The sequence below is a fragment of the Microbacterium sp. R86528 genome (assembly GCF_044596335.1).
Classification (GTDB): domain Bacteria; phylum Actinomycetota; class Actinomycetes; order Actinomycetales; family Microbacteriaceae; genus Microbacterium; species Microbacterium marmarense.
In genome coordinates this window covers 2179477-2410162 of record NZ_CP138996.1, presented here as the reverse complement: position 1 = coordinate 2410162, position 230686 = coordinate 2179477, and the positions used below count along the sequence as shown (strand labels likewise).

Below are 230686 nucleotides of genomic sequence, written 5' to 3'. Positions count from 1 at the left end.
GGGCGCGACCTCGCGAAGTCGCTCTCCAGCCGCGCCAAGGACGAGCTCGGTCCCGACTTCGATGATGTCGACTGGCGCAGCCTCGATCCGCGGCAGTATGACCCTCGACGCATCATTCGCTCGGCGCTGCTCGATGACGCCACTCCTCACGCGCCGTGGACCCCTCCATCACCGACCGGCAGCGTCCGCCCTGCTCTGCCGACGGCCATGCGACCGAAGCCGCCCGCCGCCGCACCCGACGCACCCAAGGAGGCCCGGCCGTTGACACCCGCGGACGAGGCTGCCTAGCGCGCTCCGGTCGTGTAGAGAGGCGCCCCGAGGATTCTCCTGGGGCGCCCCACCTTTGCTCGAGAACTCAGCCGCCGATGCGGTACTCGAGCGTGTACCGTCCTGCGCCGATCTCGTACTCGTCGTGCGGTTCCGGACCGCATGCACCGTTGCCTACGCCGCGATGTACCGCGTCCAGACTCAGAATCAACCGTTCGTTCGCGCACAGGTCGGCGGAGTGCTCCGCGGCGTAGAGCGCAGTCGCTGTATGCCGGATCGCAGAGAAAGCGAACGGCTCACCGACCGTCTCGACCCGAATGCGCTCGTCGGTCGCAGTGTCGACCAGTTCCATCCATTCCACGTCGGTTCGAAGTCCATACTCCTGGGGCACCAGGTAGGGAAGCCGGTCGATATCGGCCTCCCAGATTCCGATCATGCTGCCGCGATTACGGTCGGCGTAGTTCTCGCCAGGGCCGCGGCCGTACCAGCGCATGCGTGTGAAGCGCGGGGCAAGCTCGTACCGCACGCCGATGCGAGGAAGCCCGGCAAGCTCAGCCGGCACGTCGACAACGTGCCGTTCGATGCCGTCGGCGGTGTTGCGCTCGTAGCCGACGTAGTTCGTGGGATCGCCGGAATCAAGCCCAAGCTCCAGCCATCGTTGCAATCGCGGTGACCCCTTGGCCTCACGTGCAGCGCGCTCCAACATCAGCTTGAACCCGTCGTTGTCGACCGCGGCGCGCCACAGTTGCAACTCCGGGCCGGCCAGCACACCGTGCTCAGGCAGACTCGATCCGCCGTTCGTGTTGAAGACCGGTCGGCCGATCACCATTTGATCACGTGCGACCTCATGGCCGACGCCGGCGTACCAGGTGGTGGACCGTGTTTCCCACGTCACCGTGAACACGCCACATGCAGTAGCGCGAACGAGGTCAGGCAGTGTCACACGCACAGACGACCCGGGCACGACGTCGGGAACTTCCAGTTCACCCGTCGTCACTTCGTCGCCCGTCGAGACGACCCAGCGGGCGCGTAGATCACCAAGGTCGGTGAATGCGCGGCGGCTCTCGATCACGAGGGTGTCACCATCCCGCCAAGTTGCGACGGGGCGATACACCCAAGCGACCTCCGTCATCGCCGGGTGAGGCTCGAGCTCCGCCGATACCAGGCCGTCGGCGATGAAGTTGCTGTCGTGCGGTGCGTCGCCGAACATGCCGCCGTAGTGGAGTCGGTCATCTGCCGCGTCCGCATGCCGCAGGCCGTGATCCTTCCACTCCCAGATGAAGCCGCCTTGCAAGCCCGGCCAGGCATGCATGGCGTCCCAGTAATCCGCAAGCGACCCGTTGGCATTACCCATCGCATGGCTGTACTCGCACATGATGAAAGGACGATCAGCCCGCCCCTCCGCCACGGCGCGGCCATACTCGGCGACCTCGGGCACGGTCGGGTACATCGGGCAGACGACGTCCGTCGCATGACGGCCGCCATCGATCCAACCCTGCGTGCGAATGGCATCCTCGTAGTGCAGGGGCCTGGTGGGATCAGCGCGGCGCACCCACCCGGCGGCGGCATCATGGTTCGACCCGTAGCCCGATTCATTCCCCAGGCTCCACATGATCACGCTCGGGTGGTTGCGGTCCCGCTGCACCATGCGCGCGACCCGCTCGATCCACGCTTGGCGGTACTCGGGACGATCACACACATGCCAGTTGTACGCGTGCGACTCGATGTCCGCTTCGTCGACGACGTAGAAGCCCAACTCGTCGCAGAGCTCGAGAAACTCGGGGCGGTTCGGATAGTGCGACGTGCGGATAGCAGTGATGTTGTGGCGGCGCATCTGGACCAGGTCGTCACGAATGTCGTCCACCGTCACGGCGCTGCCGCGGTCGGGGTGATGATCGTGCCGATTCACGCCGTGAATCCACACGCGCCGACCGTTCACCATCAGATCCGGCCCGACGATCTCGACGCGGCGGAAGCCGACTCGCTGCGTGGTGCTGTCGACGATCACCCCCGCCGGGTCGATCAGGTCGATTCGGCAACTGTAAAGGGCCGGATCTTCCGCGCTCCACGGCGCCACGTCCAGGCCGGCAAGGTCCATCTTCGACGCGAAGTCCGTGAACTGATACGTAATCTCATGGTCGACGTCAACCGCGGCGGATGCATCGGCGACGGGCGTCTGCGCGGCATCCGAGACCTGCACCCGCACCGCCCACCCATCGGCGATCGATGTGAATGACGCGAAGGCCTGCACTTGAAGCCGACCCCGACCGCTGTCAGCATCCCAGTCAGCGTCGAGCCATACGTCCGCTATGGACACGGAAGGGCGCACCATCAACGAAACCGGACGATGCAAGCCCGCCATCCACCAGCCGTCCTGGTCCTCGATATAGCTGTGCGCACCGAATCGAATCACGGCGATTGCCAGATCATTCTCGCCGTCACGCAACGTCGACGAGAGGTCGTAAACGCTCTCGAGCCGAGCATCGGTGCCGTACCCGACGAACTCGCCGTTCAGATAAACCACATGGATGCTGTCGGCTCCACCGATTGACAACAGCACCCTTGCGCCAGCATCGCGGACGGGCGCGAGGAATGTGCGGCGATAGACCCCGGCGGGGTTGCGGGCGGGTAGCGCGGGAGGGGGGCCCGCGAACGGCATCTGAATATTCGTGTAGTGCGGCAGATCACGGATCCCCTGTAGCGTCCAGTTGCCAGGAACAGCGATGGGACCCCAGCCCTCACCAATCGGCGCACCTATCGCGTCTGCGGTGATGTCTTGGGGATGCTCGAAGAGTCGGAAGTTCCACTCGCCGTCGAGACTGATGTCACCGGACTCGACGACGCGAGTGGTCATCGGTAGGCGACCGATCGCCACCTGAGCGGGATCGGTCCAGGGTCGGAACGCACCGACGATGGGAAGCATAGAAGAGTCTCCTTGAGTGAATTGTTGAGGGGAACGTCTTCTGCGTCCACGACACGGTGGGCCGTCACATCAGTGACGGCCCACCGTGCTGCGAGCGCGAAGGGGTGTGGGTTGTGCGCCCGTCAGGGTTTGTCGAGCGACCCGAGCCCGTCGAAGTCGAGTTCGACCCCGTGGCCAGGTCGATCGGGCGCCGTCGCGAAGCCGTCGACTATGCGCATCGGCTCGGCGATGAACGCGTCCAGACCGAAGCCGTGCGCTTCCATATAGGTGCGATGCGGTGCGGCTGCCAGCGAATGGATCGTGAGATCGTGCACGCCGTGCGACGTCAGGCGCAGGTTATGCGCCTCGGCGAGCGCAGCAACCTTGCGGAACCCGCTGTATCCGCCGATGTTGCTCACATCGGGTTCGGGAAGGGTCACCGCGCCGGCATTGATCGACTGAGCGAAGTCGTAGATCGTGTGCAGGTTCTCTCCCGCGGCGATCGCATGCTGCCCGTGTGCGACGATGCGGGCGTTCCCCGCGATGTCGTCGGGGATCGTCGGCTCCTCGATCCATGTGAGATCAAATGGCAAGAACGCACGGCTGGCCCGAAGCGCCTCGTCGACACTCCACTTCATGTTCGCATCGACCATGAGCGGGAATCCCTCGCCGAGGTGCTCTCGCATGGCGGCGACGCGCGCCACATCCTCGCGCAGGTCGGATCGACCGACCTTCATCTTGATCGCACGGAATCCCTGCTCGACGAAACTGTCGGCCTGAGCCAGGAGCTTCTCAGTCGGAAATTCGAGGTCGATGCCTCCGGCATACACCGGCACTTCGGGATTGAACCCACCGAAGATCTTCCACAGCGGCAGCGATGCTTTCGTCGCGAGAAGATCCCACAGGGCGATGTCGACCGCTGAGATCGCGGATGTCTGATGCCCGCCGCGGCCGGCATAGTGCAGGCACCACCACATGTCCTGCCAGCGCTGCTCGATACGGTCGGCATCGGCTCCGATCAGACAGCTCGACAGATCGCGCTCGATCATCATCGCAACGGCGGCTCCGCCGTGATTGACGGTATAGGTGTACCCGACACCAGTTGCACCGTCTGAGTCTTCAATGCGCACCGTGATGAGTTCGAAGTCCATCATCACGCCGTGCGTGCTATCGGTGAGATGGTGAGCGAGCGGAACGCGGTAGAGGTCTGTGCGGACCCGTTCGATGATCGCCATCAGACTCGCTCCGCCTCATGCGCAGCCAGCCTCGCACGGAACGCGTCATCTCCCTTTTCGGGACTCACCCCGAGCTCGTACTTCAGTTTCTGACTCTCGTCGACATGGAACATTTTCAGGTAGCCCCACTCACCCGTGACGTCGTGGCACAGCCCCCACCTCAGCCCGTCGAGCGGGACGGTGGTCGGCTCACCGGTGCGCAACGGTCCGGCCGCTACCGGCGGGTTGGGAATGTACGCCTGAATCTCGAAGTTCTCACCGTCAGCGGCGTATTGCAACGTGTTGCGTTCTGGGCCATCCGTGGTGAGCATCGCCGCCACCCCGTCGGCATGCAACCACAGGCAGGTCTCGTGGCCACTGTTGGTTATGGGGTTCAACGGCGAGCGCGTGTAGGGACCGTCTATGCGGTCTGCCGTCGCCACACCCCACTTGGTAGAGCGCCCTCCCGATGTGAACCGCTCTCCCATCTGCTCGCCCTTGTAGTAAAGGTAAAACCGACCATTTAGCGGAAGCAGAAGCGGATCGTGCACCTTGTGGCTATCGAAGTCGCCTTGCGAGCGCACGGCGAGCCGGTCATCTTCGTCCCCCGCCCACTCGCCGTTCGCGGCGGGAGTGAGCAGCGGCTCCGGAGTCTTCGTCCATGGACCGGAAGGATCGTCGGCCGACGCCATAGCGATCGACTCGAAGCTTCGCAGTCGATATGGGGACTGCAGCACCTGATACACCAAGTAGTAGCGCCCGCCGTGGGCGAGTACCTCGGGCGTGAAGACGCTGCGGTCGTCGTACGCTCCGGTGTCCCCCAGGCCGACAGCGCGGTCGGCCTCGGTCCAGTGCTGCCCATCAGAGCTGGTCGCGTGCCAGACCTCTGACCAGTCCCAGGGAAACACCTTGGCCATGGGATCGCCGGTGCCGAAGCCCACCGCATCGCCTACCGACTTTGTGTACCAGACGTGGTAAACGCCGTCGATCTTCAGGATGCTACTCGGGTCGCGTCGATGCACTCCTGGCTCAGGAACAAGCCCGGAGATCTCCTCCTCGCGGAAGTCGCAGAACCACTGCGGGTCGGGCGAGTATGCTGCGGCGCGGCGCGTCGCCGCACTGATCGGATGTTCGGCCATGTTCTCGGGCCCTTTCGTTCGCTACTTGATCGCCCCGCCGACTCCACCAATGGAGAAGTACCGGTTGAGGAGGGCGAAGATGATAACCGGGGGCAGGAGCATGATCACGGACATCGCCATGACCGGGCCCCAATCGGTCGAGTTCTGTTGGAAGAAGTACTGCAGCCCGATGGCGAGCGTGTAGTTCTCCTCGCTGCGCAGGAAGACGACGGCCACCAAGTAGTCGTTCCATGCAACGAGGAAGCTGAAGATCGCAGCAGAGAGAATGCCGGGGAGCGAGTTGCGCAAGACAATCCGGACGAACCCACCGAACACACTGGCTCCGTCTACCCACGCCGCTTCTTCCAGTTCGATGGGGATGCTGTCGTAGTAGGCGGCCATCATCCAGCAGGTCACTGCCATGCTGCCGGCGATGAAAATGATGGCGACACCCGAGAGCGTGTCCGCGAGCCCGATCGCCGCGAAGACGACGAACAGCGGGATCACGATCACGATGACCGGCAGCCCCTGCACGATGAAGAGTGTGAGCGAGTAGCCGCGAGCAAACCTGGTCTTCAAACGCGAGAGCGGATAGCCTGCCATCGCGCCGATCACGACCGCGAAGACCGTCGTCCCCAACGTGACCATGAGGCTGTTGGAAAGATAGGTCAAGACGGGGGTGTCGGCGAAGATCTCGATGAAGTTGTCAAAGGTCCACGTCACTCCGCCGTCGAACGACTGAGGACCCTGCAGCGAGAGGATGATGATGTTCAGGATCGGGGCGAGAATGACGAGCGTGACGATGCTCATCACTCCGGTGGTGATCCAGCCGCGAATTTGCCGACGCCGTTCGTGACGTGACTTGGCCACCGTCGTGCGACGCTTTCGCGTGTTGCCGACGCTCGTGAGTGCCTGTGTTGAAGTCATTGTTCACGCCTCGATTCAGTGCGCGACGGCGGCGCGGTTGATACGACGGAAGAAGTAGACCGATACCGCGACGATCACGAGCGTGATCAAGAAGGCCACCGCCACGCCGTATCCCGTCCGGAAGTCCTGGAATACGAGCCGGTAGGCGAACACGACAAGCGTGCTCGTCGCCCCGACCGGCCCTCCCCCGGTAAGCAGATAGATAGTGGGGAAGTCGTTGACGGTGAAAATGGCCGCGAGAACCCAGCTGATGTAGATCGGCTTGGCGATGATCGGCAGAATGACGTGGCGCAACTTCTGCCACGACGAGGCGCCGTCGATGAGTGCGGCCTCTTCGACACTGTGATCCACCGCCTGGAGCGCGGCGTTCATCATCAGCATCATGAACGGAAAGCTGCCCCAGATCTTGAACACGATCACGATGATCATCGCCCACGTGGGATCCGCGAGGAACTGGACATTATCCACACCGAACCATCGGAAGATCACGGGGAGCGGACTGCTGGGAGTAGCCACCAGGAAGTTCCAGCTCGTCGTTGAGACGACCACAGGGACCACCCATGGCAGAAGCAGCAGCACACGGAAGACCGAGCGCCCCGGGAACGGGTTGCGCAGCACGAGCGCGAACACCATCCCGATCACCCAGCTGATGGCGACCGACCCTACCGTGAACAGCAGGGTGAATCGCGCCGCGTTCCAGAACGCCGGATCGGTCAGGGCCGTCGCGTAGTTCTCAAGGCCGACGAAGTCACCCGCACCGGTGATGCCGCCATCGTGGAGCGACTGCCCGACGGCGAACACGAGGGGGTAGGCGTTGATGGCGACCAGAAGCAGAATGGACGGCGCCAACAGACCTGCCATCGTCATGGTCCTGCCGGGGGCGATCGTTCGCTTCCCTTTTTGTGTACGCGAGCTTCCACCTCGAAAGCTCGATGGCACGGTCACGCGCTCGGTCGTCGTCATCGTGTCTGCCTACTTCTGGTCTTCACCGTCGGGAGCGCCACGTCACATAACCTTTTCGATCTCGTTCTGCAGCGTCTGCATAACCTCTTCCGCCGACTTCTCGGCCTGGATCACCTCTTGTGCCCAGGTCGTGATCCCCTGGCCGCCATCGACGGCGTTGATCTCGGGGAATGCCTGGTCGGCGTTGGAGAAGAGTGGCCGGCCGACAGGCAACCACTCCTCGATTGCCTTCATCAGGTTCGCGTTTGCCTGCACCTCGGGAAGATCGACCGTGCTCTGCCGCACCGGGATCTTGTTGAGCACACCCAGCTTCCAGTACTCCTCCATTGCGTCGAGGTAGTACAGAGCGAACTCTTCGACCGCCGCGGTGTCCCAGTCGCCACCCGTGTACATCATCAGGTCACTCGTGTACGCCTGTGTGCCGTACGTGCCGTTCGGGCTCGCGAGCGGGCTGCCAATCAGGGTGTCCGCCGCGAGCTCGGGGTTTTCTAGGGACTGATCGAGGTCGGGCGGCAGGATCGACATCGCAGCCTTGCCCGCGATGAACTGCTCATTGACGTTCGCCGTCGAGTAACTGACGCTACCCGGATCGAAGATCCCGTCTTTGCTGAGCATCATCATGAACTCCACCGCTTCCAGGTTGCGGTCAGTCATGGTGTCAGGCTCGCCGGCGGCATTGAACAGGCCGCCTTCGTTGTTGAACAGGATCGACAAGAGCGTCTGGTAGGCGTTTCCGCCTCCGCCACCGGAGGCGATCATGCCGTAGACACCATTCTTCTTGAGGGCCAACCCAGCCTTGTGAAGCTCGTCCCAAGTGGTCGGCACCTCGACACCGGCGGCCTCGAGCAACGACTTGCGGTACCAGAACATGCGGGCGTCCACGTTCCACGGCAACGCGGTGTAGACGCCGTTGTAGTTGAACTGATCTATGGTTCCGGGCAAAAAGTCATCGATCTTGCCGCTCGCCTCGAGCTTCTTCAGAACACCGTCAGCGGGGTGGATCGCGTCCTGCACGTAATACTGCAGCGACTGAAAGGCACCACCGGTGCTGAGCGCTGGGCCGGTGCCCGCGGCGACTGCCGAGCTGAAAGTCTGGAGCCAGTTGTTCCAGGGAATCGATTGATACGTCGCGCCGGGAAGGTCACCCGAGGGCGAATACGCGCCCGTGACCTTCTTGCCAGCCGCGATGTAGTCGGGTCCCGGTGATCCCCATGGCATGTCCCAGAACGGAAGTGGCTCGGAGCCGCCGGAAGAGGATGAACCTCCCCCGGGCGAGCATGCGGCGAGGACGGCGATGCTCGCCGCTCCCAGACCTCCTACCAAGAAGCCGCGCCGAGAGAGTCCTCGGGGGTCGAAAGATGACTTCGTCATTGTAATCCCTTTCAATGCGTCATTGCGGTGCACGGGTGTGGAAGAGCCCGGTCAGAGAACCGGTTTTCCAGAGTGTAAGCAGGATTCGTTGCGCGCGCAAGTCCCACTTGCTGGCGAAGGAGGATTCGCGTCAGGCGCGCGGGACCGCGACGGACTGTCGCGAGACGACGTGGTAGCCGTCAGGCACCCGATAACCGTGCGGTTCCCGCGTGGAGAGTTGATCCACCAATGCATCGACGGCGGCCACGCCGAGCGCATCCAAGGGCATCGCGACCGTGGTGAGGGGCGGATCGAGGTAGTCCGCGACCGCGAGATCGTCGTATCCGATAATCGACAGATCGCGCGGAACGTCAAGTCCGCGGTCGCGCGCCGCTTTGAGCGCGCCGACAGCCTGACCGAAAGTCGATGCGTAGATCGCGGTCAGATCCGGGTGCTGCGTCAGCAGTGCGAGCGCGGCGCCGTATCCACCCCGTTCGGTGAATTCACCGTGTGCAACGGGAGTGGGATCCAGCCCTCGCGCATGCATCCCGTCGACGAAGCCTTCCAGACGCGCGCGCGCGGGCTGCAGATCGATCGGACCAGATGTAATCCCGATGCGCCTGTGACCGTAGGAGTGCAGGTGCTCGACGGCGAGGGCGCTCGCGCCGTGCATGTCAAGCCCGACGTTCCGCTGCGAACCTTCGACTTCGCGGTTCACGAACACGTGCGCGACCGAACCTGGATCGTCCATCAACCGGTCGACGAGCGCATTGCCAGGGCGCGCCGACGCAACCAGCAGGCCGTCGACTCGGCCCGACATGACAAGCTCGGCGTAGTCCTCGGGACCAGCAGGCGCGTCAGGCGTGTCTTCGGCAATGAGAAGCACGTAGCCGTGTTCTCGTGCGCGACGAAACGCCCCGCGAGTGATCGCGGCATAGACCGAGTTCGTCAGATCCGGTATCAGGAGGGCGAATGCGCCCGTTCGAGCAACCGACAGCGCCCGCGCACCGGCGTGGGGCCGATACCCGAGCTCGATCGCGACCGCCTTCACCCGCTCACGGGTTTCGGGACGGATCCTCAGGCTGTCGTCATCGTTCATGATGCGCGACACGATCGACTTCGTCACGCCGCTGCGCTCGGCGACGTCGACAAGCCGCGCACGCCCGCGCAGAGGCGTGGAAACGGTGACTTCCGGGGTCTGCCCGCCGTTGGAGGTCGTACTCATCGCATCCCTTGCTTCGTCGCTGCCGCTGCCCACCCCCGCAGTCGGGGTTGTCCTAGCATAGGGATGTTGTCTTTCTCATTGCGATCGACTACGGTGAAAAACCGGTTCCCTCATTCCCTAGGCAACACGACGTCGACGTCGACCTGGCTCGTCGTCGAGGAAGGTATTCGCATGGACGTCAACCGTTCAATTTTCACCGCTCAGGGCCTGCTCGGACCAGAGCCAGGGCACGTGATCGCTGGAATTCGCCGCACCGACCACGGCGGAGACCCTCTTCCCGTCATCGACCCTGCGACCGGCGCTCGAGTGGCCGAGGTTCCTTCCGCGAGCGATGCGCTCGTCGACGAAGCCGTCACCCTCGCGGTCACGGCGCAACGGGCATGGGCGCGACGCAGCCACACCGAACGAGCGAAGGTCCTCCGCAGCATCCATACCCTGCTCGGTGAACATGCAGAAGAGATCGCACGCATCGTGTCTGTTGAGCAGGGCAAGCCGTTCGGCGATGCGGTGGGCGAGATCGGCGGAGCCCAGAACTTCTTCGAGTACGCCATCAGCCAGCAGTATCGCGACATCGGAGAGGTCATCGCCACCGAGTCAGGTGAGCAGCTCACCGTGCGCGAGGTGCCGATCGGTGTCGTCGCGGCGATTCTGCCCTGGAACTTCCCCGCGGCCATCTTCGCGCGCAAGGTCGCGCCCGCACTGATGGCAGGCAACGCCATCATCGTCAAACCGAGCGAGTTCACTCCACTTTCCGCCATGGCATTGGCCGAGCTCTGTCGCCGTGCGGGCGTGCCCGACGGCCTGCTCAGCGTGCTGTGCGGTCCCGGGCGGTCCACGGGGTCGGCGCTTGTGCGACACCCCGACGTTGGCATGGTCACGATGACAGGCTCCACGCGCGGCGGCCGCGAGATCATGGCGCAGGCGGCACAGAAGCTCATTCCGGTTTCGCTCGAACTCGGCGGCAAGGCACCGTTCATCGTCTTTCCGGACGCCGACATCGATCGTGCGGCCAAAGACGCGGTCGCCGCACGGCTGTGGAATGCCGGTCAGGTGTGCACGTGCAACGAGATCACCTATGTGCATCAAGACATCCGTGAGGAATTCGTCGAGCGGGTGCAGTCTCACCTCGCCGCGGTCGAGCCGAGTGATCCGTTCGCCGCATCATCCACGCTCGGCCCGCTGGTCGCGGAGCGTGAATGGACCAAAGTGAAGTCCATGGTGGATGCCGCCGTCGAGCAGGGTGCGACTCTCGCCCTCGGCGGCGGGCGACCCGAGGGCGAGCAGTTCGCCGCCGGCAATTGGTTCGCGCCGACCCTGCTCACCGACGTCACCGAGCAAATGGACATCACCCGCAATGAAGTATTCGGACCCGTGCTCGCTGTGACGACGTTCTCGACGTACGACGAACTCATCACTCGGGCGAATGCCACACCTTACGGACTCTCGGCGTACGTGTACAGCAACAATCTGCACACGGTGATGCAAGCACTCGATGACCTCGACTTCGGCGAGATCTACGTCAACAAAGCAGGCCCGGAGCGCCCCCAGGGCTTCCACACCGGCTGGAAGGCGTCGGGCCTCGGCGGCGATGACGGAACTCACGGCTACGAGCGCTACCTGCGACGAAAGACCAGCTACGTCGGATACGGCCCGTCCTACGGCGGCTGACGCCTTCTTCGTTCTCTGAACTCTCTTCGAAAGGAATCACTGATGCTCGCAGCGGCCTATACCGGCAGCGGAACCATCTCTCGTCTGGATGTGCCTGAGGCTCCTCCGTCGCCGGGTGAGGTGCAGATTGAGGTCGCCTACGTTGGCTTGTGCGGCACCGATCTTCACATCCTTCACGGCAACATGGATGCTCGTGTGACCATGCCGGCGATCATCGGGCATGAGATGAGCGGACGTATTGCCGCTCTCGGCGATGGCGTCGAGGGATGGCAGGTGGGAGCATCCGTGACGGTGATGCCGTTGGCATGGGACAACACGTGCCCCGCGTGCACCGCGGGCAACCAGCACATCTGCCAGAACCTCAATTTCATCGGGATCGATTCACCCGGCGCGCTGCAGCGGCGGTGGAATGTGCCCGCCGATGTCTTGGTCGAGGTGCCTGACACCCTGGCCCTCACGCACGCTGCACTCGTCGAACCGGTCGCTGTCGCGGTGCACGATGTGCGTCGATCCGATCTGACGGCGGGCGACCGCGCGGTGGTCATCGGCGCTGGCCCCATCGGCACGCTCATCGCTGCCGTCGCGCGTGAGTTCGGCGCAGACGTGCTGGTGATCGAAGTGGATGCCGCGCGCCGCGAGGCGGTCGCCGAGCTCGGCTTCCGCACGCTCGACCCGCTCGCGGAAGATCAGGTGTCAGCCGTGGACACGTGGACCGACGGCGCCGGTGCCGACGTGGTCTTCGAGGTATCCGGAGCAGCGGCCGCCGTGCTCGGAGCCACCGCGCTGGCAAAGGTGCGGGGCACGATCGTCGTGGTCGCGATCCACCCCGAGCCTCGCCCGCTCGACCTGCAGCGGGTGTTCTGGCGTGAACTGCGCATCTTGGGAGCACGCGTGTACCAGCGGACCGACTTCGAGAAGGCGGTCGAGCTGCTCGCTGCGGGAACGATTCCGGCTGAGCAGTTGATCACGGCCGTGCGGCCGTTGGCCGACACCCAGGCGGCGTTCGACTCGTTGCGCAGCACCGGCGCCATGAAGGTGCTCGTCGACGTTCAGAGCGGTGGCGACCAGTGATTCCTTCCTTCGATCTGACGGGCAAGCGCGCCGTCGTCACCGGCGCCAAGCGGGGCATCGGACTAGCCATCGCCGAGGCATTGGCCTACGCTGGCGCCGACATCGTCGGGGTCTCGGCCACCCTCGACACCGGCGAGAGCGAAGTGCGTCGTCGCGTCGAAGCAGCGGGTCGCACGTTCACCGGCTTCGCGGTCGACTTCGCCGATCGTGCCGCGGTCAGCGCCTTCGCCGAAGAGGTCCAGCACGACCCGGTCGACATTCTGGTCAACAACGCCGGCACGATCCGGCGCGCTCCCGCCGCGGAGCACCCGCTCGCAGACTGGGATGAGGTGCTGGCCGTCAATCTGTCGAGTCAGTTCGTCCTCACCCAAGCGATCGGACAGGGAATGCTCGAACGCGGGTGCGGCAAGATCATCTTCACGGCCAGTCTGCTCAGCTTTCAAGGCGGCATCAATGTGCCCGGCTACACCGCATCCAAGTCAGCGATCGCCGGCCTGACCAAGGCTCTCGCAAACGAGTGGACGTCGCGTGGTGTCACCGTAAACGCGATCGCCCCGGGCTACATCGCCACCGACAACACACAGGCCTTGCAGGACGACCCCGCCCGGTCGCAGGCAATTCTCGAGAGAATTCCGGCCGGCCGCTGGGGCTCTGCGAGCGACCTCGGCGGCGCCGCCGTATTCCTCGCCTCCAGCGCGGCCGACTATGTATCGGGAATCACCCTGCCCGTCGACGGCGGATGGCTCGGTCGATGAACGGCGGCATCGACGCACTCTCTGCGGCGAAGATCGTACCGGTGGTCGTCCTCGACAGAGCCGAGGATGCGCATGCGCTGGCTGACGCACTCGTAGCGGGCGGCATTACATGCGCCGAGATCACACTGCGCACAGACGCAGGCCTTGAAGCGATACATGCGCTCCGCGACCGGCAAGACATCCTGGTCGGAGCCGGCACGGTACTGAACGCCCGCGACGTCGAGCTCTCAGTGAACGCTGGCGCTCGGTTTATCGTGAGCCCCGGGTTTTCGTCCGCCGTCATCGATGCCGCCGCTGATTTGGTCACCGCGATCCCGGGAATCGCTACAGCGAGTGAGCTCCAAGCCGCTGTCTCAGCGGGCATCTCCGCCGTAAAGCTCTTTCCAGCTGGACTGCTCGGGGGGCTTTCGGCTGTCTCTGCGATGGCAGCTCCTTTTCCCGGCGTGCGGTTCATGCCGAGCGGCGGCGTGAGCATGACGAACGTGGCGGAGTACGTCTCGCACCCTGCGGTTTTCGCCGTCGGTGGATCGTGGATGGTGCCGGCCGACGCGCTGGCCGATCACGACTGGTCTCGCGTCGAGGCCTTGTCGCGCGCGACGATGGAAGCGATCTCGGAGTGAATGCAACTGCTGCACGCATCGTCACGATCGGCGAGACACTCCTTCTGATGCACTCGCTTGAGACCGGTGCTCTCGAACGCGCGACGAGCATGGGCGTGACCATCGGTGGGGCTGAGAGTAACGTGGCGATCGGCTTGCGCCGGCTTGGGGTGCCTGTCACCTGGGTGAGCCGCATCGGCGACGACAGCGCGGGTCGTCGAGTCCTGCGCGAGCTGCGCAGTGAGTCGGTCGCCGTCGAAGTCGAGATCGACTCGCGGCGCCCCACAGGCCTGATGGTCAAGGAACAGCGATCGGCGAATAGCACGCGCGTGTGGTACTACCGCACGGGCAGCGCCGCCAGCATGTTGACGCCCGCGAGCGTTCCGCCGGATGTGATCGAGTCCGCGAGCATCCTGCATGTGACGGGGATCACCCCAGCACTGTCGACCTCGGCCGCAGAGACGGTACGCGAGGCGATCAGTCGCGCCCGCACCGCGGGCGTGCTGGTGTCGTTCGATGTGAACCATCGTGAGCGCCTGTGGAGCGCAGACGAGGCCGCACCCGTCTATCGCGACATCGCCGGCGACTCCGACATCGTCTTCGCGGGTGTCGATGAAGCGCAGTTGCTGGCTCCGGATGCCGGCAGCGACCCGGCCGCGCTCGCGGCGGCGATCGGTGCGCTTGGCCCGCGAGAAGTCATCATCAAACTGGGAGCCGACGGCGCGCTGGCCTGCGAGGATGACCGCGTCGTCGCGGTCCCCGCGCGCACCGTGGCCGTCGTCGACACGGTCGGGGCGGGCGATGCGTTCGTCGCGGGCTATCTGTCCGAGCGTCTCGCCGGCGCCCCCCTCGAGTCGCGGCTGCATACGGCCGCGGCGACCGGCGCTTTCGCCTGCACAACACACGGCGACTGGGAAGGCCTGCCCGACCGCGACGATCTGCGAACGATGGATGCCACTGAGGCCGTCACTCGCTGATGCATGAAGCCCCGGGGATCCTGCAGGATCCCCGGGGCTTGTCGGTTGTCACCAGTCGCCGTGCGAGCCGTCGTCATGAACGAAGACCGGTGTTCGCCAGTTGCCGTCATACGATCGTTCGACGAAAAGGTCCTCATCGGGCTGAATGCCCAGTCCCGGCCCCGAGGGCACGTCGATGAAGCCATCCGCGATCGTGAAGGGGCTCGTGAGCAGCCCGACGCCGAGATCGCTGCCGTCGTCCATCGATGGATGCTCCTGAATGGCGAAATTCGGCGTGCACGCGTCCAGTTGCACACACGCCGCCAGTGAAATCGGCCCCAGCGGGTTGTGCGGTGCGATGCTCATGTACTGGGCCTCGGCCATGGCCGCGATCTTCTTTGATTCGAGGATGCCACCGGCATGACACAGGTCTGGCTGCACGACCGAGACTGCGCGACGGTCGATGAGCTCGCGGAACTCCCACTTCGTGAATCGCCGCTCGCCCGATGCGATGGGCACCGTGGTGGACTCGGCGATGTCGCAGAGGGCGTCGATGTTCTCGGGAAGGCACGGCTCCTCCACCCACAACGGGTGATATGGCTCGAACTTCGCGATGATCTGCTTGGCCGCCGCAGGCGTGGTGCGCCCGTGCATATCGATCGCGATATCGAACTCCGGCCCCACCGCTTCACGGACGGCGGCCAATCGACGAGCCTGTCGATCGACATAGTCGAGAGACTCCAACGCCCGAGCCGGACCGTCGATGCCGATCTTGATCGCCGTCAGCCCCTGTTCCTTCGCGCGAAGGGCCGCGGCGACGAAGTCGGCATCTGTTTCGCCGCGACCGTGGCCGTACATCCGGATGCGATCGCGCACCCGACCACCGAGCATCTCGTAGACCGGCGCACCGTAAAACTTGCCCTTGATGTCCCAGAGAGCATGCTCGAGTCCGCTGATGGCGCTGACGCCCACCGCTCCCCCACGATAGAAGCCGCCACGGTACATGACCTGCCAATGGTGCTCGATACGACGCGGATCTTTGCCGACCAGATACTCCGCAAAGTGTCGAACCGCCGCCTCGACGACCAGGGACTGTCCCTCGACGACCGGCTCGCCGTAGCCGGTGATGCCCCGGTCGGTGTCGATGGCGACGAATGTCCAGCGAGGCTGGACATGAAATATTCGGACTGCGGTGATCTTCACTGCTCTACTCCTTCGATGAGACGGATCGCGTGGACAGTGCTCGCACGTGAGCGGCGGTGATCGTTCGTGTAGCCGCACTCAGCGACACCGCCGATACACCGGCGGCGAGAAAGTCTTCGGCGTTCTCTTCGTTGACCCCACCTGTCGCCACCAGCTTGAGGTCGGGGAACGGGCCGAGCAGCGCGCGAACCATCGCAGGCCCGAGCACGCTCGCCGGAAAGAGCTTGAGCCACCGGAAGCCCATCCGCTGCGCAGCGGTGATGTCCGACGGAGTCATCACGCCCGCAAGGTGCGGCATGCCGGCGCTCAGGCTCGCCGCGGCCACGTCTGGGTCCCATCCTGGCGCGACGGTGAACGCTGCTCCCGCCTCGCGCGCTCGTGCGACGGTGTCGACGCTCTTGACGCTTCCCGCTCCGACGACGCGGCCGCGGCTGCGCCCCTCGGCGGCGGTGCGGGCGAGTATCGCATCGGCTGTCGGATCGGACAGAGGCACCTCTACGAGCGCGAATCCGGTATCCCACGCGCGTCGAGACAGCGACAGCGTCGTCGCCTCGTCGTAGCCGCGCAGGATCGACATCACTCGGGAGTGGGCGAACCATTCATCGAATAGGAGATCCGATTCGTCGACGTTCAGCATGCTCATTTCACCGCTCCCGCCGTCATGCCGCTGACAATGCGCTTCTGCAGGCCACAGAGCCTCGCGGGTATGGCGTCGAGCCGCTTGCAATGCTTCATGATTCTCCTCTGGGAGCGCGTAGGCGCTCCCGTCGTTGCGAAACGGATTGGCAGTCCTTGCACTAGGTGCTCGATGCCGCGCTCCGGCGTCATCCCCGCGTCGCGCCGCCCCACCGGGATCCCACAACACCTCGAGCCGGTGCCAGTGCGACAAACAGCCCCCCGTCACCCGCCCCTGCCGGGTTGATTCCGTCGGCAGCTGTGGTGATGAGCATGGTGTCACACTGTTCGCCGATGAACGCGGCAGAAGTGACCTGTTCGGCGTCCACTGGCATGCGGCCTATGAGTTGTCCGGCCGGAGTGTAGCGACGCACCTCAGAGCCACCCCAGACCGCAACCCACAGGCATCCCTCGGCGTCAACCGTCAAGCCGTCTGGATACCCTCCATCGACGTCGAACGAGTGCAGCAGCGTGAGCGCGGGGTGCGAGTAGTCGTACGTGCTGACTGTATGGCGCAGCGTATCGACATGGTAGAGCCGCTTGCCGGCCGCATCGAAGCCCAATCCGTTCGACAATGTCAGTCCGCGCAGCAGGACCTCGACTTGGCCCGAAGCGTCCACCCGGATCAGGGTCTCTTCACCGCTCACCGCGCCGCCGTGCAGAGTCCCCACCAGCAGTCGCCCCTGCGGATCGCATATACCGTCGTTGAAGCGTCTTTCGGGGTCGTCGATGAGCCCTGGCCCCAAGCGCAGGTCGCCCTCGACGGAGCGAGTGACCAATCGGTCGCTTTCTACGATCAGCAGCCCGCCATCCTCAGCGGGAAGCACGCACGTCACGGGGCGGTCCGATGCATAGAGCACGTCGCGTTGCGACCAGTCGGGGCCTGCCAGGCGGTACACACTCCGGCCGAGGATGTCGACGTAATATGCGCAGTTCTCGCGCTCGTCCCAGACCGGGCCTTCGCCGAGCCTGTCCACGCTGGCGCCGATTCGGGATGCCCGAGGAAACGTCACCACCTCAGGCAAAGCGTGCTCCGAGGCCACCGTCGACCTCCCACGTCGCTGCGGTCACGAAGCTCGCCCGGTCGGACGCGATGAAAGAGACGACGGGCGCGATGTCTTCGGGTGTCGCGACTCGGCGAAGCGCGTGTGCGTCGACGATTGCGCCCACGGCTTCTGCGCCGATCACCGCGAAGTGCTCCTCGATACGCTCACTGCGGGTCCAGCCGGGGCACACCATGTTCACACGCACCCCGTGCGGACCGTAGTCCAATGCGAGGCTGCGTGTGAGACCACCAAGGCCCGCCTTTCCTGCAGCGTAGGGAAATGCGCCTTCTGCGGTCATGCGAGCGTGGAGTGACCCAATGTTCACGATGTTTCCGCCACCCGACTTCAGCATCGATGGCAGTACCGCGCGCGACATCAGCCACGCCGAGGTGAGGTTCAGACGCATGATGGCGTCCCATCTCAGCAGCGACATCGCGATCGCATCCTCGTCGGCGTCACCGCTGGCGTTGTTGACGAGAATGTCGACACGATCGGCGACACGCAGAACCTCAGCAACCCCTTCCGCGACCGATTGCTCGTCGGTGACGTCCACGTGCAGATAGTGGCACTCGTCGCCGAGCCGCGAGGCCGTGACGCTGCCCAGATCGTCGGCGACGTCGAAGATCCACACCTTCGCCCCGTCTGCCACTCCTTGTGCGGCAATCGCGGCACCGATCCCCTGCGCACCGCCAGTGATGATGGCAACTTTGCCTTCCCACAGGCGACCCGACGCCCCTGCACCAATCGGTTCTACACCGCTCACCATTGCTCTCCTCCGCTCACACCGACACTGCCGTATCTCATGATTGCCCCGCGAGTGCAGCTCGTCCCGCGAAGGGAAGCGTGCCATCGCTCTCCAGCTCGAGGAGCCTGTTCCACTTGGCGGTTCGCTCGCTGCGCATCGTGGATCCCACCTTGATCTGACGTGCACCCCACCCGACCGCGAGGTCCGCGAGCCAACTGTCTTCCGTATCGCCGGATCGCGCGCTGACGACCGTTTCGAAGCCGCCGCCTATGGCTTCGTGCACGACTCGTTCTGCACGCGTGACAGTGCCCGCTTGATTCACTTTCACAAGGACGGCGTTGGCTGATGATTCGCGCAGGCCGCGCTGAACGCGGACGAGGTTGGTTGCGAAGTGATCGTCTCCGAGCATCTGCACGCCTGGGAACCTGGCGGTCGCGGTGCGAGAGCCATCCCAATCGTCTTCGCCGACGACGTCTTCCACAGACACCACGGGGTAGCGGTCGATCCACAGCGCAACCAGATCGAGCCACTCGCCGACGCTCAACCGCTCGCCCTGACCCGCCAGCACGATGTCGTCACCATCCACGAGCTGCGTGGCAGCAATGTCGAGCGCAATCGCCATCTCACCTGTCGCGAACCCGGCGGCCTCAATACCCTCGGCGAGCAACGCCAGCACTGCTTCGTTGCTGTCGAGACGCGCCGCGAGCCCTCCTTCGTCTGCGACGAGAGCAGACCATCCGCCGCGCGCATCGAGCAACTTCGCGCACGAGGCGCGCACTCGTGCCACCTGTTCAATGGCTTCGGTGAACGAAGCTGCTCCGAGGGGAACAGCGAGAAAGTCCTGGATGTCGACCGCGCGCCCTGCATGCGCGCCGCCCGAAAGGATGTTCACCATGGGCATGGGGATGCTGGCCGGCCGCGGACCTCGCAGGGTGGACCACAACGGTTCGTTCTCCGCCTGCGCGTGCGCGACCGTGACAGCCAGCGAAACGGCGAGCGCCGCGTTCGCTCCCAGGCGACCCAAGTTGTCGGTGCCGTCGTGCGCTTCGATCTCGGTGTCGATCGCTACTCGGTTGCTGGCCTGGCGACCGCGAAGGATGGGAGCGTACTCTTCATTCACCGCACGGACCGCGCCTTGCACCCCCCAGCCCGCGTAGCGCTCGCCGCCGTCACGCTGCTCAAGAGCCTCATGTCGACCGGTCGACGCCCCCGAAGGCGCGATCGCGCGGCCTTCGGCGCCGCCAGCGAGAGTCACTCGGCACGCCACGGTCGGTCGTCCGCGAGAGTCGAGTGCTTCCCACGCATGAACGTGAGTGATGGTGTCGTGGGTCATGAGAGTGCCTCCTCGAGACGATTCCACACCTGGTCGATGGTGTCGACCGGGTGTGTGAGCAGAAGTGTTCCAAGCCTGTGAGTGCGTCGGCGCTGCGCAGCATCCAAATACTCAGCCGGCGACTTTCCGTCCACCCGGGCCAGCAGAAGGCAGCCGATCTGCTGGGAGAGGTGCGTGACGTCGATGCCGAACGAATCCGCGTCGTAGGCGTCGAAGAACGCTGCCGCGGCCAGCACATATCGGTCCTGCCACTGCGGCGCGTGAATGGCTTTCATTGTGAGGTGGCTCGCGAGGAAGGCGGGGTCGAATGTCGGATCGCCCAGATGGGCGACTTCGAAGTCGATCACCCAACTGCCCTCTGGCCCCACGAGAAAGTTCTTGGGCGAGAAGTCGCCGTGCACGAGGCACTCCCGAGTAGCACTCATGCGCTCGGCCACGGCCAGGATGTCCGACGCGAATTCTGGATTCCGCTGCGCCGCAGTGCGGTGGTACGGCTCCACCCGTAAGACGTCGAAGGTCTCGGTGTCACCGATGAGTTCGTCGCTGAGCCCCCGCCCGCCCGTGGTCTCGATCTGCATGTGTCGCAGTGAATGCCCCAAGCGCTCGGCAACATCGCGGTCGACGTCGCCGACAAGCAGCCGCTCTTTCCAGTCGGTCCAGTCGTGCGGGGCGCGCACGATCGTCAGAGTGAGAGCGTCGGGATCGACATCGATGACTTCGGGAGCAGCCGCGGCGTCGATGTTCGCGAGCACGCGCAGACCTTCAGCCTCACGCAGTACCCGCTCGCGGGGGGCGTACCAGTCCTCGGCCACCTGCAGCTTTCCCCGCGCCTGCTTCAGAACAAGCTGCTGAGAACCATCGTCGATGGCGAGCACGACGTTGCTCACGCCCCCGCCGAGCATGCGCGCTGATGCCGTGTCGGTTGAAATGACACCGCGACGCGCCAGGTAGGGCAGCACGGTGGTTTCATCCAGCAGCGGTTCTTGGTCACGCGGGCTGTCGACGTTCAATAGGTGGCCCGCCCGCCGCTCAAGTCGAAGGTGAAGCCGGTCGTGAAACTCGCCGCGGGGGATGCGATGAATGCGAGCATCTCGGCGACCTCGGTCAGTGTGCCCGTACGCCCCATCGGAATCTTCTGGAGCATGTAGTCGACAACTTCTTGCGGCTGACTGTCGAGGAACGGCGTACGGATGACCGCCGGGGCCACGGCATTGACGGTGATGCCGTCTTGGCTGTATTCCTTGCCCTGCGACTTCACGAGTCCGATGAGCCCTGCTTTGCTCGCTGAGTAGCCGATCATGTTCGGGTTGCCCTCTTTGCCCGCGATCGACGCGACGTGCACGATGCGTCCATAGCCACGCTCGAGAAAGTGGGGTATCGCCACGCGCGCAATGGTGAGGCCGGGGGTCAGGTTGATGGCCAAGGTGCGCTCGAACTCGTCGATCTCGACGTCGTGGCTTCGGCGGCCGAGGGGGCCCTGGATCCCCGCAGAGTTGATGACCGCGTGCACTGTTTGATTGCGCCCCACCGCTGCGGCGAATACCCCGCGCAGCGCTGGCTCATCGGTGACATCGGCGTGCGCCGAGTGCGCATCCCCGCCGGCGGTGCGAATCTCACCCGCGACGTCTTCGGCAGCAGCGACGTCACGATCGACGACCGTCACCTGTACGCCACGGGCGGCGAGCAATCGCGCGGTAGCTGCACCGATACCCGCGCCGCCGCCGATGACGATTGCCGCGTACCGGTCGGGGAACTGTGCGTGCGTCGCTGCGGTCATGCGCCGGCTCCCGCGCGAACGAAATCGACGAACTCGTGCCGCTGGGTACCGAGACCACTGATCGATACCTCGACGACGTCGCCAGCCGACAAGAATTTGCCGGGGCTGAAACCCGACCCCACACCCTGGGGCGTGCCGGTGTTGATGACATCTCCAGGAAGAAGAGTCATGAACTGGCTGATGTACCAGACGAGGTGGTCGACGTCGAAGATCATGTCTGCTGTCGACGACTCCTGGCGAACGTCGCCATTTACCGTCAACCGCAGATCGAGCGCTTGCGGGTTGCCGATCTCATCGGCCGTAGCAATCCACGGACCAAAAGGATTGAAGGTGTCGCAGTTCTTGCCTTTATCCCACTGACCACCCCGCTCAAGCTGAAAGTGGCGTTCAGAGACGTCATCAGAGATGGCGTAACCGAGAACGTGGTCGCGGGACTCTTTGGGTGATGCCAAATACTCGGCGCGCCGTCCGATCACAATGGCGAGTTCGACCTCGTAGTCGGTCTTCTCGCTTCCGGGAGGGACGATCACGACGTCATTCGGTCCTTGCACCGTGTACGGACCCTTCATGAACAGGATGGGCTCCGCGGGGATCTCCATCCCCGCTTCGGCCGCGTGCTGCCGGTAGTTGAGTCCGACGCACACCACCTTGCCCGGCCGCGCGAGCGGTGAGCCGATCCGCACGGTCGCGAGATCGATGTTCGCATCTGTGGCCGCCACCGCATCGCGGATGCGGTTCATGCCCTCGATCGTCGTCGGGTCAGCACCGGCCGCGATCGCGGGGCGCACATCGATGGCGCGAGCACCGTCGAAACTTACGACCTCGATTTCGTGGCCGGGGTCACCTACGCGAAGGAACTTCATCGTTGTCGTCTCCTAGATCGTTGCGGACGTCGCACCCGCTTACGGGAGAAGTTATCAGATAGGTACGAGGCCTAGCAACGCGCGCTGCGCATGAAACAAGACTATTTGACCAAAACCTATCTGATATGTTTTGGTCAAATGAGGAGGCTGAGATGAGAATCGCCCGGATTGAGACATTCATGGTCCCGCCGCGCTGGTTGTTCGTACGGATCGAGACCGATGATGGTCTCGTCGGATGGGGCGAGCCCGTGGTCGAAGGTCGCGCTCATACGGTGAGAGGAGCCGTCGAAGAGCTATCCGCGAACATCATCGGACGCGACCCCAGCCGGATTGAAGACATCTGGCAAGAGCTCACTCGCTCAGGCTTCTACCGGGGCGGTCCCGTCTTCTCGAGCGCGATCGCCGGCATCGATCAGGCGCTGTGGGACATCGCGGGCAAGCGCCTCGGCGTGCCCGTGCACGAGCTGCTCGGCGGCGCCGTGCGAGATCGTGCGCGCGTGTACGGCTGGATCGCCGGAGATCGCCCGGCAGACATTGCCGCAGAAGCGCAGCTGCGGCTGGAGCAAGGGTTTGACTGCGTGAAGATGAATGGCTCCGCCGAGCTCACCGCGATTCCCTCACCGCGCGAAATCCGCTCAGTGATCGAGCGGGCGGAGGCAGTGCGCGCCGCGATGGGTGATGCGGACTTCGCCCTCGACTTTCACGGGCGCTTCTCGCCCGCGATGGCTCGACGCGTACTGCCGTTCTTAGAGCCGCTGTACCCCTTTTTCGTCGAAGAGCCCGTGGTCCCCGAACTGGCCTCGGAGCACCTGCCGCGCATCACGGCGGGCACCACGGTGCCCATCGCCACAGGTGAACGCGCGTACTCACGTTGGGACTTCGTTCCGTTGCTCAGCGCGGGCATTGCGGTCGCGCAACCCGATGTGTCACATTGCGGGGGCATCTCTGAGATGCGACGCATCGCCGCTCAGGCCGAGATCCATGGCGTCGCGATTGCGCCCCACTGTCCTCTCGGGCCAATTGCGCTGGCCTCCTGCCTGCAGGTCGATTTCGCCGCCCCGAACTTTCTCATTCAAGAACAGAGTCGCGGCATCCATTACAACGCTGACTGGGATGTGCTCGACTACGTCCTCGATGCCTCAGTGTTCGACATCGTCGACGGCTCGATTGAGCGGCTCGTGCGTCCCGGACTTGGGCTCGACATCGACGATGCGGCCGTGCGCGCGGCTGACAAACGGGGGCATGACTGGCACGCCCCGGTGTGGCGGCACCGCGACGGCAGCCTCGCTGAATGGTGATACGTCGCCCGATACACGAATCCGCTCTCTGCTGAACGCAGCGCACCAAGTCAGATAGGCTCCGCGATATGTCGACGCCCACGTCCGCTGCAGCAGAACAGGTACGCCCCGCGCCGGGCGACGACTCGTCTCGCTCGGGTTCGGGCTCCAGGCCGGGTGAGACAGCGCTCGCGTACGTGTTGCGCGAGCTCGAAGAACTCATCATCGGCGAGACCGAAGCCGGCGATCAGCTTCCTGCAGAAGCAACGCTCGCGGAACAGTTGGGCGTGAGTAGGCTGACGATCCGCGAGGGCCTGAAAGTACTCGCAGGCCAGGGTCTCGTCGAGCTCAGCCGTGGTCGGCGACCGACCGTGCGCCATCCCGACAGCACAGTGATGTCGCGGTTCTTGAGCGTCGCGATCCGGCGGGATTCTCGCGCGGTGCTCGAGCTGCTCAGTATCCGCCGCTCGCTCGAGGTGCTGTCTGCCGGTGAAGCTGCGAAGCGCGCCAACCGCGCGGCTCTCAGCGGGATGAGCAATGCTCTCGATGAGATGCAGCGCGCCGCCGAGGCGCTCGATGGATCGGCTGAGAGCATCGCGCGTTACAACTCTGCCGACGTTTCATTTCACGAGTCGCTCGCACTTGCGAGCGGCAACCAGATGCTGGCGCTGTTGCTCGAGAGTCTCGCAGAGTCGCTCCACCACAGTTTCAGCCAGAGCTTTGCCGGCTTCATGGCCACCGGCGGTGACATCGACGATGCTGTCGATGAGCATCGCCAGATCTACGCCCTCGTTGCCGCCGGCGACGCCGCCGGCGCTGAGCGCGCGATGCGCCGTCATCTGGAACGCACGGCGCGCGATCTGCAATCAGTGTTGCGTGGCACCGAGAGCTGAAGAGAGCGCACGTGTGAAGATCGCATTCCCACCCCAACCGCGCGCTGCGCATCCGCATGGAATGCCGCATCACGCGGTGTTGTTCACCCGGAGGACGGCGCACTCGTGTCAGCATCCGGTACCGAAAAACGAATGAGGATTCCCATGACCATTGCCATCACGACCGCGAACGGCCAGCTCGGATCCGCCGTGGTCTCGGCCGTCGTAGCACGCGTCGGAACAAGCAACGTGGTCGCGCTGGCGCGCACGCCCGAGAAGGCCCAACACCTCGGAGTCGAGGTGCGCCCAGGCGACTATGACGATCGCGAGCAGCTGACGTCCTCACTGCAAGGCATCGACACCGTCCTGCTGATCTCAGGAATAAGCGCACCGTCCGAACGCATCGAGCAGCACCGAAACGTCATCGAGGCTGCGGTCGCAAGCGGAGTGCGCAAGATCGTGTTCACCGGCATCCAGGGAGCAGAAACCTCGACTGCGTTCTCACCGATCGTGCAGGTGAGCATTGACACCGAAGAGCTGATCAAGTCCAGCGGACTGCAGTGGGCGATCGGCCGAAACGGCATCTACATCGAGCCAGACGTCGAGTACGCCGCAACGTACGCCCAGCACGGCGAGATCGCCAACAGCGCCGCAGACGGGCGGTGCGCCTACACCACGCGCCCAGAACTCGCCGAGGCCTACGCCGCTCTCGTCACCACCGACACGCACAACGGACGCACCGTCAACCTGAGCGGCCCGACGCTCAGCCAGAGTGAACTCGCCAAGTACATCGGGGCACTCGTAGGGGTGACGCTGACATACCGCCCGATGAGCGACGCCGACTACCTCGTCGACAGAACCAGCGAGCTCGGCGACTTCTTCGGCCCCGTCATCGCGGGCATCTACCAGGGCATCCGCGAGGGCGCCAACGACACCACGAGCGATTTCGCCGCCGTGGTCGGTCGCCCCCACACATCATGGGACGAGTACTTCGCGAACGTTGAGATCGCCCCACCCGTCGACTGACCACACCTCTCGCGGTGCGCTTAGCCCGCAGTTCGCACCGCGCGCAGCACGAGCGATGTCAACCCCCTTCGCTGCGGCCATGCTGTTGTCTACTGTGCCGACATGGTGATCGAATTGAACAATCCCGCGCTGCGCCACGCCCGCGCTCTCGTCCGTGACGGCAAGGTGGTGCGCGACGAGCGTGACGACTGGTCGGAGGCAGCGCCCTCTGCAGACGACGAGAACTCCTTCATCGACGAGAACGGCTGGACCGAGTTTTCGCACTGGCATCTCGGGATCGACAAGAGCGAGAACGCCGAGACCAAGCAGGCGTACACCTTCCCGTTCGGCGATTTCGACCGGGTGCACAGATCCGGCGTCATCTCGGCCGAGAGCCGCCGGACAGTATGACCACACAGAGATCCGCGATGCGCTCCGATCACTGCTCGACCTCATCGACGACACCGACTGATCTGACGTAGCAGAGCAGCGCAGATCGCGCGCGTCTCTCCGAGCGCGGTCCGCTGCGCCCCGCGATGCCGCCATCATCGAGCTCACGAGCGGCGGTCATGACCACCCATAGCGATCGGAGTACCTTGCACCAGCATGGGACAGACTCGGGCACTTTCGCTGTCGAGCTCATCCTCGGCGCACCGTTCCTGCTCGCCATCGCGGTGTACGTCGTCGCCGTTCTCGGCGATCGCCGCCGCGGGCGGAGGTGGCCGTGGCACCGCATCGCTTTCTGGATCACGGGTGTGACGGTTGCCGCGACGGGATTCGTCGGCCCGCTCGCTTCAGCTGCGCATGACAGTTTCACCGCCCACATGGGGGCGCACCTGCTCGTGGGAATGGTTGCGCCGCTGCTTCTCGTAAGGGCTGCCCCGGTGACACTGGCGTTGCGCACGATGAACGTCGTGCCGGCGCGGCGGTTGAGCCGGCTGCTGCGCAGCCCTCCCGCCCGTGTTCTGACCGACCCGGCAGTTGCTGCGTTGCTGAACGTCGGGGCCCTGTGGGTGCTCTACCTCACTCCGATGTACGAACTCATGCAGCAAGTCATGCTGGTGCACTGGATGGTGATGCTGCACTTTCTGTTCGCCGGGTACCTCTACACGGGGTCGTTGGTGGGGATCGATCCCTCTCCACACCGCGCGGGATTCGCCCTGCGATCTGTCGTGCTCGTGCTGTCGCTAGCCGCCCATGGAGTACTGGCAAAACTGCTCTACGCCTATCCGCCGCCAGGCGTGCCCACCGCCGAAGCACACAGCGGCGCGCAGGTGATGTTCTACGGCGGTGATGTCGTTGATTTCGTGCTGATCGTGCTGCTGTGCGCGCAGTGGTACCGCGTCACCGGCCGAAGGCTTCACACAACACCGGCGACGGCAGCGACGTTGCCAGATTCAGCATCCACCCGATCGCGATCGGGAACAGCGAAGGGAAACTGATCAATGGCCAGCACCCCGACCCGTATGGCGCGTTCTCCGTTGCGCAACCAGTCTTACTGGGCGGCGTTCCTACTCGGGATCGCCGCGATGGCGGCGATTGACGAGATCGTCTTTCATCAGATCCTCGCCTGGCACCACTTCTACGACAACGCCACGGCAGACATCGCACTGCTCTCCGATGGCTTGCTGCATGCCGCCGAGCTGTTCATCTTCGTGTTCGGGTTCTTTCTCATGCTCGACGCCCGCCGACGTCTCACATTCTGGCCCGCGGCCGGATGGGCCGGGTTTCTGGTCGGCCTCGGACTGTTCCAACTGTGGGACGGCGTCATCGATCACAAGGTCTTGCGCCTTCACCAGATCCGGTATGAGGTCGACCTGCTGCCGTACGACGTTGCGTGGAACGTCGCGGGCAGCCTATTGCTGCTTGCCGGCATCGCCTGGACGATCGTGCTCGCTCGCCGAGAAGAGCCGAATGCGCGCGATGACCGGCTCGAGCAAGATTCTGCCCGTCACGACCAACCTCAGTAGCCTTACCCACGGCGAAGCCCTCGGGCACGCGAGAGGCGCAACCCGAGGGCTTCAACGTGCGACCTAGCCTTTTACCGAACCAGACATCAGGCCACCGACGAAGTACTTTCCGAGCAAGATGTAGACGATCAGCGGGGGCAGTGACGCGAGAAGTGCTCCCGCCATCGAGATGCCGTAGTCCTGCAACAGCGCACCGTTGGCAAGGTTGTTGAGCGCGAGCGTTACCGGGCCGTTCTGGCTCGAAGAGAAGAACACGGCGAACAGGAAGTCGTTCCACGCGTTTGTGAACTGCCAGATCAACACCACGACGAAACTGGGCAGCGAGATCGGCAAGATGATCGACCAGTAGGTGCGCAGCATCCCGGCGCCATCTACTCGTCCCGCCTCGATCAGCTCATGCGGCACAGTCATGTAGTAGTTGCGAAAGATCAGCGTCGTGATCGGAATGCCGTAGATCACGTGCAGCAGAATCAGGGAGGGCACTCCACTGGGAATGCCTGCCCCGAGCATGATCTCCAACAGCGGGATCATGACCGCCTGATACGGGATGAACATCCCGAACAGAATCAGGGTGAATACGACGTTTGCGCCGGGAAAGCGCCACAGCGACAGTACAAAGCCATTCAGCGATCCGAGGAACGCCGAAATGATCGCCGAGGGAATCACGATCATGAACGAGCGTCCAATCGAGGGCGCTAGCGCATTCCACGCGCCGATCCAATTGTCGAGAACCCAGATCTCTGGCAGGTTCCATGCCCGCACGGGGGATGCATCTCCGGCGCCTTTGAAGCTGGTTACGAAAAGCACGTAGACCGGTGTGAGCACCACCATGACAAAGAAGATCATCAGGGCGAATCGCAGGGTGCGCGAGACGCTGAAGCGGCTCTTCGTCTTTCTCCGCGGGGCATCGATGGCGGGTTCGTTCGCACTCGACGGCAACGCCGGAGCAGAAACCGAGGAAGTCATCGCTTCTCCTGACGGTTGGTCCAAAAGAGGTACGGCACCACGATCACCGCGACGATGACGAGCAGAATCGTGCCGACGGCGGCAGCATTCGCGTAGTCAAAGCTCGACTTGAAGACGTACATGTCGACGGCGGGCACCTTGGTCTGGTAGTTCGCGGGCTTCGAAATCGACATGATGAGGTCGAACGATTTCAGCGACATATGCCCGATGATGATGAGGGCCGACAGCGCAACAGGCGAAAGTTGCGGAAACAGCACCAGACGATAGAGCTGCCATTCAGACGCGCCGTCCATCCTGGCCGCCTCGCGCAGCTCCTCGGGGATTCCACGAAAGCCAGCGAGAAACAGCGCCATGACGTAGCCCGAGAGCTGCCAGATCGCTGGAAGGGCGATCGCTGTGATGCCGAAGGTGACGTCGTTCCACCACGGGTTCTGCAGAAAGTCGAGCCCGGCCATCTGGAACAGACGATTGAGACCGCTCGCGTTCTCGCCTTCGTTCGAGTTCAGCAGCCAACGCCATACGACACCGGATGCTACGAAAGAGACAGCCATCGGAAACAGGTAGATGGAGCGAAAAATGCCTTCCCCGCGGGATGGCTTGTCCATCATCCAGGCCCAGCAGAAGCCGATGACCATCGTTCCGATGAGAAAGACGACGGTGAACAGCAGGAGGTTCATCAGCGAGTGCTGAAAGCTGCTGCTTCCCAGAAGCGCGAAGTAGTTCTCGAACCAGACCACAACGGTCGGCTGCTGGCCGGTTGCCTGTGCAGCGGTGTGATTGTCAGTAATCGAGGTCTGAAAGTTGGCAGCCAGCAGACCGTAGACGAACACTGCCAACAAGATGAGTGAAGGTGCGAGCAACAGCAGGGGTGGACCCGCCGATTTGAGTCGCTTCAGCATAGAAGTACTTTCCGAGTTAGTCAGAGTGAGCTGCCCGGAACTGTGACAGTCCCGGGCAGCTCAGTGGGCTCAGCCGTTGACGGCGGCTGCGAGCTCGGACTGGAATGTTGCGAGGTCAGATGCCCCGGTCGTGAACTTGCTCGTGGCGTCGGAGACCTTGTTGAGCGTCGCGACGGGCGCTGCTGCACCGTGTGCGAGCGATGACACGATGACGTCAGTCTGGAATGCCTCGATGGCCGACTGCTGGTACGGGCTGAAGTCGCTCGTGTCTGCGTCGGTGCGTGCCGGAATCGATCCCTTGGCCTTGTTGAATGCTGCCTGTCCGTCAGCGGAGGACACGGTCTCAAGCCATGCCTTCGCACCGTCTTCGTTCGGCGCTCCGACCGGCAAGGTGAACGAATCCGCGAGGAAGTCGAACACTCCGTCAGTGCCAGGAACCGGGAAGTAGATGTAGTCAGTCGGCGACGCGAGCCCCGCCTCAGCGAACGCGGCTTCTGCCCAGTCGCCCATCACGTTGAACCCGGCCTGACCGTCGATGATCTGCTGGGTGGCGTCGGGCCAGTCCAAGCCGTCGCGGTCGCTGTTGGTGTAGGTCATGAGCGTTTCGAAGTCTTCGAGCGCTGCGGTGACCTCTGGGCCTTCCCAGTCGGTCGAGCCGTCCCACAGACCGTTGTATGCCTCGGCACCCAGCGATGACAGCAGAACCGTCTCGAGGAAGTTCACCTGAGTCCATGTGGTCGCCATCGAAAGGGGCGTCTTGCCCGACTCTTGTACAGCGTCGAGGGCCACGATCCATTCGTCGATGTCGGCGTACTCTGCTTCGGGGTCGAGGCCCGCATCAGCCAGTACGGTCGGGTTTGCCCACACCACGTTCGCGCGGTGAATGTTTGACGGCACCGAGTAGATGTTGCCATCTACGGTGAGGCGGTCAATGAGATCGGCGGGGAATGCGTCGGTAAGACCGAATTCGTCATACAGGTCGGAAACGTCCTGAATCTGGGCAGCATCGATGTAGTCCTGAAGCTCGGCACCGGCGTGAGCCTGGAACGTGTCAGGTGCATCCCCTGCCTGCAGCCGCGACTGAAGCAAGTCTTTGGCAGCTGAGCCCGCTCCACCTGCGACGGCGCCGTTGACGAACTCGAGGTCGGGGTTCTGCTCATTGAAAACGCCCACCAGAGCGTCGAGGCCTGCCTTCTCAGAACCGGCGGCCCACCAGGTGAAGACTTCTACCTCGGGTCCGCTGCTGCCGCCGCCATCGTTGCTCTCGTCGGTCGAAGTGCTCGAGCAGCCTGCAAGCACCAGTGCGGTTGCTGCCGCTCCTGCACCGAGCGCGATCCATTTCTTGCTACGCATTGTCATATCGTCTTCCTTGCCGATGTGGTGCACGGTTCCCCATGCCTGAGCGCTGCCTTGCGCTCGCTGTGTGATCATCTTCGAGGCCAACAAGGCTTGAAGTCAAGACTTGAACTCAATAACTCGATAACCGTGATGATTGCGTTACTTCTCGAAGTCAACGGGATCACGATGTATCGTACGGGTGTGCAGCACACGCAAGCGGCAACGGGGTCGCAGACATCGTTGCGCGAGGCGAACCGTGCTCGCGTCGTCGGTGCTGTGCAACAGCACGGGTCGCTGACGCAAGTAGAGCTAGCGGGAATCACCGGTCTCTCGCCAGCGAGCGTCTCGAATATCGTCACTGAACTTGCCGATGCCGGCATACTCGATACGAGTCCCTCGATTCGGTCGGGAAGAAGAGCACGGCTCGTTACTCTCGCCCGTTCTATCGGTGTTGTCGCAGGAATAGACGTGGGCGCGCGATCGATGAGCGTCGCACTAGCCGACACGTCAATGCGGATCTTGGCAACGGAAACATTGCCTCTGGCGCCTGACCACCGTGCAGACATGAGTTTGCAACGTGCCGCAATGCTCGTGCACGAACTCGTCGAGTCTGTCGACGCATCGGCCGATGAGCTGCTCGCTGTCGGTGTCGGTGTTCCAGTGCCGGTCGACGTTTCGTCGGGCGTGGTTTCGTCGTCTTCGTTGCTTCTCGGATGGGATGGAGCGGCAGTCGCCGACGTGCTCGCCACCGTCTTGCGAGCGCCGGCCGCTGTCGACAATCACGCCAATCTCGGCGCGCTCGCCGAGGCTCGATACGGTGCCGGCGTGGGCCGTGACCCCGTCGTCTACGTCAGCGTTTCACACACCATGAGTGCCGGCATCGTCGTAGACGGAAAGCTACTTCACGGGCGCCGAGGTGCCGCCGGCGAGCTCGGACACATGATCGTTGACGAGCGCGGAGCCGTATGCAGGTGCGGCAATAGAGGGTGCCTCGAAACTGTTGCGGGTTCGGCCGCGCTTCTCAGAATGTTGAGCGTAAGCCACGGTCACCTCACCCTCGACGATGTGATCGCGCGGGGCCTCGACGGTGATCCTGGATGCCAGCGCGCAATAGCCGACACCGGGCGAAGCCTCGGGGCGGCGATCGCGAACGTCTGCAACCTGATCGATCCCGACATTGTCGTGATTGGGGGCGATCTGGTCGCATCAGGCGAGCTGCTCCTTGCGCCGCTGCGAGAGGCCGTGCAGCACAACACTCTGGCGTCGTCTAGCGGCTATGCAGACGTGGTCGCTGCGGAATTCGGCCGTGAGGCAGAGCTGCGCGGAACGCTCGCCGCCGCGCTCGATCGTGCGCGGGCGCTCGGCGTGCTGGGGGTCATTTCATGAATCAGGTAACCCGTCGAATCTTCGCTGCGGTCTTCGGCGTCTTCATTCTCGGCACACTGGCCGGATGCGTGGGCAGTGCGGCAGAGTCGCCTGCCGGCACGATCGGGCTGCTCCTGCCCGAAGCGGGCGTGTCGAGATACGAGACGTCAGACCGACCCGTGTTCGAAGACGTCGTTGCCAAACGGTGCCCCGAGTGCGATCTGTTGTACGCGAACGCTGGATCCAGCGCGGCGCGCCAACAAGAACAGGCAGAAGCCATGCTTGCACGCGGTGTAGATGTGATCGTGATCGACGCAGTCGATACCGTCGCCGCAGAGAGCATCGTGGTCGAAGCGTCGCGCCACGGAGCAGATGTCATCGCCTACGACCGATTCATCGACCACCCAGATGTCGATATCTACGTGTCATTCGACTCCGAACTCATCGGGAGAATCCAGGCCGATGCCGTCGTCGCGGCTCTACCGTCGGACACCGACGAGGTGCCGGGCCTCTTGCTGGTGCATGGTTCACCGACCGACCCGAACGCCGCAGCCCTGCGGGCAGGCGTGCATCAAGCCCTCGAAGGTGCCAACGTCGAAATCCTCGGTGAGTTTGAGGCCCCTGCGTGGAGCTCTACCCAGGCACAAGAGTGGGTCTCGGGGCAGCTAACGCAGTTTCCGGGTCGAGTCGATGGCATCGTCGCCGCCAATGATGCGCTCGCTGGCGGCGCCATCGCAGCGCTGAAAGCGGCAGGCGTCGATCCCGTTCCCCCCGTGTCGGGACAAGATGGCGAACTTTCAGCGATTCAGCGCATCGTCGATGGCAACCAGCTGATGACTGTCGCGAAGGCAACCGATGATCAAGCACGCACGGCGGCAGAAATTGCCGTTCGTCTGCTCCGCGGCGAAGATCCCGCCGCTCCCAGCATGATCTTGGGAATACCGAGCTTCGTGCTCGCCCCCACGACCGTCGAACAGGGCGATATCGAACGGGTGATCGTGCAGGGTCGCGTGCACTCACTCGAAGCCATCTGCACTCCCGACTATGCCGATGCCTGCGTGCGCGTCGGACTCATTGACAAGGAGATCCAATGACGGCTGTCGTCTCAATCGAAGGCGTGTCAAAAGACTTCGGCGCCGCGCAGGCGCTCATCGACATCGACCTGCAGATCAATGCGGGCGAAGTGCTCGCGATCGTTGGTGACAACGGGGCGGGAAAATCGACCCTGATGGGAGTGGTCTCAGGGGCGATAGCCCCCTCTGCTGGATTGCTACGCGTGGATCAGCGACCGGTGAAGTTCGGGTCGCCGGCCGATGCGCGAGTCACCGGAATCGTGGCTTCTCCTCAGGGCCTTTCGCTTTGCGAGAATCTCGATGTGGTCGAGAACCTCTACCTGGGCCATGAGAACGTAGCGAAAGGCTTGCTCGACGAGGTGAGCATGGAGCGTGGCGCCCGGGTCGTGTTAGACAGCCTGGCAGCGCGTATTCCCGACGTCCGCGTCCCCGTCCACGCACTTTCTGGTGGCCAACGTCGCAGCGTGGCAATCGCACGCACGCTTCTCGGTGATCCGCGAGTCATTCTGCTCGACGAGCCGACCAATGCACTCGGAGTGCGCCAGACTGCGCAGATTCTCACGCTCATCGGCCGACTGCGTGCGCGTGGTCTCGCGGTGGTGCTCGCGAGTCATTCAATCACTGACGTTCTCGCGGTAGCTGATCGAGTCGCTGTGCTGCGCCTCGGCCGCCTAGTTGCAGAGTACGACGCGGCAGACATCACGGCGGAGCAGTTGCTCGGAGCGATCACGGGGGCAACTGCACCGACCAGCCCGGGTGCGACCAACAGGGGACGGACGCGAGCATGAACCTTGCCGAGTCCTGGCGAAGAATCCGAGATGGCGAACGGCCTCTAGTTCCCATCATTGCGGCGCTCTTCGTGATCTGGATCATTCTGGGAATCGCGTCGCCCACATTCTGGACACCTGAGAACCTCGTCAACCTCTCACTCCAATCGGTGTCGACCGGCATCATCGCCCTGGGCGTCGTGATCGTGCTTTTGATCGGACAGATTGATCTTTCCGTGGGGTCAGTGAGTGGTCTCGCCGCCGCCATTGCAGCGGTGGCAGCGACTTCGTTGGGCTGGAATCTCGCGCTTGCCGTGCTGGCCGCGCTGCTTGCAGGCTCAGTCATCGGATTCATCTACGGCATCCTCATCGCCCGGGTTGGCCTGCCCGGGTTCGTGCTGACGTTGGCGGGTCTATTGATCGCCGTCGGCATTCAGTGGCAGATTCTCGGCGACGCCGGTTCGATCAACATGCCGTTCGACTCTTGGCTGGTGCGATTCAGCCAAACGGCATTCGTGCCGAACTGGCTCGCATGGGTTTTGGTCATAGCCGTAACAACCGGCATCACGCTCACGCGATTCATCGAACGGCGACAGCGCCTTGTGGCTGAGCTCCCCGCCGAAACGCCTCTAGCAATCGCACTCAGAGGAATCTTGATCGCGGTGATGCTTGCGATTCCTGTGGCGTATCTTTCGCAAGAGCGCGGAATCGGGTGGAGCGTCGTACTGTTCATCGCTCTCGTGTGGGGCACCGACATTCTGCTGCGGCGAACTCGATGGGGCAGAGGAATTCGTGCAATCGGCGGCAACCCGCAGGCCGCGCGGTTGGCTGGTGTGCGAGTGCAAACAATCGTCGTCAGCGCATTTGTGGCCTGTTCGACACTCGCTGCGCTTGGGGGAATTCTCGGCGCGGGCCGCCTTGCCGCAGCCAATCAAAGCTCGGGCGGCGGTGAGGTCTTTCTCATCGCGATCGCCGCCGCAATCGTCGGCGGCACGAGCCTCTATGGCGGACGAGGAAGCGCATGGTCGGCGTTCATCGGGATCTTGGTGATTCAATCTATTGCCAACGGATTGACGCTGATCGATCTCGACGCTTCGGCTCGCAACATCGCGACGGGCCTCGTGCTGGTGCTCGCGGTGACCATCGACACCTTGCTCAGCAGACGACGAAGCCCCTTCGCGGGATCAACAAACGGCACTTGACCCTGGTCGCGCAGCCACCTTGGCGCACCGCGCAGCATATGCAAGAATCTGCGTATCAATGCAGGTTCGAAATATGCTCTGTCGGCTGAGAGCGAATACGTTGAGCTCGCTGTCGAGGTGTTCTCGATGCTCGCGGATGCCACCCGGATCCGCATCATCCTCGCGCTGCGTGAGCAGGAGCTCTCGGTCAACCACCTCGCAGACATCGTCGACAAGTCGGCCCCAGCGGTGTCGCAGCATCTGGCGAAGCTGCGTCTCGCGCGGATCGTGTCGACGCGGCACGAGGGCACCAGGGTGTTCTACCGGCTCACGAACGAACACGCCCGGCAGTTGGTCGCCGACGCGATCTTCCAGGCCGAGCACACGCTGAGTAACGACCCCGCCCACCACCGCGCCGATCACCCAGCAGCGCGCTGATGCTGCGTGTTCTGCGCAACACCACCTACGCCAAGCTCTTCTCCGCGCAGGCGATCGCCCTGGTCGGTGTAGGCAATCCGCTCGTCGGTCGGGACCAGATGAACGGAAGGTTTCGCCTTCCTGAGTAATACCTGCATGCTCCAAACCGCCATCCGATCCGCTGCGGATGACCGTCGTGCGAGAAAATACCGAACTAGTCGCCACCCGCCGAAGCCTCCCGGCGGCGGCTCCGTCTGCCTCGCCGCTTGCTGGCGCTGATACCGCCTCGAGGAACGTCCTTTTAAAGCACACCCGGCCGCTGCGTTCGCGCATCGTCAGCCAACTGGCGGGCTTCGGTTTTGTCGGAGCGTTGGCCTTCGTGGTCGACATCGCAACCTACAACCTCGTGCGCGCGACCGTGCTGCAAGATTCGCCGATCTGGTCAAAAGTGGTCAGCGTCGCGGTCGCCACAGCTGTCGCTTGGTTGGGCAACCGGTACCTCACCTTTCGACGTGAGCGCTCACCCCAGGCCTTTCGCGAGGGCGTGCTTTTCGCCGTGGTCAATGTCATCGGCTTGTTTATCGCTGCAGGCTGTCTCTTCATTTCGCACTACTTGCTTGGATTCACCTCTCAGCTCGCCGACAACATCTCAGGCAACGGGGTCGGGCTTGTTCTCGGTACGACCTTCCGCTTCGCTGCCTACCGGTGGCTGGTCTTCTCGCCGCGCTCGCGCACGCTGCGCCTGACGCACTCCACTCATCGACCGGTCCGCACGGACTCTGGAGCTAACTCGTGATCATCACCCGATACAACATTGCACCCGTCGCGGTCCAACCCGACTCCGACCCCGCCTCCGAACCGCTTCTGACCCCGATCGCTCCCGCGCCAGGACAACAGCCTTCGAACGGCACCGAGGTTCTGGTGCCCATCGATTCGGGCACGGCGTTCACCGGCGGACTTCTTCCTGACTGGTCGTTTGGAGAGTGGGCCGCCTACAGCGGAATCGTTCTGCTGGCGCTCCTACTCACCGCGATTGCTACGACAACTCTTTGGTGGATGCTGCACGCTTGGCGCTCAGCGGATGACTTGCGGGCGACCCAGTTCAGCGCATCGCCTCGCCCCGCCCGGCACCGATTTACACTCCTGGTGCCGGGGCGCCACGAAGAAGAAGTCATGGGTCAAACCCTGGATCGTCTTGCCGAGCAGGATCATCCCGACTTCGAGATCATCGCGATCGTCGGCCACGACGATCCAGGAACCGAGCTGGTCGTGCGAGAAGCCGCAGCCCGCAACCCTCATCTCATCAAGGTGGTCGTCGATGACAGCGTGCCCAAGAACAAGCCCAAAGCACTGAACCGCGCCCTCCAGATCGCTACGGGTGACGTCGTTGGTGTGTTCGACGCCGAAGACGAAGTGCACCCCGGACTGCTGACTGTCGTCGACTCGAAGTTTCAAGAGACTGGCGCCGATGTGGTGCAGGGCGGCGTTCAGCTGATGAACTTCGAAACAAGCTGGTGGTCGCTGCGCAACGTGCTGGAATACTACTTCTGGTTTCGCTCCCGTCTGCACTTTCATGCTCGTTCGAAGTTCATTCCTCTGGGAGGGAACACCGTCTTCGTCACTCGCGAACGCCTCGAATGGTCGAAGGGCTGGGACGACCAGTGTCTCGCGGAGGACTGCGAGCTGGGCGTGCGTCTTTCAAGCGACGGCGCGAAAGTGGTCGTGGCGTACAACCCCGAGTATGTGACCCGCGAAGAGACGCCACCGACCCTGAAGTCCCTGTACAAGCAGCGCACACGCTGGAATCAAGGCTTTTTGCAGGTGCTCGGCAAAGGTGAGTGGAAGAAGCTCCCGACGCTTCGTCAGCGCATGTACGCCCGTTACATGCTGAACATGCCGTTTCTGCAGGCCGCGACTGGCTTGCTGATTCCGATTTCGATCGCCTTCATTCTGCTCGTCAAGGTTCCCACTGCGGTCGCGCTCATCACGTTTCTTCCGCTGATTCCTACGGTGATCACCCTTGTCGTTGAAGCCGCCGGGCTCACCGAGTTCGGCCGGATCTATGACAAAAAGGTGCGGATGCGCGACTACACGAAGCTCATCCTCGGTCTGGTGCCGTACCAGATCTTTCTCGCGGCAGCTGCCGTCCGCTCTGTTGTCCGCCAGCTGCGCGGCGATGGCAGCTGGGAGAAAACCGAACACACGGGGGCGCATCGTGACGCTGCGGTTACGCCAGAATCCACCGCCGTGCCCGTATTGGCCACGACTGGCGCATCGGAGGCGAAGTGATGACGACGCTCGACAGAAACCAAACGACTTTAGCGACACCGATCTCGAGCGACGACGTCACCTCAGCCGCTGACGCGCGCCCGGCATCACGCTGGCGCACTCGCGTGACCGACCTCGTGTGGCTGCTCCCCCCTCTCGCGCTCGGGATGCTGATCAATGCGATCAACCTGGGCGGTTCGCCGCAGCGCATCGACGATGAAGGAACGTACACAGCGCAAGCCTGGGCTCTGGGCAATCTCGGCGAGCTCACTCACTACACCTATTGGTACGACCACCCTCCGCTCGGCTGGATCCAGATTGCCGGCTATGCAGGCCTCACTGGCGCTTGGGACCGGCACGATGTCGCAGTCGTTGCGGCCCGCGAAGCGATGCTGGTTGCCACCGCTATCGCTGGCATCTTGCTCTGGTTTCTCGTTCGGCGCATCGGCTTCGCGCGTCTGACCGCGTCGATGGCTACGGCTCTGTTCCTGCTTTCACCGCTCGCGGTGCAGTTTCACCGGCAGGTGTATCTCGACAACATCGCGACTGCGTGGCTACTGGGCGCGCTCTTGCTCGCGATGAGCCGACACAAGCAGCTCCTTGGATACATCGCAGCGGCCGCGGCTTTCGGCATTGCCGTGCTTACCAAAGAGACCTACCTGCTCGCACTACCTCTCGTGGCCTGGCTCATGTGGCGCGGCGCTGACCGAACGACGCGTCGCTACACGCTCTCTGTCGCATCGGCAGTGCTCGCGCTCGTCGGTCTGGTCTATATCGCGTTCGCTCTCGTAAAGGGCGAGGTGGTTCCTGGTGTGGGGCGAGTCAGCCTCTTTGAGGGTCTCGCATTTCAGCTCGCCTCTCGCGAGGGCAGCGGCTCGCTGTTCGACCCCGAGAGCCTCATGTCTCGCACTATCGGCCTGTGGTGGCAACTGGACTCCGTGTTGATTGTGGCTGCCCTCACCGCAGCTGTTGCGGCGCTGTTTGTGCGACGTCTGCGCCCGTGGGCGATTACGTTGTTGGCGCTCACAGCATTCATGTTTCGTGGCGGCTATCTGCCGGTCCCGTACGTCATCATCCTGCTTCCGTTCGCAGCAATCGTTGTCGCCGGCATGGCGCAGGTTGCCGCAGAACGACTCCGTGCGCGCACGGGCAAGCACCGGGTGTTGTCGCGCATTGGCGGCGGACTCGTGGCAGCAGGACTCGTGATGGCCCTTGTCATTGCCGCGCCGCTATGGACCGCACAGCTGCGCGGCTTCTTGCTGGCCGACCTTGACGAGCCGCTTCGCGACGCAGAGACGTGGATGGTAGAGAACGCCCCGGGTGACGCCCGCATACTCGTTGACGATGCGATGTGGGTGGATCTCGTGAGCGAGGGGTTCACTCGCGAGAATGTCGTCTGGTATTACAAGGCCGACACAGACCCCGACGTGCAGACCCTCGCTCCCAACGGGTGGCGCGACTACGACTATGTGGTCACGACTGATTCGATGCGAACGTTTCCGACGGAGTTTCCAACGGTACGGCAAGCCATCGACAACAGCGTCGTGGTGGCCTCATTCGGCGAGGGCCCCCAGCAAGTAGACGTGCGTTTCGTCGACGGCGAGCAGTCGGGACTTGAGCAAGCGAGCGACGATGGCCTGTACGCGGCGCGCTCGATTGCCGGTCAACAGCTCTTGCGCAACCCTGACGTGGGCGTACCCGCCGAGGAGCAAGACCTGCTGACAGCGGGCGTAATCGACGCTCGCATCCTGCTCTCGCTCGCACAGCTAGCGGCAATCGGGCAGATCGACATTGCGGACATCAGTCAGCTCGACGGAGATCCATCAGGGGTGTACCGGCAACTCACGATCAGTTCGTTCGCAGGCGAAGATGCGCGAGGCGACGCACTCGGCTCTGACGCCGCGCTGCGCTTCTTCGACTCTCTGACCGGCACACTCGCACCCCTCTCGGCAGACCGCAGCGACGCCGGAGTAATCGTCACCTTCTCGCCGGTCGAACCACTCAACCTGCTGCCGCGGCCCGCGGCATGACTCAGGTTCGGACGACTGCACAAACCGACCGAACCTCGAACAAAGGAAGATCATGACTCACCACATCTCGCCCCACAACTCCGTATCTCGTCGTTCGCGGCGCCGGCTTCGCGACCTCATTCTCGCGACCGCGGCCGTCGCGCCCTTCGCTCTCGGCCTTGCGATCGCTCCCGCAGCAGCCGCCGCCCCCGCCGATCCAGGCGGTTGGGCGCGGGTCGCGCATCTCTCCCCCGACACCAAGTCCGTCGATGTTCAGATGACGGCGCTCGCAGGCGGTGCGGTGGTCTACGAACTCGAAGACGTCGCCTACGGGGCAGTGAGTGAGTACATTCCGCTTGCCGAAGGCACATACGTCGTATCGATGGTTCCCTCGGATGCGGCCGACGATGCCGAACCGATCGTGCAACAGTCGGTCGATGTCTCGGCGGGTGGGCCGGTTACGGTCGCCGCCTACGGCAAGAACGCCGATCTTCAAACGGTCGTGTTCAACGACGATCTCTCTGCTCCGCAGCAAGGTGAGGCGCGAGTTCGGGTGGTACAGGCATCAACGGTTGAACCGACCGTCGATGTGGATACCGCGGAAGGTGCATCTATCGCACGATCCGTACCGACCGGTGTTGCCACCGGCTACGCCGCGGTGCCTGCCGGATCGTGGGATCTTGAACTCACGGGTTCCAGCGAGGTGTCCACTGTTACCGTCGACTTGCTGGCCGGATCGGTCTCTACGCTCTTCGTACTCGACACCGCTGATGGTTCTCTCACCGCGCGGGGGGTGACAGATTCGGCGACTCTCGCTGACATGCCGGTCGGCGGCATCAACACCGGCGGAGGCGGCGCGGCCAACCAAACGGATGCCGCAACAGCCTTCGCAGCACTCTCAGTTGCGCTGGGCATGGTTGCGCTCGGCCTCATCGTCGTCAACCGTCGAAGCGCCGGGGCAACAAGATAATGAGAGTCCGGCGCACGCTCACGGCCGTTGCTACGGCCATCACTGTTGTTCTGCTGGCCGCGGCATGCTCGGGGCAGGTCGCTGACTCCCCTCCAGATGAAGACACCTCGACGGCAGAATCGTTTCTTGATCTCTACGTCGACGACGGTCGCGTGGTGCGCTTCGACCAGGGTGGCGACACTGTGAGCGAAGGGCAGGCCTACGGACTGCTCCTCGCCGTCGTCGCTCGCGATGAGAACAGCTTCGACCAAATCTGGGACTGGACCACTGAGAACATCCAGCGCAACGACGGATTGCTCGCGTGGCGCTGGGAGAACGGTTCGGTGGTTGACGATGAGCCTGCTGCTGACGCCGACCTCGACGCGGCACGTGCGCTGGTGCTCGCTGGCAACGCATTTGATCGAGACGACCTGCGTGAGGACGGCATCGCGCTCGGCGACACCGTGCTCAATGAAATGTCAGCTTCGACCGAAATTGGCCGAATCTTGCTGCCGGGCCTCTGGGCAACGACCTCACCACATGCCTACAACCCGTCGTATGCGTCGCCGGTGGCCTTTGCAGTTCTAGCGGACGCATCCGGCGACACTCGCTGGACCGAGTTGTCCGAAGGAACTCGGGCAGCGACTGAAGCTCTGCTGGATTCCAACGCCCTGCCCACAAACTGGGCCACTGTCGCGACCGATGGGTCAGTCGCGATCGCCGGTTCGGCGAACGGGGATGGCGAGCCAGGCTACGGCTACGATGCCACACGCACTTCGATCCGATTCGCCGAGTCGTGTGACCCCGCCGACACCGCTCTCGCCGCCCGAATCGCTGCGGCTTTGCCTGACGATGACGAACTCGTTGCAGAATTTGACTCCGGCGGAGGACCGGTGACGAGTGACCAGCACCCGATCGCTTACGCTGCCCGCGCCGCCGCCTACGCAGCGGACCAACAGTCAGACGCTGCCCACGCCGACCTCGCCCGAATGGTTGAGACAGCCGTAGCAACACCTACCTACTACGGCGATGCATGGAGTGCGCTTACGACAACAATGCTGACCGACGACACTCTCGCAGGTTGCCAGCCGCTCAACGCATCGGCGGTCGAGACTTCAGCCTCGAGCTCGGGCACGGGCAGTTTTCAAAATCCTGTGCCAGAACAAGCGGCGTCTCGCGCGGTTCCTGAACACATTTCGATCCCCGCGATCGGCGTGGAGTCTGACCTGATCGGCCTCGGTCGCGACGCGGTCGGCTGGATCGAAGCACCAACTAACTTCGATGACGTCGGGTGGTACGAAGACGGAGTTGTCCCCGGCGCGATAGGTCCAGCAGTGATCGCCGGTCATGTCGATTCGCCGGCAGCACCAGCCGTCTTCTACGACCTTCCCACGCTTGTTCCCGGCGACAGCGTCTCGGTGTCTCGCAGCGACGGAACCACTGTGAAATTCGTCGTCACCAGCATCCAGACGGTTGAAAAAGAGACCTTTCCCACGGCATCGATCTACGCCCCTGTCCCCACCCCTGAGCTACGCATCGTCACCTGCGGTGGCGCCTGGGACCCCAACACCGGCCATTACGTCGACAACGTCGTTGTCAGCGCTGTCTCTATCTGAAACACACTTCAACCGCACGAAAGGTACTGATATGAACACCACGCTCACAATCATTCCCACCTACAACGAGCTCGAGAATATCGAGGGGGTTGTAGGCCGTGTGCTCGCGGCCGGACGGTCTGACGTGCTGGTCGTCGATGACTCTTCACCCGACGGTACTGGCGCCCTCGCGGACCGCCTCGCGCTGACGCATGCTGAGGTCTCGGTGCTTCACCGCACCACGAAGGAGGGCCTCGGACGCGCCTATCTGGCGGGGTTCGCGTGGGGGCGTGATCGGGGATACAAGGTGCTCGTGGAGATGGATGCTGACGGCTCACACGAGCCGGAATCGTTGCCCGCGATGCTCGACGCTCTGGAAACGGCCGACATCGTGCTCGGATCGCGCTGGGTTCCGGGAGGGAGCGTTGTGAACTGGCCGTTGCATCGGAAGATACTCAGCCGCGGTGGAAATCTCTACGCGCGCCTCGCTCTCGGCATCGACGTGCGCGACGCGACCGGCGGCTACCGGGCATACCGTGCGAGTGCCCTTGACGCGATCGGTCTGGATGGTGTTGCTTCGCAGGGCTACTGCTTTCAGCTCGACCTGCTCTGGCGTGGGCTTGAGCGAGGGCTGCGCGTCGTGGAGCTTCCCATCACGTTCATCGAACGAGAACATGGCGTCAGCAAGATGAGCGGAAACATCGTTCGTGAGTCGCTGTGGAACGTCACGGTATGGGGTGTGCGCCGTCGCGCGACGGCGGTACGCGAAATGGTCTTGCACCACCGCCGCCTACCGTCGGTTCGAGCGACCACGCGTCGCCTCGCGCCCTCGTGAGCAGCTTCTCAATACGCTGGGGTCCCTTCAGCTGTTGGGTGCTAACGTGACGACGGAAATCATCACCACGTTGGTGTCTTCTGGCAGATTCCACGTTGAGATCGGTGCGCGATAGCTGACTATCGAGGCAAGAGCTCGATCTTCGGCGTCAGACATGAAAGTAGTCGCAGAAGGGTCTGCGGAGGCTGTTTCAGAAACTAGAGAAAACGCACCATTCTCGAGGTCAGTCCTAGCGCTCGCGGTGATGCGGTCAGCTTCATCCGAAGAGGACGTGAGAAACACGGACGTTTCGGATCCAGGATCGCCTGCGAACACGCAATCAGCATCGCGGAGATCCAGTAAGCGCTGCGTTGCGGGAGCACTTTCGGCCGTATCCGTCACAGCGAGCGTGTCAGTATGTGTCACCCACTCAGACAATGCTTCCGTGCACGTCGGCTGCTCCACTGACTGGGAACATCCCGTTGCTACAGATGCAAATACGGTCATTGTTGTGGTGGCCAGAACTGCCTTCTTCACCAAGGTCAGCGGCCCAGATGCCTCATTGCCCTTCATTCGGTCGACGGTATCGCGCCTGCCCGCTAGATGCGAGCAATGAAGCCACTGATCTGGGATTCTAATAGGCTATTTGGGCCAGCGTCACCGTGAAGCGCCCTGGGTCTGATGGAGACTCGCGCTATTTGATTCGCACCGGCTGATCGCGGTCGGCTTGGACAGCATAGGCTTGCTCGAACTCGGCGGGTGGGAGATCGCCGAGGTAGCCGTGGAGACGCTGCGTGTTGTGCCCGTGCACCCATCCGAGGGTCGCGAGCTCGAGGTCCTCGATGCTCTTCCCACGGGCCAGGGCATGCGGGTCCGCGGACGAGTTCGGCCTTGTAGTAGCCGTTGACCGTCTCGGCCAGGGCGTTGAAGCTCCTATAGTTGTCGACTCCTGATTTCGCCGGTCCTGGGGTTCGCTTTGACGAGATGGTAGACCCCACGGAGGGACTGCTGCACGAGTAGGTGACATCTGATCTGGCTTGCCCTGGAGGGCCGGCCTTGAAGGATGTTGCTGCAAAAGACTCCGTCGCCCGCCCCATGACCCTGCAGAAGTGGTTGCAGCGTTCGAAGATCGAAAGTAGTTCCGCGCGCCGCCCATCGAATTCGAGACCATCATGAACACGACCGTCGCACCGGCGGCGGGACTGCAACCTGTCACCTATCCGGGCAGCAGTCTCCCGAAGCCTGCTGCGCTGTTGACTACAAGCAAACAGGCTTGCTGTGTGTGAGACCGGGGGATTCGCACTCTCGGTGCCGACCTTCATAGTGCCGAACTGTTCGTCACGCGGGTCGAGGATTCGCAGAATGTCAGCGACTAACTCGGGAACCCGAGCGATATGCTCAACGGCCTCGCGGTTGCGAACGTGGCAGAAATGGCAGATTTCGTGGCAGAAACGAAAAGAAGCCTAGTTTGATCAGGTCTTTCTGTGGCGGAGACGGAGGGATTTGAACCCTGGCTTCACGCCTACAGTTATCTAGGCTCGCGTGCGGTGACGCATGATTACGCGCATTCGAGCGGGTTTAAGCGTCTCTTCGACTACGTTCAACGACGTTGAGCGTTGTTCAAGTAGACGCAAATGAGACGCACGCGAAACCGACAAAGAACCACCTCCAGCGGTGGTAGATGGTCCCGATTTCAGCTGGCATCTCTGCCCTTACGTCCGGCTACATCACCGGTCATCATCGCTTGCTGCCAGCAAGAATAGCCCCTGCCCGCCGGTCGGTCGCCGACAAATGAGGCTTCCCGATCCGAAGCGATCGAGCACCAAGCACGAGGGTCAGCGAACGGAACTGCCAGTGATCGCCAGCGATCACTGTGTAGAGACACTCTCCGAAGGCCCCGTGGACCGTGCTCTCAACCTGAATGCTCTCCTCGGATTCGCTCACAGAGCACGTCTCCGTGCTGTCCGATTCGAGGCCATCCCAGCTCAGCAGTATCATGAATTCATAGTGTCGGGCGAGGTGACTGATGTCACGCTCTCCCGCCCGCAATCCGTCCGGGTTGCGGGCTTTTCGTTGCCGTCCGTTCGACACGCTCGGCGCGCGCCAGCCTGGCCGCGGCCTTCCCCGACTAGGGCGTGTCTCCTATTCGACTGACCGGGGGTCGTCGATCTCGCTGACCAGCTCATACGACGATGGTCGCGAGGATCTCTTCGACGACCTCAGCGGGCTGCTTGTGGGTTGTGTCGATGCGCAGCTCATCGGTGAAGCCGGCCTGGTCGAGAGCGCGCGCCAACTCGGGGTGACGCTGGGTGTGCCAGTGCAGCGCCGCCTCATCGTCGTCATGTCGTCTGGTCAATCGTGGGAGCACTGCGTCGGAAGTCGCTGTCAGGCGGACATGCAGCAGCCTTGTGGAGGCCAGCGCAGCAGTGTTGCGCTGCAGCTCGTCGAGAGTTTCGACGACAGTGGCGACCACGAGCACGCGTGCGCCGGCGCGTCGGAAGTTCGAGGCGATCGCTTGCATGTTCTCCAGAGCGAGTGTGGTTCGGAATGGGTCACTAGGTGGCGCAGGCCATGATCGGCGCAACCAGTCGACGTCGATGACCGCGCCGGGAATGCCGCAACGCTCCAACTCGCCACCGAGCCTGTCGGCAGCGGTTGTCTTCCCGGTGCCGACGCTGCCGTTGATCAAGACGGTGTCGAACGTCGCGATGGGCATTGTCCAACGGTATCGGTCGTCAGCGCGCGTCGCCCGCGAGTCGGGTCCAGGTGAGGATGGCGCACAATGTGACGCCTGCACGGTAGGTGATGGCGAGTTTGTCGTATCGCGTCGCGATGCCGCGCCATTGCTTCGCGAGCGCGAAGAACCGTTCGACGACGTTGCGCCCCCTGTACGCATCAACGTCGAGGCCCGGCGGCCGCCGACCCCTACTGCCTCGCCGTTTCCGCGCAGCGGCCTGGTCGCGCTTGTCGGGAATGACGGTCTTGATTCCCCGCCGCCGCAGCTCGGCACCGATCACACCAGTCGCGTAGGCGCGATCTGCGAGCACCGCGTCTGGCGGGTGCGTGGTCGTCCTGAACCGAGTCGTGGGACGTGGATCTCGGCGAGGACGTCGGCAAGCATCGCACCGTCGTTGCGCTACCCTCCGGTGACGATCATCGCCAGCGGCCGACCGTGCCCGTCGACCGCCTGATGGATCTTCGTCGTCAGCCCACCGCGGGAGCGGCCGATGCCGTGACCAGGCGGTTCAACCTGGTGCCAGGGCAGATTCTTGTGATTCGATCCCGCCCCCCTGTGTCCTGCTCGGGGCGCGTGGTGTTCGTCGCGTGCTGATGCGCCCGGGCAATGGTCGCATCCACCGACACGGCCCAGTCGATCTTCCCCGCCACGTCGGCCTCAGCGAGAATCCGCGTCAGCACTCGATCCCAGGTGCCGTCGCCAGCGTATCGACGATGCCGCTTCCAGAGCGTCTGCCACGGACCGAACTCATCGGGGCGACTGCGTCGTCGTACACATCGAGTGTCTCCCCTGACAGCATCTTTGCCGCGAGTTCGTCGACCTGGGCCGCCGGTACATCGTTTGAGAGAAGCGAGGCTCGCAACTCATCGTCCGCGGAGATGTCCGCGCGTGGATCCGCGGCGGTAGTTGCGCCCGCTGCACCCGCGCCACCCAACGTCAGCGACGCGACTCCAAGCACAGCACCTAGCGCTAGTTTTAGCCTTCTCGACATGTATTCACTCCAGTTTCGTATCTCGTTCGCCGCGAGAGATTGACCTGCGGCTTTGCAGAATGAAACACGCGTGGCGACCTGTTTGTCAAAGTCGCCGCGCAGGGACGACTTGACTCCAGGTACGGTACGGTCGGTACCCTCGGGAAGATGGATTTCTACCAGATACTTGTCGCCATCCTCGCGCCGCTGTTCCTGCTCCTGGTCGTCGGCCTTGTCGTCCTCACGCCCGTGTTGGCGCGACGGCGGAAGAACTCTCATCACCACACAACATCGGACCGCTAGCATCTCTCGGTCGGCCCGACCGGGAGTGTCACGCCATCGGCGGCGATCGCGCTTGATGCACACGGTGGGAGCCCCCGATCAATCCTTGTCTAGCGGCGAGGTCAGACCCTGTAGCGGTCGGCCGACAGAGGGGTGCCGTCGCGGAGCATGGTGCAGCGAGCGTCGGAGTGTCGTAGGGGCGAGGGCGCCCGCCGAGTCTCGCAGACTGTCCATTTCGCTGGGAGAACACCACCTGTGACGGGTGGCGCACCCCCTCGGCCCCGGACGACCGGGAACCCGCGGAAGTCCACGTCCAACGAGGGCACAGCCCTCACGAATCCGCCGTGCGAATCGGTCGCGAGGGTCCCCTGGGGGTCCCCACTTGGGGACCCTTGGGGGACCCCAGTCGCCAAATCGGGCTTCTCAAGCAATGCCAGTCAGAACGCAAAATCCCTGGCTAACCAGGGATTTTTTCGCGGAGACGGAGGGATTTGAACCCCGCCGCTGCATGGTCCTTCCGGGTGCGCTGACGTGCGATGGCGCATGTTTGCGCGGATTCACGGCGATTCACGCGTTCGTTCGAACACGTTCAACGATGCTCAAAGTGACTCGAGTGTTCGCAAATTCTTCGCACGAGTTCGGACCATGCAAGCCAGATTCTTTCGTCGAGTTCGCTCGGCCGCTGGCGAAGTTTAGCGAGCGCACGTGCGATAGAACTACATACCCGGTTGCTGCGGTAGTCGCCGTTTGGCGCGCTCCTCGTCGGCTTTAAGGATGCCGTTCTTGACAGCCGTGCGCATGATCAAATACCCAATCCAGATAGTGAGCGCGAGCGTTCCAAAGTACAACACAATGAAGAAGATGATCGCGCCGATCCCCAGACCGGCATACATCCCCGAGTAGTCGCTGTCCATGTTCTTTTCCGTTCCGACTTCAATTAGACGAAGACTATTGCCCGGGTCAGACAGTGGTTTCACGACTCTTCTTCAATGACTCAAGTGCCGTGCGTTCGTTTCCACGTAGGTATTCGTGCGGCATCGCGCGACTCGTAGGCATCGATGGCTTGACGCGGCGTGAGGTCGAAGGTCGTTTCCTCATGGTTCGCGAGGGCTGTGAGGCGCATGGTGAACCATGCCGTGATGCCGCCGGGCGGCGGTGCATCGAATCGGGGAAATGGCGGATCACCACCCGCTGACTGAAGCCACTTCGCGGGCATTTCCGGGTCCAGAGCCATCGTCCTGGCAAGACCGACAAGGTCTGCCGTTCCAGACGACACAGCTTGTGTTGCTTCGTCTCGGAACTTGAAACCGCCGGTCACCATGAGAGGCGTATTGGTCACTTCACGCGCCTGTCGGGCAAAGTCCAGAAAATACGGGCCCGAAGATCGCTTCTCAGAACTCGCCTCAGCACCTGGGAAGTACGTCCCACCGCTGAGGTCAAGAAGATCGATCGCTTCATCCCCCAACAGCGACACGACAACCAGAGCCTCATCCTCGGTCAGCCCGCCAGCAAGCTGGTCGCTCGTATTGAGCTTGACACCGATCCCGAAACTCGGCCCGACCTCGACACGAATCTGCTTCACGATATCGGTGAGGATCCGAGATCTGTGCTCGATGCTGCCGCCGTAGTGGTCCGTTCGATGATTGAACAGTGGCGAGAGAAACTGGCTAAGCAAGAACCCATGGCCCGCATGCACCTCGACGCCGGAGAATCCGACGGACTGCGCGTGGCGCGCAGCGCGCGCATACACCTGAGGTAGAGCCTCGACGGCAGCCAGAGGAAGCTCGCCGCAGTGCAGTCCATCTATGTGCAACTCCGACGGACCTGCAGCGGAAGAGATCGGAGACCACGCCAACGCACCGGCATGGCCGAGTTGCGCCCAAACATGGGCCCCACTCTCAGAGCCTGCAAGCGCAAGCTGACGCAGTCGTTCATCATCAGAACCGGGATGCAGCACAAGGTTGCCCGGGCGTTCAGGATAGGCCGGGTCGACCTGCACCTCTCCTACCAGCAGAAGTGCAGCCCCACCCTGGGCCCAGCGCCGATACAACTCGACCTGCGCAGCACTCGGATCCCCCGTGCCATCGCCCAAAGAATCCGACATCGCTGCCTTCACGATGCGGTTCTTCAAAACAAGGCCGCACGGTAGTCCCAGCGGTGCACCCAGAACTTCAACCGGTCCCAGCTCGCCACCGTCAACGCTCATCACCTCAGGCTACGGGGTGTCGCTGGATTGCTTGTGGCGGATGAGAGTGAGGAGAGTATCGAAATAGGCCCTGAAGCGACATGGGCGAGAATGTGGACAAATGGTTCGACTCGCACGACGAGACAACACTTGTCATCCTCGACGGCGACCTCATCGTCGACGTTCGCGGGAACGGCGAGTGGGCACTCGGAACGCGAGACGTCTTGTTTCTGCATGGCCAAGTCCAGACGCGTTGGACCACCAAACTCGGCTACTCACTCATCGTCGGTAGAGCTTTCGCAATCCCAAGCACGAGCGAACCCGCTCATGCGGAACGCGTGGCACTTGATTCTCGAGCCGCCGCAAGGCTCAGGCCACCATGGCCAGGTCGCTCCCACCACAGCCTGCCCAGCCTCACTTCGTTCGACCAGAGAGAACTCTTGTGCCCGCGCTGCGGCATGGCGACGATCAGCTCACAAAAAACAGGAGGGCAACGCCCCTCTGTTTTCTCAACACCCCTTGCTGTGCCGGGTCGCAAACAATCAAGGATTTAGGCGCTATCTGTTCATGCGGCGCAGTGGTGTCGGCCACGGTTGCGAACAGATTTCTTCGCAAACTGTTCGCAAAACAACGACTTTCCGAACCGGAAATCGCATCTGACCAGGGATTTTTTCGCGGAGACGGAGGGATTTGAACCCTCGGACCCCTTAAGGGGTCTCCACCTTAGCAGGGTGGTGCACTAGGCCGAACTATGCGACGTCTCCAGGCAATGAGCTTCGAAAAGCACAATGCGCTTGTCAATTGTAACTGCTCATCGGCATGCCGACGAACTCACACCCTCGGGCCGAGTGCAGGTCACCCTTCGGGCTGAGTACAGGTCACTTCGGCTGCAGTTGTGCCCGTAATCTCCGACGGAAGATCAACACGTTCTTCTGCGGTCGACGTCTCGGCGGGCGCTGGGGTCTCAGTCTCCCCTTCAGCGGCCGACTCAGTCGCCTCCGCGGTCGGGGTCGGCGTAGCCGTAGCCTTCTCGGCTTCACCGGTCACCTCAACGCCATACCCCGCGCTTGCCTCACCCGTCAGGTTGAGAGCCTGGTTTTCGGCGAGAGCGGTGAACAGCACATCCGCCGCTTCCGTCACCGGGTACACATGGCTTGCGTCCGCGCCGGTGCCGTAATAGGTCGGATACTGCACGAACACGATGTCTTCGTACTCGACGTCTTTCACCGCCATGGCGATCTGCACCATCAGCGTCGGATTCGTAAGCGACTGGCTCAGCACCAACTGCCCCTCCGTCACCTGACTGACCGCGGTGTTGGCCAAGTTCAACAGGGTTCCCGGGCTCGCGAGCACCGACTCAGACTGCAACTTGCGCACCATCGATGACATGAACTGCTGCTGGTTTGAGATGCGTCCAAGGTCTGAACCGTCGCCGATCCCGTGGCGAATTCGCAAGAACTGCAACGCTTCCGCACCGATCAACGTGTGATTGCCCTCCGCCAGCGTGAGGCCGGTGTGGCTGTCGCTGATGTCGCCAGAGACACACACATCCACGCCGCCGATGGCGTCTGACATGTTGATCACCCCGGTCCACCGAATGGCGGCGGCGAACTGGATGTCAACACCCGTGAGTTCTTCAACGGTCGACACTGTGCACGGCAACCCGCCATACATATACGAAACGTTGATCATCTGCGCGCTCATCGCAGAGTATTCGCCACCGTCACCGTCAGAACATGACGGAATCGGCACGACCATGTCGCGTGGGATCGACACGACCGTAACCCGGCGCGGTTCGTCGCTGATGTTCACCAGCATGGTGACGTCGTTGCGCTCACCACCATCATCCTCAGCGCATCGCGGGAAGAGCTCCAGGTCTTGCCCCTCGCACGAGTCGGTGCCGACGAGCAGCAGATTCACGCCGCCTTCGATGGCTCCCAAAGAAGGCGGAATGGTCTCGTCACCGTCAAGCGCGACAGCCGCTGAACCAATCGCGTTGGCGGTATCCCACACTGCGTATGCGGCGACACCGGTCGCGCTCACGCCGATCACCGCGATCGCGACCGCAAACATTGCGATGAATTGAAAGAAGGGATGCCGCTGCTTGACGTCGGCGTGGCGAGCGATGGTCTCGCGCCCGGCACTTCTGGACTGATCGGTCATATCTTGCTACCAGTTCACATTTCCGTTTGAGCAGGTCGCATCCGCCGCCGTGGAACCGGTGATCGACGACGGCAACTCCACCGCGGTCTCAGTGGGCGCAGGCGTCGCCGCGGGCGTCTCTGTGGTCGAGTCATCAGGCTCGGCAGCCTCGTCGACGACATCGTCCGATCCCTCATCTTCGAGCACGACACCGCCGTTCGTTGCCACGTCACCCGTGATCACGATGGGCTCGTTGGCATCAAGCGCGGCCCAGAGCACGGCTGCTGAAGCCTCGTCAGGCACGACGCGGTTCCGGTCATCGGGGTCTTCCAACACCGGGTACTGCACAAAAGAGATCTCGTCGAACGGAACATCCTTCACCGCGAGCGCAATCTGCACGAGAGTGACCGGGTTGGTGAGAGAGCTGCTGGGCGTGATGTTCTCCACCGTTGTGGTTGCCAGCTTGTAGAGCAGCGCGGGATTCGACAGCACATCTTCGCTCATGAGTTTGTTCGCGAGGCGCGACATGTACTGCTGCTGATTAGATATGCGACCCAGATCGCTGCCGTCGCCAACACCGTGACGCGTGCGCAAGAACTGAAGAGCGTCAATTCCGCTGATGGTGCGATTGCCGGCAGGCCAGTTGATGCCGGTGTATGGATCGCTGATGCCCGAGGCAAGACACACCTCGACGCCACCGATCGCGTCGGTGATCTCGATGACACCACCCCAGGTGATCTTCGCCGCGAACGGGATGTTCTGACCGCTGAGCTGCGACACTGTTTTCGCCACACATGACAGCCCGCCAAAGCTGTATGCCGCATTGATCGGCTGCTTCCACATCGCAGAAGTCGTCACGCCGTCTTCATCGGTGCACTCAGGAATCGACAGCATCAGGTCGCGAGGAAAAGAGATAACCGTCACGCGGCGAGGTTCATCTGAAATATGAACGAGCAGGTTGACGTCATTCAATTCGCCGCCAGCATCTTCGCCGGTGCAGCGCTCACCGAAGTAGTCCGCATACTCTGGTTCGCATGCATCGGTGCCAGCCAGAAACAGGTTGACGCCGCCTTCAATTGCGCCGAGGTCGGGCGGCACGGCCTCTTGTCCCTCGAGTTCAACTGAGTTCTGAGCGACCTCGACCGCGATGTCGGTCACGGCATACGCTGCGACTCCAGCGCCAGACACGAGTGCGACGGCGGTGACAATCCCCAGCACTTTCAACACGAGCGATGCCGGGTGAGGGGAACGAAGCTCTCCGTGCCGGGCAACTGTGCGACGGCCACGCGGTGCGCGCTGAGACGTCTTTGCCACTCGATGTCCTCTCGGGGAATGCTTCGTTCTCTGATTCTCCCCCGACACACCTTATTTCTTGCGGAGGGTGTGGGATTCGAACCCACGGGACATTTCTGCCCACTGGTTTTCAAGACCAGGTCCATCGGCCGCTCGGACAACCCTCCCGACGACATGCCACGAATGACATTTCATCGAACAATCGTCGAGTCTAGCCGACAGCCGCGGCGAACTTATTCTTCCAGCGGTGCCTGTGCACGCCCTGAGGGCACGTCGAGATTCCGCCGTACGCCCGCGACGCTTGAGAATTCGGGCGAGAACCCACTCCCGAGCAGGTTCAGAGACTTCGCAAAATTGCTGCGACGCCACCTTCTTCGACCGAAAGCGTCATCTCGCCGGCAGCATCCAACACCTCTTGCGGAGCCTGCCTCATCGCCACAGCGCGACCTCCGTTTTGCAGCGCCCAACGGAACATGCCGAGATCATTGCGGCCGTCACCGATGACCATCACGTGATCGGGAGCGATGCCCAGTTCAGTGCGAACCAGCTCCAGACCCGTGCCCTTGTCGATGTCTTTCGGCGCGATGTCGAGCCACGCAGTGAACCCCACGGCATATGACACATGATGCAGGCCGATGCTCTCGACGATCGCTGAAAAATCCTTCTCGTGTTGATCTGGTGCCACGACCACGACGCGGCAGACATGATCAGTTGCGAGCTCTTCGAACAGCACTTTTTCAGTGCGCTCCAGCTTCCAATCTGGCAGGAAGTCGGTGTAGCGCCGCGCCCCGTCAGCCAGCTCGACCAGGTAGTGAGCATCGGGCAACTGCGCACGCAGCAGCTGCAACACGTCGGTGGCATCGAAGGTTTCGACCTTGAAGCGTTCATACTCAAGCGGTTCAATCGAAACTCGCTTGAGCACCACGGCGCCGTTTGAGCAGACCACGAACTCTGGGGCGATCTGCAGCAACGCGAGCACATCGGCGGTGCCCTCCCAGCTGCGACCCGTGGCGACCATGACTTCGTGACCCGCCTCGCGAGCCTCGGCAACGGCGTCGAACACTCCGGAACTGAGCGTCTCATCTTCGAGAAGAACCGTGCCGTCAAGGTCCAAGGCAATGAGCAGCGGCATAGCCGCCACCCGCGGGTCTTCGGCGTCGTGCGCTGCCTGCTCCACCTTTTCGGCGGCTTCAGCCGGCGCAGCTACCTCGACTTCGCCGATCGGGGGCAGCTGAGCGTGGCTCACTCGACGGGCTCCATGACTTCGAGTCCGCCAAGGAAGGGCCGCAGCACTTCGGGCACCAACACCGATCCATCGGCGCGCTGATGGGTTTCGAGCAGTGCCACGATCCAGCGCGTCGTTGCCAGAGTTCCATTGAGCGTTGCAACGGGCTGCGTCTTTCCGCCATGCTCAGCCGACAGCCTGTGACGAATATCGAGGCGCCGAGCCTGGAACGTCGTGCAGTTCGACGTCGACGTCAGCTCGCGGTACGCGCCCTGCGTAGGCACCCAGGCTTCAATGTCGTACTTGCGCGCGGCGCTCGAGCCCAAATCGCCCGCGGCGACGTCAATCACGCGGTACGAAAGACCCAGGTCTTGCAGCATCCGCTCTTGCATACCCACCAGGCGCAGGTGCTCAGCCTCAGCGTCTTCGGGCGCCGTATAGACGAACATCTCGAGCTTGTTGAACTGGTGCACGCGGATGATGCCGCGCGTGTCTTTGCCGTACGACCCAGCCTCGCGGCGATAGCAGGTCGACCAACCGGCGTAACGCTTGGCCCCCTTGCCGAGATCAAGGATCTCGTCCATGTGATAGCCCGCCATCGGCACTTCACTCGTGCCAACGAGGTAAAGATCGTCGTCTTGCAGGTGGTAGACCTCTGCGGCGTGCTGACCGAGAAAGCCAGTGCCGCGCATCACTTCGGGCCGCACCAGCGTGGGCGGAACGAGCGGCACGAAATTCTCTTGCAGCGCGCGATCGAGCGCGAGATTCATCAGGGCGATCTCGAGGCGCGCGCCGATTCCCTTCAAGAAGTAGAAGCGGCTCCCCGAAACCTTGGTGCCACGCTCCATGTCAATCGCATCGAGCATCTCGCCGAGCTCGAGGTGATCACGCGGCTCAAAATCGAACGTGGGCTCGTCGCCGTGCGTGCGCAGCGTCACGAAGTCGGCTTCGCCACCGGCGGGAACGCCGTCGAGCACAATGTTCTCGATCTTCGCCAGCGCGACCTGTGAGGCCTCTTCGGCGGCAGCGACCGCGTGCTGCGCCGCCTTCACACGCTCGCTGAGATCCTTCGCCTGCGCAACCAGCGCGGCTTTCTCTTCTTTCGGCGCCTGCGCTACTTTCTTGCCCGCCAGATTCTGTTCAGCACGCAGCTCTTCAAAGGCGGTGATAGCTGCGCGGCGTTCGCTGTCTGCGGCGAGCGCCTCGTCGACAGAGTCCACCGACTCCCCGCGCGCGGCTTGCGAGCGCTTGACCAGCTCAGGATTTTCGCGGAGAAGTACGGGATCAATCACGGCACAAGTCTAGTCAGCGGCACGGAAGCAGCATCCAGCCCGATATTGTTGGCCCATGACACAGGCTTCCGGCGAATCAAAGCGGGCGGCGCTTATCTACAATCCGACCAAAGTGGACGAAAAGAAACTGCGTGCCACCGTGGTTGATGAAGCAGCCAAAGCTGGCTGGCAAGAGCCGCTCTTCTTTGAGACCCAGGTCGATGACCTCGGCGACGGTGTCACGCGCGAAGCGCTCGAGCAGCACGTCGACGTCGTTCTCGTCGCCGGCGGTGACGGCACGGTGCGCGCCGTGTCAGAAGCCATGAGTGGCAGCGGCGTGCCCCTGTCGATCATTCCCAGCGGCACCGGCAACCTGCTCGCACGCAATCTGAAGCTTCCGCTCTCTTCCCCCATGTTGATGGTGCGCGCGGCGTTCACCGGCGACGTCAGCGCGATCGATGTCGGCTGGGCGGAACTCGTGCGAGCCGACGGCCAGAAAGACAAGCACGCGTTCGTCGTGATGGGCGGCATGGGTCTCGACGCCGCGATGATCGCCAACACCAACGCGCAACTCAAAAAGAGCGTCGGCTGGGTGGCATATGTCGACGGAGCTGCCCGCTCTTTGCCCAGCGCGAAGCCATTCCGAGTCTCGTACCAACTGCCGGGGGCACGGTTGCACTCCTCAAAAGTGCAAAGCGTGCTCTTCGCCAACTGCGGGCAGCTTCCGGCCGGGCTTGATCTGATTCCCGAAGCATCCGTCACTGACGGTGCACTCGACGTTGTCGTATTCCAACCCAAAGGTGCACTCGGATGGTTGTTGGTGTGGCGCCGGGTGGCGTGGGACAACAGCGTGCTGCAGCGATTCCGCGCGGGACGACAGGTGCTTGCATTGCGCACCAAGAACAGCGCGGTGCGTTATTCGCGCGGTTCGGGTATCGACGTCGGCGCCGATCGAGCGCACCCCGTTCAACTCGACGGTGACGAATTCGGCGAAGCCTCACGCGTGTCGGTGAGCATCGACGCAGGCTCGCTGCTGCTGTCGGTGCCGCGAGGTCACAAGATCTGACACGCGACCACGCAAGCACGGCCCCGAGCCGCTCACGTCGAGGCACAATTGCTGCATGAGCGGGCAACAGAGCACTGCGGCATCCACCTCGATCGTCTGGTTTCGCGACGACCTGCGCCTAGCCGATAACCCTGCCCTTCACGCGGCGCTCGAACGCGGCGGGCCGGTTCTGTGCCTCTTCGTGCTCGACGAGCAATCACCCGGCGTGCGCCCCCTGGGCGGCGCCGCAAAGTGGTGGCTGCATCACTCGCTCGCTTCCCTCGGCGAGCGTTTGCGCGAACGCGGAGCACAGCTGGTGTTGCGGCGAGGGCCCGCAGAAAAAGTGGTGCAGCAAACAGTTCAGGATGCTGATGCTTCAGCGATCTTCTGGAACCGGCGCTACGAGGGCCCCGAACGCGAAATCGACACCGCGCTGAAACAGGAGCTGCGCGAGCGGGGGGTCGAGGTGGCGTCGTTTGCCGCTTCGCTGCTGTTCGAACCGTGGACGGTGAGAACCGGTGCGGGCACGCCCTATTCGGTGTTCACGCCGTTCTGGCGCGCCTGCCAGTCGCTGCCTGCACCCCGCGAGCCGCTCGCTGAGCCCACCGAAATCAGGGGTGCGAAGCACCGCGTCGCGTCTGACGCCCTCGACGATTGGCGTCTTCTGCCCCATACCCCCGACTGGGCGGGAGGGCTTCGCGAGACATGGCAACCGGGCGAGCCCGCAGCCCGTGAACGGCTGCAACAGTTCTTGACGAATGATCTCGCCGACTACGATCGCGCCCGCGATGAACCGGCAGCGGGCGCGACCTCACTGCTCTCGCCGCGCCTGCGATGGGGCGAACTGAGCCCCCACACCGTGTGGCACGAAACGCTTGCGGTTGCGGAGCCCGCAGCATCCACTCATCGGTTCTTGTCTGAACTCGGCTGGCGCGAGTTCGCCTGGCACACCCTTTTTCACTCCCCCGATCTCGCAAATCAGAACTGGCGCCGCGAGTTCGATGCGTTTCCGTGGCCGCCGCTCGATGAGCACGCGCTCAGCGCGTGGCAGCACGGAGGAACCGGAGTTGCACTCGTCGACGCCGGAATGCGCGAGCTCTGGCACACCGGCACCATGCACAACCGTGTGCGCATGGTGGTCGCGTCGCTGCTCACCAAGAATCTGCTCATCGACTGGCGACACGGCGAACAGTGGTTCTGGGACACCCTTGTCGACGCCGATGCCGCAAGCAACCCCTTCAACTGGCAGTGGGTTGCGGGCTCAGGCGCTGATGCGGCGCCCTACTTTCGCATCTTCAACCCCGAGTTGCAGGCAAAGAAGTTCGACCCGCACGGTGAGTACATCAGTCGGTGGACGGCCGGGCAGCTGGCGAGCGCGCCGATCGTTGACCTGCGTGCTTCACGCGGGGCGGCGCTCAATGCCTACAACGTGGTGAAGCGCTCGAAGTGACGCTGCGGCCGCGGTGGGTGGGGAATTTGCTGGGCGTGGAATACTTCGGATGCTTCACCGTGTTGTGACCGACGATGACTACCGCACCAGCCCCCGCCTTGTCCGTGCTTGATCTCGTGCCGGTGCGCACCGGTCAGACCAGCGCACAGGCAGTCGCCGCGTCGCTTGCTCTCGCCGCGCGCGCCGACCATCTCGGCTTTCGCCGTTACTGGTTCGCCGAGCACCACAATATGCCCGCGGTGGCCTCGACGACCCCGCCCGTTCTCGTCGCTGCTACGGCTGCGCGCACGGTGCGCATTCGCGTTGGGTCGGGCGGAGTCATGTTGCCCAATCACTCTCCGCTGGTGGTCGCCGAACAGTTCGCCGCTCTTGAAGCACTTGCCCCGGGCCGCATCGATCTTGGTCTCGGCCGGGCACCTGGCAGCGACCCGGTGATCACTCAATTGCTGCGTCAAAGCGGCACCACGAGCGATGTCGATCGCTTTCCCGATCACATCACCGACATTCGCTCGCTCGTATCGCCCGATGGCGCCAGTGTTCGCTACGCGTCGGGCGGCACCTACGAAGTCACCGCCACCCCTCGTGCCACGACGATGCCCCAGGTATGGCTGCTTGGCTCGAGCGACTATTCGGCCCAGCTGGCGGCAGCGCACGGGCTTCCCTACGTCTTCGCCAACCACTTCTCGGGCCAGGGCCTTGAGCGCGCGCTCGACCTGTACCGAACTAAGTATCAGCCGAGCGAGGAAAACCCCGAACCGCGCACCTTTTTGACTGTCAACGCCGTTGCCGCCCCCACCCACGAAGAAGCCGAAGCACGCACGCTCCCCAATCTGCGCACCATGATTCGACTGCGCAGCAACCGCCCGCTCATCGCGCAAGAAACGGTGGAGCAGTCGCTCGCCGGCGCAAGCGACTTCGACTCGATGGGCGACACGATGGGTCAGGCCGCACGCGCCGGATGGTTCATCGGCACCGGCGAAAGTGTCGCGTCATCGCTGGCGGAGTTCGCGGGCAAGTGGGGAGTTGACGAGGTGATGATCTCGCCGATCGCGGGCGCCTACGAAGGTGAAGCACTCGACACGAGCCCCGGCCGTTCTCAGACTCTTGAGCTGATCGCAGCGGCGCAGGCGGGTTAGGCCCAGCCGTTGACGGTAGCGGCAGTCAGGCCTCGGGCTCGCCGCTGATGAGTCCGCGAAGCCAGTCCCGGGCCTCAGCGAACACATCGTTCGAGTACCGCTCGGGGTAGCGCACAACGGCGTGATCAGCGCGAGGATATGAGCCCAAGAAAATAACCTTCGGACTGAATCGCCTCAGCCCGAGCAGCGCATCCGCCATACGCTCGTCTTCAATATGGCCATCGGCATCGATGACGAATCGGTATCGGCCGAGAGCATCGCCGATCGGGCGCGAAGCGAGCAGGCTCAGGTTGATGCCGCGCGTTGCGAACTGCTCGAGCATCTCAAGCAGAGCACCGGGATGGTCTTCTGGCAGTTCGACGATAAGCGATGTCTTGTCGGCGCCGGTCGGGCTCGGTGGCGCGACCGTGCGCGCCACGAGCACAAAACGAGTCACGGCGTCGGCGTTGTCACCGATCTTCGATGCAAGAAGCTCAAGTTCATGATGCTCAAGAATGCCGGGCGGTGAGATCGCAGCATCTGCATCACTCGTTCCTTCGAGCATTCCCATCGCACTCGCAACGTTGCTGGCTGCGGGAACATGTGCGTGCGCGGGCAGCGTCGACGAGAGCCACTGCAAGCACTGCGCGTAGGCGACGGGATGCGCCGAAATCAACGCGACGTCTTCCAGCTTTGCGCCGGGGCGCCCCACCAGCACGAATTCGACCGGCACGAGATACTCGCCGATGATGCGCAGTCCGGGCATCGTGGCGAGCGCGTCCTGCGCGGTCGAAACCCCGCCGTCTACCGAGTTCTCGATTGCGATGACCGCCGCGTGCGAGCGACCCGAGACGACGTCGGCGAGCGCCTCGCCAACGTTGTGCACTGACCGCCACTCTTGACCGCGCGCCTCAGGCACCTGCGCAAGCGCTGCCTCGGTGAAGGTGCCGACCGGTCCCAGAAAGCTGTAGGTGCGGCGCGCGGAGGATTCTGGCTCGAAAGTCACGAGGATCAGCCTAGCCGCGCGCGCATTTTCCAACGATCACGATCGGTTTCAGCAGTGAACCGCGTGTGAAGTCGACACGAACGAGACAGATTGGGCTCGGCACAGGCAGACTGTTCTCATGAGCCGCGCAGGACAGCCAGCCGAAGCATCCGACCTCATCGACATCGACGAGGTCATCTCCGCCTACTACGACGTAAAACCCGACCCGAGCATCGCCGCGCAACGCGTGGCGTTCGGCACGAGCGGCCACCGCGGCTCGTCGTTGCTCGCGAGTTTCAACGAGGTGCATATTCTCGCCACGACTCAGGCGATCGTCGACTACCGACGAGCACAGGGCATCGAAGGTCCGCTGTTTCTCGGACGCGACACGCACGGGCTCTCGCTCCCCGCCGAACGCAGCGCGATCGAGGTGTTGGTGGCGAACGGTGTCGACGTGCGTGTGGACTCCCGTGATGCGTGGGTACCGACTCCCGCGCTGAGTCACGCGATTCTCGCCTACAACAAGGGACGGGATGCTGCCGACCCCGGCCGCGCTGACGGCATCGTCGTCACCCCGAGCCACAACCCCCCGCGTGATGGCGGCTTCAAATACAACCCTCCGCACGGCGGGCCAGCCGACACCGACGCCACCGGGTGGATCGCCGACCGCGCCAACGCGCTGATCGAAGCGAATCTGGAGGGCCTGCAGCGAACACTTCACAAAGACATCAACGAAGACACTCTCGGCGAGTATGACTTTCGCGATGCCTATGTTCGCGACCTCGAGAACATCATCGACATGGCAGCGATCAAGTCATCAGGGGTGCGCATCGGCGCCGATCCTCTCGGCGGTGCCTCGGTGGAGTACTGGGCGCTGATCTCAGAGATCTATGACATCGACCTCACGGTCGTGAACCCCGATGTTGACCCCACCTGGCGCTTCATGACGCTCGACTGGGACGAGAAGATTCGCATGGATCCTTCTTCGCCCAACGCCATGGCCTCACTCGTGCAGAAGCGCAGCGAGTACGACATTCTGACCGGCAACGATGCCGACGCCGACCGCCACGGAATCGTGACGCCCGACGCCGGGCTGATGAACCCCAACCACTTTCTTGCGGTGGCGATCGACTATCTGTTCTCGCACCGCCCGAACTGGCCCGAAGGCGCGGCGGTGGGCAAGACGCTCGTTTCGTCGATGATCATCGACCGAGTCGCTGAATCGCTCGGCCGCACCCTGCTTGAAGTTCCGGTCGGGTTCAAGTGGTTCGTCCCCGGTTTGCTTGACGGCTCCGTCGCATTCGGCGGCGAAGAGTCAGCGGGCGCCTCGTTCCTGCGCTTCGATGGTTCGGTGTGGACCACCGACAAAGACGGTCTGTTGCTGTGCCTGCTCGCGGCCGAGATCCTGGCAGTGACAGGCAAGACTCCGTCGCAGCGGTATTCCGAGCTTGAGGCTGAGTTTGGTGCGTCGGCGTATCAGCGAGTGGATGCGGCAGCATCCCCCGCTCAAAAGGCGACTCTCGGCAAGCTCTCACCCGACGCCGTCACCGCCACCGAGCTGGCCGGTGAGCCGATCACCGCCAAGCTCTCGCACGCGCCAGGAAACGACGCCGCAATCGGCGGCGTCAAAGTGCAGACCGAGCACGCGTGGTTCGCCGCTCGGCCCTCGGGAACCGAAGACGTCTACAAGCTGTACGCAGAGTCGCTTCGGGGCCCGGAGCACCTCGCGCAGGTGCAAGAGGAAGCTCGCGCAGTTGTAGCTGCCGCTCTCGGCGACGCCTAACAGGAGGCGCAGAGCGCTCTCACCGAACTCACCCGACGCGAGATCGCCGGAGTGATTGCGTGCGAGATGGCGGCGCGAGCCCTTCATCGCGGCAATCACTACAATGAGAGCATCATGGCGCAGAAAGCGTTTACCAATACCATCCGAGTCGTCGAGGGACCTCGTCCTGCCCGGTCGATCCTTCGTCTGCTAGCCCGGCGCCCCGGACGAATGACCGTGGCGATACTCGCGTTCGCCGCGAAGGAAATCCCCGTGTGGTTTCTGCCAGTGGTGACCGCCGAGATCATCGATATCGTCGCCAGCGGAGGCGATGTGACGACGGTGCTCGTGTGGTTCAGCGTGGCACTGGTTCTGTTGCTGCAGAACTACCCGAACCACATCGTTTACACCCGCAACTTCATGACCGTGGTCCGCGACACCGGTGCAGACTTGCGCAATGCGCTAGCCGAGCGGCTGCAAGCACTGTCCATCGGCTACCACACGCGAGTGAGTGCGGCGATTGTGCAGACGAAGGTCGTGCGCGACGTCGAGAACGTCGAGCTCATGCTGCAGCAACTGACGCACCCGCTGCTGTCTTCTACGATGGTGCTCACCGGCGCCATCACGATGACAGCGATCGCCGTGCCGCAGTTCCTGCCCGTCTATGCGCTGGCCGTGCCAATCGCTCTCGGACTGCGCTGGGCCCTCAGCCGACGCTCCCGCACCCGTAACGAGGTGTTCCGGCGCGAAGTTGAGGGCTTCGCCGCCCGTGTGGGAGAGATGGCATCCCTCATCCCCGTCACCCGCGCCCACGGGCTGGAGCAGACGGCGGTATCCCGGGTCGCCGACGGTGCTGACGGCGTTCGACGTGCGGGCTTGCACTTGGACATGCTCAACGGTCACGTCGCATCCATCTCATGGGTCACCATGCAGATCCTCGGGTTCGGCACTCTCGTGTTGGCCGCGATCTTCGCCCTGACCGGTGTGCTACCGATCACCCCGGGTGAGGTAGTGCTGCTGTCTACCTACTTCGCGCTGCTGACCCAGGGGCTTACCCAGCTGCTGATGCTCATCCCGGTTGGCGCGCGCGGGATGGAATCGATGCGGTCAATCGCCGAGGTGCTGCAAGAGCCCGACCTGGAGCAGAACGCTGGCAAGCGCGACGTCGACGCTGTCGAAGGCCATATAGATCTGAGGCACGTCAGCCAACGGTATGACGGAGCTGACCGCGACGCGGTGCACGACATCAACCTCGACATCTCACCCGGTGAGACAGTCGCATTCGTGGGGTCGTCCGGGTCGGGCAAGTCCACCATGCTCAACCTCGTGCTGGGCTTCGTGCGCCCTACTTCAGGCCAGATTCTGCTCGACGGCGACGACATGCAGCAGCTCGATCTGCGCACGGTGCGTCGATACGTGTCGGTCGTGCCTCAGGAGTCCGTGATGTTCGAGGGAACGATCCGCGACAACATCGCGTACGGGCTTGAAGACATCAATGACGATCGTCTGCGCGGCGCGCTACGAGACGCCAACGCCGCAGAGTTCGTCGATGCGCTCCCAGACGGATGGCAGACGGTAGTCGGTGAGCGGGGCTCTCGCCTGTCGGGTGGTCAACGCCAACGGCTTGCGATCGCCCGCGCGCTCGTACGCGACCCCCGAATCTTGCTGCTCGACGAGGCGACGAGCGCGCTCGATCCCGAGTCTGAAGAACTCGTCAAAGAAGCACTCAACCGCCTGATGAAAGGGCGCACCACCCTGGTCGTCGCCCACAGGCTCTCGACGATCCGTCAGGCCGATCGCATCGTCGTACTCGAGCACGGTGAGATCGTCGAGGTTGGATCACACGATGAGCTGCTCACACTAAATGGGCGGTACGCACACCTGCACGCGACGCAGTCAGGCTTCAACCCCTAGTTCGGAGTGCTCCGCTCACCGCCGACGAACGACAGTTCTAGCCGCATGTCGCGTCTAGCGGCTAGGAACTGAACGGCCCGCCGGGCGCGTGACCGGTTGACCCCCGGACGATGAGCTCCGTCGTTAGGGCGGGCATGTCTTCGCTTACTGCGTCGTCTTCCGACGACACCGCCGCGAGAACTCCCACCACTGCGCGCTGCCCCATCTCGACGAGGGGCGCTCGCACCGTGGTCAGGGCCGGCGAAATAAGTTCGCTTCCGAAAATATCGTCAAAGCCGGCCACGCTTAGTTCATCCGGAACCACCACCGCAGCCTCTGCTGCGGCCTGCATCAGCCCCATCGCCATCAAGTCGTTGAACGCGACGACTGCGGTCGCACGGGAGGCGATGACGCGGCGGAGCGCTTCTCGTCCGCCTGAGAGTGTAGGGGAGGCAGGCCCGATCTCGACCGCAGCGATGCCGAGCGCTTCGGCGGCTTCGAGGATGATGGTCCAGCGGCGCTCGCTCATCCACGATGTGACGGGCCCGCTGAGATATGCGATTGATCGATGACCCATTTCGTAGAGATGTGACACAAGCGCTTGCGTGCCGCGCTCGACGCCTGGGACGACCGCAGTCACGCCGACGACCTCGCGATTGACGACGACCAGCGGCTTTCGTGAGGCGATCTCGGCGATGCGCTCGGGCGACAGTCGCGTCGTCGCCAGAACGATCCCGTCGACGCTCGGCATTATCTGCTCGATGACATCGGCTTCGGCGTCGCCCGATTCCTGAGACTCTGCGATGACGAGAGCGTACCCGGCACCGGTGGCTGCGAGCTCGGCCCCTCGGACCAATCGGAAGAACAGCGGGTTCGTGATGTCTGCAACGATCAGCGCCAGGGTGTGCGTGCGGCCCGTCGGCAGAGCCCGCGCCATGGGGTTCACGCGAAAATTGAGCTGCGCCGCGGCAGCCCGAATCTTTGCCTCGGTTTTCGCACTCACGCGACCTGGTTTGCCGAGCGCGCGGGACACCGTCGAGGGATTGACCCCCGTCAGCTCCGCGATGTCGTAGATGGTCGGGGCGCCTCCGGACGAGCGACGACGCGTGGGAACGCTGCGCTGGGGTTCGGCATCGGAATCGTCGCTCATTGGGTTGCCCTCTCCGTCGCGGAATACTCCTGCAACTGTGATCTGACCAAAGTCAGCAACACCGCAATCCTAGGCCCAAGCGCGGGTTATCCCCTATCTATGGCAACCGATTGTCATAGATGCGTCTCATCGAATAATGTAGGAGTGCTGAACGAGCGCAGCGCAACCCACGACCGGTTGCCATCCCTACAGCCTCAAGGAGACGACAATGGCCCGTCCGAACTTCCTGTTCATCTCGACCCACGACATCAACCCACATCTTGGGTGCTACGCCGGTGTGTGGCCGGGAGCAGAAGAAGCCGTCACCCCACGGCTCGACGCTCTAGCAGCAGAAGGGGTGCGATTCGACTCCGCGCTAGCTGCTGCTCCCGTGTGCGCCCCCGCCCGATCAGCCATCTTCACCGGTGTCTATCCCACTGCGGCCGGCACTATGCACATGCGTGCGAACGCGGTACCCCCGCCCGAGGTTCAACTCGTGCCCGAGATTCTGCGCCGCGCAGGCTACTTCGCCACGAACAACTGGTTCACCGACTTCCAGTTCGATGTTCCTCCCACCGCGTTCGACTATTGCGGCGATAACGCTCATTGGCGAGATCGGCCCGATCCGCAGACGCCGTTCTTCGCGGCGTTCCACAGCCTGATCACCCACGAGTCGAAGCTGTACGAGGACGGGGCGCGGCTGGTAGACGTCCTGTCGCAGGTTGCACCCGACGCGCGTCGTGATGCGGCAGAGGTGACCCTGCCGCCGTACTATCCCGATCTTCCCGAGTTCCGCACTGCCTGGGCGAACTACCTCAACCTGATATCAGCGATGGATCAGTGGGTCGGCCGCCTGGTCGATGACCTTGCTGCGGACGGACTCTCAGAGAACACCGTGGTGATTTTCTGGAGCGATCACGGAATCGGAATGCCCGGAGGAAAGCGCTGGGCCGCTGAAGCAGGGCTTCGCGTTCCCCTGATCGTCCGCTGGCCGGCCGCGATCGCCGGTGGCCAGGTACGCACCGACGTGGTCGAGACGATGGATCTCGCCGCGACGATTCTGGAAATCGCTGGAGTCAAGGTGCCCGAGAACATGGACAGCGCCCCCCTGATCTCATCGGCCGGCGCGGCGCTGGTGTCGGACGGACTCGCTTTCGGCGCCCGCGACCGCATGATGGACGACGAGGACACCTCTCGCACGGTGCGGGACGACCGCTATCGCTACATCCGCCACATGCACCCCGATCGCTCACCGATGCAGTTCGGCAAGTACCCGGACCAGTTCCCGCCGACCCAGCGTCTGCGGATGATGAAGTATGCCGAGGCGCGACAAGTTGCCGACGGCGAATTGCCGAGCCTGCTGACCGAACCGCAACGCCGTCTGGTCGCAACGACGAAGGAGCCCGAGGAGTTCTACGACCTCGTGAACGATCCGCACCAGACTACGAACCTCATCGCCGACCCCACTGTGGCCGACCATGTCTCGCGCCTGCGCGAGCAGCTCGACCAATGGATGCGCGGCACCGGCGACCTTGGCCTGAAAGACGAACTGGACCTCATCCGTGCGTGGAGCCCCGGAGGCGTGCGCCCTCAGACCGACACCCCCGAGGTCGACATGCAAGAGGGGATGCTTCGCGCAACCTCGACAACCGAGGGAGCATCCATCGGGTGGACCAGGAACGAGCCGGATCTGCGCCCGCCGCAACAGTTCGAAGCCCGACTGGGCAGGCGGATCCAACTCGACCTGCCCTGGAATGTCTACACCGACCCGATCCCGCAAGACGACGGGCCCGTGTGGTTTCGAGCATGGCGGCTCGGCTTCGAGGCCAGCGAGACGGTCCGTATCGGCTGATGAGGTGAGGGGAGTGAGCACATCGCTCCCCTCATGCTCTCGAGCGAGCCTCTTCCTCTGTGACCGCGTACAGAAGCGGCACTCCTGATCTGTGCCGCTCGAACTCTTCGAGGACGAGCTCGCCGAGACGCCAACGCTCCCGTCCCTGAGATCCGGAGGAGTGGCTCGTGAGAAACGCATTCGGCAGGCGGCGCAGCGGCGATGAGGTGGGAACGGGTTCGTCGGTGGTGACATCGAGCAGCGCCGTGATGTCAGGGCGCTTGCCGAGCACTTCGATCAGTGCCGGCTCGTCGATCACCGCACCCCTCGATGTGTTGATGAGCACAGCCCCCGGTTTGAGGGATGAGAGCAATTTTTCGCCGATGACTCCTCGGGTTTCCGGCAAGAGCGGCATGTGACAGCTCACGACGTCACATGCCGCGAAGGCTTGTTCCAGAGAGATGGGGGTAACTCCAAGAGTGCGAGCCGTCTCTGTGCGGAGGAACGGATCGTAGGCAAACACGTCCAGATCGAACGGAGCCAACCTCTCCGCGACCAGCCGGCCAATCGCACCCAAGGACAGCAATGCCACCGATCGCCGATACACACCGGGGATATCTGCACGAGAGGGCGCTTCAAGCTGATCTGGGTCAGCCATTTCACGTGCAACGCGATGAGCATGTTTCAAGCTCAGCACGATTTGCGCCACCGAGAACTCTGCAACAGGTAGGGCGTTCGCGGCAGCCGCAGAGACAATCGGGATCCGACGCCGCCAGAAGGCCAGCGACACGGTCGCCCGAATGGACCCTGCCGCCATCAGAACAAGCTTCAACGACGGGGCATGCTGAAGTAGGCGCTCGTCGAGCTCTGGGGCGCCCCATCCAAGAAACAGGTACTCCACTGCGTTGAGCACACCAATATCCTCGAGGAGTTCTTCCCGGGTCATTGGCGCGCGCGCCCACCGCACCTGATCGCCGAGCGCGGCAAGCACGTGCTCGGGATAGACCTCCGCACGGCGCGCTTCTTCCATCACCACGAGAGCGATCGGACGCTGACTGCTGGCGTGTGGCACTCTCGAGTCTCCTAGGGGTCGGCGCGCTACGGAGCGTCAGTCAATGGAACGGGACTCGCCAGCGAGTGCCAGGTACCGCGCGCGGCGCTCTTGCTGTCGATCGGGGTCGGCCACTGGCGAGGCCAGTAGCAGTTTTCGACTGTAGGCCTCGCCAGGATTCTGCGTCACCTGGGCGGCAGTCCCCTCTTCGACAATCGATCCCTTCAGCATCACTGCGACTCGATGACTGAGGTGCGCCACCACGTCGAGATCGTGCGAGATGAAGAGATACGACACCCCGGTGTCGCGCTGAATCTGAAGGAATAGATCGAGCACGCGAGCCTGGGTCGACAGGTCGAGAGCGCTGACCGGTTCGTCGCACACGATCAGGCGCGGCGACATCACGAGCGCTCTTGCGATCGCGATGCGCTGTCGTTGACCACCGCTGAACTCGCGGGGTCGTCGCCCAGCGGTGTCGCTTGGCATACCGACGTGGTCTAGCACCTCACGCACGCGCTGACGCGACTCCCGCTTCCCCATCCCCTGCACCATGAGCGGTTCGATGAGAATCTGCTCAATGTTCAGCGACGGATTCAACGACGTGTAGGGGTCTTGGAACACGACTTGGATGTCTTTGCTCAGGCTGCGCCGCTGCCGCCGCGTCGCGGTGGTGATGTCGTTGCCCTCGAAGACGATCCGACCCTCTGTCACGGGAACGAGTCCGAGAACGGCTCGCCCGAGCGTCGTCTTGCCGGACCCCGACTCTCCCACCAGGCCGAGCGTCTCGCCCTGTCGGATCTGCAGGGAGATGTCAGAGATCGCTTTGAAGGGTTTGTCGAAGATGTGCTTTCGCGGGTATTCGACACCCACGCTCTCGATGCGTAGGAGTTCATCCTGGAACTGCCCGGCTGCGTCGCTGCTCATCGCCCTGCCTCTCTTTCGGGTGACCCCGGGTCGTCTGAGAGCAGCAACGTCATCGGCGGCTTGCCCTCCAAGACGGAGCTGAGGAGCTCACGGGTATACCCCTCTTTCGGTGCCGTCAGCACGGCACGCACGTCGCCGTGCTCGACCACCGCTCCCGACTTCATGACCACCACTCGGTCGCAGATGTCGGCGACCACACCGAAGTTGTGCGTCACCAGCAGAACACCCATATTCAACTCTTCTCGCAGATCGCGAAGGAGCGCCAGCACGTCCGCCTGGACGGTGACGTCGAGTGCTGTCGTGGGCTCGTCGGCGATCAAGAGGTCCGGCTTGCAACTGACTGCCCCGGCGATCAGAACACGCTGCGCCATACCACCTGAAATCTCGAACGGGTAGGCCGCCATCGTGCGCTTGGGGTCACGGATCCCCACCGTGGCAAGCAATTCGAGCGCGCGTTTCTTCGCTTCGGCACGGGAGATTCCCAGCACCTTGACCATCGGACGGATCAGCTGGTGTCCGACCGTGAAGTTCGGGTCGAGGTTGCTCATTGGCTCCTGCGGCACGTAGGCGATGCGTGAGCCGCGATACGAGTCGATACGCGTGGTCTTAGAGCGCTCGCTGGTCGCATCCACCAGGTACTGCCCTGCGAAGCGCACGAACCCGTGATCGATTGCCGCCCCGTCGGGCAACAGCCCGAGAATCGCAAATGCGGACTGAGACTTGCCGGAGCCCGACTCCCCAACGATTCCCACCACTTCGCCGCGATCGACATGACACGAGAAGTCCTGCACCACCGTCTTTTGCGCACCCGAGGGCTCGGTGTACGAGATCCGAAGGCCCGAAACTTCGAGCAGATGATTGCCCGCACTTTCCCGGGGCACTTCGGAGGCTTCAGGCACAGATTCCGCTGCGCGCGCGATCGTCTTGGCTCGTTCCGCCTGCTTTCGCGTTCGAGCACTCGCTGTCGGCGCATCTTCAAGAGCATCGCGGATCGCGCTGCCCAGAACGATGAATGATCCAACCGTGAGAGAGATGATAAGCCCGGGCCAGAAGGCTAGGAGGGGCGCTGTGTAGATGTTCAGGAAGCCCTCACTGAGCATCGCTCCCCATGTCGGCACAGCGGGCTCACCCAGCCCCAGGAACTCCAGGCCCGCCTGAATCGAGATCGCGACACCGCACAAGAGCGCAACCTGAATCACGAGCGGTGCCCGCACGGCGAACAACACGTGCCGTCCCACGATGCTCAGATCCCCCACGCCGGCGACGCGTGCGGCATCGACGTAAAGCTCGTTGCGTACGGCTCTCACCGTGGTTCGGGTCAGGCGGAAGAGCCCCGCAGACATCAGAATTCCGAACACCGTCATCGAGATCCACACCGACTTGCCGAGCGACGCACTTGCCGCCAGGAGCACGATGATGGCGGGCAACGACATCAGCACGTTGGTTGACCAGCTCGCGATCGAGTCGAACCATCCTCCGAAGTATCCGGCGCTGAGACCCGTCGGCAGGGCAATGAGCACCGCGACGCTTGCGGCGAGAGCGGCAGCGAGCAGCGTGCTCTGTGCGCCGATCATCAACCGACTCAAGATGTCGCGGCCAGCGCTATCCGTCCCGAGCAGATGCTCTGCACTCGGCCCTTGGAACGCGCTACTCAGCTCAGAGAAGTTCGGGTCATACGGGCTTATCCACGGCGCCAGAATCGCGGCGAGGATGACGAGCAAGAGGAATCCTGAGGCGAACGCCCCCAGCGGGTTGCGGAGAACTCTGCGTACAGTGCCCCCGCGCGGTGCTCGAGGAGGGCCCACCGGACGATCGAACGAAACTTCATCTGGGACGGTCATGCGACACGCGCCTTCGGGTTGAGCCAGCCGACTAAGAGGTCGACGAGCAAGTTCACAATGATGACGACCAGCACCACATACACGATCACTCCCATCAGCAGTGGCATGTCGCCGATGACCGATGCTTGAAGAGCGAGGAAGCCTACGCCAGGGAGCGCGAAGATCTGCTCGATCACGACTGCTCCGCTCAACATGTTGATGAAGTGCAGAGACAAGATCGTGAGTCCGGCCGGGGCCGAGGCACGAAGCACGTGGCGGTAGAGCACCTCGCGGTTTGACAGCCCGCGGCTTCGCAACGTCCGGACCCAGTCCATACTGAGCATCGAGATCATCGAGCTGCGGATCTGCTGCGCGGTAGAAGCTATCGCGCTGATCGCGAGAGCCGCGACGGGCAAGGTCAGAGAGTAGGCCCATGGGCCTAGGCCTTCAGCGATGGGCTCGTATCCGATCGCCGGGAACCAGCCGAGCTGAAGCGCGAAGATGGTCACGAGCGCGATGGCCATGACGAACTGCGGCACCGCATCGCCCGCGACTGATATGCCCTGCAGGGTGCGGTCAATCGCGCCCCGCTTCACGGCTGCAGTTACGCCTACAAGCACCGACAGGATCGCCGTGACCAGCGTCGTGAGGACGACGAGCGACAACGTCACCGGAAGGCGCAGCAAGATGCTGTCTAGTACCGGCTGACTGGTGAACCACGACACTCCGAAGTCGCCGGTCAGCGCGCCGCCGAGCCAGTCGAAGTAACGCGAGACGATCGGCTGGTCTAGACCGAGCTCAGTAGTCTTCTGCGCCACTTGTTCCTCGGTGGCGACCTCGCCGAGGATGTTCCTCGCGACATTCTGCGACGAGTAATAGAGCAGAAAGAAGGCAAGGGTAGATACGACGAACAGCACGGCCACGCCGGATGCCAGTCGTCGAACAAAAAAGAGGATCATGATTGCCGATCTGACTCGGGGTGACGGGCGGCCGCGTACCTTCGCTGACCGCCCGCCACGCGCGAGGTGCTAGCTAGCGGGAGTGTAGTAGTAAATGGACGGCACTGCTTGCGAGACCTGCGTCTCGACGTCGGTGCCGCTGTCAGTTACGTACACGAGAGAGGGCCGATAGAAGGGTGCGAACCATGCATCCTCCGTCATCACCGCGTTCATCTCCTGCTGGGCGGCTTCTGACTCAGCCTCGGTACCGAACTGCATCGCTTCCAGTGCCTCGTCCAGACGCGGGTCAGTGTTGTGGAACGGGTTGTACACCGCGTCAGGCGTGAACAGCTGGTTGGCCATGATCCAGGTCGGCCCCTGCGCGTTGGGCTTCACCGAAGCGACATAGTCACCGGACGAGACGACCGTGATGCCCTCGCTGCCGGGACGCTCGTTCCACGTGACATTGATTCCGATGTCGCCGAGGTACTGGCTGACCGCTGCTTCGAAAGCAGGGTCCACCAGCACGGCGGGAATCTCGAAGTCGAATCCGTCCTCGTAGCCGGCCTCGGCCATGAGCTCTCGCGCCTTCTCGGGGTCGTAGGCATAGTAGTCCTCGTACTCGGGAACGAATGCCGGCGAGCTTTCAGGGAAGATCTGAGAGGTGGCCGATCCGAGGCCAGCTTCGATCTGAGCAATCATCTCGTCGCGGTCGATCGCATAGTTGATCGCTTGGCGCACGCGAACATCGCCGAGCGGCTCGAGCACCGTGCCGTCACGGTCGAGCAGCATGATGCCACCGAAGTTGACTTCTGACAGGTGGTCAACGAGACCGCCCTGGACCGCCTGCTGCTGCGCCTTCGGCGTCAGCAGGCCTGCGTCGATCTGACCGGCGAGCAGCGCGTTCAGTCGCGCAGTCGCATCGGGAATCACACTGAGGATGAGTTCGTCATAGTGCTGCAGCGACGGGTCCCAATAGTCTTCGTTCGCTGTGAAGGTGTACTGCGAACCCGGCACCGAGGCATCGACGTCCATGATGTACGGACCGCTGCCTACCGGCTGGGTGTCGATCTTGCCGGCCTCGATCGCGGTCGGGCTGCCGATGAAGCTGGCCTGGACCGAGAGGTTGAAAAGCAGGCCGGGATCCGGCTCGCTGAGTGTGATGACGACGGTCGTCTCGTCGGGTGCAGATATCTCGCTGACCAACCCCATCGTCGACGCTGCGGGGCCGTTGCCTGCCTTCAACCGATCGAGGTTGAACTTCACGGCCTCGGCATCCAGTCGGGTGCCATCGGTGAAGTCGACGTCGTCACGGATCGTGAGCGTGAGCTCGGTCGAGTCGTCGTTGTACGACCAGTCGGTGGCGAGCATCGGAACGATCGTGCCGTCCGGCTCCTGCCGCAGGAGCGAGTCGTACTCCGGCTGGAAGAACTGCCGGTGATGCGCGAAGTGAGCCTGTGCCGGATCGAACGAGCTGACTTCGAGCACCGTCGCGATGGTGATTGAATCCGCACGATCGGACGATGCAGCTTCTTCGTTTGCCTCACCGCTGCTGGACGCGCATCCCGCCAACGCGAGTGCAGTCGCCACGGCGACACTCGCCGCCAGTGTTTTTCTTACAGGGAACTTCATCGTTGCCTCCTCAGGTGCGCGGCGCCATGCCGCGGGTTGTACTGCGCTTGTGACGCTCGGGTCACGAACATACTCCGAAAAGTTGTTGTGCAACCGATTGTCATGCAAACATTGAAACGAGTCAACCCCAGTGGCATAACGATCACGTCACCTCGCTCCGCGAGTGCCACACTGGACGTTGACGCACCCCGGTGGCACCGAAGCCGCCGGACGGCTCCTCGCGAAAGGTGGACACATGCCAACTTCCCCCAATATCGTGATCGTATTCGCCGACCAGCTGCGAGCCGACGCGCTTGGGTGCTATGGCAATCCGATCACTGCCACGCCTGCGATTGACGAGCTCGCGGCGAGGGGTACGCGCTTCGACTCGGCCTATACCCCCTCTCCCGTATGCGTGCCTGCACGCTCATCGTTCATCACCGGCCTGGAGCCACAGCATGGCGACTGCTTCGACAACGAGATGCCCACTTCGCCGGCATCCACATTCATGGACGAACTGAGTGCGGCAGGCTATAGAACGCATGGTGTCGGCAAGATGCACTTCACCCCTGACACTGGTGCCCTTCGCGGGTTCCAGACCCGCGACACCGGCGAGGAGTTCGGCTCGGCCGATACTGATGACTACATGAAGTTCGTGTCCGAAAGGGGTTTCGACTTCGTAGAGCATCCCCATGGGCTGCGTGATGAGATGTACTACGTCCCCCAGCTATCCCCCGTACCCGAAGAGCTTCATCACTCTCACTGGGTCGCGGACAAGAGCATTGAATTCCTCGAGAAGAGTGGAGGCGATGATCAGCCGTACCTATTGTGGGCGAGCTTCATCGCACCCCATCCGCCGTTTGCGCCACCGTCCCCTTGGCACCGACGGTTCGAACCATCGGTGATGCCCGACCCCTTCGTCCCGCCGGGAAGCCCCGAGCTGATGACGGTATACAACCGGTTGCAGAATCGTTACAAGTATCGGGATGGTGGAGTCGATCGGCGTCTTGAGCAACTGCGCAAGGCGTACTACTTCGCGTCGGTCAGCTACCTCGATTCACAGGTCGCCCGAATCATCGCGGCGCTTGACGCATCAGGTCAGCGCGAGAACACTGTCGTCCTGGTGACCGCCGATCACGGCGAATTCCTGGGGGATTATGGAAGCTACGGCAAGCGATCTTTCCTGGATGCGGCGGCGAAGATCCCGCTCATCGCCAGTGGCCCGGGGTTCGAGCCGTCCATACGCGACGAGCCGGTGAGCCTGGTCGACGTACGTCCGACTCTGCTTGAGCTCGCAGGTGCCGAGGGAGAACCTCGCGATGGAACAAGCCTGCTGGATACAGCTGCTGACCGAACAGTGTTCGGCCAGTTCCAGGACGGAGCGTTGGGTCTTTACGCGGTCATCACCGATGAGTGGAAGTACATTTGGTCGGCGTTTGACCGCGGGGAGTATCTGATCGACAGAAAGCGCGATCCCCGAGAGACGCTCAACGCCGCCTACAGCCCCCGTAGGCGCGCCACGCTCAGCACGATGCGAGCGCTCGCTCGCGAGCACTTCGAAGACCTGCACGAACTTGATTTCGACGACGCGAGCTCCAACGTGCCATTGCAACTCGGGAAACGTCCGAGCCCAGAAGCACTTCACGCACTGGCCGCCCTGGGGATTAACCCTGAAGCATCGACGCTTGTGGTCCGTGGCGGACCTTGGGAGCCGACCATCGAAGCGGACTAGCACGCGACCCACCTCGACCCAACCCGACGGATCGGAAAACGCATGGAGTTGACGGAACTCACCCAAGAGGTCCTCGCTGACTGGTGCGATGCATTGTTGCGCCATCAAATCTGGGATCCCGATGTTCCTGCTCGGCACGGCGCATTGATGTGCCCGGCGTGCGACATGATTCATGGACGCTGTTGGGAGGCTGCGTACCCACTGATGCATCGCGCGAAGGCCACTGGCAACCGTTCTTACCTCGATGCCGCGGTCAGACTTGTTGAGTGGTCAAACACAATCACGACCGAAGACGGCGCCTGGTCGAACGACCTCGACCCGACTTCTTGGCTCGGCACAACGATCTTTGGCGCTATCGTTCTCGCCGAGGCGCTGCACCATCACTCCGACCTGCTCTCGGCAACGCAACGCACGCAGTGGCACGCGCGACTGCGTCAGGCTGCCGACGGGTACCTGTGGCGTGACTTCGTGAGTCTGGACTTCACCAACGTCAACTACGGGTTGTCTGCGGTCTACGGCTTCGACCTCATCGGGCGGGTACTGGGCGAGCACAAGTACATCGAGCGCAGCGAGCAGCTCGCGCGACACATACCCGAGTACTTCACGGAGCCTCATTCGTTGCTCTTTGGCGAGGGAAAGCCGACAAGAGGCGTGAGCGCGCGCGGACTGCGCGCCGTCGACCTCGGCTACAACGTCGAGGAGTCGTTGAACGGCGTCGTGCTTTACGCACTCGAACGGAACGACGAGCAGCTGCTGTCGCTCGCGCAACGGTCGATGGAAAGCCATCTTGCGTTCATGCTCCCCGATGGGGGATGGGACAACAGTTGGGGCACCCGACAGTTCAAGTGGACGTACTGGGGCAGTCGCACCACGGATGGCTGCCAGCCTGCCTACGCAATGATGGCGGATCGCAATCCTGCCTTCGGAGCGGCCGCCCTGCGGAACGCCGAACTTCTCGCGGCGGCGACCGCAAATGGCTTGCTGCACGGCGGTCCGCACAACGCAGCCCGTGGCGTTGAGCCGTGCATCCATCACACCTTCGCGCACGCGAAAGCATTCGCGTTCCTTCAGGACAATCAGGCACGCCTCCCCCGCTTCGATCCTGCGGCACCGCTTCCGCGCGCAATCGCGCATGACGTGCAGCACTTTCCCGAAGTCGCCGTGTGGCTTGCATCTCGCGGCCCGTGGCGAGCCACGGTGTCGGCGTACGACTCCCTCTACCGCACGGGAAGCGACCCGGATCACATCCTGCAGGCGACCGGAGGTTCGTTGTCCGTTCTCCACCACGAACGTCTAGGAATGGTCCTCTCTGGCAGCATGGCCAGATACATTCGTGTGGAACCCCGCAACCAGCAAGCGAGTATCACCCCCGATTTTCCGCTGACGCCACGAATCGAGACTGTTTGGGAGGGGCGTCGGTTCACCAACATTCACGATCTCGACGCTCAGGTGAACGTCAGCGACGATGGCAACGTGATCGTCTTCAACGTCGACGCTACGCTCGAAGACGAAGATCATCAGGCGCTCGGAGAACTTGGCGTCGGAGTGAACCTGCGGTATACCCTTGAGGCCGACAGCGCCATCATCTCGGCGTCCTACGAGGCTGGCGATTTCGTTTCCGACCCGATCGAGCTGATCCTTCCGATTGTTTCGCGCTCAGACGAGATTGTTCGGCACGTAACCCCGCAGAGGATTGAGGTCACGAAGCCCACCGGCGTCTTGGTGATCGAAGCCACGACGTCTCTGCGAATTGCTGAGACAGGCACAGAATCAGATCGCGTCTTCAACCTCGTTCCAGGGTTCGAAGCGCTTCCGATCGTCGTCTCACTCGACGCATCAATGGGAGCGACTGCACAGTGCGCCCTCAGCACCAGGATTACTGGGACGACTCCGCTGGTTCGCTGACCTGGCGTCGCCAGTCATCCAGAAGCTGTGCGATGGCAACAGTCTCGCCCCACGTCACTTCGGGTAGCTCCGAGCGCCCATCGGCGATGGCACGCGACACTGCATCGGCCTCTGCCGCGAGCGGATCAACGCTAGACACAGATATGGGCCGGCCCTGCCTCCCCTCCCGATAAACAACCGCCGTCGTGCCACTCGCAGACCGACTCCCCCACATCTGGTCGGACTCGAACCACCCCTCAGTGCCACGGATCACCAGCCGAGTAGGCAGTGCTCGCACGATCGACGTCTCGACCTGCGCGGTGAGCGACCCGATACGCACCTCGGCCTCGGCGGACTCATCGATCCGCGCCTTCATCTCCGCGCCCGTGGATGACAGCGAGGCTTCCGCGACCATGCCGGCTTTCCCCGCCCAGTGAGCGATACCGACCGCCATTGACACCGGATAGCATCCGACGTCGAGGATCGCCCCACCGCCGACCGCAGCTGAGAACAGCCGAGACGATCGATCCCTGGCCGCAAAGCCGTACGGCGCCGAAAGCGACAGCGGTAGGCCGATCTCGCCCGACGACACGATGCGCCGTAACTCCTGCGCCAGCGGTCCAAACCGATACTTGTATGCCTCCAGGAAAGGCAATTCCACACGGCGCGCTGTCGCGATCACCTCCGCTGCGCCGGCGCCGTCGATGCTGGCCGGTTTCTCACACAACACAGGTTTTCCTGCGTTCAGTGCGGCGATGGCCAACTCTGCGTGAGTGGTATGCACCGTGCCGATGTATACCGCATCCACATCGTCCCGGTCGATGACCTCTCGGTAGGTACCGCTGCCCGGAGCGCCGTAGGTGTCGGAGAACTCTCGCGCCCGTTTCGGACTCGAACTGCCCACGGCCTGCAAGCTGCCGTGAGCAGATCGCGTCAACGACTGGGCGAAGTCATGACTGATCCGGCCCGGTCCGAGTATCGCCCATCGCGTCCGCCGCGAATCAGCCATGTCAGAAGCGGTCCGCGAAGCCGAGGGATGTCAGATTCTCATAGGAGGTCGTCAGCGCCTCGAGCGGTGTGCGACCGTAGCGCTGGTCCTGCTCAACGAACGCGTGCCTCACACCGATGCGTTCTGCCTCGGCGATGATCGCGGGAAAGTCGAGGGAGCCCTCGCCAATCTCGGCGAACTGCACGAGGTCCTTGAACGTGTCGTGCACCGCAGTGGCTTCGCCGGCGCGGTAGCGGTCGAATGCCTCGGCGGGCACGCGACCAATGCGATAGTCCTTGAGGTGCACGAGTGAAACGCGATCTGCGTAATGCGCGAGTGTGCGAACGGGATCGAGTCCTCCGCGATGCACCCAATGCACGTCGAGCTCGAGTGACACCGACGGACACCGCTCGGAGATGATATCGAGCACGTAATCCGACCCGAAGCGCATGAAGTCGACGTGGTGGTTATGGTACGACAACGTCAGTCCCTGCTCCGCCAAGCGAGCACCATACCCCTCGATCGTCGCGCAGAAGTCGTGCAGCGCCTCAAGCGAGCTCAGCGCTTCGTATGTGAGGATTCCGATCCTCACATGCTTGGCGTCCAACGACTTCGCATCGGCGACAATCTTGTCGAAGTCGCCCGCCAGGGAGTCGAAGGGCGATCCCTCAGGCGCACTCAGCAGGCACGACACCGCGGTGACCTTTATGTCCAGCTCATCTATCGAGCGCGCGAGCTCAGCCACAGTGAGCGAAGTCATCGGAATCTGGCTCACTTCGATGGAGCGATAACCTATGCTGCGCAGCTTTTGAAGTGTTGTGAACACGCCGTCTTCGGCGATTAGCTCTTTGAGCATCATGGCCTGAACACCAATGGTGATCATGTAATTCTCCTTGTCGGAATGTCGATGATGATCCGCGTCATCGATCGACGCTGGACGTGGAACGTGGCGCGAACTGGTTCTCTTCGGTGATGCGACGGTTCAGCTCCTCGAGGTAGCGGGTCTGGTCGAAGTCCATTTCGACTTCTTCGCCTAGCCAGCTCGACAGGTGAATCGCGTTTGCAAGTCGTACTCCGAGAATTCCGTCCGATCCCGGTGCGATCAACGGTGTATCGTCAATGATGTTGCGGGCAAAGTTCTCCAGAACGCCCGCGTGCTGCTCGCCCCACTTCGAGGTGAAATCGATCGTCTCGCTCGTGTAGAAGCCGGCCGGATCCAGCTCGCCCGAGAACACGCGTGCCACCGACGCCGCGTCGATGCTCGCGCTGATGTCCTGCTCAGTCCGCTCATAGCGTGTGATGGTAGCCACCCTGCTGTTGTCGACGACGATCTTCCCCTTTTCCCCCACGATCTCCAGGCGGTCGGTGCCCAGAAGGTCGTGCGTTGAGGTGGTGAACGTCCCAGTCGTGCCTTGACCGAAGTCCACGAGAGCCGTCACCTCGTCCTCGACAGCGATGTCACGCTGGAAGCCGTATGACGCCTTCGCGAACACTTTCTTCGGCGCACCGCACAGCCACTGCCAGAGGTCTAGCTGGTGCGGCGCCTGATTCACGAGGACACCACCACCTTCACCACCCCATGTCGCTCGCCATGCGCTGGACTCGTAGTAAGCCTGTGGCCGCCACCAGGTAGTGATGATCCAGTTCGTGCGCAAGATCCGTCCGATCTCGCCACGGTCGATAACCTGCTTCAGATGCTGATACAACGGGTTGTTACGTTGGTTGAACATGATGCCGAAGGTCAACTCAGGATGCTGCGCGGCGAACGCATTCATCTCGTCGACCTGCTGCGTGTAAACGCCCGCGGGCTTCTCTACGAGCGTATGAACCCCGCGCGCTAGCGCCGCCATTGCGTGTTCGGGATGCAGATAGTGCGGCACACATGTGACGACCGCGTCAATCTCGCCGCTCTCGAGCATCGTGATGTGGTCATCGAAGACCTCGACGTCGGGATGCTCCGACCGAACGCGATCCCTCTTCGAGGAGTCAGCGTCCGCGACGGCGCACAGCGACAAGCTCGGCACCTTTCCCTCCGCGATGAGTCGGGCGTACATCGAGCCCTGGGTGCCGTAGCCGATGATTCCAAGTCTGACGGTGCTGCTCATGAGCGGCGTCCTTTCCAGCTGTAAGTGACGGATGAATGGCTGCTCGCTAAGCGGGCAAACCGGCTTGACGATAGACGGACTGAATCAGGTCGACGCTCTTGCGCGCGGTGGGGCCGTCGATCCAGAACTGTTCCGCGCCGTCCAGGCTGTCGTAGAAGTCCTCGATCAGGTACTTGTGCGACAGCCCCCAGTACGAGCGAGCGCCTGTTGCCGGATCTTCGAAGACGCGTTCTGTCCGGCCGTCGTTCCACACCACCGTTAGTTCACCAGCGAGCCGCAGCGTCGCTTGATCCGTCGTGACGTTGATGGTCACCGGGTCATTGGCGCCATTCGCCAATGTCGCGAAGAATACGCTCTGAGCGCCTCCGGCATGCGTGATGACCATGTCCGCCGTGTCTTCGACGTCGATGTAGTCGCCCAGCATTCGCGTGCTTGCGCTGCCGACGACCGATACGGCATCGCCCAACATCCACAGCAACAGATCTATCGTGTGGATCGCTTGGTTCATCAGCAACCCGCCCCCGCCACTCAGCCATCGCCCTCGCCACGGACGGCTGGCATAGTATTCCGGCGTTCGGCTCCACATCACGGTCGCGTTCGCGCCCGACACTGTGCCCGCCTCACCCGATGCGATCAGTTCGTGCATCCTGCGCACTGCGGGGTTGTAGCGATTCTGGTAGCAGACGGCCAACCGGGCCGTCGATCGATCGGCAGCGGCCAGAAGGCGATCCATCGCTTCGCCGGATTCCGCGAGCGGCTTCTCGAGAAGCACGTGCACACCCGCCTCGAGAAAATCGATAGCGACGGGAGCGTGTTCGTTGTGAGGTGTACACACGTGAACGATGTCGGGGTGCGCCTCGTGCAGCATCGTGCGGTGGTCGGCGTACCCCGAAACCCCAGTGGCTGCCTCTGCTCTGACGCGACGCTCGACATCGGTGTCACAGACCGCGACCAGCTCAACACTCTCAGAAGCTGCGATGACATCCAGGTGCACAGTCGAGATGTCGCCGCATCCCACGACCGCTATGCGTCGTACGGGACTCATCGAAGATCGATCCCCAACTCTCCAGCCAGCCCCCTGAACGCTCGGGCAGCATCGCCGAACGCTCGCGGACCAGAGAATCCGCCGAGTTCGTGCGCCGAAGCGAGATGTGGTTCCAACGACGCGAACCCCGTGTACCCGCCATCACGCAGGGCGGTGAGCGTCTCTGCGAGTTCGCCGTCGCCTTCACCTGCAGGCACGATCTCACCGCTCGCAGCGATCGCGTCCTTCACTTGCAAGTAGTCTACGTAGCCGTTGAGCATGGACCAGCCCTCCGTGAACGGACGGCAGCCGACCTGCACGAAGTTGGCGTTGTCCCAAGCCAGACGCAACGACGGCGAGCCCACCGTCTCTACGAGGTCGAGCACGCGCTCAGGGGTGTCACCGTAGATGCCTTTCTCGTTCTCATGCAGCAGCATCACGCCCTCTCGCTCAGCGAGATCCGCGAGCGCCCGCATTCTCGTCATCACGTCGTCGCGCACGTCGGCGGCCGACCGGTGACCCGCACGGTAGAAGGAGAAGACGCGGATGTTCCGCGTGTTCAGGGCATGCGCGACTTTGATGACGCGCTCCAGCCGTCCCACCTCGTGGTCGACTGGTAGCGAGACGTCCACCTTCCCAATTGGTGAGGCCACCGCCGAGACGCCGAAGGCTCGCTGGCTCAGCAGTGACGCGAGCCGCTCGACCGCATCTTCATCAAGATCGACGACGTTGATGCCCCACGCGCTTCGTACTTCGATATGCGATGCCCCGACGGCCTCCATCACCGCCAACTGCACGACAGGATCAGGATCGATCTCGTCTCCAAAACCTGACAGCGTCCATTCGGCGCTCATCGCTCGCCACCTTTCGTTCCGACAGGGTTCAATTCTGTGGTTGTGCCGCACATCCGCAGCCAATCGGCCGCGGCGAAAACGATGTCGTCGACGGTGCCCGAGACATCGATTGTGACTCCGGCTTCGTCCGCTTCGAGGGCTTCGAGCGCCGCAATCTGCGACGAGAGAAGTGTGGGGGGCATGAAATGATCGCTGCGCGCCGCGGCCCTTGCCGCGAGGAGCGCCGGGCTACCCGAGAGGTGCACGAACACAGCCGAAGGCGCCGCAGCCCGCAGCCGATTCCGATACCTCCGGCGCAAGGCCGAGCAGGCAACTACCACGCCCGTGCCGCCTTCCGCCTCGGCGAGTCTTGCGCCGACGGCGTTGAGCCAAGGCCCGCGGTCATCGTCCGTCAGCGCCTGCCCAGCTGACATGCGTGCAATGTTCACCGCGGGATGCAGATCGTCTCCATCGACGAAATCGACGTCGAGTTCACGTGCAAGCTCGGCCCCAACCGCAGATTTTCCCGCTGCTGAGATCCCCATCACCACGACGACCGGCGAGTGCTCCAGCGCATCACCAGTCATGCACGGTTCCATCGGCGAGGCGGTTGTACGGAAGGTATGCCTGCTCGTACGGGTATTTGCCCGCTTCATCGACGTTGAGGCTGACCCCGAGTCCCGGTTCATTTCCAGGATGCAGATAGCCGCCCTCCCACGTAAATGTCTGTTCGAACACCCGGTTGGTGCGATCGCCATGCGGCATGTACTCCTGGATGCCGAAGTTGTGGATCGCCAGCCCCAAATGCATGGCGGCGGCCATGCCGACGGGCGAAATGTCGGTGGGACCATGCATCCCGGATTTGATCTGGTACTGGGCCGCGTATTCCAGCGTCTTCTTCAGCGGCGTGATCCCACCCATGTGGGTTACCGCGCCTCTGACATAGTCGATCAGCTGATCGCGGATGAGGTCTTTGAAATCCCATACCGTATTGAAAATCTCGCCGATGGCCAGCGGGGTTGTGGTGTGCTGCCGCACAAGTCGCAGCGCTTCTTGATTCTCAGCGGGCGTGCAGTCTTCCAGCCAGAAAAGATCGTACGGCTCGAGAGCCTTTCCGAGCTTTGCCGCCTGAATCGGTGTCATCCGATGATGCCCGTCATGGAGCAGCGGCAGATCAGGACCGAATTCGTTCCGCACTGCTTCGAAGACGCCCGGAAGATGCGTGAGATACGCACGAGTGTCCCAGTCCTCCTCGGTCGGCTTGTTGCCCCGACGAGCCGGCTCGTGGTCATAGCGCGTTTCGGCGTCCGCCATACCTTGCGCCTGCGACGCGATCCCGTAGATCGCCTTCAACCCGGGCACGCCCGTTTGGATTCGCATCGCCCGATAGCCGTGCTCGAGATGCATACGGACCGAGTCGAAGAGCTCGGAGTTCGTTTTTCCTGACGCATGCCCATAGGCCAGCAGTCCACTTCGACTGGCGCCACCGAGAAGTTGGTACACCGGCATACCCGCCGCTTTGCCCTTGATGTCCCACAAAGCCATATCGACGGCAGCACTGGCCGCCATCGTGACAGGCCCTCGGCGCCAATAGGCGCTGCGGTAGAGAAACTGCCAGGTATCTTCGATGCGAGCCGCGTCAGATCCGATCAGCAGGGGGACGACGTGCTCCGTCAGGTACGCGACGACGGCCAGTTCCCGACCGTTCAGTGTCGCGTCACCTAGCCCGACCAGTCCATCGTCTGTCGTCAGCCGAAGCGTGACGAAGTTGCGGTCAGGACTCGTGACGATGACTTCTGCTTTGTCGATGATCATGGATTCTCCTTTGAGCCGGCGCATTTCACGGTGTTGACAACCGATTGCTTACTGGGCGTGCTCGAATGCTTGTGTCGCAAGGTTCTCGCACCCCATCCGGATGCGTTGCATCGCTTCTGAGTCGTGGACAAGCGTCGCGGACAGCAGCGAAACCAAGGCGCGCACCGGGTCTTCGGCGGCTACTGCTGCCGCAACACCCTCGGATTGCGACTTCGGGGCAGCGTGCCCCGCAAGAAGCCAGGCGATCCACGAACTGATCGCAAACAGACTCGCATCGGCGTTGCTGCCGCGCGCAAGCGATCGCTCTGCGACGGCGGCGAATCTGACGCGCGCCTTCACGTTGCCATGTGCGGCGATCTGCTGGAGCTCGTGCACGATTCGCGAGTTCTCGAATCGTGCGATCAGCTCTGCCCGGTAGTCGACCGTTTCGACCGCTTCCGGCATCAGATCCGCCGCTTCTCGCCAGAAAGCGTCGACGGCATGCCTACAGGACGGCTCGGCAATGGCTTCGACCACTGTGGCGCAGCCTGCCAACATGCCGCGGTACGCCAGGATGGAATGCGCGCCATTGAGCAGCCAGAGCTTGCGAATCTCCCAAGGTTCGATCGCGTCGACGAATCGGGCACCCGCGGTTTCCCACTGCGGTCTTCCCGCGGGAAAATCGCCGGCAAGCACCCAGTCACTGAACGGCTCGGTGACGACCGGCACCGCATCGATCCACTCCCGTCCGGCGATCGTCGCCGTGTGGGTTCCTTCGAAGCTCGGGGTGATGCGATCGACCGAGGTCGTAACGAAGGACACCCGCTCGCCGATCCATCGTGCCAAGTCCGCATCGACCAGGGTCGCCAGCATGTCGAGCGCGCGCGCCGTCACATGGCCGTTGTCGGGCAGATTGTCGCATGACACGACGGCGATCGGCCCAGCTCCTGCGCGCCGTCGCGCTTCCAGTCCCAGCAACAGCCGCGTGAGCGCCGCCTGTGGTTCACAGGTGAACAGGCCGCGCCCGCCCCATGCTTCACGAAGCTCGTCAAGGTCCTTCCGCACGACCGCATCGCGAAGATCGACGCTTCCGTCCGCGCTGAGCCGGTACCCGGCTTCGGTGATCGTGAGTGTGACGATCGCAACGTCCGGATCGCTGAGCAGTTCGATGAGTCTCTCGACACACGCACCATCGTTGGTCTCGACAATGCTACCGATCAGCTGGGACCTGTCACCGTCTGCAGCTCTTTCGATGAGGGTGTACACGCCTCCCTGCGCGCTCAGCGCATCAGCAAGTCGGCGACTCCGCCCGGTAAACGCAGCGATACCCCATTCATGGGCATCGACTGCGCGAGCGGTATAGAAGGCTTGATGCGCACGGTGGAATGCACCGAGGCCAAGATGGACGATTCGGATGGGCGGTGTAGACACGCGAGAGCCATCCTCGCCGAGTGCTGACCGTGACAGCAGGCTAGTGCTCACAGCTTGAACACCTCGCGCGGGATGGTGTCGACAAGATCTTCCGCGATGCGGCGAGCCATCGGCAGCGATACCCGTCCCTCGTGAACAAGGCGCGCAAGGAACGCGGCGTCGAGACGGCGCGAGGTGTCATGACGTGCAGGTATTGAGCAGAATGCCCTGGTGTCGTCGATGAACCCACTGGATCGATAGAAGCCGGCAGTCTCGGTCACGGCGGAACGCCAGCGAAGGATGGCGTCCGGCGCGTCAAGGAACCACCACGGCGCGCCTATGTAGACGCTCGGGTAGAAGCCAGCCAATGGCGCGATTTCACGTGAGTAGGTTGTCTCATCGATGGTGAACAAGACAAGGTGAAACCCGGGGGCGACGCCGTATTTCTGCAACAGTGGGCGGAGGTTTTCGACGTACTCCGTGCGCACGGGGATGTCGTGCCCCATGTCGGGCCCAAAACGCCGGAGGGTTTCAGAATGATGGTTGCGACGCACACCGGGATGAAGAGTCATCACCAATCCGTCTTCGACGCTCATGCCGGCCATCTGCATCAGCATGTGACCGCGGAACAGTCGCGACTCATTCGGATCGAGCTGGCCCAGCAGCGCACCGGAGAACAGCCGTTCTGCCGCCGAACGGTCCAGGTCTGCGGTGAATGGTTCGTACACGCCGTGGTCCGCCGATACTGCGCCGTTCTCGACGAAGTGCGCACGCCGCTCCGCGAGCGCACACAGGTAGCCGTCGAAGGTGGTGCGCTGAGCAGTGGCGCTGAGCAGCTGCTCGATGCGCACGCCGAACTCCGGGGTGTCGGGATCGAGGTAGGCATCCGGACGGAAGGTGGGCAGCACTCGCCCAGAGAACGTGGGGTCTGCCGCCAACGCGCGATGCTCACTGAGGTCGTCAAGCGGATCGTCGGTAGTGGCCAGCACCTCAATGCGGAAGCGCTCGAACAAGGCTCTTGGGCGAAACCCCGGAGTCCACAGTTCCGCTGCAATTCGGTCGTAGAGCTCATCCGCATTGTGCAGGCTGAGCTCTTCGGTAATACCAAACAACGTCTCCAATTCGCGAGTCAGCCAGTAGCCGCTCGCTGTTCCGGCATAACGGTGCCAATTCGCTGCGAACAGACGCCACACATCGCGCGGAGCGACCTGCGAACCGCCGCCCAGGCCGAGCGAAGATAGCTCGTGGCCAGCTGAATGCAACACACGCGTCACATAGTGATCGTGAGTGATCAACAGATCCGTAGGGTCTGAAAACGGAACATCGTCGCTGATCATCCTCGGCGAAACATGGCCATGTGGAGACAGGATGGGAAGATCAGCGACCGATTCGTAGAGATCAATCGCGATGCTTCGAACCTGGGCATCGGCAGGCATGAGGTACCCGTCAGCGAGATCTGGCAACGTCGGCATGGTCTCTATCTTCAGTGACGCCGGCAGGTTTTGTCAACCGGTTGCCATTTTGGTTCGTCTTCGCGCTCACGCCCACTCACGTCGCGGCCCACTCACGTCGCGGCCCACTCACGTCGCGGCCCACTCACGTCACAGCTCAGTACCGTCACAGCTCAGTACCGCCACATCACTCTGCTGGGAACCTAGAGAGCGAGCGCGCAGCAGTCCGGCTCGACACCTCCCAAAGCGCGAGGCTGACGCACAAGGTCGGTGGGAATGCTGCGTGACGTCATCTCGGCGCCGAGCGGAGCTGTGTCACGCGCGCAACAGCTCTCCGCGCACGATCGAGTCGCCCGAGTGCGCGGGGTCGCCGTCAAGCGGTTCCACCGACACATCGACGAGGCTGTACTCGACCAGGTCGAGCCCGTCAGGAATGACGAACGATCCGGACTCACCTTCGAGCACTCCCAAACTCACGAGCGCTCCGGCATCGTTTCTGATCAACCACACCTCACGGTAGGTGTCGGGCGCGACTTCATCTCCCACGCTCACGACCAATCGTCTGACACCGTCGCGGTCTTGCTCAACATCGGCCACTCCGGTGGCGTCTGGATGATCGGGAAATGGCTCAAGAACTGCCTGGGCAATTGAGGTAGGCGTGCTCGTGGAGACCGCGAGCGCACCGATACCGATACCGCCGATCACCACGAGGGACGCCGCTAGAGCCCAAGCTGTCGCCCGGAGCGAGCGTCTGCGGGCAGGCGGCTGTGCTTCTTCGCCGGGTGCGCTCTCGGGCTCAGGCGGGCTCGTCTGGAGGGTCTCGGCGGCAACGCTCATCTCTGATGCAACGGAGCCATCGGTTGTTTTCAGGCCGAGTTCGTCCGCGATTGCGCTCCAGACTCGGGCGGGTGGAGCCTCGAGCTTTTCATCTGCGACTGTCGCACGCGCTACCCCAACTGCGCGTGATAGTTCATTGAGCTCAGTGCGGCACGGCTCACACGTTGACAAATGACCACAGTCGGTCACTGAAGCCGCAGGCTCGCCTAGTGCGAGCAAAGCAAGTTGTTCTGGGTCAAGATGCGACATTCGTGACCTCCAATCGTTCGCGCATTCGGTTCAAGCTTCTTCGGATGTGGCTCTTGACAGTTCCCAACGGCATATCGAGCCGCTGCGCGATCTGCGCGTGCGTCAGATCATCGAAGAAGGCCAAGCGCACAACCTGTTGCGCATCGGGTTCGAGTTGATCGATCTCGTTCGCCACAAGAATCGACTCCGCCAAGTCTGGGGGTTCGCCCACGAGGTCGTCTGGTCGAGTGATTCGCATAACTTCTTGTTGCACTGTTTTCACTCGTGCCCGTGACTCATGGGCATCAGCGATCCGACGACGAGCGATCACTACAAGCCAAGTCGACAGTTTGGCCTTGCGCTCATCAAACGATTCTCGAGACGTCCATGCCGATACAAAAGTGCGTTGTGTGACATCTTCGGCGTCGCCACGATCGCCCAGCGATCGCAGCGCGAGGGTGAAGACCACCGGTGACCAGCGTCGGTACACCTCTTCGAGGGCGCGTTCATCTCCCGCGCCGAACCTCGATGCGAGGGCGCTTTCTTCGCTCGGTTGTTCCATGTCGATCTACTTCGCTCTACATCACGCCGGCACCGCGACAGCAACAACATTGTCGCGGTAGCGTCCGGTCGAAGAGTCGAATGGACCGCCGCACGTGATGATCACTAGCGCCGGTTCGCCCTCACGAGCAAATATCTCGTCGACAGGAAGCTTCGTCTTTGGATAGTACGTGACCGACGTGAAGACGTATTCGGTGACTCCCCCGCTGTCATCTGTGATCACGACGCTCTCCCCTTTGCTGACGTCACGAAGCCCCGCGAGCGGCCCGATAGGAAACTGCGGGGCGTCCACGTGTGCTGAGAGCACCATGTTTCCGGAGTCAGAGTCAGCATCCGGCCCGAATCTGTACCATCCTGCCACTGCGGGATCTTCTGGAAGCTCCATCTGCGAGCTGGCGTCCACTCCCACAGGCACGATAGGCATGTTCACACCAATTTGGTCGATGCTGACTGTGACCGGCGCGACAACCTCGGCGATTGCGGCGGGTTTGCTTGATGTCACAGGTACGTCCACAGCGGCGGTAGGGGCGACCGTGACCGTCTGAGTCGGTTCTGGAACTGGCTGCTCAGCTTCGGATGCTGGCGCTGTGCACGCACTGAGACATACCGCGAGAGCGAGCGCCATCGCCGAAACGGCGAGCCAGCTTCGGTGCGCGATGGGTCGCTCTCGCGGTATGTCAAAGATCATGCGCGGTCGCTTGCCTTCTGGCGACGTGCGACCATCAGCGCCGAGACAGCCATGGCCGAAACGAGTGCCAAGCCGCCCGCGATCAAAAGTCCCGACTGCTGAGCATCACGCTGCGCGAGGTAGCCAGCCGATCCCGACGGCACACCGTCTGGGCTGGAGTGCAGTCCATCAATCGTCTGAACAGCAAGGTCCAGGTTGCCAGCTTCAGCACTGCCCCACGCATACACGACGGTAAGCGCCCCTTCGTCTACTGCGACGTCTGCCGGGCCGATGACCGGGTCGGTGGTTCCTTCCAGTGCGACGGCAGCTGACACGGTGCCCGCGGCAAGATCAAGCGACGATTCGTTCGGGTTCGTTAGTCCGGTGATCACTGCGGTGTCACCGGCAAGAATGTCGACTGCCGGTGCAGCAGCGACATGACGTACCGTGAGTCGGCCTTCACCAGCAGCGGTTGCTGACAGGTCATTTTCGAACGCTGTCACCGACGGTTCGCCGTCTTCGCTCAGATAGGCCACAGCGGTGTAGCTCATGTTCGCCTCAAGGGTGAGAGTCACGGGACCGAGAACGGGCGAACTGTCGTCAGCTGCGTCGGTCGCCGTCAGCGCAACCTCGTAGTCTCCGGCAGGAAGATCAAGGGGCCCCGCGAGATCACCGGGCTGGAAATCGTCGAGCGTCAGCTCGCCGTTCACATATACATCGACCGGGGTGTCCGGGATTCCATGCAGTACCGAAAGATCTGCGGTGGTCTCAGAGATGGCGGACGCCGGTAGGGCGAGGCCGAGCGCGGCGACAAGGCCGACTGCGATACCTGCTGCTGTCTTACGCATTATTTCCTCCTCGTAGATGTCGACGCGATCATTGCGCCGTTGCTCAGTTGTTTCTCTGCGAGAAGGCGATCTGGATGCAGGCAACAGAAAGTTTTTGAATCTCGATTCTTTTTGAGGCACTCTGCATCCAAATGGAGCCGCCGGCCGGAACACCTCTTTGACGCGTGACTGCTGGACTCCCGCATTTCGCCCGTCAGTCCGCCGTTGCTGTCCCCCAGCAGCAACGGCGGGCCCAGAAACTGTGGATGCGCATCGCGAGCGGGAAAGCGCTTGCGAAGCATCCGATCTCGTGCTTTACTATGGGAAAGCGTTTACCCATCCATCTGCGTGATGGCTCCGAGAAGAAAGCAGGACCGGCGTGACCGATACGACTGTCGCCTCAGCACCCACCGCTCGCCCGCAGGTACGCGAGATCGGCATCATCATGAACGGCGTGTCTGGCCGCATGGGATACCGCCAGCATCTGGTGCGGTCGATCCTTGCGATTCGCGACCAGGGCGGCATCGAGATGCCCGACGGCTCGAAGGTCACAGTGAAGCCGATTCTCGTAGGCCGCAGCGAAGCCAAGCTCGCCGAGCTGGCGGCCAAGCACGACATCGAGGACTACACCACTGATCTCGATGCTGCCCTCGCCGACCCCCGCTGGGAGATCTACGCCGACTTCCTCGTGACCAAAGCTCGGGCCACCGCGCTGCGCAAGGCAATCGCCGCGGGCAAGACCATTTACACCGAGAAGCCCACGGCAGAGTCGGTCGAGGAATCGCTCGAGCTGGCGCAGTTGGCACGCGAAGCCGGAGTCAAGACCGGCGTCGTGCACGACAAGCTCTACCTCCCGGGTCTGCAGAAGCTCAAGCGCCTCATCGACTCCGGCTTCTTCGGCCGCATCCTCTCGGTGCGCGGCGAATTCGGATACTGGGTTTTCGAAGGTGACTGGCAGCCTGCGCAGCGTCCCAGCTGGAACTACCGCGCTGAAGACGGCGGCGGCATCATCGTCGATATGTTTCCGCACTGGAACTACGTGCTCGAGAACCTGTTCGGCAAAGTCGAGACCGTCTATGCGCAGGCTTCCACTCATATCCCCACGAGATGGGATGAGAACGACAAGCCCTACACGGCTACCGCTGAAGATGCTGCGTACGGCATTTTCGAACTGGCGGGCGGGGCGGTGGCTCAGATCAATTCGTCTTGGACCGTGCGCGTGAACCGTGACGAACTCGTCGAGTTTCACGTCGACGGCACCCACGGTTCGGCGGTTGTCGGCCTGTTCGGAGCGAAGATCCAGCACCGCAACGCCACACCCAAGCCGGTATGGAACCCCGACCTGGCCGACAGCCACAACTACGACGACGACTGGGCAGAGGTTCCCACCAACGACGTGTTCCAGAACGGCTTCCGCCAGCAGTGGGAAGAGTTTCTCACCTCGTACGTCGAGGGCACAGCGTATGAGTTCGACCTCCTCGCGGGCGCTCGCGGCGTGATGCTCGCGGAGGCCGGCCTGCAATCGAGTCGCGAGGGCCGCAAGGTCGAGCTGGCCGAGCTCAACCTCGACTGATCCGCGATCCATGACAAGCCTCACCCTCCTCTCACACGCGGGCACCGTCTCTACGGTCGCCCTCGCTGAAGCGCCCGACTACACCAAACCTCAAGGCGCTCTGCGCAGCCGCGTCGCCTACGCCGCAGCCCACGTGGTGCCGAAGATTTCCGCCGACAACACCCCGGGACAGCCCGCCGATGTGGACTGGGACGCGACGCTCGCATTTCGTCGCCACGCGTACGCGTGGGGGCTAGGAGTGGCCGATGCGATGGACACCGCGCAGCGGAATATGGGATTGGATGCTGCGGCAACGCGCGAGCTCATTTCACGTTCAGCACAGGTCGCACGCGAGGAGGGTGGCTCGGTCGTGGTCGGCGTGAACACCGACCACGTTGACGACGAGCACATCTCGATCGACGAGGTGATAGATGCCTACAAGTCACAACTGCATTTCGCCGAAGAGCAGGGCGCCGGTCCTGTGCTCATGGCATCACGCCATCTGGCTCGCGCGGCACAATCAGCCGACGACTACCATCGCGTTTATCGTGAGGTACTGCAGTCGGCGACAGCGCCCGTTGTGTTGCACTGGCTGGGCACCGCTTTCGATCCGACGCTCGAAGGATACTTCGGCTCAGTTGATTGGCGCACCGCAGCCGACGTTCTGCTTGAGATCATCAATGAGAACGTCGCCAAGATCTCGGGCGTGAAGATGAGCTTGCTCGACGCGGCCTCGGAGGTTTCGGTGCGCGAGCGCTTGCCCGATGGCGTGCGCATGTTCACCGGTGACGACTTCAACTATGTCGGACTCATCGGCGGTCAAGATGTTCCCGGCGCGACTCAGCCACCGCGTGACACCAACGCTGCGCGTCAGCACTCTGATGCTCTTCTAGGCGCCTTCGCCGCGCTGACGACCTCGGCATCGGCTGCGATCCAGGCGCTCGACGCCGGCGATCCTGCACGCTACCTCGAGATTCTCGGTCCGACCGAAGAACTCAGCCGCCAGATCTTTGCCGCGCCAACGTTCTACTACAAGACCGGCGTTGCCTTCATGTCCTGGCTGAACGGCCACCAGCCGGCATTCCAAATGGTCGGCGGCTTGCATTCCGCAAGAAGCTTGCCGCATCTGTCTCGAATCATCGAGCTTGCGAATGCGTCGAACGCTCTCGAACGGCCTGAGCTCGCCACGATTCGTTGGCACGGAATGCTGCGCATCAATGGAATCGATGTGTCGGGAGTGCTCTCGTGATCGACCCGCGTCTGTCAATCAACCAGGCGACGATCAAGTACGCAGATCTCAAAACCGCGTTGAGCGTGACGGCACAGGCGGGAGTCGAAGCGATCGGCCTGTGGCGCGAACCTGTGCAAGAAGTGGGCCTCGCCACGGCCGCGTCGATGCTCACCGACTCGGGGCTTCGGTTCACCACGCATTGCCGATCCGGCTTCTTCACCATGCCCGAGGGCCCGCAGCGCCGCGCATCGATCGCCGACAACCTTGTTGCGATCGAAGAAGCAGCCACGCTGGCCGCGGCGGGAGCAGACGGGTCAACGGCGGTCCTCGTGCTGGTCGCCGGAGGACTGCCTGATGGCTCGCGTGACATCGTCGGAGCGCGCGAACGTGTGCGCGATGCAATCGGCGAGCTCGCCCCACATGCGTCGGCCGCTGGGGTGACGCTGGCTATCGAGCCGCTGCATCCCATGTTCGCCAGCGACCGCTGCGTCATCTCCACCCTCGGCCAGGCACTCGACATCGCAAACGACTTCGACCCCGCGACAGTCGGCGCCGCCGTCGACACCTTCCACATCTTCTGGGATCCCGACGTGCTCGACTCGATTGCGCGTGCCGGCAGAGAAGGCCGCATCGCGACATACCAAGTCTGCGACTGGAACACTCCGCTTCCCGCGGACGTGCTGCTCAGTCGGCACTATCCGGGCGACGGTGTGATCGACTTCGAGTCGCTCACACGCGCCGTCATCGCGACCGGCTACCACCGCGACATCGAAGTTGAGATCTTCAACAAAGAGATCTGGCACACCGATCCGCTGATCGCCGTGCAGCGCACTGCCGCCGCGTTCGCCGCGGCTGTGTCGCCACACCTGACGCCTATCAGCACCGAACAATCGCACGCCTGAAGCAGGAAAACGCTTGCTAACCAAACGGTGAAGCCGAGCACAAACGCCTAGACTCGGCCCTGTGAGCGACATGAACCCGCCGGCGCGAAGCGCTGCCACCCTGAACGATGTAGCTCGCGAAGCCGGCGTGTCGCTGGCCACGGCATCTCGGGTGCTCAACGGTTCGGAGCGCAAGGTTGCGGAAAGCTATCGTGAGCGAGTCGAATCCGCCGCGGCGAAGCTCGGTTACAGCGCCAATCTCTCGGCGCAAGCCACCGCGCGGGGCACTGCCGCGATCGTCGCGCTGCTTGTCGCTGATATCGCCGACCCCTACTTCGGTCAGATTGCCTCGGGAGTAGCGCGTGGCGCCGACGAAGCGGGACTCGTGGTCACGATTGCGATCACTGAGCGAGATGCCCAGCGAGAGGTGAAACTCGTGCGTGCCCTGCGCGGGCAACGTCCTCGCGGCCTCATTCTCGCCGCATCCCGCACCGACAAGACCGATGCTGCCGGCTTGAGCGCTGAGCTCGACGCCTTCGCAGCGGGTGGTGGGCGCGTCGTGGCCCTCGGCCGCTCATCCGCAGACGTGCGCTCGGTGCCGCTCGACAACCGCGCTGGCACCGCAGCGCTCGGTGTTGCCCTGGCAGAACGCGGCTACCGTGAGGCGATCATCATCGGTGCCGCCGAAGGCATCCGCACCTCCGACGACCGCATCGCCGGCTTCGCCGAAGGCTTTGCTGCGAACGGCAGCGGCACCATCCGCACCATTGTTCGCGGCGGCTTCACGCGAGATGCGGGTTACAACGCCGCCGCCGCACTGCTCGCGGGCGGTGTCGCCGAAGGCACCTTGATCTTCGGGATCAGCGACGTCGTCGCAATCGGCGCGATGTCAGCGATCCGCGATGCCGGTCGCTCCGTCGGCACCGACATCGCCGTTGCCGGTTTCGATGACATCGCCACCGGACGAGACATCCGCCCAGGGCTCACGACCGTGCGCGTTCCCCTCGAAGAGCTCGGGTATCGCCTGCTGCATGCGGTCGTCGATGAAGAGTGGGATGCTTCAGCCGCACCGCTCGAGCTTGAAGTCATCGTGCGAGGCAGTACCCCCGAACGCACCGCCCGCTAGCGCCACCCGTCGAGCCGAGAGCACTAGGCAAGGCGACGCGCAAGCGTAGCGCCCGCTTCAATCAGCCAGCGCGCCGGGTCGCCCATAGCTGCCTCAGCAGAACCGGCAAGCTCCGTGAGCGAAACCGAAGCCGCGAACGCGGAGGTATCAGCGTCGACGGTGATGCGTCCAGCGACAAGTGCGACCGGAACCGCTTCGCCAGCAGTAATCGTCGATACGTGCGCGGGAACCTTACCCGCGGCGGATTGGCCGTCAAACGAACCCTCGCCCGTGATGACGACGGTCGACGAGGCGACGGCCTCACGCAATCCGATGAGTTCAGCGACCGCATCAGAGCCGGGCACGAGACGGGCGCCCCACACCAGAAGGCCAAACCCGGTGCCCCCGGCCGCGCCCGCGCCCGGCATCGCGGCAAGCTCTACGCCGCTATTCGGCCTGCCTTGCTCGCTGCCGACGTCGGCAGCATTGACGAGTGAGGCAAAGCGCGCGAGTGCCGCATCCAGCTCAGCAGTCTGATCAACGCTCGCGCCCTTCTGTGGACCAAACACGGCTGCGGCACCGCCCGTGCCGAGAAGCGGATTGGTGACATCACTCAGCACGTGAACTCCGCCGGGCGGCAGCGCCGCCACACCGGTGAGATCCACCGTTGCGACATCAGCCAGTCCGCGGCCGCCGTCTGCGACGTCGTCACCGTGGGCGTCCAACAGTCGCGCGCCGAGAGCCGAGAGCATTCCCGCCCCACCGTCGGTCGAGGCGCTCGATCCGATGCCCAACACCAACCGTGAAACGCCGTGAGCAAGAGCGGCTGCAATAGCCTCGCCGAACCCGCGCGTATGCGCGTCGAGGGGGCGCAATCTAGACGGAGTACCCAAGAGCTCTATGCCGCTTGTCGAGGCGAGCTCGACGACGCCTGTTCCCCGGGGGGCCTCGACCGATGCCGGCAGCAAGAGCCACGATGCGGCCACAACCGTGTTCTCAGGGCCAGTCACCGACACCGGCATTCGGCGTGCTCCAGGTACGGCGGCTTCGAATGCCGCCAAAGTACCTTCGCCGCCATCTGCCATCGGCATCAGGTGCACAACGTCGCGAGGTGACACGGCGTGCCATCCACGCCGAATTGCAACTGCGGCGTCGGCGGCAGCAATCGTGCCCTTGAACGAATCGGGAGCGATCACGACGGTGTGTGCCATGCAGACATTCTCCTCGGTCTTGGTGGGGACGCGCAGGAAAGCGTTATCCGGTGCACAATAGTAGCGATGGATGCTGACAGAGAAAACCCGCCCCTCGCCGTGATCGCTACCGGAACCGGTCGCTACGGCGACCCGTGGCATCCGTTCGACGAAACATCGGCAGCGCTGGCCAGCATTCTCGAAGCCGACGGCTGGCAAGTTGCGGCAGTCGCTGACCCCGATATCGCGCTTGCCGAGTTGCAGGGTGTCGACCTCTTGGTGGTCAACGCGGGCGACCCTTCCCGCAACGTCCCTGAGGGCCTCGCGCCGGTGCCTGCCGCCACAATCGAGGCGGCTTCCGCAGGCCTGACCGAAGCGTTGCAACGCGGCATCGGAGTTCTGGCGACACATACGTCGGTCTCGTCACTTCGCGACTACCCCGCGTGGTCGGAAGTAATCGGTGGTTCATGGGAGCCAGGCGTGTCGTGGCATCCGCCTATCGCCCATTCGGTCGTGCGCGTCGTCGATACCGACCATCCGATCACGGCCGATGCCCACGACTTCACCCTTCACGACGAGATGTATTCGGGGCTGGTGCTCACGAGCCCCGTTGATGTGTTGCTCGAGCACTCGCTCGATGGCGTGGCTCATCCGCTCGTGTGGACGAAGGAGAATCCAACCCGCGCGGCAGTCTCGGCGCTCGGCCACGATGCGGGCGCATACGAGTCACCCGAGTTGCGCACGCTGATCGCGCGAGCCGCCCGCTGGGCTGCTCGCCGTGAGCTTTAGCGCGCGACGCGGGTGCTCTGCCGCACGACCAGCGTCGTGGCGACACGCCCGTCGCGATCATGCTCGTCGCAATCATGTTCCTCGCGATCATGCTCGTCGCGAGTATGCCCAGTGCCGTCGATGGAGTGAACCAGCATCGCGACAGCTCGCTCGCCGAGCACATCGAAGTTCTGACGCACCGTCGTGAGCGGCGGGCGATACTGGGCGGCATCGTCGACATCGTCGAAACCCACAACTGCAACGTCGTCGGGCACCTCACGGCCTGCTTCAGCAAGCGCGCGCAGCACTCCCAATGCCATCTGGTCGTTGGCGCAGAAGACCGCCGTCGCTCCCGCCTTGGCCAGCTCTACGCCGGCCGCAGCGCCCGATGCCGCCGACCAGTCACCGCGCAAGACGTTGGGCACCGTCGCACCAGCAGACACGAGCACATCGCGCCAGGCGCTCTCGCGCTGCTCGGCTGCAAATGATCCGCGTGGCCCCGCCACGTGCCATACCTCCTGATGGCCGAGCTGCAGCAGATGCTCGACCGCAGCTCGCGCTCCGCCCGCATGATCGGTCTGCACGCCCACAAATCGATCATCGGGTAGCGAATCGACCACGACCAGGTGCAGTCCTGGCGGGATTCGCGCGCCGCGCGCCGCGGCAGTTGCCTCGTTCAAGACGATCGCGCCATCGACTCCCTGCTCGACAAGCCGCTCAAACGCAGCCGAAACATCATCGCTGGCACCGAGCGTGACCACGGTGAGAGCAAATCCCCGTGATGCCGCCGCGTCGGCAACCGCCTGCAGCATTCGCGAGTTTCCGACCGTAGCCAGCGTCGACACGACGAGCCCGATGGTGTGCGTGCGCCCGGTGCGCAGGGCACGTGCTGCACGATGCGGTCGGTAGCCCAGCGTTGCCATGGCTCGTTCGACCCGAGCGCGCGTCGCGGGATCAACCCGCGGGCTGTTGTTGACCACTCGCGAGACTGTCTGGCCAGAAACGCCCGCGTGCTGTGCAACATCAGCCATCGAGACTCGTTTTTGCACTGCATCCTCCGCCTTCCACGCCCAACACGTGCCATGTTGACGTTACCATGCGCCCCAGCTAGCATGTTGACGTGAACACACCCGCGCTGCCTTCCGAAACCCTCGGCGCTGGGGTCGTTAAACGCCCCACTTTGCTCGCCGATGGTCGCGAGCTGATCTACTACGACGACCCCGACACCAGGCTCGGGGCGGAACGCGCCATCGACGCCCGCGATCTTGATCCACGCCCCGCGACGGCGACGATGCGTCGGGATGTGTTGACCGGTGACTGGATCTCAGTGGCAGCATCCCGTCAGAATCGCGCCTTCATGCCCCCGGCCGAGTTCGACCCGCTCGCTCCGCAGACGGCAGCCAATCCATCAGAGATCCCTTCGACATACGACGTCGCTGTCTTTGAGAACAAATCCCCCTCGTTCGGCCCGGCGCTGGCCACCGCGCACGGCGATGCTCCCGCCGGCGACGACGCACCACGGGGTCTCGACGATGTGGATGCTCCGGGGCTCGGTCGCACCCGCACCGCTGTCGGCCGCTGCGAGGTCGTCTGCTTCAGTCCCGAGCACGAAGGATCGTTCGGCACACTGAGCGTTACGCGCGCGCGCACTGTCATCGAAGCGTGGGCTGACCGCACCGCCGCTCTGTCTGTGCTGCCGGGCGTGCAGCAGGTCTTTCCGTTTGAAAATCGTGGCGAGGCCATTGGTGTGACGCTCCCGCACCCGCACGGCCAGATCTATTCCTACCCCTACATCACCCCGCGCACGGCGAACCTGCTGCGTCAACTCGAGACCGAGGGCGATGACCTGTTCTCGCGCATTCTGGAGTTCGAGCAGAATTCCGAACGCGTGATCGTCGCGGGCGAACACTGGACGGCGTTCGTTCCCTTCGCCGCGCGGTGGCCGCTCGAAGTGCATCTGCTGCCGAACCGTCACGTCGCCGACCTCGCCGAAACGAACGACGCCGAACGCACGGAGCTGGCGCCGCTCTATCTGCGGCTGTTGCGGGGCATCGACGCGCTCTACGACACCCCCACTCCCTACATCGCCGCGTGGCATCAAGCTCCGGTGAACCGCGGACGAGACTCGGTGCGCATGCACCTGCAGCTGACATCGCCGCGCCGAGCAGCAGACAAGCTCAAGTTTCTGGCCGGAAGCGAAGCCGCGATGGGCGCCTGGATTGGCGACATCGCACCCGAGACCGCTGCCGCAAAGCTGCGAGACGCCGTCGAATCGATCCCTGAGGTACACGCGTGATGACCGAAACCAACACGGCAGCAGCGGCGCAGACGCTGCTCGAGACGATCACCGGCGTCTCGGCCGCACCCACGTGGTCAGCGCCGGGCCGGGTGAACCTCATCGGCGAACACACCGACTACAACGACGGGTTCGTTCTGCCGTTCGCCATTCAGCACCGCACCCATGCCGCGGTCGCCACGCGCAGCGACGGGATGATCCGCGTCGCGTCGACATTCGACCAGAAGCCGGTCGCGTTTGCCCTGACGCAGCTCGATGAGCTTTTTCCCCACCGTCGCGACGAGGTAGTCGAGTGGGCACGCTATCCGCTCGGTGTCGCGTGGGCGCTTCTGAGGGCGGCGGGTGTCGATGCCTCGACCGTCACCGGAGTCGATCTCGCATTCAGCTCGCATGTTCCTGTCGGCGCGGGACTATCGTCGTCGGCGGCCATTGAAGGCGCAACGGCGTCGGCCCTCGCCGACACCTGGGGCATCACCCTCGACCGCGTGGCGTTGGCACAGGCCGGCCGCACCGCCGAGAACGAGGCCGTCGGCGCACCCACCGGCATCATGGATCAGATGGCGACGATGCTCGGCCACACAGACGCGGCGATCTTTCTCGACTGTCGCACGCTCGAGGCCGCTGTGGTCGACCTCGGATTTGCCGATGCCGGCCTCGAGCTGCTCGTGATGGATACCGGCGTCAAGCACTCACACGCGACGGGCGGCTATGGCGAGCGCCGCGCATCTTGCGAGCGCGGGGCTTCCATCATGAATGTTGCTGCCCTGCGCGATCTGACCGTCGACGATCTTCCGCGCGCCGAAGCTTTGATGGACGACGTCACCTTCCGCCGTGTTCGCCACGTCGTCACTGAGAATCAGCGGGTGCTCGACACTGTGCGCGTGCTGCGCGAGCAGGGACCGAAATCGATCGGCGGCCTGCTGATCGCGTCGCACGCGTCGATGCGTGATGACTTCGAGATCTCAGTGCCCGAGCTCGATACCGCTGTCGACGCCGCTCTCACTGCTGGTGCCATAGGGGCACGTATGACCGGAGGCGGTTTCGGCGGGGCGGCAATCGCGCTCGTCGCCCGCGCCGACGTCGAAACAATCAGCTCGGCGGTCGCCACGGCGTTTGCCAAGGCTGGCTTTGCCCCACCTGCGACGTTCACTGTCTCACCTTCCGTTGGTGCCAGCAAAGACGCGTGAACAATCGCTGAACACAGACCGCGAATGTTTGCAAATCTCTGGCGGTGATGGATACTGCGCCCTAGCGTCGAGCTAGGCAGCAGCATCCGTCCCCTGCCAAAAGGAGCGAACGTGGCATATCTCACTGTCGCGACCGAGAACTCGGTCGACGTTGACATCTTCTACACCGACCAGGGTGAAGGCCAGCCAGTCGTGCTGATTCATGGCTTTCCCCTCAACGGCGAGTCATGGGGCAAACAACAAGCGGCGCTTCTTGACGCTGGCTATCGAGTGATCGCATACGACCGTCGAGGCTTCGGCGCCTCAACGAAGACCGCCGCGGGTTCTGACTACGACACGTTCGCCGCAGACTTGCACGCTCTGATTGAGGATCTTGACCTCGACGATGCCGTGCTCGTCGGGTTCTCAATGGGCACGGGCGAAGTGGCGCGCTATCTCTCGCGCTACGGCAGTTCCCGCGTAGCGAAGGCCGCTTTTCTCGGCTCGCTCGAACCGTTTCTGCTGAAGACCGAAGACAACCCCGGCGGGGCCGGACCACAAGAACTGTTCGATGGATTCGCGGCGGCCGTGCGCGAAGACCGCTATGCCTTCGTCAGTGGATTCTTCAACGACTTCTACAACCTTGATGAAAACCTCGGCTCGCGCATCTCGCAAGCCGCCGTCGATGCGAGCGTGCAGGTCGCCAATCAGGCAGGAAATGCCGCGATCGCCGCGGCGCCGCTGACTTGGCCGACCGACTTTCGTGATGACATCCCCTCGATCAACGTGCCTTCGCTGATTCTTCACGGAACGGCCGACAACATCCTTCCGATTGACGCCACCGCCCGGCGCTTCAAGCAACTGCTGCCGCAGGCAACCTATGTCGAGCTCGAGGGCGCGCCCCACGGTCTGCTGTGGACTCACAGCGCCGAAGTGAACGAGCATCTGCTCGCATTCCTTAAGGCCTGATCGGATAAAAGAACGGCCCGGCGCTGTCGCGCCGGGCCGTTCTTGTATCGAGCAGAAGCTAGACCGCAGGCGCTACCGCGATCTCACCCAGCAGAGATGTGACGTGCTCGATGATCGAGTCGCGCACCCCACGAACTCCATCGAGGTCTAGCTCAGCGGGGTCTGCAAGCTGCCAGTCTTCGTAGCGCTTGCCTGGATAGATCGGGCACGCGTCGCCACAACCCATCGTGACCACAACGTCTGCGGCCTGCACCACATCATCGGTCAGCGGCTTCGGATACGCGTCTTCGAGCGGAATCCCCGCTTCGGCGAGCGCCGTGACAACGTCAGGGTTGAGCTGGTGCGCGGGCAGTGAGCCGGCAGAGCGCACGTGCACGCGCCCGTTCGACAGGTGTGCCGTGATGGCGGCTGCCATCTGGGAGCGACCGGCGTTCTGCTCACAGATGTAAAGAACTTCGGGCAGGTCGTGCGGTGCGACACCGGCGACTTGAGCCAGAGCGGTCAGCCGCTCCCCCACGAAATGCTTGGTCTGAATCGCCAAGTGCGCCTTGACTTTCGAGGTTCGAAGCAGCGCCGTGTACGAATCGAGCACGTAGCGCTGAACCGTTTCGGCACTGAACGTACCGGCGTACTTCTCGCCCAACTCGACCGCGAGGCGGCCCAGAAACGCTTCCGGGTACGTCAGACCGGGCAATCCGCGACCGTTGGTCGGGATCGTCATGACACTGCCGGTTCCGGAAGGATCTCGGCGAGCAGAGCGCTGATGCGAGCCTTGATATCGTCACGCACGCGGCGAACGGTCTCGATGTCTTTGCCGGCGGGGTCTTCGAGCTCCCAGTCCTCATAGCGCTTGCCGGGGAAGATGGGGCAGGTGTCGCCGCAGCCCATGGTGATGACCACGTCAGATTCCTGCACGGCTTCGACCGTGAGAATCTTCGGGGTGTTGTTGGCGATGTCGATGCCTTCTTCAGCCATCGCCTCGATGGCGATCGGGTTGATCTGGTCTTTGGGTGCCGAGCCCGCCGAGAGCACCTCGACGCGACCGCCAGAGAGGGATTGCATGTAGCCGGCGGCCATCTGCGAACGCCCGGCGTTGTGGACACAAACGAAGAGAACGGTGGGTGATTCAGTCATACCTAAAGCATAGACGACGATCTATGCTTTAGTCACCGGATGCTGATCGCTTCACCGATTGTTCATGTGAGCGTCGCGAGCAGATCGCGCACCCGCGCGTCTATGTCGTCGCGAATGACGCGCACGGCTGACAGCGGAAGCCCCGCCGGATCATCGATCGGCCAGTCGAGATACACCTTGCTGGGATAGACCGGGCAGGCGTCACCGCACCCCATCGTCACCACGACATCTGCGGCCCGGACCACCTCATCGGTGAGCGGCTTCGGAAACTCGCCACCGAGCGGCACGCCGATTTCATCGAGAGCGGTGACCACAACGCCTCGCACAGCATCGGCGGGCGCCGACCCCGCCGTGCGAACGCGAATACGATCGCCGGCGAGGTGCCGCAGAATCGCGGCCGCAAGCTGTGAACGCCCGGCATTCTGCACACAGACGAACAGCACCTCCGGGCGGTCATCGTCTGCCAGGGCCTCATGCGCGAGAGCAGTCAGCCTGTCAGCCGCGAATCCGGCCACCTTCGACGAGCGCTGACGGCTGACACCTTGCGCCTGCAGAAGCGCGTCGGTCTCCACCACGTAGCGTTCGACGGTGTCACGGTTGAAAGTGCCCGAGAACCGGGCGCCAAGATCATCGATGATGCGATCGAGCGTGTCGGTTGCGCCCGCCGAATCTGACGTTGGAAGCAACGCCGCAACCAGGTCAACGTGACCGTCGGGCACCGAATACCAGACCCGTCGCCCTTCGGGCAGTCGCGCTAGCAGTCCAGCGTCGTGCAGCACGCGCACATGATGCGACAAAGTCGGCTGCGTCAGGCCGAGTGCACCAGCCAGTGCGGTCACGGTCGAACGGGACTGGTCACTCGAGAGCACCAACTGAAGAATCCGAGCACGCGTCGGGTCTGCCAGCAGCCGCAGTTCGTCGATCCCAGCATCCATAGATGAGAGCCTATGGGATTCTCAGGCGAGGGTCAGGAGCAGCATCCCCCGCCAGCGGAGCCACCGTCCGTTGAGCACACGCCGGTTGCCGGCAACGACAGCTCAACCTTCGTGGCTGATGCCGTGTCGCCATCGATCCATGCGGCGATCGAGCGCACCTGCTCGTAGCCGGTGGCGAGCAGGAAGGTCGGAGCACGGCCGTAGCTCTTCATCCCCGCGATGAAGAAACCGTCTTCGGGTTGGCGAAGCTCTGCAAATCCGTGAGGCTCGACCGTTCCACAGCTGTGCTCGTTCGGGTCGATCAGCGGAGCCAGACGCTTGGGCGCCTCCACAATGTCGTCGAGCTCGAGGCGAATCTCGCGCAGCATGTCGAGGTTGGGCCGGAAGCCAGTCGCATTGACGACGACATCCGCCTCAATGTCAGCGAGCTCTCCGCCGCGGTTTCCGACAATGCGCACCGACTCGCCTTCACGCATGAGCCGTACGATTTCGAACCGATCGACGACGTCGATCACGCCGCGCTCAACGAGCGTGTCTACACGACCGCCAATCTTCGCGCGTGCCACGAGCTCATCGTCAGGTGATGTTGACACGCGCGCGGCGCCACGATTTCGAATTGTCCAGGTGACACGCGTGCCGGGCACCTTCTCAGCGAGCGCCGCGAGATTGATGAGGGTGTTTGCGGCAGAGTGCCCGGCGCCGACAACGACGGTGTGACGGCCCGCGAAACGTTGGCACTCAGTGCCGAGCACATCCGGGAGCGCGTGGGAAACGAGATCGGCGACCTCCGCGAGCCCGAGTGGATCGAGTCCGCTCGAACCCAGACTGTTCGGAGTGCGATAGGTGCCCGACGCATCGATGACTGCTCGCGCGGGCAGGTCGGTAATCTCGCCCTGCGCGTCGCGTATGCGCAACATGAACGGGGTAGCAGCGCGGCCCCGGGTGCGAGTGCGATCCATGCCCTCGCGGCTCACCGCGAGCACCTCGACCCCGGTGCGCACGTTGTCGTGCATCACCGGCAGCGCGGCGAGAGGCATCAGATACTCTTCAACGAGTTCGGCGCCATTGGGTAGCGCCTCCTCGGCGGGGTGTGACCACCCTGTCGCCTGCAACAGGCGAGCAGAAGCGGGGTCAACGAGGTGACGCCACGGCGAGAACAATCGAATGTGCCCCCACTTGCGCACGCTGTCGGCGACACTGTCACCCGCCTCAAAGACAGTGAATTCGATGCCGCGCTCGGCAAGGTTCGCGGCCGCGGCCAAACCGATGGGGCCGGCGCCGATGACCGCCACCGGAAGAGTGTCGATGCGGCGCTTCTGGGCGACCGGGCGACCAAGGTCAATGAGAGTCATGAAAAGTACGCTCCTATATCGAAGTTCATCGATATCTAGTTTCCTCCTGCACATCGATGATTGTCAATATTCGCTATCATCGATGAATGCACTCGCTTGAGCTCAAAGACGTGACTGCCACTGATGCCTGCCGAGCCCCGCTCGAGCGCGACGCGCTCAGCGCCGACGCCGCCGAGCGGCTCGCGCACAGGCTCAAAGCACTCGCCGACCCCACCCGCCTTCGCCTGTTGTCGATCGTGGGTGCTTCCCAGGGCGGCGAAGCATGCGTATGCGATCTCACCGATCCGGTCGGTCTCAGCCAGCCGACAGTGTCCCACCATCTGAAGGTTCTGGTGGATGCCGGCCTACTCAACCGCACAAAACGGGGCACCTGGGCGTATTACTCGCTCGTGCCCAATGCGCTGGCCGACGCTGCTGACAGCCTCCAGAACCTGTGAGCGACACAATGAACCTCACACGGCGCACCGTCGCGGAGTTTCTCGGCTCGGCGGGGCTTGCCGCCGTCGTGATCGGCTCCGGTATCGCCGCGCAGCGCCTCTCGCCCAGCGATGTCGGGCTACAGCTCTTCGAGAACGCCATCGCCACCGCGCTCGGCCTTCCGGTGCTGATCCTGATGTTCATGACCATCAGTGGATCGCATTTCAATCCAGTTGTCTCGATCGTCGACGTCGTCATTGGCGGGAGGCATTGGTCGGATGCAGCAGCCTATATACCCGCGCAGGTAGCGGGTTGTATCAGCGGGGCAATGCTCGCAAACACGATGTTCAGCGACCCCGCCATCAGCATCAGCACGACCGACCGCATCACTGCAGCGACATTCATCTCAGAGGTAGTCGCGACTGCAGGCCTCATCATGGTCATCTTCTTGCTGGCGCGCACGGATCGCCAAGCGGTCATCCCTTGGGCTGTTGGCGCTTACATCGGCGCGGCATACTTCTTCACCAGCTCGACCAGCTTTGCCAACCCCGCGATCACGATCGGCCGCATCTTCAGCGATACCTTTGCGGGAATCGACCCAGCGTCGGCCCCCTGGTACATCGGCGCGCAAATCGTCGGTGCAGCGGTGGGACTCGTCCTCGTGGCGTGGTTCACGCCTCGACCGGCCGAAATTCAGCAGGTAACGACGGGCTGACCGCGCACCCGCTCCATTCTTTGCGCTGCTGAGCACGTGCCTGAGTCAGCGGCTCGTGGACTCCGTTTCCATGGAAAGCGATTACCTTGGAAGGATGGTGCACGAAACTTCTTCCGCTGAGCCCGCAACCACCGCCTCGGTTGCTCTCGCCGTCGATATCGGAGGCACGAAAGTCGAGACCGCCTTGGTCGACACACGCGGCCGCGTCGTTGTTTCAAGTCGCATGCGTGCGAGCACTGGACGCGGCATCACCGTTGACGCTATGCGCGCCGCCCTGCACTCGACGATCACCGACACTCTTGCTGCGTTGCCCGACGACGCGATTCTCGTCGGCGCAGGAATCGGCAGTGCCGGGCCGATCAACCGATCGGCGGGAACGACGGCACCACTAAACATGCCGCACCTCCAGGGCTTTGCCGTTCGCGAGCACGTCGCCTCGCTTTTGCCCGAAGGGACGAGAGTCGAGCTCGGCCTCGACGGGATGTGTATTGCGCTTGCGGAATGGCAGATCGGTGCCGGTCGCGGCGTGAACGACCTGATCTGCATGGTGGTCTCAACCGGTATCGGGGGTGGGGTCGTCTCCGGCGGCATCCCTGTCACCGGTGCAGACGGCAACGCCGGGCACATTGGCCAGCTTCGCGTGCGCGAGTGGGGGCGCGACGTAGCCAGTACTGGCCAGACGGGAACGCTGGAGTCAATTGCGTCCGGTCCGGCCAGCGTGGCCTGGGCTCGAGCACAGGGCTGGGAGGGCGCAAGCGGAGAAGATCTCTCTCGGGATGCTGCGGCAGGAGATGAGATCGCTCGCGCCGCCATCGTTCGCTCAGCACATGCAGTCGGCGAGGCGCTTGCGGGAGTCAGCGCGCTTACCTCCACCCGTTTGGTGATCATCGGCGGTGGTTTCTCGCACGTTTCGCTCGACTATCTCGACCTCGTTCAGTCCCGCGCGCGCGAGGTCGCAGTCCTGCCTTCCGCGCAACATCTGTCGGTGATCGCCCCACAGCTCGGCGACACCGCCCCCTTGGTTGGCGCCGCCCTGCTTGTTCTCGATACAACGCACGACGACATCCGCCGCCAAGGGTCGAGTCGGCACGACTAAGACAACTCTTCCAATTACGGTAGAGACAGCCCCTGCACACGGAAGGGAAAGCGTAAGAGCAATGGAGCACCGACCACCTCGCTTGAGTGATGTCGCGCGCAGAGCTGGCGTGTCGGTGGCCACAGCATCCCGAGCCCTGAACGGCAGCGAGAGATCGGTCAAAGAGGCCAATCGCGCAAAGGTGCTCGCCGCCGCACACGAACTCGGATACTCCGCGAACGTTGCGGCACAAGCGGTAGCCCGAGGGCGCCAACGCGGAGTGACACTGCTGTTGAAGCTCATGCCCGATGACTACGCGAACCCCATGGTGGCCGGCGTCGTAGAAGCTGCGCGACGAGAACGCCTTGCCCTCAACCTGATCGTCGCTGGCGCGGAGTCCGACGATCTCGTCAGGGAGGTGCATGCTGCACGTGGCCAACGCGCGCAGATTCTGATGACCATCGGCGGTCGGATGATGGGCGACCGCGGCATACCGGCACTTGTCGATGCGCTCAAGCGCTACGAAGCCGAGGGCGGGCGGGTAGTGATGATCACCCAAGCAGGGCTCCCCTTCGACACCGTCTCCTATGCGAACGTGCAGGGCGCACACGACCTGGCCATTGCAATGGTCGAGCTCGGGTACAAGAACTTCGCGATTCTGGCCGGCTACGCCGATGGCCTGACGCAACGCGATCGTACGAGCGGATTTCTGCGAGGGCTCGCCGAAGGCGGCATCACGGTGCCCGCCGATCGCATCATTACAGGGGACTTCAGCCGCTCAGCGGCATACGCCGCCACCGGCGACCTCGTCAGGCGCGGCATCCATATCGACGCGATCTTTGCCGTGAACGACGCCATGGCCCTGGGTGCACTCAGCTTCTTGCGAGATGCCGGGATTCCTAGTTCGCAGATCGCCGTGGCCGGCTTCGATGACATCAAAGCGCTCAGGGATGTCACACCGGGTCTCACCACCGTGCACCTGCCGTGGGACGAGGTCGCTGCCGAAGCCCTGCGCCTCGCCACTACGGATCGCGCCGAAGAACCTCGGCTCAGTGTGATCAGCGGCCACGTGGTCGTGCGTGCAAGCACTCCTCGTCGCCCATGATCACAGCCGCCGCGACGCAGTCCCGCGGCAATCAGCGGGTACCCTCACAGGCTGGTGTCGACCGGCGCGACGAACTCCTCGTCATGCAAGGCGCGTGCAACTTCTTCGACGACGTGCTGTCCCATCCGCCGCAGCTCGGTCCCCATCGATCCCGCCACGTGGGGGGTAATGATGACGTTCGAACAATCCCAGAGCGGGGAATGTGCGGGAAGTGGTTCGAACGGATCGGTCACGTCAAGGATCGCGTCGATACGACCCGACACGAGTTCGCGCTCAAGAGCGTCGAGATCCACGACACCACCGCGAGCAGTGTTCAGCAGGGTCGCCCCCGGCGCCATCGCGGCGAGCTCTTCCGCCCCGATCATATGAGTGGTCTCGTCGTTCAGTGGCACGTGCAATGAAACGACGTCGCTCGCCGCCATCACCTCGAGCAATGGCACACGTTCAACTCCGAGTTCCGCGACCTCTTGTTCAGTGAGGTACGGGTCGTAGACGAGCACTCGAAGTGCGAATGGTCGCAAGAGCTCGATGACATGACGCCCGATCTTCGACGCGCCCACAATGCCGACGGTCTGGCCGTAATTGCCAGCGTCTGGAAACGCGACTTCACGGTTGATCGCAGCCCGAGTATCGCGAAAGAGGCGTTGTGACTGGAACACCTGCTTGCACGAAAGCAGAATCATGGCCAGCGAGTACTCCGCGACGGGAATCGAGTTGACCTCGCCCGCGCTCGATAGACGAACTTTACGCTGCATTCGCGGCGACAACAGCGAGTGGGTCGCACCGCCGGAGTGCACGACGGCTTTCAGATTTGGCAGAGCGTCGGCCACCCGGTCGGTGAGAGGCGGTGCGCCCCACCCCGTGATCAGCACATCGATCTCGGCAAGCCGTTCGAGGGTCGCGTCATCCCACTCGGTGACAATCGGCAGCATTGCTTCGCCCGGTACGTCAGCAAGAAGTTCGAAATCGTCACCAAAGAGCCGCGTAGCAAGCAACTCCGAACCGAGGGCGAGAGCATAGCGACCCGCCGAAGTTGCGATTCGGCTATTGCCGCTCGACGCTGACTGTTTGACGCCTGCGCTCTCGGCGCTGCGCACGTCGGTCATCCCTTCAACCCCGAACTCGCCAGTCCCTGCACGAACTGCTTCTGGGCAAAGATGAACATGATGATCATCGGCACGGTCGCGAGCGTCGCGCCAGCCATGAGGTAGTTCCACTGCACGTTTAGTTCGTCCTGTGCGAAGATCGCGAGACCCAACTGCAACGGGCGCAGGTCGGGAGAGCTTGTGGCGATGAGCGGCCAGATGAACGAGTTCCACGACGCTTCGAACTGGAACACTGCGATCGTCACCAGCGCGGGGCGCACCAGTGGCAGCATGATGCGCGCAAAGATTCCGTACTCGCTGACCCCGTCGATGCGTGCCGCTTCCGCTAGCTCATCGGGCAATGACGTGAAGAACTGGCGTGACAAGAAGATGAAGAGAGGGCCGACCGCGAGCGGAACGATCAGACCCCACCAGGTATCGAGCCAACCGCTACCACCCTGCCCGAAGATGTCGTTGCCGCCGAAGAGCGGAATCTGCTTGACCACCAAGAAGAGAGGAACGATGACCACTTGGAACGGCACCATCAGAAGCAGAATCACGTAGCCAAGCCAGTACTTCGCACCCGGGATCGGCAGCTTGGCGAGTGCGTAACCCGCGGCCGTGGCGAACACCAGCGTCAAAAACGTCTGACCGACGGCCAGAATAAAGCTGTTTCGGAAGTAGTCGACAAACGGCGCGGCCGTCATCGCGTCGACGTAGTTCTGCCAGACCAACTCCGTGGGCAGCCATGTGAACGAGTTGACTTCAGCCGGCGACTTCAGCGATGTGAGCACCATCCAAATGAACGGCAACACCATGGCGAATGCTGCAACTGACAGCACGATGTAAAAGAGCGCGCGAGCGAGACGGGCGCCCGGTGAGCGTTTCTTGGTACTCGGGTACCGAATGACCTCAGTTGTCATCAGCACTGCTCCTTTGCAGACGCAGACCCGCCGCGATGAAAATCGCGATCAGAATGAACAGGAACACCGACTCGGCGGAGGCGTAGCCCAGGTCAAGCTTCGAGAATGCGTTTTGATAGATGTCGAAGACGAGCACGCGCGTTGCGTTAGCGGGACCGCCCTGGGTGGTGACGTAGACGAGATCGAAGACCTGGAACGACGCGATGATCGATGTGACAAACACGAAGAAGTGAGCCGGCCCAAGAGCGGGCCATGTGACGTTCCAAAAGGTCTGCCATTTGTTTGCGCCATCGAGCTTCGCAGCCTCGAGTTGCGCAGGGTCGACACCTTGGAGGGCGGCCAGGTACAGCACCATCTTGGTGCCAAGGCCTTGCCAGATGCCGATCATGGCCAGACTTGCGAGCGCCGTGTCAGGTGACGTGAGCCAGCGACCGGGCGGCAGCCCGAAGAGCCCCAAAATTTCGTTCGCGAGTCCATAGCTCGGGTTCAGAATCCAGAGCCAGACTGTGGCGATTGACACCGTTGCGGTCACAACGGGCACGTAGAACATCACGCGATAGATAGAACGTCCGCGAATAGCCATGTTGAGTGCCAGTGCGATAACGAGAGCCAGCCCCATCGCAAAGGGGACGACCATGATCGTGTAGATGATCGTGTTGACGACCGAGACTCGGAAGTCAGGATCCTGCACGAGCTCTACATAGTTGGCGAAGCCGATGAACTCAGGATCAGCGAAGAAGCCGTAGTCGGTGAAGCTCAGGACGAATGCCAGCACGAGCGGCAGTCCCAAGAAGAGTGAGATGTTGAACAGTGCCGGTGCCATCAGCACGTATCCAGCGCGACGCTGCGCGCGCACCATGCCTGAGTGCTTGCGCCGGCGCGGGGGGCGGGAACTCGCCGAACGACCCGATGATTCGTCTGCGGTACTCGACTTGTCGATGCTCATCGTCATCGCGAGCCTCCTTGTGTTGTCATCCGAAGACTGCCGGGGGTCAGAACCCTAGGCTCTGACCCCCGCGGTCTTTGAACTGGTTCGGATTACTCGGACTCAGCGGCCAGGTATTCGAGCACTTCGGCCGACGTAGCTTGCTCAAGCAGCGCCTTGTCAAGCTCTGTGTTCCAGGTGTCGCGAATGTCAAGCCAGTTGGCTGCGCCGCCCTCGAAGATGACGTACTCAAGGTTGTCGTAGACGAAGGTGCTCGCCGGGTTGCTCGTCACAGCGTCAGCATTCTCAGCTCCTGCGATTGCGGGAACTGCGAAGTTCATCGCGGCCATGGCTGATTCAGCCTCAAGCGTTGACATCGCTTCGATGAAGGCCCACGATGCCTCGGGAAGGTCGGTGCCTGCACCGATCGATGCGACCTGGCCGCCAGTGAACAGCACCTCGCGCTCATCGGCGACGTTGAAGAAGACCATGTCATCGCACACTTCCTGCGTGACTGCTTCGCAGTCAATGTAGCCGCCCACGAAGCCCATGGCAGCTTCGCCGGAGTACATCAGCGGAGAGCCAGATGAGGAAGACTGACCGTAGTCGATCACGTTGGCGTCGTTGATCATGTCATCGATCCAGTCAAGCGCTTCCGCACCCTCTGGTCCGTCAAAGCCGGGAGCACCGTCTTCGTAGAGGTCAGGGCCAAGGGCGCCAAGCATGGTGGTGTACGAGTGGCGGTAGTTGCTGGGGCTCGCCCAGAAGTCGAAACCTACGCGCGAAATCGTGCCGTCGTCTTCGCGCACGGTGAGCGCCTCGGCAGCTTCGCCCAGCTCCGCGAGCGTCTGCGGCGGCGAGTCGGGGTCGAGGCCCGCTGCTTCGAACGCCGAACGGCTGAGCGCCGCCGGCTTCGCCCCCATGATCAAGGGGTAGGCATAGACATCACCGTCGTACGTGACGGCTGGCAGCACTGCCGGGTTGGAATCAGCGGCGACCGTGTCTTCGGTAACGCCGAACTCGCCGAGGTCGAGGAAGGCACCTTGCGATGCGAACGGGGGCACCCAGCCGATGCCGGTGACGAGAACATCGTAGGGCTGACCGCCAGCGAGCGATGTCGAGATCTTCTCGTTGAGGTTAGCGAACGTGGCGAAGTCTGCTTCTACCTCGACGCCCGGGTACTCCTCTTGAAAAGCAGCGACGACCTCGTCGAACGCTGCAGTGCCTTCGTTGCTGGCCGGGTAGCTGGGCGTGAGCACCCGGATGGTGCCTGTTACTTCTGTGGGGTCTTCCGAAGCAGCGTCTTCGCCGCTTGATGAACACCCTGCGACAACCAGTGCGACCGCACCGATAGCTGCAACTGCTGCAATGGACCGTGAGCGAATTTCCACGAGAACCTCCTTGTGACTGCGTGGTGGGGAATGCGATTTCCATCACCATACGGAAAGCGCATACCGTAAGTCAATGCCCTGTGATCGATTCGTGATGCAAGACTGGTGAAATGACTGCGGCGACGCCACCCCACTCCCCGAAGCGGGCACACACGATCGTGGGCATGCTCACTGTGATTGGTGACATGATCATGATCTCATTGGGTCTGCTTGTGCTGCTTCTCGGCGTGGTCACTGCGGCCCCAGCTGCAGCAGCAGCAATCGATGCGCGAGCACAGGTGAGTACGAGTGGCCCTTCTACCCCGATCACAACCCTTTTCCGTGGGACTGGTGCGCACTTTCGCACGCTCTGGGCGGTGGGCCCGATCGCGATAATTGTGGGCATTTTCGGCTGGATTAGCACGGCATTCTGGCTCGTCGCGCCCGCACCATTGAGCGTCATCATGATCGCAGCGGTGCTATTCATCATCGTCGCGTTCGCGATGATCCTCTTCGCTCTGCCGAGTGCCGCGACGGCGGGAATCAGTCGGCGCGAAACTTTGGTTCGCGCCGTGCAGTTGGCCGTGCGACGACCATTCGTGAGCGTTCTGGCGCTCGCTGCCGCTGTCGCTGCGGTCATTTTGGCGGTGTATCTGCCCACCGTGGGAATCGTCGCCATCGGCGGCGCGCTCGTCGAGATCTCATGGCGTGCATGGGGGCGCCCTGCCCGCCAATCCGTCGGATGGTAATCGCTTTCCATTTCTTCGATCTCATGTCACCCTGGAGGGCATTCACCCGCCTCTAGCGCGCTCGGCGGATGCCTTCGAAAGAACAGGACCCATGACTCGTCTTCCAAACATCATTCAGATCGTCGTCGACGACATGGGTATCGGTGATCTGTCGAGCAGCAACGGTGGCGCCTCGGCCACACCCACCCTCGACCAATTGGCAACTGACGGACTGTGCTTGACCCAGCACTACTCGGGCTCGCCGGTGTGCGCCCCGGCCCGAGCGGCGCTCCTGACCGGGCGCTACCCGCAGCGTACGGGCGTGATTGACACGATGGAGGCACGCGGGACCGACCGGCTGGCCGTCGGTGAGCGCACCATGGCAGAAGACCTGCGCGGACTCGGATACGCAACTGGACTTGTCGGCAAATGGCACAACGGCGCATTCGACGTAGCGTTTCATCCCACCCACCGAGGTTTTGCCGAATTCGTCGGCTTTCAAGGGGGATGGCAAGACTATTGGGACTGGCGGATCGAGAAGGGCGGCTCCCGGCTCACCGGTGACGGCCGACACCTGACCGAGGTCTTGACAGCCGAGGCCGTTGACTTTGTCAGTCGACATGCCCACGAACCGTTCTACCTGCACCTCGCTTACAACGCTCCGCACTTTCCCTTGCAAGCACCCGAGGGTCTCATCGAACGCTTCTACCGAGATGGTGAGGTGTCGCGCGCGGTGGCGACCATCTATGCCATGCTCGCGATGGTCGATGACGGCGTTGATGCGCTCCTGCAGCACCTATCGGCGCTAGGACTCACGAACAACACCATCGTGATGTTCACCAGCGACAATGGCCCCGACCTTCACGGTGAGGGCGAAGATTCGACCCACCGATTCAACGAAGGACTGCGCGGCTCGAAGACCTTCGCGTTCGAAGGTGGCATCAAAGTGCCGATGATCATGCGGTGGCCAGATGGTCTTGACGGTGGCGTCGTTCGCGATGACCTGATCCATTTTGTCGATTGGATGCCCACCCTGCTCGAAGCTGCCGGTGCACCCGCCTCACGAGCACAGCTCGACGGCGTGAGCCAACTGCCGGCGCTCCGAGGCGAAGCAGCAGAATCGCCCGTGCGCTTCTGGCAGTGGACGCGATACACGCCGCTCGCTGAATCGAATTCCGCCGTGCGCGACGGCGACTGGAAGCTGGTGTTTCCGCCGTGGGAGAAAACGCTCGATGCCCTCCAGAGCGACCTCGACCGCGACGCTGAAATCAAGACTGCCGAAGAGGCGCCCCAAGAACTCGACAGCTCACCCATTCCACAATTCACTCCCCCGGAAGCATCCACCCCTATGCTCTTCAACCTTCGCCGCGACCCCGGGGAAACGCAGGATGTATCGGGCGAAGAGCCTCATCGCGTGAGGTCTATGACGAACGCGCTGCACACCTGGTTTGACGACGTGGAAGCAACGCGTCACGCCCACGGATGAATGCGGTTGCTGGCACGGGCTCTCTAGTCCACGACGACGAGGGTGTGGCCGCTCGAAAACGACACATCGAATTCGACGTAGCCGTCGACAAAAGTGAAGGCGACCTCACCACCGTCGAGCGGCCGCTTTACGGAGGTCGGCCGAGTTTCTGAGCGCACGCACACGGTCAGATCGATCACTGGCACGGGCTCGCGCACCGTCTCGATCTCTGACATCGAGCGGCGCGCTGGCAGGAAGCTAATCAGGTGGACAAGCTTCGATTCCTGTGTCGCATGCAGCGCAACTTCGAGGTGGCTCGGAGCGTTCTTGACCCGCACTGCCGGTGTCGGCAGAATGGCCCGCAACGCCGCCACCGCGAGGTGAGAGTACTCGGGCACGCCGAGCTCGCCGTAAGCCTCGAGCAGTGGAAACAGCACGGTGGCAACTTTGCCGTTCACCACGACAGCCGGATAATCGGTCGCCGTTCCCGCGGGCGTGTACTCGTGACCGCTGAAGGTGCTGGCTGTTCGATCGAAGAAGGGTTCGGTGACCGTCGCGAGCACCTGCGCACCTTCTGCAACTGTCGCTCGACGAATGGTGCCGGGCGTCACAAAGTCGAAGTCAGGAAGACCGGACAAGGCCGGGATTGGTCTGAAGAACTCTCGTGCGAAACCCTCCGTATCACTGAGGGTGAGGCCTTGATTCTTCGAACTCCAATCATCGTCGGATTGCTCCACACCTGAGAACAAGACCGATCCACCCGCTGCGAGAAACTCATCGAGCGTTGCGCGCATTTCGGCATCGAGGCGAACGCCAGACAACACGACAATTGCGGCGTAGCGCTGCCAATCGGCTCCTGGAGCGACGAACTCGAAACCCAGGCCCATCTCGCCGAGCACACGAAGAGCACCCAGGCCACCCGCAGTAGGTGCGTCGACCTGGTGAACGTCGGTACCGGTCGGAACTGGGCGAACGACCCCCACCTCGACGACGCGGTCGTAACCCTTGGTCGCATCCTGGACTTTTTCGACATAGCGAAACGGGCCCTGAAGCCTCGCGGTCACTGCTTCATGCGAGCGGCCGGAAGCCGGCAGGGAATCCCCGATGCAGATTCCCATACCGAGAGAGACCATCTGCATCGCTTCATACATGAGCGCCGCTTCAGGGTGGATGCTGGCGCTGTCTCCCCAGCTGCCGAAGAAGCGCCCCATCATGCCCAGCGCTCGCGGCTGGACGGGCAACACATTGCGCGCCACATAGGGCGCGTATGCGTACCCCCACCCACCGGTCGGCAGCGCCTCGACCTCGTCGTGCGTGCAGAACTCCTTCTCCGCCGCCAGGTGCAGGCGCGGGCGGGAGTTGAAGAAGATGCTGCGAGCGCGACCATCGTGCCCCACGCCACCTGCCACCATGTCTCGGTATCGCGCCATGTAGTCATGCGAGACTGCCTGTGCGGCACGGCCCCGATCTGCTTCTTTGTCGGGATCGAGTCCCAGCCTTCGCACCGCCTCGCGGAAGCTGGGCGAGAACCCAGGCTGGTCGAAGCAGATGTCGTAGAAGAATCCGTCAGCGTCTGGAAACTGCTCAAGCACATCGGTGATCTGATCGGCGAGATAGTCGCGGTACGGACTCGTCATGTCAAGGATGTGCCACCCGGGAACGCCGTGGCTGTCGACGCGCAAGAGTTCGCGTCGTTCGTCGAGCGCAACCCAGTCCGGCCGCATCGCAGCCGCATGCTCATCGAAGAGAACACTGAGATAGATCGGAGTGCGAATGCCCTTCGTGCGGAGCGCTTCAACCTGTTCTCGCAACAGGTTTCGTGAGCCCAATCCTGGGTGGCGCTCAGGGCGGTCAGTGTCGTAATACAACTGACCGTGGTGGCACTTTGCGAAGAGCGTGACAGAGTCAACGCCGAGACGTTCAAAGCGGTCCGCAAACTCGATCGCATCGAACTCATTGCCTACGGGCTGGATTAGCGGCGAGGTATGAAAGTCAAGGTGAACCGACCGCCGAGGAAGAAAGGGCTCTTCACGGGCGGCGACCGCTGACTGGGGCGCTGTGTCACGCATCGAGACAGGTCCTATCTGACGCTCGACAGTGCGAGGTCGGTCAATATAAACATTGGATGTTTTACGATGTCAAAGCCCAGAATTCGCCAATAGCGATCAAATCCCGCGGCTTCGTCGCCAAAAGCGTCGGATGACTTGTCTTAGTCCATGCGAGTTTGCAGCTCGACGGCAGGCATCCAGCCATCCTCACCGAAGGCGGCTGACACGAATCGTTCGGCGATCAGGGTGTTGACATCGTCAGCGGGATGAAGGTTGTCGGGCATCGGTAGCCGAGCATTGTCGGCGACCCCGTAGAGCTGCAAGCCGTCAAGGTAAGCCAGGTGAGGGTCCGTTGCGGCGCGCGCAGCGACGATCTCCTTCAGCTCACGACGAATCACCTCAAGGCTGAGCTTTCCCTCGGCAACTTCGCGGGCTTGGCCTGAGGTCACCGTCCACGACGATTCTCCGGCCCCTTGACGCAGCGTCGGGCCTGGAACACTCTCGACAGGCGGGCAGCAGATTGGTGAAATGACCAGAATTGGTGTGTCTGGCTGTCCCTCCCGAATGGTATCGAGGAAGCCGTGCACAGCGCTGCGAAAAACCCACAGGCGCATGCTGTCGCCGTTGACGATATTGATCCCGAGCTTCACGGTGATCACATCTGCCGGCGTATCGCGAATCGTGCGTGCGGTTGATTGATCAAGCACCGCGTTGCCGGTGTACGACAGGTTCACAAGGTCGAGGGCGCACGCCTGAGCGACCTGCGCTGGCCACGTCTTCGTGGTTCTAGACGCCACATACCCGTGACTGATCGAACTGCCGTGGTGCACCCATCGCGGACGGGTGCGGTCATCAGCCACCGCCACCACCGGCGCGTCCGCACTGAACTCACGCAACTCGACCTCGTCGGAGTAGGGCAGCCACAGCTCGTAGTCGCGCTCGACTCCGTCAAGGGCGAAAGCCAAACTCACCTCGTCGCCAGCGATCGTCTGATCCAGCGCTCGGTTGGCAAGTACGACCCGTGCGCCATCCAACGATGAAGCGACACTCACTACTTCGCCGTCGGCGCAGATGTCATAGAGAGCGGGCGCCAGAGGGGCGTCCACAGAATCAGCGAGTTTGGTGGCGAACACCCTTAGCTGTACGCGGGTCGCGGCCGTGCGAAATGCCAGTCGCACTCCCGTCGATTGCACCATGGCCGCACGCATGAAGTCGTCAACGATTCGTTCTGACGCGGGCTGCAAGAACCTTCGGGGAACGACCCCTTGCGCGGTTTCTTCAATCCACACAGCGCCGCGCACAGTGACTGGTCCGTCTCGCAAAGGCACGTTGATCAACTCGCGCTTCGACTCGCGCGATACCGACATATTTGTCACCTGACATCCTCCACACTGATTCTTTGCCAGACCCTTCATCCAATCATGGGATGAATCTCGTCACCGGCTCTGCCTGAGGTGCGGCGAATGGAGCAGGCGCATAGGCGGCGTGAGTATGCTGACCGCGAGCACCTACCCGAAGGGTCTTTCAGTGAATATTCCACCAATCCGTCACGCGCGCACCGCCTCCATTGCGGCAATGGCAACTCTTGCGCTGCTCGTTTCAGGATGCGCCGCTGCGACGACAGCAGATTCCACAGCAGAGCCCACAACCGACGTGTCGGTGGAAGAAACAGCAATGCCCACCATCGAGGTCGAGACTGCCGCTGGCCCGATCACCGGCGACTGCGATTCCATGGCGGCGACGTTCCGCGACGTGACGTCAGCGAATGCCGCTTTGCCCGACCCCTCCCTCACCGCGTCGTGTGACGGTGATTCGCTCGTAGTGGTCACCAATTCGATCCCCGACTACGTGTATGTCGCAACGACTCCCGGATCACCCTCTGAGGACGAAAGCACATACGTGCTTCCCGAGAGCCCGGTGGAAGCAGCAGACCCTAGCCCTGACGACGTGCCCCGGCTTGGTTCCATTGCGGTAGCCGTCAACGGAGTGCCGATCTACGGCCCCACAGAAGGAACGGGCGGAGATGTGCTCTCTCTCGCCGGCGCGCTGTCTGAGTGTGGCAGCCACAACGGCCCCACCGCTTTTCATATGCACCTGTTCGGCTGGGCTGAGGGCGTCGACTGTCTCTATTCCGCCGAAGAGGTCGAGTCCGGTGATCCGACTCTCGTTGGATGGGCTGCTGACGGGTACCCCATCATGTCGGGACTCATCTGCGATGACGACGAGTGTTCGTCGATGACTCAACTCGCCAGCAGTTGGGAGCTCACCGATGAAAGCCTCTTCGCGACGGACACCTGGGCTGCGCACAGCTATGTCGAGGGCTCGGGGGATCTCGACCAGTGCAATGGCCGAGTCGATAGCGATGGACAGTACCGCTATTACACGACCCCGACATTTCCCTACATCTTGGGCTGCTACCACGGTGAAGTCAGCGAAGACGCACTACCTCGCCTCGGCGGAGGCCAGGGCTAGCGCGTGAGGCACGATTTGTCAGCGACTCGCGTCACCAGCCGTCGCGGCTTGTTCGTAGGTTCGGCAGCCGCGCTCGTTGGTGCGGGGCTCACCGCCTGCACGACGAGCACTACCGTCGCGGCCGAAAGTGCCGACGCCCCCAATGAGGCAGACATCGGCTTCTGTACCGATATGGCCTTCCACCATGAGCAGGCGCTCGCAATGTGCCAACGCGTGCTGGGCAGCGACACGGGCGGCTCCGTGCAGAACTCAGCAGCAGAAATACTGCAGAACCAGTCCTACGAACGCGGACTCCTGCACGCCTGGCTCGCGAGCTGGGGTCAGAGCACAGCTCCACCGTCTGAAGTCATGGGTTGGATGGGAATGTCAATGCCCGCCGAGACGATGCCCGGTCTCGCAAGTGCTGACGAGATGCGCGCTCTTGCAGAACTGACTGGCATCGACAAGGGTCGCGAGTTTCTCGTGCTCATGCGCACACATCATGTGGGCGGCATTCATATGGCCGATATGGCAGTCGATATGGCTGCCATATCGCGCGTCAAGACGATAGCGCAGCAGATGTCAGCTCAGCAGTCCTACGAGATCGCGATGTTCGACTCTTTGCTCGAGACGACATACGCATAGTCGCACCCGTTACACGAAAGTGGGCGTCCCCCTCTGGGACGCCCACTTTCGTCTGAATTCAGCTAGCTAGTGGAAAGTTCTGCATGACGCTCGCCGCTTCTTCAGCCACAACGGTCGATGCCACCAAGCCTGATGCGTCGGCTGTGAGCGCCTCGCTCCACTCGTCAAGCGCTGACTGGGCAAAACCCGAGGTGAACAGCAGTTCTGAGAGTCGATCGAGTTCGGCTTCGTAGGCCGCCGAAAATTCGGTGTTCTCGAGAAAACGCTGCGAAAGAATGTTGCTCCCCTGCGCGCCGCCGCCAGCGCCCTCTACGGTGTCACCGCCCTGTGCCGATGCATCCGCGGGGGGCTCGGGCAGTTCTCTGGCCGACGGCAACCCGCCGGGCTGTCGCGCCCCGGCAGCGTCGTTGTTCGTGACGCCGAACGAGAGGTTGAGGTCCCACGACACAACTGTCATCAAACCGGTGTCGCCGTCGTAGGCAAGATACGAGTTGTTACCGGGCCCATCAATATCATCGAAGTTGCCAACGAGCTCTTGAAATGCGAGGTAGGTGGCGAAGGATTCGACATCGAGCCACTGATCAAGCTCCGCTGCAAACGTCTCGTCATCTGACTCGTTGATGAACTGCAGAAATGCCGTAAGGGGTTCGAGATCGTCGTCCCCTGCCTCCTGGTCAAATGCTTCGTCGTACTGGGCGGGATCATCCCCGCGGTACGAATAGTCCCCACCGGACTCGGCCTTGTAGAGCGCATCGGCGTTGTCGAACTCGCGGTCAGCCCATGAATTGTTGGGATTCTCTATGACAAGCCGAAGTGAGCTTTCGCCATCGATCTCAAACTCGACGGCCACAGCCTGCTCGGCGGCGAGGCCGCTCGCTTCGAGCAGCTCGAGAGCGAGAGCCTCATTCAAAGCCGTCTCAGTGGCATTGCCCCGCACAACGAACTCGGTTGCTCCGTCATAGTCCTGGTCGTCGACAAACTTGTCGAGATTGATAATCCAAGGCAAAGAGGCCGGGTCTTCGGCGCTGAGCTCGGCGTCCGCATCGGTGGACAACCCTCGCAGCGACGAGTTCCCCTTCAGCTTGAGTCCGACATTGTCAATGACCGTGCCATCGATCACTACCGTCGCGGTGATCCACTCCTTCTCGCCTGTGTCGAGGTACGTCGCGATCATGGCGTCATAGTCCGCGTCGTCATACGACAGCGAGATCGAGTGGACCTGACTGGAATCCCAGAACGCGGACGTGCCCACAGATGCAGCCTCGACGTTCAAAGCGTCGATCTCGACCGTCTCCGCGTCCAGGGTGAACGCGGAGCTTGAAACGTTTGCGCTCGCTAATAGAAGCCCCCCGACAACAACGAGGCTTGTTCCTGCGATCGCCAGTGAAATCCAGCTCTTCTTTGGAGTCATGGCACCACTGAATCGCACGTGGTTGAGCAGGACTTAGGGATCGGCTGAGTTCGAGCAAGCGCGGCGCGATGAATTTGCTATGGGTGGCAACTTGGACGCGTACGGGAAAGCGGTTACCCTGTGAGCAAAGCAACCGGAGGTAGCGATGACCAACGAGGGTCCCTCGATGACACAACCCACGATGAGCGCGACGACCCACGCCATCGGCACTCCGTTCTCGCATCATTGGAGCCGCGTGGCTGGCGCGGGGCGCGCGAATGAGGGGTTGCGTGCCGACTGGCAAAAGCAACTGCGCGAGGTTGTTGAGGTTCAGGGATTTGAATACCTGCGCTTTCACGGGCTCTTTCACGACGACATGTTCGTCTATCGAGAAGACGAGACGGGCGCAGTCACCCCCTCGTTCCAGTACGTCGATGCGCTTTTCGATGCGTTGCTCGAGATCGGCATCCGCCCGTTTGTAGAGTTCGGGTTCATGCCCCGCGAGATCGCGGTACACACTGACACCCTGTTCTGGTGGCGGGCAAACGGAACCCCACCCACCGACTACGACAAGTGGGAACAGCTGGTACTGCGCACCGTCGAACACTGGCGAGACCGCTACGGAATCGAAGAGATCCGCACCTGGTATTTCGAAGTGTGGAACGAACCGAACCTTGCGCCCTTCTTCAGAGGAACGCGCTCCGAATACTTTGAGATGTACCGACGCGCGGCGCGCGCGGTCAAGAGCGTCGACCCGCAACTGCGAGTCGGCGGACCGGCAACCAGCAACTTCGTGCCAGATGCGCGTTTCGACGGCGAAACCGAAGACACCAGCCAGCACGCCGCCGTGCTCGCAGCCGACGATCTGTCAGCACTCGATTGGAAACCTGTCTGGCTCGCGGAATTTCTCGCATTCACCGAAGCCGAGAATCTGCCGGTCGACTTCGTCGCCGCGCACCCTTACCCCACCGACTGGGCGCTCGATGAGCACGGTCAGGGCGCAAAACTCACCCGCGACGTGAATGCGACCGCCCGCGATCTGCAACTGCTGCGAAAGCTGGTTGACAACAGCGCCTACCCCGATGCCGAGATTCACCTCACCGAGTGGTCATCGTCATCGAGCTCACGCGACCGCACCCACGATCATCTGCAAGCCGCAACATTCGTGCTCAAAGCCAACCTCGACACGATCGGACTGGTCGATTCGCTGTCTTACTGGGCGTTCACCGACATCTTCGAAGAAGCCGGCGGTGGCCAAGAACCGTTCCATGGCGGATTCGGCCTCGTGAACCATCACGGCATTCCCAAGCCGACCTACCACGCATACCGCTTCCTCAATGCGCTCGGTGACGAACTGCTCACCAGATCTGACGCGGGCGCCATCACACGGCGCAGCACCGACGGCAAGATCATCGGTGCCATCTACCACTACCCCGAAGAAGTCACTCTGACCGTTCCCGCATCGATTGACGTGTGGGACATCGCCGAACGCACGCTCGCTACCGGTACACCACGAACGATCTCGTTGCGCGTCGAAGACCTAGCGGACGATGCGCAGTTCACGCTGGAGATCGTCGACCACGAGGCAGGCAACGCGCTGCCCGCGTGGAAGCAGCAGGGAAAACCACTAAACCTCAGCCGCGCCGAACAGGCAGCAATCGATCACGCTGCGCGCACTCTGCGCGTCGAGCACCACATTGCCGTCAACGGCGTACTCACGCTCAACGTCACCCTGCCACCCTGGGGCATCGCCCTACTCACACAGGTATGACCGCGACTTCCGATGTGAGGTTGCCGCCATTCAGCGCAAATGGGCTCAACCTCGCATTGCGCGTCACGCCGCCCGAGGACCGCACCCTCAGCCCGTTCACCGGTCTCACTCGAGAGCACTGGGTGGCGACCGCAAACGATCTCCTCGACTCGGCCGCACGGTTCCGCTCGAGTTCCGGATCTCGCTACGCCTTTCCAGGTCGTCCCTCGCGTCAAGGAACTCTCGTCGATGGGCTGGAGGGCTTCGCCCGCACATTCCTGCTCGCGGCTTTTTTGAGCATCGGTGAACCGGGCGAGGCGTCGCAGCGGCACCTCGATCGGTATGTTGCGGGGCTGATCGCTGGCACTTCGGCGAACGGTGATTCGGAATGCTGGCCTCCCATCGGACACGTCGAGGGCTCGGGGGGTCAGGCTCAGGTCGAAGCAGCAAGCATTGCGCTCAGCCTGCATCTGACTCTAGATACAACCTGGGCCCGCCTGACGCCCGCTGAAAAAGACGCGGTCGCGAACTGGTTGCGACCTGCGCTCGACAAAGAAACTTCTCCCAACAACTGGTATCTGTTCAGGGTGACCATCGCAGCGTTCCTTGAAGCGGTGGACCGCGGCGACGCCCAGACCCGTGCGACCATCGAACGCGGACTCGACTTGATCGAAGACTGGTATCGCGGCCGCGGCTGGTACAGCGATGGCGACGGCGAGGCGTTCGACCACTACGTTGGCTGGGCCCTGCATCTCTATCCGATGCTCTACGCGCGCCTCAGCGGCAATGGCGACCTGCTGTCGAAGTTCGGCGAGCGCCTGCGCGAGTTTCTCGAGCCCTTCTCGCACACCTTCGACCGCAACGGCGCTCCTCTCTATATGGGGCGTTCTATGACATATCGCACCGCAACGGTCGCAGCGATATCGCTGGGCGCGATCACAGGTCACACGCCGTTGAGCCCCGGCCAATCGCGACGGATCGCGTCGGCGAATCTGCGCTACTTTTTCGAACGCGAAGCAACCACCGACGGTGTGTTCAACTCGGGTTGGCACGGTGCACATGAGGCAACGTTGCAGCGCTACTCGGGCCCGGGTTCGCCCTTTTGGGCGTCGAAGGGGTTTTCAAGCCTGATGCTGCCGGCGCAGCATCCATTTTGGACTGACACCGAGTGCGCGCTACCCGGCGACACCGCAGACTTCATCGATGCCATAGCACCGGTCGGGCTCATGGTTCAGGCGACGGCAGCTGACGGAATTGCCCGCGTGCACAACCACGGCAGCGACAACATCAAGCCCCACGACCCAGATGCCGGTGCACCCGATCCGCTATACGCGCGCTTCGCCTATTCCACACGCACCGGCCCGACCGCGCTGCACAATCCCAGCGACAATGACTTTCAGATCCAGTATCGCGATGTGTGGAGCGCACGCCGACGCATCCACAACGCAGGATCCGGCGCGAACTGGATCGCCTCATGGCATCATCCGCGCTTCCCGAAGTTCACTCCACTGCCCGCGAGCGACGATGCCGGCCACGGCTCGCTGTTCCCATCCGCGCGCGTGCAATCTGTCACGGTTGCACAAGGAAACCTCGAAGTACGAATTCACCGCTTGCGCTTCCCGCCGCCCTCAAGCCCGGTTCGCGTGTCTGGGTGGGCGATTGCTGACGCTCGACCTGAAGATATTCGGCAGACAATCACCGGCAACTCGTCTCAGGTACGCAACGCCGAGGGACTCAGTTCACAACTGCTGGCACTGCACGGCTTCGCCGAGAACGCGAGCGCTTCTGCCGCTTCGTGGGGCACCGCATTTGGTCGCTGGGCGATGCTGCCTGAGTTGCACTCGAGCACACATGAGTCGCTTTTCGTGTATGCGGTCTCGTTATCTGGGTCAGCCGACGCGTTGCCTCTCCAGAACAGAGTGCGCGCAGACGTGACCGGTGCGCTTATCACTGTCGAGTGGCTCGAGCACGCCAGCGCGACCGCAATCAATCTCGATGACCTCGACTGGGGCCATCGTCGGCCTCTCTGTTAGAGGCCTCAGCGCGCGACTGGATCGTCGGGGCTAAGCAAGCGCAGCTCATCACGACGGGGAGCACCTTCCCAGTCTCCGGGCGAGAGGCAGGCGAAAGCACCGACGGCGACGGCTGTCTCGAGCCTCTGCTCGATGGATGCTGCAGCGAGCAGTTCCGCAAGGTACCCCGCGACGAACGCATCACCCGCGCCTACAGTGTCTACCGGGTCGATGCGAACCGCGTCACGCGACGTGATCTCACTGTGCGCGAGGGTAAGCGCACCCCGCGAACCGAGCTTTATGACGACCTCTGAAGGCCCACGTGCTGCGAGCTCTCGAGCAAGCTGCGCGGGCGCAGCGTTATGCCCTAGGGCGATCGCCGCTTCATCATCACCTGCGAACAGAACGTCGACGAGCGGAAGGATAGCCGCGTAGAACTCGTGCGCACGGGCAGCCGACCACAGCGTGCTGCGGTAGTTGAGATCGAAAGAGACTCGCACGCCGGAATCTTTGGCGGTGCGGGCAGCCTGCAGTGTCAGTTCAGCCGCTGACGCCGATAGCGCAGGGGTGATCCCTGTCAGATGGAGCAAAGCGGCGGAGCGGATGACGTCCTCGTCAAGATCGTCCGGAGTGGCCCGCGACGCCGCGCTGCCGGCGCGATAGTAAGAGACCCGCGTCGACGTCGGTGTGCGACGCTCCTTAAGCATCAGTCCGGTTGGCGCCCCGGCATCACGAGACGCGATGACCGTGACACCTTCCGCGCGAATCTCTCGTTCAACGAGGTCGCCAGCAGAATCGGCCCCGAGTTTACTCATCCACACCGTCGGCACGCCGAGTCGTTGCAGACCAATAGCAACGTTGCTCTCAGCCCCGCCGATACGCACTGTCATCGACGAAGCGTGTTGCAACGCGCCCACAGAAGGTGTGGCCAGCAGCATCATGCTCTCGCCGAAAGTCACAACCGGTCGCTGATCTGTCATCGCGGTGCTCGCGCCTGGTCAACAACGGCGACCGTGCGGCGAATCCGCTCTCGCAATGTGTCGGTCGATCCGCCACGCAGGGCGTCTCCGAGCAGAGGTGAGCCGAGACTGACCGCCGCCGCGCCCGCACGCAGCCAGGGTTCAATTTCATCGAGACCGATTCCGCCCGATGGCACGAACTCGAGGTGAGGGAACGGTCCACGCAGATGTGATCCAAACGATGCCCCCACAGTGCCTGCGGGAAACAACTTGACCGCTGTCGCTCCGGCTTGCCACGCGGCATTGACCTCGGTGGGAGTCATTGCACCCGGAAAGACCGGAACGTCTGCCGCTACTGCGCGCTTGATGATCTCTACGTCGGTGACGGGAGTGACGAGGTAGTCAGCGCCAGCGGCGATCGCCGCGTCTGCCTGCTCCACAGATGTGATGGTGCCGATCCCGATGTCTGCACGCCCAGCGGCAAGCTCACGCAACTGGGGCAGGTGAGCGAGCGTGTCGGGTGTTGTCAGGGTCAACTCAATCGACACGACGCCTTCATCGATTAATACCTGCACCACAGGGGCATAGGCCTGCGCTCGATCGGCGCGCAGCACCGCGACAATCGGCATCTGTCGGAGCCTCGCCGGAATCTCTGACCGCGTGTTCATCGTGCACCTTCCACTGCGTTCTCAACCTCATGTTCGTTTCTTGCCTTCGGCGGCCTCGTGGACTCACGCACGACGAGCTGAGGACGAAGAAGCACAGAGCGTCCGACTTCGCTACCGGCGCCGCCGTCTTGAGATACTGCTTCTTCCATGGCCAGCGTAGCCATGCGCTTGATCGGCTGCCGGATGCTGGTGAGCGGGGGGTCATAAAGATCCGCGAGGACGATGTCGTCGAAGCCGATGATCGAGACGTCTTCGCCCACTTTCAGCCCGAGGTCTCTCAAGCCACGGCAGAATCCAAGTGCGGTCATGTCATTGATCGCCACAACCGCAGTGGGACGTGCAGCGTCGCCGGTGAACAGATCGTGCGCAGCTTTTCTCCCCACTTCTGCCGCCTCCACGTCACCAAAAGGCAGGGTTTCGAATCCCGTCCACATCGGCATGTCACTCACGTCCAGACCCGCTTCTTCTATCGCGGAACAGAATCCGCGATAGCGGGCAGCACGGTTGACAGACTGGATAGATCCTGAGACGAACGCGATCTGGGTGTGGCCGAGTTCGAGCAGGTGGGATGCTGCGAGGTACCCGCCGACATGGTTGTCGATGCTGACACTCACGACAGATTCTGGGTCGCCCGGCTGGGCGGGGCGGTCAAACGTGACGAGTTGCAGACCTTCATCGATGACGTTCGAGATGTAGTCAAGCGAAGCAAGCGAGGTGCACAAAATGATGCCTCGCACGCCGTCTTCCCAGAGTTCTTCGACGTAGCGCCGCTCGCGATCGGGGTCTCGTTCACTGTTGCACAGCAGCACGCTCGAACCGGCTGCCACTGCGGCCAGCTCGATCTCGCGGGCGAACGCGCCCCAAAAGGGGTTGCCCACCGAGGGCACCACAAGACCGATGGTCTGGGTGCGCCCGTTGCGCAATTGGCGAGCTGCGCGGTTGGGTCGGTAGCCGAGCTCGGCAATCGCTTTGTCGATGCGCTCTCGCGTGGCTTGCACCATGCGGTCGGATCGACCGTTGAGCACGTTGGAGACAGTGCTTGGGGATACACCAGCGGCCTTCGCCACTTGCTGGATGGTTACTTTCGCCAAACCGCATCTCCTTCGATCGGTGTCATGAACAGCATACTACGGAAGTGGTGTAACGATTTACTAACTCGACACTAGATTTCACCGTGCAATAGCCGCGCAAATTCATGAGTTTCCGATAACGACACGATTTCAAGGGTTGACTCGGCCCCAGAGGTCATTTATGTTCAGTGCATCGTTACACCGCTCCCATCGCGCAAGATCCCCTCGGAAGCGGAACGCGAGACGAAGTCGTCCTCGTGAGGCAGAGTCGCCATCCATCTGTAACAACCGAAAGGACCAACATGAAGTCCCCCACTGTTGTCCGCGCCGCCGGCATTGTTGCCGTCACCGCGCTCACCGTTGCTCTCGCAGCATGCTCATCCGGAGACACCGATGCTTCGGTCGACCCAGACGAGGTCAGCGGCGAGATCACGTTGCTCACCCCTATCTTCGAGGGCTCGCCCGGACAGGAGCTTCTTGAAGGGGAGTTGCTGCCCCAGTTCTACGAGGAGTACCCCAACGTCACCGTGAGCGTTGACTACACCACCTACGGAAACCTCAACGAGAAGCTGACGACCGCTGTGGTCAGTGGTCTGGTTCCCGACGTCATGATGATGGGCGTGGGTTGGATCGAAGGCTTTGCTGACAAAGGCATCCTCGCTGACCTCAGCGAAGGCGGCCTCACCGAAGAATCGCTCAAAGAGACGTACACCGACGAAATCGTGGAAGCCGGCATGTGGGATGGCAACGTGTACGCCGTTCCAATCATGCTCGACACGCGATTCGGGGTTGCTCGCATGGACATCCTCGAAGAGGCAGGCTACGACGCTCCCCCCACCAGCTGGGACGAACTGATCGAGATTGCCGAGGCGACGACCGTTCGCGAGAGCAACGGCAAGCTGACGCGCGCTGGCTTCGACATGATGTCGCTCGACGCGCGACAGGCATACTTCACCATGCTGTTCTCAGCCGGCGGCGAAATCTTCAACGAAGACAACACCGTTCCCGAGTTCAACGGGCCTGAGGGCGTCGCCGCACTGCAGCTCATGACAGACCTGGTCAACGAGTACGAGGTCGAAGACATCGGCTTTGCCTCGACCGACGACATCGTCAACCCGCTGATCAGTGGCCGCGCGGCCATGGGTATCGCTCACAACAATCTGTGGACGCAGACCCTTGAAGCCGATCCTGAGATGGTCGACAACCTCGAGCCGTTCATCATCGAGGGCGCCGCGCCCGGCATGTTCTTCGGCGGCACGCTGGCCACCGTGTCGAACAACTCGCAACACCCCGAAGCGGCGCAGGCACTCCTCGAGTTCCTCTCGAGCCCCGACGCAGCACTGGCAGCGAACGAACAGCGAGGCAACGTGCCTGCTCTGCTCGACCTGCTCGAAAGTGACTACGTGCAGTCGAACCGTTTCGTGCAGTTCGCGATGGAGAACCTCGACGTTGCACAGCGCGAGGGCGGCCCCGCCGCCTGGCTCGAAGTACGCGGTGACGTCGCTCCGGCAGTACAAGAAGCACTGCTCGAGCAGAAGACACCGCAAGAAGCACTCGACGACCTGGCTGCGTTGATGCAGACCGCCATCGACCGCTGATCCCGAAGGTCTGGTCGGGCGGTGCCCGCCATCGCCCGACCAGACCACCTACTCAATCCATCCATACCAATGAGGGCATGATGACAACGACAACGCCTCGGCGCGATAACGCTCGCGTCACACCCCCCGCGGGCGGTGCAAAAACGCAAGCACCGCCACGCAAGCGAGGGCTGACGCTCGCCGAACGCAAGAAGCGCCGCGCCGGGTGGTTGATGGTCACCCCCTCGGTGATCCACATCGGGCTCTGGACCGCGATTCCGGTGCTCGCCACGTTCTATCTGTCCTTCACCGACTACAACGTGTTCTCGGCTCCGAACTGGATCTGGTTCGACAACTACATCGAAACACTGTCCGACCCGGTATTCCTCAAGTCAATCTGGAACACCGTCGTCTACACGTTCTGGACAGTCCCTGTATCAATGGCCGTGGCCCTCGTCATTGCCGTGGCTTTGAACCAAGGACTGAAGCTGCAGAAGTGGTACCGCACCGCATTCTTCATTCCGCAGGTGACTGCGACGGTCGCTATCGCGATGGTGTGGCTCTGGATCTTCAACCCCCAATACGGTTTGCTCAACGCGTTTCTTGAGCTCTTCGGACTTCCCGGTCAAGCCTGGCTCGTCGACCCTGACTGGGCTCTTCCCTCGGTCATCGTCGTCGGCGCTTGGCAGGGCATCGGCATCAAGATGCTGATCTATATCGCCGCACTTCAGAACGTCGATGAGTCACTCTACGAAGCAGCTTCGGTTGATGGAGCATCCCCGATCCGCAAGTTCTTCGCGATCACCGTTCCCATGCTTAAACCCGCCACCTTCTTCGTGCTGGTCATCTCGATCATTGGCGCCTTCCAGGTCTTCGACCAGATCTACGTGCTGACCGACGGTGGTCCAGCGAACGCCACCACAATGATGACCTACGAGGTCTACCGCTCCGCCTTCCAAGAGTTCCGAATGGGAATGGCATCCGCTCAGTCAGTCGTGCTGTTCGCGTTCCTCTTGGTTATGACTCTGATCAGCCGCCGTGCAACGAAGGAAGACGACTGATGGGCATCACAACACTGCGCGCTGCCGCGATTGACGACAACAACGCCGCACCGCCACCACCCAAGCGCGGCCACTACCCGCGCGCCAAGATGCGCAACAGCATCTTGCTCAACACGTTCTTGATCCTCGGATCGCTTTTCATGCTCATCCCCTTCATTTGGATGATTCTGACCAGCGTGAAGTCGCCAGCCGAACTCGCACAGTTCCCCCCGACCTTCCTCCCGCAGGAATGGCTCTGGAGCAACTACGCGGATGCACTCAAAGCTGCGCCGTTCGACCTGTACTTCCGAAACAGCTTGATCATCTCGATCGGCCACACCGCCATCACGCTCGTGCTCGGCTCAATGGCGGGGTATGCGCTCGCTCGCGTGTATTTCCGCGGTCGCGAAGTCGTCTTTCTTGCGTTCGTGGCCATGCTCATGATCCCGACCTACACGAAGATCGTCCCGCAGTTCTTGATCGTCAAGTTCATGCCTCTTTTCGGAGGCAATGACATCTTCGGCCAGGGCGGCATCGGCTGGCTCAACAGCTGGTGGGCCCTCATCATCCCGGGTGGCCTCAGTGCCGCCGCGATCTTCTTGTTCCGTCAGTTCTACCTTTCACTGCCCGGCGAACTCGAAGAGGCGGCTCGACTCGATGGACTCGGCGAGTTCCGGATCTTCGCGCAGATCTACACCCCGCTGATCAAGCCCGCCATCGCGACAGTGGGTCTGCTCACCTTCCAAGAGAGCTGGAACAACTTCCTCTGGCCCCTCTTGGTCACGACGAGCAATGACTTGCGAGTCATCCAGGTCGGTCTAGCGGTCTTCCAACAGCTCGACAACACGCTGTGGGCGTACCTCATGGCGGGAACAACGATGGCCACGGTTCCGATGGTGCTGCTGTTCATCTTCGCCCAGAAGTACTTCATCCAAGGTTTCACCAACGCGGGCATCAAATAGTCCTCGACGTCTCACCAGAACGGAAAGAATTCATGCAGATTGATCTCACCGGGCGCCGCGCGCTCGTCACCGGAGCAGGCGCTGGCATCGGAGCAGGCATCGCCCTCGCTCTGGCAAAGGCAGGCGCCGACGTTGTGGTGCACTACGCACACAGCGCAGACGGAGCACAAGAGGTTGTCGAAACCATCACCAAGCTCGGCCGCCGGGCCAAGAGCAGCCAGGCCGACCTCACCGTGTCGTCTGAAGCAACCGCACTGGTCGCAGACGCCGCCGAGTTCTTGGGGGGTCTCGACATCCTCGTCAACAACGCTGGCCACCTCGTTGGCCGCGCAACGGTCGAAGAGATGAGCGACGAGCACTGGGCTGCCGTTATGGGCGTCAACGTCTCAAGCACCTTCTTTGTCACGCGCAGCGCCGTTCCTCTGCTCAAGGCCTCCAACAATGGCCGTGTTGTCTTGATGTCATCTCTTGCATCAGAAAACGGCGGCGGTGCTGGATCAGTCGCCTACGCGGCCTCGAAGGCGGCCATTGTCGGCTTCGCACGTGGTCTCGCGAAGGAGCTCGCACCGAGCAATGTCACCGTCAACGCCGTCGCCCCTGGCTTCATCGGTGAGACGGCATTCCACAACACCTTTACGCCGTCGACCGCGCAGGCGGGCATAATCGCGGGCATTCCGCTGGGCCGTGCCGGCACCGCCGACGATGTTGCTGACGTCACCCTGTTCCTCGCGTCTGATCTGTCGTCGTACGTGACCGGTCAGGTCATCGACATCAACGGAGGGCTTAACTTCCGATGAGTCTGGTCCCTCTTCGCCGGGGCGGCTGGTGGCACGACTACGTGTGTCCGACGCACGGGATGGAACTCGAGCCGGCTATCGGTTCGATCTACCCTTGCTCACGCGGTTGCCAGCTTCAGGGTGAGCCTTTCGACGCAGCGTGGACGGTCTACCTGCATCAAGGCCTCGCCCGCGAAGCACGCCTGCACGCGCACCGCTACCGCGTGTCCGGCGAAGAGTTGGATCGTCATCGAGCCCTGCAGATCCTGACCGAATATGCGCTGTTCTACGCCGATGTCGCCTCAAGCGGATGGAACGAAGGCAGTGAAGCGTGGATGCTGCAGGGCAAGCTCTTCTCCCAAGCGCTCTCTGAGGCACAGTGGGCGGTCGGCATCGCTGATTCCGTCATCGCCCTTGCTGCGCGACGCACCTCGGACGAGGAACTCGCTCCGCAGATCGACGCGATGCTGGTGGGCTTGATCGACACCATCGAGCAAGCTCGCCACATTCTCGTCGTCGAGCGTGATGACCTTCGAAGCAACTACACCGCGTGGCTTGACGCGTCGAGGCGCCTGCTTCACCTCGCTCGTGTCGCGTGGAATCTCGCGGCGCCTGACGACACGCTCGAGACGCGCGTGTATGAGCATATGCGTGTCGCCGTCTTCGACGACGGGTGGGAGTGGGAAGGGTCAACCTACTATCACGTGTTCGTTTTGCGGGCGTATCTGCTCGCGCTGCGCGGGATCGACCCTCGCAGCATCCCGACCGACATCGTCGCGATACTCAGCAAAATGGTCGACATACTGCCCGCTATCGCTGCGCCAGATGGTCGTCTGCCAATCATTCACGATGGGCCGTACGACCGCCTGGCCATGCATCGCGAAGTGCTAGAGATCGCGATGCTCGCCGGTCAGCTCGGCGACTCAGCGGCGCTCGGGCCCGTGCAGCGCTGGGTGCGCGAGCGACTCGACGACCAGCACGACGGCCTCGAGGATCTGCTCGACGGCTGGTTCGGCGACGCACCCGCCGCGGTTCTGAGCACAGCAGAACCTGCGACCATCCACTTTGCTGATGCCGGGTTCGTCGTGTTGCGCGAACCGCGTGAACGCTTCACTGCGGTTCTCGACGCCGGACCGCACGGCGGTGCACACGGCCACTTCGACAAGCTTGCGCTCTACCTCTACGGCGAGAACGGACCCTGGCAGCCCGCTCCCGGTGTCCCCCCTTATGCGAGCCCGTTGCGCCACGGCCATTACGCCCGCACGCTGGCTCATCCCACCGTTCGCATCGATGGCCACGATCAAGCTGAGGCATCCGCGAGTATCACTCACTGGGATGCCGCGTCTGGCACGGTGAGCGCTACCAGCACCGACGCCTACGACGGGTTCACATTGACGAGATCTCTCGTGCTCAATGAGGGCATCTTGGCCGACGTGTTTCGCGTCACGTCAGAAGACCATTCCGAGCACGAAATCACCCTGGCGCTGCGTCCTGCGGTTAAGTTTACGATTCAAGCGCTGGATGCCACGTGGAAGTCGACCTGGCAAGCATCCGCCGGCTCGCAGCTCGTCGGTGTGCACCTCTCGACGTATCGTTCGACCCTCGTCGAATCGGCGGGCCGCGGGCCCTCCGATGACCCGGCGGCCCTGCAGGCAGTCGGCGACTGGACATGCACCGGCGACGTCGCCGAATTTGTCTCGCTCTACTTTTTCGACGGCATCGCGCCGCGTAGCGCCTCCGTTATCGACTCCACCGCCACCACGACCACCCTTCTCGTCGAGTTCACCGACGGACACACACGGAACATCGAGGTTTCCCGATAATGCATCCCCTCCTCATCAACGGACGCGAAGAGCAGCTGCGCAGCGAACTCACGGGAGCGCGAGCTCCGCAGTTTCGGCGCCTGCTCGAAGAGTGCGAGCGCTACAAGTCGATCGCGCTCCCCCAGGAGCATCCACTCGCCTCGATTACTTATTTCGGTCCCGCCGCGGCCAGCCTTGCTCTCGCCTATCGCCTCACGGGCCAAGCTCACTATCTGGATGAGTTGCGGCGCTGGCTCGCTCCGCCGCTCTCGTTCCCCCACTGGGGCAAAGCTAACCTTCCCGACCACGACCTCGACGCCGGGTGGATTCTGCACGGTTTCTCGCTTGCCCTGTCTTGGGCCGGAGATGCGCTGCGGCCCGAAGAACGTGATGCTCTGGAGCAGAAACTGCTGTTGCAGGGGCAGCGCCTTTACTCCTTCGCTGTCGAAACCGAGGGCGGGTGGTGGTCGTCTTCGTACTGGCAGAATCACAACTGGATCTGCTACGCCGGACTCGCCACAGCGGGCTATGCGCTCCAAGGAATATTCCCTGAGGCGAAGGAGTGGACCGAGAGGGCAAAGGCGAACTTCAAAACCGTATTCGAGATGCTTCCCGAAGACGGCTCAAACAACGAAGGCGTCGTCTACTGGCGCTACGGTGTGCCGTGGCTCGTCAGCTACCTCGACATGCTCAAGGAAACCGAAGGCATCGACTGGTTCAAAGAGAGCCCGTACCTTCGTGAGACCTTCTGGTATCGCCTGTATCAAGCAGCCCCGGACTTCGAGCGAATCGTCGACCACGGCGACTGTCACGACCGTCGCAGCGGCCACTCGGTGTCGATGTACTACAAACTTGCCTCTGAGTATCGGCTGCCGCAGGCGCAGTGGCTCGCAGACAAGGTCGCCGAGGAGTTCTTCTGGCGTGAAGCGTATGAAAGTGACGTGCGCCCGGGAGTGCGTGCCGAGGCGTACCAAGAGTTGCTCTGGTTCGACCCAACCGTGGAAGCATCCGGCCCAGAACACCTGCCTCTGAACCGCTATTTCTCAGACCTCGGCCTCGTCGTCGGCCGCACGTCGTGGCAAGACGACGCCACGATGGTCTCGTTCAAAGCCTCGCCGGGTGGCGGCCACAAGGCGTGGGAGAACGCCCATCAACACAAGCTCGACACCGGGTGGATCACGCTCAATGCCGGACACCACCACCCCGATTCGGGAACGTTCGTGCTGATCGGAAACGGCTCGTACCTCGCGCTCGATGAGGGCTACTCATCTCGCAAGCTCACCGAGCACCACAACAGCGTGCTCGTCGACGGCAACGGCTTCGTGAACGAAGACCGCTACCATATCTTCGAGAACCTGCCGTATGAGCACACGGCATCGATCCTGACAACCACGCTTGGCAAGGGCTGGACTCACGCGGTGAGCGAGACCTCGGCCATGTATGACCCATCGCTAGACATCGAACAGATTCGCCGGCACCTGGTGCTCACGCCAAGCGGATCGCTCGTGATCCTCGATGATCTGATTGCGCGAACCGCCCGCTCGTGGACGTGGCTGCTGCAGACGCAGAACCGCCCGTTCGAGCTCGCGCCGCGACGGTGGCGCGCTGAAGCGGGCAACGGAGTCATGCCGATCACCTTCTTCGAAGATGACTCGCACATCGAAGTCGTCGAGACAGCCGTGCATGCGAACCCGACATCGTCAACGCCGAGTCTTGCGATCAGCAAAGTGCAACACACGCTCAAGCGAACCACGGCGCCTCGCGAGCGAGCTCAGTTCGTCACAGTGCTCGAATCGCAACGATGGGATGATGAGTCATCGGCCGAGGTCACGTGCGAGTTCGACGGTTCACGAGTGATCGTGCGCATCACGCGCGGGGAGCAAACCGAAGTGGTTGCACTCGACACCGCTGGCCGAGATAGCTTGATCGATGAACCGCAGATCAGCGGCGCCGGCTTCAACGCCCGCACCACTGGCGCTGGAGAGGAATGACCATGGTGCGCGCTCGGCCGCCCGCTCGAAAAACCCGTTGGGAATCGAGTCTGCTGAGCGCCCTGGCCACACCCGCGAATATCGTTCTCGGCGGCATCGCGGCCTTCTTGCTGGCGTTGGCGATCATCACAGCACTTCCCGCGATGATCGCCCTCGCGCGGGCGCTCACACGGTGGATGCGCGATAAAGACGACGCTGTGTTCACCAACACCTTTCGCGAGTTCGCGTCGACATGGCGTCGGTCTTTGCCATTGGGAGTTTTCGCTGCGTTTGTCACGTTCGTGCTCGCGGCCGACGTCTTCTTCTTGCTGGTGCAGATGACGACAGGATCGTCGACGCTGGCCATCGTGTTCGCTGCGGCCGCGGTTCCCATCGGCGTGCTCTTCTTGCTCATGCTGCTGGCAGTGCCAGTGGCGGCATCGCGACTTGCCGACGCGACCCGGCGTGAATGGATGAACGAGGTGGGCAGCATGTTGCTGCGTCACCCTGGCCGGTCGCTCGCGATGCTCGTGCTGGGCGTGGCGATCACCGTGGGGTGCGTGCTGCTTCCGACGCTGATCCCCTTCGTCGCACTCTCGCTTCCGGTATACGCCGGGCTGCGCGTCTGGGGGTATCAGCACGACACCCCCACTTCAGAGTGAAAGCCCCTTGGGCCGGACTGCGCGATACCCCGGGCGCACTGTGGGTGCTGTACCTCGACACCTTCACCATGGCGGTGGGCTTCTATATGCTCATCCCCCTGCTCGCGTTTCATCTGCTTGAGAATCTCTCACTGAGCATTGCGTTCATCGCTGTGCTGACAGCGGTGCGTTCTGCGGCACAGAATGGGCTGATGCCCATCACGGGATGGATCGCGGACCGCATCGACTACAAGCGGGCGATCCTCGGCGGTGTGCTCATTCGCGCCGCAGGATTTGCCGCTCTGGGCACCGTCGACACTCCCGAACTGCTGCTAGTCGCGTCAATCCTCACCGGCCTCGGCGGTGCGCTGTTTCATCCGGCGAGCTATGCCGCCTACTCGGCGCTCGCCGAGGGGCGTGACACGGTGCGCGTCTACTCCACCCGCGAGCTCGTCTCGAACGTCGGATTCATCGTCGGGCCGGTCATCGGCGGCCTGCTCGCCGGCGCTGACTTCGCCCTCGTCAGTTTCGGAGCCGCTGGCCTCTTTCTCACCGCATTCTTCATCACCCTGATCGGCCTGCCCAGCGGCATGTCAACGTCGGCGAAAGAGCGAACCTCATTTCGCACGGTCTTCTCAGACCGCCCGTTCATGCGCTTCTGCCTTGTGGCAAGCGGCATGTCGGTCATGATCACGCAGCTGTATCTCGTTGTTCCGATCCGTGCCCGTGACGTACTGCCCGGCCCAGAAGGGGTCGGACTGGTCTACACCGGCGCTGCGGTGCTCATGGTGTTCACGATGCTCCCGACCACGAAGTTCGCGACCGCCCGATTCTCGTCGTACAAGATTCTGGCCTTTGCAGCGCTAGCGCTCGGCAGTGGGCTCGCTGTGATGGGCCTGTGGTCGTCGATCGCTGGCCTGCTCCTCGGTGTCGGCATCTTCACGGTCGGGCAGATGCTCGCGCAACCGGTGATGAACGCGGTAGCCGCTGGGTTCACCCACGCCGGGTCCGTCGCCAGCTACTTCGGTGTGCTCGGGCTCGCACATGCGGTCGGCGGCATTATCGGCACCACCGCGGGCGGCTTCCTCTACACCGTTGCCGAGTCTGACAGTTGGGCGAGCAGCCTGGTCTGGTGGGCCTTCCCGGTGTGGGCACTGATCGTCGGCACCGCGTTCGTCAAGCTGAAGAAGTAGCGTGCTGCACTAGCGGCGAAGCTTCTTGCGCAGATAAACCTCTTCGATGCCGTCGCCCTGATCGACTCGTTCCGCCTCTACGTAGCCGCAGCTCTCATAGAGCCGAATGTTGGCCTCGCTCAGGCTGCCGGTGAACAGTTCTGCCTCCAGCGCGTCAGTATTGCTTTCTGCTGCCTCAAGCAGGGCCTGGCCGATTCCCAGTCCTTGCATGTCGGGTGCGATTGCGATGCGCCCGATCAGCAACCGGCCCGCGGCTTCGCGCGCGCGGATCGCGCCGACCAGCCTGCCGTCGATACGCGCTGCCCACCCTTGCGTGTCGCGCAGTTCGCTTTCGACTTCAGCGAGAGTCTGCGTGAGCGGGGGCATGTCGACAGAGCGATAGATGATCGCCTCTGACACGAACGCGGCACGTTGCACGGTCAGCACCTCGCCAGCGTCTGCCGGTCTGAGAGCAGAGATCTCGATCTCAACGTCTGTCTCGTGATCGCTCACGATGCCGTCCACTGTTCGTCGAGCGCCGCGTCTGCAGGCCGCAGATCAGCCGCTTGATTGCGCAGGTATGCGGCATACCCGCCCGGTGTGCGGCCTTCAAACCGGCCCGACGTCAGCACTTCGGCGCTGTCGCTCGCGGCCACAGCAGCGCCGATGGCGCGGCACTGCGCGACGAGGCCAACATCTTCATGCTCGGCAACAGCGTTGAATCCCCCCGCCGCAAGGTACGTGCTGGCACGCACACCCAGGTTGGCACCGTGCACGTGGCCGTTCGGTTTGCCGCGAATGTGGGTCTTCAACCAGAGCGCGCGGTGGCTGCGTGAAAGATCGGCGAAGTCTGGACGTACCGTGCCCACCACGACGTCGTTGCCAGCATCTGCAAGACTGCGCTGCGCAGTGAGCCACTGCGGTGGCACCTGTGAATCCGCATCGGTAACCGCGATCCATATCCGTTCGGCCTCGATGTCGTCGAAGTCAGCGAGCGCGGCCGATACTCCGACCGCACGTGCAGCCCCCACCGCGGTTGCCGATACCTCAATCGTCTCGAACGGAAAGCGCGAGGCGATCTGCGCGGATTGATCCGTGCATGCGTCCAGAACGACTCTGACTTCGCAGGGCAGATCAATCTGCCGAGTAGCTGCGTCCACCGACTGCAAGCACCGGGCCAGCAGCGCTTCTTCGTTGTGGACGGGAATCACCACGACAACCGCGGCGATAGGAAAGTCGCTCACCTCAGCCCCTCCATCTGCGCTACCGACACTGCTGGCGACCGCGTGAATACCTCGAGCACGAAGTCCTCTTCTTCGTGAAGAGCTATCCGCGACCACGACTTCACGTCTCTGAGCGCGCGATGCACCTGATCACCGCTGAGTGGATAGTCCTCAACAAGGTGCCGCCAATGGCACGCGAGCACGTAACCATCCCACGCGAGCGAATGCTCAATTCGTGCGATCGTTTCACGCAAGTCGTCTGACGACAGGTAGTACCCCACTTCAGAGAGCACGATCGTGTTGAAGGTGCCTTCGGGCCACCACTCGGGCACCATCGCCTGCCGCACAGTCACAGCATCATGGGCCTGCACACGCTCGCTCGCCCGTTCAACAGCCGCCTGGCTGGCATCGATCGCCAGCAGCGAGCGAGCGCGCGCGGCGATCTGTTCGGTAAGCAGACCCGTGGCGCAGCCGATCTCAAAGACGTCACCCAAGGCTCGGGTGGGCAGGCTCGCCATCGTGATGGCACGCTTGCGCTCTTCATACCAGCGCGTGTCGAATCCCCACGGGTCTTCGTGTCGGGCATAGAAGTCTTCGAACCACTGCCGCGTCAACGACGCGTTGTCGTCTGACACGCGTTCCTCCTCTATGAACAGTTCCGCGGCACGCGAGAAGTGCTCGAGCATGCCGGGCGAGATGATCGCTTCATCGCCAGCTGCGCCAGAGAGCGGCTCAAGCTGCGAAGTGTGTGCGCGCATGGCGTGCGATTTTGCTGCGCGCGCTTGGCGACCGAGCCCGACCGCGCGACAGCGATTCCAGGGCAAGTCGTCTGGGCAGCCCCAGTGCCAAAGCCATACCGGATACCCGAAGTGCCTCATGCTCCGCCTCGCGAGCGCGCGCGCCACGCAACCCGCGGCGATGCGGTGGTCGCGATGACCGTCGCCTGACCAGGGGGCAACGACTAGCGTGCGTTCTGAATCAGGCAGCTCGTCAATGAGCCGCACCAGGTGGGCGGTGAGAGTGGCTTCGTTCTCGCGCAACGATCCGTCAGGCAGCGAAAGAAAGTGCAGCGTGGCTTCGGGCGCAAGCGTCGTCACGGCCCGCGCCACTTCGTCTCTTCGAAGCGTGCGAAGCTCGTCGGGGGAATGCGTTGGGGAATTCGGGTGGGATGCTTCGCCGTCCGTCGCCACGATGATCATGACGCGCGCGCCACGACGATGCGCCTCATGGAGCAAGCCGCCGGCACCGAGCGTTTCATCGTCTGGGTGAGCTGCCACGACCACAAGGTCGTCGAGCTGTACGTCTAGCTCGGGTAGCGCTGCGAGCCTCGGGTCGGCACGCCATTCGCCTTCTGCGGTGCCCGGCGACAGATGAGTGAAGGTGGCCATCAGTGCTCTGCCTCTGCGACCAGGTTTCGCCCGAGGCGCTCGCTATCGCGCAGCCCGTGGTGTTGACGCAGGTACAGATGAAGATCGGCGACGCGACGCGCATGTGCGTCATCGGCGACGAGAGGAGCGGGGCCCAAAGCCGCGTCCGTCTCGGCGAGCACCCGCGTCGCAGCGCCTGCAACTACGGTCCGTACGCGCTCGGCGAGAATCTTAGCCTCAGCTGCCGCCACATGACCCGAGTCGACGAGATCGGCAGCCTCACTCAACGTCGCACGAGCGGCCCAGAGTGCGGCATCAGCGTTGCCTAGGTGCACCCGCGCAAGCTGATCGGCGCGATCAGAAGCGGCGGCCGTTTGCAATGGTTTCGCCACTCCCTCGGCGGCACCCCACCAGCACGCTGCCACTGACATGCCGCCCCAGGCAAAGCCGGGGCGGGTGAGATACCACCCGGGCTCTCCCACGGGCACAGCCGGCACCTTCTCGAAGGTGATCGGCGCGCTGACGACGTCAGACAGACCCCGCGCGAACCAGGGCCCGGTATGCGCCTCGACGCCAGCCGCGCCCAGGTTCACAGCGAAGAGTTGCCGCCTGCCGTCGTTTCTCGTCGCGGTGACGAGCGCGTGCGTCAAATCGGCTCCGAGGGAGCACCAGGGCTTTGTGCCTGACAACTCCCACCGCCCCTCGCGCTCAATTGCGGCGAGACGCAGGTCTGCGGCCTCTGCGGCAAACACGCCCCACGTGGAATGGGGCGTGACCTCAATGCTCTCGATGTTCTCAGCCGAACTCGCTGCGCTGTCGTCACTCGACTGTTCGAGAATGCTCAGCGCATCAAGGTGGGGCTCGAGCATTCTCGCGGCCGACACGCTCAACCGTGCGGTCGCGGCGAGCAGCTCCCACAGCTGGCGGGTAGCACCATCTCCCACCATCGGAGCTCGTTGCCCGACACCCTGACACCAATCCAGCGTGGCGGCGACGTCGATCCCGAAATCGTCGACCTCTGCGGCCGCGCCGAGCGCTGACGCCGCGAGGGAGCACGCGCTCCCCCGCGGATCAAGCGTCAGTGGCGCCATGTCACGAACGCGCGGGCTTTCGGTTCTCGGCGCTCACCATCCATGCGAATTGCTCGAGCTTCTCGAGCACCGCGTGCAGCACGTCTGCACTCGTGGGATCTTCGTCGTCAATCGGATCGTGCACTTCGCGGATTGTCGCGACGGTCGCCTCAAGACGGGCAGTGATCAGATCGACGGTCTCTGCGGTGTCGATCTCACCCTGCGGAAACTCCGGCAGTGTTGTGGTCGCGGCAACGGTGTCACTGCGGCCATCTGGGATCGCATGCAGCGCACGCATGCGCTCGGCAACCGTGTCGCTGAACTCGCGGGCGGCGTCAATGATCTCGTCAAGCTGGCGATGGGTGTCGCGGAAATTGTGGCCGACAACATTCCAGTGCGCCTGCTTTCCCTGCAGCTGCAGTTCGAGCAGGTCGACGAGCACTGCCTGCATTTTCTCGCGCAGACCTTTCGACGCGACAAAGCCCTTCTCGGCATTCTGGCGTCGTGTGCTTTTGGCACCCGCGCCTCCGGGGGCTGAACGGCGATTGTTGTTCTGTTCAGGTGTGGACTCAGTAGCCATGATGTTGAACCTCCACCAGCGAGAATACGAGGCCGTCACCGCTTCTGCCTTGGGCTTGACAACCCCTTTAGTGGAGGCTAATCCTCTTGACTATGGCGTCTGATTCACATGAAACCTCGCCCGCCGACGATCGCCGCAATGATGGCCGAGGCGAGTCGGCCAACGAGCGCGCCGACCGCAACTGGGACGAGCTCATGCAAGAGACGCGAGTGATGCAGACGGGCACACAGATTCTCAGCGGATTTCTGCTTGCCGTGGTCTTTCAACAGCGCTTCACCGACATCGACAACGTGCAGCTCGCGCTCTATGCGGTTCTCGTCGTGCTCGCTGCGTGCGCGTCAATCTTGGCCCTGGTGCCGGTTCGCATGCACCGCAAGTACTTCGCCCGCGGGCGCAAGGCAGAACTGGTCGCCACGACATCGAAGCTGGTAGCCGCCAACCTCGTCGTTGTCGGCGCCCTCTCGGTCGGAGTCACAACGCTGATCCTCGACGTCGCGCTGGGACGTACCGCGGGAATCGTCACGTTGGTCATCGGAGCAATCGTGGTCGTTGCGCTGTGGTTGGTGAGGCCTAGTCCCGTGGCATCACCAGCTGGTGAGTAGCAAATGCTGCACCACGACGGCAAACGTCAATTGCCCGACCAGCCCCCATCGTCGCCAGCGCTCAGAAAGCAAAGCTGTGCCCACGAGCAGCCACGGCACGAACGGCAACCAGATGCGCTCGACTTCTGCCTTGCTCATCTGAGAGAGATCAGCCAGCAGCACCGTGACGAACGCGGCCGTCGCCAAGAAGACGATGACCCGCTCGGCCGTGATGGCTGAACGCACGCTCGGCAGCCGCTGAATCGCCGCCGCGACGGCGGCCCCCACGAGCGGACCGGCGCTGAAAGACAGCGCCGCGAAATTGCCCCACATCCAATACCAAGCCGGACGACGGCTGGCGATTCCATCCCAGTAGCGTTCGACGAGAACCGGGTAGGCATCCCACCACACGAACCCGCCCGCCACGAACGCGAGCACGACTGCAACAGCAGCCACGACCGCCCAGGGCAAGGGCGTCCAGTTGCGCGCCACCAGAAGAACCGTCACGGCGAGCACACCGAGCAGCGGCAGGCCGTACGACATCATCACGCAGTAGCCGAGCACGAGGCCGGCACCCGCCGCCCACAGCGCGGTGCGTGCCCAGCTTTTGGCCATCGCGGCATAGGCAAGCAGACACAGCCCCCACGCGGCTACCGCCCCAAACATGGCGTCGGCAGACACCGACATCCAGATCGCTGCCGGCCCGAGAGCGATCAGCGGTGCGGCTTTGCGCGCCGCGCTTTCTGCACCTAGGCGCCGCAGTGTCGCCATGACCGCAACCGAAGTCGTGGCGGCAATCACTGTCACGACCAAGCCCGCGGCTAGCCCGCTGCCCAGCCCGATGTTCACCAGAATCACGAAGAAAAGCAGCGCACCTGGCGGGTGGCCAGCAATGTGGACAGGCCAGTTATCGACCGAATCCAGCGGAATATGCGCAATGTACCTGCTCAGCACCGCGCCGAAGTCGGTGACCTCACGCGCCGTGCGCAAGTACTCATACTGGTGCTCGAGTATCGTGCTGATGCCGTCGAGTCCGTCCACGGTGGCAAGAGCCAGCATCCAGAAAAGGCTCGCCCCGAAAGCGACCAGCAGCAACCATCCCCAGCGAAGCCGCGCCGCAAGATCCGAAGCATAGCGAATCGCGAAGCCCGCGAAGACGATGGCAGCGATCGTTCCTGGTCCGACCCGCGGCATCCACTGCGCGTGAATCGGCGGAAAGTACCTGATGTGCACGTTGAGACCGGTGACGAAGGGTACGAGCATGGCCAGGGTGATCAGCCCCAGCGAGATGCCCAAGCCGATCCAGGGGGCCGTCGTAGCAGCGGGGCTGCGAGGCACACCCGCGGCGAAGGGTTCGGTCGTCACTCTTAGAGGTTAGAGAGTGACGCCTCAATCGTCGTGAACCAGACCTTACGAGTCTCGAACGTGAAGCGTTTCTGCTTCGTCACATTCCGCGCACACACCCGCTCACAAGGCCGCATAGAGTCGGCACGAGAAGGAGGTGGCACTATGCCCGTTGCCGCGCGCGTGCAAAGAGCGCTGCACCAGGTGAGGCACTCCGTTGCTGCGCCCGCCCGAAACCCGCGCATGGCCGTCGTCATCGGTCGACTGCTCGCACTCGCGTTCCTGCTGTGCTTCGCAACCGGGCTGTACAGTCACTTTCTGCAGAACCCCGCGCCGTGGATGGTCTTTCCCACCCGGCCGGTGTGGATCTATCAGGTTTCGCAGGGCCTGCACATCACTGCCGGCATCGCCTGCTTTCCGTTGCTGCTCGCCAAGCTCTACACCGTCTTCCCCGAGCTGTTCCAGAGCCCTCCGGTTCGCTCTTTCACCCATCTGCTCGAACGCGCATCGATCGCGGTGCTGGTGTCAGCATCCCTCGTTCAGATCACCATCGGCCTGCTGAACACCTACCAGGCGTACGCATGGTTCGACTTCTCGTTTCGTCTCACCCACTACGCCTTGAGCTGGGTCATCATCGGCTCGCTCGCGATTCACATCGGCGTGAAACTTCCGCTCATCGCACGGTATTGGCGCAAGCGCGACTCGTATCACGACGATGGCTCGGTGCTCGAGCGCGTTGACGATGAAGATGATCCGGATGCTGCGCTTGACGTGCCCGACGAGCTTCGGCGCCTGACGGGCGAGTCTCAGACACACGGCGTCACGGGTCGCGTGTTCGCGTGGATCGACAAGACGCCACCTCCTGCCGACGACTCTGCTGATGCCCGCGCCTCTCGGCGTGGATTTCTCACCGCGGTCGCTGCCGCCGTGGGCGCGGTGGTCGTGCTCACCGCCGGCCAGTCATTTCGGCTCTTCGACGCCACCAACCTCTTCGCCCCCCGCAAGCAGGGCGTCGGCGCACAGGGCCTTCCCGTCAACCGCACGGCCAGCGCGGCGGGTGTGCTCGAGAGCGCTATGGCGCCCGAGTGGACGCTCGCCGTTTCTTTCGGCGGCGTGCGAGAGGTGTTCTCTCTCGCACGCCTTGAGGCGCTCCCCCAGCACGACGTCGTGCTGCCGATCGCCTGCGTCGAGGGTTGGAGCCAGAACGCGCCATGGCGCGGGCCGCGCCTGAGAGACCTGCTCGACGCGGTAGGCGCTCCCGCTGATGCGCACGTGCGGATCACGAGCTTGCAAGAGCGGGGAGGGTTCGGAGTAACCGAGATGCAACCGGAGTTCGTCCGTGATGAACTCACCCTCGTGGCCCTGCGGCTCTACGGTGAAACACTTGACATCGATCACGGCTACCCCGCCCGAATCATCGCTCCCGGCCGGCCCGGGGTGCTGCAAACCAAGTGGCTCAGCACGATCGAGGTGATCTCATGAAAGCGACGCGCATCGCCCTGATCACGGTCGGCATTCTCGCCATGGTCGTCGGCGCAGTGGTCTTCGCCAACGACGTGCGACCAGACCAGTACCTGGCGATAGCCACCTGGTTGGTCGCAGCGCTGATCGTGCACGATGTGCTCATTGCCGGTCTGGTGTTCGTCGTCGCCTTGGCCGGGCGCAGAGCAGCAACGCGGGTGCCGGTCGCGCCGATCGTGATGGTGCAGGTCGCGCTTGCGCTGGGCGGGATCGTTTCACTGATCGTGATTCCCGAGATCGTCAAGGCTGCCATTGGCACCGCGAATCCGAGCGTGCTGCCTCTCAACTATGCGCTCAACCTCGCGTGCTTCCTCCTGGTGCTGGCGGTCGCCACAGCGGCAGCGGTGGGACTGCACGCGCTGCTGGCGCGACGATTAGACGCACAGCGCTTCGAAGCCTGACCACATGCGATCCTTGGCGCGGCAGCGACTCCGCCGCGGCTCATCGGCGCCTCAGCGCTTCGGTGCGTGCGAAACGCGATCCTTGCGCAGCACGACGAAGCGTCGCTGACCGTCGGCCCACGCGTCTGCGACAACCAATCCGCTGCGGCTGCCCACACGCGCAAGCGCCGCCGACCCGACGCGCGCCCACGGGAACGGTGCGCTCTCATGGCCGTCCTGGCCCACAGCGGTGTACACCGCGCAATCGAGAAGCTCCGGGTCAACATCAACCTCGACCACAAGGCATCCGTCGTCTGCCATTAACTCAGCGCACCGTGAGACAAGAGCCGCCGGGTCACCGCCAATGCCGATGTTGCCGTCCATCAGCAACACCGTCGCCCACGAGCCCTCGAGCGGCAGCCTCTCGAAGATCGAGCGTCGCAGCACCGGGGTGCCGTTCGTCGCGGCGAGCGCGGCAGCATCCGCCGAAACATCGATTCCGAGCGCCGCGAGCCCGTTCTCCTCGGCCGCGCGCACCATGCGACCAGGGCCGCAGCCGACGTCGAGCAACGGTCCATCGAGATCGGCGAGCACAGCCAGGTCGACCGCGTTGGCGGGCGATCGCCATCCTTCGACGTCGAGCACAACCGTTCCGGTCGGGTCATCAATGCGACGCAGCGCCAGTGCCGAACTACCGGTTGCTCCAAGCATCAGCGCGTAGGGCTCGTCGCCGCCGGCGCCGAAAGAGATCAGTGTGCTCATGACCGACTCCCCACCGGGTGCAGGGGGCTTGCTTCGCTGACGGCCCGCGCGAAGCGCGAAGCGGGGATGTCTGCCGCGACACTGTGCGCGTCTGCGGCGAGATCGACGTCGAGCAGCGTGACGAGATGCTCGACACTGAGCGCAGCCCGTTCCAGCGCCGCCAGCTGAAGTGCTCCGGTATCGGACTGCGACATCGCGACTCCGCGGATGACGTCTCCGCGCGGTTCGCGCATGCCCAGCGCCCAGAAGCCGCCGTCGGCGGCCGGACCGAAAACCACGTCGGTGCGGTCGGGCCAACGCAGCTGTGCGGGCTTCACTTGCGGAGTGTCCATGCCGATCAGCAACAACGGCTCGTCGATGAGATCGAAGATCGCGCCAAGCCGTTCATCGAGTGTTCCCCGCGTTTGGGCGATCACCTCAAACCCTTCGTGAGGGGTGGTCGTGGCATCACCGTCGAAGTACAGAATGTGGCGATCTGCAGCAACCCCACGAGCGGTTTCGAGCGTGTCAGCAAGGCTCGCAGCGGCGATCTTCGCCGCCTGCTCAGGCGTGAACGATGGCGATAGCCGGGTCTTCACTCGCCCCGGTACGCACTCTTTGGCAATCACGACGACGGCGGTCATGCGTTCGTCTCGCGCAGAATACGGCTCATGTCAGAAATCGCTGTCGCTGTTCCTCTGACGGTTCCAGTCACTTTTGAGCGTCCCACGCGGGGCGCATAGGCGACATCGGTTTCGACAATGTTCCAGCCTGCGGCGGCCGCGCGCAAGACCATTTCGAGCGGGTAGCCACTGCGCCGGTCTCGCAGGTCGAGATCGACGAGCGCCTGAGTGCGCGCCACGCGCATCGGCCCCAGGTCACTCACTTTGACGCCCGACACTCGTGCGATGCGACGGGAAAGCACCCTGTTGGCGACGCGAGCGTGAAAAGGCCAGGCAGATCGTTCGGTGGGCACTCGGCGGCCAAGCACCAGATCTGCGCCGTGGTCGAGCATGGCAACCAGCCGGGGCAGCTCAGCAGGATCGAGAGACGCATCGGCATCACAAATGGCAACGATCGGTGCGGTCGCCGTCGCAACTCCGGCAGCCACCGCTGCCCCGAACCCTTTGGCGCTCTCAGCGATCACCGTGGCTCCAGCCTCACGGGCGATGCTGGCCGAGTCATCGGTCGATCCGTTGTCGACCACGATCGCGCGGTAGCCATCAGGCACCCTCGACAGCACCCACGGCAGAGCTCCGGCCTCATTGAGGCACGGGAGCACGAGATCGACCTGAATCATCCTTTGACGTTAAGCCCCGTACACCTCCTCGTCACCTAGGAAGTCTTACGGATCACAAACGGCGTATGATTCCGCCCGGGATCACGCGCTGACCCGGCGTAATGTGAGGGTGTGATGTCTGAACCCGCCCGATCGTTGGCCAACAATGACCTCACGGATCGTCGCGTGCTTGTCGTCGACGATGACCCCACCGTCTCTGAAGTCGTATCGGAATATCTGCGCTCGGCGGGTTTCATCGTTGATCGGGTATCTGACGGTTTTGCGGCGATTGACGCCGAGGCGCGCATCTCGCCAGATCTGATCGTTCTCGACCGGATGCTGCCGGGCATCGATGGCATCGAAGCATGCCGCCGCATCCGCAGCTCAAGCTCGACTCCGATCATTCTGCTCACGGCTCTCGGCAGTGAAGATGACCGCATTCGCGGGCTGGAAGCTGGTGCCGATGATTACATCACCAAGCCCTTCTCGCCCCGCGAACTCGTTCTTCGCGTGCGATCGGTATTGCGCCGATCGCTGGCTGAGCTCGCTCCTGAATCAGCTCTTGACCGTGGTCCGTTCCGAATCGATCCGGCCGCGCGCGTGGCGATGATGAACTCGGTGCTGCTGAACCTGACCGTGCGTGAGTTCGATCTGCTCGCGTTCTTGGTGAAGCATCCCGATCAGGCTTTCAGCCGCGAAGACCTGCTCTCGCGAGTGTGGGGATGGACGCACGGCGATCTGTCAACAGTCACCGTTCATGTGCGCCGATTGCGCGAGAAGATCGAACCCGACCCGACTCACCCAGTGCTGCTGACGACCGTGTGGGGAATCGGCTACCGGCTGGACCTCAAGGAACACACCAAATGACCGGTCCCGAACTGATGCACGTAGCGGGCCTCGCGCTCGTCATCACCCTGATTGTCGGCGGCGCCGCCGTGCTGCTTCTGATAATCCTGCGACGTGCATCGCTGATCGTGCAGGTGCTCGTGCTCGTCTTCGCCGCAATCGTCGGGGTGATCCTCAGCATCGTCGGCGCGTCATGGCAGATGTACATCTCGGCGCATGACCTCACTGTCGCCGTGAACGCCGCCGTGATCTCGGGTCTGGTCTCGCTCGTGTTGGTGGCCGGGCTCGGAGCAGTCGTGGTGCGAAACGCAAAGTCGCTATCGCTTGCTGCACGACGAATTGGCGAAGGCGAGCGGGTCGATGCCGTCGGTCCCCAATCGGTCGGCGAGCTGACAGCGCTCGCGGGCGAACTGGTCGCCATGAGCGCCAAGCTCGAGGAGTCGCGCGAACGCGAGCACCGCATCGAAGAGTCACGTCGTGAGCTCGTCGCATGGATCGCACACGATCTTCGCACCCCACTGGCGGGAATCATGTCGATGGCAGAGGCCCTCGAAGACGAACTCGCTGCCGATCCGCAGCGTTATCACCGTCAGATGAGAGAGCAGGTTTCTCGCCTCTCGGCGATGGTCGACGATCTGTTCGAGCTGTCGAAGATCGATTCCGGTTCATTGCGGCTGTCGCTCGAAGAGGTCTCGCTCTATGACGTCATCAGTGACACCGTTGCTGATTTGCGCCCGATCTCGGGCGCACGCGAGATTCGCATCGAGTCAGAGAGCGGCGCGAGTGTGATCGTGCGCGCTGACCCACGTGAACTCTCGCGTGCGGTGTCGAACCTGCTGGTGAACGCGATTCAGCACACCCCCGAGGGCTCTCCGATCACCGTGGCCGCGTCGGTGACTGACGGTCGCGCGTGCGTCGCCGTGATCGATATGGGCGGCGGTATCGACGAGGCAGACCTCGCGCGGGTGTTCGATCCGGGTTGGCGCGGCGCCACAGCTCGAACGCCTCAGCCGCAAGAGACCAGTGCAATGTATCCGATGCGCTCAAGCGGCGCCGGCCTGGGCCTTGCCATCGTGCGCGGCATAGCCGCCGCGCACGAGGGTGAGGTCACTGTGCGCAACGTGCCGGGCGGATGCCGCTTCGACCTCATTCTTCCGCGGGCGGGCGAGTCCGCAGGGTCATTCGCCTAGCACTACGCAGGGCGTGAGCGACTACGCCGGTCGCGACGGGGGTTACTCAATCGCGAAGCGGGCACTCAGCGCGAAGCGAGTTACTCAGTCGCGAAGCGGGGATGCCGCAAACTCGCGCAGCCCCTCGGCGAGGCCAACCGACGCAGACCATGCCAGTTCAGCGTGTGCGCGCTCAGATGACGCAGTGATGTGTCGCACATCGGCGGCTCGAAACTGTCCGGTGACGATGGGCTCCGGCCCGTTGCAGACACGGCTCAGTTCGCTCGCAACGTCGAGGATGGTCGATACCGTGCCCGAGCCGATATTGAAAGCACGGGAGGGCGCAGCATCCATTCGTGCTGTCCACTCCATAGCCGCGACGTTCGCCGACGCGATGTCGTCGACGTGCACGAAGTCTCGTCGCTGGCCACCGTCTTCGAAAACGCGAGGGGCCTGTGCATGCTCGAGCGACGAGCGAAAGATCGCTGCCACACCGGCATAGGGCGTGTCTCGCGGCATGCCGGGGCCATACACATTGTGGTAGCGCAGCATGGCCACCTTTCCGCCGACCTCGTGTGCCCAGATGGTGGCAAGGTGCTCTTGGGCGAGCTTGCTGGCGGCGTACACGCTGCGCGGATCGAGAATCGCGTCTTCGACGGTGAGAGCTGGGTTGAGAATCTCTCCGCTGGCTGGATCACGGGGTTCGAACATGCCGTTCTGCAGGTCTTCCGCGCGTCGCGGCCCGGGGCGCACGTCTCCGTGATGGCCGACGTAGCGACCTTCTCCGTAGACCACCATCGACGAAGCGAGCACCAACCGGCCGATCTCGGCACGGCTCATCGCGGCGAGCACTTCTGCCGTTCCCACAGCGTTCGAACGCATGTAGTCAGGCGCGTCACTGAAGTCGACGCCCATGCCGACCTTCGCTGCCTGGTGACTGACGACGTCAACACCTTGCATACACCGATCTAGCGCTGCGGGGTCAGTTACGTCGGCCTCGATGAACTCGACTTCCCTGGCGATCTCGGGTCGGGTCTGGTGCACCGAGGGCACGAGCGCATCAATAACCCGCACTTCCCAGCCACGAGCCAGCGCTGCAACGACGATGCGCGAGCCGATGAAACCGGCTCCCCCGGTGACAAGTACGCGCGTCATTGCTTCACCACCGCGTCGATCGCGGCACGATCGATCAGTTCACGTGCGGCATAGTCGGCGGGCAGCGCTGTGACGATCCGTTCGATCGCGCCGACCAAGCGCGGTTTCGCTTCGTGCAACACGGCGAAAACCGCCTCGGCGGTTACGGCGTCTTCAGACGTCTCTCCCGTGTCGAGATCTGTGACGAGGCAGAGAGCCGCCGCGTCGATGCCGAGTTCTGCGGCGAGCGCGATCTCGGGATAGAGCGTCATATTCACCAGGTCGACTCCGCCCGCTCGGTTGATATGAGACTCCGCTCGCGTTGAGAAGCGGGGCCCCTGAATGACGAGAACCGTTGCGCCGTCGCTGAGTTCGGGGCACGCATCGAGTGCCACCGTTCGCAGGGCGTTGTCGAACGGGTCAGAGAACGGCAGGTGTCTCACGACGTTGCCGTCGAAGAATGTGTCTGCACGGCCGTGCGTGCGGTCAACGAGCTGGCTGGCCAACGCGATGGTGCCGACCGGCAGCTCGGGGTTGAGCGAACCCACTGCGGCGGTAGAGATCATCGCCTTCACCCCCAGCGCGGCGAGCGCCCAGATGCAGGAACGCGCGTCGATGCGGTGCGGGGGAACGGAATGATCACGCCCGTGCCGGGGAACGAACGCCACCACGTGCTCACCGATCCGGCCGATCGTCACTCGCACGGTGGCGCCGTAGGGCGTGGCGATATCGACGTCTTCGCCGCGGTCGAAGAGTTCATATAGACCAGAGCCGCCAACGACCCCGACCATGGCCTGCGCAGTCACATTTGCAGAGGGAACACCAGTCATCTCCCCACATTGTCACGTCGGCCGCCCCGAGCGCGATCCACTCTCTTACGAATCGATGACCGCGAGCGCGGCATAGGCTAGAGGCATGGGTGACGACCGCGAGATTTCCGAAGATTCCAGCTGCGGATCGAACTGTTCATGCGGAGCTCCCTCCCGCGGTGAGTTCCTCACGATCGGCGCTCCTTCTGCGGCGCCGTCGACGGTGGATGTTGCACCAGCGGGCCGGCACGAGCTTGCCCAGGCGCTGATTCCTGCGGGCACGTTCGTGATGGGCGACTCTTCGGGTGACCGCAACGAGGGCGACGGTGAAACTCCGCAGCACCGGGTAACGCTCGACGCGTTCTCGATCGATGCCACCTCGGTCACCAATGCCGCGTTCGCGCGCTTTGTCGACGAAACCGGCTACCGCACCGAGGCTGAGACTTTCGGCTACTCGGCGGTCTTCCATCTCGCCCTCGCCGCCGAGCCCAGCGACGTCATCGGCCAGCCGCCGGGAACGCCGTGGTGGCTCGGTGTCACTGGTGCCGACTGGCGCCACCCCGGCGGCCGCAAATCCTCTGTCGACGGACTCGATGAGCATCCCGCCGTGCACATCAGTTGGAACGATGCTGTCGCCTACTGCGAGTGGGCTGGGCGCCGACTGCCCACAGAGGCCGAGTGGGAGTGCGCGGCGCGCGGTGGACTGGAGAGCAAGAAGTATCCCTGGGGTGATGAGGAGCCCGACGCGGGCGGCGCCTGGCGGACAAACATCTGGCAGGGGCAGTTTCCTCGCACGAACACTCTCGACGATGGCTTTCTCACCACCGCGCCAGTGCACACCTTCGAGCCGAACGGTTTTGGCTTGTGGCAACCTATCGGCAACGTGTGGGAGTGGTGCGCCGACTGGTTCGATCCGCGGTATTACGGGGTCTCCCCCGAGCAGAACCCGACAGGCCCCGATTCGGGTCAGGCCCGGCTGCTGCGCGGCGGTAGCTACCTCTGCCACATCTCGTATTGCAACCGATACCGCAATTCGGCTCGCAGTCAGAACACGCCTGATTCGTCGATGGGCAACGCGGGGTTCCGCACCGTCGCGGCGTAAACCCCGCCAAGATCGGCTATGACGCCTCAACGGTGTGGTCGTGCACTGCCGAGCTGTACATCGTGCCGTTCAAGTCGAGGTAGAGCTGACGCTCAGTGACCGACAGCGTCATCGTGTTGCGTCGGTCGATGCTGCCCACCGCTTCGTCGATGAACCCGTGATCGAAACTGTGCATGGTGATCAACGCCGAGTCATGGATGCGCTTGCCCACCCAAGCGGCGCGCACCTTCTCGGGATCGCGGTGCGTGTAGATCGTGGTGCGGTCTGCCAGTTTGCTCGCGTAGTGCAGGCGCGGCGCGTCGGGAGCACCAATCTCGATCCACACGGTGATTTTGCCCGTCAGATCGCGCACCAGCACCGCCGGCTCTTCGGTCGAAGAGATTCCCTCGCTGAACACGATGCCTTCTTCATACTCGAGGCAATACGCGAGCAGCCGAGTCATCATATAGACCGCCGTCTCAGAGGGGTGTCGCGCGAGCCTCAGTGTGAGCTCTTCGTACACACCACGATCGACGTCTGCCAGCTGCACCGCGAAGGTGTGCATCGTTGCTCCGAGTGCCATAGGCACTGAGCCTACGCGTCGTCAGCGGCGTCGTTACTCCGCGACTGTGACGCTGCGATCGAATGCCACGAAGCCTGCAAAGTCTTTGCCCACGCGCTCTACGGCGCCCGGCCGCAAATCTGAGTAGCTCCACGCTCCGTCTTTGACGACCTTGTCGCCGATTTTCACGTCGAAGTACTGCGCAGCGCCCTTCCACGGGCAGGTGTAGGCAGTGGGGCTTTCGATGAAGAACTCCGAAACGAGGCTCGATCGAGGGAAGTACCAGTTTCCTTCGATATAGGCGAGATCGTCCTGCTGCGCTTCGGCGATCGTCGTGCCGTCAACTACTGCCTTCATGATTCCTCCTGCCGCCGGATCATCCGGTGATGATCACTATGGCTACGAGCGTATGCCCGTTCCACGGCATCAGGGCCGGGCTAGTGAAGGCTCGATTCGAGGAGGATAATCAGCACCCCGAAAGCGGCGGTGCCCAGCGCCCCGAGCAGCCGCACCCACCATCGTGAATCGCGAATCGCGAACGCCACAAAGCCGAGCACCCCGAGCATGACGGTAGCGGCGAGCAGCGCCCAGAAGATCGCGCGTGGCGGTGCAAGCACATCGATCATTCCAAGCACCAGCGGAATCGCGGGCAACACCGCTGCCTCGAGCATTCCCACCGACTCATCGGCACCGTGCTTGATCGACGCCCATATCGTTGCGCCGTCGGCTCGCTCGTCAGCGTGATGAGCGAGCGAGTACGCATACACGTGCGCTGACCAGAACACGACGAGCGTGACAGCGCTGAACACGAAGACCGACGCGATTGTGTCGCCTTCATGACGATTGACAGCCATCGCGGCGATCAGACTCGCGAAAACCAGCAGCCCGTAGATCGCGGCCGGCGTTCCCAGGTGACGCAGTAGACGGTTCTTGACCATGGGGCAAGACTATCGAGGGTGTCGCTGCCGTCACGAATACCAGTGGTTGATTTCGAGCGCGCGAGTTAGCGTGGTGCCATGGCCGCTACCCCCTTCGATTCCCTTGATGATTTCATCGCGCTTCCGCGTGTAGAAGCGGCAGCCTTGTCGCCAGATGGCACCACAGTGGTGCTCACCGTTGCCACGTTGAACAACGATGCGACGGGCTATGAGCGAGCGCTGTGGAGTGTGCCCGCAGACGGTGGCGGCGCGGCTCGGCGCCTCACGCGGTCGGCGAAAGGCGAAGCCGGAGCAACCTTCACCGCGAGCGGAGACGTGCTCTTCGTGTCGGCGCGGCCAGATACTGAAGGTGATCGCGACGACCAGCCGGCACAATTGTGGCTCTTGCCCGCGGCAGGCGGTGAAGCGCGACCCATCACGAGACTGGCCGGCGGCGTCGATGCGATCGCCGCAACCGCAGAGGCGAGCCACCGCGTCGTCATCTCAGCCTCATTGCTGCAGGGCGCAGCGAGCATCGAAGCAGATGCCCAACTGCGAGGGCGGCGCAAAGAGAAGAAGGTCTCAGCCATCTTGCACGAGAGCTACCCGGTGCGATTCTGGGACCACGATCTCGGGCCGAGCGAGCCGCACCTGCTCTCTATTGACGTCGCAGACCTCGACGACACCATCTCGGCCGCTGTCCACGCCGCCGATCAAGAGTCCGAAGGCTTGCCAGGCACCGCGACTGCCGAGGCCAAGCCCTACCCGGCGTCGCTCCCGCGCCCGCAAGACCTGACGCCTCGACCTGGTCGCTCAGCCAACATTGCCGGAGCCTCGCTCACTCCGGACGCTCGCACCCTCATCGCTTCCCTCCATCAGCATGAGCAGCGCGGAGGCCGGCAAGCGTTGGTCGCCATCGACACCGAGAGCGGCTCGCACGCGACGCTTTTCGACGATGCAGGAGTGGACTACGAGAGCCCGGTCGTCAGCCACGACGGACTGCGACTTGCCTACCTGCGTTCAGAAAAAGCGACGCCGGCTGGCCCCACTGATACCGAGGTCTGGGTCGCCGCCCTCGACGGTGCCGAGCCGCAGCGTCTGGCTTTGAGCTGGGACCGATGGGCCACCAGTATGCAGTGGGATGCTGACGACAACGCCCTTCTCGTGACCGCCGACGACAATGGGCGCGGACCGGTGTTTCGCGTGCCACTTGACGGATCAGCACCGACGAAGTTGACCGACGACGAGTTCACCTACACGCACGTCTCGGTCGATCTCACCAGTGGTGGCTTTGTTGCCCTGCGCTCCTCGTGGGTTGTGCCGCCGCACCCGGTGCGCGTCTCGCCGAGCGGAGAGGTCACCGCGCTGGCGACTCCCGCGGCGGCACCGGCGGCGCCCGGCGAGATCACCGAGGTAGAAGCCACCGCCGACGATGGCACCCGGGTGCACGGGTGGTTGCTGCTGCCCGACGGCGCTTCAGCACAAGCACCGGCTCCGCTGTTGCTCTGGATCCACGGCGGCCCGCTGGCCAGCTGGAACGCGTGGAGTTGGCGATGGGCGCCACTGCTCGCAGTCGCGCGCGGCTACGCCGTATTGCTACCAGACCCCGCCCTATCGACGGGCTACGGACTCGACTTCATCGCGCGCGGTTGGAATGCCTGGGGATCCGCACCCTACACCGACCTTCTCGCCATCACTGACGAGGTGGAATCGCGCGAAGACATCGACCACACGCGCACCGCCGCGATGGGCGGGTCATTCGGCGGCTACATGGCGAACTGGGTCGCCGGCCATACCGACCGATTCAGCGCGATCGTCACGCACGCGAGCCTGTGGGCGCTCGACCAGTTCGCGGGCACCACAGATTTATCGGTGTACTGGCAGCAGATCTTCACCGAAGACGCGATGCGAGAGAACTCACCGCATCGCTTCGTCGGGGACATCAGAACACCGCTGCTCGTCATCCACGGCGACAAGGACTATCGGGTGCCCATTGGCGAGGGGCTGCGTCTCTGGTCGGAACTGGCCGAGCACCACGCCGATAACGAGGGGCGCATGGCGCACCGCTTCCTCTACTTCCCTGACGAGAATCACTGGATTCTGAAACCTCAGCACGCCGTCATCTGGTACGAAACGGTGTTCGCTTTCCTCTCACAGCACGTGCTCGGCGACGAGACTCCGCGGCCTGAGCTTCTCGGCTAGCCGCGGCTCACATCTTGGCGTAGCGGGCGCGCGTGAAGCAGAAGAGTCCATAGATGGCGAGGCCTGCGCCGACGACCCAGAGAATCACCGAGCCGAACGGCAATTGCGCGAGCGAGTGAAGCGCCGCATCCAGCCCCCCGGCGGCCTCGGGGTCGTGGGTGACCGCAGCGACGACGAACAATATTCCGGTGACCGCAACGGCGACACCCTTCGCCACATAGCCCACGGTGCCGAAAGTCAGGACGCCCTTTTCTCTTTTGTCGCCCGGCAGTTCAAGATTCTTCTTGAACGCCTGAGTGATGCCACGAACAATGAAGGCAACGCCGACGGCGGCAACGCCTAGCCCGACCAGGACGAGCAAGAAGACGCCACCGGGTGCCGCTAGCACGGTCGCGCTCAGGGTCTTGGTTGATTCGGATGAATCAGACTGCCCGCCGAGCGCGAACACCAGAGCGGTGCCGCCGATCGCGAAGTATGCCGCTGCCGTGCCGATGTACTTGGCGCGGTAGCCCCACTTCTTCTTAGCGTCGGAATCGCGTTCCAAGAATGCTTCAGCGACCTGCCAGACGCCCAGGGCGAATAGTCCGACCGCGATGATCCACAGCAGGGCGAACCCCAGCGGATTCTGTTGCAGTGCTTCCATCGCGCCGCCCTGATCGGCTTCGCCGCCGCCACCGGTCGCCACCGAGATGGCGATCGCCCCAATCACGATGTGCACGACGCCGAGAACTACGAACCCGATCCTGGCGAGCGTTCGGAAGATAGTCGAGCTCTGTGCTTTCGCTGCGGCGTTCTTAGGAGTGCTCATCGTCGCATGGTAGCGCGACGAAAAGTCTGCGTCACTGGGTCTCGCTGCGCCGGTATAGTTTGCGCGATGCTCGCCGGTCTCGAACCGCCTCCACTGCGCACCAGACCAGCGTGGCAACGGCGACGCCCTCAAGAAACCCCGCGACAACATCACTGAGCCAGTGCGCGTAGAGATACGTTCTGCTCCACATCATCAAGACCACCCAGAGCGTGCCGAGCGCCCAGATGTACCAATGCCTCAGGAGCAACGCGAGAGTGATCGCGAAAGTTGTCGCCACTGCAGTATGCCCGGAGGGAAAGGATGTCGCCATGCTCTCTGCCAGCGAATCTGCTGGCCGCATTCTCGCGATAACTGCCGCCATCGGCGCACCGATCGCTACGACCACCACGAGCGCGATCGCCACATTCGCTGCATCCCATCGCCGCTTGCGCCACAGAAAGGCTGCGACGGCCACGGCTCCCACGCAGATCATGCCGACCGTGCCACCGACGATCGCCGGGATCCAGGCGATCACGATTCCCGCGTTCGAGTACGTTGTCACCATCAAGGCGTGCCACCACACGTCTACCGTGAGCGGCTCATGATCGCCAAAGGCGACCACGAAGCGAAGGATGACGAAGGCCACGGTTGCGGCAACGCCCACGACCAGCGCGATCGGGCGTCGCGGGTCGGGTTTTGGCGCGAGTGTCGCTCGAGGGGGTTCGAGAGGAGGAAGCTCGGTCATGTTCCACTCATCGCGAGGCGGCGTACCAGGCGGCAAGCCGCTCGAGTCCCTCGTCTATTGAAACAGCAGGTGTCCAGTCGAGAACACTCCGGGTTTCGCGCTGGTCGAACCAATGAGCGGTCGAGAGCTGCTCGGCGAGAAAGCGTGTCATCGGCGGTTCGTCGACGCCTGGCTTGATCGCCCACACCTTCTCAATGCCCGATCCGGCCGTGCGCGCGAGGCTCGAAGGCACGCTCCACGCTGGCGGAGCGACACCCGCGGCCAGGCAGATGCCCGCCAGCAGATCGCCTACGGGCCGTGGCTCGCCGTTGGTCAACACATAAGCGTTGCCGTGCGCTTCCTCTGCGCGCCGCAGCGCAGCCGCAATGCCAGATGCGGCGTTGTCGATGTAGGTCGAGTCGATGAGCGCCGTTCCTCCGCTGAGCAACGGCAACCGCCCTGCACGGGCCCGCTCGACAACTCGCTCGACAAGTTGGGTGTCACCAGGCCCCCAGACGAGGTGCGGGCGAATCGCGACGACCCGCATCGTGTCGCTGTCGCGCGCAAGAGCCAGCAGCTCGGCCTCAGCCTTGGTGCGAGCGTAGTCACCCCTGGCGTGCGTGGGCGACGCCGGTTCTGCGCTCACGCCGGCGAGTGCGTCGCCCGCGTGAGCGACTGAAGGAGATGAGACGAACACGAATCGAGATGCTGCAGCATGCTCAGCAGCATCCAATACCGTTCGTGTTCCCTCGATATTGATCGAGTGAAAGTCTGCGGTATCGCCGGCGAGCGACACTTTAGCCGCAAGATGCACCACCGCATCGGCGCCGACGAGGGCTCGCGCGACGACGGTTGGGTCGGTGATCGAACCAAGGTAGTCAGTGGCCCCATCGACGGCGGAGGGCCGACGTTGCAGGGTGCGCACTTCATGGCCCGCCGCGAAGAGTTCTGCGGCGACCGCGCCGCCCAGAAATCCCGACGCACCGGTGACAAGAACGATCATGGTGCGCTCGGAGCCTGACCTGACAGCGTGCGATCGGCCCAGACCGACAGACGCGTGCGGTCGATCTTCGAGTTGTGCCGAATGTCGGTGGGCAGCTCGCTCACGGCGAGCACCGCGGCGAGCGTCACACCTGCATGAGCGCGCACTTCAGCGGCGAGCACAGGATCTGCGAGCGCAGCACGACGAGCGCGGGGAACAGTTTCGACCACCGCGACCGCTTGGCGCAGTCCGTGCGGGCCGACGCCGACAACCGCCGCGCGGCGCACACCCGCAACTCGCTCGATCTGCTGTTCCGCACCGACCGGAGCAACAGGACCATGCTCGCCGACAATGACATGAGGAAGGCGGCCCTCAACCCAGAGCCTTCCCTGAGCGTCCAGGTGGCCGACATCGCCGGTACGGTGCCAGCGAACATCGACTTCCGCAACATCGGCTTCCGAAACCGTGGTGTCACGCACCGCCTCACGGTTTGTCAGCCACAGGCGGTCGTAGTGGTTCTTCAGATGCGGAGCTGAGACGACGATCTCGCCGAGCACACCCGCCCTGTCGCTCGGAGTGCCGGTCGCTTTGCCATCCGCGTCGAGAGTGCTGACCAGCACCCGGCCGGCGCCGATTGCAGAGCCCACGCAGACTCCCGACTCGGACGAGCCAGCGATACGACGAATGTCGTCGAGAGTGATATCTGTCACCAGCAGGCACTCGGTCATCCCGTAGGGAGTGTGCGGGGTGGCATTCGGCATGAGCGCGGCAACCTGCTCGAGCAGATCTGAGTTGATCGGTGCACCGGTGGAGAGAAACGTGCGCACGCCCTTGAGCGTGTCGCGCTGCGCCGCAGTGAGCGCGTCAGCCGTCGCGACGACATTCATGATGGCCGCGGGCGAGAGAAAGACGATCTGCCCGTCAGACTCTTTCACCGCGTCGGCGACCGCGGTCGCGGTGAGCGTGCGCGGTGCCGAGACATCCATGTTGGGCGTCACCGAGCGAGTGCCGAGCGCCGGACCGAGCAAGGCGAAGGGTGCAAACCCGGTCACCAGCCCAGTGTCGTGCGTCACCTCGAAGTGCGCGGCGAGCGCGTCACGCAATGCTGAGAGCTGCGCGTGCGTGTAGACAACCCCTTTGGCGGGGCCGGTCGAGCCAGACGTGAACAGTATCGCGGCGTAGTCGTGCGGCTCGGGCTCAGCCGGCTGTGGAGCGTGTTTGCCGAACGCCACGATGTCGGCAAGGCACGTCTCGACTGAGAGCGCCGCCGCAGTGACGCGAGGAAGCCGCGGTGCAGAGATCTTGACGCCGGGCCAGCCCATCGCGCGAGCGGCGGCCAAGCCTGGGGTCTCGCCGATGATGAAGTCGGGGCGTGCACCACGCACGGCTCGCGTGAGGCCGCGGAGCCCGAGCCCCGCATCGGCCACGACCACGACAGCGCCGATACGCAGGCACGCGTAAAGCACGGCGGTGAGTGTCGGTCCTGGGGGCACGAGCAATGAGACGCGGTCACCCTTTTCGATGCCCATCGCTGCGAAGCCCGCGGCCATGGCGCGGACGCGCTCATCGAGTTGACGCCAACTCACCCGCAACGGCCCCGCGGCGCCGTGTGAAGCCATATCGATGACGGCGATGTCATCGTCGTCGCGGCGCTCGTCGAGTTCGTGCCACAACGGCACGAAAGAGTCAGCAACAGCTGCCGCAGTGGGCGCCGGCGACTCCCGAGCCGCGATCGCCTGCGCATTGTCACCAAGCCAGGTCAGCACCGAATCGGCGTAGGGTCGGTCTTCGGCGATCAGGTGGCTTGCCCCCTCGAAGCGGTGCACGTCGGCGTGGGGCAACCGTGTCACGAGATCGTCGAGGTAGCGATCGCTGAAGATCGGATCGTTCGGCCCCCATAGCAGCAGCGCGGGCACCGTGAGGGCAGCTACCCCATCTGCGATTCTGCTCAGTTCGGCGAAGCTCTCGTGACGAGCATCTACTGGGATGTCAGCCACGAAGCCCCCAATCGCCTCGCGTCGATCTGCACCGCGATACGGCGCACGATAGGCGTCTTTCACCGCTGTCGATAGCGGCGGCGAAGCGAGGGCAAGCGTGGTTTCGAGAAACGCGGTGGTGTGCACGGTAGACGCGGCAAGCATTCCGCGTGCGCCAGCGAGGCGAAGCGGTGCCGGAATAGGCACCCCCTCGGGGTGGTGAATTGCGGTGTTCAGCAGGGTCACGGCGGCGAGATGCTCGGGATGATCGACCGCCCAGCCCATTGACACGACGCCGCCCCAGTCGTGGCCGAGGGTTGCTACCCGGCCGTCCAGACCGAGAGCGTCAGTGAAGGCGCCGAGATCGACCACACGTTGGGCCAAGGGGCGATGCGTGCCGGTGCGCTCTGAGAAACCCATATCGAGCTGATCGATTGCCACCACTCGCCACGCTTCGTTGCCCGCTGCGGCGGATCGCACAGATGCGTCGACGATGCCGCGCCATACATACGACCAGGTCGGGTTGCCGTGCACCGCCAGAATCGTGCCGACCGGTTCTATTCCCAACCGTTGCAACTCGTCAGCGGTGTCAAGGTAGTGCCAGTCACGAAGAAGACCCTCGTCGACGCCTCGACCTGCGACAGAGCGAATCCGGCTGAATCGCCGATCGAGTCCGGGCAGTCCCACAGGAGGAAGCGAGGCGGCTTTCGTCACCAGGCAAGCTCCATCATCGCGGTGTTGAGTCCAGAGCCCACGCCCATCAGCAGCACCCGATCTCCGCGCTTGAGCGTCTCTTGCTCTTCAGACAGCGTGATCGGTATCGAAGCCGGGCCGACATTGCCCAGACGCGAGAACGTCGTGGGCACACGTGAACGATCGAGCTTTGCTGCTTTGACAATGGCGTTCGTGTGCACCGACGAGACCTGGTGGGTGATGTAGCGATCCATCGACGACCAGTTCCACTCGGTCGACGCCTCTTTCCATGCCGAAACGACAAGGTCGAGTCCGCCCTTGAGCAGAGCTTTGGCGTCGGTGAACATGCCGTCGACGCTACCGACGCACAGCTCGTGAAACTGAGTGGCAGCGCGAGTGACACCACCGATGATGCGGTGTCCTTCTGGGTGCTCATCAGCGCGGCCGAGAATCGCTGCCGCTGAACCAGAGCCGAGTGTGAGCGACGCGAACTCACTCATGAAATCGTCGCGACCGACACCATCGTCCGACAGCCGGTCAATCGTATTGACCTGGATCTCATCAGCGTCTTCGCCGTTGACCACGATGGCATAGCGAATCTGCCCTGATTCGATCATGCTCGCCGCAAGATTCATTCCGCTGACGAACCCGAGGCACGCATTGGCGACATCGAAGTTGACGGCCGACGTGGGCAGACCGAGCCCGTGGTGCAGTCGCACGGCGACCGATGGCTCAAGATGCTTGCGCGTGACCGAGGTGTTGATGAGCAGCCCCACCTCTGAGGCGTCGACGCCAGCTTCAGCAAGCGCCCGCTTTCCAGCCAGCACGGTGGCCTCGTCAGACGACTCCCCAGCCGCCCAGTTGCGCCGTTCGAGCACTCCAGCGACGCGACGCAGCAAACCAGGTCGCAGGCGCAGTCGTTTGAGTGCGGGTGCAAGCCGCTCTTCAATGTCATCTGAGGTCGTCACCCTGGTGGGCAACACACTAGTGACTGACAACAGCGAGACGTTCGCGAATCGGGTAGTCGCGTTTCCGGCCAACGGTACCTCCAGGTGATGAGGCATCACGCTTGATATTCAAAGAACTAGCCTAGCGCCGCTTGCATGAACCAATGAGCATGTTAGACCGCTCTCGGTTGATCCATACGATGCGCCCGCCCGCTGAGGCTCCTCCGTCCACCGCCATAGCCCGGCCTAGGCGAACGGTCAAGCCCCTTCCTGCCGCTCCCCACGGCGGTTCAAATAGATGCTGAGCCGCCAACCGCTGCGCGCTCGGTCACGACGAAGGAGAACACTATGGGTCTAGACGACAAGATCAAGAACGCTGCCCAAGACCTCACCGGCAAGGGCAAAGAGGCCGCGGGCAAAGCGACCGACAATGAGCGACTCGAAGCCGAGGGCCACGTTGACCAGGCCGAGGCGAAAGCTAAGAAGGGCGTTGAAGACGTCAAGGACGCCTTCAACTAACCGCTGATCCAGGGGTGGTCGAGACTAGCGGTCTCGGCCACCTTTGTGCGCTCTGCAACTTCATGCCATCTGTACGATGCCGCACCGAGGCAATCTCGTGATACTCAGACTGATCACGCACTAGTTCAGATCAATCACGACAAAAAGAGCAGAGGGCACGCCGTGGCGAAAATTTCGAAGGTTGTTCCCCCGTGGATGCGTGACTACAAGCGCAGTTGGTTCTCTGCAGACGTGATCGCGGGCGTCACTCTGGCCGCAATCGCGATCCCCGAGGTCATGGGCTACACCTCGATCGCGCAGACCCCTGTGATCACTGGCCTCTACACAATCATCTTTCCGACGCTGCTGTTCGCGCTGCTGGGCTCATCGCGACTGCTGGTGGTGGGTGCAGACTCTGCGACGGCGGCGATTCTTGCAGCGGGCCTCGCCGGACTCGGCATCGCGGGCCTCTCTCCCAACACAACGGAATGGGTGGCCTGGACCAGCCTCGTCGCGCTGGTCTGTGGCGGTCTCCTCGTGCTGGCGAGACTCTTGAAGCTCGGCTTCCTGGGCGATTTTCTCAGCGCATCGGTGCTGATCGGCTTTCTCACGGGCGTTGGCATCTCGGTGCTCACCGGCCAGGTACCCGACATGCTTGGCATTTCAAAGGGCACGGGCAGTTGGTTCGAACAGCAGTGGTACACAATCACTCACGTCACAGAAGCCAGCTTGTGGACTGTCGCGTTCGCCGCGGGCACATTGATCATCATCATCGGTTCCAAGATGATCAGCCGCAAGATACCCGGCGCAGTGATCGCCGTCATTCTGTCGATCACGCTGTCGAATGTGATGGATGCACCGAGTCACGGCGTCGCCGTCATTGGCCCCGTCCAGGGCGGGCTTCCCCCCATCGGATTGCCAGAGGGAATCACGCTCTCAGACATTCCGGCCGTCGTGGGCGTCGCCCTCTCGTGTTTCTTCTTGATCATTGCGCAGAGCGCCGCCACCTCACGAAGCTTCGCAATGAAGCACGGGCAGCAAGTCGATATCAATCGCGACATCGTAGGGCTCGCGGGTGCAAACATCGCAGCCGGTCTCACGGGAACATTCGTGGTGAATGGCAGCCCGACCAAGACCGAGATTCTCGACGAGCAGCGTGGACGCAGTCAGATGGCCAACATCGTCATGGCGCTCGTGGTGTTGTTTGTGGTGCTGTTCTTGACTGGATTTCTGACCAACATGCCGGTTGCGGTTCTGGCTGCGATTGTCTTCATGATCGGACTCGGGCTCGTCGACTTCAAGGGCCTCAAGCGCATCCGCGCGGCGAGAGTGAGCGAATTCGTCATTGCTGTGTTCACCGCAATCGTCGTGTTCGGCTGGGGAGTCGAGCAGGGCATCATTCTGGCCATCATCCTCTCGATCATCGAACTCGTACGGCGCGCGTACTCACCGCAAGACTTCCTCGTCGGAGTAAACAAAGACGACCAACCGACGTACATCACAGCGACTCCGGGCTCGCAGAGCCTCCCCGGCCTGATCATCTTCCGCTTCGATGCTCGCCTGTTCTATGCGAACGCGAGCCTGTTCGTCGAAGACGTGCGCAAACTGGTCGATGACGCGCCAGACCAAGTACGTTGGTTGGTGCTCGATTGCTCTTCAATCGGCGACATCGACTACTCAGCCAGCCTGAACATCGCTGATCTCATCAAGGCGCTGCACGACGAGCACCGCGTCTTCGCGTTGGCGAACGTCGACCCGGCTCTTATGGACGAGCTACAGGCCTACAAAACGCTTGAGTTCTTCGACAACACGCACATCTACCCAAGCATCACCGCTGCCGTCGGTGCGTTCCGTGCCGCGCCGACATCTGAGGCGAAACCACAGGCATAAGCCACCGGGGCTGTTCCCTCTGCCAGCTAGTCGCGCGGGTGAGTCGGCAGCCGCCGACGATCCCAAGACCCCAAGATGTGAGCCTCCATGGCCTGACGCGCGGCCTCACGATCGCCTGCGACAATCGCATCGAAGATCAGCTGGTGTTCTGCGTGGGTGATCTCGAACGCCTGCGCCGGGTCGACACCGTGATAACGGCTGCTTTCCAACGCCCGCTCGAACAGGCCGTGGGCGACGTTCTCCGCAAGAATGTTGCCCGAGAGCTGCATCACCAAAAGGTGGAATCGCACATCGGCGTCACGGTAGGACGCGGAATCATGCAGCACCGATTCCATCTGCTCGAAGCTGGCGGTCAGTCGCGCAAGATCATCGCTCGTGCGCTTGGCAGCAACAGCCCCCGCCATTGCCGCCTCGAGAGCTCCGCGCACCACACTTAAGTCGTCGAGAATACCGAGCGCGTCGTCGTGGCCAATGAGCGACGAAATCACCAACGGGTCGAGCAGATTCCACGAAGACATGGGGTTCACGTGAGTACCGCGCCCCTGTGCGACGGTCACCATGCCCTTCTCTTGCAGGCGCTTCACCGACTCGCGAATCACCGTTCGACTCACGCCGAACTCCTGGCTGAGAACCGCCTCGGGCGGCAACGCGTCTGCGGGCTGGATCTGACCCGACACAATCGTTTCGACGAGCTCCTTGAGCACCGTCGCGCCGATCCGGTCGATCGGAACGCGCGAGGTCGCGGGAGAAGAAGCAGCGTCGCCGGTGGTCACATTCGACACTCTAGACGTTGTGCAGCACTGAACACACATCCCACACCACACACAGCAGACATATGATGTATGCTGTTCATACAATTGAGTGATTCGGGAGTCAAAGGCGATATGAAAATCACGGGATACCGCTGTCTGCGGACCTTTCACGACTGGGGCCGCCCTGTCGGGGACGCCAACGGCTACATCGACTCGGGCGTCACCGACGTTCCCCTGGTGATTCTCGAAACGGACAGCGGCCTCGAAGGCATCGGCATGGGATCACACCATGACCTCGACCGACTTTTCCCTGCCCTTGAGGGCCAGGACCCGCGAGCGGTGTCTTCGTTGTATGACCGCATGCTTGCCCGCGTGTTCAAGAGCGGGCATGGCGGAGCGACGTTCGGCGGCGTCGGCACGTTCGACATGGCGCTTTGGGACCTCAAAGCGAAAATCGCCGGCGAACCGCTGTGGCGACTGCTCGGCGCATCCGATCGTTTTGTTCCCGGATACGCCTCTGGCCTCGACATCGCGCTTGACAATCAGCGGCTCGCCAAGTTCTACAGCGAGATGGCAGACCGCGGATTCACCAGCGGCAAGCTGAAAGGCGGGCGCGACGCTGCGCACGACATCGAGCGACTCGAGATCATGGCAGATGCGTTGCGGCGCAACGCCGCCGAACCCGGGCTCATGCTCGATGCCAACGAATCTTGGAACCTCAAGCAGGCCGTGCGCTACGTGTCGAAAGTCGAAGAGCACGTCGATCTCACATGGATCGAAGAACCACTCCGCCGCTGGGACGCTGCGGGATTCGCACGCTTGAGCAAGTCGGTTCGCGCAGCCGTGGCAACCGGTGAGAACCTCACCGGTCTCGAACAGTTTCGACCACTTCTGGATGCTGGCGGCGTAGACGTCGTGCAGGCGGGCGCCGTGTGGGGCATCACCCACTTTCTGCGCGTCGCGGTTGCCGCCCATTCCCGCGACCTGCCGGTGAGCCCGGTGGGGCTGACTGCAAACCACTCCGTCGCCGCAGCCGCAGCCGCCGTTCCCAACCACATGTCTGCCGAAGTGCAAGATCTGGGTGCGCCTTTCGGCCTCACGATCGACCAAGAGTACAGCGACGGCGGGATCGTGCTTGGCGACCTGCCCGGCGCGGGAATCTCAATCGACGAGGTGGCGATCTCGGCGCGGCAAGCGTCAGCATCGTGGCTCATTGCGGCCGGCCCACACGTGCGGTCAGACCGCACCGGCCTTCGTCTGGTGACCGACCCGACGTGGGGAATCTAGCCGCGCCCTCGCAAGATGCCCCGATCCTGATAGATCGGGGCATCTTCGTTTACCCGCTCGCCTCGACGCAGAACGCCCCCGTGCAAAGCATGCACGGGGGCGTTTCACACCACGCGGGCACACCTACTCTTTGGTGCCGCCCGCCGTGAGCCCACTCACCAGGAACCGCTGCGAGAACAAGAAGATGATGAGCACCGGAGCCACCGAGAGAATCGTCGCCAGCGCAAGCACCGGCAACGAAATCGTGACCGAGCCCGAAGTCGTCGGGTTGAACAGCGGCACGTTCGAGAGCAACTCCGCCAAGCCCACCTGAATCGGCGACTTTCGTCCCGGCACCATGACGAACGGCAGGAAGTAGTTGTTCCAGTTCGCCACCAGGCTGAAGAAGCCCACGAGGGCGATCACGGGAGTTGCCAGAGGCATCGCGATCTTCGTGAAGACGCGGAACTCCCCCGCGCCATCGATGCGTGCAGCATTGAGCAAGTCTTGCGAGACCGCCGTAGAGAAATAGATGTACGTCAGATAGACACCGAACGGGTAGAACGAGAACGGCAGGATTACCGACCATGCCGTACCGACCAGTCCCACCGCGCTGAGCTCGAGGAAGATCGGAAGCACCAGTGCGGTGTTGGGTATCAGCATCACGATCAATGTCGTCATGAGAAGCAGTTTGCGTCCGCGGAACTCAACCATGGCGAGGGCATACCCGGCCGGAATGCTCACCAGAAGCGTGATGACGAGAGCGACGCCGGAATACAGCGTGGCGTTGCCAAGCCACACCCACACGATGCCGTTTTGGAACGCCATCAGTTCGCCCCAGTTGCTGAACAGCGTATCGAAGGCACCGAAGCTGAACGGGTTGTCCAGTAAGAGCTCGCGTGCCGTCTTGGTAGGGGCGAGCATCAGCCACACCATGGGGATGACGAAGAAGAGCAAGAAGACACCGATGATGCTCCACGCGAGCACTCTTCCGAGCCAACGGCCAGGACTCGGTCGTTCGGTCTCAACGTCGCGTGCGCCGTAGCGCTTCGACTTTCCGGACTTGGGCCGGGTGATCAATTCAGTCGCGCTCAAAGAGTCCTCCTCGGAAGACGAATAGGGCGGAGAGCCCTGCAGCGACCAGTAGCAACAGGAGCGAGATCGCGGCTGACCCGTTGAAGTCGTTTTGGCGGAAGGCAAAGAGGTATGCCAATTGGTTCAGGGAGTAGTCCTGGGGCACCACGCCCTTGGACGCCTGCGACAGCACACGTGGCTCGACGAAAAGCTGCGTTCCCGCTGCCAGCGACATCACGACCATGTATGAGATCCACTTGCGCATCAGCGGAATCTGAATGTACCAGGCGGTGCCGATCGGGCCGGCGCCATCGATTCGGGCAGCTTCCATCACTTCAACGGGGATGTTGTTGAGGGCGCCGTACATGATGATGATCCAGCCGCCGGCGCCAGTCCAGAAGGCGATGAGGGTGAAGATGACGGGAAGGTTGTCGAGCGAAACCGTCTGCACGAACGTCTCAAGCCCGAAAAGGTGAAGCAGCCCAGCGACCGGGCTGACGTTCGGGTCGAGTAGGAACAGCCAGAGCATCACGCTGGATGCACCCGCAAGCGCTCCGGGGATGTAGAACAAGAACCGGACTGACGATGAAGTCCATCGCACTCGGATCGCATGTACCAGCAGTGCGAGCAGGACGACGAAGATTGTCAGCGAGATCAACCACGCGACGACGAACAGTGCCACGTGTTGCACAGCAGGCCAAAAGCGGTAGTCGCCGAAGACCTTGACGAAGTTGTCGAATCCGACAAACGCGCCTCCCTTGGTGAACGCGAGGAATACCGCGTACACCGCCGGTGCGATGCCGAACGCAAGCAGCAGCGCCGTGTAGCCACCAGAGAAGGCGTATCCGATGCGGGCTTGACTGCGGTCAGGGGCTTTTCGACGGCGGCTGACCCGCCGGGGGTCTTCTCGTTCGAGAGGACCGCCGGCAAGTTCCGCTGCCTGCGTGGTAGTAGTGATGGTGTTACCTATCGGTGTGAACTACTTGGTGGTGTAGCCCTGGACCTGGGCTTCGTTGAGGATCTGCTGGTGCCACTCCGGGACGATTTCTGCGATCGTCTTACCCTCGGCAAGCGCGGGAACCACAATGGCTGCGTACGCAGTCTCGGCGCTGAAGCTCGGGAAGCCCCAGCCACTCCATACGCTCGAAGCCGCCGTCTGCATGGCCGACTTGAAGTCGCCCACGAAGTAGCCGCTTTCAGCCTGCGTGTCGAGCCACGATGATGCAGCCGAGTCATATGCGGGCAGGCCCGAAGCGAGCGTCACAGCCTCGTCAGAAGCGGTTGCGAACTCGAGGAACTGCGCGACAGCGTCGAGGTTCTCGGAGTGGCTGGACCCGTACCAGACGCCGCCACCGACGTTGCCGGTCACCTGGTCTTCGCCCTCCCAGTACAGCGGGTCAGCAGCACCGATGGTTCCGGTGGGTGCGTTCACGTTGTCGGGGTTTTGAAAGATAGCGCCGGCGTACCATGCCGGGCCGGGGATCGCGACGATCTTGTCGGCGTAGTTCTCGACGAATGTCGAGCTGAAGATGCTGTCCTGCACCAGCGTGCCATTGGCCGACATGCGGTCAAGCATGTCAGTCATCGCGACTGAGTGCTCGTCTTCGAAGTCTGACGAGAACTCCTCTCCGTCGAGCTGGAAAATCGGAGCCTGTGCTCCCCAGTAGTAGACGTAGGTTCCGACGAACGAGTCGCCGATCGAGCCGAGGATGTAACCGGGGTGATCTGCCGCGAGCATCTCCCCGAGTTCTTCGTAGTCCTCCCACGTTTCGGGAATGTCGTAGCCAAACTCATCGAGCAGTGTCTCGTTGTACCAGAGCACGACGGGTGCCAGGTCGTTGCGCAGACCGTAGACCGTGCCATCGACCGTCATCGGGTCGAGCGCGCCGTCGGTGAAACCACTCAAGAAGTCGTCGCTCATGTAGCCCTTATTGAGGGGAGCGGCAAACGCCTGAGTGCCGTTTGTTTCTTTCGCAGCCCACGATGCGTCGTTGGTCTGCGACGAGAACACGACGTCGGGCCAGCCCTCGCCAGACTGGTCGAACAGTGCGATCTTGGTCTGGAACGACCCTGATCCACCGGCATTGCCGTCGTAGGTCTCAATGCTGACCGGAACGTCGGGGTTGGCCTCGACGAATGCGTTTGCGATCGGCTCGCGGGCCGCGTCGACCCATACTGTGATGGTGCTGTCGGCGACCTGTTCGGCCGTGGTGAATCCGTACTCCGAGTCGTCGCTCGAATCGCCAGCGTCGCCGGAAGAGGAACAGCCGGCGAGGGCGGCTACGGCAACCAACGCGGTGGCTGTAGTGAGAGTTCGGGTGAGCGGGCGGCGGTGCTGTGCAGCCATTGCGCGAGCCTTTCTTGGTCGGCTTCCTTGACGACGTGCCACCGAACTCGGTGACAACAGGTTTCATTAGATCATACATGTGACCTATGAGCAATGAGTCGAGCGGCTTGATGACAAAAGTGTGGGCCGTGGAGCCCTTGGCATGAAACTGCGTCTCGCCTAGAATAAAACTCAGTACCAGCCCCAAAGGAGATCCCATGGCCGATGCATCACCGTACACGCCCCCGGTCGAGGACTACTCCTTCTTATTTGCAGACGCATTCGGAGTCGATCTGGTCGCACGCGCCACTGACGGCGCGTTGACGGCCGAAGACGCAACCGACATCATCGCTGGCGCGGGCGACTTCGCCGCATCCGTCATCGCTCCGCTTCAGACACTGGGCGACACCGCGGGTGCACGTCTCGAAGACGGTCAGGTGACGCTGCCCGAGGGCTTCGCCGCGGCCTACCGCGCGTTCGTCGAAGCAGGTTGGGTCAGCGCAGAGGCGCCAGAGTCTGCGGGCGGAGACGGATTGCCCGGCGCAGTCCGTGCGGGCCTGGGCGAGATCTGGAACGCCTCGAACGCTGCGTTCGCGCTGTGCTGGCTGCTCTCCCAAGGCCAGATTCATGCTCTGGATGCTGCCGCTTCCCCTGAGATCCGCGAGACCTTCCTCACCAAGCTGGTATCGGGTGAGTGGACCGGCACGATGAATCTCACGGAGCCTGAAGCGGGAACTGACCTCGGCGCCATTCGCTCGATTGCGACGCCGAAGGACGATGGCAGCTGGGCGATCCGAGGGCAGAAGATCTTCATCACGTGGGGTGACCACGACGTCGCAGACAACATCGTGCACCTCGTTCTCGCCCGCACTCCGGGTGCCCCCGACGGCGCCAAAGGCCTCTCACTCTTTGTGGCCCCGAAGTTCCTCGTGAATGACGACGGGTCCCTTGGAGATCGCAACGCCATCACGACGGTCGCCATCGAACACAAACTCGGCATCCATGCCAGCCCCACCTGCGTGCTCTCGTACGAAGACGCCACGGGCTACCTTGTCGGCGAGGTCGGCGGCGGGCTTGCGGGCATGTTCGTCATGATGAACTCAGCGCGAGCAGGAATGGGCTTCCAGGCCACCGGCATTGCGGATCGCGCGTACCAGCAAGCGAATACCTACGCCTCGGAGCGTTTGCAAGGCCGCGCGCTCGATCGGCCCGCGGGCGCGCCGATCGCCGAGCATCCCGACGTGCGGCGTCTGCTGCTGTCGATGTCAACGAAGATCTTCGCAATGCGCGCGCTTGGCGTCTACGTCGGCGATCTTCTTGACCGCGGCGAATCTGACCCCGCCGCATCCACTCTCGGCGACTTCTTCGTTCCGATCCTCAAGGGCTGGACGACAGAGGATGCACAGCAGGTGACCAGCGAAGCAGTCCAGGTGTACGGCGGTATGGGCTTCATCGAAGAGACCGGCGCTGCTCAGTACTACCGCGACGTGCGCATCACCACGATCTACGAGGGCACGACAGCCGTCCAGTCGAACGATCTCGTGGGGCGCAAGCTGATCCGTGACAACGGTGCTGCCGCCGGTGAACTATTCGACAGCATTGATGAGACGGTCATCAAGCTGCGTTCACTGGATCATCCCACTGCGTCACGCACCGCCGAGCGGCTCAGCCGCGCCGTGGCCGCATCACGTCGCGCGACCGCCGATCTCTTGGGATTTGCCGATTCACCCCGCGATGCCTACGGCGTCAGCGTGCCATACCTGATGCTTCTCGGCACCCTTTCGGGTGGATGGATGCATGGTCTCGCCGTCGCCGCCGTGCTCGAGAGCGCGGCGCCGTCGCCCTCAGATGCGTCGCGATTGGTCGCCGCCGACTTCTATGGCTCGCACCACCTGCCGCGCGTGTACGCGCTGGCCGAGACCGTGGCTGGTGGCGAGATCGCCTGAGAAGATCGGCGCTGGCGTCGCCGATCTTCTATGCTGACGGGCGTGAACTCTCCCACTGGTGAACAGTTTCTGCTCGACGACGGCCACGTGCGTGTCGAGATCGGCGCGCTGGCTGCGGTGTTGCGAGAAGTACGGGTCGGTGGTGTGCGAATCACCGAGTCCGTACCCGCGCATACCCTGCCTTCGCACGGTTGCGGCATCGTGCTGGCGCCCTGGCCCAACCGCGTCAAAGACGCTCGTTGGCTGCTCAACGGCAGCGTTCAACAGCTAGACGTCACTGACGCCTCGAGGGCCAGCGCGATACACGGCCTGCTCCGCAATACCGCCTACAGCGTGCGTGAGCGTGACGACCGCTCGCTCACCCTGGCTGCCACTGTGTTCCCACAGCATGGCTGGCCGTTCACGCTCGATACCTGGGTCACCTATGCACTCGAAAACGATGGCATCTCGGTGACGCACGGTGCGACTAACCACAGCGCGGCGAGCGCGCCCTGGGCTGTGGGAGCGCATCCGTATTTTCGCGTCGGCGAGAATCCGACCGACGAACTGACAGTTCGGATTGCCGGTGACACGCGCCTGGAGCTTGACGACCGCTTGAACCCGATCGCCGAGCACAGCGTTGCTGGCACTGAATTCGACCTGCGATCGCCGCGATCGCTCGCTGGCGCAGACTTCAACGTGGGGTTCGGCCAGCTGCACAACCGCGAAGAGCGCCAAGAAGTGGCATGGATCGAAGCCGCCGACGGATCGGCAACGTCGGTGTGGGCCGACCCTGCCTTCGGCTGGCTGCAGCTGTTCACCCCCGATGACTTTCCCGGAAAAGAGGGACCACACCGAGCCATTGCGCTCGAGCCGATGACTGCACCGCCCGACGCTCTGAACTCCGGCACCGACCTGCACTGGCTCGAACCCGGCGAGAGCTTTGAATCGTCCTGGGGCGCTCGCTACCGCGGACCGCAGCGCTGAGCCGACAGGTTAGCCCGCCGAGCAGCAGGGATCGGCATGTCTGACCGCGCAGGATGGCTATGCTGGGCGCTGGAATGAGGTGAGCGCCGCGTGGACGTCGACGACAACATCAATTCAGCCAATGCGGGCAGAAACCCACGAATAACAGTGCAGCTGCGCAAGCTCGTCGCCGCAATGTCGAACTCGGTCGCCCTTCGCGGGCTCGCCGGACTGCTCGCAGGCACGGCCGTATTGCTGTTGCCAACGGTTACCACCGCGCTCGTCACGTTCATCCTGATCGCATTTCTCGCTTTCAGCGGCATCACAGACCTGTTCTACGCGGTGACGGGTCGTCGCTGGTTTGGGCGCCGGCTGAGCCGATGGCTTGCCGTGCCGCGAGGTCTCGCCGCGACGATCATCGCCGCACTTCTGGGGTTTCTCGCCTATGCGGGAACGACAGAACTCACGCTGACGTTCGCGGTCAGCCTTGCCGGCATCTACGTCGGCATCCGCGGTGTGATGTCGCTAGTCTCGGCTTTTCTCAATCGGCGCACCAAAGATCCGCTGCCTCCTGCTGCGGGCGGGTCACTGGCGGTCATCCTCGGCGTGCTCGCCGCGTTCGTACCCGCGTCGCTGGTTTCGAGCGTCATTGTTGCCGCGGCAACGGCCAGTCTTGTCGTCGGCCTGATCCTGGTGTCGTGGAGCCTGCGCAACAACGTGCGGAGCTCAAAGCTAGACCCAGAGACGGCATCGATCCCCGAATTAGTGTGGGACTGGATCGAAAACTCCGACATCGGACGCAAAGAGCGGGCTGTGCAGGCGGGAACGCTCTATCTTGAGCAGCCACAGCGACTGACGAAAATGGGCACCTGGTGGATCATGCTGGTGCTCTCAGTCGCGATTGCGACCTTCGCGGTGCTCGCAGACTCGACAGCCGTGATCATCGGAGCCATGCTGGTCGCACCGCTCATGACCCCGATACTGGGGCTCGCTGGTGCTCTCGTCAACGGATGGGGACGCAGAGCATTCGAGTCTGCCGCCTTGGTCGTGCTGGGCGCTGTGGTTTCGATTGCTCTCGCCTATGGTCTCGCTGCGTGGGCGCCAGTCGCGATCGCATATTCAACGAACTCGCAGATCGTGTCTCGAGTGTCTCCGAACATCGTCGATATGCTGATCGCCCTCGCGGCGGGTGCAGCGGGGGCCTTTGCGACAGTGAATGCCCGCGTCGCGAGCGGGATTGCAGGTGTCGCCATTGCCGTCGCGCTCGTGCCACCGCTCGCCGTTGTAGGCGTCTGCCTCTATGGCGCGCGTTTCGAAGATGCCGGCGGCGCCACGCTGCTGTTCCTCACCAACTTCGTCGCGATCGTTCTCGCGGCAGCGACCGTTTTCGTGCTCACCGGTTTCGCGCGACCCTATGCCCTTCGCAATCGCCCGCGGCAGCTGATCAAGACAATGGGTCCATTCGTCGCCCTCGCCGGAATCATCTTGCTGCCGCTCATGCTGACCTCTGAGGGGCTATTGCAAAGCCAGACCCGCGAACGTGACGCCCAAAACACCGTGGAGGATTGGTTAGGCGACGATACAGAGTTCGTCATCAGCGCGGTTGACGTCGCGGGCAACGACGTTGACGTGACGATTACCGGCCCTGGTGACCCGCCGTCGGCGAACGATCTGTACGACGCGATGCAGCAGGACTTTGTCGACCCCATCACGCTCGAACTCACTGTCGTTCCCGTCGAGATCACGGTCATTCCGACACCGACACCGACGCCCACACAGACGCCCACGCCCACACCCACACCCACACCAAACAGCTAGGGGCGCGAAGAGAGCAACACGTGGGGTCTTCTAAGCTCGACTCATGAAGCGAACTGCTGGAGTGGCTGCGGCGACAGGAATCCTTTTGATTTCAGGCTGCGCGGCCAGCCCGGCCGAAACGCCGCAAGGCAGCGATCTTCCAGACTCGATTCTCTCCATCATGGAACAGCCCGTGTATGAGGAGGGCGTATGGGGTTTGTCGGTCGTTGACGTAGAGACCGGCGATGTCGTGCTCACGCTCAATCCTGACGAGAAGTTTCTCACCGGCTCTACGGCCAAGATTCTCTCTGTCACGGCAGCGCTGGAAGTTCTTGGGGCCGACGCCACCTTCACAACCCCGGTCGTCGCAGTCGGAGAGGTTACCGAAGGCACCTTGCACGGCGACCTGGTGCTGCGTGGCTCGGGTGATCTCACCCTCGGTGGACGCACGATGGCAGACGGCACAATCGAAGTGCCGATATTCGATCACTACGACGCCAACGCCCTTCCTGGACTTGCGACTCTCAGCTCTCAAGACCCGCTCGCGGGGCTGAACGAACTCGCGCAGCAGGTGGCCGCGGCTGGAATCGATCGTGTTGACGGCGAGGTGCTGGTTGATGACCGACTGTGGGATCCAGTCATCGTCGATGACGTTCCCATCTCACCGATCGTCGTCAACGACAACCTCGTCGATCTCGTGCTCACACCCGCCCCCACTGTCGGAGACGCCGCGACGCTCGAGTGGCTGCCGCAGACCGCTGCGTACGACGTCGAAACAACGGTGACGACCGGCAGTGCCGACAGCGGGATTGACATCACGATCACGGAAGATCCCGAAGGAACACTCGTTGCCACCGGCTCCGTGCCGCTGGGCGCCGAACCGGTGGTGCAGACATTCCAGGTCGAAGACCCCGCGATCTGGGCGCGAACGTTGTTCATCGAAGCGCTGGAGCGCGCCGGAATAGAGGTGGCTGCCGACGTCGTCACAGCGAGCGCAGCATCCCTGCCTGAGACGGCCGTGCTCGACGCCGCGACGCCCATCGCTGAGTTCACATCGCCGCCGTTCTCTGAAACCGCTCGGCTGATCAACAAGGTCAGCCACAACCTAGGCGCCAACCAACTACCGCTGCTGTTGGCAGTGGATGCTGGCGAGCGCACCCTCGAAGCGGGCTTGACTATCGAACTCGGGGTGCTCGAAGCGGCCGGAGTCGACGCCGGTGATGTTGATATCACCGACGGCCAGGGGCTAGAAGGCAACCGGATCACCCCCGCCGCGATGACGACGTATCTGCGGCACCTGACCACGACTTCCACGTTCCAGACGTTCTACGACTCGACCCCTATTCTCGGCGTCGATGGATCGCTGGCGACTGTTCTTCCCGAAGGCGACCCCGCAATCGGCATGGCCCACGCCAAGACCGGCACTCTGGTGGCCGAGGGAACAAGCTCCGCGTTTGTTTTGGAAACGAAAGCGCTCGCGGGCTTCGTCGAGACCGCTGCCGGGCGAAACCTTGCGTTCGCCGTCTTCGTCAACGACGTGCCCGTCGATGACATATCAGCAATCTTCCAAGCCAACAATGACCTCGGCGCGATTGCGTCTCAGCTCTACCAGCTGTACTAGTTCAGCCGGTCAGGGCGCGGTCGCAAGAGCGTCTGAAGCGACACGTGTGATCGCTCGCCGCTCGGCGTCGCTGTCGCACAGGTCGAGCGCGCGGTCGAAGGCTGAGCGTGCTTCTTCGAGGCGCCCTGCGTTCGCGAGCATATCGGCACGGGCGAGGTGAAAGTAGTGGTACGTCGCGAGGTCATCGGCGATGGGTTCAAGCAATTGCAGCCCCGCATGGGGTCCGTCAGCAAAAGACGCTGCGACCGCCCCGTTCAGCTCGACGACCGGTGACGGTTCCACTCGGGCCAACACCGCATACAACCGCTGAATCGTTGACCAGTCTGTGTCGCCGAACGTAGGCGCGGTCGAATGCGCGGCCGCGATCGCCGCCTGCAGTTGATACGTTCCCACGCGGCGCTGCTGCAGTGCGCGCCCAAGCAGCCGCCGTCCGTTCTCGATCGCGCTCCCATCCCACAGCTCACGATTTTGATCCCTGAGCAACACGACCTCGCCTGCGTCATCGAGGCGCGCCGGACGACGCGCATCAGTGAACGCGAGCAGCGCCGCAAGCCCCCAGGTTTCTGGCTCATCAGGAAGCAGATCACATATGCAAGAGGCGAGCCAGCGCGCCTCATCGCAGAGATCTCCGCGGATCAACTGCTCGGCGGGCGCGGCATGCCCCTGAGAGAAGATCACGTACACGACCTTCAGCACCTCGTGCAGCGAGTCGCTCAAGCGCTCCCGATCGGGCACCTCGAACGGCACTCGAGTGGCCGCGATCTTCTTCTTCGCTCGCACAAGGCGCTTCGCCATTGTCGGCTCCGGAATCAAGAAGGCTCGGGCGATGGATGCTGTGGGCAACCCGACCACATAGCGCAACGTGAGGGCCACGCGCGCTGACTCATCGAGCGCGCGGTGGCAGCATCCAAAGATCATCGCGAGCAGGTCGTCGTCGATCGCGCCTCGATCGCGTTGGGGTCTCGAGATGATCGCGCGCACATCGTCTTCGCGCCCGGCCCAGCGCACATCACGTCTGATCTGATCGATAGCCCAGCGCCGCGCGACCGTCAGTAGCCACGCCCCGGGAGCATCGGGAACGCCGTCGGCTTGCCATCGCTCAGAAGCTCGCTCAAACGCCTGTTGGGCGGCGTCTTCTGCCAAGTCGAGATCGCCGAGGTCAGCTCGCAGGGTCGCCACAAGACGCGGCCACTGCGCGCCGAAGACCTCGGCGATCTCGGCGTGCGGCATCGGCGCTACTGCATCGCCGACACGTCGAAGACCGGGCGGATCTCGACGGAGCCATAGCCCACGTTGGGGATCTTCTCGGCCCAGGCGATGGCGGCGTCGACGTCGGCGACGTCGAGCACATAGAAGCCCCCGAGGTACTCTTTGGTCTCAGCGAACGGGCCGTCGGTGGCTACTGTTCTGCCGTCACGAACGCGAATAGTCGTCGCGGTCTCGACCGGGTGAAGAGCTTCACCGGCGACGAAGACGCCTGCATCTTTGACCATCTGGTCGAACGCGAACCATTCGCCCATCTCGGCCGCCTCTTCGGGCGTGCCGGGCTGCGGGCCAACTTCGGGGGCGCTGGTGAGTAGAAGCATGTACTGCATGGGGTGTCCTCTCGATCTGGGGGCCGCTCATTGCGACCCCTCACTGAAGCGACGAATACCAGTCGACCACATGGACACTTCGATCACATCAAATTTTTGATGGCTGTTGTGCGGGCAGCGAGGCGAGGGTGAACTGTGCGGCGGTGTGGGCACCCTTGACGAGCACGAGCACTTCATCGAACAGGCGCTCACGCGATCGCGAGACGTTGCCTGCATACACTCCCGGCTCGCTCTCCACAGCGCGCAGGATGTGGCCGTCTGCCCACACCTGCACGTTGGCCGTGTCGGACAATACGCGTACGACCACGCGCCACGCCCGCCCGGCGGCAGTGATCTCAACCTCGTGCGCGACGCTGACCGCCTCGAGTTCATCGGTGCTGTTACGAGCTGGAACGATCTGGTTGCTCGGCAAACTGGGAGTCAGGAACGCCGCCACTCGGCGCTTGCTGGCCTGCTCATACGCACGCGCAACATCGATCAATCGGTCGTCGCTGTAGGCCGGGCCTGCGAAGGTGAGCCCGACGGGCATTTGCGTGTCTGCCATGCAGCCCATCGGCACGGTGACAGTGGGAATGCCCAAGTGGCGAATCACGCGGTTGCCATTGGAGTAGACGACACCGTTTCTCGTGGCGGCTTCCATGCTCTCAGCGCGCGCAAAGAGGTCCGCGCGGCCGACGTCACCGGCGGCGGGGAACACGATCGCGTCAAGGTTGAGAGTCAGCATCCACTCTTCGAGATCTTCTTTTCGCGCTCTTTCGAGCCCTCGAAGCAAGTGGTCAAGCCCAGGCACATCGTCATAAGAGCGGGGAAGCCCCTGTTTGACGAGCTCTGCCAACCGCTGCCAGTCGAAGCCGCCGCGCGCACGCGTGATCCATACCGGCAGCGGAGCGGTATCGATAGGAAAGACGGTGTCACCGTCGACATCTGCCCAGGTGTTCAGCTCTGCGTCGTCGTTGACACGCAAGAACTCGTCTAAGGCCATCGCGGTGATCGTGCCGCCCTCAATCGCTCGCCACGTAGGCGGCACCAACCCGCGAGCAACCAGACCATCAGCGCTTGGCCGATCCTCTTCGTAGTTCGACACGGCGGGAAAATCCACCTCGACCACTTCGGCACCGAGATCGCGCAGATCGGCGGCCGCGCGGTGCCAGAGCAGTCGCACGCTGTCTCTGATGGCGGGCGGCTCGAGTGGTTCGAGGTCTTCTCCGATGAACAGCTTCGGAACCCCGATGCGCAGCCCATCCAAACGCGCGGGCCGTTGGCGCGCAAGCGGACGCGGCAGCACCTCGGCCGGTGACGGCAGCACCACCGTGTTCTGCAACCGCCAGAAGTCTCCGGTGGGATCATCGTCGTCGACGGCAAGCACCTCGAGCAGCGCAACAAGGTCGTCGATCGTGCGGGTATGGGGAACGACGACATCGCAGGTCGGCCGCAACGGCCAGTTTCCACGAATTGAAATGACTCCGCGCGAGGGCGTGTAGGCAACCAGTGCATTGTTCGAGGCTGGCGCACGCCCCGACGAGACGGTTTCTTCGGCCATGCCGAACGCGCACATGCTGGCGGCCGTTGCGGTACCGGAACCGTTTGACGATCCAGAGCCGTACGCCGCCGTGATGTAGTCGGGGTTGTAAGGGCTGCGCGCGTAGTCGTAGACGCCCGGCTGTATGCCGCCAGCTGCCATCGGCGGCATGTTCGTCTTACCCAGTAGGACCGCGCCAGCGGCGCGCAACAACGCTACGCTCGCTGCATCTTCGGTGGCGACCAGGTCGGCGAGCGCCGGACTGCCCGCTGCCACGGTCATGCCCTTCACCTTGTAGCTGTCTTTCACGGTGAAGGGAATTCCCTCGAGCGGGCCACCATTGCCTTCGCGGCGACGACGATCCGACTCGGCTGCTTCGCGCAGGCAGTCGGGGTTGAGCACAGCGATCGCATGCAAACACAGACCGGTGCGGTCGTAATACGCAATGCGATTCACGTATGCGCAAACCAGATCGATGCTCGTCAGCACGCCCGCGTCGAGCGCTTCCCGCATCTCGCCGATGCTCATCTCGACAACGTCAAAAGCATTCATGACCGCAGTCTGCCAGGTTGTCGTTGCTGGTTCGTGACGTGGTGCTCGCCACTTCGAATGCGGTGAACATTCTATGGAAGAAGCCAAGAAGCGTTCCACCGCAACCAAAAGTGACTTCAAAGGGCCTACGCTCCCGAATATGGGATCGCACATAGAACCATCTGAGTTGCGAAAGTTCATCGCGTACACCGAGAACAAGGTGTCGCCCAAGGCCGCAGCAAATCTCTATGGTCGCGCTGAGATGCTCGCCAAGATGCCGATGCGCGTGCAGCAGTGGATCGTGGCCCACGCCAAAGGCGATGAATACATGGGGTTCATCGTGGATCCCTACTGCTTCTTTTTGGCCTACGAGATCACCGACGCGGATGCTGCCAGCCGGTTGCTGCCTTCGGGCTATCGCCTCGTTCAGACCGCGATGTTTGCCGGCGAAACCCCTCGTCATTGCGCGATTGTCGGAGCGTTCAATGTGCGCACGTCGGTGTTCGGCGGCGCTCGCGTCGAGCTCTATGTGATCGCCGAAAACGTCACCACCGGCATGCTGACGTGGGTCATCTGCGATTACGAATCCAACACCATCAACTACGACCCCGGTGAAGGCTTCTCTGCCGCCACCACCAGCCAAGCAGTGATCACCACGTCGCACCGGGGCGATGTCATCATCGACGTGCGAAGCAAAGAGCGATCAAACAGCCTTGCTGTCACCGCGGCCGTTCCTGCCGGCGTCATGCAGCCACTTGATCAGCGCCTATGGGTCGATGGCAACCTATCTGTGGATTACGGCGGACGGCTGATGCACGAAGGGTCTGATGCGTTCGGACTGGTCTTCGATCCCGGCGAGATGGAGAAGGCGCTTCGCATCCCATTCGACGCGTTGAGCGTGGAGCTCAATACCTTTGGTGCCGACTTCATGGCGAACGAGCCGTTCGAGGCGGCGTGTTTTCCGTTTGCTCAGCACTTCGTCACCACGAGCTACCCGCAGGCAAGTCCGATTCACGATCAGCACACGTTGGAAGAAGCCGTGCGCTCGCACCTCGCCTATGGTCGGTCGTCCGCAACAGGATCGCCGGCCACCGATAAAGCGTCGTGATGTTGCTCGAGGCTCCCTGGATTGAAGCTGGAGCGACCTGCTGACGCGGTCAGTGATCCCACTTGCGTCGCCGCCTCACCCTCGACCGGGCATATTCAGATCGTCAGGGTCGACCTCGACGTCGCCGGTGTCATCTGGGCCACCCGTGCCCGGGACGGCTCGTACGTCGTCTGGATCGATGTCTGAATCAGTTGTCTCAGGCAGCGGGTCGCGCTGCTTTTGTTCGGTCTCGACCTCGCTTGCAGGGCTGTAGGCACGGTCCTTCGTGACGGACGCGCTCTCGGCGGGCTGCCCCTGCCGAGGAGGCGGCGGCATCTCGTCGGTCTCACCGGCGGCAACATTCATCTTCTTATCTGGGTCCATGTGCCCGAGGTTATTCGCGCCGACCACGCACGCCGACCGGCTTGACAAACTGGGCCGCATCCGATCGAGAAGACGCGCTATGAACGCGACTCAGCCGCTGGCGCTGAGACGCTGATTCGAGCTTGTGCGCATTCCGCGAGGGGGCTAGCGGTCTGTTTGTCAAGCCCTCGCGTCTGCGGCGGCGTCGTACGTGACGGGTGCATCGTTTGTCGTCGATGGGGGGATGCTGCAGATGGGCCCCCAGGCGGGTTCGCACATCGAGAGCGGCGAATGGCGCAGCGCGGGCTGACTTAGGGCGCTTCATTCTGCTCGGTAAGCTGACTTCCCAGCGAAGGGAACGTCGACTATGAGCAACGCAACCGCCCCATCAGCGATCGATACCGCTCACCTGCGCACGGCTATCCAGATCGCGAACGAGTCTGTCGCTGCTGGAAACCACCCCTTCGGGGCAGTGCTCGCTGATCCCGACGGCACCGTGGTGCTCAGTGCGCAGAACTCAGTAGTCACCGAACGCGACGTCACGTGCCATGCCGAGACGAATCTGGTGCGCCTGGCGATGCGCAGGTACGACCCCGATCAGCTGGGCAGTTTCACCCTTTACACCAGCTGCGAACCGTGCGCGATGTGCGCCGGAGCGATCTATTGGTCTGGGATCGGACGTGTCGTGTTCGCACTCGGTGAGACCACGCTGTACGAACTCACCGGCATCAATCCCGACAACCCCACGCTCGCGGTGCCGTCACGCGTGGTGTTCGGCGGAGGTCAGCGCAGCACCGAAGTCGTGGGGCCCGCTCTCGAAGACGAAGCGGCAGTCGCCCACGAATCATTTTGGCGATGACACGCAAATTCGCGTTGGACTAGCTTCGCAGCTCGTTGAGCGCGTTGGTGGCCCGCGCCACTTCAAGTCCGAATTGCGACCTCAATTCGGCGCCAATGCCATCATCAGCCGATGCCGTCTGCTCAATCCTCACCAGCAACGCAGTGAGGTCGCGAAGGCCGAGAGAACCAGCGCTGCCCTTCAGCTTGTGCACCAGGTGCGGGAACGACGCAGAGAGCCCGTCGCGCAAGAGTTCGGCTTCGATATCGGCGCACTGTTTCTCAAACTCTTTCACCAGTGAACGATAGACCTGGTAGTCGAGCTCACCCAGAAGTGCACGAGACTCGGGGTCGACAACGATCGTGGCGTCGGCGTGTGTATCGGTGCCAGCCTCGGCCAAGGCTCGCTGCCCTGGGCGAATTTCAGAGAGCGCCGACACAATGTCGTGTTGCCTGAACGGCTTGCTCAGGAATCCATTCATTCCCGCCTGCTCGGACGCTCTCTGCACGTCTTCTGACACGCTCGCGGAAAGCGCGATGATCGGAACCTGTGACGACGGCGAGGCCAACGCACGTATTCGGCGCGTCGCTTCGAGCCCATCGAGCTGAGGCATATGTATGTCCATCAGAATGACGTCCCACGAACCCTCACTCGCTGCGGCAACAGCCCTCATCCCGTTGTCTACCACGACAACGTCGTGGCCGAGCTTGCTCAAGACGAGCATCGCCGTCTTCTGGTTGATGTCGTTGTCTTCAGCCAGCAGCACTCGAAGCGACAATGCGCCTGACTGCGTGTCGATCGGGGTTTGGACGCTTTGGCCGAGCGCCTCTCTCAACACGCGGCGAAGCGCGGGGCGCACGACTGGCTTGTTCAGTACCCCAGCGAAGATTGCTTGATCACCGTCATCAAGCGAAACACCGACGCTCGACAGCAACACGAGCGGCACGGCCTCCCAGCCGGCGATGGTGCGGATCCGACGAGCAATCTCGACGCCGTCAGTACCAGGAAGGATCATGTCTAGGATCACGACATCGGGCACTCGTATATCGTCGATTCGCTGCCATAGATCCTCCGCACTCGAAGCCGTCTCGCTAGTGATTCCGACACGCTCAAGCTGTGCGGTGGCGATGCGCAGGTTCGTGTCGTTGTCGTCGATCACGAGGGCACTTCGCCCCAAGAGCGCCGCGTCGCCGGCGCTCAGAGCCTTCGGCGGCACGGGGGCCGAGCTGACCGGAATGGTCACTCTGAATTCGGAGCCTTGCGCGACCTCGCTGCGCACACTGATATCGCCCCCCATGCGTTCAGCCAGCGCTTTGCTGATAGCAAGACCGAGCCCAGTGCCCCCATACATGCGAGTTGTCGATGAATCGACCTGCGAGAACGACTGAAACAGTCGATCCAGGCGGTCTTCGGGAATTCCGATGCCTGTGTCTATGACGCGGATGCAGGCCTCGTGGCCACCATCGGCCAACGGGGTCGCTGAGGCGCGCACCGTGACGGCACCCTTTTCAGTGAATTTGATCGCGTTCGCGACCAAGTTCACAAGGATCTGGCTGGTGCGAGTCTGGTCGCCCTGCACCCAATCCGGAAAGCTCTCGCGGATATCACATACCAGCTCGATGCCTTTCGAATCAGCCGCATAGGCGAGGATCTCGATCGCATGCTCCACCGTCGAGTGCAAGCTAAACGGCCGGCGCTCCAGCACAAGCGCATCGGACTCGATCTTCGAGAAGTCCAAGATGTTGTTAATGAGGTCGAGAAGCAGGTCGCCACTGCGGCGCACCGTTTCGACGTAGTCACGTTGGGTGCGGTCAAGCTTGGTATCGAGCAAGAGACCGGTCATTCCGATAACAGCGTTCATCGGCGTTCGTATCTCATGGCTCATGGTGGCGAGAAAAGCTGACTTTGCCTCGGTCGCCGCGAGGGCTTGCTGGTGTGCTCGCTCGAGTTCCGCGTTGAGACTCAAGGCATCACGGCGCAGCCGGTTCAGGAGGCCGAGTGTAAGAAAGAAGCGGACTGCCCCGAGCGCGAGCGCAACGATCGCCGAGAGCAAGGCGAGCGATGACAACGGCACAAAAACTCCGACAAGCAAGACAACCAGCGACATCGCGAGAAAAACGTAAGGTAGGGCTGCAACTACCGCAGAGCGCCCGCTGCCTGGCCCCGGAGCGGGTTTCGAGGTCCAGGCGCCCAGAGCAAACAGTATGAGCGCCACAGGCCACAGCAGGTCTGCTCGCACCGGCACCCTCAGCCCACCGGGCAGCATCTCAGCTGCAATGAGCGCGTTGGCAACCGCACCGATCAAGAGCCCGACAAGCATCAGCCAGAATGCTGGCGTTGGCCGCCTGCGTAGTGACGTTAGCGCACCGACAAGCGCGCCCAAGATCATCAGGGGCCAGGCGACAGTAAACACGACCATCAAGTCGCCTACTCGAATTTCAGGAAAGGGCCTGAGAACGAGCGCGCCACTCACCGCGATCAGCCCTGTCGCCGCGATCAGTGAATCGAGCGTCACCGCGAGCGAAGCTGCGCTAAGGCGCTGCCAGACGAGCAGACCGATCGCCGCGACGAACAACACTGCAAAAGCGCTGTCGAGGATCACGCTCAGCCACGCACTGTTGGGATTGGGCGACTGCTGCGCTAACAGCCAGACCAGCGCGTCTCCCAGTACAAACAATCCGGCACCCGCCGCCAGTGTCGCCCACGTCGCCCGCTCGCGTCGGACGAGCAGCGCTCGGCACGCAATGAGCAACACCGCTGCAGACTCCACTAGCAGGTAGGCAACCGCGCCAAACGCTCCCACCGGAGCGGCTCCTGGCACGAAGATCCATCCGACAAGCGCCAAGAAGACTGCTATGGCCACCGCGAACACGGCAACAATTGGTCGCGGCATCCCACCGGAGATTTCCAGAGACATGCGCCACCCCGCCCCTCTATCTCTTTTCGGCCGCGGAGTTGCTCCGCAAAAGTTTCTTGCCGGATTACGTATGTCGAATAGTATCGGCAGAACACAGCGAGGCGGAGGCCAAGTGTCAGGGTTCAACGACAGCTCCACGCCGAGCGCAGGCGCGCCAACACCGTCCAGCCAGAATGGCGGTCGAGTGTTGAATATTGGCTTCGTCTCGGCTTTTCCTCCCGGGCAGAACAGTCTCAATGAGTACGGCTACCACTTCGTCTCGCACCTCTCACGCCACGAGCGCGTGAAAACAGTGACGCTGTTCGCCGACGAGACCGTAGATGGTCCACCGACGCCGATGCGGGGCGTGGACGAGATTGTCGCGTGGCGATTCAATGCGCTCGGCAACCCGGTGCGGCTTCTACGTGCGATCCGCAAGGCGCGTCCAGACGCGTTGCTGTTCAATCTTCAGTTCGCGACGTTCGGCGATACTCGCGTGGCCGGCGCCCTCGGGCTCCTGGTTCCTGCGCTGGCGAGACTCACCCGCATCCCTGTGGGCGTGATCTTGCACAATCTCGCTGACAACGTCGATATGCAAGATGCCGGATTCGCAGGCTCCGCACTTGCTGCAAAAGTGATGAAGCTCGCCGGGCGGGTGCTCACGCGTGCGCTGCTGAAAGCCGACTATGTAGCGCTCACCATCCCGCGATACGTGGAGTTTGTGCGTGAGTCCTACGGCGCACGAAATGTGCTGCTCTCACCTCACGGAAGTTTTGAAGAGATCGCCGTGCCGTCGTTCAGTGTTCCCGATGGGGACCGCACGATTCTTGCCTTCGGCAAGTGGGGAACTTATAAGACCGTGGATGTGCTGATCGAGGCGTATCGCCAACTGCGTGACCGCGGCTACCGCGATCTACGACTGGTCATCGCGGGGACTGATAGCCCCAACGCACCGGGATATCTCGCGTCGATCGCCGAAGAGAACAGCGATCTCGAGGGTTTGGAGTTCACCGGCTACGTTGCCGAGTCCGATGTCGCGGGACTCTTCGGGAACGCAGAAGTTGTCGCGTTTCCGTACACGTCGACCACAGGAAGTTCAGGTGTGCTGCACCAGGCCGGCGAATACGGTCGGGCAGCCGTTTTGCCTCGGATCGGCGATCTGGTTGACATCATCGAAGAAGAAGGGTTCGCCGGGGAGTACTTCGAGCCCGGAGACACACAGAGCCTCGTTAACGCGCTCGCAACGGTGCTGGACTCGCCAGAGCGCCGGGAACAGCTGGGCAGACAGAACTATGCTGCGGCCACGGGTATCCCGATGTCAGAAGTCGTCCACTGGCACATGATCCACTTGCAGCGGCTGCTGGTGCGGAAGCGCCGATGACTGAACCAGCTGCGCGCAGGGAAGGCACCAGGGCCATCGTTTCTGGGGCTACGGTCCTGTCGATCGCCATGTTGCTGGCCAACATCGGCAACTATGCGCTCAACATCTTTCTTGGACGTGTACTGACGCCCGCTGAGTTCTCCGACGCAAACCTGATGGTCACGCTCATGCTGACCGCGACCGCGGTCGCTTTGGGTCTGGAGATGGTGACGGCGCGCTATACAAGTGTTGCGGAAGCGACGAAGAATCCTGGGGCGGCGGATCGCGTTGCCAGGTCGTTGCGCATCTGGGCCACCGCGGGAGGCATCCTGGTGGCCGTGATCCTGATCGCGCCAGCGCAAGCATGGTCTGAGTTGTTCCAGACCGAGTCGGCGTTGCCATTCATCATTCTGGGACTCGGAATCCCGTTCTATCTTCAACAATCCGTTGGCCGCGGAGTCATGCAGGGACGGCTCCGATTCGGACTGTTGGCAAGCACGTTCGTCATCGAGATGCTGACTCGGCTCGGCGTCGCCATAGCCCTAGTCGCTCTCGGGTGGGGAGTAACCGGCGCAACGATCGGGCTCTCAGCGTCGTTCGTGGTCACGTGGTTGTCGGTGACCATTCTGGCCCGCTCAAGCCATCGTGAACCCGCGCCAGCGATACCGATGCGCGAGGTCTCGGGCTACGCAGGATTCGTATCGGTCTTGCTCTTGGCACAGATGATCGCGAACAACAGCGATGTCCTCATCGCAAAAGTAGCGCTGACTCCGACCGATGCGGGAATCTATTCAGCGGTCGCCCTGGTAGGGCGGGCGGTGTTCTATCTGTCGTGGTCGATCGCGACCGTCGTCTTTCCGATTGTGGCAAGAAGGCATGCCGGAGGTAGCGACTCACGCCGCCTGCTGGGCGGCAGCATCGTGGTTATCGCCGCAATCGGACTGACATGCGCGGCAGGAGCGCTCTGGATCGGCGGTCCAGTGTTGGGTGTGGTGCTGGGGCCAACTTATGGCGACCTGTCGGTTCCTCTCGCGGCGTATGCAATCGCGACGACCATGTTCGCCGTCGCCAACCTTGTCGCGAGCGTGTTCCTCTCGCAGGGACAACTACGCCAGTCGGCCATTCTTCTCGGCGGAGCAATACTCCAGCTCATCCTCTTGCTCATTTGGCACGCCGACATAGCGCAGCTCATCGTGGTGCAGATCATTGCGATGTCGGTTCTGCTCCTCGTTCTCGCCATAGATGCGATAGCGCGAAGCCGCCGCACGAGCATCGTTGAAGAGAGGATCGCATGACGGAGGCCATCGACCGATACCAGGCCTACAAAACGTGGGTCAACACGCCAAACGCCGAACCGCCCGAAGTTTCTATCGTCATTCCCGCGTACAACGAAGAGATCCGAATCTTGCCGACGATCGGTGCGATCGCGACGCACATGAGCGCCCGAGGGCGACCGTGGGAGCTGATCGTTGCCGACGATGGGTCGACAGACACGACAGTACGCCTTGTCGAAGATCTCCAATTCGCAAATCTGGTGCTCCTCCGCGCGCCAGCGAACGCGGGCAAAGGCGATGCTGTGCGACGTGGCATGCTCGCCGCAAAAGGCAAGCTGGTGTTGTTTGCAGATGCCGACCAATCAACGCCCATCGAGCAATTCGAAGCGCTTGAAGCGAAGATCGCCGAAGGGTACGACGTCGCGGTCGGATCACGAAAAGCAGCGGGCGCCACCGTTCGCCACAAGAGCGTGCTCCGCCGAGTGCTCAGCTGGGGGCTTCACTCGCTAGTCAGTCTGCTCTTCGGGATCAAAGTGCTCGACACACAGTGTGGGTTCAAGCTCTTCACTGGCGCTGCCGCAGCCGAGCTGTTCTCGCAACAGAAGATTGACGGCTTCTCATTCGACCTTGAAGTGCTCTACTTGGCGGCAAAGTTCGACATGCGTGTTGCTGAAGTGCCTGTCGAGTGGATCGATGCCCCAGGTTCCACGGTGAGCGCGATCAGGGTTAGTCTCGCCTTCTTGGGCGATTTGGTGAAGATCAAGGTGCGAGACCTTTGCGGAGACTACCCGCAGTCCCGCAGCGGAGACAGCTCCGAGAGCAGAAAGGCGCACACATCATGAGGGTGAAAACCGAACAAGCGGGAGGTTCCGCAACGGTCGAACTCGCTGGTCGCTTCGATGCCAACGAAGTGGACGAGTTTCGACGAGCCATCGACGCTGTGCTCGGCAGCGCAACGACAAGCGTCGTGATCGACCTGTCGCAGGTCGTATTCATCGACTCGAGCGCTCTGGCTGAACTCGTGCGAGTGCACAAGGCAGCAGCTCAGTCGGGGGCGACGCTGACGCTGGGCACCCCGTCGACAGCCGTACGGGTGATTCTCGAGATCACCGATCTCGACAAAGTGTTCAACATCTCGGTCACCCCCGCTGCGGGGAACGCGGACTGACATGTCCCCCTCGGACGCCCCGACAAGCCGCGAGCGCACGGTCGCCGATTGGCTGCGCTCGCCGGGCGCCATTCCCAGAACCAGCGGGCCCGATCTTGGCCCGTTGCAACAGTTTGAAGAGCTCGCTTCGGGAAACCCTGAATTGCTTTCGAGCATCGCGACCGCCGCGGAGTCGTACCGCCGCCAGTTCGCCAAAGTCGGGGCGCTCGCGGGCGCGCTCATTGAAGCTCAGGAGCGCTTGGACGCGATCGGCGATCTCACCGACCTTGTTGTGCGTGTGCTCGACACGGATTCCGCCTTCGACTCGATGCTCGAGGTGGCTCGGGATCTCACCCTGTCGGATGCGGCTCTGCTGATTACCCCGTCCGAGACACTCCCGCTCACTCCCGAACGTCTCAGCGGCGACGCGGGAGCCCTGGGTACTGCGTTGACAGCACGCGTCACCGAGGCGGTGCTCTCCGGTGGACCTTCATCCGTCAGCCCTCATGAAGACGGTCGGGTCGCCACCACAACGCTGGGGTTGCGCGGCGCGCGCGCCTTTGGCGGCGAGACTCTCGGCGGTCTCGGGTTCTCCCGCTCGCGGGGCGAGCAATTCACCACGGCGGACCTCCGGTTGATCGATACCATCGCGGGCACCATCGAGCTCGGTCTATCACTGCACGTCATGCACGAGTCGTCACTCAAGCGCATTGCTGTCGCGCAAGAACATCGCATCGCCTCGTCCATCGCGCAGGCGACACTCACGGCTGCAGCTGCTTCCATGCCCGGACTTGACGTCGCGTCGGCGACCGTACCAGCGCATGTCTCGGGTGGAGACTTCCACGTCACCATGGAATCGGGCGGTACGCTGTGGTTCGCTGTAGGCGACGTTTCGGGCAAGGGCCTTCCTGCGGCGATCGTCATGACCCGAACCGTAAGTGCTCTTCGTGCAGCGTTCGCTGGAGCATCCGACCGTGATCTCGACGTCGCGTGGAACTATCTCCTCGACGATCTATTCGACTATCTCGAGCAATTGGGCATGTTCGTAACGCTCGCGTTCGGCTACGTGGACCTTGACGGCAATACGGTGAGCGTATGCAACGCCGGACATTCCCCAATGACGCACGTGAAAGCTGGAATTGCGTCCTCGGTGCCAGCGACTGCCCCGCCGCTCGGGATTATTCGCTCGCTCAGGCCATCGCGCGTGCAACTGCCGCTCGATGACGAGTCGATGCTGGTTATTGGCTCTGACGGGCTGACAGAGCAAGAGAATAGCGACGGGCAGATGTTCGGCTACGACAGGTTCGACGAGCTGTGCTCCACGCTCGTCGAAACGTCATCGGCCGGATTGGTGGAGGCGATTTTCTCGCACGTGGACGAGTTTGCACAGCAGCATCCTCGATCTGACGACCAGACTGCATTCGTGCTGAAGACAACTTCGCAGCTCACAGACTCGACGGTGAGCGCGCCGGAGCTGAAGATCGCGGCTGAGGCCTCGCAGCTGCGCGAAATCGGGCCGTGGTTGGCGGCTGCGCTAGAACACCTAGACCCGGCAGAATCGACCGACGCTCACAGCAGACTTGAACTGGCCGCCCACGAGATCTGCATGAATGTGATCGACCACGGTGGCGTCTCGAGCAAGAGCCTCGTCACGCTCACTGTTGACGTCACGGCCGCCGCGGTGCAAGTTCACATCGTCGATCACGGACGATCGTTCGATCCAGACGCCGCACCCGTTCCGGTTGCCGGACAAGCACAGGTCGGAGGCTACGGGCTACTCATCGCCCGTCGGCTGAGCGACGAGCTCCGCTACGCTCGAGAGTCCGAGACGAACCGGTGGATGCTCGTGGTGAAACGCCGCGGGGCTCCCGCACCAGAGAGCGAGGAGAGCCTCGATGAATGACAGCACTCGTCACGTGGGCCCTATGCACGGTGATTTCCTTGTGCACGTGCAAAATGGACCGAACGATGAAACGGCACTCGTCTTGTCGGGTCGACTCGATTCCGTGAGTGCAGTGACTTTGCGAGAGCAGGTCGCGTCGTTGACGTTCACCGAATCAACCCAGCTGACCGTCGACCTGCGTGGGGTGACTTTTCTCGACAGTGCCGGCTTAGCGGCGCTCGTGCAGGCCCATCGGCTCTGCGGCCATGTTGGAGCAAAGGTTGTGTTTTTTGCACCGGATGCTGCAGACGTGTGGCGCATATTCGACCTCACGAAGTTCGATGAGATATTTGCATTCGTCGCTCCGCCGCACGCCCCTGAGGCCAAGCGATGATCACGAATGCACTCGTCGTTGATGATGACCCGGTGTCTCGTGCGGTGTTGTCTCATCTGCTCTCGCGGCATGGGTATGACGTTCACGAAGCGGACGCACCCGAATCAGCTCGCGCGCACGTCGCCGAGACCGAATTCGAGGTCGTGTTCTCTGACTTTCATATGCCGGGCGAGAGCGGACTTGATCTCTTTCGATCGCTTCATCAGCTCGGCGATAGAGCGAAATTTGTGCTTGTCTCCGGTGTCGTTGAGTTGCCGAGCGCCAATCTGGCCGAACTTGGAGTCGACGCAGTCCTGCCAAAACCTGTCATGACCCGCGCGGTCGCCGAGTGCCTGGACCGTCTGGGGCTCCCTCTCGTCGAGAGGTGAATCAGCTCGGCGCTATCGCCGGGCTGATTCCCGTGCGCGCTCACTCTCGGTGGCGGTTGACCTACTTTGTCGCTCGCCACCGACTGCTGCTCATCGCACTGTTGCTCGTCCTTGTCTTTCATGGCGCACTGCTGGTTTCGGGGAGCTATCAGCGCACCTACGACGCCTACGTGCACATTTTCTTCGCAGACCACTACGCGCGTTCTTGGTTCTCGAGTTGGGATGATCGCTGGTACACCGGCTTCTCGACATTCAGCTACCCCCCTGGAGCGCACCAATCAGTCGCCGCTCTGAGTTCGATCTTCGGATTGCTCGGCGCATTCGTGGTTGTGCAGATACTCGCGCTGTTCATCCTCACCATCGGGGTTTACCGTTTCGCGGCGCTGTGGGTAGGGCATCGAGCTGCCGGGTGGGCCGCGATCCTCCTCGTGCTCTCATCGTCCATAGCTGAGACAGTTCATGTGTTCGGCCAACTGCCGACTACCTTCTCTCTCGGGTTTCTGCTGAACGCGTTGCCGTTCGCCGATCGGTGGGTACGCACAGGTTCAAGGCGCGCCCTTTTCTCGGGAGTGGTGTGCGTAATGGCAACCACCGCGGGCCACCATGTGACGACTTTGTTCGGGTCAGTCTTCTTCCTGGGTCCGGTGTTGATCGCCGCGCTCGTGCGCGAGCTTCGCCGACCGCTGCCCGATGAAACCGGCGCGCGCACCGTACGATTCTCACGAGCTACGGCATGGCCGCTGATCGCCCGCCGTTTGCGGCGCGTGCGCCCCGCTTTCATACGCACCGCGGCATTTACGTTGCTGGTGATCGCTGTCTTGCTGATTGTCGTGCTGCCGTACTGGCTCCATTCACGCAGTGATCCCATCACGCAGGTGTCTATCCCCCACGCGAGTCGTGACAGTTTCATCGTCAACGCGAATGCCGGTCTCGTCTTCTGGCTCGTCCCCTGGGGCATGATGCTGCTCGCGCTGCCGTACGCGCTGGTTCGAGGGTTCACCACACGCGCGTGGCCGCTGGCGCTGTCGCTGTCAGCGTTGACGTTGCTCGGCACGGGTGGCACGACGTTCATTCCGCGAGCACTGCTCGGCGGCGCCTACGACATCCTCACCCTCGACCGATTCACGTTCTGGGCGACGATCGTGATTCTGCCTTTCGCGGGCGCGCTCGTCGTGAGTGCAACCCGTGGCTCGATCAGCACATGGATGAAAGCGCGGCTCGGGCGGGTGCTCAGCGCCCTGCTAGTGGCGCTGGTGACAGTGATGTATCTGTTCACCACGCTGTACGCGGCCAACCTCACACACTTTCGCTCCTTCCAGCCAGACTCGATCGACATCGCGCCGATCACATCGTTTTTGGAGAAAGATCAGCACTCGAACTGGCGCTACCTCACGCTGGGATTTGGCGATCAGATGGCGTGGCTCTCTGCCAACACCACCGCCCAAACCGTGGATGGCAACTATCACTCTGCTCGCCAACTGCCCGAACTCACATCACGCCCGGTCGAGCGCATCGAGGGCGCGAAGTACTCAGGGGTTCCGGGAATCGGGAGTCTTCAGCAGTTCCTCGCCACTCCTGGCCGGTACTCACTGAAGTACGTCTTCAACAACGACGACTTCTATTCACCCCTGCTCGATGCCAGTGGATGGACGAATCTCGGGCCCTTGGAGAATGGCATTGATGTGTGGGAGCGAGCAGACGTTGAGCCGTTGCCCGCCACCTCTGATTCCCAAGAGGGCGCGTTATGGCAGCGACTCATGTGGGGAACGATTCCACCCGGCGCACTGCTGCTCGCTCTAGGTGTCTTGCTCTGGAATCTCGTCGGCGCCCCCATTCCGCGCAGCTGGCATCGGCATCGCTTCGCTGAACACGGCATCTTCGCAAAGCTGAATCTCGCCGCGCGCCTCGGGCGCCGCACAGATGCGGCCCTCGCTCGCGCAGCACGCCGAGTTCCCGACGAAGAGACAGCCAACGAGAAGCGTCGCTGGCTACCAGGCGTCGGGGTGGTCGCAGCCGTGCGCAACGCCGCGGCCCGAGCGAAGCCAACACGCAAGCGCGGCAGGATCGCCTTGGTGTTGGTCGTCGTCGCGATGCTCGCTGTGGTCGGTGGCGCCGTGTTGCGCCCGACGACGACCCCACCCTCAGATGTGGTCGTGGAGTACTTCGACCATCTCGACTTCCGTAGGTTCGCCGACGCGTATGCGCTGCTCGATCCCGCTACTGCACCCACGTTCGAGCAGTTTCAGGCTGATCTGAACAGTGACGGCGGCCTCGTTGCGTCGTACGCGAAGCTCAGCGACATCGATGTGTCCGAAACGTCTGTCGACGCGCGCAATGCCATCGTGAGCGCGCACCTCACGTTTCTGACCTCACTGCAGTCCTATGAAGTGACGACGACGCTCGCGACTGTGCTCACCGATGCGGGGTGGCGGATCGACCTCCCGCCGTCTGATCCGACTAAGCCGCCTGACCAGTTCACCAGCCGCCCTGATGTCGGCTTCCTCTCGCAAGGACGCACCGATCTTTCTGCGGACTCGACAAGTGCCGTCGATGTGCTCGACCGGCCAGAGATCATGTTGGATATGGTGCGAACAGTGCAACTCGATGGCCGTTGGGTAGTGATCGGTCAAGTGACGAACACCGATGTCACGCCAGCTGATGTCACCGTTCAAGCGCAGCTGCGCGGGCCCGACGAAGAGCTATTGGTCGAATGGGATGCAGCGCAGGTGATGGTTCACAAACTCCTGCCGGGCCAATCGACACCGTTCCGCATCGAATTCCAATACATCGCTGGCACGGGCGAGTATGGAATAGAAGCTGACGGTGGTGTGTTGAGCTCCGGAACGCAGGAAGACCTCGCCGCAGATGGAACGACGGATCCGGTGGTCGTCGCTCCCGCCACCGAGACCGATGCTCTCGATCTCAACGGCCCCGTTGAATTCGACCCCCAGGTCATCACACCCCTCGTGCTCGCTGAAGGCGAGAGCGTCGACTCTGTCGAGGTGTCAGCTCGTGCCGTGGTGACCGCAGCGCCCATTCTGACTGGATTGCAGGTCGAGCAGTTGCGCGTAGAGCAAGCAGACGACGGCAGCTATCGCCTGCGCGGCTCGATCCGTAACGACAGTGTCACCGAGGCCGCGGTGCCCCACGTCTTGTTCTCCTATCTCGACGAGCTGGGGCGACTCGCGTGGATTGACCATACCTACCTTGAGCACAGCATCGCGGCGCAATCATCATCGAATTTTGATGTAGCGATTCCGAGCGAACTCGCACTGATCTACCCGTCCATACCCACCTCGACGTTCAGTGGTCCCTCCCACGCCACCCCAGACACGGCAATCGCCGGCGCGCTCGCACTACCCGCAGAGTCAGGGTTCGGCTCGGTCTCAGCCACGGTCACAAGCTACGTGCGAGGGGCAAGCGAATGACGCGGCATATCTCTCGGCGAGCGGTGCTCACGCCCGCATTCATGGCGGCAGCGCTCTCTCTCAGTGCGGCGAGCGCCTTTCCCATTCACCCGATAGTGGTCACACAGCCAACGCTGATAGTCGAAGCTCCGGCGTCGACAATCGCGGGTGAGTCGACGGTCATCGACATCGCAGGTGCGACAGGCTCCTTGCAATTGATCGTGGCCGGCTCATTGGGCACAGCTACCTTTGACCTCGATCCCGATGGCGGCGCGACGTCATTCACCTTGCCATCAGGACTGACACAGGTTGCCGGTCTGATGACGATCACCGCGGTGTCGGACGGCATCACCACCAGCACGCAAGTTGTGATCACCCCAGCCAAAGCGAGCTCGGTGCAGACGATTGTCGGTGCGCGCTCGATCGTGGCCGATGATGCTGACGTGTCGATGGCTGTCGCACTGCCCCAGGACGTGTGGGGAAACGCCGTGGCCAACGGCACTCCTGTTGAATTCACTCGCATCAATCCCCAAGACAGCGTGCAGGTGCTTCCGACAACCAGCGCGCACCTGCTCGCCTGGGCAGACTTGTTCTCGGGAACTGTTGCCGGGCGCAATACCGTTTGGGCTTCGCTGGGCGAGGTGCGTAGCCCGTCTGCCGATCTCGACGAGGTCGCCGGGCCGCCTAGGCCATTCGCGCTGTCTGTCGTGGCACCGTCGGGTTCGCGCGCAGTCGCCGATGGTCGCTCGCTTGTTCTGGTGCGTACGGACATTCTGCGCGATGCGTTCGACAACGTGCTCGCAGACGGCACGGCGGTCGAGTTCCGCTGGTCGGGACCGAACGGCGAGGGCACCGCGAACGCAGTCTTGATCTCGGGGCAGGCCGAGACTTGGCTGCAATCGCCTACGATCGCTGGCGTGACCATGATCACGGCTCGCGCCAAAGGTGTGGATGCTGCAACCTCTATCGACCTGACGTTTGCGCCAGCGCTGGGTGAGTTTCCTGCCACGGTGACACGCTCTGACGGGGTGCTCCGCATCGACGTTGGACCGGTGATCGGCCTTGACGGCGCCCTCGCTCCGGACGGTGCGGCTGTTTCGGTATCAGGCCCAGGCGTCAGCGCCGAGGGCCAGCTCGACTCGGGTTCTGTTTCCATCCAGATTCCACTTGCCGGTTCAGTGACGATCGCAAATATCGACGTCACCATTCTCGGCTCGACCGTAGCGGTGAACGTGCCGTGATCAAGTTGACGACCGCGAAATTGGCAATCGCCTCGATGCTCGCGGTGGCGCTACTCATAGCCGGCTTTCTCGCCATCAGCTTGTCGGGAACCATCGTGAGCACGTTTACGTCAGGCGCCTCAACCGAAGATGCCCTGCACGATGTTGACACGGTACCGACCATGGCCGACACACTTGTCACGTGGCAACGTGACGAGTGGACGCGCGAGCGCGAGATGGAGTCCCCCACTCGTATCTTGCTCGAGTCCGCCTATCTCAGGGCGTGGGCAGCGATGGGCGCTTATCAGTCACACGGCGATACCGATGCCGTTGAAGACACATTCAGTGGTCAGGCAAGAGAGAACGTGCTCAACCTGCCGAGCGACGAAGCCACAGCGATGTGGTCTTTGGGTCATCAGTTGCGGCTTACCTTCTATTCCCGCGACGGCTCCATTGTGGCTTTCGACGATGAGAGGGCACGCGTCGTGCGTGAGACAGTCGTCGACGGAACTTCAACGATTCTCGAGAGCGTCGAGACGTACTCGGTGGTGATGGTGCTAGAAGACGGTTACTGGCGCATCAAACAACTGTTGCGCACCGGCGAAGACAGCCTGATGATCACCACGGCGTCAGCAGATGAGGATCCGGTCGTCACCGGCGTGCCGGCATTGCCCTCAGCATCCACCGAATCGCCGGGACGCGCGTTGACCTACTCGTACGCGCTTTGGGCTGACCCCACGACCGACATTGCGAGCGACGTCGCCGAAGCTGTGGCCCTCGGGGCTGAGCGACTGCGCGTGGATCTGCCACCACCTGACCCGACAGCTTCGGGGGCGAGTGACGAGACTCTCGAGCGGCTGCAACGCACCATCGCGCTCAGCCGCGCGGCGGGCCTAGCCGTCGATGTGGTCTTGTTGAGCGCGACTGTGAGCGACGAGCCCGCGCTTTGGCCAGTTATCGACGCTTTTGTGCGCGAGATTGTCGAAGCATCCGGAGACGATATTCGCGCAATCGATATCATGAGCGGAGTCTCGACAGCCGACCTCGGCGTGACGCGAGCAGCTCTCATCGCTCACTTGTCCGTGCTCGTCGCTGAGCTCGCACCTGCCGTCACTCGAACGATCGGCTGGGATGCAACTGCCTCAGTTGATAGCGACCTGCAAGCGCTCGTAGACGAGCTCACTCTCACGGGCGACGCGGGCTCGCCTGCTTTTCTCGATGGCATCACGGCGTCGACACAGGCGTTCGCGGATCCGTCGATCAGCGTGGTGATTCGATCGGGCACCACTGCGGCAAGTTGGTCGCCGAAACCGTCAACGGAGCATGCGCAGGCGTCGGGGATCGCCGCCACACTCGGTGAACTGCCTCACGCGCTCGACGATGCAGTGAGTGTCGGAGATCTGCGCGATCTTTCTCCCGACGGAGGGACGGGAGTCGTCTCTTACGACGGCTCTCCGAAAGAGGCTGCGGCGCTGGTCGAACCGCAGATCGCACCTTCAGATGTCGGACCGGTCAGTGTGCGCGACGTGCTCTCCACCCGATTCTGGCAACTGGCCGGCGTGGTGATCATTGCGGTGGCGGTGTGGGGAGTCTTTCGCTTCCGCGTGCGTCTCAAGGCACGACGCCGACCCGAGGGGTCAACTGGGCGATGACGTGGCAGCGAACTCTTTCACCTTGGCCACGAACCGCTCCGGCTCGACGAGGTGTGGGTAGTGGCCCTGCTGCCACACTTCGTAGGTCGAGCTCGGGATCGACTCAGCCAGCCACGCGTAGTAGTCCTCGCCGGGGTCGATTCCGACGATGAACAAGTAGGGCACGTCCGAAGGGAATGCGGTCAACTGCTTCACCGTCTCAACCAGCTCTTCGGGCGTCTGCTGCAGCATCGGCGCCCAGGCACCGAGCACCACTTCACGGCGCGGCGTTCGCAACCGAGAAAGACGCTTGTTCTCCTCACGAGGCAGCACGCCGCGCATTGAGCGGAACATGCTACTTACAAGAACAGGGAACAGCGGGCTCTTGAGCAGCGGTTCAAGAGACTTCACCTTCTTCTGCATGTCGCCAAGCGCGAGGGCCTGATCGATGTTGATCACCCCGACCGTGGGGAAGAGCACGCCGTAAGCGGTGGCGATGATGCCGCCCATCGAATGCCCGATAACAAGTGGAACTGCACCGGGCCGAACCGCCTCGACGGTTGCATGCACGTCTGCGGCCAACGTGCGCGGGTCGTAGGGTGATTGCAGCGGTGAGTCGCCGTGGCCGCGCACATCGACGCGCAGCACTTCGAACTCGTCGGTAAGGTCGATCGGATCCCATGATTCTTTGCGCTCGGTGATGCCGTGAATCAACACCACCAGCGGACCTGATCCTTGGATGTCATGTGCGAGCGTGATCGGGGTGGAGCCAGCAACATCAGTCATGCGGCCAATCTAGGGCTGCGACAGCGTTGAGTGGTAACCGCCACGATGGTAAATATGTTGCTCGCGATAAGGTGATCTCGATAGACGGTTGAGCAATCTGCACAGAAATGGAGTCGGGTCATGCCACCGTGGGCGGTAGAAAACCACGCTGCCAGAGCTCGCGGGCGACATCGAAAGACCCGCGCGAGCCTGGCCGCGTTAGCGGCGACGTGCATTGCACTGGTCTCAGGATGCGCGTCCGACGATGCGAGTGGCACTGTTGCTGATACGAGCGATGCCGTCTACCGCCTGGCGATCTTCGACCCCGGGGGTGATATCGACCCACTCACCGCGGCAGATCCCTATGCACTCGCTATCACCGGCCTCGTCACCGAGCCGCTGGTGAGCCTCGACGTGAATGGCTACCTGAATCCTCGACTCGCGACGGACTGGTCAGCCTCGCAGGATGGGCTGACGTGGACATTCACTCTTCGCGGTGACGCGCTGTTCAACGACGGCTCCGCCGTCACCGCTGCTGACGTCGCAGCCACATTTGATGCCATCAGTGCCGACGACAGCATGTCTCCAGGGGGCAGTGCCTTCGCCGGAATCCTCGAGTCGACCTCTGCAGTTGCGGCCGACACGGTGCGGTTCACACTCGAGCGACCCTTCGCGGACTTTCCGCTTCTACTCACTGGCACAAACACTGGCATTCTTCCCGCTGACTACGTTCCAGGCACATGGCGTGATGACCCCGTGGGCGCCGGCCAGTTCCTTCTTGAGGACTACACCATCGGCCAAGGGGCCACGTACGTCAAGAACCCGGACTATTGGAATGCCGATGAGATCGATCTCGACGGGGTCGAGCTGAAGATCTACGGCGACGCCCAAGCGAGCGTGCTGGCATTCCAAGCGGGTGAACTCGATCGGATCGGGCTCACCTCTGACGTCGCATCCACCGTTGATCTCGACGAGTACAACATCATCTCTTCGAGCTACAACAGAATCGACGGGCTCTTCTTCAACACTGACCTGGCGCCGTTCGACGACGAGTCAGTCAGACAAGCGATCGCCTGGGCGATTGATCGCGAGAAGCTGGTTGACGATGTCTATGAAGGCAACGCTGAAGTCGCGAACGACACCGTGTTCCTGCCCGATTACCTTCTCCAGCCACAAGGTCTAGAGCAGCGCCAGCAAGATCTGGACGAAGTGGCGCGTCTGCTTGGCAACCGCACCATCGAGTTCACCCTCACCACGTCATACCAACTGCTCGGAGAAGTACTGCAACAGCAGTTGAATGCGGTGCCGGGCTTCGAAGTGACGCTCGAAGTGCTCACGAGCGAGCAGTACTACGCCGAGGGCGAGAACTCCCCGTGGTTGAACGCACCCGTGACTGCCACGAGTTGGGCAAAGCGGGTTCCGTCACAGTACATTTCACTGATCTACGCAGAGCAGAGCCCCATGAACGCATCGCACTACGCGAACTCCGATCTCGAAGACCTCAGCGTGCTGTTCGATGCGACGACCGACGAGGCTGAGCGACAGCTGCTGGTCGACGACATTGCAGAGATCCAATGGACCGACGTTCCCGTTGTCGTACCCGCGTTCTCGACATCGCGAGCTCTCCAGAACACGCGCGTGGTTGGCGATTTCGTCGGGGCCCTTGACTTCTACTCCGGCTACAACTTCGCCGGAATATCGATCGCAAACTAGCCTGTGAGCGTTCCCGCCTCCGGTGAGACCGGCTCCGCTATGGCTAGCCGATCAGCGCTGTTTCGTGAGCGTCAACGCGCCACACCAAAACTCATCGGGCTGAGGCTCCTGCAGATTCCAGCGGTTCTCTGCGTGGTGTCGATCATCGTCTTCGCTCTCATCGAGGTTGTGCCGGGCGATCCCGGTCGAAACGCACTAGGGCAGTACGCGACCGCAGAACAGGTCGCGCAATGGAACGCGAGTCACAATCTTGATGGCGCTTTGATCGAACGCTACATCGCCTGGACGGGCGGTCTGCTGACAGGCGATTGGGGCATCAGTCTCGTCTACGACGAGCGCGTTCTCGATCTCGTTTTCGGACGCTTGAGCAACTCCATGATGCTCGGCTTGTATGCGTTCCTCATGCTGGTGCCGATCGCGATCGGCCTCGGTGTCGCGCAAGCACGACGCGAAGGGTCGCGCAGCGACAGGGCACTCACCATCGTGCTGATGTCTCTAGCCGCCGTGCCCGAGTTCGTCATCGGCGTGCTGTTGCTCATCGTGTTCGGGCTCGCACTGCCGATTCTTCCGATCAACTCCGGTGATGCGCTAGGCCAAGGATTGCCTGCTCAACTTCGCGCTATGACACTTCCTGCGATCACCATCGCACTCGGGTCTCTCGCGGTGTTCGCACGGATGACGCGAAATGCCGTTATCGAAACAACCGGATCGCAGTTCTACCGAACCGCTGTAGTCAAGGGCGTGGATGGCAGCGCATTGTTGCGCAGACACGTGGCGCGCAACTCCATGATTCCGGTCGTCTCGTTGCTCGGGATCTACCTCGGCGCGATGCTCTGCGGAAGCGCTGTGGTCGAGACGTTGTTCAGCTATCCCGGCCTCGGCGCGCTGCTCGTGACGGCTACGCAGCAGAAAGACATCTTCGTGCTTACCGCTGGTGTCATGATCACCGCCGTCATCTCGATGTTGGCACTGCTGGCCACCGATGTCGTCTTCACGATGATCGACCCGCGCGTACGGTTCTCAGGAGGCAGCTGATGCTGCGCGGTGAACCGGCATTCGAGACTGACCATGAGCCGTCGCGTGCGCCGCTGCCTCGCAACAGGGCAGAAGCCGCTTTGTGGCGACGACCGACTTTCACGCTGAGCGTGCTGATCGTGTCTGGGTGGGTTATCGCCGCACTGGGCTGGCGTTGGTTGGGACTCGACCCTTTCGGCGACACTGGCGCCAAACTCGAAGCACCGAGCACCGAACACTGGATGGGCACGGATCGTTTGGGCCGTGACGTTCTTGCACGGGTGCTTGCTGGCTCAGAGTCGGCGCTGATTGTCGCACCGCTCGGTGCCTTGCTGGCAACCGCATTCGGCACCACATTGGGCCTGATTGCGGGTTTCTATCGTGGGTGGGTCGACCAGCTGCTGATGAGATCGTTCGATATCGTGCTCGCGATTCCCAGCATCATCTTCTTTCTCGTGCTCGTTGCTGCATTCGGTGGAAGCACCATCGTTGTCGCTTTGAGCGTGGGGTTTCTGTTCGCTCCGTCAATTGCGCGGGTCATTCGGGCAGAAGTCCTGGTCGAAATGGGCAAGGACTACATCACCAGCGCGAAGCTGCAGGGCGAGCGTGCAATCCGCATGCTGCGATCAGAACTGCTCCCGAACGTCTGGCCCCAGGTGCTCGTGCAGGCGACTCTGAGCCTCGCCGCTGCGGTTTTCATCGCAGCCTCGCTGTCGTTTCTGGGACTGACCGTATCGCCCCCGTCGCCAGACTGGGGCCTTGCAGTGAATGAAAACCGTGCATACCTGCGCACCGCCTGGTGGACGGTTGTGTTTCCGACGGCCGCGATCGCTTCCTTCGTTGTTTCGGTGAATCTGATCGGAGATAACCTCAAAGAAGTGTTTCGTCGATGAGCGCTCTGGTGCAGGTGAAGTCGCTGGAGGTCGCCTATCGATCACGCGGGCAGCGCGTTCGCGCTGTCGACGGCATCTCTTTCGAGATCGAACGAGGACAGCTGTTCGGGCTCATCGGAGAATCTGGCTCGGGAAAGAGCAGCGTCGCAATGGCGCTCACTCGCTATGCCAGCCGAAACGCGGAGATACACGCAGAGCGATTGCGCGTCGCCGGACAAGACCTGCTGGCTCTGCACGGGACGGCGCTGCGAGAGTATCGACGCAACGACATCGGCGTTGTGTACCAGGAGCCCGGGCGCGCGCTCAACCCCACGGCCACAGTGGGCGCGCAGATAGCCGAAGCGCATCGACTTGGTGGCGTCGCGAAGTCTCGCGCGCAGAAGGCCGCGGTGAGATCTCTCGCCGAAGTCGGCATGCCGAACCCTCAGGCAGTTGCCTACCGATACCCGCACGAACTGTCGGGTGGCCAGCAACAACGCGCGATGGTCGCGATGGCCCTTGCCAACCGGCCTCAGCTGCTCATCTTGGATGAGCCGACGACAGGACTCGATCCTCACGCTCAGGCCGACGTCCTCTCTCTCGTGAAGCGTCTTCAGCGTGAACTCGGTTTCGCGACTCTCCTCATCAGCCACGATCTGCCCACCGTGGCAGCGTATTGCGATCGGCTAGCTGTGCTCGAGCGTGGTCGCATCGTCGACACAGTGAGCTCCCACGCAATAGCGGCCACCGCCGGGTTCTCAATCGCTCCTCTGGAGGGCCTCGGCCACAGAGCTGCTGCACCCCATAGATTCAGCAGAGGTGAACGAGTGCTCGTCGCATCAACAGTCACCAAACGGTTCGGATCGTTCGTGGCTGTGAACGATGTTTCCCTGCATATCGATCGGGGCGAGACCCTCGCTCTCGTCGGTGAATCAGGCTGCGGAAAGACGACGCTCGCTCGCACTCTCGCAGGATTGACGACGCACGAGGGTTCAGTGACGATCAACGCACCGACGTCGCCTCCTCCCGTGCAGTTTGTATTCCAGAGCCCAGAGTCATCCCTCAACCCGCGCCGAACCGTGGCGCAGACGTTGGGTCGCGCCATCGAGTTGCTCCACGGCGATCGCTCCCCCGAGCAGCTCGCCGCGAGCACTGGCCTTTCTGCCGATACGCTCGCAAAGCTTCCCCATCAACTGTCGGGCGGTCAGAAGCAGCGAGTCGCGATCGCGCGCGCGTTCGCCGGACGCTCGTCGGTCATCGTCTGTGACGAGACGACGTCCGCTCTTGATACGAGGCTGCGTGCAACGATTCTCGATCTGCTGATCGAGTTGCAAGAGCGCACCGCTGTCTCGTATCTGTTCATCTCGCACGACCTCACAGCTGTTCAGCGCATTGCGCACCGGGTCGCAGTGATGCAAAACGCACGGTTGGTCGAAACCGCTGCGGCGTCTGCGATCTTTGAACGCCCGCAGCACCCATACACGCAGCGGCTACTCGCTGCGGCAGCCGCGGCTCGTGGCCGTAACACGGGTTAACCCAGGGGTTAGAATCGTTTCATCTACGAGAGACGTGCATGGCGAGCTGACGTTCGGGTCTCTCGGGAGCCTACTCCGCGGCCCGAAAGTAGAGCCAGGTGAACCTCAACGACCCAGACACCGCAAGAGAAGAACTTGACCGGGCCGTCGACTCTGGCAACCCAGAGTCGATCGCTCAGATCGCGATGTTCCACGTCTGGCCGTTGCTCAATTCGCACACAGAAGCACTTATTGCAGCTGTCTCCGACCTCGATCCTCCAGTTCTGGAGCGGTACCCGGCCTTGCGCATCGTTCATCCGATGACAGCGGCAATCGCGCGCACATCTCGCTCGGCGAAACCACTGCTTCACTCAGACAATGGGCGAAAGATGAGCCCAGAAGAGATCGACTTTGTTCTGCTCACCCAGATGATCGCTTTCCGCGTGAGCGGCGAACTGGAACCTGCCCTGACATTTGCGAAGCGGTTGAACGACCGAATCACGCAGACTCGTGTCGAATCACGTGACCGGCTTGACGGCCCACTCTGGTTCTTCCGCCTTCAGATCGGAGCGACGCTGCTCGCCGCGGGAGACACCAGCAATGCGTTGCTCGAGTTCGCGACCGCCCGTCAACTCGGCAAGCTCTCAGCACAGCAGGACGCAGAACGCACTGCAGTCGGGCGAGTGGCGTTGGCGCATGCCGTGCGTGGCGCGCTGGGCGATGCGCAGCGCGCGCTCGACCGTGCTCGGGAACTTCCCGCACCCTCATACGCGCACGCCACGGCGAGCATCACCACCGAGCGGGCCGCTGCGGCGCTCATAGCCGCTGATCAGCTGTCAGCAGACCTCGACGAACAGCTGTCGCTGCTTGAGCCCTACGACGCTAATGACCTCATTTGGCCGTTCGCGCTTCTCGCTCGTTGCCGGGCGCTGCTTGCACGAGATCAACCGGAGCATGCGCTTGAGGCACTGCGCCTGGCACGAGGTAGCCACCCGGTACACCCGGGGTCGTTTGCCTTCGACGTGATCAGCGCAGCATCCATCAAAACCCTGTGCATCACCGGAGATCTCACCGCAGCCAGAAGGCTCGCCGATGAAGCGCGCGGCGCTGGCATTCTCACCTCGATCGCGTCGGTGCACCTCTTACTTCGCGAGAACCGCTTCGACACCGCCGCCGATGAGCTGCGGCTGCTCACCAAAAACCCGACGCTGGGGCCTGCACCGCGTGCCGAGTGTGCACTCCTGGGGGGATGGCTTGAGTTGGCACGCACAGAAGAAGTCTCAATCGACACCGCGCTACGGGTGTTTCGTCTCGTTCGCAACCCCGACAACGCGCGTCTGCTGACGACGCTGCCGCGCCAACTGGTCGAAGCGGTGCATGCACGTCTGCCCGCCGAACTCGCGAACGAACTCGAGAGCATGACCGAAGGGCGGTCTTATTTTGAGATGCAGATCCGGCCGACGCTCACGCAGGGCGAGTTGCGCGTTCTGAACGCCCTGGTAACCCACAGTTCCACCGCCGAGATCGCATCGAGCTTCTTCGTGTCGCCCAACACAATCAAGTCACAGCTGCGATCGCTGTATCGAAAACTCGACTGCAGTACGCGCGAAGAGGCGATCAGCGCCGGAGCACGACTGCGGTTCCTCTCGCCCACCGGCTAGCTCCGCATCGTCGCGGCTTGAGCAAGGCACCCGATGGGGTGACAACCGGGTGACTGCCGCAATCGCGCATGAGTACCGAGGGGGTGAAACCATACCCTGAACGGCAAGTCCGAGAGGCGCTTCGAAGTACGGTCGGGGCAGCCTAGGAGGTCCGATGTTCGGCACGGTTCCCATCATTGTCATCGGCGTGGTCTTCGCCCTGAGCGCGGCGTGGATCGCGCAACACGTGTTCGGCACCCCCATCGGATGGATACGCGCGATTCTCTCGGGCGGTGTCGTGTACGCGATCACAGTACCGCTGGCGAGGGTCGCGCTCGAAGCGAGTGATGTCACTGCCGGTGGACAGTTCGATGTGTCGAGTGCGATCGGCATCTTGTTCGTAGCTGTGGCGCTCGGCTGGCAACTCGCCATCGCCGTCACGGTCATCATGCTGTCTGAGCTCTTCTGGCCTTCTGACCGCGGATGGCATCCGATTCGTGCGGCGAAGGGCATCATTCGCCGACGAAAGCGCATGCTTCGATACGCGCAGACGCTGCGTATCGCTTCGAAGCACGGGCTGAGCCTGTATGGAAGTCACCGGCGTGGCGAGGAGCAGGATGTGCCGACGGCGCTCGTTGCCGCGATGAACGAGGCCGGCGTGACGTTCATGAAGGTCGGGCAGGTGCTATCGACTCGCGACGACATTCTGCCTCGCGAGTTCACCGAAGCATTCGCCACACTGCAGATGCAGACATCACCGATGTCGTGGCCGACGGCCAAAGCAGCGATCGAGGCCGAGTTGCCTGGCGCCCTCGAGGAATCGTTCGAGTGGGTCGATGAGAGACCGCTAGCGACGGCGTCTCTCGCCCAGGTGCACGCCGCCCGGCTTCAACCCGAAGCAGGCGCGGAGCAGGGTGCAAGCGTCGTCATCAAGATTCAACGACCCGATGCTCGCGCGTCTGTGAAGATCGACTCCGACATCATTGTGCGCCTAGCGGCCGATGCCGAGCTCCGCGCGTCGTGGGCGCGAGCGTACGGGCTGAGTGCATTGGCGACCGAATTCACGCGCTCGCTAGCCGAAGAGCTCGACTACAGAATTGAACTCGCAAACACAGAACTGCTGCGCGCGACGCTTGCCCAGTCGGATGTGAAGACGATTCACGTGCCGGCAGTGTATGCCTCGCTGTGCGGGGAGCGCATGATGGTGCAAGAGCGCGTTGAGGGCGTGCCCTTTGCTCGCATGAATGGCACACTACCGGACGACATGGTGGCGGGCGGTGGCGTTGCGCACACCGAAACATACGCCTTCGACGCGCACGTGGTCGCTGGAACTTTCGCCGCCACTGCGGTCAAGCCATTTCCGACCGCCCGCGAGATTGCCGACTCTCTCGTCGACACAGTGTTCGAGCAGATAGCAGTTCGAGGGGTGTTTCACGCCGACCTTCACCCCGGCAATATCATTCTCAGACCTGATGGCGAGATCACACTGATCGACTTCGGCTCGGTCGGAGTGGTTGAGCGCAGCATGCGACGCATGCTCATTGCGATGATGTCGGCGATGGCCGCTGAAGACGATATTGCGCTGACTGATCTGCTGCTCATGATCGCTGCGGATGCAAGCGCCGGCGGTGATATCGACCGCGCTGCCTTGCAACACGAGATCGGGGTGATCTTGACGCGTATGCACAACGGCAGCACCGATGCGAGCATCTTCCGCGATGTGATCGATGTGCTGCGCCGCCATCAGATGTCGCTTCCGCCCGGACTGGTGTTGGTGTTTCGCACGATCGCCTCACTCGAGGGCACGTTGCGTCTGCTCGTTCCGGATTACGACATGGTCGATCGCGCGATGTCTCGCACACCTCACTTCCTGAGGGTCGGTTTCGACCCGGCCGAGATGCTCGCGGAGGCTCAGGTGAAGATGCAGGTCGTCGGCGAGCAGCTGAGGCGGCTGCCACGCCGGATTGAGACGTTCGCAAGTCAGCTCGAGAACGGCACCTTCGGGATGAGCCTGCGCATGTTCCGCGACCCGTTCGAACGCGGGTGGATCGCCTCACTCGTCGGGCAGCTGACGACAACGCTCGTGGGAGTCGCTCTCATCGTCACCGCAGTCGTTCTGCTCATTTCAGGCGGCGGCCCGCTGCTCACCCAAGACGTCGGCTTGTTCGCATTCATCGGGGCTCTGCTTGGATTGGCGGGCATGCTGTTGGTGCTGCGCGCACTGCGCACATCGCTGCGGAGGCCCGTCGATGGTGCCTGATGTCGCTCCCGTCAATCTGTCTACATCCACCTATAGACGACGAAAGGTCACCATGATCAGCGGACTGTACAACTTTAGAGACACCGGAGGCACGGCGCGGTCAGACGGTGGCACCACGGCGGTTGGAGTGCTCTACCGCTCAGACGCGCTGAACGCGCTCGATACCGTCGGCGAAGAGCAGGTCGCGGGCACCTCAATCGGTGTCGTGGTCGACTTTCGAACGCCCCAGGAGCGCGAGGCAGCTCCCGACCGACTGCCTGAGACACGCACGTTCCAGGCCGTAGAGCTGCCCATTCTGTCGGGCAACATGGTGGCGCTCATGCAAGACGCTATGTCGAACCCGACTTCTGAAACGGTCGCTGAAGCCATGGCATCGATTCCGACCCTGAGCGAGCTATACGTCGACATTCTCAGCCACAGTGGCGCCGACCTCGTGCGTGTCGCTCAAATGGTCGCGGCAGTCAACGACGATGAGCCGACCGGCGTGCTGGTGCACTGCACGGCGGGCAAAGACCGCACCGGCGTGGCTGTTGCCATCATCCTCGAAGCCGCCGGGGCCGCGCGTGACGCCGTTGTCGCAGATTACGCCCAGTCTCAAGCGAACTTGGCCGGGCCTTGGGCTGACGGGATGCTTCACGCTATGGAGTCATTCGGATTTCCAATCACGCCGGCACTGCAGACCCTCGCCACCGCAACGCCTCCCGATGCAATCTCGGCTGCTCTGGAGTGGACCGACGAACACCACGGAGGACCGGCAAACTATCTTCTCTCTGCCGGACTGACGCAGGACGAACTGAACCGTCTGCGCAAGAGGCTCTCGTAGTCGGGTTCCCTCAGCTCGTGTTCTCGTCGTTCACGAGCTGAGGGGACGACTCGTACGCGTCAACCGGTTCGCGTTCTGCCCGCGACAGCATGAGCACGCCAGCGGCAGCTGTCACTCCGCCAACGGCGAAAGCCACAAACGCCCATGGCGGCGCGGCGCTCGCCTCACCCAGAACTGCAATACCCATGATCACGGCCACCGCGGGGTCCACAACAGTGAGTCCGGCCAGCACAACGTCAGGTCGATTCGCCACATGAGCCCGCTGCACGAAGTAGATCGAAAGCCCTCCGGCAACCCCGATCCCGACTATGCAGCCAATGGTCAGCACATTGGTGCCATCGAAGTCGAAGTCCCGTGTTCTCAGGGCCGTCTGAATGCGCAAGATCACGGTTTTGCCCAGGGTAGCCACAAACGCTGAGAACACTCCACCCAGCAGCACCCACATGATCGGCGGGGCCCCCACACGACGATCCACGATGAGAAAAATCACCGCTACCGCGAGCACACCACCCAAGACAACGAGCACCGCGATCAGCTGCGCATCGTCGACGGCATGCTGAGTGCTCACGAGTGCCGCCACGGTGACGAAGATGGCCACGCCGATCACACACACCGCTATCGCTAGAAGCACCTGTTTGGTGGGACGCTTCTTGAGCACAAATGCGGCGATGAGTGTGGCGAAAATGAGCGATGTCACGCCAAGGGGCTGCACGACCATCAGCGGCGCGAAGACCAACGCGGCCATCTGCAGCAGAATTGCACACCCCAGCATCACTGCGCCAAGCAACCACACGCGGTTGCGCACAAGCGACATGGTGGGCACCGCTACGCTGACCGATCCCGACCTGTTCCGTGAGGATTTCACGCCACGCGACTGCAGAAGGTTTCCGGCCGAGAGCACGGCCGCTGAGACCAGCGCGAGGGCGATCCCAATCATCGGAAAAGACTCGGCAGTCATGTGATACTCGCTTCCTAGATTCAGGTCTCGTTGCCGAGCCGCAGTCGCACACTGAGCTCAGAGGCATCGAGCTCATCAAGGACGTATCGGATCGCGGTGGTGCTGTACTGCCCCGTCTTCGAAATCTGGTGCAGCCGCTGGCGCATGAATACGAGGATAGCGAGGCGCACTTCGCTGGACCTCGGGTCTGGGTCGCCAACAGTCAACGCCAGCGGATCGATGGTCGCCGGGGCGAGCTCGCTCAGGATGTCGGCAGGCAACGGCGTTCGGTCCGGACGACGGATCTGGCCGTGACCGAGCGCTGTCGCTGCTTCGTCTCGAAGCGCTTTGCCCAACTCACGAATCTCTTCTCGCGGCAAGCCGTCGCCACCCGGATCTCGAAGACCGAGCCAGCGCGTCAACGCCGGCAGCGTCAGCCCCTGCACGAGCAAGCTTCCTGCCGCAACCAGAAATGCCACCAGCACCAAGAGATCTCGTTCGGGAGTGTCTCTGGGCAGCGTCTGCGCCGCAGCGAGCGTGACCACTCCCCGCATTCCAGCCCACACGATAATCACCGTCGGCTTCCACGTCAGCGGCGAAGCCTCGAAATAGTCGATGTCGGCGCGAGTCTTGCCGGCGCGTTGTTCAGCATCGCCCCGCGGCGAAATGCGTGTTGCTCGTTTCATTGCGCGAGTCGCGCGCTCATAACGTGCTGGTTCTCTCGTGTCTTCGTGAACGCTCAACCGAGTTCTGGCGTTCTTTTTGACACGCCAGGTGTGAAAACGAATCAGCGGCGCCACATACGCAGCACGCACCGAGATCAAGATGATGAGCGCCACCGCAGCGATCCACATTCCCCGCCACACCCCACCATCCGATGACCGGTTGCTCTCGAGGATGCCGTAGAGCTCAAGCCCCATGATCAAGAAGACTGCGCCTTCAAAGACGAACTCAATCGTCCGCCAATTGAGCTTGTCTGAGATGCGCTGTTCTGGGGTGAGCCACCGAATCGCGCCCTGTCCCACGACCACACCGGCCGCGACGGCCGCAACAAGCCCCGAGCCGCCCACTGCCTCGGTCGGCAAGTACGCGAGATACGGCACGGTGAAGCCCATTGCGGTGTTCGCGACGGAATTATCGATCCACGCCCGCGCGCGAAGCGTCAGATAGCCGATGATCACGCCAATGACGCTCGCCGACAGCACCGCCCAGGCAAACGAACCGAGTGTGCTCCAGATCGAGAAGCTCGCCGCGGTAGCGGCGATTGCGGTGCGCAATAGAACAAGCGCCGTGGCGTCGTTCAGCAGACTCTCGCCTTCGAGAAGAGCGACGACTCGGCGGGGAACCCCGAGTTTGCGCACGATAGAGGTCGCTACGGCGTCGGTGGGGCTGAGTATTGCACCAAGTGCAACCGCCAGTGGAAAACCCAGGCTCGGAATTGCCCACGAAAAGAAGCATCCAAGCACGAGCGAGCTGATCACGACGAGCATGACAGCCATGCCACTGATCGCGCCAAAGTCGCGCCGTAGCTCGATCGCGGGCGCAGACACAGCGGCCGAATAGAGCAACGGCGGCAGCACCCCGACGAGAATCAACTGCGGCTGCACCAAGATTGGCGGAACCATGGGAAGAACGCTGATGCCCACCCCGACCAGAACCAGAAGGAGCGGCCCCGCCACGCCCAGGCGCGAAGCGACGGAGTTGACGACGACGATCACGATGACCGCGACAATCGTCACCTGCAGCAGTTCTACCGACATGAACACTCCTCGTGAAGTCTCGAGATTTCATGACACAAGGTCGGCTACCCCCGCACCGATCAGCTTGGCCCCCAGAATCAAGAAGAGCACGGTCATGATGACCGCGTGGTTGCCGATCAACCAATCCCGCAAACCTGACAATCGCATCTCAACTTGGCTCGGAGCGATCACACTGATCAGCCAAGGAATGATGATCGCCATCACCCCGATCACCCCGAAGATCAAGACCACAGCAACCACCTCGTGAACGGCAAGCTCGGCCTGCGATATTCGGCCACTGGCGGCGAAAAGCAGCGGCAGATCTTTCGGCGACAGCGGCCCTGAGATGAGGATGCCGACAATGAATGCCTTCCACACAGTCATGCCGTCGATGGCGTTCATCCATTGCGGGGTGCCCGTGTGAGAGCGTCTCTGCCACTGCCGAACCGCCATGACGACCAGGAACGCTCCAAGCGCGATCTCAACCGCGTCAATCAGCATGTGCGTCGCAGATTCCTCATCGTCGGCGCCGGCAGAGCGGCCGATCACCACCAAAGAGCCGACAAAGACGATGCAGAAGATGTAGCTGCCGAGCATGAAAGCTGTGCCGTTGGTGCGGCCTTTGCCTGAGGTCGCCATAAGAATCACGGCGACCATCGCGATCGGACTGATGGCAACAGCGACACCGAGAGTAAGAAGGTCTGCCAGAACATGCGACATGAGTGCCCTGCGGTCTTCTTACTGCGCCGACGCGCGTTGCGGCGCTAGCGGCGTTGCCACTGCGGCAAGACGATAAGTGAGGTGAGGAAGAAGCAAATGGCACCGATGAACGTGCCCCAGTTCGCCAATGCGCTATTGACCAGATCGCCGTCAGAAAGCACGTATGCGCCAACCGCCGAGAATCCGAACGCGACGCAGCCGATGAAGTTGATCAGCACCGACCACCAGTTTCTGTGGCCGGGGTCCCACAACCGGGCGACGCGCGAGTATGCGACAAACGCCAGCACACCACTCACGAGAAACGCCACGGAACCGCCGGCGTCAGGATTCCACACGAAGCGGTCTTCGGCTGAAACCGACTTGGCGTACAGCGCTGCCGTCGTGCTGATGTTGAACAAAATCGTGCCAAAAGACTGGGTTGCGGCGGTCAGCCACTCAGCGCGCACCATACGACCAGGAGCGTAATCGACGTCAACGCTCACCGCGCCGCTGAGAAACAGCTGCATGAGACCCGCTGCCGTGAAAAACCATGCGCCGACGAAGAAAGAGAGATTCGAGAGGTTTGTTCCCATAAGGGTGCTGAGCCCCGGCGCGGAGCCTAGCGCAAACAGCGAGGAGCCAATCATGAAGCTCCAGCTCTGCTTTGTGAGCGTAGGAACAAAGACGGAGCTTCGCCGCTTCTCCATTGGTGCCACGTTCGCGCTGCTCATGTGATGCCTCCATGTAGTACTGGCTCGCCCTCACCGAGGTGAGGGCCAACAGGGTGAAGCGTTCGGGGAGAGCGCCGTGCTGGCCCTCTCCCCGAACGCTTGTCTGCTAGTGGTGGAAGTGTGATCCGTTGCTTGCTTCGAGCGGGAGTGGTGCTTTGAGGGAGTCGAGGAATTCGACTTCGCCGCGTATGTCGGCAAGGAGCGCGGAGGCGAGATCGTGGCTGAGGCCGACTTTCACCACGATGCGTTGCAACACCATGTCTGACATGTCATCAGCCATCGGGTATGCCGGCACCAACCAGCCCTTCATCCGCAACCGGTCGGCAAGGTCATACAGACTCCAGTTCTGCGTGTGTCCATCTTTCAGAACCCATGCGAATACCGGAATGGTGTCGCCCTTGCTGATCAACTCAAATGCACCGATCTTCGCGATCTCGGAAGACAGGTACTGCGCCACATCCAACGAGTTCTGCTGCACCGCACGGTAACCCTCACGACCCAAACGAAGGAACTGGTAGTACTGCAACAGCACCTGCGCGCCCGGACGAGAGAAGTTGATCGCCAAGGTGGGCATGTCACCACCGAGGTAGCTGACGTGGAAGATCATGCTCTCCGGCAACACTGCCGTGTTACGCCACACCACCCAACCCACACCCGGATACACCAAACCGTACTTATGACCCGAGGTGCTGATCGAGTTCACCCGATCAATCTGGAAGTCCCACACCAAATCCGGCTGGCAGAACGGCGCAACCATCGCACCCGACGCCCCATCCACATGGATCTTCACATCAAGACCCGTGTTCGCCTGAATCTCATCAAGCTTCTTCGCGATCGCATCCACCGGCTCGTACGCACCCGTGAACGTCTGACCCAAAATCGCGACAACACCAATGGTGTTCTCATCGACATACTTCTCCAGCTCAAACCCGTCCAACACCATGTGATCCGGGGTGACCGGAACGAAACGTGCTTCCACTTCCCAGTAGTTGCAGAACTTCTCCCACACCACCTGCACCGCCGCCGACATGATCAGATTCGGCTTATCAAACGGCTTACCCTCCGCCTTACGCTTCTCCTGCCAGATGCGCTTCAACGCCAAACCGCCCAGCATGCACGCCTCAGACGAACCAATCGTGGACGTACCAATCGTGTCGTCCACATTCGGAACATTCCACAAATCAGCAAGCATCCGCCAACAACGCTCTTCAATCGCTGCCGTCGCCGGATACTCGTCCTTATCGATCATGTTCTTATCGGCCGCTTCGGCATACAACTTCTTCGCCTCATCGTCCATCCACGTCGTCACAAACGTGGCCAAATTCAAACGACTATTGCCATCCAAAATCGCCTCATCATGCACGATCTGGTACGCCGTCTCAGGCAAACTCGGCTGATCAGGCATCACGAACTTGTCAAACTCCGTCGCCTCACCCGGCCGAACAAAAACCGGATTCACGCTCAACAACGAATCGATATTGGTGCTCTGACGAGCCCTGCTGGTATTAGAAGACATTTCTTCCTCCTATTGTCGGGTTGTGGTGGGTGTCGCGACGTGCCGAAGGGGGCGGCGCGACACCTCGAACGGTGGATAGAGGCGGTTCGTGGTCACAGCTGGTTCTTGACGACTTGGCCACCCTTGACGATCAATTTGAAGTTCGTCTCGGGGTCGCCGATCAGTGACAGATCTTGCAGAGGGTCACCGTCCACCAGAATCGCGTCGGCCCACGAGCCTTCCGCGAGCACCCCGAGCTTTGCACCGCGGTAGGTGTTGCGTTCGCCGGCGAGTTCGAACAGCTCTGCGTTCCCCGAGGTCAGCATCTTGAGAGCTTCTGCGTTGGTGTAGAACTCGCCCAAACGTGCTGCCATCAGGCTCTGGCGAGGGGCTGACTGAGGTTCGAGAAGCAGATCGGTGCCCCAGGCGGTCTTCACCCCATACTGCTTCGCCCAGCCGTAGACCTCTTCTGTGCCGTGGCAGATCTCGGTGTTCTTGGCAGCGCGAACAGGGTCAGGGTAGTGGTGATCGTCTTCAGCGAAGGGCTGCATCGACAACCAGGTGCCGGTCTCTCCGATGCGCCGGATGGTGGCTTCGTCAGCGAGATGGCCATGTTCGATCGACTTGACGCCGGCATCGATTGCCCGGGCGATCCCGGCCGGAGTGTAAACGTGAGTGGCAACGTACGTGCCGTAGTCTTCTGCAGCCTGCACCGCAGCACGAATCTCGTCGCTGGTGTACTGCAGTGTGTTCAGTGGGTCATACATGGATGCTGCGCCGCCCCCAAGCGTCAGCTTGATCTGCGTTGCGCCATGCTTGAGTTGCTCGCGAACGGCGGCGAGTACACGAGGCACTCCGTCGGCCACACGTGTGAAGTGGATTTCCTCCGTGCGGCTCGGCTTGCCGCCGAACTCTTCAGGAACGTCGTAGACGAACGAGAAGTCAGCGTGACCCGAGGTCTGGGAGATCATGGCTTGGCTCGGAAAGATCCTCGGGCCTTCGAAGGTGCCGCGATCAATCAGTGCCTTGACCGGTGCAGCATCGCCCCCCATGTCACGAACCGTGGTGAAGCCACGCATGAGCATGCGCTTGGCTTCAGCAATCGTGTTGCCATAGAGAGAACCTGTCGGACCCTGGAGAAAGTCGACCATTGAGTTCGCGTTTCCCATGAGGTGCACGTGGGCATCGCTCAAACCCGGCATCAGGAACTTGCCTCCTCCGTCGATCTCGACGACGCCGTCGGACTGGTCGCCAGCGACGGGCGACGAAGAGACCGCCACGACGTGCCCCCCTTCGATGAGCACATCAGCGTTGTCCTGCGTGCGGTCGCTGATGCCGTCGAAGACTCGAACATTGCGGACGATGATTCTTGAGCTGGAATTGATTCCGGTGGCCATGCTGGCGAGACTACGGCGGTCGAGCCGGTTGCCTCCGGGCTAGCAGACCTTTTTAGCCCCGTGCTTCATCCGCGAGATCACCCACGTCATCACCCCGTCGAGCAGGCCGCGTTACTCAACGACAAATACCGCTTGGCGGCGCGCCCAAGAGGCGCGCCGCCAAGCGGCATTCGGTGTGTCTCAGACGCGCTCTCGAACGAGCTCACTTTCGCCGTGAACGAGATGCAAACGCGATCCGACCTTCATCGCTTCGTCGCGAGTCGAGCAGCCGAGCTTTCGGTAAAGCGATTTGAGCTGGGTTTTCACGGTGTTCGGCGAGACATGAAACGCTGCCGCGATCTCGGCCGTTGTGTCATACGCGGCGAGTGCGTTCAGCACTCGTTGTTCGCTCCGGGTAAGCGTCGGCCTCGCTCTCAGCTCGAAGTTTGCGAGGTGTTGCGTGGCCTTGGCAAAGTCGTCTGCTGCCATGCCGGACAGACGCTCGTGCACGCATTCGATGAGTTGTCGCGGCATAGTCCCGAACAGGCGCCGATTGTCGCGATTCTTCGCAAGTCTCACAATGTGCAGCACAGACTCTCGATCAATCGTCGCGGTGCTCGCCATTTCGAGCCAACCGGCCAGCAGCAACGCTTCGGTGCGCTGAGCTGGTCCGCACCTCTGGTCGTTCTCGAGGCGCCGCAGCCGTGCGCCCGCCTCAGTGAAGTTGCCCTCAATCAGTGCAACCCGCGCGGTCGCCAAGTCGGTGAGTAGTCCCGATTTGCCATTCAGCTCAGCAATTCTGCGCGCTCGAGGCACATCGCCCATTGCCAGCAGGGCCTTTATCGACATCGCGGCGATAACGTCAGAGGCATACGACCCGTGTTGAACCGGGTGCGCATCACTTGCAAGTCGCACCGCTTCATAAGCGTCTTCGGGGCGTTGCTGGTGCATCGCGGCTCGGGCACGAGCGAGCAACGCGAACGGCCAGGTCAGCTCAACGCTGTCATACGACTCGAGTTTCGCGAGCCGATCTTCAAGATCGTCAGATACGCGATCGACCCCGATCAGGGCATCCACAGTACGCTCCGACATCAACGCTGAAGCAATGTGTGCCGTGGTTGCGGGAGCGCACGCCCGTGCATTTTTGAGAGCGGTATCCGCGGCATCTAACGAGCCCCGCAGAACGTGTGCCAGCGCAGTTCTACCCTGTGCGAGCCGCTCTGCATCGGGTTGCTTCGAGAACTTTCCCAACTGACGCGCTGTCGAGAATTCCATGAGCGCCCCGGCCGAATCCCCCGCTGCAAGCAGGGTCGATCCAATCTGTTGATGGTAGAACCACAGCGGGCCATCGGCGCGACCGCCGGAGTCTTTTCGTGCATGCACAACTCGCTCAGAGAGGCGGTGTGCGTAAATCATCGCGGCGGCCACGTCGCCGCTTATTCGAAACGCAACCATTTGCACAAGGGTGGTCACGTCTAATTCGTCGGGCGTCATTGCCCGAGCACGATCGGGGTAGACGAGCGGTTTGAACGGTTGAGTCGTGCGCGCGAGCACCGGAGTCATCGGATGCAGCAGCTGCAATGCGGGAAAGCGCTCGAGCACAGCGGTAGGCAGCCCCGCAACCGCCTCTACGAGAAGCGCGCCGTCGTCACTGTAGAGCGGCCAGATGTTGTCCATCGCGGCGCGGGCGATCTTGTCTGCATCGCCCGATTTGATAGCTCGGTCAAGCTCGGTGCGTGCTCTCTCTGAATCATTGAAGTTCATCGCTGCCCCCGCAACTCGGTGCGCACCGTCGCAAAAGTGCGGCGGCTTCCGCGTCGCGCCACTGCATTAGTCGGACTGGCCTCGGCGCTGAGCGGCCACGTGCTCGACCGCAGCCAACGTCAACAATCGCAGCGGTCCATCGTCTTTGAACTCTGCGCTCACGTTTCCTGCGATGCCGCCCTCGAGCGACATCTTGCTCGCCAGGTTGAGAACCTTCTCGGGGTTCTGCTCACCGAAGTCGAGGTCTGCCATGTCAACCCACACGATGTTCGGGCGCGTGTTCGACTCAAAGACATAGCGACGGTTGGTTAGATCTGCCACGACTTGCCAGATCGTCTGAGACGCTTCGGGCTTGCCTGGGTCAGGCACGCGGAAAGGTTGTGCGGCGTTGCGGATAACGCTGAACATGGCGGCGATGGCACCGAGCTGGTTCACGGGCTGCGCGAGCCGGCTTGAGTAGTACGCCGCACGCGCAAACCTGTCTGAGGCCAGCGTTGTTCCGGGTAGCGGCCTGTCACCCCCGAAGCCCTCGACCTGAGCGAGCAGAGTCAGCTGTTCTTCATAGCGCGGCGAGTTGGTCATCACCCGATACTCCGAGCCGTGATGCACCTCGAGCACGCCGTCAAGATATTCAAGAATCGCCGAGTCGCCAGTGGCATCATCGAGCGCGAGATGGATGGCGGGCACCTCGCCAGACGCTGGATCGGTCAGCGGCACGAGTTGCACCTTGGTCTCAGCAATCCATGCCACAGCCTCACTGACGGTGGCGAAATTGTCAAGAAAGTACTGCAACCAGACGGCCTGGCTCAACGCTGGCCGGTCTTCTTCGAAGTCGCCGTACTCTGACTCGGCGAGCCATAGTACGTGTCCGGCCAAGCCGGCCTCGTTCATTCCATCGACGGTGATCATGTCGAAGGCGGTCGCTACGACGCTGCCGAACTTCGCGGTCCAACTCAACGCGCCTCGAACTCCGTCATCCCGCCGAACACCCCGGGGCAATGTCCACAGGTTGGTTGCAAGATCGCGGTGGTAGTCCATGTTCCGCCCGACGATGACCGCTCCGGCTGCGTCTGGCCAAACTACTCGTGTACACATTGGCTGTGTCTCCCCTGCTGAAGCCGTGTGTGACGGCACTCCGTCAGCATCATCCTGGGCGCCAAAACTGTCCGTCCGACGGTCTACCGATTCAAATCACCCTCGGCATCACCCTCTGCGCACCCTTGGACTCCGGGTGTCGATGCGACCTTTGTTTCTGGCTGATCAATGGACAGACTGGCGAAGTCGACTGATCAAGCGCATCCAGGAGGAAACATGCCCGGGCTCATCGAGAGGCTCCGCGGCGCTATGAGCGTGTTGCGCACGCCCGCGCCCAGCGATGTGCCTGTTCCGGCTACGGTCGAGGTGACCGACATGCTTGGCGCTATCGGTCCGGCGTTGCTCGCCTCAACACAAGCCACCAACGATGTCGAAGAGACTTTGCAGCAATTGGCCGACGATTATGGCCGCTCCGACCTGCGTGTTTTTGTTCTACCCACGTTGGTAATGGTCGAAGACACCAGCTTCACACCCTCGCAGACCGCGATCTATCCAGCCAACCAGAGCCCGCTGCGCCTAGATCAAGCGGGAGAAGTCGAACGCGTGGTGCGCAGGGCGTTCCGTGAACGTCTTGAACCTGCCGTGGTCGCGGCCGAGATCTCGAGAATCAAGCTCGTCCTTCCGCGCTTCGGCCCCGTGCTGACTGTGCTCGGCCATACGCTGCTCACTGTCGGGTTCGGGTTGGTGCTCAACCCGACTCTGACCGCCCTGCCGGTGTATGTGATTCTCGGCGCGATCGTGGGCATCATTGTGGTCGTGGGCTCGCGCATCCAGACGCTCTCGCTCCTGCTCCCCGTCTTCACCGCCTTCGCAGTCACGCTGTTGATCTCAGTGCTGGTCAGACCGCTCGTGCACGATGACTCACTCCGGCTCGTCGCACCGTCGCTCGTGTCGTTTCTACCGGGTCTGACGCTCACGATCGCCGCCGTCGAGCTCACCTCTGGTCAGGTGATGGCGGGGGCGAGCCGCTTGGTTTACGGAATCGCTCGTCTCGGCCTGCTCGCATTCGGCGTTTACGCCGGACTTTCTGTAGCAGGCGAGCCTACGAGCACCGCCACCTCTTCTGCTCAACTCGGCGCATGGGCACCATGGGCAGGAATCATCTTGGTGAGTCTCGGCTACTACCTGTTCTCGGCCGCTCCGCGCCGCTCGTTGATGTGGATCCTGTACGCGCTCGTGGTTGCCTACAGTGCGCAGCTATTGGGCAACCTTCTCGTCGGGCCAGAGCTCTCTGGCCTCATCGGAGCTGCAATTGCGGTACCCGCTATCTACCTCGCAGGACGCCTGCGTGCCTCGCCGCCGACGGCGATTATGCTGACCTGCGCATACTGGCTACTCGTGCCCGGCGCGATGGGCTTCATCGGCATCAGCGAGGCCGCATCTGGCACCTCCGGCGCAACCAACACGATTCTGCAGACGTTTGGCTCGCTCATAGCGATAGCAATCGGGATGGTGATCGGTGCGGGGCTCAGTCGTGACACCACCGCAGTCGTGCGGGCCTGGCAAGACCCGCGGCAGTCGCGCGCGCATTAATAGGTAGCCGCGCCGCAACTACTTTCGGCGCGGGCGAAACCAAGGAAACAGCGAGCCAACGATGACGCCCGCCAGCAGAACGGCAAGGAACCACCCCCATGCGGGCATCGTAAACTCCAGAAACAGAAAGTGAAGCGTCGCGGGCGCGACGTTCGAGAAGACGAACGCGAGAGCGAGTATCGCGATGATGATCGCGATCAATGCCTTGGTATTTGATGACTTCGACGCTTGATTTGCATCAGTTGCCGAGGAGCGATCGTTTGCGCTCATGGGTGCCTCCCGGTGATGGACATACCAACGCATGCCGCAATTCATGCACCGAACTTCGAGCGATATTGTCTCGCGGTGTGACGTGAGGCTAGCGCTGATATGCCGGGTGCACTGAACGTGCGGCGATAGATTTCGCCCGTTGTTTCATTCGCGCTATCACCCTGTGCCCACCCGCTCCGAACGAACGCAGCCCGCTGTGCTGCTGGCGACGTCAAGCGGCCTATGGTGTGACGATGAACGACCCAACGCCCACCGTTTCGAGCTCTGCCGAGGCGGCCGATAGTTCACGATCAACAGCAGATTCCGATGCTCGGAGTACACCAGGAGCCATCGGTTCCAGCTCGAGCGCAGCCTCGCCGACAAGGTCGTTGTGGGTGATTTTGGAGTCGCCGTTCAGCGCCGGCCTCATGCTGACTATCGGCGGTTTGGCGGCATACGCGCTCGGGGCTGCGGTGTCGCAGCTGGCAACCATCCTCATCTACATCTCGTTCGCAATGTTCGCCGGATTGGGCCTCGACCCGCTGGTTCGCTTTCTCGAGAAAAGGAATGTCAAGCGCGGCTGGGGCATCGTGATCGTCTACGCGTCATTCGCAATCGTCTTCGTCGGGGCAGCCTTGCTGCTTCTGCCAGCGATCGTCAAACAAGTAGTGCAATTTGTGCACGATATCCCGGGTATCGTGTCTGACTTCCGCGCGTCTGATACCTACTCCTGGCTCATCGCAAACTTTGGCGACCAGGTCAGCACAGCCGTTAAAGATGTCGAGGCTTTCCTCACCGATCCCACCCATATCGCCGCAATTGGCGGCGGCATCGTTCAAGTTGGCACGTCGATAGCGACGACACTTTCTGGTCTGATCATCGTGCTGGTGCTCAGCCTTTACTTTCTCGCGTCTCTGCCGAGCATCAAGCTGTCGTTCAACCGCCTGTTGCCAGCTCGCAACCGGGCGAAGGCTGCCGAGATGACCGAAACGATCGCTGACTCGATAGGCGGCTACCTGATCGGGATGGTTATACTCGCATTCGCTAACTCTGTAGTAGCCCTTGCTCTGCACCTCGCACTTGGGCTTCCGTTTCCGGCGCTGATGGCCGCGCTCGCTTTCGGGATCACCCTGATTCCTCTCGTCGGCTCGGTGGTCTACTGGGTGGTCGCGACGGCGCTGGCGCTGTTCACCGGCTGGCTTCCGGCCCTCATCTTCGCGGCGGTCTACCTGGTCTACATGCAACTCGAAGCATATGTTCTGACGCCCCGAGTCATGAGACGTGCGATCTCGGTACCTGGCGCGCTCGTCGTAATCGGCGCGTTGATCGGTGGAACGTTGCTCGGCCTGCTTGGCGCGCTAGTAGCAATTCCACTCACCGCCTCGCTACTGCTGATCGTCAAGCAGGTCTTCGTACCTCGCCAGGACGCGAAGTTGTGATTTTTCACAAGTCACTAGGTCGATCGCGGCCGCATATCCCATGAGAGCACCAGGAGGCTTGCAGCATCTGCGCCTGTTCGCTGCACGACACGCTCACGATCCGGGGCGCGCACGATTAGCCACCGCGGTGGGAGTGTCGGCGGGCGTCCTGGTCAGCGCTATCGCCACATTCGCTGTGGTGCGTGCGCTCGATGCCAATACGGGACTCCTGGCCATGTCGGTGGTCCTGTCAGTGCAGGCAGGCGCCGTAGTGCAAGACAGGAGCGCTGTCGGCCGAATGATCACCGCTGCGACGCTTGTCCCGTGCGCGGCGCTCGCTGTAACACTCGCTCTCGTGCTGTCATCGTGGCGCCCTGCACAAATGGCGACATTCGTTGCACTGTCTGGCTTCACCATCTGGGTTCGTCGGTTTGGCGCTCGGGCAGCTGCGCTGGGCATGGTGGGGTTCCTGGCATACTTCTTCACGCTCTTCATGCGACCCAGCGCCACGGAGTTGCCAGCATATTTTGTGGTCGCCATCGTCGCGGTCGCAGCGCAGTTGGCCGTGCGTGCGTCGTTGCTCATCAGCCGGCCGCGGCACGAGCTCAACGTCCTCTTGAAAGAACTGCGGGATGCTTCGTCAGAAGCGATTCATGCGGCGACTCATGCCCGCCATCGCACGCTCGGCGTGTATCTCGCCCGCGTCGATGAGATTGGACAAGCTATCGATTCATGGCGCCTCGATCATGAGTCCGCCACGAACGTTGAAGACGAACAACAGCTGCTTGCCATGCGCGCTCTGGATGCGCGAGTAGATACCGAACAAGTCTGTTTCGCGTTGCGCAGAGCAACTTCTGAGCAAACCGAAGCGGCGCGCGTCTCACAGGCGACCGCGTGCTTGACGACCATTCTGGACGCACGCGCGAGCACTCAACGCGTCGCCGCGGCGTCGCAATCAGCTGCACGAATACTCGAGCGCACCGAGTCGGCCGATGAAGACGGCGTTCCGCTCCTGGCCGATCTTATTGCTCAGGCTGGCATCGCGCATGCTCGTCTGCGGCAAACAAAACTCCCCCAGATCGCGCGACCGGCGAGAGCTGGGTCGGCTGCTTCTAGAGATACTCTCCCTGCTGTGAAGATGACGAGGCGTCGATGGACGCCCTGGCGCGAGTGGGCGCCAACTGGCCGGATGGCCATGCAAGCGATGATCGCCGCGTCAATTGCCGTAGCAGCCGGAGAAGCCATCTCGGCGTCGCGGTGGTACTGGGCAGTGCTGACAGCGGTCGTCATTTTCGCTGGCACAACCACACGCAGCGGCGTGCTCACCCGCGCGTATCGACGCATCACGGGGACTGTCGTGGGCATCGGCGTGGGTGTCGCCGCAGTGTGGCTCGCGGGCGATAACAACGCCGTATTGGTCGCAATTGCGATTGTCGGGGTGTTCGGCATGCTCTATTTCGGCGCCGCCAACTACGCCCAGAAGTCATTCTTCACCACGGTCATGCTCGTATCGATGTACAAGTTGCTCGGTGTGCTCGACCAGAGCATTCTCGAAACTCGCATCGAAGAGATAATCGCAGGAGCGCTCATCGGCGTGCTCAGCGCCTACCTGATCCTCTCGTCAAGTTCGTCACCCGATCTCAAGTTGAAGATCAACGCGTACTTCGATGCACTCGATAGTGCGCTCAGGTCTGGCCAGAGAAACCTTCACGCCGCAGACGATCGCGCCGCCGTTTTGCGTTGCGTGCATGCACTTGAACGCGCGGAGGCAGATCTGAACCAAGCAGTTTCGCAAATGGCTGCAGCGTTCCTGATCTCACGGCGCGAGCGCGAGAAGTCGGCGATGAGTCTCATGCTCGTTTCAACACGTTCCGTCACTCGGTTCGCGCAATCTGCGATCACGCTGAGCACTTCAGATGTCTCAAACGACGACACGCGTCGCGCCGTGAGCGCGATAGATGATGCGGTCGCAATCGTTCTCGCTAACTCCGAGCAGGCGCGCACTCACCTGGTAGGAGAGGGCAGTGCAAGCTCAGACAACTCGCCAAGCATCGGGGTGCTCGCGACAGTCAAGTCCTGGCCGTTTGCCTTCACATCCGCACAGACATCCGCGATTCTCGCCCTTGCCAGGGTCGACTGGGCGATACGCACCGCCGCCGAGCCTGCAGTCAAGCGCAGCACCCATCACGTAGCCGCTCGACACGCAGACGATCACTAGAGCTGAAGAATCCAGGTTGCCATCACAAAGTAGATGATCAGGCTGGTGGCGTCGCAGAACGTCGAGATGAAAGGTGTGCTGAACACTGCCGGATCTGCCCGCACCGCACGTGCGAGTATCGGCATGGCTCCTCCGACTGTCGCAGCGAGGGTGCAGATCGCCACCAGAGTAAGGCCAATAACCGCGCCCAGCCCGATGCCGAAGACAGCCGTGCCCAGAGTCAATCCGAGAGCCCCGAGCAGACTGCCCAGAATCAGGCCCACTCTCACTTCGCGCCACGCGACAACGAGTATGTCGCGCTTCGTCACCTCTCCGAGAGCAAGTGCCCTCGTCACGGTTGTCGCCGCCTGCGAGCCGGTATTACCGGCCGTTCCGGTAAGCAGCGGGATGAAGAGCGCGAGCGTTGTCACCTGCTCGAGGGTGGCCTCGAAGGCACCGAGAACTTGCACGGTCAGCAGCGCCGACACCGCAAGTACGAGGAGCCACACCACCCGAGAACGAACAATCCCCAAGACCGGGGTGGCAAGGTACGGGCGGCCGAGTGGTTCCGATGCGCCTTGCCGAGCAGCATCCTCATCTTCAGCTTGCTCGAGAATGCGCGACGCATCATCAACCGTGAGAACGCCAACGAGGCGGTCTTCGCTATCGGCCACTGGTACTGCCAACAGTCCTGCATCCACCATCTCGCGCGCCGCGAGCTCAGCGTGATCAGTGGCGTGCGCGAACTTGGGCTCGACCATCACCTCTGACACCAAGACGTCGGGGCTTCCGAGGATGAGTTCGCGGAGCCCCACCACCCCTCGCACCCGACGCTGTTCATCGGTCACCGGCAGCAGATACACCGTCTCTGCGCTACGACCGCGATGGCGCACGTGAGAGAGCGCGTCACCGAGAGTGAGATGCGGAAGCAAGCGCACGTACTCGGTGCTCATATGCCGCCCGATGCTCCCTTTCGAATAGCCCAACACCGGGGCGGTGAGTTCCCGCTCGCGCGCAGAGAGCCCACTCATGAGCTTCTGCGCGACTCCGGCGGGCAGCTCATCTACCAGCTGAGCGCGGTCGTCGGGGTCGAGTTGTTCGAACACGTGTGTCACGTCTTCGTCTCGAAGCCCCTGAAACAGTTCGGCCCGCATGCCCGCATTCAGAAGCTCGAACACGTCGAGTGCGCGATCACGATCGAGCAGCCGATACATCACAGCGCGGTCTGCAGCGTCTTCGCGCTCTAACAGGCGCACGACCTGATCTGCATCGTGGTCTATCAATAGTTCGCGCACCCTCGTCAACTGCCTCGCGCGCAATGCCGTGTTGACGGAATCTGCCAGCTCTTGTTCCCACTCTCGCATGGGCGCATCATGCCAGAGTCAGATCACAGGCAGTGGTTGGCAGGCCGACCATCCTGAGCCGAAGCGGACGCCGTCACCGCCGCCGCACGCAAACAATGGTGGGACGCACGGCGCCACTGCATGGCAATGATCACTGCGCGATGCTGTTGCGGCAGCATCAAGCGGCACGCTTGAACTGGCCATCGCGAAGAACGAATCGTCGATGTGCCATCAGCTCAGCCGCCTACTGCGGAGTTGGGGCGACGTCGCAGGGGAAGCCGGTCTCGGCACGATCTGTGATCTCACAAAGCACCTGATGCGCCTGCGCTGCGATGTCGGGGCGCAGCGCCCACAAGTCGGTAGTCTCGCCAGGATCAGACTCAAGGTCGTAGATCCGGCCGAACGGCGCATCAGCGGAGTAGATCGTGCCATCTTCGCGGGCACCCGCAGAAAAGCCTCGGCCTGACTCGGTGCAGAAGTTCACCTTGTACTGTTCCAGCCGCAATCCGAACACACCCCCCATGCTGTGGTGCACCACGGGCAGGCCGCGCGGTCGAGGGAGGGGACTATCGAGCCGAGCAAGGATGTCGACAGCATCTTCTGCGGCGCCCTCGGTGGGCGATAGTCCGGCTGCCGCCAGGATGGTCGGAAAGATGTCTGAGAGACAAATCAGGTCGTCACGCACCTGGCCAGCTTCCAAGGCAGCCGGCCAACGCACGATGAGCGGCTCGCGGTGCCCGCCGTCCCAGATGTCGCCCTTCTGCCCTCGATACGGGCCGTTGGGATGATGGTGTTCTGTGTCGCCATCCGCGGGATAGACCATCGGTGCACCGTTGTCGCTGGTGATGAGCACGATGGTGTCGTCGGCGATCCCGAGATCAGCGAGGGTGTCGTCGATTTGACCCACCATCCAATCCACCAGGCACACCGAGTCGCCCCGCAGCCCGGCCTGTGACATCCCGTGGAACTGCTCGGGCGGCACACAAGGACGATGTGGTGCCGCGGTCGAAAGAAAGAGGAAGAACGGCTCCTCGTCGTTCGCCCGCTCTTTCATCCATTCCACTGCCTCCGACGTGAATCGGAGGTCTGCTTCGTCATCCCGCCAGCCATCGACCTTGAGCCCCGGATCCTGACCCTGAATGTAGATGTCCCGCGGCAAGGTGGGCAGCCCCACGGTGCGGTCCTGCGACACGAAAGCCGAGGGTGGCATATCCAGCGAGCCCGCGATTCCGAAAAATCGATCGAAGCCGAGGTCACAGGGGCCACCGACGAAGGGCTGGGAGTAGTCGATGTCGTCGGCGGGATACTGCTCGGGGTGATGGAGCAAATCATCTTGAGCGTCGTCACCAAAGGCCGTGAGTCGGGTTCCGTCCTTGCGAGTCCAGTCCAGGCCGAGGTGCCACTTGCCGAACATGCCTGTGGCGTAGCCGCTAGCGCTCAGCTCGGAAGCGACGGTAGGACGATTGCTCTCGATAATCGCTGGAGCGTGGCTATGCAGCACGTGCTGTTTGAGCGGGCTGCGCCACGCGTAGCGACCGGTCATGATCGAGTAGCGACTGGGTGAGCACACCGCCGAAGATGAATGCGCGTCGGTGAATCGCACACCGTCCCGCGCCATAGCGTCCATACGCGGCGTCGGGATGGCGCTCGCGCCATAGCAGCCGAGATCCCCCCAGCCCATGTCGTCGGCGAGAATGAGGACGATATTGGGCCGTGCGTTTCGCGGTGGCTCAGTGCGTTCATCCATTTGGTTCAATCCTTACTTCATCCATTCGTTCCTCGCAGACATCGCATGTATCGGACTGGAGGACCGTCTCCCTGACTTGGCTGCGGTGCCCTGGCTATTCCTTGAGCCCGCCTGATGCCATTCCCTTCGTAACGAAGCGGAAGGCGAAGATGATGATGACTAAAGCCGGAACGCCGAGCAGTACAAGCGCGGCGAAGTACTGCGACGACTCGAGAGGCGTCGGAGCGAAAGCGCTCTTGATTACCTGAACTGCTTGAGCTGCCGTAGCGAGCTCGGGCGCGCGGAGGATGAATGACGGGAAGAGGAAGTCCTGAAGCGACCACATCACGCTCAGTGCCGCAAGGTTAGCGAGTGGCCCACGAGTCAGCGGCAGCGCAACGTGCCAGAAGATGCGGAAGTGATTGGCCCGGTCGATGACAGCAGCCTCGACGATTTCCTTCGGAATGTCGCCCATACGGTTGCGCAACAGCAGAACAGCAAAGGGCAGGGTCAGCACCGCTTCGGGCATTGCGACGCCTATGTACGTATTGAACATACTCAGCGTGCCGGTGATGAAGTAGACCGGCACCAGCATTGACGTGGCCGGCACGGCAAGAAAGAGGAGCACGCCGTAATACATCGGCTCCCTACCCCGGAAGTCGATCGTCGAAAAGGCATACGCTGCCAGCGCACCGATCGAACAGACGAGGAACGCATGCATCACGGCGATGATGGCGCTGTTAAGGAACGTCTGCGGAATCGAGACCCCATTCAGATCCCGGGTGAGTACAGACCAATAGTTGCCGATTCCCCCCACCGCCACAGACAGTTGCACCGCATTGATCAGCGGCGCCAAGAAGGCGGCCGCGAACACAATGAGAAATCCATAAATCAGGATGCGATCGACCCGCCGGGTGCGGAGCGGAAGGCGATCTTCATCAACCGTGGTTGCCATGCGCGTCTATCCTCCTTCGAATGACGATCTGAATGATCGAGATGATTAGCGCGATCAGGAGCACAATGATCGCTGCGGCTGCGGCGAATCCCACTCGGTCCAAGCCGAGAGTCGCCTTATAGACGTAGGTTCCCGTGATGTCGGTACGCCCGCCTGGCTGTCCCCCGGTGGAGAAGTAGATGATGTCGAACGCGCGGAAGATACCGAGAAGCACCGAAAGGATGACGGTGATATGCGTCGACTTCAGAAGCGGCCACAGCATGATGCGGTAGATCTGCCACACGGAGGCGCCGTCCAGGGTCGCCGACTCTATGAGGGAGCCATTCACCTGAGAGACATCGGTCGTGTAGTACATGATCGGCAACCCGATCGTGAAGACGAAGAGCACCAGCACGCCGATGTATGCCGACGTTGGGTCTCCCAGCCAATCCTGCGCGAGGAACCCGAGGCCGATGGCGCGAAGTCCCTCGTTGATGGCCCCGTCGCGCGTTTCCAGCATCCGCCCGAACACTGTGGCAAATAGCGCCATCGGGATCAACGAAGGCAACAGGAAGACCGCGTAGAACCATTGCCGGGCACGCACACCTGACGCCATCATCATCGCCAAAATGAAGCCGAGCGTGAGCGCGACGAAGACGCTGAAGAGCCCGAACGCGACCGTATTGATGATCGAACGGAGGAAGGACGGGTCGGTGAGCACCAGCTCGAAATTTTGGAAGCCTACGTCGACCGCGTTCTGAAAGGTCAGTCCTACGCGCTGCGTGCTGACGACACCCAAAACGGCGAAGCCGTAGACGAAGTAGATCGCGTAGAAGGCGAGCAGCGGAGCGAGGAACGCGATGGCGAACCACGGGCCACGCATCGGCGAGCGCCGGCCCGCGCGGCGCGGGGGCCGGCGCTCGCTGCGCCGCCCCCCGCGCTCGCCCGTGACGATCGCCCGGGTAGTGAGACTTTCTGTCACTGGTCTGAACCGTGCGGGTAGCGGCCCGAAGTCCACTCTTCTTGCATGTACGCGGCGGCCTCTTCAGCTGTCTGCTCGCCACGCAACACGTCGAGAATCGCGTTCCCCTCTACCGCATTGAGGAAGTCCTGCTGGCTGGTGCGTGGCGACGTCGGATCGCCGATGACCGCTGCTGCCGCAGCGAAGCCTTCCTGAGCTGCAGAACTCTGGAGCACGTCGTCGGGTAGCTGGTAGCCGTTCAGACTGGGAACGAGGACCAGATCTTTTGCCCACACATCAACACCGCCACCAACGACCATGAACTCGATGAAGAGGCTGGCCGCCTCGACATTGGACGACGAGGCGGGAATCGCGAGACCCCCCTCGGCCAGTGCACGAACAGCCGGCGAGCCGCCGTCGACCAGCGGAAGCGGCGCTGCGCCGACATCCTCAAGGTCAATACCGGCGTTTTCGCGGTAGTCCGCAGACAAGAGCGAGTTCTGCCACGAGCCATCGATGTAGAACGCTGCCTCGCCCGCCGCGAAGATCTCATTTGGTCGCGTTCCCGTGAGGCTCAGCACGTCGGTACTGACGATTCCGTCGTCGAAGATCGACTTGTAGGCGTTCAGTCCGTCAATCATCGCCTCCTGGTCCCAGGCACCGTCACCCCCGAAGATGTCATCCGACAGGCCGGGCGAGTTCTGCTCCGCAAAGCCGAAGAGCATTTCCTCCTGCCAGTAAGTTTCACCCTGGAAAACGACCGGGTTGACGTCGGGGAACTGCGCTTGAATGGAGTCAACCGCGCTCTTCCATTCGGCTGACGTGGTCGGAACCTCGACCCCTGCCTCCTCAAGCATCGCTGCGTTGTAGTACATGATCGGGCTGCCGATCGAGCCCATGGGCACCGAGTAGAGCACCCCATCGTCAGCGATGCCTGCTGTCTGTGCGAGCATCGACTCGTTGACATCCTGGATCCAGTCGCCCTCCCAGTCTTCGACCGGAAGCATGAAGTCCTTGACTGCGTTGGTCATGGCCGAGACCTGCACGCCGGCCACATCGATGTCTTCTCCGGCGCTCAGCGCGAGCGACAGTTGCTTGGCGTAGTCAGCGGCTTCGAACACCCGCAGGTTGACGGTGATGTTGGGATTCTCAGCCTCGAAAGCTTCGATGGCCGCGTTGAGCGTGGCCTCCGGCGGGAACCACGTCCAGTAGTTGATCGTCGCGTCCTCGCCGGTCGCCTGCTCCACCTCCTCGGCTCCGCCGACGCCGCCACTTGAGCCACATCCGGCCAGAAGAACGGCCGTGGCGAATACCGCGCCAGCCGCAAAGAGTTTCTTCCGCGTGTTCATTGCTGTTCCTTTCACTACATTGTGATGTGATCGCGCTTCGGTTGAAGGCGACCTAGGAGTGCCCATACGGTGCTGTTGATCGATGGACTTCGAAGATTGTGGGAAGGATCTCGTCGCGGCCCGTGCCGCCATAGCGCTGCAGAATTCGATCCAGAAGAAAATGGGTCGCGACGGTCGCCATCTCTGCGATCGGCTGAACGACTCCGGTGAAGAATGGGTCGAGAACCGTGTCGGTGCGCGCGTTGTCGAATGTCACGATCGACAGATCCTCAGGGATGCTAAGCCCGAGCTCGCGTGCGGCCTCGGCAGCGCCAAGCGCAATGAAGTTGCTCGCGGTAACCAAGGCCGTCGGGCGGCTCTCGCTCTGAAGCACACCGAGTGCCATTTCATAGCCCGACTCGGGTGTGAAGTGACCGTACTCGACTGGTGCGCTGTACCCGCGGGCAGCCATGGCTTCCTCGAAGCCCTCCGCACGCTCTCGGGCAGTAACGATAGCCAGATCGCCGCTGAGCATCGCTACCCGTCGGTGGCCGAGGTCGAGCACGTAGTCGGTCAACTCTCGCGCCGCAAGGTGCGTATCGCAGCGCACGACATCCACGTCGTTTTCGGGCATCGGGTAATCAAGAACTGTGACGGGCAGTTTCTGCCCCTGCACGAAGTTGACGGATTCGGGGGTGTTGTAGACAGGCGAGAGGATGATGCCGTCAACGCGGCGTTCGATAAGGGCCCGTAGTTGTTTCAGCTCTTCTTCAGGGTCAGACTCGGTGTGCCCGAAAATGACGGTGTAGCCGTTGTCGCGGGCCGCGCGAGTGACCCCACGAATTTGCTGGATAGCGAACGGGTTGGTGATGTCACTGACGATGAGGCCCAACGCCATCGTCCGCTTCTTGCGCAGTCCTTGGCCGAGCATGTTCGGCACATACTTCAACGCGGCGATCGATTCTTCTACGCGCTCGCGCGTTTCGGGCGACACTGAATCCGGCTGATTCAACACACGCGACACTGTCATGGGAGCTACCGACGCGTGGTTCGCCACATCACGAATTGTCGTCATGACTCCTCCTCGAGCATTGAACGATCCGCTTGCCACCGGCCGGTGGTACGCGTAACATCGTGCTTGATGGTACGCATACCATTCATGATTGCGCAACACCCTCGTGAACAAAGGAGTTCTCATTTCCATAACGTCGCCGGCGGCGCCCCCACACGCATCCTTGGACTGGTTCTCACGCGCCGGTTTCGGAGTATTCATTCA

203 protein-coding genes, 2 tRNA genes and 3 pseudogenes (2 of these 208 running past the window's edge) are annotated in these 230686 nt (G+C 62.6%); 96 read left to right on the top strand and 112 right to left on the bottom strand.

Annotated features, from left to right (window positions below; translation table 11 throughout):
• On the top strand, positions 1-288 hold the 3' portion of the coding sequence (locus SJY18_RS11145) for a Sec-independent protein translocase TatB (RefSeq protein WP_396667616.1). 117 nt of this gene lie to the left of the window's left edge; the window shows 288 of its 405 coding nt (coding positions 118-405); the start codon falls outside the window, past its left edge; the stop codon is at positions 286-288.
• 67 nt (positions 289-355) lie between these two features.
• Here the strand turns inward: SJY18_RS11145 and SJY18_RS11140 are convergent, their stop codons facing one another.
• From SJY18_RS11140 to SJY18_RS11110, 7 genes are all read right to left on the bottom strand, one after another.
• Entirely contained in the window at positions 356-3190 is a 2835-nt protein-coding gene (locus SJY18_RS11140) for a glycoside hydrolase family 2 TIM barrel-domain containing protein (protein WP_396667615.1), read from the bottom strand.
• A gap of 122 nt (positions 3191-3312) precedes the next feature.
• Positions 3313-4404 carry a mandelate racemase/muconate lactonizing enzyme family protein gene (locus SJY18_RS11135; protein ID WP_396667614.1) on the bottom strand — a complete coding sequence of 364 codons (1092 nt, stop codon included), beginning with the start codon at positions 4402-4404 and terminating at the stop codon, positions 3313-3315.
• Complete coding sequence (locus SJY18_RS11130) at positions 4404-5522, bottom strand: glycoside hydrolase family 117 protein (protein WP_396667613.1); 1119 nt, start codon at positions 5520-5522, stop codon at positions 4404-4406. The genes SJY18_RS11135 and SJY18_RS11130 overlap by 1 nt, the downstream gene beginning before the upstream one ends.
• Before the next feature lie 21 nt (positions 5523-5543).
• The gene (locus tag SJY18_RS11125) at positions 5544-6428 is read right to left on the bottom strand and encodes a carbohydrate ABC transporter permease (protein ID WP_396667612.1); all 885 of its coding nucleotides are present in this window, start codon (positions 6426-6428) and stop codon (positions 5544-5546) included.
• A 15-nt stretch (positions 6429-6443) separates the two neighbouring features.
• On the bottom strand, positions 6444-7295 hold the full coding sequence (locus SJY18_RS11120) for a carbohydrate ABC transporter permease (RefSeq protein ID WP_396667611.1): 852 nt from the start codon (positions 7293-7295) through the stop codon (positions 6444-6446).
• Between the two features lie 138 nt (positions 7296-7433).
• Entirely contained in the window at positions 7434-8762 is a 1329-nt protein-coding gene (locus SJY18_RS11115) for an ABC transporter substrate-binding protein (RefSeq protein ID WP_396667610.1), read from the bottom strand.
• Between the two features lie 130 nt (positions 8763-8892).
• Positions 8893-9966: a LacI family DNA-binding transcriptional regulator gene (locus SJY18_RS11110; protein ID WP_396667609.1), complete on the bottom strand. Its 1074-nt coding sequence runs from the start codon at positions 9964-9966 to the stop codon at positions 8893-8895.
• A gap of 171 nt (positions 9967-10137) precedes the next feature.
• On the opposite strand from SJY18_RS11110, the gene SJY18_RS11105 reads away from it, so the two are divergent.
• The 5 genes from SJY18_RS11105 to SJY18_RS11085 are packed head-to-tail and all read left to right on the top strand — an operon-like array spanning position 10138 to position 15036.
• Positions 10138-11634 (top strand): aldehyde dehydrogenase family protein, encoded by a 1497-nt coding sequence (locus tag SJY18_RS11105; RefSeq protein WP_396667608.1) that lies wholly within the window; start codon positions 10138-10140, stop codon positions 11632-11634.
• A gap of 42 nt (positions 11635-11676) precedes the next feature.
• Positions 11677-12705: a zinc-binding dehydrogenase gene (locus tag SJY18_RS11100; protein WP_396667607.1), complete on the top strand. Its 1029-nt coding sequence runs from the start codon at positions 11677-11679 to the stop codon at positions 12703-12705.
• Positions 12705-13460, top strand: a complete 756-nt coding sequence (locus SJY18_RS11095; RefSeq protein WP_396668912.1) for an SDR family oxidoreductase — start codon at positions 12705-12707, stop codon at positions 13458-13460. The genes SJY18_RS11100 and SJY18_RS11095 overlap by 1 nt, the downstream gene beginning before the upstream one ends.
• On the top strand, positions 13457-14080 hold the full coding sequence (gene eda / locus SJY18_RS11090; protein ID WP_396667606.1) for a bifunctional 4-hydroxy-2-oxoglutarate aldolase/2-dehydro-3-deoxy-phosphogluconate aldolase: 624 nt from the start codon (positions 13457-13459) through the stop codon (positions 14078-14080). The genes SJY18_RS11095 and eda overlap by 4 nt, the downstream gene beginning before the upstream one ends.
• A complete protein-coding gene (locus tag SJY18_RS11085) occupies positions 14077-15036 on the top strand; it encodes a sugar kinase (RefSeq protein ID WP_396667605.1) in 960 nt (319 codons plus the stop codon). Before eda ends, SJY18_RS11085 begins: the two co-directional genes overlap by 4 nt.
• A 48-nt stretch (positions 15037-15084) precedes the next feature.
• On the opposite strand, the gene dgoD (SJY18_RS11080) is transcribed toward SJY18_RS11085, so the two are convergent.
• From dgoD (SJY18_RS11080) to SJY18_RS11045, 8 genes are all read right to left on the bottom strand, one after another.
• A complete protein-coding gene (dgoD, locus tag SJY18_RS11080) occupies positions 15085-16218 on the bottom strand; it encodes a galactonate dehydratase (protein ID WP_396667604.1) in 1134 nt (377 codons plus the stop codon).
• A gap of 4 nt (positions 16219-16222) precedes the next feature.
• Entirely contained in the window at positions 16223-16861 is a 639-nt protein-coding gene (locus SJY18_RS11075; protein ID WP_396667603.1) for a bifunctional 4-hydroxy-2-oxoglutarate aldolase/2-dehydro-3-deoxy-phosphogluconate aldolase, read from the bottom strand.
• A gap of 181 nt (positions 16862-17042) precedes the next feature.
• Positions 17043-17906 carry an SMP-30/gluconolactonase/LRE family protein gene (locus tag SJY18_RS11070; RefSeq protein WP_396667602.1) on the bottom strand — a complete coding sequence of 288 codons (864 nt, stop codon included), beginning with the start codon at positions 17904-17906 and terminating at the stop codon, positions 17043-17045.
• A 4-nt stretch (positions 17907-17910) separates the two neighbouring features.
• Positions 17911-18702, bottom strand: a complete 792-nt coding sequence (locus tag SJY18_RS11065) for an SDR family NAD(P)-dependent oxidoreductase (protein ID WP_396667601.1) — start codon at positions 18700-18702, stop codon at positions 17911-17913.
• A 37-nt stretch (positions 18703-18739) separates the two neighbouring features.
• The gene (locus SJY18_RS11060; RefSeq protein ID WP_396667600.1) at positions 18740-20017 is read right to left on the bottom strand and encodes a phosphopyruvate hydratase; all 1278 of its coding nucleotides are present in this window, start codon (positions 20015-20017) and stop codon (positions 18740-18742) included.
• Positions 20014-21027, bottom strand: coding sequence for a phosphotransferase family protein (locus SJY18_RS11055; RefSeq protein ID WP_396667599.1), 1014 nt, complete (start codon positions 21025-21027; stop codon positions 20014-20016). Before SJY18_RS11055 ends, SJY18_RS11060 begins: the two co-directional genes overlap by 4 nt.
• Positions 21024-21794 (bottom strand): SDR family NAD(P)-dependent oxidoreductase, encoded by a 771-nt coding sequence (locus SJY18_RS11050; protein WP_396667598.1) that lies wholly within the window; start codon positions 21792-21794, stop codon positions 21024-21026. The genes SJY18_RS11055 and SJY18_RS11050 overlap by 4 nt, the downstream gene beginning before the upstream one ends.
• The gene (locus tag SJY18_RS11045) at positions 21791-22657 is read right to left on the bottom strand and encodes a fumarylacetoacetate hydrolase family protein (RefSeq protein ID WP_396667597.1); all 867 of its coding nucleotides are present in this window, start codon (positions 22655-22657) and stop codon (positions 21791-21793) included. The genes SJY18_RS11050 and SJY18_RS11045 overlap by 4 nt, the downstream gene beginning before the upstream one ends.
• Before the next feature lie 152 nt (positions 22658-22809).
• Here SJY18_RS11045 and dgoD (SJY18_RS11040) point away from each other — a divergent pair, with 152 nt between their 5' ends.
• The 4 genes from dgoD (SJY18_RS11040) (at position 22810) to SJY18_RS11025 (ending at position 26222) form a co-directional block, all read left to right on the top strand.
• Entirely contained in the window at positions 22810-23955 is a 1146-nt protein-coding gene (gene dgoD / locus SJY18_RS11040) for a galactonate dehydratase (protein WP_396667596.1), read from the top strand.
• A gap of 68 nt (positions 23956-24023) precedes the next feature.
• Complete coding sequence (locus SJY18_RS11035; RefSeq protein ID WP_396667595.1) at positions 24024-24827, top strand: FadR/GntR family transcriptional regulator; 804 nt, start codon at positions 24024-24026, stop codon at positions 24825-24827.
• Between the two features lie 144 nt (positions 24828-24971).
• The gene (locus SJY18_RS11030) at positions 24972-25832 is read left to right on the top strand and encodes an NAD(P)H-binding protein (RefSeq protein ID WP_396667594.1); all 861 of its coding nucleotides are present in this window, start codon (positions 24972-24974) and stop codon (positions 25830-25832) included.
• Between the two features lie 102 nt (positions 25833-25934).
• On the top strand, positions 25935-26222 hold the full coding sequence (locus tag SJY18_RS11025) for a hypothetical protein (protein ID WP_396667593.1): 288 nt from the start codon (positions 25935-25937) through the stop codon (positions 26220-26222).
• A 28-nt stretch (positions 26223-26250) separates the two neighbouring features.
• On the opposite strand, the gene SJY18_RS11020 is transcribed toward SJY18_RS11025, so the two are convergent.
• Positions 26251-26382, bottom strand: coding sequence for a hypothetical protein (locus SJY18_RS11020; protein WP_396667592.1), 132 nt, complete (start codon positions 26380-26382; stop codon positions 26251-26253).
• Here SJY18_RS11020 and SJY18_RS11015 point away from each other — a divergent pair.
• Both SJY18_RS11015 and SJY18_RS11010 read left to right on the top strand, forming a co-directional pair.
• The gene (locus SJY18_RS11015; RefSeq protein ID WP_396667591.1) at positions 26381-27253 is read left to right on the top strand and encodes a cytochrome c oxidase assembly protein; all 873 of its coding nucleotides are present in this window, start codon (positions 26381-26383) and stop codon (positions 27251-27253) included. The two genes, SJY18_RS11020 and SJY18_RS11015, sit on opposite strands and share 2 nt — an antisense overlap.
• 3 nt (positions 27254-27256) lie before the next feature.
• Positions 27257-27781 (top strand): DUF2243 domain-containing protein, encoded by a 525-nt coding sequence (locus tag SJY18_RS11010; protein WP_396667590.1) that lies wholly within the window; start codon positions 27257-27259, stop codon positions 27779-27781.
• Between the two features lie 63 nt (positions 27782-27844).
• On the opposite strand, the gene SJY18_RS11005 is transcribed toward SJY18_RS11010, so the two are convergent.
• The 3 genes from SJY18_RS11005 to SJY18_RS10995 form a co-directional block, all read right to left on the bottom strand.
• A complete protein-coding gene (locus SJY18_RS11005; protein WP_396667589.1) occupies positions 27845-28747 on the bottom strand; it encodes a carbohydrate ABC transporter permease in 903 nt (300 codons plus the stop codon).
• Positions 28744-29646, bottom strand: a complete 903-nt coding sequence (locus SJY18_RS11000) for a carbohydrate ABC transporter permease (RefSeq protein ID WP_396667588.1) — start codon at positions 29644-29646, stop codon at positions 28744-28746. Before SJY18_RS11000 ends, SJY18_RS11005 begins: the two co-directional genes overlap by 4 nt.
• Positions 29647-29715: 69 nt before the next feature.
• On the bottom strand, positions 29716-30999 hold the full coding sequence (locus tag SJY18_RS10995) for an ABC transporter substrate-binding protein (RefSeq protein WP_337337642.1): 1284 nt from the start codon (positions 30997-30999) through the stop codon (positions 29716-29718).
• A 186-nt stretch (positions 31000-31185) separates the two neighbouring features.
• On the opposite strand from SJY18_RS10995, the gene SJY18_RS10990 reads away from it, so the two are divergent.
• Genes SJY18_RS10990 through SJY18_RS10935 form a run of 12 tightly spaced genes read left to right on the top strand, consistent with a single transcriptional unit; the run spans position 31186 to position 43443 of the window.
• Positions 31186-32370: an ROK family protein gene (locus SJY18_RS10990; RefSeq protein WP_396667587.1), complete on the top strand. Its 1185-nt coding sequence runs from the start codon at positions 31186-31188 to the stop codon at positions 32368-32370.
• The gene (locus SJY18_RS10985) at positions 32367-33443 is read left to right on the top strand and encodes a substrate-binding domain-containing protein (RefSeq protein WP_396667586.1); all 1077 of its coding nucleotides are present in this window, start codon (positions 32367-32369) and stop codon (positions 33441-33443) included. The genes SJY18_RS10990 and SJY18_RS10985 overlap by 4 nt, the downstream gene beginning before the upstream one ends.
• A complete protein-coding gene (locus SJY18_RS10980; protein WP_396667585.1) occupies positions 33440-34210 on the top strand; it encodes an ATP-binding cassette domain-containing protein in 771 nt (256 codons plus the stop codon). The genes SJY18_RS10985 and SJY18_RS10980 overlap by 4 nt, the downstream gene beginning before the upstream one ends.
• Positions 34207-35391: a sugar ABC transporter permease gene (locus tag SJY18_RS10975; RefSeq protein ID WP_396667584.1), complete on the top strand. Its 1185-nt coding sequence runs from the start codon at positions 34207-34209 to the stop codon at positions 35389-35391. Before SJY18_RS10980 ends, SJY18_RS10975 begins: the two co-directional genes overlap by 4 nt.
• Before the next feature lie 48 nt (positions 35392-35439).
• Positions 35440-35808, top strand: a complete 369-nt coding sequence (locus SJY18_RS10970; protein WP_396668911.1) for an ArsR/SmtB family transcription factor — start codon at positions 35440-35442, stop codon at positions 35806-35808.
• Complete coding sequence (locus tag SJY18_RS10965; protein WP_396667583.1) at positions 35808-35936, top strand: hypothetical protein; 129 nt, start codon at positions 35808-35810, stop codon at positions 35934-35936. Before SJY18_RS10970 ends, SJY18_RS10965 begins: the two co-directional genes overlap by 1 nt.
• Before the next feature lie 38 nt (positions 35937-35974).
• Positions 35975-36583, top strand: a complete 609-nt coding sequence (locus SJY18_RS10960) for a GtrA family protein (RefSeq protein ID WP_396667582.1) — start codon at positions 35975-35977, stop codon at positions 36581-36583.
• A complete protein-coding gene (locus tag SJY18_RS10955) occupies positions 36580-38076 on the top strand; it encodes a glycosyltransferase (RefSeq protein ID WP_396667581.1) in 1497 nt (498 codons plus the stop codon). Before SJY18_RS10960 ends, SJY18_RS10955 begins: the two co-directional genes overlap by 4 nt.
• Positions 38076-40085 carry a phospholipid carrier-dependent glycosyltransferase gene (locus SJY18_RS10950; protein ID WP_396667580.1) on the top strand — a complete coding sequence of 670 codons (2010 nt, stop codon included), beginning with the start codon at positions 38076-38078 and terminating at the stop codon, positions 40083-40085. Before SJY18_RS10955 ends, SJY18_RS10950 begins: the two co-directional genes overlap by 1 nt.
• 52 nt (positions 40086-40137) lie before the next feature.
• Complete coding sequence (locus SJY18_RS10945) at positions 40138-41034, top strand: DUF4397 domain-containing protein (protein WP_396667579.1); 897 nt, start codon at positions 40138-40140, stop codon at positions 41032-41034.
• On the top strand, positions 41034-42629 hold the full coding sequence (locus SJY18_RS10940; RefSeq protein WP_396667578.1) for a class F sortase: 1596 nt from the start codon (positions 41034-41036) through the stop codon (positions 42627-42629). The genes SJY18_RS10945 and SJY18_RS10940 overlap by 1 nt, the downstream gene beginning before the upstream one ends.
• A 31-nt stretch (positions 42630-42660) precedes the next feature.
• The gene (locus tag SJY18_RS10935; protein ID WP_337337120.1) at positions 42661-43443 is read left to right on the top strand and encodes a polyprenol monophosphomannose synthase; all 783 of its coding nucleotides are present in this window, start codon (positions 42661-42663) and stop codon (positions 43441-43443) included.
• 27 nt (positions 43444-43470) lie between these two features.
• On the opposite strand, the gene SJY18_RS10930 is transcribed toward SJY18_RS10935, so the two are convergent.
• The 13 genes and pseudogenes from SJY18_RS10930 to serS all read right to left on the bottom strand — a co-directional run bounded on the left by SJY18_RS10930 (position 43471) and on the right by serS (position 55548).
• Entirely contained in the window at positions 43471-43995 is a 525-nt protein-coding gene (locus SJY18_RS10930) for a hypothetical protein (protein WP_396667577.1), read from the bottom strand.
• Positions 43996-44116: 121 nt separating this feature from the next.
• Positions 44117-44348: pseudogene (locus SJY18_RS10925) on the bottom strand (integrase core domain-containing protein); the annotation flags it as partial.
• Positions 44349-45604: 1256 nt separating this feature from the next.
• Positions 45605-46138 carry a hypothetical protein gene (locus tag SJY18_RS10920; RefSeq protein WP_396667576.1) on the bottom strand — a complete coding sequence of 178 codons (534 nt, stop codon included), beginning with the start codon at positions 46136-46138 and terminating at the stop codon, positions 45605-45607.
• Positions 46139-46157: 19 nt separating this feature from the next.
• A pseudogene (locus SJY18_RS10915) lies at positions 46158-46911 on the bottom strand (IS5 family transposase); the annotation flags it as partial.
• The gene (locus SJY18_RS10910; protein ID WP_396667575.1) at positions 46833-47408 is read right to left on the bottom strand and encodes a hypothetical protein; all 576 of its coding nucleotides are present in this window, start codon (positions 47406-47408) and stop codon (positions 46833-46835) included. The gene SJY18_RS10910 and the pseudogene SJY18_RS10915, both read right to left, overlap by 79 nt.
• 719 nt (positions 47409-48127) lie before the next feature.
• On the bottom strand, positions 48128-48325 hold the full coding sequence (locus SJY18_RS10905) for a hypothetical protein (RefSeq protein WP_396667574.1): 198 nt from the start codon (positions 48323-48325) through the stop codon (positions 48128-48130).
• An 80-nt stretch (positions 48326-48405) separates the two neighbouring features.
• On the bottom strand, positions 48406-49617 hold the full coding sequence (locus SJY18_RS10900) for a hypothetical protein (protein WP_396667573.1): 1212 nt from the start codon (positions 49615-49617) through the stop codon (positions 48406-48408).
• 654 nt (positions 49618-50271) lie between these two features.
• A tRNA-Ser gene (locus SJY18_RS10895) sits at positions 50272-50360 on the bottom strand.
• A 91-nt stretch (positions 50361-50451) separates the two neighbouring features.
• Positions 50452-51759 (bottom strand): LCP family protein, encoded by a 1308-nt coding sequence (locus SJY18_RS10890; protein ID WP_396667572.1) that lies wholly within the window; start codon positions 51757-51759, stop codon positions 50452-50454.
• Positions 51760-51765: 6 nt separating this feature from the next.
• Positions 51766-53052 carry an LCP family protein gene (locus tag SJY18_RS10885; RefSeq protein ID WP_396667571.1) on the bottom strand — a complete coding sequence of 429 codons (1287 nt, stop codon included), beginning with the start codon at positions 53050-53052 and terminating at the stop codon, positions 51766-51768.
• A gap of 61 nt (positions 53053-53113) precedes the next feature.
• A tRNA-Ser gene (locus SJY18_RS10880) sits at positions 53114-53198 on the bottom strand.
• 170 nt (positions 53199-53368) lie between these two features.
• The gene (locus SJY18_RS10875; protein WP_396667570.1) at positions 53369-54277 is read right to left on the bottom strand and encodes an HAD family hydrolase; all 909 of its coding nucleotides are present in this window, start codon (positions 54275-54277) and stop codon (positions 53369-53371) included.
• Positions 54274-55548 carry a serine--tRNA ligase gene (gene serS, locus SJY18_RS10870; protein ID WP_396667569.1) on the bottom strand — a complete coding sequence of 425 codons (1275 nt, stop codon included), beginning with the start codon at positions 55546-55548 and terminating at the stop codon, positions 54274-54276. Before serS ends, SJY18_RS10875 begins: the two co-directional genes overlap by 4 nt.
• Positions 55549-55603: 55 nt before the next feature.
• Here serS and SJY18_RS10865 point away from each other — a divergent pair, with 55 nt between their 5' ends.
• The 3 genes from SJY18_RS10865 (at position 55604) to SJY18_RS10855 (ending at position 59158) form a co-directional block, all read left to right on the top strand.
• On the top strand, positions 55604-56593 hold the full coding sequence (locus tag SJY18_RS10865) for a diacylglycerol/lipid kinase family protein (protein WP_396667568.1): 990 nt from the start codon (positions 55604-55606) through the stop codon (positions 56591-56593).
• Positions 56594-56648: 55 nt separating this feature from the next.
• Positions 56649-58022 (top strand): cryptochrome/photolyase family protein, encoded by a 1374-nt coding sequence (locus tag SJY18_RS10860; protein ID WP_396667567.1) that lies wholly within the window; start codon positions 56649-56651, stop codon positions 58020-58022.
• Positions 58023-58096: 74 nt separating this feature from the next.
• Entirely contained in the window at positions 58097-59158 is a 1062-nt protein-coding gene (locus tag SJY18_RS10855; protein ID WP_396667566.1) for an LLM class flavin-dependent oxidoreductase, read from the top strand.
• Positions 59159-59183: 25 nt separating this feature from the next.
• Here the strand turns inward: SJY18_RS10855 and pheA are convergent, their stop codons facing one another.
• Positions 59184-60143 (bottom strand): prephenate dehydratase, encoded by a 960-nt coding sequence (gene pheA / locus SJY18_RS10850; RefSeq protein WP_396667565.1) that lies wholly within the window; start codon positions 60141-60143, stop codon positions 59184-59186.
• 118 nt (positions 60144-60261) lie between these two features.
• Here pheA and pgm point away from each other — a divergent pair, with 118 nt between their 5' ends.
• Together pgm and SJY18_RS10840 are read left to right on the top strand one after the other, a co-directional pair.
• Positions 60262-61905 carry a phosphoglucomutase (alpha-D-glucose-1,6-bisphosphate-dependent) gene (gene pgm, locus SJY18_RS10845; RefSeq protein WP_337337033.1) on the top strand — a complete coding sequence of 548 codons (1644 nt, stop codon included), beginning with the start codon at positions 60262-60264 and terminating at the stop codon, positions 61903-61905.
• A gap of 114 nt (positions 61906-62019) precedes the next feature.
• On the top strand, positions 62020-63798 hold the full coding sequence (locus SJY18_RS10840; protein WP_337337032.1) for an ABC transporter ATP-binding protein: 1779 nt from the start codon (positions 62020-62022) through the stop codon (positions 63796-63798).
• Between the two features lie 61 nt (positions 63799-63859).
• Here SJY18_RS10840 and SJY18_RS10835 read toward each other — a convergent pair whose 3' ends face one another.
• Positions 63860-64927, bottom strand: coding sequence for a LacI family DNA-binding transcriptional regulator (locus tag SJY18_RS10835; RefSeq protein ID WP_396667564.1), 1068 nt, complete (start codon positions 64925-64927; stop codon positions 63860-63862).
• Positions 64928-65135: 208 nt separating this feature from the next.
• On the opposite strand from SJY18_RS10835, the gene SJY18_RS10830 reads away from it, so the two are divergent.
• Positions 65136-66758, top strand: coding sequence for a sulfatase (locus SJY18_RS10830; RefSeq protein WP_396667563.1), 1623 nt, complete (start codon positions 65136-65138; stop codon positions 66756-66758).
• A gap of 31 nt (positions 66759-66789) precedes the next feature.
• On the opposite strand, the gene SJY18_RS10825 is transcribed toward SJY18_RS10830, so the two are convergent.
• The 5 genes from SJY18_RS10825 to SJY18_RS10805 form a co-directional block, all read right to left on the bottom strand.
• Positions 66790-67809, bottom strand: coding sequence for a hydroxyacid dehydrogenase (locus SJY18_RS10825; protein WP_396667562.1), 1020 nt, complete (start codon positions 67807-67809; stop codon positions 66790-66792).
• A 36-nt stretch (positions 67810-67845) separates the two neighbouring features.
• Positions 67846-68712, bottom strand: coding sequence for an ATP-binding cassette domain-containing protein (locus SJY18_RS10820; protein WP_396667561.1), 867 nt, complete (start codon positions 68710-68712; stop codon positions 67846-67848).
• Positions 68709-70553 carry a dipeptide/oligopeptide/nickel ABC transporter permease/ATP-binding protein gene (locus SJY18_RS10815; protein ID WP_337337027.1) on the bottom strand — a complete coding sequence of 615 codons (1845 nt, stop codon included), beginning with the start codon at positions 70551-70553 and terminating at the stop codon, positions 68709-68711. The genes SJY18_RS10820 and SJY18_RS10815 overlap by 4 nt, the downstream gene beginning before the upstream one ends.
• A complete protein-coding gene (locus SJY18_RS10810; protein WP_337337026.1) occupies positions 70550-71491 on the bottom strand; it encodes an ABC transporter permease in 942 nt (313 codons plus the stop codon). Before SJY18_RS10810 ends, SJY18_RS10815 begins: the two co-directional genes overlap by 4 nt.
• 69 nt (positions 71492-71560) lie before the next feature.
• Complete coding sequence (locus SJY18_RS10805) at positions 71561-73102, bottom strand: ABC transporter substrate-binding protein (RefSeq protein WP_337337025.1); 1542 nt, start codon at positions 73100-73102, stop codon at positions 71561-71563.
• Between the two features lie 235 nt (positions 73103-73337).
• Between SJY18_RS10805 and SJY18_RS10800 the strand changes: the two genes are divergently transcribed.
• Together SJY18_RS10800 and SJY18_RS10795 are read left to right on the top strand one after the other, a co-directional pair.
• Complete coding sequence (locus tag SJY18_RS10800) at positions 73338-74813, top strand: sulfatase (RefSeq protein WP_396667560.1); 1476 nt, start codon at positions 73338-73340, stop codon at positions 74811-74813.
• Positions 74814-74855: 42 nt separating this feature from the next.
• Positions 74856-76718 (top strand): hypothetical protein, encoded by a 1863-nt coding sequence (locus SJY18_RS10795; protein WP_396667559.1) that lies wholly within the window; start codon positions 74856-74858, stop codon positions 76716-76718.
• Here SJY18_RS10795 and SJY18_RS10790 read toward each other — a convergent pair.
• The 13 genes from SJY18_RS10790 to SJY18_RS10730 form a co-directional block, all read right to left on the bottom strand.
• Positions 76690-77706 (bottom strand): Gfo/Idh/MocA family protein, encoded by a 1017-nt coding sequence (locus tag SJY18_RS10790; RefSeq protein WP_396667558.1) that lies wholly within the window; start codon positions 77704-77706, stop codon positions 76690-76692. The genes SJY18_RS10795 and SJY18_RS10790 overlap by 29 nt on opposite strands.
• Position 77707: 1 nt before the next feature.
• Entirely contained in the window at positions 77708-78568 is an 861-nt protein-coding gene (locus tag SJY18_RS10785; RefSeq protein WP_396667557.1) for a sugar phosphate isomerase/epimerase family protein, read from the bottom strand.
• 37 nt (positions 78569-78605) lie between these two features.
• Complete coding sequence (locus SJY18_RS10780; RefSeq protein WP_337337020.1) at positions 78606-79790, bottom strand: Gfo/Idh/MocA family oxidoreductase; 1185 nt, start codon at positions 79788-79790, stop codon at positions 78606-78608.
• Between the two features lie 46 nt (positions 79791-79836).
• The gene (locus SJY18_RS10775; RefSeq protein ID WP_337337019.1) at positions 79837-80835 is read right to left on the bottom strand and encodes a Gfo/Idh/MocA family oxidoreductase; all 999 of its coding nucleotides are present in this window, start codon (positions 80833-80835) and stop codon (positions 79837-79839) included.
• Positions 80832-81668 carry a sugar phosphate isomerase/epimerase family protein gene (locus SJY18_RS10770; RefSeq protein ID WP_396667556.1) on the bottom strand — a complete coding sequence of 279 codons (837 nt, stop codon included), beginning with the start codon at positions 81666-81668 and terminating at the stop codon, positions 80832-80834. The genes SJY18_RS10775 and SJY18_RS10770 overlap by 4 nt, the downstream gene beginning before the upstream one ends.
• Entirely contained in the window at positions 81665-82234 is a 570-nt protein-coding gene (locus SJY18_RS10765) for a gluconokinase, GntK/IdnK-type (protein WP_337337017.1), read from the bottom strand. Before SJY18_RS10765 ends, SJY18_RS10770 begins: the two co-directional genes overlap by 4 nt.
• Positions 82224-83462, bottom strand: a complete 1239-nt coding sequence (gene manD / locus SJY18_RS10760; protein WP_396667555.1) for a D-mannonate dehydratase ManD — start codon at positions 83460-83462, stop codon at positions 82224-82226. The genes SJY18_RS10765 and manD overlap by 11 nt, the downstream gene beginning before the upstream one ends.
• Positions 83463-83510: 48 nt before the next feature.
• On the bottom strand, positions 83511-84872 hold the full coding sequence (locus SJY18_RS10755; RefSeq protein ID WP_337337015.1) for a mannitol dehydrogenase family protein: 1362 nt from the start codon (positions 84870-84872) through the stop codon (positions 83511-83513).
• 47 nt (positions 84873-84919) lie between these two features.
• Positions 84920-86323 (bottom strand): glucuronate isomerase, encoded by a 1404-nt coding sequence (gene uxaC, locus SJY18_RS10750; RefSeq protein WP_396667554.1) that lies wholly within the window; start codon positions 86321-86323, stop codon positions 84920-84922.
• 294 nt (positions 86324-86617) lie between these two features.
• On the bottom strand, positions 86618-87139 hold the full coding sequence (locus SJY18_RS10745; protein ID WP_396667553.1) for an anti-sigma factor: 522 nt from the start codon (positions 87137-87139) through the stop codon (positions 86618-86620).
• A gap of 235 nt (positions 87140-87374) precedes the next feature.
• Complete coding sequence (locus SJY18_RS10740) at positions 87375-87929, bottom strand: sigma-70 family RNA polymerase sigma factor (protein ID WP_337337012.1); 555 nt, start codon at positions 87927-87929, stop codon at positions 87375-87377.
• Positions 87930-87950: 21 nt separating this feature from the next.
• Complete coding sequence (locus tag SJY18_RS10735) at positions 87951-88616, bottom strand: class F sortase (RefSeq protein WP_396667552.1); 666 nt, start codon at positions 88614-88616, stop codon at positions 87951-87953.
• Complete coding sequence (locus SJY18_RS10730; protein WP_396667551.1) at positions 88613-89443, bottom strand: DUF4397 domain-containing protein; 831 nt, start codon at positions 89441-89443, stop codon at positions 88613-88615. Before SJY18_RS10730 ends, SJY18_RS10735 begins: the two co-directional genes overlap by 4 nt.
• Before the next feature lie 358 nt (positions 89444-89801).
• On the opposite strand from SJY18_RS10730, the gene SJY18_RS10725 reads away from it, so the two are divergent.
• The 4 genes from SJY18_RS10725 (at position 89802) to SJY18_RS10710 (ending at position 94212) form a co-directional block, all read left to right on the top strand.
• Positions 89802-90995 carry a Gfo/Idh/MocA family protein gene (locus SJY18_RS10725; protein ID WP_396667550.1) on the top strand — a complete coding sequence of 398 codons (1194 nt, stop codon included), beginning with the start codon at positions 89802-89804 and terminating at the stop codon, positions 90993-90995.
• 10 nt (positions 90996-91005) lie between these two features.
• On the top strand, positions 91006-92223 hold the full coding sequence (locus SJY18_RS10720; protein WP_396667549.1) for a dihydrodipicolinate synthase family protein: 1218 nt from the start codon (positions 91006-91008) through the stop codon (positions 92221-92223).
• A complete protein-coding gene (locus tag SJY18_RS10715; RefSeq protein ID WP_396667548.1) occupies positions 92220-93107 on the top strand; it encodes a sugar phosphate isomerase/epimerase family protein in 888 nt (295 codons plus the stop codon). The genes SJY18_RS10720 and SJY18_RS10715 overlap by 4 nt, the downstream gene beginning before the upstream one ends.
• Positions 93108-93177: 70 nt before the next feature.
• Positions 93178-94212 carry a LacI family DNA-binding transcriptional regulator gene (locus SJY18_RS10710; RefSeq protein ID WP_396668910.1) on the top strand — a complete coding sequence of 345 codons (1035 nt, stop codon included), beginning with the start codon at positions 93178-93180 and terminating at the stop codon, positions 94210-94212.
• A gap of 23 nt (positions 94213-94235) precedes the next feature.
• On the opposite strand, the gene SJY18_RS10705 is transcribed toward SJY18_RS10710, so the two are convergent.
• On the bottom strand, positions 94236-95402 hold the full coding sequence (locus tag SJY18_RS10705) for a glycerate kinase (RefSeq protein WP_396667547.1): 1167 nt from the start codon (positions 95400-95402) through the stop codon (positions 94236-94238).
• A 66-nt stretch (positions 95403-95468) separates the two neighbouring features.
• On the opposite strand from SJY18_RS10705, the gene SJY18_RS10700 reads away from it, so the two are divergent.
• Positions 95469-96170 carry a ThuA domain-containing protein gene (locus tag SJY18_RS10700; RefSeq protein WP_396667546.1) on the top strand — a complete coding sequence of 234 codons (702 nt, stop codon included), beginning with the start codon at positions 95469-95471 and terminating at the stop codon, positions 96168-96170.
• On the opposite strand, the gene SJY18_RS10695 is transcribed toward SJY18_RS10700, so the two are convergent.
• A complete protein-coding gene (locus tag SJY18_RS10695; protein WP_396667545.1) occupies positions 96167-97180 on the bottom strand; it encodes a LacI family DNA-binding transcriptional regulator in 1014 nt (337 codons plus the stop codon). The genes SJY18_RS10700 and SJY18_RS10695 overlap by 4 nt on opposite strands.
• Before the next feature lie 89 nt (positions 97181-97269).
• Here SJY18_RS10695 and galT point away from each other — a divergent pair, with 89 nt between their 5' ends.
• The 3 genes from galT to SJY18_RS10680 all read left to right on the top strand — a co-directional run bounded on the left by galT (position 97270) and on the right by SJY18_RS10680 (position 100580).
• Positions 97270-98445 (top strand): galactose-1-phosphate uridylyltransferase, encoded by a 1176-nt coding sequence (gene galT / locus SJY18_RS10690; protein ID WP_396667544.1) that lies wholly within the window; start codon positions 97270-97272, stop codon positions 98443-98445.
• Positions 98445-99632 carry a galactokinase gene (gene galK / locus SJY18_RS10685; protein WP_396667543.1) on the top strand — a complete coding sequence of 396 codons (1188 nt, stop codon included), beginning with the start codon at positions 98445-98447 and terminating at the stop codon, positions 99630-99632. The genes galT and galK overlap by 1 nt, the downstream gene beginning before the upstream one ends.
• A 111-nt stretch (positions 99633-99743) precedes the next feature.
• The gene (locus SJY18_RS10680) at positions 99744-100580 is read left to right on the top strand and encodes an alpha/beta fold hydrolase (RefSeq protein ID WP_396667542.1); all 837 of its coding nucleotides are present in this window, start codon (positions 99744-99746) and stop codon (positions 100578-100580) included.
• A 58-nt stretch (positions 100581-100638) separates the two neighbouring features.
• On the opposite strand, the gene SJY18_RS10675 is transcribed toward SJY18_RS10680, so the two are convergent.
• The 4 genes from SJY18_RS10675 to SJY18_RS10660 all read right to left on the bottom strand — a co-directional run bounded on the left by SJY18_RS10675 (position 100639) and on the right by SJY18_RS10660 (position 104001).
• A complete protein-coding gene (locus SJY18_RS10675) occupies positions 100639-101301 on the bottom strand; it encodes an arsenate reductase ArsC (RefSeq protein ID WP_396667541.1) in 663 nt (220 codons plus the stop codon).
• Positions 101298-101714, bottom strand: coding sequence for an arsenate reductase ArsC (locus SJY18_RS10670; protein WP_363584640.1), 417 nt, complete (start codon positions 101712-101714; stop codon positions 101298-101300). Before SJY18_RS10670 ends, SJY18_RS10675 begins: the two co-directional genes overlap by 4 nt.
• 62 nt (positions 101715-101776) lie before the next feature.
• On the bottom strand, positions 101777-102649 hold the full coding sequence (locus SJY18_RS10665; RefSeq protein WP_396667540.1) for a metalloregulator ArsR/SmtB family transcription factor: 873 nt from the start codon (positions 102647-102649) through the stop codon (positions 101777-101779).
• Positions 102650-102681: 32 nt separating this feature from the next.
• A complete protein-coding gene (locus SJY18_RS10660; RefSeq protein WP_396667539.1) occupies positions 102682-104001 on the bottom strand; it encodes an FAD-dependent oxidoreductase in 1320 nt (439 codons plus the stop codon).
• Between the two features lie 86 nt (positions 104002-104087).
• Here SJY18_RS10660 and SJY18_RS10655 point away from each other — a divergent pair, with 86 nt between their 5' ends.
• The 4 genes from SJY18_RS10655 to SJY18_RS10640 all read left to right on the top strand — a co-directional run bounded on the left by SJY18_RS10655 (position 104088) and on the right by SJY18_RS10640 (position 107313).
• Complete coding sequence (locus tag SJY18_RS10655) at positions 104088-104438, top strand: metalloregulator ArsR/SmtB family transcription factor (protein WP_363584646.1); 351 nt, start codon at positions 104088-104090, stop codon at positions 104436-104438.
• 8 nt (positions 104439-104446) lie between these two features.
• Positions 104447-105133, top strand: coding sequence for an aquaporin (locus tag SJY18_RS10650; RefSeq protein ID WP_396668909.1), 687 nt, complete (start codon positions 104447-104449; stop codon positions 105131-105133).
• Between the two features lie 94 nt (positions 105134-105227).
• Positions 105228-106229 carry an ROK family protein gene (locus SJY18_RS10645; RefSeq protein WP_396667538.1) on the top strand — a complete coding sequence of 334 codons (1002 nt, stop codon included), beginning with the start codon at positions 105228-105230 and terminating at the stop codon, positions 106227-106229.
• 61 nt (positions 106230-106290) lie between these two features.
• Complete coding sequence (locus SJY18_RS10640) at positions 106291-107313, top strand: LacI family DNA-binding transcriptional regulator (protein ID WP_363584650.1); 1023 nt, start codon at positions 106291-106293, stop codon at positions 107311-107313.
• A gap of 44 nt (positions 107314-107357) precedes the next feature.
• Here the strand turns inward: SJY18_RS10640 and SJY18_RS10635 are convergent, their stop codons facing one another.
• From SJY18_RS10635 to SJY18_RS10620, 4 genes are all read right to left on the bottom strand, one after another.
• A complete protein-coding gene (locus SJY18_RS10635; RefSeq protein WP_396667537.1) occupies positions 107358-108419 on the bottom strand; it encodes a hydroxyacid dehydrogenase in 1062 nt (353 codons plus the stop codon).
• On the bottom strand, positions 108416-109321 hold the full coding sequence (locus SJY18_RS10630) for a carbohydrate ABC transporter permease (RefSeq protein WP_396667536.1): 906 nt from the start codon (positions 109319-109321) through the stop codon (positions 108416-108418). Before SJY18_RS10630 ends, SJY18_RS10635 begins: the two co-directional genes overlap by 4 nt.
• Positions 109311-110273: a sugar ABC transporter permease gene (locus SJY18_RS10625; protein WP_363584656.1), complete on the bottom strand. Its 963-nt coding sequence runs from the start codon at positions 110271-110273 to the stop codon at positions 109311-109313. The genes SJY18_RS10630 and SJY18_RS10625 overlap by 11 nt, the downstream gene beginning before the upstream one ends.
• Positions 110274-110359: 86 nt before the next feature.
• Positions 110360-111637 (bottom strand): extracellular solute-binding protein, encoded by a 1278-nt coding sequence (locus tag SJY18_RS10620; RefSeq protein WP_363584658.1) that lies wholly within the window; start codon positions 111635-111637, stop codon positions 110360-110362.
• 110 nt (positions 111638-111747) lie between these two features.
• Here SJY18_RS10620 and SJY18_RS10615 point away from each other — a divergent pair, with 110 nt between their 5' ends.
• Positions 111748-112365, top strand: coding sequence for a hypothetical protein (locus tag SJY18_RS10615; protein ID WP_396667535.1), 618 nt, complete (start codon positions 111748-111750; stop codon positions 112363-112365).
• Positions 112366-112456: 91 nt separating this feature from the next.
• On the top strand, positions 112457-113830 hold the full coding sequence (locus SJY18_RS10610; RefSeq protein ID WP_396667534.1) for a sulfatase-like hydrolase/transferase: 1374 nt from the start codon (positions 112457-112459) through the stop codon (positions 113828-113830).
• Positions 113831-113853: 23 nt separating this feature from the next.
• Here the strand turns inward: SJY18_RS10610 and SJY18_RS10605 are convergent, their stop codons facing one another.
• Both SJY18_RS10605 and SJY18_RS10600 read right to left on the bottom strand, forming a co-directional pair.
• A complete protein-coding gene (locus tag SJY18_RS10605; RefSeq protein WP_396667533.1) occupies positions 113854-115878 on the bottom strand; it encodes an alpha-amylase family protein in 2025 nt (674 codons plus the stop codon).
• Between the two features lie 140 nt (positions 115879-116018).
• A complete protein-coding gene (locus tag SJY18_RS10600; RefSeq protein ID WP_396668908.1) occupies positions 116019-117224 on the bottom strand; it encodes a GDSL-type esterase/lipase family protein in 1206 nt (401 codons plus the stop codon).
• Between the two features lie 124 nt (positions 117225-117348).
• Between SJY18_RS10600 and SJY18_RS10595 the strand changes: the two genes are divergently transcribed.
• Together SJY18_RS10595 and SJY18_RS10590 are read left to right on the top strand one after the other, a co-directional pair.
• Complete coding sequence (locus tag SJY18_RS10595) at positions 117349-118329, top strand: YHYH protein (RefSeq protein WP_396668907.1); 981 nt, start codon at positions 117349-117351, stop codon at positions 118327-118329.
• 3 nt (positions 118330-118332) lie between these two features.
• The gene (locus SJY18_RS10590; protein WP_363584668.1) at positions 118333-118953 is read left to right on the top strand and encodes a DUF305 domain-containing protein; all 621 of its coding nucleotides are present in this window, start codon (positions 118333-118335) and stop codon (positions 118951-118953) included.
• Between the two features lie 58 nt (positions 118954-119011).
• Here the strand turns inward: SJY18_RS10590 and SJY18_RS10585 are convergent, their stop codons facing one another.
• Entirely contained in the window at positions 119012-120364 is a 1353-nt protein-coding gene (locus SJY18_RS10585; RefSeq protein WP_396667532.1) for a CotH kinase family protein, read from the bottom strand.
• Between the two features lie 166 nt (positions 120365-120530).
• Between SJY18_RS10585 and SJY18_RS10580 the strand changes: the two genes are divergently transcribed.
• The gene (locus tag SJY18_RS10580) at positions 120531-122114 is read left to right on the top strand and encodes a beta-xylosidase (RefSeq protein ID WP_396667531.1); all 1584 of its coding nucleotides are present in this window, start codon (positions 120531-120533) and stop codon (positions 122112-122114) included.
• Positions 122111-124126: a DUF2264 domain-containing protein gene (locus SJY18_RS10575; protein WP_396667530.1), complete on the top strand. Its 2016-nt coding sequence runs from the start codon at positions 122111-122113 to the stop codon at positions 124124-124126. The genes SJY18_RS10580 and SJY18_RS10575 overlap by 4 nt, the downstream gene beginning before the upstream one ends.
• 5 nt (positions 124127-124131) lie before the next feature.
• On the opposite strand, the gene SJY18_RS10570 is transcribed toward SJY18_RS10575, so the two are convergent.
• Genes SJY18_RS10570 through SJY18_RS10560 form a run of 3 tightly spaced genes read right to left on the bottom strand, consistent with a single transcriptional unit; the run spans position 124132 to position 126823 of the window.
• Entirely contained in the window at positions 124132-125085 is a 954-nt protein-coding gene (locus tag SJY18_RS10570) for a sugar kinase (protein ID WP_396667529.1), read from the bottom strand.
• On the bottom strand, positions 125082-125732 hold the full coding sequence (locus SJY18_RS10565; protein WP_396667528.1) for a bifunctional 4-hydroxy-2-oxoglutarate aldolase/2-dehydro-3-deoxy-phosphogluconate aldolase: 651 nt from the start codon (positions 125730-125732) through the stop codon (positions 125082-125084). Before SJY18_RS10565 ends, SJY18_RS10570 begins: the two co-directional genes overlap by 4 nt.
• On the bottom strand, positions 125729-126823 hold the full coding sequence (locus SJY18_RS10560; protein ID WP_396667527.1) for a LacI family DNA-binding transcriptional regulator: 1095 nt from the start codon (positions 126821-126823) through the stop codon (positions 125729-125731). The genes SJY18_RS10565 and SJY18_RS10560 overlap by 4 nt, the downstream gene beginning before the upstream one ends.
• Before the next feature lie 281 nt (positions 126824-127104).
• Between SJY18_RS10560 and SJY18_RS10555 the strand changes: the two genes are divergently transcribed.
• The 8 genes from SJY18_RS10555 (at position 127105) to SJY18_RS10520 (ending at position 136763) form a co-directional block, all read left to right on the top strand.
• Positions 127105-128400 (top strand): ABC transporter substrate-binding protein, encoded by a 1296-nt coding sequence (locus tag SJY18_RS10555; RefSeq protein WP_396667526.1) that lies wholly within the window; start codon positions 127105-127107, stop codon positions 128398-128400.
• Between the two features lie 80 nt (positions 128401-128480).
• A complete protein-coding gene (locus SJY18_RS10550) occupies positions 128481-129440 on the top strand; it encodes a carbohydrate ABC transporter permease (RefSeq protein ID WP_396667525.1) in 960 nt (319 codons plus the stop codon).
• Positions 129440-130381 carry a carbohydrate ABC transporter permease gene (locus tag SJY18_RS10545; RefSeq protein ID WP_363584694.1) on the top strand — a complete coding sequence of 314 codons (942 nt, stop codon included), beginning with the start codon at positions 129440-129442 and terminating at the stop codon, positions 130379-130381. The genes SJY18_RS10550 and SJY18_RS10545 overlap by 1 nt, the downstream gene beginning before the upstream one ends.
• Before the next feature lie 32 nt (positions 130382-130413).
• On the top strand, positions 130414-131178 hold the full coding sequence (locus SJY18_RS10540; protein WP_396667524.1) for an SDR family NAD(P)-dependent oxidoreductase: 765 nt from the start codon (positions 130414-130416) through the stop codon (positions 131176-131178).
• Positions 131175-132980 carry a heparinase II/III family protein gene (locus tag SJY18_RS10535; protein ID WP_396667523.1) on the top strand — a complete coding sequence of 602 codons (1806 nt, stop codon included), beginning with the start codon at positions 131175-131177 and terminating at the stop codon, positions 132978-132980. Before SJY18_RS10540 ends, SJY18_RS10535 begins: the two co-directional genes overlap by 4 nt.
• On the top strand, positions 132980-134950 hold the full coding sequence (locus tag SJY18_RS10530; RefSeq protein WP_396667522.1) for a DUF4962 domain-containing protein: 1971 nt from the start codon (positions 132980-132982) through the stop codon (positions 134948-134950). The genes SJY18_RS10535 and SJY18_RS10530 overlap by 1 nt, the downstream gene beginning before the upstream one ends.
• A complete protein-coding gene (locus tag SJY18_RS10525) occupies positions 134947-135591 on the top strand; it encodes a DUF624 domain-containing protein (protein ID WP_396667521.1) in 645 nt (214 codons plus the stop codon). Before SJY18_RS10530 ends, SJY18_RS10525 begins: the two co-directional genes overlap by 4 nt.
• A complete protein-coding gene (locus SJY18_RS10520) occupies positions 135588-136763 on the top strand; it encodes an MFS transporter (RefSeq protein ID WP_396667520.1) in 1176 nt (391 codons plus the stop codon). Before SJY18_RS10525 ends, SJY18_RS10520 begins: the two co-directional genes overlap by 4 nt.
• Before the next feature lie 9 nt (positions 136764-136772).
• Here SJY18_RS10520 and SJY18_RS10515 read toward each other — a convergent pair whose 3' ends face one another.
• Genes SJY18_RS10515 through SJY18_RS10495 form a run of 5 tightly spaced genes read right to left on the bottom strand, consistent with a single transcriptional unit; the run spans position 136773 to position 140982 of the window.
• On the bottom strand, positions 136773-137255 hold the full coding sequence (locus SJY18_RS10515; protein WP_396667519.1) for a GNAT family N-acetyltransferase: 483 nt from the start codon (positions 137253-137255) through the stop codon (positions 136773-136775).
• On the bottom strand, positions 137252-137986 hold the full coding sequence (locus tag SJY18_RS10510; protein ID WP_396667518.1) for a glycosyltransferase: 735 nt from the start codon (positions 137984-137986) through the stop codon (positions 137252-137254). The genes SJY18_RS10515 and SJY18_RS10510 overlap by 4 nt, the downstream gene beginning before the upstream one ends.
• Entirely contained in the window at positions 137983-139353 is a 1371-nt protein-coding gene (locus tag SJY18_RS10505; RefSeq protein ID WP_396667517.1) for a PIG-L family deacetylase, read from the bottom strand. Before SJY18_RS10505 ends, SJY18_RS10510 begins: the two co-directional genes overlap by 4 nt.
• On the bottom strand, positions 139353-140423 hold the full coding sequence (locus tag SJY18_RS10500; RefSeq protein WP_396667516.1) for an acyl-CoA dehydrogenase: 1071 nt from the start codon (positions 140421-140423) through the stop codon (positions 139353-139355). The genes SJY18_RS10505 and SJY18_RS10500 overlap by 1 nt, the downstream gene beginning before the upstream one ends.
• 1 nt (position 140424) lies before the next feature.
• Positions 140425-140982 carry a DNA starvation/stationary phase protection protein gene (locus SJY18_RS10495; RefSeq protein WP_337336976.1) on the bottom strand — a complete coding sequence of 186 codons (558 nt, stop codon included), beginning with the start codon at positions 140980-140982 and terminating at the stop codon, positions 140425-140427.
• Positions 140983-141074: 92 nt separating this feature from the next.
• On the opposite strand from SJY18_RS10495, the gene SJY18_RS10490 reads away from it, so the two are divergent.
• Positions 141075-141584, top strand: a complete 510-nt coding sequence (locus SJY18_RS10490; protein ID WP_396667515.1) for a DUF6328 family protein — start codon at positions 141075-141077, stop codon at positions 141582-141584.
• On the opposite strand, the gene SJY18_RS10485 is transcribed toward SJY18_RS10490, so the two are convergent.
• Complete coding sequence (locus SJY18_RS10485; protein ID WP_396667514.1) at positions 141567-142928, bottom strand: hypothetical protein; 1362 nt, start codon at positions 142926-142928, stop codon at positions 141567-141569. The two genes, SJY18_RS10490 and SJY18_RS10485, sit on opposite strands and share 18 nt — an antisense overlap.
• Before the next feature lie 144 nt (positions 142929-143072).
• Here SJY18_RS10485 and SJY18_RS10480 point away from each other — a divergent pair, with 144 nt between their 5' ends.
• Complete coding sequence (locus SJY18_RS10480) at positions 143073-144389, top strand: molybdopterin-dependent oxidoreductase (RefSeq protein ID WP_396667513.1); 1317 nt, start codon at positions 143073-143075, stop codon at positions 144387-144389.
• Positions 144386-144829 carry a hypothetical protein gene (locus SJY18_RS10475; RefSeq protein ID WP_396667512.1) on the top strand — a complete coding sequence of 148 codons (444 nt, stop codon included), beginning with the start codon at positions 144386-144388 and terminating at the stop codon, positions 144827-144829. The genes SJY18_RS10480 and SJY18_RS10475 overlap by 4 nt, the downstream gene beginning before the upstream one ends.
• 51 nt (positions 144830-144880) lie before the next feature.
• On the opposite strand, the gene SJY18_RS10470 is transcribed toward SJY18_RS10475, so the two are convergent.
• Genes SJY18_RS10470 through SJY18_RS10460 form a run of 3 tightly spaced genes read right to left on the bottom strand, consistent with a single transcriptional unit; the run spans position 144881 to position 146849 of the window.
• Complete coding sequence (locus tag SJY18_RS10470; RefSeq protein ID WP_396667511.1) at positions 144881-145570, bottom strand: methyltransferase domain-containing protein; 690 nt, start codon at positions 145568-145570, stop codon at positions 144881-144883.
• Complete coding sequence (locus SJY18_RS10465) at positions 145567-146193, bottom strand: DUF2064 domain-containing protein (protein ID WP_396667510.1); 627 nt, start codon at positions 146191-146193, stop codon at positions 145567-145569. Before SJY18_RS10465 ends, SJY18_RS10470 begins: the two co-directional genes overlap by 4 nt.
• On the bottom strand, positions 146190-146849 hold the full coding sequence (locus tag SJY18_RS10460) for a glycosyltransferase family 2 protein (RefSeq protein ID WP_396667509.1): 660 nt from the start codon (positions 146847-146849) through the stop codon (positions 146190-146192). Before SJY18_RS10460 ends, SJY18_RS10465 begins: the two co-directional genes overlap by 4 nt.
• 114 nt (positions 146850-146963) lie before the next feature.
• Between SJY18_RS10460 and SJY18_RS10455 the strand changes: the two genes are divergently transcribed.
• Positions 146964-147695 (top strand): response regulator transcription factor, encoded by a 732-nt coding sequence (locus tag SJY18_RS10455; RefSeq protein ID WP_337336968.1) that lies wholly within the window; start codon positions 146964-146966, stop codon positions 147693-147695.
• Positions 147692-148864, top strand: a complete 1173-nt coding sequence (locus tag SJY18_RS10450) for a sensor histidine kinase (protein ID WP_396667508.1) — start codon at positions 147692-147694, stop codon at positions 148862-148864. The genes SJY18_RS10455 and SJY18_RS10450 overlap by 4 nt, the downstream gene beginning before the upstream one ends.
• Positions 148865-148948: 84 nt before the next feature.
• Here SJY18_RS10450 and SJY18_RS10445 read toward each other — a convergent pair whose 3' ends face one another.
• Together SJY18_RS10445 and SJY18_RS10440 are read right to left on the bottom strand one after the other, a co-directional pair.
• Positions 148949-149998, bottom strand: coding sequence for an NAD-dependent epimerase/dehydratase family protein (locus SJY18_RS10445; protein ID WP_396667507.1), 1050 nt, complete (start codon positions 149996-149998; stop codon positions 148949-148951).
• Positions 149995-150807, bottom strand: coding sequence for an MTAP family purine nucleoside phosphorylase (locus SJY18_RS10440; RefSeq protein WP_396667506.1), 813 nt, complete (start codon positions 150805-150807; stop codon positions 149995-149997). Before SJY18_RS10440 ends, SJY18_RS10445 begins: the two co-directional genes overlap by 4 nt.
• A gap of 85 nt (positions 150808-150892) precedes the next feature.
• Between SJY18_RS10440 and SJY18_RS10435 the strand changes: the two genes are divergently transcribed.
• Positions 150893-151888 (top strand): formylglycine-generating enzyme family protein, encoded by a 996-nt coding sequence (locus SJY18_RS10435; protein ID WP_396667505.1) that lies wholly within the window; start codon positions 150893-150895, stop codon positions 151886-151888.
• A 16-nt stretch (positions 151889-151904) separates the two neighbouring features.
• Here the strand turns inward: SJY18_RS10435 and SJY18_RS10430 are convergent, their stop codons facing one another.
• The 3 genes from SJY18_RS10430 to SJY18_RS10420 form a co-directional block, all read right to left on the bottom strand.
• Entirely contained in the window at positions 151905-152450 is a 546-nt protein-coding gene (locus SJY18_RS10430; protein ID WP_396667504.1) for a YaeQ family protein, read from the bottom strand.
• Positions 152451-152483: 33 nt separating this feature from the next.
• Positions 152484-152786: a DUF427 domain-containing protein gene (locus SJY18_RS10425; protein WP_337336962.1), complete on the bottom strand. Its 303-nt coding sequence runs from the start codon at positions 152784-152786 to the stop codon at positions 152484-152486.
• Between the two features lie 80 nt (positions 152787-152866).
• Entirely contained in the window at positions 152867-153367 is a 501-nt protein-coding gene (locus SJY18_RS10420; protein ID WP_396667503.1) for a hypothetical protein, read from the bottom strand.
• Between the two features lie 78 nt (positions 153368-153445).
• On the opposite strand from SJY18_RS10420, the gene SJY18_RS10415 reads away from it, so the two are divergent.
• Positions 153446-155548, top strand: coding sequence for a S9 family peptidase (locus SJY18_RS10415; protein WP_396667502.1), 2103 nt, complete (start codon positions 153446-153448; stop codon positions 155546-155548).
• 7 nt (positions 155549-155555) lie between these two features.
• Here SJY18_RS10415 and SJY18_RS10410 read toward each other — a convergent pair whose 3' ends face one another.
• Genes SJY18_RS10410 through SJY18_RS10390 form a run of 5 tightly spaced genes read right to left on the bottom strand, consistent with a single transcriptional unit; the run spans position 155556 to position 161774 of the window.
• Positions 155556-156356 carry a DUF1206 domain-containing protein gene (locus SJY18_RS10410; protein WP_396667501.1) on the bottom strand — a complete coding sequence of 267 codons (801 nt, stop codon included), beginning with the start codon at positions 156354-156356 and terminating at the stop codon, positions 155556-155558.
• A gap of 31 nt (positions 156357-156387) precedes the next feature.
• Positions 156388-157080, bottom strand: coding sequence for a phosphatase PAP2 family protein (locus SJY18_RS10405; RefSeq protein ID WP_396667500.1), 693 nt, complete (start codon positions 157078-157080; stop codon positions 156388-156390).
• 7 nt (positions 157081-157087) lie between these two features.
• The gene (locus tag SJY18_RS10400; RefSeq protein ID WP_396667499.1) at positions 157088-158062 is read right to left on the bottom strand and encodes an NAD-dependent epimerase/dehydratase family protein; all 975 of its coding nucleotides are present in this window, start codon (positions 158060-158062) and stop codon (positions 157088-157090) included.
• Complete coding sequence (locus SJY18_RS10395; RefSeq protein ID WP_396667498.1) at positions 158059-160731, bottom strand: alpha/beta fold hydrolase; 2673 nt, start codon at positions 160729-160731, stop codon at positions 158059-158061. The genes SJY18_RS10400 and SJY18_RS10395 overlap by 4 nt, the downstream gene beginning before the upstream one ends.
• Positions 160728-161774, bottom strand: a complete 1047-nt coding sequence (locus SJY18_RS10390; RefSeq protein WP_396667497.1) for a 3-oxoacyl-ACP synthase III — start codon at positions 161772-161774, stop codon at positions 160728-160730. Before SJY18_RS10390 ends, SJY18_RS10395 begins: the two co-directional genes overlap by 4 nt.
• Before the next feature lie 231 nt (positions 161775-162005).
• On the opposite strand from SJY18_RS10390, the gene SJY18_RS10385 reads away from it, so the two are divergent.
• Both SJY18_RS10385 and SJY18_RS10380 read left to right on the top strand, forming a co-directional pair.
• Positions 162006-162176, top strand: a complete 171-nt coding sequence (locus tag SJY18_RS10385) for a CsbD family protein (RefSeq protein WP_396667496.1) — start codon at positions 162006-162008, stop codon at positions 162174-162176.
• Between the two features lie 162 nt (positions 162177-162338).
• Entirely contained in the window at positions 162339-164045 is a 1707-nt protein-coding gene (locus tag SJY18_RS10380) for a SulP family inorganic anion transporter (RefSeq protein WP_396667495.1), read from the top strand.
• A 26-nt stretch (positions 164046-164071) separates the two neighbouring features.
• On the opposite strand, the gene SJY18_RS10375 is transcribed toward SJY18_RS10380, so the two are convergent.
• Entirely contained in the window at positions 164072-164818 is a 747-nt protein-coding gene (locus SJY18_RS10375; RefSeq protein WP_337336953.1) for a FadR/GntR family transcriptional regulator, read from the bottom strand.
• A gap of 111 nt (positions 164819-164929) precedes the next feature.
• Here SJY18_RS10375 and SJY18_RS10370 point away from each other — a divergent pair, with 111 nt between their 5' ends.
• The gene (locus tag SJY18_RS10370) at positions 164930-166084 is read left to right on the top strand and encodes a mandelate racemase/muconate lactonizing enzyme family protein (protein ID WP_337336952.1); all 1155 of its coding nucleotides are present in this window, start codon (positions 164930-164932) and stop codon (positions 166082-166084) included.
• Between the two features lie 123 nt (positions 166085-166207).
• Here SJY18_RS10370 and SJY18_RS10365 read toward each other — a convergent pair whose 3' ends face one another.
• From SJY18_RS10365 to SJY18_RS10355, 3 genes are all read right to left on the bottom strand, one after another.
• Positions 166208-167158 carry a carbohydrate ABC transporter permease gene (locus SJY18_RS10365; RefSeq protein ID WP_337336951.1) on the bottom strand — a complete coding sequence of 317 codons (951 nt, stop codon included), beginning with the start codon at positions 167156-167158 and terminating at the stop codon, positions 166208-166210.
• Entirely contained in the window at positions 167145-167924 is a 780-nt protein-coding gene (locus SJY18_RS10360) for a sugar ABC transporter permease (protein WP_337336950.1), read from the bottom strand. The genes SJY18_RS10365 and SJY18_RS10360 overlap by 14 nt, the downstream gene beginning before the upstream one ends.
• A gap of 192 nt (positions 167925-168116) precedes the next feature.
• Positions 168117-169484, bottom strand: coding sequence for a carbohydrate ABC transporter substrate-binding protein (locus SJY18_RS10355; protein ID WP_337336949.1), 1368 nt, complete (start codon positions 169482-169484; stop codon positions 168117-168119).
• 197 nt (positions 169485-169681) lie between these two features.
• Here SJY18_RS10355 and SJY18_RS10350 point away from each other — a divergent pair, with 197 nt between their 5' ends.
• From SJY18_RS10350 to dacB, 4 genes are all read left to right on the top strand, one after another.
• Entirely contained in the window at positions 169682-171409 is a 1728-nt protein-coding gene (locus SJY18_RS10350) for an acyl-CoA dehydrogenase (protein WP_337336948.1), read from the top strand.
• A gap of 42 nt (positions 171410-171451) precedes the next feature.
• On the top strand, positions 171452-172375 hold the full coding sequence (locus tag SJY18_RS10345) for an aldose 1-epimerase family protein (protein WP_396667494.1): 924 nt from the start codon (positions 171452-171454) through the stop codon (positions 172373-172375).
• Between the two features lie 90 nt (positions 172376-172465).
• On the top strand, positions 172466-174172 hold the full coding sequence (locus SJY18_RS10340) for a DUF389 domain-containing protein (RefSeq protein WP_396667493.1): 1707 nt from the start codon (positions 172466-172468) through the stop codon (positions 174170-174172).
• Positions 174173-174215: 43 nt separating this feature from the next.
• A complete protein-coding gene (dacB, locus tag SJY18_RS10335; protein WP_396667492.1) occupies positions 174216-175772 on the top strand; it encodes a D-alanyl-D-alanine carboxypeptidase/D-alanyl-D-alanine-endopeptidase in 1557 nt (518 codons plus the stop codon).
• Positions 175773-175781: 9 nt separating this feature from the next.
• Here dacB and SJY18_RS10330 read toward each other — a convergent pair whose 3' ends face one another.
• The 3 genes from SJY18_RS10330 to SJY18_RS10320 all read right to left on the bottom strand — a co-directional run bounded on the left by SJY18_RS10330 (position 175782) and on the right by SJY18_RS10320 (position 179438).
• A complete protein-coding gene (locus SJY18_RS10330; protein WP_396667491.1) occupies positions 175782-177002 on the bottom strand; it encodes an RNA polymerase sigma factor in 1221 nt (406 codons plus the stop codon).
• Between the two features lie 5 nt (positions 177003-177007).
• Positions 177008-177367, bottom strand: coding sequence for a YciI family protein (locus SJY18_RS10325; RefSeq protein WP_337336943.1), 360 nt, complete (start codon positions 177365-177367; stop codon positions 177008-177010).
• 88 nt (positions 177368-177455) lie between these two features.
• Entirely contained in the window at positions 177456-179438 is a 1983-nt protein-coding gene (locus SJY18_RS10320) for an amidase (RefSeq protein ID WP_396667490.1), read from the bottom strand.
• 139 nt (positions 179439-179577) lie between these two features.
• Between SJY18_RS10320 and SJY18_RS10315 the strand changes: the two genes are divergently transcribed.
• Positions 179578-180525, top strand: a complete 948-nt coding sequence (locus SJY18_RS10315) for a hypothetical protein (RefSeq protein ID WP_396667489.1) — start codon at positions 179578-179580, stop codon at positions 180523-180525.
• A gap of 75 nt (positions 180526-180600) precedes the next feature.
• On the opposite strand, the gene SJY18_RS10310 is transcribed toward SJY18_RS10315, so the two are convergent.
• Positions 180601-180888: a hypothetical protein gene (locus tag SJY18_RS10310; RefSeq protein ID WP_396667488.1), complete on the bottom strand. Its 288-nt coding sequence runs from the start codon at positions 180886-180888 to the stop codon at positions 180601-180603.
• Between the two features lie 151 nt (positions 180889-181039).
• Here SJY18_RS10310 and SJY18_RS10305 point away from each other — a divergent pair.
• A pseudogene (locus SJY18_RS10305) lies at positions 181040-181177 on the top strand (SDR family oxidoreductase); the annotation flags it as partial.
• 57 nt (positions 181178-181234) lie between these two features.
• Positions 181235-181726, top strand: a complete 492-nt coding sequence (locus tag SJY18_RS10300; RefSeq protein ID WP_396667487.1) for a nucleoside deaminase — start codon at positions 181235-181237, stop codon at positions 181724-181726.
• Positions 181727-181745: 19 nt separating this feature from the next.
• On the opposite strand, the gene SJY18_RS10295 is transcribed toward SJY18_RS10300, so the two are convergent.
• Positions 181746-184598 (bottom strand): response regulator, encoded by a 2853-nt coding sequence (locus SJY18_RS10295; protein WP_396667486.1) that lies wholly within the window; start codon positions 184596-184598, stop codon positions 181746-181748.
• A gap of 136 nt (positions 184599-184734) precedes the next feature.
• Between SJY18_RS10295 and SJY18_RS10290 the strand changes: the two genes are divergently transcribed.
• The 10 genes from SJY18_RS10290 to SJY18_RS10245 are packed head-to-tail and all read left to right on the top strand — an operon-like array spanning position 184735 to position 197305.
• Positions 184735-185982, top strand: a complete 1248-nt coding sequence (locus tag SJY18_RS10290) for a glycosyltransferase (RefSeq protein WP_337336936.1) — start codon at positions 184735-184737, stop codon at positions 185980-185982.
• Complete coding sequence (locus SJY18_RS10285; RefSeq protein WP_396667485.1) at positions 185979-187256, top strand: oligosaccharide flippase family protein; 1278 nt, start codon at positions 185979-185981, stop codon at positions 187254-187256. The genes SJY18_RS10290 and SJY18_RS10285 overlap by 4 nt, the downstream gene beginning before the upstream one ends.
• The gene (locus tag SJY18_RS10280) at positions 187253-188077 is read left to right on the top strand and encodes a dolichyl-phosphate beta-glucosyltransferase (RefSeq protein WP_396667484.1); all 825 of its coding nucleotides are present in this window, start codon (positions 187253-187255) and stop codon (positions 188075-188077) included. The genes SJY18_RS10285 and SJY18_RS10280 overlap by 4 nt, the downstream gene beginning before the upstream one ends.
• Positions 188074-188403 (top strand): STAS domain-containing protein, encoded by a 330-nt coding sequence (locus SJY18_RS10275; RefSeq protein WP_396667483.1) that lies wholly within the window; start codon positions 188074-188076, stop codon positions 188401-188403. The genes SJY18_RS10280 and SJY18_RS10275 overlap by 4 nt, the downstream gene beginning before the upstream one ends.
• A 1-nt stretch (position 188404) precedes the next feature.
• Positions 188405-190285, top strand: a complete 1881-nt coding sequence (locus tag SJY18_RS10270; RefSeq protein WP_396667482.1) for a SpoIIE family protein phosphatase — start codon at positions 188405-188407, stop codon at positions 190283-190285.
• On the top strand, positions 190278-190658 hold the full coding sequence (locus SJY18_RS10265; RefSeq protein ID WP_337336931.1) for an STAS domain-containing protein: 381 nt from the start codon (positions 190278-190280) through the stop codon (positions 190656-190658). Before SJY18_RS10270 ends, SJY18_RS10265 begins: the two co-directional genes overlap by 8 nt.
• Complete coding sequence (locus tag SJY18_RS10260; protein WP_337336930.1) at positions 190655-191026, top strand: response regulator; 372 nt, start codon at positions 190655-190657, stop codon at positions 191024-191026. Before SJY18_RS10265 ends, SJY18_RS10260 begins: the two co-directional genes overlap by 4 nt.
• The gene (locus SJY18_RS10255; RefSeq protein ID WP_396667481.1) at positions 191023-194454 is read left to right on the top strand and encodes a hypothetical protein; all 3432 of its coding nucleotides are present in this window, start codon (positions 191023-191025) and stop codon (positions 194452-194454) included. The genes SJY18_RS10260 and SJY18_RS10255 overlap by 4 nt, the downstream gene beginning before the upstream one ends.
• On the top strand, positions 194451-195674 hold the full coding sequence (locus tag SJY18_RS10250) for a hypothetical protein (RefSeq protein WP_396667480.1): 1224 nt from the start codon (positions 194451-194453) through the stop codon (positions 195672-195674). The genes SJY18_RS10255 and SJY18_RS10250 overlap by 4 nt, the downstream gene beginning before the upstream one ends.
• Complete coding sequence (locus SJY18_RS10245) at positions 195671-197305, top strand: hypothetical protein (protein ID WP_396667479.1); 1635 nt, start codon at positions 195671-195673, stop codon at positions 197303-197305. The genes SJY18_RS10250 and SJY18_RS10245 overlap by 4 nt, the downstream gene beginning before the upstream one ends.
• On the opposite strand, the gene SJY18_RS10240 is transcribed toward SJY18_RS10245, so the two are convergent.
• Positions 197291-198070: an alpha/beta fold hydrolase gene (locus SJY18_RS10240; protein ID WP_396667478.1), complete on the bottom strand. Its 780-nt coding sequence runs from the start codon at positions 198068-198070 to the stop codon at positions 197291-197293. The two genes, SJY18_RS10245 and SJY18_RS10240, sit on opposite strands and share 15 nt — an antisense overlap.
• A 120-nt stretch (positions 198071-198190) precedes the next feature.
• On the opposite strand from SJY18_RS10240, the gene SJY18_RS10235 reads away from it, so the two are divergent.
• From SJY18_RS10235 to SJY18_RS10205, 7 genes are all read left to right on the top strand, one after another.
• Positions 198191-199762 carry an ABC transporter substrate-binding protein gene (locus tag SJY18_RS10235; RefSeq protein WP_396667477.1) on the top strand — a complete coding sequence of 524 codons (1572 nt, stop codon included), beginning with the start codon at positions 198191-198193 and terminating at the stop codon, positions 199760-199762.
• A 3-nt stretch (positions 199763-199765) separates the two neighbouring features.
• Positions 199766-200797: an ABC transporter permease gene (locus tag SJY18_RS10230; RefSeq protein ID WP_396667476.1), complete on the top strand. Its 1032-nt coding sequence runs from the start codon at positions 199766-199768 to the stop codon at positions 200795-200797.
• Positions 200797-201669: an ABC transporter permease gene (locus tag SJY18_RS10225; protein ID WP_396667475.1), complete on the top strand. Its 873-nt coding sequence runs from the start codon at positions 200797-200799 to the stop codon at positions 201667-201669. The genes SJY18_RS10230 and SJY18_RS10225 overlap by 1 nt, the downstream gene beginning before the upstream one ends.
• Complete coding sequence (locus tag SJY18_RS10220) at positions 201666-203183, top strand: ABC transporter ATP-binding protein (protein WP_396667474.1); 1518 nt, start codon at positions 201666-201668, stop codon at positions 203181-203183. The genes SJY18_RS10225 and SJY18_RS10220 overlap by 4 nt, the downstream gene beginning before the upstream one ends.
• Positions 203184-203281: 98 nt before the next feature.
• Positions 203282-204823, top strand: a complete 1542-nt coding sequence (locus SJY18_RS10215; protein WP_396667473.1) for a response regulator transcription factor — start codon at positions 203282-203284, stop codon at positions 204821-204823.
• Positions 204824-204977: 154 nt separating this feature from the next.
• Positions 204978-207062, top strand: coding sequence for an ABC1 kinase family protein (locus tag SJY18_RS10210; RefSeq protein ID WP_396667472.1), 2085 nt, complete (start codon positions 204978-204980; stop codon positions 207060-207062).
• A 52-nt stretch (positions 207063-207114) separates the two neighbouring features.
• Positions 207115-207885, top strand: coding sequence for a tyrosine-protein phosphatase (locus tag SJY18_RS10205; RefSeq protein WP_396667471.1), 771 nt, complete (start codon positions 207115-207117; stop codon positions 207883-207885).
• Between the two features lie 10 nt (positions 207886-207895).
• Here the strand turns inward: SJY18_RS10205 and SJY18_RS10200 are convergent, their stop codons facing one another.
• From SJY18_RS10200 to SJY18_RS10165, 8 genes are all read right to left on the bottom strand, one after another.
• Positions 207896-208843: a DMT family transporter gene (locus SJY18_RS10200; protein ID WP_337336919.1), complete on the bottom strand. Its 948-nt coding sequence runs from the start codon at positions 208841-208843 to the stop codon at positions 207896-207898.
• Between the two features lie 20 nt (positions 208844-208863).
• Entirely contained in the window at positions 208864-210582 is a 1719-nt protein-coding gene (locus tag SJY18_RS10195; protein ID WP_396667470.1) for a cation:proton antiporter, read from the bottom strand.
• A 27-nt stretch (positions 210583-210609) separates the two neighbouring features.
• Positions 210610-211281, bottom strand: coding sequence for a GAP family protein (locus SJY18_RS10190; protein WP_396667469.1), 672 nt, complete (start codon positions 211279-211281; stop codon positions 210610-210612).
• A gap of 44 nt (positions 211282-211325) precedes the next feature.
• Positions 211326-211991, bottom strand: coding sequence for a hypothetical protein (locus SJY18_RS10185; protein ID WP_396667468.1), 666 nt, complete (start codon positions 211989-211991; stop codon positions 211326-211328).
• Between the two features lie 106 nt (positions 211992-212097).
• A complete protein-coding gene (locus SJY18_RS10180) occupies positions 212098-213507 on the bottom strand; it encodes a glutamate decarboxylase (protein ID WP_396667467.1) in 1410 nt (469 codons plus the stop codon).
• Between the two features lie 92 nt (positions 213508-213599).
• Positions 213600-214883: an amidohydrolase family protein gene (locus SJY18_RS10175; protein ID WP_337336914.1), complete on the bottom strand. Its 1284-nt coding sequence runs from the start codon at positions 214881-214883 to the stop codon at positions 213600-213602.
• A gap of 180 nt (positions 214884-215063) precedes the next feature.
• On the bottom strand, positions 215064-216626 hold the full coding sequence (locus SJY18_RS10170; RefSeq protein WP_396667466.1) for a LuxR C-terminal-related transcriptional regulator: 1563 nt from the start codon (positions 216624-216626) through the stop codon (positions 215064-215066).
• Between the two features lie 66 nt (positions 216627-216692).
• Positions 216693-217721: a linear amide C-N hydrolase gene (locus SJY18_RS10165; protein WP_396667465.1), complete on the bottom strand. Its 1029-nt coding sequence runs from the start codon at positions 217719-217721 to the stop codon at positions 216693-216695.
• A 216-nt stretch (positions 217722-217937) separates the two neighbouring features.
• Here SJY18_RS10165 and SJY18_RS10160 point away from each other — a divergent pair, with 216 nt between their 5' ends.
• Positions 217938-219254 carry a threonine/serine exporter family protein gene (locus tag SJY18_RS10160; RefSeq protein WP_337336911.1) on the top strand — a complete coding sequence of 439 codons (1317 nt, stop codon included), beginning with the start codon at positions 217938-217940 and terminating at the stop codon, positions 219252-219254.
• Between the two features lie 18 nt (positions 219255-219272).
• Here SJY18_RS10160 and SJY18_RS10155 read toward each other — a convergent pair whose 3' ends face one another.
• A complete protein-coding gene (locus SJY18_RS10155) occupies positions 219273-219524 on the bottom strand; it encodes a LapA family protein (protein ID WP_396667464.1) in 252 nt (83 codons plus the stop codon).
• 233 nt (positions 219525-219757) lie between these two features.
• Here SJY18_RS10155 and SJY18_RS10150 point away from each other — a divergent pair, with 233 nt between their 5' ends.
• Positions 219758-220942, top strand: a complete 1185-nt coding sequence (locus SJY18_RS10150) for an AI-2E family transporter (protein WP_396667463.1) — start codon at positions 219758-219760, stop codon at positions 220940-220942.
• A gap of 40 nt (positions 220943-220982) precedes the next feature.
• Complete coding sequence (locus SJY18_RS10145; RefSeq protein WP_396667462.1) at positions 220983-223139, top strand: FUSC family protein; 2157 nt, start codon at positions 220983-220985, stop codon at positions 223137-223139.
• On the opposite strand, the gene mgtE is transcribed toward SJY18_RS10145, so the two are convergent.
• The 6 genes from mgtE to SJY18_RS10115 form a co-directional block, all read right to left on the bottom strand.
• Entirely contained in the window at positions 223136-224482 is a 1347-nt protein-coding gene (gene mgtE, locus SJY18_RS10140; protein ID WP_396667461.1) for a magnesium transporter, read from the bottom strand. The genes SJY18_RS10145 and mgtE overlap by 4 nt on opposite strands.
• Before the next feature lie 223 nt (positions 224483-224705).
• Positions 224706-226208: an arylsulfatase gene (locus tag SJY18_RS10135; protein WP_396667460.1), complete on the bottom strand. Its 1503-nt coding sequence runs from the start codon at positions 226206-226208 to the stop codon at positions 224706-224708.
• Positions 226209-226302: 94 nt separating this feature from the next.
• Complete coding sequence (locus tag SJY18_RS10130) at positions 226303-227142, bottom strand: carbohydrate ABC transporter permease (protein ID WP_396667459.1); 840 nt, start codon at positions 227140-227142, stop codon at positions 226303-226305.
• Positions 227126-228103 (bottom strand): carbohydrate ABC transporter permease, encoded by a 978-nt coding sequence (locus tag SJY18_RS10125; protein WP_396667458.1) that lies wholly within the window; start codon positions 228101-228103, stop codon positions 227126-227128. The genes SJY18_RS10130 and SJY18_RS10125 overlap by 17 nt, the downstream gene beginning before the upstream one ends.
• Positions 228100-229431, bottom strand: a complete 1332-nt coding sequence (locus SJY18_RS10120) for an ABC transporter substrate-binding protein (RefSeq protein ID WP_396667457.1) — start codon at positions 229429-229431, stop codon at positions 228100-228102. The genes SJY18_RS10125 and SJY18_RS10120 overlap by 4 nt, the downstream gene beginning before the upstream one ends.
• Positions 229432-229483: 52 nt before the next feature.
• Positions 229484-230485 carry a LacI family DNA-binding transcriptional regulator gene (locus SJY18_RS10115; RefSeq protein ID WP_396667456.1) on the bottom strand — a complete coding sequence of 334 codons (1002 nt, stop codon included), beginning with the start codon at positions 230483-230485 and terminating at the stop codon, positions 229484-229486.
• Between the two features lie 103 nt (positions 230486-230588).
• On the opposite strand from SJY18_RS10115, the gene SJY18_RS10110 reads away from it, so the two are divergent.
• Positions 230589-230686: the start of an alpha-L-fucosidase gene (locus SJY18_RS10110; protein ID WP_396668906.1), read on the top strand. It continues 1240 nt past the right edge of the window; the window shows 98 of its 1338 coding nt (coding positions 1-98); the start codon lies at positions 230589-230591; its stop codon lies off the right edge, out of view.

What these genes read in the sequence shown, in the direction of transcription:
- SJY18_RS11140 (WP_396667615.1), bottom strand. Translation starts at nt 3,190, where the DNA reads ATGCTTCCCATCGTCGGTGCGTTCCGACCCTGGACCGATCCCGCTCAG.
- SJY18_RS11135 (WP_396667614.1), bottom strand. Translation starts at nt 4,404, where the DNA reads ATGGCGATCATCGAACGGGTCCGCACAGACCTCTACCGCGTTCCGCTC.
- SJY18_RS11130 (WP_396667613.1), bottom strand. Translation starts at nt 5,522, where the DNA reads ATGGCCGAACATCCGATCAGTGCGGCGACGCGCCGCGCCGCAGCATAC.
- SJY18_RS11125 (WP_396667612.1), bottom strand. Translation starts at nt 6,428, where the DNA reads ATGACTTCAACACAGGCACTCACGAGCGTCGGCAACACGCGAAAGCGT.
- SJY18_RS11120 (WP_396667611.1), bottom strand. Translation starts at nt 7,295, where the DNA reads ATGACGATGGCAGGTCTGTTGGCGCCGTCCATTCTGCTTCTGGTCGCC.
- SJY18_RS11115 (WP_396667610.1), bottom strand. Translation starts at nt 8,762, where the DNA reads ATGACGAAGTCATCTTTCGACCCCCGAGGACTCTCTCGGCGCGGCTTC.
- SJY18_RS11110 (WP_396667609.1), bottom strand. Translation starts at nt 9,966, where the DNA reads ATGAGTACGACCTCCAACGGCGGGCAGACCCCGGAAGTCACCGTTTCC.
- SJY18_RS11105 (WP_396667608.1), top strand. Translation starts at nt 10,138, where the DNA reads ATGGACGTCAACCGTTCAATTTTCACCGCTCAGGGCCTGCTCGGACCA.
- SJY18_RS11100 (WP_396667607.1), top strand. Translation starts at nt 11,677, where the DNA reads ATGCTCGCAGCGGCCTATACCGGCAGCGGAACCATCTCTCGTCTGGAT.
- eda (WP_396667606.1), top strand. Translation starts at nt 13,457, where the DNA reads ATGAACGGCGGCATCGACGCACTCTCTGCGGCGAAGATCGTACCGGTG.
- SJY18_RS11075 (WP_396667603.1), bottom strand. Translation starts at nt 16,861, where the DNA reads ATGAGCATGCTGAACGTCGACGAATCGGATCTCCTATTCGATGAATGG.
- SJY18_RS11060 (WP_396667600.1), bottom strand. Translation starts at nt 20,017, where the DNA reads ATGACCCACGACACCATCACTCACGTTCATGCGTGGGAAGCACTCGAC.
- SJY18_RS11050 (WP_396667598.1), bottom strand. Translation starts at nt 21,794, where the DNA reads ATGACCGCAGCGACGCACGCACAGTTCCCCGACCGGTACGCGGCAATC.
- SJY18_RS11045 (WP_396667597.1), bottom strand. Translation starts at nt 22,657, where the DNA reads ATGAAGTTCCTTCGCGTAGGTGACCCCGGCCACGAAATCGAGGTCGTA.
- dgoD (WP_396667596.1), top strand. Translation starts at nt 22,810, where the DNA reads ATGAGAATCGCCCGGATTGAGACATTCATGGTCCCGCCGCGCTGGTTG.
- SJY18_RS11035 (WP_396667595.1), top strand. Translation starts at nt 24,024, where the DNA reads ATGTCGACGCCCACGTCCGCTGCAGCAGAACAGGTACGCCCCGCGCCG.
- SJY18_RS11030 (WP_396667594.1), top strand. Translation starts at nt 24,972, where the DNA reads ATGACCATTGCCATCACGACCGCGAACGGCCAGCTCGGATCCGCCGTG.
- SJY18_RS11025 (WP_396667593.1), top strand. Translation starts at nt 25,935, where the DNA reads ATGGTGATCGAATTGAACAATCCCGCGCTGCGCCACGCCCGCGCTCTC.
- SJY18_RS11015 (WP_396667591.1), top strand. Translation starts at nt 26,381, where the DNA reads ATGACCACCCATAGCGATCGGAGTACCTTGCACCAGCATGGGACAGAC.
- SJY18_RS11020 (WP_396667592.1), bottom strand. Translation starts at nt 26,382, where the DNA reads ATGACCGCCGCTCGTGAGCTCGATGATGGCGGCATCGCGGGGCGCAGC.
- SJY18_RS11010 (WP_396667590.1), top strand. Translation starts at nt 27,257, where the DNA reads ATGGCCAGCACCCCGACCCGTATGGCGCGTTCTCCGTTGCGCAACCAG.
- SJY18_RS11005 (WP_396667589.1), bottom strand. Translation starts at nt 28,747, where the DNA reads ATGACTTCCTCGGTTTCTGCTCCGGCGTTGCCGTCGAGTGCGAACGAA.
- SJY18_RS11000 (WP_396667588.1), bottom strand. Translation starts at nt 29,646, where the DNA reads ATGCTGAAGCGACTCAAATCGGCGGGTCCACCCCTGCTGTTGCTCGCA.
- SJY18_RS10995 (WP_337337642.1), bottom strand. Translation starts at nt 30,999, where the DNA reads ATGCGTAGCAAGAAATGGATCGCGCTCGGTGCAGGAGCGGCAGCAACC.
- SJY18_RS10985 (WP_396667586.1), top strand. Translation starts at nt 32,367, where the DNA reads ATGAATCAGGTAACCCGTCGAATCTTCGCTGCGGTCTTCGGCGTCTTC.
- SJY18_RS10980 (WP_396667585.1), top strand. Translation starts at nt 33,440, where the DNA reads ATGACGGCTGTCGTCTCAATCGAAGGCGTGTCAAAAGACTTCGGCGCC.
- SJY18_RS10975 (WP_396667584.1), top strand. Translation starts at nt 34,207, where the DNA reads ATGAACCTTGCCGAGTCCTGGCGAAGAATCCGAGATGGCGAACGGCCT.
- SJY18_RS10965 (WP_396667583.1), top strand. Translation starts at nt 35,808, where the DNA reads ATGCTGCGTGTTCTGCGCAACACCACCTACGCCAAGCTCTTCTCCGCG.
- SJY18_RS10960 (WP_396667582.1), top strand. Translation starts at nt 35,975, where the DNA reads ATGACCGTCGTGCGAGAAAATACCGAACTAGTCGCCACCCGCCGAAGC.
- SJY18_RS10950 (WP_396667580.1), top strand. Translation starts at nt 38,076, where the DNA reads ATGACGACGCTCGACAGAAACCAAACGACTTTAGCGACACCGATCTCG.
- SJY18_RS10945 (WP_396667579.1), top strand. Translation starts at nt 40,138, where the DNA reads ATGACTCACCACATCTCGCCCCACAACTCCGTATCTCGTCGTTCGCGG.
- SJY18_RS10940 (WP_396667578.1), top strand. Translation starts at nt 41,034, where the DNA reads ATGAGAGTCCGGCGCACGCTCACGGCCGTTGCTACGGCCATCACTGTT.
- SJY18_RS10935 (WP_337337120.1), top strand. Translation starts at nt 42,661, where the DNA reads ATGAACACCACGCTCACAATCATTCCCACCTACAACGAGCTCGAGAAT.
- SJY18_RS10930 (WP_396667577.1), bottom strand. Translation starts at nt 43,995, where the DNA reads ATGAAGGGCAATGAGGCATCTGGGCCGCTGACCTTGGTGAAGAAGGCA.
- SJY18_RS10920 (WP_396667576.1), bottom strand. Translation starts at nt 46,138, where the DNA reads ATGCCCATCGCGACGTTCGACACCGTCTTGATCAACGGCAGCGTCGGC.
- SJY18_RS10910 (WP_396667575.1), bottom strand. Translation starts at nt 47,408, where the DNA reads ATGAGAGTTCTTCCGCCGTCGCGCCAACACGGGCGTGAGGACGACAAG.
- SJY18_RS10905 (WP_396667574.1), bottom strand. Translation starts at nt 48,325, where the DNA reads ATGGACAGCGACTACTCGGGGATGTATGCCGGTCTGGGGATCGGCGCG.
- SJY18_RS10900 (WP_396667573.1), bottom strand. Translation starts at nt 49,617, where the DNA reads ATGAGCGTTGACGGTGGCGAGCTGGGACCGGTTGAAGTTCTGGGTGCA.
- SJY18_RS10890 (WP_396667572.1), bottom strand. Translation starts at nt 51,759, where the DNA reads ATGACCGATCAGTCCAGAAGTGCCGGGCGCGAGACCATCGCTCGCCAC.
- SJY18_RS10865 (WP_396667568.1), top strand. Translation starts at nt 55,604, where the DNA reads ATGACACAGGCTTCCGGCGAATCAAAGCGGGCGGCGCTTATCTACAAT.
- SJY18_RS10860 (WP_396667567.1), top strand. Translation starts at nt 56,649, where the DNA reads ATGAGCGGGCAACAGAGCACTGCGGCATCCACCTCGATCGTCTGGTTT.
- SJY18_RS10855 (WP_396667566.1), top strand. Translation starts at nt 58,097, where the DNA reads ATGACTACCGCACCAGCCCCCGCCTTGTCCGTGCTTGATCTCGTGCCG.
- pgm (WP_337337033.1), top strand. Translation starts at nt 60,262, where the DNA reads ATGAGCCGCGCAGGACAGCCAGCCGAAGCATCCGACCTCATCGACATC.
- SJY18_RS10840 (WP_337337032.1), top strand. Translation starts at nt 62,020, where the DNA reads ATGGCGCAGAAAGCGTTTACCAATACCATCCGAGTCGTCGAGGGACCT.
- SJY18_RS10835 (WP_396667564.1), bottom strand. Translation starts at nt 64,927, where the DNA reads ATGAGCGACGATTCCGATGCCGAACCCCAGCGCAGCGTTCCCACGCGT.
- SJY18_RS10830 (WP_396667563.1), top strand. Translation starts at nt 65,136, where the DNA reads ATGGCCCGTCCGAACTTCCTGTTCATCTCGACCCACGACATCAACCCA.
- SJY18_RS10820 (WP_396667561.1), bottom strand. Translation starts at nt 68,712, where the DNA reads ATGAGCAGCGACGCAGCCGGGCAGTTCCAGGATGAACTCCTACGCATC.
- SJY18_RS10815 (WP_337337027.1), bottom strand. Translation starts at nt 70,553, where the DNA reads ATGACCGTCCCAGATGAAGTTTCGTTCGATCGTCCGGTGGGCCCTCCT.
- SJY18_RS10810 (WP_337337026.1), bottom strand. Translation starts at nt 71,491, where the DNA reads ATGATCCTCTTTTTTGTTCGACGACTGGCATCCGGCGTGGCCGTGCTG.
- SJY18_RS10805 (WP_337337025.1), bottom strand. Translation starts at nt 73,102, where the DNA reads ATGAAGTTCCCTGTAAGAAAAACACTGGCGGCGAGTGTCGCCGTGGCG.
- SJY18_RS10800 (WP_396667560.1), top strand. Translation starts at nt 73,338, where the DNA reads ATGCCAACTTCCCCCAATATCGTGATCGTATTCGCCGACCAGCTGCGA.
- SJY18_RS10795 (WP_396667559.1), top strand. Translation starts at nt 74,856, where the DNA reads ATGGAGTTGACGGAACTCACCCAAGAGGTCCTCGCTGACTGGTGCGAT.
- SJY18_RS10790 (WP_396667558.1), bottom strand. Translation starts at nt 77,706, where the DNA reads ATGGCTGATTCGCGGCGGACGCGATGGGCGATACTCGGACCGGGCCGG.
- SJY18_RS10785 (WP_396667557.1), bottom strand. Translation starts at nt 78,568, where the DNA reads ATGATCACCATTGGTGTTCAGGCCATGATGCTCAAAGAGCTAATCGCC.
- SJY18_RS10780 (WP_337337020.1), bottom strand. Translation starts at nt 79,790, where the DNA reads ATGAGCAGCACCGTCAGACTTGGAATCATCGGCTACGGCACCCAGGGC.
- SJY18_RS10775 (WP_337337019.1), bottom strand. Translation starts at nt 80,835, where the DNA reads ATGAGTCCCGTACGACGCATAGCGGTCGTGGGATGCGGCGACATCTCG.
- SJY18_RS10770 (WP_396667556.1), bottom strand. Translation starts at nt 81,668, where the DNA reads ATGAGCGCCGAATGGACGCTGTCAGGTTTTGGAGACGAGATCGATCCT.
- SJY18_RS10765 (WP_337337017.1), bottom strand. Translation starts at nt 82,234, where the DNA reads ATGACTGGTGATGCGCTGGAGCACTCGCCGGTCGTCGTGGTGATGGGG.
- manD (WP_396667555.1), bottom strand. Translation starts at nt 83,462, where the DNA reads ATGATCATCGACAAAGCAGAAGTCATCGTCACGAGTCCTGACCGCAAC.
- uxaC (WP_396667554.1), bottom strand. Translation starts at nt 86,323, where the DNA reads ATGCCGACGTTGCCAGATCTCGCTGACGGGTACCTCATGCCTGCCGAT.
- SJY18_RS10745 (WP_396667553.1), bottom strand. Translation starts at nt 87,139, where the DNA reads ATGAGCGTTGCCGCCGAGACCCTCCAGACGAGCCCGCCTGAGCCCGAG.
- SJY18_RS10740 (WP_337337012.1), bottom strand. Translation starts at nt 87,929, where the DNA reads ATGGAACAACCGAGCGAAGAAAGCGCCCTCGCATCGAGGTTCGGCGCG.
- SJY18_RS10735 (WP_396667552.1), bottom strand. Translation starts at nt 88,616, where the DNA reads ATGATCTTTGACATACCGCGAGAGCGACCCATCGCGCACCGAAGCTGG.
- SJY18_RS10730 (WP_396667551.1), bottom strand. Translation starts at nt 89,443, where the DNA reads ATGCGTAAGACAGCAGCAGGTATCGCAGTCGGCCTTGTCGCCGCGCTC.
- SJY18_RS10720 (WP_396667549.1), top strand. Translation starts at nt 91,006, where the DNA reads ATGACAAGCCTCACCCTCCTCTCACACGCGGGCACCGTCTCTACGGTC.
- SJY18_RS10710 (WP_396668910.1), top strand. Translation starts at nt 93,178, where the DNA reads ATGAACCCGCCGGCGCGAAGCGCTGCCACCCTGAACGATGTAGCTCGC.
- SJY18_RS10705 (WP_396667547.1), bottom strand. Translation starts at nt 95,402, where the DNA reads ATGGCACACACCGTCGTGATCGCTCCCGATTCGTTCAAGGGCACGATT.
- SJY18_RS10700 (WP_396667546.1), top strand. Translation starts at nt 95,469, where the DNA reads ATGGATGCTGACAGAGAAAACCCGCCCCTCGCCGTGATCGCTACCGGA.
- SJY18_RS10695 (WP_396667545.1), bottom strand. Translation starts at nt 97,180, where the DNA reads ATGGCTGATGTTGCACAGCACGCGGGCGTTTCTGGCCAGACAGTCTCG.
- galK (WP_396667543.1), top strand. Translation starts at nt 98,445, where the DNA reads ATGACCGAAACCAACACGGCAGCAGCGGCGCAGACGCTGCTCGAGACG.
- SJY18_RS10675 (WP_396667541.1), bottom strand. Translation starts at nt 101,301, where the DNA reads ATGACGATCCCGACCAACGGTCGCGGATTGCCCGGTCTGACGTACCCG.
- SJY18_RS10670 (WP_363584640.1), bottom strand. Translation starts at nt 101,714, where the DNA reads ATGACTGAATCACCCACCGTTCTCTTCGTTTGTGTCCACAACGCCGGG.
- SJY18_RS10665 (WP_396667540.1), bottom strand. Translation starts at nt 102,649, where the DNA reads ATGGATGCTGGGATCGACGAACTGCGGCTGCTGGCAGACCCGACGCGT.
- SJY18_RS10660 (WP_396667539.1), bottom strand. Translation starts at nt 104,001, where the DNA reads ATGACTCTCATTGACCTTGGTCGCCCGGTCGCCCAGAAGCGCCGCATC.
- SJY18_RS10655 (WP_363584646.1), top strand. Translation starts at nt 104,088, where the DNA reads ATGCACTCGCTTGAGCTCAAAGACGTGACTGCCACTGATGCCTGCCGA.
- SJY18_RS10650 (WP_396668909.1), top strand. Translation starts at nt 104,447, where the DNA reads ATGAACCTCACACGGCGCACCGTCGCGGAGTTTCTCGGCTCGGCGGGG.
- SJY18_RS10645 (WP_396667538.1), top strand. Translation starts at nt 105,228, where the DNA reads ATGGTGCACGAAACTTCTTCCGCTGAGCCCGCAACCACCGCCTCGGTT.
- SJY18_RS10640 (WP_363584650.1), top strand. Translation starts at nt 106,291, where the DNA reads ATGGAGCACCGACCACCTCGCTTGAGTGATGTCGCGCGCAGAGCTGGC.
- SJY18_RS10635 (WP_396667537.1), bottom strand. Translation starts at nt 108,419, where the DNA reads ATGACCGACGTGCGCAGCGCCGAGAGCGCAGGCGTCAAACAGTCAGCG.
- SJY18_RS10630 (WP_396667536.1), bottom strand. Translation starts at nt 109,321, where the DNA reads ATGACAACTGAGGTCATTCGGTACCCGAGTACCAAGAAACGCTCACCG.
- SJY18_RS10625 (WP_363584656.1), bottom strand. Translation starts at nt 110,273, where the DNA reads ATGACGATGAGCATCGACAAGTCGAGTACCGCAGACGAATCATCGGGT.
- SJY18_RS10615 (WP_396667535.1), top strand. Translation starts at nt 111,748, where the DNA reads ATGACTGCGGCGACGCCACCCCACTCCCCGAAGCGGGCACACACGATC.
- SJY18_RS10610 (WP_396667534.1), top strand. Translation starts at nt 112,457, where the DNA reads ATGACTCGTCTTCCAAACATCATTCAGATCGTCGTCGACGACATGGGT.
- SJY18_RS10605 (WP_396667533.1), bottom strand. Translation starts at nt 115,878, where the DNA reads ATGCGTGACACAGCGCCCCAGTCAGCGGTCGCCGCCCGTGAAGAGCCC.
- SJY18_RS10600 (WP_396668908.1), bottom strand. Translation starts at nt 117,224, where the DNA reads ATGTCGGTATCGCGCGAGTCGAAGCGCGAGTTGATCAACGTGCCTTTG.
- SJY18_RS10595 (WP_396668907.1), top strand. Translation starts at nt 117,349, where the DNA reads ATGCTGACCGCGAGCACCTACCCGAAGGGTCTTTCAGTGAATATTCCA.
- SJY18_RS10585 (WP_396667532.1), bottom strand. Translation starts at nt 120,364, where the DNA reads ATGACTCCAAAGAAGAGCTGGATTTCACTGGCGATCGCAGGAACAAGC.
- SJY18_RS10580 (WP_396667531.1), top strand. Translation starts at nt 120,531, where the DNA reads ATGACACAACCCACGATGAGCGCGACGACCCACGCCATCGGCACTCCG.
- SJY18_RS10575 (WP_396667530.1), top strand. Translation starts at nt 122,111, where the DNA reads ATGACCGCGACTTCCGATGTGAGGTTGCCGCCATTCAGCGCAAATGGG.
- SJY18_RS10570 (WP_396667529.1), bottom strand. Translation starts at nt 125,085, where the DNA reads ATGACAGATCAGCGACCGGTTGTGACTTTCGGCGAGAGCATGATGCTG.
- SJY18_RS10565 (WP_396667528.1), bottom strand. Translation starts at nt 125,732, where the DNA reads ATGAACACGCGGTCAGAGATTCCGGCGAGGCTCCGACAGATGCCGATT.
- SJY18_RS10555 (WP_396667526.1), top strand. Translation starts at nt 127,105, where the DNA reads ATGAAGTCCCCCACTGTTGTCCGCGCCGCCGGCATTGTTGCCGTCACC.
- SJY18_RS10550 (WP_396667525.1), top strand. Translation starts at nt 128,481, where the DNA reads ATGACAACGACAACGCCTCGGCGCGATAACGCTCGCGTCACACCCCCC.
- SJY18_RS10545 (WP_363584694.1), top strand. Translation starts at nt 129,440, where the DNA reads ATGGGCATCACAACACTGCGCGCTGCCGCGATTGACGACAACAACGCC.
- SJY18_RS10540 (WP_396667524.1), top strand. Translation starts at nt 130,414, where the DNA reads ATGCAGATTGATCTCACCGGGCGCCGCGCGCTCGTCACCGGAGCAGGC.
- SJY18_RS10535 (WP_396667523.1), top strand. Translation starts at nt 131,175, where the DNA reads ATGAGTCTGGTCCCTCTTCGCCGGGGCGGCTGGTGGCACGACTACGTG.
- SJY18_RS10530 (WP_396667522.1), top strand. Translation starts at nt 132,980, where the DNA reads ATGCATCCCCTCCTCATCAACGGACGCGAAGAGCAGCTGCGCAGCGAA.
- SJY18_RS10525 (WP_396667521.1), top strand. Translation starts at nt 134,947, where the DNA reads ATGACCATGGTGCGCGCTCGGCCGCCCGCTCGAAAAACCCGTTGGGAA.
- SJY18_RS10505 (WP_396667517.1), bottom strand. Translation starts at nt 139,353, where the DNA reads ATGGCCACCTTCACTCATCTGTCGCCGGGCACCGCAGAAGGCGAATGG.
- SJY18_RS10500 (WP_396667516.1), bottom strand. Translation starts at nt 140,423, where the DNA reads ATGGCGCCACTGACGCTTGATCCGCGGGGGAGCGCGTGCTCCCTCGCG.
- SJY18_RS10495 (WP_337336976.1), bottom strand. Translation starts at nt 140,982, where the DNA reads ATGGCTACTGAGTCCACACCTGAACAGAACAACAATCGCCGTTCAGCC.
- SJY18_RS10490 (WP_396667515.1), top strand. Translation starts at nt 141,075, where the DNA reads ATGGCGTCTGATTCACATGAAACCTCGCCCGCCGACGATCGCCGCAAT.
- SJY18_RS10480 (WP_396667513.1), top strand. Translation starts at nt 143,073, where the DNA reads ATGCCCGTTGCCGCGCGCGTGCAAAGAGCGCTGCACCAGGTGAGGCAC.
- SJY18_RS10475 (WP_396667512.1), top strand. Translation starts at nt 144,386, where the DNA reads ATGAAAGCGACGCGCATCGCCCTGATCACGGTCGGCATTCTCGCCATG.
- SJY18_RS10470 (WP_396667511.1), bottom strand. Translation starts at nt 145,570, where the DNA reads ATGAGCACACTGATCTCTTTCGGCGCCGGCGGCGACGAGCCCTACGCG.
- SJY18_RS10465 (WP_396667510.1), bottom strand. Translation starts at nt 146,193, where the DNA reads ATGACCGCCGTCGTCGTGATTGCCAAAGAGTGCGTACCGGGGCGAGTG.
- SJY18_RS10460 (WP_396667509.1), bottom strand. Translation starts at nt 146,849, where the DNA reads ATGATTCAGGTCGATCTCGTGCTCCCGTGCCTCAATGAGGCCGGAGCT.
- SJY18_RS10455 (WP_337336968.1), top strand. Translation starts at nt 146,964, where the DNA reads ATGTCTGAACCCGCCCGATCGTTGGCCAACAATGACCTCACGGATCGT.
- SJY18_RS10450 (WP_396667508.1), top strand. Translation starts at nt 147,692, where the DNA reads ATGACCGGTCCCGAACTGATGCACGTAGCGGGCCTCGCGCTCGTCATC.
- SJY18_RS10445 (WP_396667507.1), bottom strand. Translation starts at nt 149,998, where the DNA reads ATGACGCGCGTACTTGTCACCGGGGGAGCCGGTTTCATCGGCTCGCGC.
- SJY18_RS10440 (WP_396667506.1), bottom strand. Translation starts at nt 150,807, where the DNA reads ATGACTGGTGTTCCCTCTGCAAATGTGACTGCGCAGGCCATGGTCGGG.
- SJY18_RS10435 (WP_396667505.1), top strand. Translation starts at nt 150,893, where the DNA reads ATGGGTGACGACCGCGAGATTTCCGAAGATTCCAGCTGCGGATCGAAC.
- SJY18_RS10430 (WP_396667504.1), bottom strand. Translation starts at nt 152,450, where the DNA reads ATGGCACTCGGAGCAACGATGCACACCTTCGCGGTGCAGCTGGCAGAC.
- SJY18_RS10425 (WP_337336962.1), bottom strand. Translation starts at nt 152,786, where the DNA reads ATGAAGGCAGTAGTTGACGGCACGACGATCGCCGAAGCGCAGCAGGAC.
- SJY18_RS10420 (WP_396667503.1), bottom strand. Translation starts at nt 153,367, where the DNA reads ATGGTCAAGAACCGTCTACTGCGTCACCTGGGAACGCCGGCCGCGATC.
- SJY18_RS10415 (WP_396667502.1), top strand. Translation starts at nt 153,446, where the DNA reads ATGGCCGCTACCCCCTTCGATTCCCTTGATGATTTCATCGCGCTTCCG.
- SJY18_RS10410 (WP_396667501.1), bottom strand. Translation starts at nt 156,356, where the DNA reads ATGAGCACTCCTAAGAACGCCGCAGCGAAAGCACAGAGCTCGACTATC.
- SJY18_RS10405 (WP_396667500.1), bottom strand. Translation starts at nt 157,080, where the DNA reads ATGACCGAGCTTCCTCCTCTCGAACCCCCTCGAGCGACACTCGCGCCA.
- SJY18_RS10400 (WP_396667499.1), bottom strand. Translation starts at nt 158,062, where the DNA reads ATGATCGTTCTTGTCACCGGTGCGTCGGGATTTCTGGGCGGCGCGGTC.
- SJY18_RS10390 (WP_396667497.1), bottom strand. Translation starts at nt 161,774, where the DNA reads ATGCCTCATCACCTGGAGGTACCGTTGGCCGGAAACGCGACTACCCGA.
- SJY18_RS10385 (WP_396667496.1), top strand. Translation starts at nt 162,006, where the DNA reads ATGGGTCTAGACGACAAGATCAAGAACGCTGCCCAAGACCTCACCGGC.
- SJY18_RS10370 (WP_337336952.1), top strand. Translation starts at nt 164,930, where the DNA reads ATGAAAATCACGGGATACCGCTGTCTGCGGACCTTTCACGACTGGGGC.
- SJY18_RS10355 (WP_337336949.1), bottom strand. Translation starts at nt 169,484, where the DNA reads ATGGCTGCACAGCACCGCCGCCCGCTCACCCGAACTCTCACTACAGCC.
- SJY18_RS10350 (WP_337336948.1), top strand. Translation starts at nt 169,682, where the DNA reads ATGGCCGATGCATCACCGTACACGCCCCCGGTCGAGGACTACTCCTTC.
- dacB (WP_396667492.1), top strand. Translation starts at nt 174,216, where the DNA reads ATGAAGCGAACTGCTGGAGTGGCTGCGGCGACAGGAATCCTTTTGATT.
- SJY18_RS10330 (WP_396667491.1), bottom strand. Translation starts at nt 177,002, where the DNA reads ATGCCGCACGCCGAGATCGCCGAGGTCTTCGGCGCGCAGTGGCCGCGT.
- SJY18_RS10325 (WP_337336943.1), bottom strand. Translation starts at nt 177,367, where the DNA reads ATGCAGTACATGCTTCTACTCACCAGCGCCCCCGAAGTTGGCCCGCAG.
- SJY18_RS10320 (WP_396667490.1), bottom strand. Translation starts at nt 179,438, where the DNA reads ATGAATGCTTTTGACGTTGTCGAGATGAGCATCGGCGAGATGCGGGAA.
- SJY18_RS10315 (WP_396667489.1), top strand. Translation starts at nt 179,578, where the DNA reads ATGGGATCGCACATAGAACCATCTGAGTTGCGAAAGTTCATCGCGTAC.
- SJY18_RS10310 (WP_396667488.1), bottom strand. Translation starts at nt 180,888, where the DNA reads ATGGACCCAGATAAGAAGATGAATGTTGCCGCCGGTGAGACCGACGAG.
- SJY18_RS10300 (WP_396667487.1), top strand. Translation starts at nt 181,235, where the DNA reads ATGAGCAACGCAACCGCCCCATCAGCGATCGATACCGCTCACCTGCGC.
- SJY18_RS10295 (WP_396667486.1), bottom strand. Translation starts at nt 184,598, where the DNA reads ATGCCGCGACCAATTGTTGCCGTGTTCGCGGTGGCCATAGCAGTCTTC.
- SJY18_RS10285 (WP_396667485.1), top strand. Translation starts at nt 185,979, where the DNA reads ATGACTGAACCAGCTGCGCGCAGGGAAGGCACCAGGGCCATCGTTTCT.
- SJY18_RS10280 (WP_396667484.1), top strand. Translation starts at nt 187,253, where the DNA reads ATGACGGAGGCCATCGACCGATACCAGGCCTACAAAACGTGGGTCAAC.
- SJY18_RS10275 (WP_396667483.1), top strand. Translation starts at nt 188,074, where the DNA reads ATGAGGGTGAAAACCGAACAAGCGGGAGGTTCCGCAACGGTCGAACTC.
- SJY18_RS10270 (WP_396667482.1), top strand. Translation starts at nt 188,405, where the DNA reads ATGTCCCCCTCGGACGCCCCGACAAGCCGCGAGCGCACGGTCGCCGAT.
- SJY18_RS10265 (WP_337336931.1), top strand. Translation starts at nt 190,278, where the DNA reads ATGAATGACAGCACTCGTCACGTGGGCCCTATGCACGGTGATTTCCTT.
- SJY18_RS10260 (WP_337336930.1), top strand. Translation starts at nt 190,655, where the DNA reads ATGATCACGAATGCACTCGTCGTTGATGATGACCCGGTGTCTCGTGCG.
- SJY18_RS10250 (WP_396667480.1), top strand. Translation starts at nt 194,451, where the DNA reads ATGACGCGGCATATCTCTCGGCGAGCGGTGCTCACGCCCGCATTCATG.
- SJY18_RS10240 (WP_396667478.1), bottom strand. Translation starts at nt 198,070, where the DNA reads ATGACTGATGTTGCTGGCTCCACCCCGATCACGCTCGCACATGACATC.
- SJY18_RS10235 (WP_396667477.1), top strand. Translation starts at nt 198,191, where the DNA reads ATGCCACCGTGGGCGGTAGAAAACCACGCTGCCAGAGCTCGCGGGCGA.
- SJY18_RS10225 (WP_396667475.1), top strand. Translation starts at nt 200,797, where the DNA reads ATGCTGCGCGGTGAACCGGCATTCGAGACTGACCATGAGCCGTCGCGT.
- SJY18_RS10220 (WP_396667474.1), top strand. Translation starts at nt 201,666, where the DNA reads ATGAGCGCTCTGGTGCAGGTGAAGTCGCTGGAGGTCGCCTATCGATCA.
- SJY18_RS10210 (WP_396667472.1), top strand. Translation starts at nt 204,978, where the DNA reads ATGTTCGGCACGGTTCCCATCATTGTCATCGGCGTGGTCTTCGCCCTG.
- SJY18_RS10205 (WP_396667471.1), top strand. Translation starts at nt 207,115, where the DNA reads ATGATCAGCGGACTGTACAACTTTAGAGACACCGGAGGCACGGCGCGG.
- SJY18_RS10200 (WP_337336919.1), bottom strand. Translation starts at nt 208,843, where the DNA reads ATGACTGCCGAGTCTTTTCCGATGATTGGGATCGCCCTCGCGCTGGTC.
- SJY18_RS10195 (WP_396667470.1), bottom strand. Translation starts at nt 210,582, where the DNA reads ATGTCGGTAGAACTGCTGCAGGTGACGATTGTCGCGGTCATCGTGATC.
- SJY18_RS10190 (WP_396667469.1), bottom strand. Translation starts at nt 211,281, where the DNA reads ATGTCGCATGTTCTGGCAGACCTTCTTACTCTCGGTGTCGCTGTTGCC.
- SJY18_RS10185 (WP_396667468.1), bottom strand. Translation starts at nt 211,991, where the DNA reads ATGAGCAGCGCGAACGTGGCACCAATGGAGAAGCGGCGAAGCTCCGTC.
- SJY18_RS10180 (WP_396667467.1), bottom strand. Translation starts at nt 213,507, where the DNA reads ATGTCTTCTAATACCAGCAGGGCTCGTCAGAGCACCAATATCGATTCG.
- SJY18_RS10175 (WP_337336914.1), bottom strand. Translation starts at nt 214,883, where the DNA reads ATGGCCACCGGAATCAATTCCAGCTCAAGAATCATCGTCCGCAATGTT.
- SJY18_RS10170 (WP_396667466.1), bottom strand. Translation starts at nt 216,626, where the DNA reads ATGAACTTCAATGATTCAGAGAGAGCACGCACCGAGCTTGACCGAGCT.
- SJY18_RS10165 (WP_396667465.1), bottom strand. Translation starts at nt 217,721, where the DNA reads ATGTGTACACGAGTAGTTTGGCCAGACGCAGCCGGAGCGGTCATCGTC.
- SJY18_RS10160 (WP_337336911.1), top strand. Translation starts at nt 217,938, where the DNA reads ATGCCCGGGCTCATCGAGAGGCTCCGCGGCGCTATGAGCGTGTTGCGC.
- SJY18_RS10155 (WP_396667464.1), bottom strand. Translation starts at nt 219,524, where the DNA reads ATGAGCGCAAACGATCGCTCCTCGGCAACTGATGCAAATCAAGCGTCG.
- SJY18_RS10150 (WP_396667463.1), top strand. Translation starts at nt 219,758, where the DNA reads ATGAACGACCCAACGCCCACCGTTTCGAGCTCTGCCGAGGCGGCCGAT.
- SJY18_RS10145 (WP_396667462.1), top strand. Translation starts at nt 220,983, where the DNA reads ATGAGAGCACCAGGAGGCTTGCAGCATCTGCGCCTGTTCGCTGCACGA.
- mgtE (WP_396667461.1), bottom strand. Translation starts at nt 224,482, where the DNA reads ATGCGAGAGTGGGAACAAGAGCTGGCAGATTCCGTCAACACGGCATTG.
- SJY18_RS10135 (WP_396667460.1), bottom strand. Translation starts at nt 226,208, where the DNA reads ATGGATGAACGCACTGAGCCACCGCGAAACGCACGGCCCAATATCGTC.
- SJY18_RS10130 (WP_396667459.1), bottom strand. Translation starts at nt 227,142, where the DNA reads ATGGCAACCACGGTTGATGAAGATCGCCTTCCGCTCCGCACCCGGCGG.
- SJY18_RS10120 (WP_396667457.1), bottom strand. Translation starts at nt 229,431, where the DNA reads ATGAACACGCGGAAGAAACTCTTTGCGGCTGGCGCGGTATTCGCCACG.
- SJY18_RS10115 (WP_396667456.1), bottom strand. Translation starts at nt 230,485, where the DNA reads ATGACGACAATTCGTGATGTGGCGAACCACGCGTCGGTAGCTCCCATG.